Origin of the sequence: Pseudofrankia inefficax (assembly GCF_000166135.1) — a bacterium.
Lineage (GTDB): Bacteria > Actinomycetota > Actinomycetes > Frankiales > Frankiaceae > Pseudofrankia > Pseudofrankia inefficax.
On sequence record NC_014666.1, the window covers coordinates 7628811 to 7859496 of the forward strand.

214 protein-coding genes, 5 tRNA genes and 1 pseudogene (2 of these 220 only partly in view) are annotated in these 230686 nt (G+C 71.6%); 60 read left to right on the plus strand and 160 right to left on the minus strand.

From position 1 onward, the window contains the following. From FRAEUI1C_RS30720 to FRAEUI1C_RS30750, 7 genes are all read right to left on the minus strand, one after another. Positions 1-1242, minus strand: the 5' portion of a protein-coding gene (locus FRAEUI1C_RS30720; protein ID WP_041259762.1) for an NAD(P)H-hydrate dehydratase. Its footprint begins 426 nt before the window's first position; 1242 of the gene's 1668 nt are visible here — the first part of the coding sequence; it begins with the start codon at positions 1240-1242; its stop codon lies beyond the left edge, outside the window. A gap of 98 nt (positions 1243-1340) precedes the next feature. After that, entirely contained in the window at positions 1341-2489 is a 1149-nt protein-coding gene (locus tag FRAEUI1C_RS30725; protein WP_013427285.1) for a threonine ammonia-lyase, read from the minus strand. Positions 2490-2770: 281 nt separating this feature from the next. Further along, positions 2771-3805: a tRNA (adenosine(37)-N6)-threonylcarbamoyltransferase complex transferase subunit TsaD gene (gene tsaD, locus FRAEUI1C_RS30730; RefSeq protein WP_013427286.1), complete on the minus strand. Its 1035-nt coding sequence runs from the start codon at positions 3803-3805 to the stop codon at positions 2771-2773. Next, positions 3802-4470, minus strand: coding sequence for a ribosomal protein S18-alanine N-acetyltransferase (rimI, locus tag FRAEUI1C_RS30735; RefSeq protein ID WP_013427287.1), 669 nt, complete (start codon positions 4468-4470; stop codon positions 3802-3804). Before rimI ends, tsaD begins: the two co-directional genes overlap by 4 nt. Then, positions 4467-5168: a tRNA (adenosine(37)-N6)-threonylcarbamoyltransferase complex dimerization subunit type 1 TsaB gene (tsaB, locus tag FRAEUI1C_RS30740; RefSeq protein WP_013427288.1), complete on the minus strand. Its 702-nt coding sequence runs from the start codon at positions 5166-5168 to the stop codon at positions 4467-4469. Before tsaB ends, rimI begins: the two co-directional genes overlap by 4 nt. 150 nt (positions 5169-5318) lie before the next feature. Next, entirely contained in the window at positions 5319-5792 is a 474-nt protein-coding gene (gene tsaE, locus FRAEUI1C_RS30745) for a tRNA (adenosine(37)-N6)-threonylcarbamoyltransferase complex ATPase subunit type 1 TsaE (RefSeq protein WP_013427289.1), read from the minus strand. A 182-nt stretch (positions 5793-5974) separates the two neighbouring features. Beyond that, on the minus strand, positions 5975-6301 hold the full coding sequence (locus FRAEUI1C_RS30750) for a hypothetical protein (protein ID WP_013427290.1): 327 nt from the start codon (positions 6299-6301) through the stop codon (positions 5975-5977). A gap of 272 nt (positions 6302-6573) precedes the next feature. On the opposite strand from FRAEUI1C_RS30750, the gene FRAEUI1C_RS30755 reads away from it, so the two are divergent. Continuing rightward, entirely contained in the window at positions 6574-8163 is a 1590-nt protein-coding gene (locus FRAEUI1C_RS30755; RefSeq protein WP_013427291.1) for a hypothetical protein, read from the plus strand. A gap of 21 nt (positions 8164-8184) precedes the next feature. Here FRAEUI1C_RS30755 and alr read toward each other — a convergent pair whose 3' ends face one another. Then, the gene (gene alr / locus FRAEUI1C_RS30760) at positions 8185-9351 is read right to left on the minus strand and encodes an alanine racemase (RefSeq protein ID WP_013427292.1); all 1167 of its coding nucleotides are present in this window, start codon (positions 9349-9351) and stop codon (positions 8185-8187) included. Between the two features lie 184 nt (positions 9352-9535). Between alr and FRAEUI1C_RS30765 the strand changes: the two genes are divergently transcribed. Next, positions 9536-10048 carry an SWIM zinc finger family protein gene (locus tag FRAEUI1C_RS30765; protein WP_013427293.1) on the plus strand — a complete coding sequence of 171 codons (513 nt, stop codon included), beginning with the start codon at positions 9536-9538 and terminating at the stop codon, positions 10046-10048. Between the two features lie 13 nt (positions 10049-10061). Here the strand turns inward: FRAEUI1C_RS30765 and glmS are convergent, their stop codons facing one another. The 4 genes from glmS to rplM all read right to left on the minus strand — a co-directional run bounded on the left by glmS (position 10062) and on the right by rplM (position 15302). Further along, the gene (glmS, locus tag FRAEUI1C_RS30770) at positions 10062-11984 is read right to left on the minus strand and encodes a glutamine--fructose-6-phosphate transaminase (isomerizing) (RefSeq protein WP_013427294.1); all 1923 of its coding nucleotides are present in this window, start codon (positions 11982-11984) and stop codon (positions 10062-10064) included. Positions 11985-12249: 265 nt separating this feature from the next. Continuing rightward, positions 12250-13632, minus strand: coding sequence for a phosphoglucosamine mutase (gene glmM / locus FRAEUI1C_RS30775; RefSeq protein ID WP_013427295.1), 1383 nt, complete (start codon positions 13630-13632; stop codon positions 12250-12252). Positions 13633-14056: 424 nt separating this feature from the next. Next, positions 14057-14464 (minus strand): 30S ribosomal protein S9, encoded by a 408-nt coding sequence (rpsI, locus tag FRAEUI1C_RS30780; protein WP_013427296.1) that lies wholly within the window; start codon positions 14462-14464, stop codon positions 14057-14059. Between the two features lie 394 nt (positions 14465-14858). After that, positions 14859-15302 carry a 50S ribosomal protein L13 gene (rplM, locus tag FRAEUI1C_RS30785; protein WP_013427297.1) on the minus strand — a complete coding sequence of 148 codons (444 nt, stop codon included), beginning with the start codon at positions 15300-15302 and terminating at the stop codon, positions 14859-14861. A 381-nt stretch (positions 15303-15683) separates the two neighbouring features. On the opposite strand from rplM, the gene FRAEUI1C_RS39880 reads away from it, so the two are divergent. Beyond that, on the plus strand, positions 15684-17141 hold the full coding sequence (locus FRAEUI1C_RS39880) for a hypothetical protein (protein ID WP_013427298.1): 1458 nt from the start codon (positions 15684-15686) through the stop codon (positions 17139-17141). 81 nt (positions 17142-17222) lie between these two features. On the opposite strand, the gene truA is transcribed toward FRAEUI1C_RS39880, so the two are convergent. The 36 genes from truA to rpsL all read right to left on the minus strand — a co-directional run bounded on the left by truA (position 17223) and on the right by rpsL (position 41481). Then, positions 17223-18059, minus strand: a complete 837-nt coding sequence (truA, locus tag FRAEUI1C_RS30795) for a tRNA pseudouridine(38-40) synthase TruA (RefSeq protein ID WP_438269985.1) — start codon at positions 18057-18059, stop codon at positions 17223-17225. 302 nt (positions 18060-18361) lie between these two features. Next, a complete protein-coding gene (rplQ, locus tag FRAEUI1C_RS30800) occupies positions 18362-18937 on the minus strand; it encodes a 50S ribosomal protein L17 (protein WP_013427300.1) in 576 nt (191 codons plus the stop codon). Positions 18938-19451: 514 nt separating this feature from the next. Beyond that, positions 19452-20504 carry a DNA-directed RNA polymerase subunit alpha gene (locus FRAEUI1C_RS30805; protein WP_013427301.1) on the minus strand — a complete coding sequence of 351 codons (1053 nt, stop codon included), beginning with the start codon at positions 20502-20504 and terminating at the stop codon, positions 19452-19454. Positions 20505-20864: 360 nt separating this feature from the next. Continuing rightward, positions 20865-21491 carry a 30S ribosomal protein S4 gene (rpsD, locus tag FRAEUI1C_RS30810; protein ID WP_013427302.1) on the minus strand — a complete coding sequence of 209 codons (627 nt, stop codon included), beginning with the start codon at positions 21489-21491 and terminating at the stop codon, positions 20865-20867. Positions 21492-21526: 35 nt separating this feature from the next. Further along, on the minus strand, positions 21527-21934 hold the full coding sequence (rpsK, locus tag FRAEUI1C_RS30815; protein ID WP_013427303.1) for a 30S ribosomal protein S11: 408 nt from the start codon (positions 21932-21934) through the stop codon (positions 21527-21529). Positions 21935-22025: 91 nt separating this feature from the next. Further along, positions 22026-22406, minus strand: a complete 381-nt coding sequence (rpsM, locus tag FRAEUI1C_RS30820) for a 30S ribosomal protein S13 (protein WP_013427304.1) — start codon at positions 22404-22406, stop codon at positions 22026-22028. Between the two features lie 386 nt (positions 22407-22792). After that, positions 22793-22957 (minus strand): 50S ribosomal protein L36, encoded by a 165-nt coding sequence (gene rpmJ, locus FRAEUI1C_RS30825; RefSeq protein ID WP_497006513.1) that lies wholly within the window; start codon positions 22955-22957, stop codon positions 22793-22795. Positions 22958-23225: 268 nt separating this feature from the next. Beyond that, entirely contained in the window at positions 23226-23447 is a 222-nt protein-coding gene (infA, locus tag FRAEUI1C_RS30830) for a translation initiation factor IF-1 (protein WP_006541558.1), read from the minus strand. Positions 23448-23839: 392 nt separating this feature from the next. Continuing rightward, a complete protein-coding gene (map, locus tag FRAEUI1C_RS30835) occupies positions 23840-24676 on the minus strand; it encodes a type I methionyl aminopeptidase (protein ID WP_013427305.1) in 837 nt (278 codons plus the stop codon). Positions 24677-24870: 194 nt separating this feature from the next. Next, positions 24871-25524 (minus strand): adenylate kinase, encoded by a 654-nt coding sequence (locus tag FRAEUI1C_RS30840; protein ID WP_013427306.1) that lies wholly within the window; start codon positions 25522-25524, stop codon positions 24871-24873. Further along, entirely contained in the window at positions 25524-26816 is a 1293-nt protein-coding gene (gene secY / locus FRAEUI1C_RS30845) for a preprotein translocase subunit SecY (RefSeq protein WP_013427307.1), read from the minus strand. Before secY ends, FRAEUI1C_RS30840 begins: the two co-directional genes overlap by 1 nt. Positions 26817-27076: 260 nt before the next feature. Next, positions 27077-27568 (minus strand): 50S ribosomal protein L15, encoded by a 492-nt coding sequence (gene rplO / locus FRAEUI1C_RS30850; RefSeq protein WP_013427308.1) that lies wholly within the window; start codon positions 27566-27568, stop codon positions 27077-27079. A gap of 1 nt (position 27569) precedes the next feature. Then, positions 27570-27752, minus strand: a complete 183-nt coding sequence (gene rpmD, locus FRAEUI1C_RS30855; RefSeq protein WP_013427309.1) for a 50S ribosomal protein L30 — start codon at positions 27750-27752, stop codon at positions 27570-27572. Then, entirely contained in the window at positions 27752-28363 is a 612-nt protein-coding gene (gene rpsE / locus FRAEUI1C_RS30860; protein WP_013427310.1) for a 30S ribosomal protein S5, read from the minus strand. The genes rpmD and rpsE overlap by 1 nt, the downstream gene beginning before the upstream one ends. A 26-nt stretch (positions 28364-28389) precedes the next feature. After that, positions 28390-28764, minus strand: coding sequence for a 50S ribosomal protein L18 (gene rplR / locus FRAEUI1C_RS30865; protein WP_013427311.1), 375 nt, complete (start codon positions 28762-28764; stop codon positions 28390-28392). Positions 28765-28774: 10 nt separating this feature from the next. Further along, on the minus strand, positions 28775-29311 hold the full coding sequence (gene rplF, locus FRAEUI1C_RS30870; RefSeq protein ID WP_013427312.1) for a 50S ribosomal protein L6: 537 nt from the start codon (positions 29309-29311) through the stop codon (positions 28775-28777). Between the two features lie 11 nt (positions 29312-29322). Continuing rightward, positions 29323-29727, minus strand: coding sequence for a 30S ribosomal protein S8 (rpsH, locus tag FRAEUI1C_RS30875; RefSeq protein WP_013427313.1), 405 nt, complete (start codon positions 29725-29727; stop codon positions 29323-29325). 190 nt (positions 29728-29917) lie between these two features. Next, entirely contained in the window at positions 29918-30103 is a 186-nt protein-coding gene (locus tag FRAEUI1C_RS30880; RefSeq protein ID WP_013427314.1) for a type Z 30S ribosomal protein S14, read from the minus strand. A 4-nt stretch (positions 30104-30107) separates the two neighbouring features. Beyond that, positions 30108-30677, minus strand: a complete 570-nt coding sequence (gene rplE, locus FRAEUI1C_RS30885) for a 50S ribosomal protein L5 (protein WP_013427315.1) — start codon at positions 30675-30677, stop codon at positions 30108-30110. Between the two features lie 14 nt (positions 30678-30691). After that, positions 30692-31018, minus strand: coding sequence for a 50S ribosomal protein L24 (gene rplX / locus FRAEUI1C_RS30890; RefSeq protein ID WP_013427316.1), 327 nt, complete (start codon positions 31016-31018; stop codon positions 30692-30694). 3 nt (positions 31019-31021) lie between these two features. Next, on the minus strand, positions 31022-31390 hold the full coding sequence (rplN, locus tag FRAEUI1C_RS30895) for a 50S ribosomal protein L14 (RefSeq protein WP_013427317.1): 369 nt from the start codon (positions 31388-31390) through the stop codon (positions 31022-31024). 123 nt (positions 31391-31513) lie between these two features. Then, positions 31514-31801 (minus strand): 30S ribosomal protein S17, encoded by a 288-nt coding sequence (gene rpsQ / locus FRAEUI1C_RS30900; RefSeq protein ID WP_013427318.1) that lies wholly within the window; start codon positions 31799-31801, stop codon positions 31514-31516. A gap of 2 nt (positions 31802-31803) precedes the next feature. Further along, positions 31804-32049, minus strand: coding sequence for a 50S ribosomal protein L29 (gene rpmC, locus FRAEUI1C_RS30905; protein WP_013427319.1), 246 nt, complete (start codon positions 32047-32049; stop codon positions 31804-31806). Further along, positions 32049-32465 (minus strand): 50S ribosomal protein L16, encoded by a 417-nt coding sequence (gene rplP, locus FRAEUI1C_RS30910; RefSeq protein WP_013427320.1) that lies wholly within the window; start codon positions 32463-32465, stop codon positions 32049-32051. Before rplP ends, rpmC begins: the two co-directional genes overlap by 1 nt. Positions 32466-32469: 4 nt before the next feature. Then, complete coding sequence (gene rpsC / locus FRAEUI1C_RS30915; protein WP_013427321.1) at positions 32470-33414, minus strand: 30S ribosomal protein S3; 945 nt, start codon at positions 33412-33414, stop codon at positions 32470-32472. Then, positions 33414-33830 carry a 50S ribosomal protein L22 gene (gene rplV / locus FRAEUI1C_RS30920; RefSeq protein WP_013427322.1) on the minus strand — a complete coding sequence of 139 codons (417 nt, stop codon included), beginning with the start codon at positions 33828-33830 and terminating at the stop codon, positions 33414-33416. Before rplV ends, rpsC begins: the two co-directional genes overlap by 1 nt. Continuing rightward, positions 33823-34104 (minus strand): 30S ribosomal protein S19, encoded by a 282-nt coding sequence (gene rpsS / locus FRAEUI1C_RS30925; protein WP_013427323.1) that lies wholly within the window; start codon positions 34102-34104, stop codon positions 33823-33825. The genes rplV and rpsS overlap by 8 nt, the downstream gene beginning before the upstream one ends. A 60-nt stretch (positions 34105-34164) precedes the next feature. Then, the gene (gene rplB / locus FRAEUI1C_RS30930; RefSeq protein WP_013427324.1) at positions 34165-34998 is read right to left on the minus strand and encodes a 50S ribosomal protein L2; all 834 of its coding nucleotides are present in this window, start codon (positions 34996-34998) and stop codon (positions 34165-34167) included. 18 nt (positions 34999-35016) lie between these two features. Continuing rightward, positions 35017-35313: a 50S ribosomal protein L23 gene (rplW, locus tag FRAEUI1C_RS30935; RefSeq protein WP_013427325.1), complete on the minus strand. Its 297-nt coding sequence runs from the start codon at positions 35311-35313 to the stop codon at positions 35017-35019. Continuing rightward, positions 35310-36014, minus strand: a complete 705-nt coding sequence (rplD, locus tag FRAEUI1C_RS30940) for a 50S ribosomal protein L4 (protein ID WP_013427326.1) — start codon at positions 36012-36014, stop codon at positions 35310-35312. Before rplD ends, rplW begins: the two co-directional genes overlap by 4 nt. After that, complete coding sequence (gene rplC / locus FRAEUI1C_RS30945; RefSeq protein WP_013427327.1) at positions 36011-36709, minus strand: 50S ribosomal protein L3; 699 nt, start codon at positions 36707-36709, stop codon at positions 36011-36013. Before rplC ends, rplD begins: the two co-directional genes overlap by 4 nt. Positions 36710-36725: 16 nt before the next feature. Beyond that, positions 36726-37034 carry a 30S ribosomal protein S10 gene (rpsJ, locus tag FRAEUI1C_RS30950; RefSeq protein ID WP_007514815.1) on the minus strand — a complete coding sequence of 103 codons (309 nt, stop codon included), beginning with the start codon at positions 37032-37034 and terminating at the stop codon, positions 36726-36728. A gap of 237 nt (positions 37035-37271) precedes the next feature. Then, complete coding sequence (gene tuf, locus FRAEUI1C_RS30955) at positions 37272-38465, minus strand: elongation factor Tu (RefSeq protein WP_013427328.1); 1194 nt, start codon at positions 38463-38465, stop codon at positions 37272-37274. A gap of 71 nt (positions 38466-38536) precedes the next feature. Then, entirely contained in the window at positions 38537-40630 is a 2094-nt protein-coding gene (gene fusA / locus FRAEUI1C_RS30960; protein ID WP_013427329.1) for an elongation factor G, read from the minus strand. Between the two features lie 6 nt (positions 40631-40636). After that, positions 40637-41107, minus strand: a complete 471-nt coding sequence (gene rpsG / locus FRAEUI1C_RS30965; protein WP_007514811.1) for a 30S ribosomal protein S7 — start codon at positions 41105-41107, stop codon at positions 40637-40639. Then, positions 41107-41481: a 30S ribosomal protein S12 gene (rpsL, locus tag FRAEUI1C_RS30970; protein ID WP_007514810.1), complete on the minus strand. Its 375-nt coding sequence runs from the start codon at positions 41479-41481 to the stop codon at positions 41107-41109. The genes rpsG and rpsL overlap by 1 nt, the downstream gene beginning before the upstream one ends. A 1209-nt stretch (positions 41482-42690) precedes the next feature. Between rpsL and mug the strand changes: the two genes are divergently transcribed. Next, complete coding sequence (mug, locus tag FRAEUI1C_RS30975) at positions 42691-43362, plus strand: G/U mismatch-specific DNA glycosylase (RefSeq protein ID WP_013427330.1); 672 nt, start codon at positions 42691-42693, stop codon at positions 43360-43362. Positions 43363-43554: 192 nt separating this feature from the next. Here mug and FRAEUI1C_RS30980 read toward each other — a convergent pair whose 3' ends face one another. The 9 genes from FRAEUI1C_RS30980 to FRAEUI1C_RS31020 all read right to left on the minus strand — a co-directional run bounded on the left by FRAEUI1C_RS30980 (position 43555) and on the right by FRAEUI1C_RS31020 (position 57403). Next, positions 43555-47448, minus strand: coding sequence for a DNA-directed RNA polymerase subunit beta' (locus FRAEUI1C_RS30980; RefSeq protein ID WP_013427331.1), 3894 nt, complete (start codon positions 47446-47448; stop codon positions 43555-43557). 96 nt (positions 47449-47544) lie between these two features. Continuing rightward, the gene (gene rpoB, locus FRAEUI1C_RS30985) at positions 47545-50967 is read right to left on the minus strand and encodes a DNA-directed RNA polymerase subunit beta (protein WP_013427332.1); all 3423 of its coding nucleotides are present in this window, start codon (positions 50965-50967) and stop codon (positions 47545-47547) included. 1897 nt (positions 50968-52864) lie between these two features. Then, the gene (gene rplL / locus FRAEUI1C_RS30990; protein WP_013427333.1) at positions 52865-53254 is read right to left on the minus strand and encodes a 50S ribosomal protein L7/L12; all 390 of its coding nucleotides are present in this window, start codon (positions 53252-53254) and stop codon (positions 52865-52867) included. Positions 53255-53366: 112 nt separating this feature from the next. Further along, entirely contained in the window at positions 53367-53933 is a 567-nt protein-coding gene (rplJ, locus tag FRAEUI1C_RS30995; protein WP_013427334.1) for a 50S ribosomal protein L10, read from the minus strand. A 601-nt stretch (positions 53934-54534) separates the two neighbouring features. Then, on the minus strand, positions 54535-55248 hold the full coding sequence (gene rplA, locus FRAEUI1C_RS31000) for a 50S ribosomal protein L1 (protein WP_013427335.1): 714 nt from the start codon (positions 55246-55248) through the stop codon (positions 54535-54537). Between the two features lie 150 nt (positions 55249-55398). Then, the gene (rplK, locus tag FRAEUI1C_RS31005) at positions 55399-55833 is read right to left on the minus strand and encodes a 50S ribosomal protein L11 (protein ID WP_013427336.1); all 435 of its coding nucleotides are present in this window, start codon (positions 55831-55833) and stop codon (positions 55399-55401) included. Between the two features lie 139 nt (positions 55834-55972). Further along, entirely contained in the window at positions 55973-56758 is a 786-nt protein-coding gene (nusG, locus tag FRAEUI1C_RS31010) for a transcription termination/antitermination protein NusG (protein WP_013427337.1), read from the minus strand. Between the two features lie 292 nt (positions 56759-57050). Next, complete coding sequence (gene secE, locus FRAEUI1C_RS31015) at positions 57051-57299, minus strand: preprotein translocase subunit SecE (protein ID WP_013427338.1); 249 nt, start codon at positions 57297-57299, stop codon at positions 57051-57053. 31 nt (positions 57300-57330) lie between these two features. Further along, positions 57331-57403 (minus strand) — tRNA-Trp (locus FRAEUI1C_RS31020). Between the two features lie 264 nt (positions 57404-57667). On the opposite strand from FRAEUI1C_RS31020, the gene FRAEUI1C_RS31025 reads away from it, so the two are divergent. Continuing rightward, complete coding sequence (locus FRAEUI1C_RS31025) at positions 57668-58867, plus strand: pyridoxal phosphate-dependent aminotransferase (RefSeq protein WP_013427339.1); 1200 nt, start codon at positions 57668-57670, stop codon at positions 58865-58867. 150 nt (positions 58868-59017) lie between these two features. Here the strand turns inward: FRAEUI1C_RS31025 and FRAEUI1C_RS41340 are convergent, their stop codons facing one another. The 5 genes and pseudogenes from FRAEUI1C_RS41340 to FRAEUI1C_RS31045 form a co-directional block, all read right to left on the minus strand. Further along, positions 59018-59434 carry a MaoC/PaaZ C-terminal domain-containing protein gene (locus tag FRAEUI1C_RS41340; protein WP_232425562.1) on the minus strand — a complete coding sequence of 139 codons (417 nt, stop codon included), beginning with the start codon at positions 59432-59434 and terminating at the stop codon, positions 59018-59020. Positions 59435-59512: 78 nt separating this feature from the next. Next, positions 59513-59962: pseudogene (locus tag FRAEUI1C_RS41345) on the minus strand (MaoC family dehydratase N-terminal domain-containing protein); the annotation flags it as partial. A gap of 367 nt (positions 59963-60329) precedes the next feature. Further along, entirely contained in the window at positions 60330-60494 is a 165-nt protein-coding gene (rpmG, locus tag FRAEUI1C_RS31035) for a 50S ribosomal protein L33 (protein ID WP_013427341.1), read from the minus strand. 410 nt (positions 60495-60904) lie between these two features. Further along, positions 60905-60978, minus strand: a tRNA-Met gene (locus FRAEUI1C_RS31040). Between the two features lie 119 nt (positions 60979-61097). After that, positions 61098-61170, minus strand: a tRNA-Thr gene (locus FRAEUI1C_RS31045). Between the two features lie 1224 nt (positions 61171-62394). Between FRAEUI1C_RS31045 and FRAEUI1C_RS31050 the strand changes: the two genes are divergently transcribed. The 5 genes from FRAEUI1C_RS31050 (at position 62395) to FRAEUI1C_RS39885 (ending at position 66769) form a co-directional block, all read left to right on the plus strand. Then, positions 62395-63624 (plus strand): GH25 family lysozyme, encoded by a 1230-nt coding sequence (locus FRAEUI1C_RS31050; RefSeq protein ID WP_013427342.1) that lies wholly within the window; start codon positions 62395-62397, stop codon positions 63622-63624. Between the two features lie 126 nt (positions 63625-63750). Further along, positions 63751-64542 (plus strand): TIGR01458 family HAD-type hydrolase, encoded by a 792-nt coding sequence (locus tag FRAEUI1C_RS31055; protein WP_013427343.1) that lies wholly within the window; start codon positions 63751-63753, stop codon positions 64540-64542. After that, a complete protein-coding gene (locus FRAEUI1C_RS31060) occupies positions 64539-65003 on the plus strand; it encodes a gamma-glutamylcyclotransferase family protein (protein ID WP_013427344.1) in 465 nt (154 codons plus the stop codon). Before FRAEUI1C_RS31055 ends, FRAEUI1C_RS31060 begins: the two co-directional genes overlap by 4 nt. Positions 65004-65067: 64 nt before the next feature. Beyond that, positions 65068-65604, plus strand: a complete 537-nt coding sequence (gene pyrE / locus FRAEUI1C_RS31065; RefSeq protein ID WP_013427345.1) for an orotate phosphoribosyltransferase — start codon at positions 65068-65070, stop codon at positions 65602-65604. A gap of 541 nt (positions 65605-66145) precedes the next feature. Further along, positions 66146-66769 (plus strand): hypothetical protein, encoded by a 624-nt coding sequence (locus FRAEUI1C_RS39885; RefSeq protein ID WP_013427346.1) that lies wholly within the window; start codon positions 66146-66148, stop codon positions 66767-66769. Positions 66770-66906: 137 nt separating this feature from the next. On the opposite strand, the gene FRAEUI1C_RS31075 is transcribed toward FRAEUI1C_RS39885, so the two are convergent. The 3 genes from FRAEUI1C_RS31075 to FRAEUI1C_RS31085 all read right to left on the minus strand — a co-directional run bounded on the left by FRAEUI1C_RS31075 (position 66907) and on the right by FRAEUI1C_RS31085 (position 68222). After that, a complete protein-coding gene (locus tag FRAEUI1C_RS31075) occupies positions 66907-67119 on the minus strand; it encodes a hypothetical protein (RefSeq protein WP_013427347.1) in 213 nt (70 codons plus the stop codon). A gap of 124 nt (positions 67120-67243) precedes the next feature. Beyond that, a complete protein-coding gene (locus tag FRAEUI1C_RS31080) occupies positions 67244-67666 on the minus strand; it encodes a hypothetical protein (protein ID WP_157735101.1) in 423 nt (140 codons plus the stop codon). Positions 67667-68137: 471 nt separating this feature from the next. Next, positions 68138-68222: transfer RNA gene (locus tag FRAEUI1C_RS31085), tRNA-Tyr, on the minus strand. 127 nt (positions 68223-68349) lie between these two features. Here FRAEUI1C_RS31085 and FRAEUI1C_RS31090 point away from each other — a divergent pair. Then, positions 68350-68838, plus strand: a complete 489-nt coding sequence (locus FRAEUI1C_RS31090) for a YajQ family cyclic di-GMP-binding protein (protein WP_013427350.1) — start codon at positions 68350-68352, stop codon at positions 68836-68838. 272 nt (positions 68839-69110) lie between these two features. Here the strand turns inward: FRAEUI1C_RS31090 and htpX are convergent, their stop codons facing one another. Further along, entirely contained in the window at positions 69111-69974 is an 864-nt protein-coding gene (htpX, locus tag FRAEUI1C_RS31095; protein ID WP_013427351.1) for a zinc metalloprotease HtpX, read from the minus strand. Between the two features lie 312 nt (positions 69975-70286). Beyond that, positions 70287-71174 carry a Rossmann-like and DUF2520 domain-containing protein gene (locus FRAEUI1C_RS31100; RefSeq protein WP_013427352.1) on the minus strand — a complete coding sequence of 296 codons (888 nt, stop codon included), beginning with the start codon at positions 71172-71174 and terminating at the stop codon, positions 70287-70289. 579 nt (positions 71175-71753) lie between these two features. Between FRAEUI1C_RS31100 and FRAEUI1C_RS31105 the strand changes: the two genes are divergently transcribed. From FRAEUI1C_RS31105 to FRAEUI1C_RS31120, 4 genes are all read left to right on the plus strand, one after another. Beyond that, on the plus strand, positions 71754-73652 hold the full coding sequence (locus tag FRAEUI1C_RS31105; RefSeq protein ID WP_013427353.1) for a 2-oxoacid:acceptor oxidoreductase subunit alpha: 1899 nt from the start codon (positions 71754-71756) through the stop codon (positions 73650-73652). Further along, complete coding sequence (locus FRAEUI1C_RS31110) at positions 73649-74719, plus strand: 2-oxoacid:ferredoxin oxidoreductase subunit beta (protein ID WP_013427354.1); 1071 nt, start codon at positions 73649-73651, stop codon at positions 74717-74719. The genes FRAEUI1C_RS31105 and FRAEUI1C_RS31110 overlap by 4 nt, the downstream gene beginning before the upstream one ends. A gap of 329 nt (positions 74720-75048) precedes the next feature. Then, complete coding sequence (locus FRAEUI1C_RS31115) at positions 75049-76782, plus strand: hypothetical protein (RefSeq protein ID WP_013427355.1); 1734 nt, start codon at positions 75049-75051, stop codon at positions 76780-76782. A gap of 271 nt (positions 76783-77053) precedes the next feature. Next, on the plus strand, positions 77054-78544 hold the full coding sequence (locus tag FRAEUI1C_RS31120) for a hypothetical protein (RefSeq protein ID WP_013427356.1): 1491 nt from the start codon (positions 77054-77056) through the stop codon (positions 78542-78544). A 141-nt stretch (positions 78545-78685) separates the two neighbouring features. Here FRAEUI1C_RS31120 and FRAEUI1C_RS31125 read toward each other — a convergent pair whose 3' ends face one another. From FRAEUI1C_RS31125 to FRAEUI1C_RS31220, 20 genes are all read right to left on the minus strand, one after another. Next, positions 78686-79687 (minus strand): polyprenyl synthetase family protein, encoded by a 1002-nt coding sequence (locus tag FRAEUI1C_RS31125; protein ID WP_013427357.1) that lies wholly within the window; start codon positions 79685-79687, stop codon positions 78686-78688. Positions 79688-79694: 7 nt separating this feature from the next. Then, complete coding sequence (nuoN, locus tag FRAEUI1C_RS31130) at positions 79695-81278, minus strand: NADH-quinone oxidoreductase subunit NuoN (RefSeq protein WP_013427358.1); 1584 nt, start codon at positions 81276-81278, stop codon at positions 79695-79697. Next, positions 81275-82834, minus strand: coding sequence for an NADH-quinone oxidoreductase subunit M (locus FRAEUI1C_RS31135; RefSeq protein WP_013427359.1), 1560 nt, complete (start codon positions 82832-82834; stop codon positions 81275-81277). The genes nuoN and FRAEUI1C_RS31135 overlap by 4 nt, the downstream gene beginning before the upstream one ends. A 1-nt stretch (position 82835) precedes the next feature. Then, entirely contained in the window at positions 82836-84797 is a 1962-nt protein-coding gene (gene nuoL / locus FRAEUI1C_RS31140; RefSeq protein WP_013427360.1) for an NADH-quinone oxidoreductase subunit L, read from the minus strand. Positions 84798-85018: 221 nt separating this feature from the next. Beyond that, complete coding sequence (nuoK, locus tag FRAEUI1C_RS31145) at positions 85019-85318, minus strand: NADH-quinone oxidoreductase subunit NuoK (RefSeq protein WP_013427361.1); 300 nt, start codon at positions 85316-85318, stop codon at positions 85019-85021. Further along, positions 85315-86178, minus strand: a complete 864-nt coding sequence (locus FRAEUI1C_RS31150; protein WP_013427362.1) for an NADH-quinone oxidoreductase subunit J — start codon at positions 86176-86178, stop codon at positions 85315-85317. The genes nuoK and FRAEUI1C_RS31150 overlap by 4 nt, the downstream gene beginning before the upstream one ends. Then, the gene (nuoI, locus tag FRAEUI1C_RS31155; protein WP_013427363.1) at positions 86178-86735 is read right to left on the minus strand and encodes an NADH-quinone oxidoreductase subunit NuoI; all 558 of its coding nucleotides are present in this window, start codon (positions 86733-86735) and stop codon (positions 86178-86180) included. Before nuoI ends, FRAEUI1C_RS31150 begins: the two co-directional genes overlap by 1 nt. A gap of 3 nt (positions 86736-86738) precedes the next feature. Further along, positions 86739-88073, minus strand: coding sequence for an NADH-quinone oxidoreductase subunit NuoH (nuoH, locus tag FRAEUI1C_RS31160; RefSeq protein WP_013427364.1), 1335 nt, complete (start codon positions 88071-88073; stop codon positions 86739-86741). Beyond that, a complete protein-coding gene (locus tag FRAEUI1C_RS31165; protein ID WP_013427365.1) occupies positions 88070-90610 on the minus strand; it encodes an NADH-quinone oxidoreductase subunit G in 2541 nt (846 codons plus the stop codon). The genes nuoH and FRAEUI1C_RS31165 overlap by 4 nt, the downstream gene beginning before the upstream one ends. 49 nt (positions 90611-90659) lie before the next feature. Then, complete coding sequence (gene nuoF, locus FRAEUI1C_RS31170) at positions 90660-91970, minus strand: NADH-quinone oxidoreductase subunit NuoF (RefSeq protein ID WP_013427366.1); 1311 nt, start codon at positions 91968-91970, stop codon at positions 90660-90662. Positions 91971-91972: 2 nt separating this feature from the next. Further along, positions 91973-92797, minus strand: coding sequence for an NADH-quinone oxidoreductase subunit NuoE (gene nuoE / locus FRAEUI1C_RS31175; protein WP_013427367.1), 825 nt, complete (start codon positions 92795-92797; stop codon positions 91973-91975). Then, entirely contained in the window at positions 92797-94140 is a 1344-nt protein-coding gene (locus FRAEUI1C_RS31180; RefSeq protein ID WP_013427368.1) for an NADH-quinone oxidoreductase subunit D, read from the minus strand. Before FRAEUI1C_RS31180 ends, nuoE begins: the two co-directional genes overlap by 1 nt. Further along, positions 94137-94826 (minus strand): NADH-quinone oxidoreductase subunit C, encoded by a 690-nt coding sequence (locus tag FRAEUI1C_RS31185; protein WP_013427369.1) that lies wholly within the window; start codon positions 94824-94826, stop codon positions 94137-94139. Before FRAEUI1C_RS31185 ends, FRAEUI1C_RS31180 begins: the two co-directional genes overlap by 4 nt. Then, positions 94826-95656: a NuoB/complex I 20 kDa subunit family protein gene (locus FRAEUI1C_RS42015; protein WP_013427370.1), complete on the minus strand. Its 831-nt coding sequence runs from the start codon at positions 95654-95656 to the stop codon at positions 94826-94828. The genes FRAEUI1C_RS31185 and FRAEUI1C_RS42015 overlap by 1 nt, the downstream gene beginning before the upstream one ends. After that, a complete protein-coding gene (locus FRAEUI1C_RS31195) occupies positions 95647-96009 on the minus strand; it encodes an NADH-quinone oxidoreductase subunit A (protein ID WP_013427371.1) in 363 nt (120 codons plus the stop codon). Before FRAEUI1C_RS31195 ends, FRAEUI1C_RS42015 begins: the two co-directional genes overlap by 10 nt. Before the next feature lie 318 nt (positions 96010-96327). Beyond that, positions 96328-97629 (minus strand): geranylgeranyl reductase family protein, encoded by a 1302-nt coding sequence (locus FRAEUI1C_RS31200; RefSeq protein ID WP_041259768.1) that lies wholly within the window; start codon positions 97627-97629, stop codon positions 96328-96330. A 925-nt stretch (positions 97630-98554) separates the two neighbouring features. Beyond that, positions 98555-99295, minus strand: a complete 741-nt coding sequence (locus tag FRAEUI1C_RS31205; RefSeq protein WP_157735582.1) for a demethylmenaquinone methyltransferase — start codon at positions 99293-99295, stop codon at positions 98555-98557. Between the two features lie 197 nt (positions 99296-99492). Next, positions 99493-100647 (minus strand): cyclic dehypoxanthinyl futalosine synthase, encoded by a 1155-nt coding sequence (mqnC, locus tag FRAEUI1C_RS31210; RefSeq protein WP_013427374.1) that lies wholly within the window; start codon positions 100645-100647, stop codon positions 99493-99495. Between the two features lie 307 nt (positions 100648-100954). Next, positions 100955-101137 (minus strand): hypothetical protein, encoded by a 183-nt coding sequence (locus FRAEUI1C_RS31215; RefSeq protein ID WP_232425186.1) that lies wholly within the window; start codon positions 101135-101137, stop codon positions 100955-100957. An 84-nt stretch (positions 101138-101221) separates the two neighbouring features. After that, positions 101222-102997 carry a serine/threonine-protein kinase gene (locus tag FRAEUI1C_RS31220; RefSeq protein ID WP_013427376.1) on the minus strand — a complete coding sequence of 592 codons (1776 nt, stop codon included), beginning with the start codon at positions 102995-102997 and terminating at the stop codon, positions 101222-101224. Positions 102998-103455: 458 nt separating this feature from the next. Here FRAEUI1C_RS31220 and FRAEUI1C_RS31225 point away from each other — a divergent pair, with 458 nt between their 5' ends. Both FRAEUI1C_RS31225 and FRAEUI1C_RS31230 read left to right on the plus strand, forming a co-directional pair. Further along, positions 103456-104457 carry an NAD(P)/FAD-dependent oxidoreductase gene (locus FRAEUI1C_RS31225; RefSeq protein WP_013427377.1) on the plus strand — a complete coding sequence of 334 codons (1002 nt, stop codon included), beginning with the start codon at positions 103456-103458 and terminating at the stop codon, positions 104455-104457. A 58-nt stretch (positions 104458-104515) separates the two neighbouring features. Next, positions 104516-104938 carry a sirohydrochlorin chelatase gene (locus tag FRAEUI1C_RS31230; RefSeq protein ID WP_049807037.1) on the plus strand — a complete coding sequence of 141 codons (423 nt, stop codon included), beginning with the start codon at positions 104516-104518 and terminating at the stop codon, positions 104936-104938. A 9-nt stretch (positions 104939-104947) separates the two neighbouring features. On the opposite strand, the gene cobA is transcribed toward FRAEUI1C_RS31230, so the two are convergent. From cobA to FRAEUI1C_RS31255, 5 genes are all read right to left on the minus strand, one after another. After that, positions 104948-106699 carry a uroporphyrinogen-III C-methyltransferase gene (gene cobA / locus FRAEUI1C_RS31235; protein ID WP_013427379.1) on the minus strand — a complete coding sequence of 584 codons (1752 nt, stop codon included), beginning with the start codon at positions 106697-106699 and terminating at the stop codon, positions 104948-104950. Positions 106700-106828: 129 nt separating this feature from the next. Continuing rightward, positions 106829-107500 (minus strand): phosphoadenylyl-sulfate reductase, encoded by a 672-nt coding sequence (locus tag FRAEUI1C_RS31240; protein WP_013427380.1) that lies wholly within the window; start codon positions 107498-107500, stop codon positions 106829-106831. Positions 107501-107732: 232 nt separating this feature from the next. Next, the gene (locus FRAEUI1C_RS31250; protein ID WP_013427382.1) at positions 107733-109439 is read right to left on the minus strand and encodes a nitrite/sulfite reductase; all 1707 of its coding nucleotides are present in this window, start codon (positions 109437-109439) and stop codon (positions 107733-107735) included. A 210-nt stretch (positions 109440-109649) separates the two neighbouring features. Then, positions 109650-109790 (minus strand): putative leader peptide, encoded by a 141-nt coding sequence (locus FRAEUI1C_RS42020; protein ID WP_368411136.1) that lies wholly within the window; start codon positions 109788-109790, stop codon positions 109650-109652. 128 nt (positions 109791-109918) lie between these two features. Further along, the gene (locus tag FRAEUI1C_RS31255; RefSeq protein WP_013427383.1) at positions 109919-110464 is read right to left on the minus strand and encodes a response regulator transcription factor; all 546 of its coding nucleotides are present in this window, start codon (positions 110462-110464) and stop codon (positions 109919-109921) included. A gap of 251 nt (positions 110465-110715) precedes the next feature. Between FRAEUI1C_RS31255 and FRAEUI1C_RS31260 the strand changes: the two genes are divergently transcribed. After that, positions 110716-111897 carry a helix-turn-helix domain-containing protein gene (locus FRAEUI1C_RS31260; RefSeq protein ID WP_013427384.1) on the plus strand — a complete coding sequence of 394 codons (1182 nt, stop codon included), beginning with the start codon at positions 110716-110718 and terminating at the stop codon, positions 111895-111897. A gap of 978 nt (positions 111898-112875) precedes the next feature. On the opposite strand, the gene FRAEUI1C_RS31265 is transcribed toward FRAEUI1C_RS31260, so the two are convergent. The 8 genes from FRAEUI1C_RS31265 to FRAEUI1C_RS31300 all read right to left on the minus strand — a co-directional run bounded on the left by FRAEUI1C_RS31265 (position 112876) and on the right by FRAEUI1C_RS31300 (position 119448). Continuing rightward, the gene (locus tag FRAEUI1C_RS31265) at positions 112876-113763 is read right to left on the minus strand and encodes a menaquinone biosynthetic enzyme MqnA/MqnD family protein (protein ID WP_041261850.1); all 888 of its coding nucleotides are present in this window, start codon (positions 113761-113763) and stop codon (positions 112876-112878) included. A gap of 125 nt (positions 113764-113888) precedes the next feature. Further along, positions 113889-114152 (minus strand): hypothetical protein, encoded by a 264-nt coding sequence (locus FRAEUI1C_RS31270; protein ID WP_013427386.1) that lies wholly within the window; start codon positions 114150-114152, stop codon positions 113889-113891. 19 nt (positions 114153-114171) lie between these two features. Continuing rightward, positions 114172-114579, minus strand: coding sequence for a hypothetical protein (locus FRAEUI1C_RS31275; RefSeq protein WP_013427387.1), 408 nt, complete (start codon positions 114577-114579; stop codon positions 114172-114174). Between the two features lie 11 nt (positions 114580-114590). Next, the gene (gene mqnE / locus FRAEUI1C_RS31280; protein WP_013427388.1) at positions 114591-115739 is read right to left on the minus strand and encodes an aminofutalosine synthase MqnE; all 1149 of its coding nucleotides are present in this window, start codon (positions 115737-115739) and stop codon (positions 114591-114593) included. 92 nt (positions 115740-115831) lie between these two features. Continuing rightward, positions 115832-116194: a hypothetical protein gene (locus tag FRAEUI1C_RS31285; RefSeq protein ID WP_041259769.1), complete on the minus strand. Its 363-nt coding sequence runs from the start codon at positions 116192-116194 to the stop codon at positions 115832-115834. A gap of 34 nt (positions 116195-116228) precedes the next feature. Further along, on the minus strand, positions 116229-117101 hold the full coding sequence (locus tag FRAEUI1C_RS31290; protein ID WP_013427390.1) for a UbiX family flavin prenyltransferase: 873 nt from the start codon (positions 117099-117101) through the stop codon (positions 116229-116231). After that, a complete protein-coding gene (gene mqnP / locus FRAEUI1C_RS31295) occupies positions 117098-118000 on the minus strand; it encodes a menaquinone biosynthesis prenyltransferase MqnP (protein WP_013427391.1) in 903 nt (300 codons plus the stop codon). The genes FRAEUI1C_RS31290 and mqnP overlap by 4 nt, the downstream gene beginning before the upstream one ends. Beyond that, a complete protein-coding gene (locus FRAEUI1C_RS31300; protein WP_013427392.1) occupies positions 117997-119448 on the minus strand; it encodes a menaquinone biosynthesis decarboxylase in 1452 nt (483 codons plus the stop codon). Before FRAEUI1C_RS31300 ends, mqnP begins: the two co-directional genes overlap by 4 nt. A gap of 490 nt (positions 119449-119938) precedes the next feature. Here FRAEUI1C_RS31300 and FRAEUI1C_RS31305 point away from each other — a divergent pair, with 490 nt between their 5' ends. After that, on the plus strand, positions 119939-120328 hold the full coding sequence (locus FRAEUI1C_RS31305) for a PLD nuclease N-terminal domain-containing protein (protein ID WP_041259770.1): 390 nt from the start codon (positions 119939-119941) through the stop codon (positions 120326-120328). Between the two features lie 180 nt (positions 120329-120508). Here the strand turns inward: FRAEUI1C_RS31305 and ccsB are convergent, their stop codons facing one another. The 6 genes from ccsB to hemL all read right to left on the minus strand — a co-directional run bounded on the left by ccsB (position 120509) and on the right by hemL (position 127396). Further along, positions 120509-121645 carry a c-type cytochrome biogenesis protein CcsB gene (gene ccsB / locus FRAEUI1C_RS31310; RefSeq protein ID WP_013427394.1) on the minus strand — a complete coding sequence of 379 codons (1137 nt, stop codon included), beginning with the start codon at positions 121643-121645 and terminating at the stop codon, positions 120509-120511. After that, positions 121645-123546, minus strand: coding sequence for a cytochrome c biogenesis protein ResB (gene resB, locus FRAEUI1C_RS31315; protein ID WP_013427395.1), 1902 nt, complete (start codon positions 123544-123546; stop codon positions 121645-121647). Before resB ends, ccsB begins: the two co-directional genes overlap by 1 nt. Further along, complete coding sequence (locus tag FRAEUI1C_RS31320) at positions 123543-124487, minus strand: cytochrome c biogenesis CcdA family protein (RefSeq protein WP_013427396.1); 945 nt, start codon at positions 124485-124487, stop codon at positions 123543-123545. Before FRAEUI1C_RS31320 ends, resB begins: the two co-directional genes overlap by 4 nt. Before the next feature lie 31 nt (positions 124488-124518). Beyond that, on the minus strand, positions 124519-125166 hold the full coding sequence (locus FRAEUI1C_RS31325; protein ID WP_013427397.1) for a TlpA family protein disulfide reductase: 648 nt from the start codon (positions 125164-125166) through the stop codon (positions 124519-124521). A 158-nt stretch (positions 125167-125324) separates the two neighbouring features. Continuing rightward, entirely contained in the window at positions 125325-125999 is a 675-nt protein-coding gene (locus FRAEUI1C_RS31330; RefSeq protein ID WP_049807300.1) for a histidine phosphatase family protein, read from the minus strand. 11 nt (positions 126000-126010) lie between these two features. After that, entirely contained in the window at positions 126011-127396 is a 1386-nt protein-coding gene (hemL, locus tag FRAEUI1C_RS31335) for a glutamate-1-semialdehyde 2,1-aminomutase (protein ID WP_013427399.1), read from the minus strand. A 238-nt stretch (positions 127397-127634) separates the two neighbouring features. Here hemL and FRAEUI1C_RS31340 point away from each other — a divergent pair, with 238 nt between their 5' ends. Beyond that, positions 127635-128558 (plus strand): TIGR03564 family F420-dependent LLM class oxidoreductase, encoded by a 924-nt coding sequence (locus FRAEUI1C_RS31340; protein ID WP_013427400.1) that lies wholly within the window; start codon positions 127635-127637, stop codon positions 128556-128558. A gap of 64 nt (positions 128559-128622) precedes the next feature. On the opposite strand, the gene FRAEUI1C_RS31345 is transcribed toward FRAEUI1C_RS31340, so the two are convergent. The 11 genes from FRAEUI1C_RS31345 to FRAEUI1C_RS31395 all read right to left on the minus strand — a co-directional run bounded on the left by FRAEUI1C_RS31345 (position 128623) and on the right by FRAEUI1C_RS31395 (position 142544). Continuing rightward, positions 128623-129969, minus strand: coding sequence for a glycosyltransferase (locus FRAEUI1C_RS31345; RefSeq protein ID WP_157735103.1), 1347 nt, complete (start codon positions 129967-129969; stop codon positions 128623-128625). 75 nt (positions 129970-130044) lie between these two features. After that, complete coding sequence (locus FRAEUI1C_RS31350) at positions 130045-130911, minus strand: ABC transporter permease (RefSeq protein ID WP_013427402.1); 867 nt, start codon at positions 130909-130911, stop codon at positions 130045-130047. Beyond that, positions 130911-132413: an ABC transporter ATP-binding protein gene (locus tag FRAEUI1C_RS42025; protein ID WP_013427403.1), complete on the minus strand. Its 1503-nt coding sequence runs from the start codon at positions 132411-132413 to the stop codon at positions 130911-130913. The genes FRAEUI1C_RS31350 and FRAEUI1C_RS42025 overlap by 1 nt, the downstream gene beginning before the upstream one ends. Before the next feature lie 354 nt (positions 132414-132767). Next, positions 132768-135221, minus strand: a complete 2454-nt coding sequence (locus FRAEUI1C_RS31360) for a heavy metal translocating P-type ATPase (RefSeq protein ID WP_013427404.1) — start codon at positions 135219-135221, stop codon at positions 132768-132770. Positions 135222-135255: 34 nt separating this feature from the next. Next, positions 135256-135459 carry a heavy-metal-associated domain-containing protein gene (locus FRAEUI1C_RS31365; RefSeq protein ID WP_013427405.1) on the minus strand — a complete coding sequence of 68 codons (204 nt, stop codon included), beginning with the start codon at positions 135457-135459 and terminating at the stop codon, positions 135256-135258. A 184-nt stretch (positions 135460-135643) separates the two neighbouring features. Continuing rightward, positions 135644-136666 carry a porphobilinogen synthase gene (hemB, locus tag FRAEUI1C_RS31370; protein WP_013427406.1) on the minus strand — a complete coding sequence of 341 codons (1023 nt, stop codon included), beginning with the start codon at positions 136664-136666 and terminating at the stop codon, positions 135644-135646. Next, positions 136663-138516 (minus strand): bifunctional uroporphyrinogen-III C-methyltransferase/uroporphyrinogen-III synthase, encoded by a 1854-nt coding sequence (locus FRAEUI1C_RS31375; RefSeq protein WP_013427407.1) that lies wholly within the window; start codon positions 138514-138516, stop codon positions 136663-136665. Before FRAEUI1C_RS31375 ends, hemB begins: the two co-directional genes overlap by 4 nt. A 4-nt stretch (positions 138517-138520) precedes the next feature. Then, the gene (gene hemC, locus FRAEUI1C_RS31380; protein WP_013427408.1) at positions 138521-139663 is read right to left on the minus strand and encodes a hydroxymethylbilane synthase; all 1143 of its coding nucleotides are present in this window, start codon (positions 139661-139663) and stop codon (positions 138521-138523) included. Then, entirely contained in the window at positions 139660-141051 is a 1392-nt protein-coding gene (locus tag FRAEUI1C_RS31385; protein ID WP_013427409.1) for a glutamyl-tRNA reductase, read from the minus strand. Before FRAEUI1C_RS31385 ends, hemC begins: the two co-directional genes overlap by 4 nt. After that, the gene (locus FRAEUI1C_RS31390) at positions 141048-141953 is read right to left on the minus strand and encodes a redox-sensing transcriptional repressor Rex (protein ID WP_013427410.1); all 906 of its coding nucleotides are present in this window, start codon (positions 141951-141953) and stop codon (positions 141048-141050) included. The genes FRAEUI1C_RS31385 and FRAEUI1C_RS31390 overlap by 4 nt, the downstream gene beginning before the upstream one ends. A 330-nt stretch (positions 141954-142283) precedes the next feature. Further along, the gene (locus tag FRAEUI1C_RS31395; RefSeq protein ID WP_013427411.1) at positions 142284-142544 is read right to left on the minus strand and encodes a glutaredoxin family protein; all 261 of its coding nucleotides are present in this window, start codon (positions 142542-142544) and stop codon (positions 142284-142286) included. A 592-nt stretch (positions 142545-143136) separates the two neighbouring features. Between FRAEUI1C_RS31395 and FRAEUI1C_RS31400 the strand changes: the two genes are divergently transcribed. Beyond that, positions 143137-144027: an HAD family hydrolase gene (locus FRAEUI1C_RS31400; protein ID WP_013427412.1), complete on the plus strand. Its 891-nt coding sequence runs from the start codon at positions 143137-143139 to the stop codon at positions 144025-144027. A 143-nt stretch (positions 144028-144170) separates the two neighbouring features. Here the strand turns inward: FRAEUI1C_RS31400 and FRAEUI1C_RS31405 are convergent, their stop codons facing one another. Then, on the minus strand, positions 144171-145067 hold the full coding sequence (locus FRAEUI1C_RS31405; protein ID WP_013427413.1) for a lysophospholipid acyltransferase family protein: 897 nt from the start codon (positions 145065-145067) through the stop codon (positions 144171-144173). Positions 145068-145737: 670 nt separating this feature from the next. On the opposite strand from FRAEUI1C_RS31405, the gene FRAEUI1C_RS31415 reads away from it, so the two are divergent. Beyond that, on the plus strand, positions 145738-146091 hold the full coding sequence (locus FRAEUI1C_RS31415; protein WP_041259773.1) for a hypothetical protein: 354 nt from the start codon (positions 145738-145740) through the stop codon (positions 146089-146091). Between the two features lie 10 nt (positions 146092-146101). Here the strand turns inward: FRAEUI1C_RS31415 and FRAEUI1C_RS31420 are convergent, their stop codons facing one another. The 9 genes from FRAEUI1C_RS31420 to FRAEUI1C_RS31455 form a co-directional block, all read right to left on the minus strand. Continuing rightward, a complete protein-coding gene (locus FRAEUI1C_RS31420; protein ID WP_013427414.1) occupies positions 146102-147142 on the minus strand; it encodes an NAD-dependent epimerase/dehydratase family protein in 1041 nt (346 codons plus the stop codon). Positions 147143-147292: 150 nt separating this feature from the next. Next, positions 147293-148309, minus strand: coding sequence for an SAM hydrolase/SAM-dependent halogenase family protein (locus FRAEUI1C_RS31425; RefSeq protein ID WP_013427415.1), 1017 nt, complete (start codon positions 148307-148309; stop codon positions 147293-147295). 335 nt (positions 148310-148644) lie between these two features. Continuing rightward, positions 148645-148896 (minus strand): 30S ribosomal protein bS22, encoded by a 252-nt coding sequence (locus FRAEUI1C_RS42325; protein ID WP_497006514.1) that lies wholly within the window; start codon positions 148894-148896, stop codon positions 148645-148647. 24 nt (positions 148897-148920) lie between these two features. Next, positions 148921-149721: a pyrroline-5-carboxylate reductase gene (gene proC, locus FRAEUI1C_RS31430; protein ID WP_013427416.1), complete on the minus strand. Its 801-nt coding sequence runs from the start codon at positions 149719-149721 to the stop codon at positions 148921-148923. A gap of 61 nt (positions 149722-149782) precedes the next feature. Then, positions 149783-150532 carry a class I SAM-dependent methyltransferase gene (locus FRAEUI1C_RS31435; protein WP_041259774.1) on the minus strand — a complete coding sequence of 250 codons (750 nt, stop codon included), beginning with the start codon at positions 150530-150532 and terminating at the stop codon, positions 149783-149785. Positions 150533-150583: 51 nt separating this feature from the next. Further along, a complete protein-coding gene (locus FRAEUI1C_RS31440; protein ID WP_013427418.1) occupies positions 150584-151417 on the minus strand; it encodes a sugar phosphate isomerase/epimerase family protein in 834 nt (277 codons plus the stop codon). A gap of 131 nt (positions 151418-151548) precedes the next feature. Further along, on the minus strand, positions 151549-152778 hold the full coding sequence (locus tag FRAEUI1C_RS31445; protein WP_013427419.1) for a Ppx/GppA phosphatase family protein: 1230 nt from the start codon (positions 152776-152778) through the stop codon (positions 151549-151551). Positions 152779-153029: 251 nt separating this feature from the next. After that, entirely contained in the window at positions 153030-153713 is a 684-nt protein-coding gene (locus FRAEUI1C_RS31450; RefSeq protein ID WP_013427420.1) for a response regulator, read from the minus strand. Between the two features lie 133 nt (positions 153714-153846). Further along, positions 153847-155301, minus strand: a complete 1455-nt coding sequence (locus tag FRAEUI1C_RS31455) for a sensor histidine kinase (RefSeq protein ID WP_013427421.1) — start codon at positions 155299-155301, stop codon at positions 153847-153849. 441 nt (positions 155302-155742) lie between these two features. Here FRAEUI1C_RS31455 and phoU point away from each other — a divergent pair, with 441 nt between their 5' ends. Then, positions 155743-156387: a phosphate signaling complex protein PhoU gene (phoU, locus tag FRAEUI1C_RS31460; protein WP_013427422.1), complete on the plus strand. Its 645-nt coding sequence runs from the start codon at positions 155743-155745 to the stop codon at positions 156385-156387. Positions 156388-156568: 181 nt separating this feature from the next. On the opposite strand, the gene FRAEUI1C_RS31465 is transcribed toward phoU, so the two are convergent. Together FRAEUI1C_RS31465 and FRAEUI1C_RS31470 are read right to left on the minus strand one after the other, a co-directional pair. Continuing rightward, positions 156569-157318 (minus strand): phosphoglyceromutase, encoded by a 750-nt coding sequence (locus tag FRAEUI1C_RS31465; protein ID WP_013427423.1) that lies wholly within the window; start codon positions 157316-157318, stop codon positions 156569-156571. Positions 157319-157753: 435 nt separating this feature from the next. Further along, positions 157754-158686, minus strand: coding sequence for an aminotransferase class IV (locus FRAEUI1C_RS31470; protein WP_013427424.1), 933 nt, complete (start codon positions 158684-158686; stop codon positions 157754-157756). Between the two features lie 176 nt (positions 158687-158862). Between FRAEUI1C_RS31470 and FRAEUI1C_RS31475 the strand changes: the two genes are divergently transcribed. From FRAEUI1C_RS31475 to FRAEUI1C_RS31485, 3 genes are all read left to right on the plus strand, one after another. Continuing rightward, positions 158863-159414: a Fur family transcriptional regulator gene (locus tag FRAEUI1C_RS31475; RefSeq protein WP_013427425.1), complete on the plus strand. Its 552-nt coding sequence runs from the start codon at positions 158863-158865 to the stop codon at positions 159412-159414. Between the two features lie 8 nt (positions 159415-159422). After that, positions 159423-160604 carry a CAF17-like 4Fe-4S cluster assembly/insertion protein YgfZ gene (gene ygfZ / locus FRAEUI1C_RS31480; RefSeq protein ID WP_013427426.1) on the plus strand — a complete coding sequence of 394 codons (1182 nt, stop codon included), beginning with the start codon at positions 159423-159425 and terminating at the stop codon, positions 160602-160604. Positions 160605-161344: 740 nt separating this feature from the next. Continuing rightward, the gene (locus FRAEUI1C_RS31485) at positions 161345-162694 is read left to right on the plus strand and encodes an NsdA family TPR-like regulatory protein (RefSeq protein WP_013427427.1); all 1350 of its coding nucleotides are present in this window, start codon (positions 161345-161347) and stop codon (positions 162692-162694) included. 520 nt (positions 162695-163214) lie between these two features. Here the strand turns inward: FRAEUI1C_RS31485 and FRAEUI1C_RS31490 are convergent. From FRAEUI1C_RS31490 to FRAEUI1C_RS31505, 4 genes are all read right to left on the minus strand, one after another. Then, on the minus strand, positions 163215-164444 hold the full coding sequence (locus tag FRAEUI1C_RS31490; protein WP_013427428.1) for an ABC transporter ATP-binding protein: 1230 nt from the start codon (positions 164442-164444) through the stop codon (positions 163215-163217). Then, complete coding sequence (locus tag FRAEUI1C_RS31495; RefSeq protein ID WP_041261881.1) at positions 164441-165790, minus strand: extracellular solute-binding protein; 1350 nt, start codon at positions 165788-165790, stop codon at positions 164441-164443. The genes FRAEUI1C_RS31490 and FRAEUI1C_RS31495 overlap by 4 nt, the downstream gene beginning before the upstream one ends. A gap of 168 nt (positions 165791-165958) precedes the next feature. Next, complete coding sequence (locus FRAEUI1C_RS31500; protein ID WP_013427430.1) at positions 165959-166828, minus strand: carbohydrate ABC transporter permease; 870 nt, start codon at positions 166826-166828, stop codon at positions 165959-165961. Then, a complete protein-coding gene (locus FRAEUI1C_RS31505; RefSeq protein WP_013427431.1) occupies positions 166825-167862 on the minus strand; it encodes a carbohydrate ABC transporter permease in 1038 nt (345 codons plus the stop codon). The genes FRAEUI1C_RS31500 and FRAEUI1C_RS31505 overlap by 4 nt, the downstream gene beginning before the upstream one ends. A gap of 181 nt (positions 167863-168043) precedes the next feature. Between FRAEUI1C_RS31505 and FRAEUI1C_RS31510 the strand changes: the two genes are divergently transcribed. The 5 genes from FRAEUI1C_RS31510 (at position 168044) to FRAEUI1C_RS31530 (ending at position 172884) form a co-directional block, all read left to right on the plus strand. Next, complete coding sequence (locus FRAEUI1C_RS31510; RefSeq protein ID WP_013427432.1) at positions 168044-169246, plus strand: DUF349 domain-containing protein; 1203 nt, start codon at positions 168044-168046, stop codon at positions 169244-169246. A 235-nt stretch (positions 169247-169481) separates the two neighbouring features. Next, on the plus strand, positions 169482-170312 hold the full coding sequence (locus tag FRAEUI1C_RS41725; RefSeq protein ID WP_049807039.1) for a helix-turn-helix domain-containing protein: 831 nt from the start codon (positions 169482-169484) through the stop codon (positions 170310-170312). A gap of 193 nt (positions 170313-170505) precedes the next feature. Then, positions 170506-171180: a hypothetical protein gene (locus FRAEUI1C_RS41360; RefSeq protein WP_013427434.1), complete on the plus strand. Its 675-nt coding sequence runs from the start codon at positions 170506-170508 to the stop codon at positions 171178-171180. Between the two features lie 81 nt (positions 171181-171261). Further along, the gene (locus FRAEUI1C_RS31525; protein ID WP_157735104.1) at positions 171262-172215 is read left to right on the plus strand and encodes an aldo/keto reductase; all 954 of its coding nucleotides are present in this window, start codon (positions 171262-171264) and stop codon (positions 172213-172215) included. Between the two features lie 132 nt (positions 172216-172347). After that, positions 172348-172884 carry an O-acetyl-ADP-ribose deacetylase gene (locus FRAEUI1C_RS31530; protein WP_013427436.1) on the plus strand — a complete coding sequence of 179 codons (537 nt, stop codon included), beginning with the start codon at positions 172348-172350 and terminating at the stop codon, positions 172882-172884. On the opposite strand, the gene FRAEUI1C_RS31535 is transcribed toward FRAEUI1C_RS31530, so the two are convergent. Further along, positions 172861-173769: a hypothetical protein gene (locus FRAEUI1C_RS31535; RefSeq protein WP_013427437.1), complete on the minus strand. Its 909-nt coding sequence runs from the start codon at positions 173767-173769 to the stop codon at positions 172861-172863. The two genes, FRAEUI1C_RS31530 and FRAEUI1C_RS31535, sit on opposite strands and share 24 nt — an antisense overlap. A 417-nt stretch (positions 173770-174186) precedes the next feature. On the opposite strand from FRAEUI1C_RS31535, the gene mshA reads away from it, so the two are divergent. Beyond that, on the plus strand, positions 174187-175557 hold the full coding sequence (mshA, locus tag FRAEUI1C_RS31540; protein WP_013427438.1) for a D-inositol-3-phosphate glycosyltransferase: 1371 nt from the start codon (positions 174187-174189) through the stop codon (positions 175555-175557). A gap of 123 nt (positions 175558-175680) precedes the next feature. Continuing rightward, the gene (locus FRAEUI1C_RS31545) at positions 175681-176229 is read left to right on the plus strand and encodes a type III secretion system chaperone family protein (RefSeq protein ID WP_013427439.1); all 549 of its coding nucleotides are present in this window, start codon (positions 175681-175683) and stop codon (positions 176227-176229) included. 65 nt (positions 176230-176294) lie between these two features. Here the strand turns inward: FRAEUI1C_RS31545 and FRAEUI1C_RS31550 are convergent, their stop codons facing one another. Both FRAEUI1C_RS31550 and FRAEUI1C_RS31555 read right to left on the minus strand, forming a co-directional pair. Further along, entirely contained in the window at positions 176295-176915 is a 621-nt protein-coding gene (locus FRAEUI1C_RS31550) for a nitrobindin family protein (protein ID WP_013427440.1), read from the minus strand. A 15-nt stretch (positions 176916-176930) separates the two neighbouring features. Beyond that, positions 176931-177146, minus strand: coding sequence for a hypothetical protein (locus FRAEUI1C_RS31555; RefSeq protein WP_157735105.1), 216 nt, complete (start codon positions 177144-177146; stop codon positions 176931-176933). 87 nt (positions 177147-177233) lie between these two features. On the opposite strand from FRAEUI1C_RS31555, the gene FRAEUI1C_RS31560 reads away from it, so the two are divergent. The 5 genes from FRAEUI1C_RS31560 to FRAEUI1C_RS31575 all read left to right on the plus strand — a co-directional run bounded on the left by FRAEUI1C_RS31560 (position 177234) and on the right by FRAEUI1C_RS31575 (position 179618). Further along, positions 177234-177731, plus strand: a complete 498-nt coding sequence (locus FRAEUI1C_RS31560) for a thioredoxin family protein (protein WP_013427442.1) — start codon at positions 177234-177236, stop codon at positions 177729-177731. Positions 177732-177843: 112 nt separating this feature from the next. Continuing rightward, a complete protein-coding gene (locus tag FRAEUI1C_RS42030) occupies positions 177844-177921 on the plus strand; it encodes an Ms5788A family Cys-rich leader peptide (RefSeq protein ID WP_368411246.1) in 78 nt (25 codons plus the stop codon). Positions 177922-178060: 139 nt separating this feature from the next. Continuing rightward, a complete protein-coding gene (locus FRAEUI1C_RS31565; RefSeq protein ID WP_013427443.1) occupies positions 178061-178483 on the plus strand; it encodes a DUF4395 domain-containing protein in 423 nt (140 codons plus the stop codon). Then, the gene (locus FRAEUI1C_RS31570; protein WP_013427444.1) at positions 178480-179313 is read left to right on the plus strand and encodes a sulfurtransferase; all 834 of its coding nucleotides are present in this window, start codon (positions 178480-178482) and stop codon (positions 179311-179313) included. The genes FRAEUI1C_RS31565 and FRAEUI1C_RS31570 overlap by 4 nt, the downstream gene beginning before the upstream one ends. A gap of 5 nt (positions 179314-179318) precedes the next feature. After that, complete coding sequence (locus FRAEUI1C_RS31575; protein ID WP_041259775.1) at positions 179319-179618, plus strand: DUF1416 domain-containing protein; 300 nt, start codon at positions 179319-179321, stop codon at positions 179616-179618. A 505-nt stretch (positions 179619-180123) separates the two neighbouring features. Here FRAEUI1C_RS31575 and FRAEUI1C_RS31580 read toward each other — a convergent pair. The 6 genes from FRAEUI1C_RS31580 to FRAEUI1C_RS31605 form a co-directional block, all read right to left on the minus strand. Next, a complete protein-coding gene (locus tag FRAEUI1C_RS31580; RefSeq protein ID WP_013427446.1) occupies positions 180124-180336 on the minus strand; it encodes a hypothetical protein in 213 nt (70 codons plus the stop codon). A 120-nt stretch (positions 180337-180456) separates the two neighbouring features. Next, on the minus strand, positions 180457-180819 hold the full coding sequence (locus FRAEUI1C_RS31585) for a DsrE family protein (RefSeq protein ID WP_013427447.1): 363 nt from the start codon (positions 180817-180819) through the stop codon (positions 180457-180459). Positions 180820-180911: 92 nt separating this feature from the next. Beyond that, on the minus strand, positions 180912-181679 hold the full coding sequence (locus FRAEUI1C_RS31590) for an LmeA family phospholipid-binding protein (protein ID WP_013427448.1): 768 nt from the start codon (positions 181677-181679) through the stop codon (positions 180912-180914). A gap of 4 nt (positions 181680-181683) precedes the next feature. Next, positions 181684-182667: a hypothetical protein gene (locus tag FRAEUI1C_RS31595; protein WP_013427449.1), complete on the minus strand. Its 984-nt coding sequence runs from the start codon at positions 182665-182667 to the stop codon at positions 181684-181686. 303 nt (positions 182668-182970) lie between these two features. Then, the gene (locus FRAEUI1C_RS31600; protein ID WP_013427450.1) at positions 182971-183234 is read right to left on the minus strand and encodes a MoaD/ThiS family protein; all 264 of its coding nucleotides are present in this window, start codon (positions 183232-183234) and stop codon (positions 182971-182973) included. 44 nt (positions 183235-183278) lie between these two features. Beyond that, the gene (locus tag FRAEUI1C_RS31605; protein ID WP_157735106.1) at positions 183279-184220 is read right to left on the minus strand and encodes an alpha/beta hydrolase; all 942 of its coding nucleotides are present in this window, start codon (positions 184218-184220) and stop codon (positions 183279-183281) included. A 122-nt stretch (positions 184221-184342) separates the two neighbouring features. On the opposite strand from FRAEUI1C_RS31605, the gene FRAEUI1C_RS31610 reads away from it, so the two are divergent. Then, positions 184343-185089, plus strand: coding sequence for a winged helix-turn-helix transcriptional regulator (locus tag FRAEUI1C_RS31610; protein WP_013427452.1), 747 nt, complete (start codon positions 184343-184345; stop codon positions 185087-185089). Between the two features lie 225 nt (positions 185090-185314). Beyond that, entirely contained in the window at positions 185315-186292 is a 978-nt protein-coding gene (gene mshD, locus FRAEUI1C_RS31615; protein ID WP_013427453.1) for a mycothiol synthase, read from the plus strand. Positions 186293-186310: 18 nt separating this feature from the next. Here the strand turns inward: mshD and FRAEUI1C_RS31620 are convergent, their stop codons facing one another. After that, complete coding sequence (locus FRAEUI1C_RS31620) at positions 186311-186688, minus strand: STAS domain-containing protein (protein ID WP_013427454.1); 378 nt, start codon at positions 186686-186688, stop codon at positions 186311-186313. 223 nt (positions 186689-186911) lie between these two features. Here FRAEUI1C_RS31620 and FRAEUI1C_RS38730 point away from each other — a divergent pair, with 223 nt between their 5' ends. Beyond that, a complete protein-coding gene (locus FRAEUI1C_RS38730) occupies positions 186912-187457 on the plus strand; it encodes a hypothetical protein (RefSeq protein WP_049807041.1) in 546 nt (181 codons plus the stop codon). Positions 187458-187512: 55 nt separating this feature from the next. Here FRAEUI1C_RS38730 and FRAEUI1C_RS31630 read toward each other — a convergent pair whose 3' ends face one another. The 3 genes from FRAEUI1C_RS31630 to FRAEUI1C_RS31640 all read right to left on the minus strand — a co-directional run bounded on the left by FRAEUI1C_RS31630 (position 187513) and on the right by FRAEUI1C_RS31640 (position 189595). Next, entirely contained in the window at positions 187513-187884 is a 372-nt protein-coding gene (locus FRAEUI1C_RS31630; RefSeq protein WP_013427456.1) for a hypothetical protein, read from the minus strand. Between the two features lie 255 nt (positions 187885-188139). Then, positions 188140-188799 (minus strand): pentapeptide repeat-containing protein, encoded by a 660-nt coding sequence (locus FRAEUI1C_RS31635; protein WP_013427457.1) that lies wholly within the window; start codon positions 188797-188799, stop codon positions 188140-188142. Positions 188800-188830: 31 nt separating this feature from the next. Next, a complete protein-coding gene (locus FRAEUI1C_RS31640) occupies positions 188831-189595 on the minus strand; it encodes a TMEM165/GDT1 family protein (RefSeq protein ID WP_013427458.1) in 765 nt (254 codons plus the stop codon). A 521-nt stretch (positions 189596-190116) separates the two neighbouring features. On the opposite strand from FRAEUI1C_RS31640, the gene FRAEUI1C_RS31645 reads away from it, so the two are divergent. Continuing rightward, a complete protein-coding gene (locus tag FRAEUI1C_RS31645; protein WP_013427459.1) occupies positions 190117-190968 on the plus strand; it encodes a TylF/MycF/NovP-related O-methyltransferase in 852 nt (283 codons plus the stop codon). Between the two features lie 159 nt (positions 190969-191127). Here FRAEUI1C_RS31645 and efeB read toward each other — a convergent pair whose 3' ends face one another. From efeB to efeU, 3 genes are all read right to left on the minus strand, one after another. Beyond that, the gene (gene efeB / locus FRAEUI1C_RS31650) at positions 191128-192378 is read right to left on the minus strand and encodes an iron uptake transporter deferrochelatase/peroxidase subunit (protein ID WP_013427460.1); all 1251 of its coding nucleotides are present in this window, start codon (positions 192376-192378) and stop codon (positions 191128-191130) included. A gap of 91 nt (positions 192379-192469) precedes the next feature. Next, positions 192470-193618 (minus strand): iron uptake system protein EfeO, encoded by a 1149-nt coding sequence (efeO, locus tag FRAEUI1C_RS31655; protein ID WP_013427461.1) that lies wholly within the window; start codon positions 193616-193618, stop codon positions 192470-192472. A 147-nt stretch (positions 193619-193765) separates the two neighbouring features. Beyond that, a complete protein-coding gene (gene efeU, locus FRAEUI1C_RS31660) occupies positions 193766-194725 on the minus strand; it encodes an iron uptake transporter permease EfeU (protein ID WP_232425189.1) in 960 nt (319 codons plus the stop codon). Positions 194726-195047: 322 nt separating this feature from the next. On the opposite strand from efeU, the gene FRAEUI1C_RS31665 reads away from it, so the two are divergent. Continuing rightward, complete coding sequence (locus FRAEUI1C_RS31665; RefSeq protein WP_157735108.1) at positions 195048-195356, plus strand: hypothetical protein; 309 nt, start codon at positions 195048-195050, stop codon at positions 195354-195356. Positions 195357-195619: 263 nt separating this feature from the next. On the opposite strand, the gene FRAEUI1C_RS31670 is transcribed toward FRAEUI1C_RS31665, so the two are convergent. Continuing rightward, the gene (locus FRAEUI1C_RS31670) at positions 195620-197260 is read right to left on the minus strand and encodes a hydantoinase B/oxoprolinase family protein (RefSeq protein ID WP_013427464.1); all 1641 of its coding nucleotides are present in this window, start codon (positions 197258-197260) and stop codon (positions 195620-195622) included. Between the two features lie 110 nt (positions 197261-197370). On the opposite strand from FRAEUI1C_RS31670, the gene FRAEUI1C_RS31675 reads away from it, so the two are divergent. The 8 genes from FRAEUI1C_RS31675 (at position 197371) to add (ending at position 207209) form a co-directional block, all read left to right on the plus strand. Beyond that, positions 197371-198873: a dipeptidase gene (locus tag FRAEUI1C_RS31675; protein WP_013427465.1), complete on the plus strand. Its 1503-nt coding sequence runs from the start codon at positions 197371-197373 to the stop codon at positions 198871-198873. A 146-nt stretch (positions 198874-199019) separates the two neighbouring features. After that, positions 199020-201956, plus strand: coding sequence for a WD40 repeat domain-containing protein (locus FRAEUI1C_RS31680; RefSeq protein WP_157735109.1), 2937 nt, complete (start codon positions 199020-199022; stop codon positions 201954-201956). A gap of 314 nt (positions 201957-202270) precedes the next feature. Beyond that, positions 202271-202747, plus strand: coding sequence for a MerR family transcriptional regulator (locus tag FRAEUI1C_RS31685; RefSeq protein ID WP_232425190.1), 477 nt, complete (start codon positions 202271-202273; stop codon positions 202745-202747). Positions 202748-202866: 119 nt separating this feature from the next. Next, a complete protein-coding gene (locus tag FRAEUI1C_RS31690) occupies positions 202867-203310 on the plus strand; it encodes a MerR family transcriptional regulator (RefSeq protein WP_013427468.1) in 444 nt (147 codons plus the stop codon). Between the two features lie 616 nt (positions 203311-203926). Further along, on the plus strand, positions 203927-204529 hold the full coding sequence (locus FRAEUI1C_RS31695; RefSeq protein ID WP_013427469.1) for an ATP-dependent Clp protease proteolytic subunit: 603 nt from the start codon (positions 203927-203929) through the stop codon (positions 204527-204529). A gap of 106 nt (positions 204530-204635) precedes the next feature. Further along, positions 204636-204998 (plus strand): cupin domain-containing protein, encoded by a 363-nt coding sequence (locus tag FRAEUI1C_RS31700; protein ID WP_041259777.1) that lies wholly within the window; start codon positions 204636-204638, stop codon positions 204996-204998. Between the two features lie 207 nt (positions 204999-205205). Then, complete coding sequence (locus tag FRAEUI1C_RS41730) at positions 205206-205931, plus strand: helix-turn-helix domain-containing protein (protein ID WP_013427471.1); 726 nt, start codon at positions 205206-205208, stop codon at positions 205929-205931. A 243-nt stretch (positions 205932-206174) separates the two neighbouring features. Next, entirely contained in the window at positions 206175-207209 is a 1035-nt protein-coding gene (add, locus tag FRAEUI1C_RS31710; protein ID WP_013427472.1) for an adenosine deaminase, read from the plus strand. Between the two features lie 10 nt (positions 207210-207219). Here the strand turns inward: add and FRAEUI1C_RS36845 are convergent, their stop codons facing one another. From FRAEUI1C_RS36845 to FRAEUI1C_RS31725, 3 genes are all read right to left on the minus strand, one after another. Continuing rightward, the gene (locus FRAEUI1C_RS36845; protein ID WP_013427473.1) at positions 207220-209649 is read right to left on the minus strand and encodes a [protein-PII] uridylyltransferase; all 2430 of its coding nucleotides are present in this window, start codon (positions 209647-209649) and stop codon (positions 207220-207222) included. A gap of 384 nt (positions 209650-210033) precedes the next feature. Further along, positions 210034-210375 carry a P-II family nitrogen regulator gene (locus FRAEUI1C_RS31720; RefSeq protein WP_013427474.1) on the minus strand — a complete coding sequence of 114 codons (342 nt, stop codon included), beginning with the start codon at positions 210373-210375 and terminating at the stop codon, positions 210034-210036. A 596-nt stretch (positions 210376-210971) separates the two neighbouring features. Further along, a complete protein-coding gene (locus FRAEUI1C_RS31725; protein ID WP_013427475.1) occupies positions 210972-212315 on the minus strand; it encodes an ammonium transporter in 1344 nt (447 codons plus the stop codon). Positions 212316-212648: 333 nt separating this feature from the next. Here FRAEUI1C_RS31725 and FRAEUI1C_RS31730 point away from each other — a divergent pair, with 333 nt between their 5' ends. Then, the gene (locus tag FRAEUI1C_RS31730) at positions 212649-213890 is read left to right on the plus strand and encodes a C40 family peptidase (protein ID WP_013427476.1); all 1242 of its coding nucleotides are present in this window, start codon (positions 212649-212651) and stop codon (positions 213888-213890) included. Positions 213891-214102: 212 nt separating this feature from the next. On the opposite strand, the gene FRAEUI1C_RS31735 is transcribed toward FRAEUI1C_RS31730, so the two are convergent. Then, positions 214103-214327, minus strand: a complete 225-nt coding sequence (locus FRAEUI1C_RS31735) for a DUF3039 domain-containing protein (protein WP_041259778.1) — start codon at positions 214325-214327, stop codon at positions 214103-214105. Positions 214328-214617: 290 nt separating this feature from the next. Here FRAEUI1C_RS31735 and FRAEUI1C_RS31740 point away from each other — a divergent pair, with 290 nt between their 5' ends. Further along, positions 214618-215295 (plus strand): metal-dependent transcriptional regulator, encoded by a 678-nt coding sequence (locus FRAEUI1C_RS31740; RefSeq protein ID WP_013427478.1) that lies wholly within the window; start codon positions 214618-214620, stop codon positions 215293-215295. A gap of 388 nt (positions 215296-215683) precedes the next feature. Next, positions 215684-215756 (plus strand) — tRNA-Arg (locus tag FRAEUI1C_RS31745). Between the two features lie 233 nt (positions 215757-215989). Here the strand turns inward: FRAEUI1C_RS31745 and FRAEUI1C_RS42035 are convergent. Then, positions 215990-216703 (minus strand): DUF4279 domain-containing protein, encoded by a 714-nt coding sequence (locus FRAEUI1C_RS42035; protein ID WP_157735110.1) that lies wholly within the window; start codon positions 216701-216703, stop codon positions 215990-215992. A gap of 140 nt (positions 216704-216843) precedes the next feature. Here FRAEUI1C_RS42035 and FRAEUI1C_RS41735 point away from each other — a divergent pair, with 140 nt between their 5' ends. Continuing rightward, complete coding sequence (locus tag FRAEUI1C_RS41735; RefSeq protein WP_013427480.1) at positions 216844-216972, plus strand: hypothetical protein; 129 nt, start codon at positions 216844-216846, stop codon at positions 216970-216972. Between the two features lie 279 nt (positions 216973-217251). On the opposite strand, the gene fxsT is transcribed toward FRAEUI1C_RS41735, so the two are convergent. Then, positions 217252-220260 carry an FxSxx-COOH system tetratricopeptide repeat protein gene (gene fxsT / locus FRAEUI1C_RS31755; RefSeq protein ID WP_013427481.1) on the minus strand — a complete coding sequence of 1003 codons (3009 nt, stop codon included), beginning with the start codon at positions 220258-220260 and terminating at the stop codon, positions 217252-217254. A 1876-nt stretch (positions 220261-222136) separates the two neighbouring features. Further along, positions 222137-222505 (minus strand): hypothetical protein, encoded by a 369-nt coding sequence (locus FRAEUI1C_RS42040; protein ID WP_368411138.1) that lies wholly within the window; start codon positions 222503-222505, stop codon positions 222137-222139. 329 nt (positions 222506-222834) lie between these two features. On the opposite strand from FRAEUI1C_RS42040, the gene FRAEUI1C_RS36850 reads away from it, so the two are divergent. The 3 genes from FRAEUI1C_RS36850 (at position 222835) to FRAEUI1C_RS31765 (ending at position 225019) form a co-directional block, all read left to right on the plus strand. After that, the gene (locus FRAEUI1C_RS36850) at positions 222835-224238 is read left to right on the plus strand and encodes a serine/threonine-protein kinase (RefSeq protein WP_013427483.1); all 1404 of its coding nucleotides are present in this window, start codon (positions 222835-222837) and stop codon (positions 224236-224238) included. 128 nt (positions 224239-224366) lie between these two features. Beyond that, the gene (locus FRAEUI1C_RS38740; protein ID WP_198318657.1) at positions 224367-224582 is read left to right on the plus strand and encodes a hotdog family protein; all 216 of its coding nucleotides are present in this window, start codon (positions 224367-224369) and stop codon (positions 224580-224582) included. A gap of 11 nt (positions 224583-224593) precedes the next feature. Then, positions 224594-225019 (plus strand): universal stress protein, encoded by a 426-nt coding sequence (locus FRAEUI1C_RS31765; protein ID WP_013427484.1) that lies wholly within the window; start codon positions 224594-224596, stop codon positions 225017-225019. 85 nt (positions 225020-225104) lie between these two features. On the opposite strand, the gene FRAEUI1C_RS31770 is transcribed toward FRAEUI1C_RS31765, so the two are convergent. Both FRAEUI1C_RS31770 and FRAEUI1C_RS31775 read right to left on the minus strand, forming a co-directional pair. Then, entirely contained in the window at positions 225105-225563 is a 459-nt protein-coding gene (locus tag FRAEUI1C_RS31770) for a VOC family protein (protein WP_063748146.1), read from the minus strand. A 312-nt stretch (positions 225564-225875) separates the two neighbouring features. Next, positions 225876-226691 carry a uracil-DNA glycosylase family protein gene (locus tag FRAEUI1C_RS31775; RefSeq protein ID WP_013427486.1) on the minus strand — a complete coding sequence of 272 codons (816 nt, stop codon included), beginning with the start codon at positions 226689-226691 and terminating at the stop codon, positions 225876-225878. A 223-nt stretch (positions 226692-226914) separates the two neighbouring features. Between FRAEUI1C_RS31775 and FRAEUI1C_RS31780 the strand changes: the two genes are divergently transcribed. Continuing rightward, the gene (locus tag FRAEUI1C_RS31780) at positions 226915-228570 is read left to right on the plus strand and encodes an amidohydrolase family protein (protein WP_198318658.1); all 1656 of its coding nucleotides are present in this window, start codon (positions 226915-226917) and stop codon (positions 228568-228570) included. A 161-nt stretch (positions 228571-228731) separates the two neighbouring features. Then, entirely contained in the window at positions 228732-230315 is a 1584-nt protein-coding gene (locus tag FRAEUI1C_RS31785; RefSeq protein ID WP_013427488.1) for a toll/interleukin-1 receptor domain-containing protein, read from the plus strand. Positions 230316-230475: 160 nt separating this feature from the next. On the opposite strand, the gene FRAEUI1C_RS36855 is transcribed toward FRAEUI1C_RS31785, so the two are convergent. After that, positions 230476-230686, minus strand: partial view of an alpha/beta hydrolase gene (locus FRAEUI1C_RS36855; RefSeq protein WP_013427489.1) — the 3' end only. Its footprint extends 929 nt past the window's final position; 211 of the gene's 1140 nt are visible here — the last part of the coding sequence; its start codon lies off the right edge, out of view — the gene reads right to left on this strand; it ends in the stop codon at positions 230476-230478.

A 230686-nucleotide genomic window follows, 5' to 3' on the forward strand; every position in this document is an offset into this window, starting at 1 on the left:
CAGCACCGGGGCCGCACGCCGAGCCAGCGTCTCCCGGCTCGCCGAGGGCTCCACCCGACCGGCCCCCCTGGCCGACCCACCAGGGCCGGGCCCGAAGCCCACGGTGAAGCCGAGGCGACCCTCGGTGCCGCCCGTCCGGAAGCCGGCGGCGAACGCCTCGGCGAACGGGTCGAGCCCGCCGGCGTCGAGCAGCAGTGGCACGTCGGTACCCACCAGCGCCTCGACCAGCTGGCGCGCCGCCGGACCGGGCACGATCCCTGGGCCGAGCGCCCAGGCCTGCACCCGGCCGGCGGCCAGCATCGCGGTGGCGTCTCCCGGTTCGATCACGGTCACCACCGCCTCCGGGTGGGCTCGGCGGACGTGCTCGGCCGCGCGTGACTCGGCGACCACCCGCAGGTAGCCGGCCCCGCCGCGCAGCGCCCCGCCGGTCGCCAGCACCACCGCGCCCGGATAGCGGTCGCTGCCTCCCACCAGGCCCAGCACGCCCCGGGTGTACTTCGAGTCGGTCGGTCCTGGCACCGGGAGCAGGGCGGCGACGTCGTCGTCGTCGAGCGCCGTGAGGTCGGGTTCGGGCAGGTCGAGTCCGATCTCGACGAGCGCGAGCTGACCGACGTGGGTGGCGCCAGCGCCGAGCAGCAGCCCGCGCTTGTAGGTCCCGAACGTCACCGTCCGCGCGGCCCGTACGGCGGGGCCCACCACGGAGCCGGTGTCCGCGTCCACCCCGCTCGGCACGTCGACGGCGATCGTCCGCGCCGCCGGGGCCAGCTCCGCCAGCCGCGCGTGCGCCGCGCGCAGCCCACCGCGCCCGCCGATCCCGAGCAGCCCGTCGAGCACCAGGTCGGCCCCGGCCAGCAGTGCCGAGACACGATCGTCCGGCAGCGGCCGCGCCGCGCTGTCGTCGGTGGCGGTGGAGACCTCGCCGGGGGCGACGACGTGGTGGCGCCGGCCGCCGGCGGCGAGCAGGGCCGCGGTGGCCTCGGGGTGGGTCCTGCCGGGCGCCAGCACGTCCACCCGAGCGCCACGCGCGGCCAGTCTGGCCCCGACCCACAGCGCGTCGCCGCCGTTGTCGCCGCCACCGGCCAGCACGACGACCCGGCGCCCGTACGCGCGCCCGCCCAGGAAGCCGACCGCGTGGCTGAGCAGCCCGGACACCGCCCGCTGCATCAACGCTCCTGGCGGCAACGACGCCAGCAGCGGCGCCTCGGCGCCCCGGACCTCGGCCACGGTGTGGGCAGCACGCATGCCACCATCGTCCCGCGTCGGCGCGGGCCGGGCGCCCTGGCCCGGCCGGCGACGATCCGCCGCCCGGCCGGATCCAGGCTCAGGCCAAAGGTCCAGGCTCAGGCCAACCTGGTGGCGGGAACGGTGGCGGCGGCCGTGAGGGCGGCGACGCGCTCGGCGGTGGCCAGGTCGATGTTGCCTCCGGACAGGACGACGGCCGTCGGCCCCTGGGCGAGTCCCGGATGACGCAGCAGCGCGGCGACCCCGGCGGCGCCGGCCGGCTCGACGAGGTGGCCCCCGGTCGCCCGCAGTAGCACCATCGCCTCCCAGAACGCGTCCTCGTCGACGGTGACCACGTCGTCGAGCAGCGACGCGGCGAGCGCCAGCGTCAGCCGGCCGGGGGTGCGCACCGCCATCCCGTCGGCGATGGTGTCGGCGGGCGCGCACAGGCGCCGGCCGGCGTGGAACGAGTCGGCGAACGCCGAGGCGTTCTCGGCCTGGACGCCGACGACCCGTACCTGGGCACCGTGGGCGTGGCCAGCCAGCGCGGCGGCGATCCCGGCGGCCAGCCCGCCGCCGCCGACCCCGACGACGACGGTGCGCAGGCCGGGCACCTGCTCGATCAGCTCCAGACCGACGGTGCCCTGACCGGCGATCACGGCCGCGTCGTCGAACGGATGGACCATCAGCCGGTCGCCCTGGGCGGCGAACGCCTCGGCGGCGGCGAGCGCGGCGTCGACCCCGCCGTCCACGTGCTCGACCCGCGCCCCCCACCGGCGCGTCCTGGCCACCTTGACCGAGTTCGCGCCGGTCGGTACGAAGATCGTCGAGTCGACGCCGAACTGGGCCGCCGCGTAGGCGACGCCCTGGGCGTGGTTGCCGGCGCTGGCCGCGACCAGCCCGCGAGCCCGGCGGGCCGGGTCGGCCTGGGCGACCCGGTTGTAGGCGCCGCGCAGCTTGAACGACCGGGTGTGCTGCTCGTCCTCACACTTCAGCCAGACAGGCGCGCCGGTACGGCGGCCCAGACCGGGGTGCGCGACGACCCGGGTGCGTCGGGCGACTCCGGAGAGGGTGGCCGCGGCGCGGTCGACATCGACCGCCCGGATCAGGGCGGCGACCTCGGCCGGGGAGAGGTCGTCCGGCCCGGTCGCGGTCCGGGTGGTAGTTCGGTCGGCCGCGTCGTCCGCCTGCTCGTCCGGGGATCCGGAGGCGGCGCCGGATTTACCGGACGTGCGCGGCGACGGCGTCGTCGCTGCTGGCTGGGTCATCCAAGGCTCCCTGGTGGCTGGGCGGCCACTGGAGTGCGCCGTGGCCGCGGCAAACAAAAAAGCCCCCCGCAGAACGCGGAAGGCTTGGCGCGCGGCCGACTGAACGCTCGGTCGCGCGCCTAGGTAATGCCCATGAGTCGAACGCCCAGGGGCCGACGACCCAAGGGCTGCCGACCAAGGGGCTGCACACCCAAAGGTCGTCGAGACACGAGCTGCTGCGGCACAGTTCCAGACTGCTCCGTCGTAGCCGCCCGCGTCAAACCGACACCGGCGGCCTTCGGTCAGGTACCCAGCGGGAGCGTCGAGGAGGCGGGCAGGTCGAGCGGGGACGGAGCGACGCCGGCCGCGACCTGGAGGGCGCCGAGAGCGGCGACCATGGCGCCGTTGTCGGTGCACAGCCCAGGGCGCGGGACCCGCAGGGTGATGCCGGCGGCCGAGCAACGCTCGGCGGCCAGCGCCCGCAGCCTGCTGTTCGCGGCGACACCGCCGCCGATGACGATCGTGTCGACGCCGTGCGCCCTCGCCGCGCCGACCGCCTTGGCGGTGAGCACGTCGACGACGGCCTCCTGGAAGGACGCGGCGACATCGGCCACCGGCACCGGCTCACCGGCCCGCCGACGCGCCTCCACCCAGCGGGCGACGGCCGTCTTCAGGCCGCTGAAGGAGAAGTCGAAGGTCCCGTCTCCCGCCTTGCCGCGCGGGAACGGGATCGTCGGCGAGCCCTCTCCGGCGGCCCGGTCGATCGGCGGCCCGCCGGGGAACGGCATCCCGAGCAGCCGGGCGACCTTGTCGTAGGCCTCGCCGGCGGCGTCGTCGACGGTGGCGCCCAGCGAGACCACCGGGGCCGCGGCCAGGTCCTCCACGAGCAGCAGCGACGAGTGGCCGCCGGAGACCAGCAGGGCGATCGACGGCGACGGCAGCGGGCCGTGTTCCAGCGTGTCGACGGCGACGTGCGCGGCCAGGTGGTGCACGCCGTAGAGCGGCACCCCGAGCGCCAGCGCGTACGCCTTCGCCGCCGCGACCCCGACCAGCAACGCGCCGGCGAGGCCGGGCCCCGCCGTCACGGCGACCGCGTCGAGGTCCGCCGGCCGGGCTCCGGCGGCGGCCAGCGCCCGCTCGACCGTCGGGACCATCGCCTCCAGGTGCGCCCGGGCGGCGATCTCGGGCACCACGCCGCCATAGCGGGCGTGTTCGTCGACCGACGACGCCAGCGCGTCGGCGAGCAGCACCCCGTCACGCACCAGCCCGACGCCGGTCTCGTCGCACGACGTCTCGATCCCGAGGACGAGGGGCCCTCGCCCATGCGGCCGGTTCATCCGGCTCCCTCCCTGCGGGTCGAAGCCGGCACGCCGGGCGCCGCGGCCCCGCCGCCGCCCGCCGGGCCGTCGGAAGCCGCCGCGCCGCCCGGGGGCGTGGCCGGCTGGTCGGGCTCGGCGGCCGCGTCCCGCTCGTCGAGAGCCGACCAGGCGGCGTCGAGCTGGGCGCCGTAGCCGGCGGTGTCGATGGGGCGGGCCCGCATCACGTAGGCGTCGCCGCCGGACGGCTGGTAGTACCCGCGGCGCATGCCGATGTCGACGAAGCCGAGCCGGGCGTAGAGGGCCCGGGCCGCGTGGTTGTCGGTGCGCACCTCGAGGCCGCAGCTACGCGCGCCCCGCCGTCGCGCCTCACGCAGCAGAGCGATCATCAGGCGCGCGCCCAGCCCACGCCCCCGCAGGTTCGGGTGCACGCCGACGGTCTGGATGTACGCCTCGTCGTCGGTGACCGCGAGGCCGGCATAGCCGACGATCCGGCCCGCGACCAGCGCGGCCAGGTAGTACCGGCTCGGCCCGGCCGCGAGTTCCGACCAGAACATCTCGGGCGTCCACGGGTCGACGTCGAAGACGTCCCGCTCCAGCTCGGCGGCCTCGACGAGCTGCCACCAGCGCAGCGGTACCAGGGTGACCTCGGGCGGCCGCTGGTCCGGCCCGCCGCCGGAGCTCATACCCTGACCGGCTTCGCCGGGTGCGGTTCGGCGACGTCCGGCCGGCGCAGGTAGATCGGCGTCAGCGGCTCGGGGGTCCGCCCGGCGCGCAGGTCCGCCGCCGCGAGGGCGGCGAGCAGCGCCGGCTCCGGATAGTCGGGCACGGCCGAGGCGAGACCAGCGCCCGCCGGGGCGAAGGACGTGAACGCGTCGGGAAAGAGCGCCCGGCCCGGCCCGGCCAGGGTGTCCACACCGGCCGCCCCCAGCAGCTCCGCGGCGCGCACCGGGTAGTCGACCGCCGGGCCCTCGACACGGCGCCCGTCGGCGTAGCCAGCCCAGAACACCTCGCGGCGGCGGGCGTCGGTGGCGACCCCGGCCCGGCCCGTCGTCGCGGCGCCGATCCCGTCCAGCGAACAGACACCGTGGCAGGGCAGGCCAAGCGCGGCGGCGAACGTTTCGGCGGTCACGATCCCGACCCGCAGGCTGGTGAACGGCCCGGGGCCGAGGCCGACGACCAGTGCCGACAACGCGGCGGGCCGGACCGCAGCCTCGGCGAGCACCGTCTGGATCAGCGGGGCGAGCAGCTCGCCGTGCCTCCGGGCGTCGACCACCCGCCGGGCGGCAAGCGGGCGGACGGGCCCGGGTCCGGACGACGGCGCGGGACCGAGCTCGACCAGCGCCACCGAGCAGGCCGGCGTCGAGGTGTCAACAGCGAGCACCAACACCCGTCCAGCCTACGGACCGCGACCGGGCCGGCTTCGGACCGATCCGCTCAACGGCGCCGAACGGGCATCGTGCTCACCCGGAGAAACGACCGTCGGCGGGCGAATCGACGCGAAATCGGGCGGGCGCGCCGGCCGCGTTCCCCGTCAGCCGGTGGCGGCCTGGGCACCGCCCAGGGAACGCAGGCGCTCGGCCCAGCCGGGCCCGGCGGGCACGAGCTGGACGCGCCGGGCCTCGCCGGCCTCGTCGCCCTCCGGGCGGTCGATGTCGACCCGCAGATGCTCGTTCGCCAGCTGCTCCACCCGACCGGCGCCCCACTCGACCACGGTCAGGGCGACGTCGGTGTCCGCGTCCAGGTCGAGGTCGTCGACCTCGGCCACGCCCGCGAGCCGGTAGGCGTCGACGTGCACCAGCGGCAGCCGGCCGCCGGTGTGCACCCGGGCGAGCACGAACGTCGGCGACGTCACCGGCCCCGGCACCCCGAGCCCGGCCGCGATCCCCTGCACCAGAACTGTCTTGCCAGCGCCGAGCGGACCGGCGAGCACGATCAGGTCGCCGGGCCGGGCGACCCGCGCGATCCGGGCGCCCAGCCCGCGCATGTCCTCCGGGGTCTCGACCACCAGCTCTCCCTGGGCGCCGCCGGCGCGGTCGCGCGAGGAGAGCTGGGGACCCGCCGCATCCAGGCCCGGCGCCGAGCCGGGGCCGCCTGAGGTCGTCACCCGTCCATCATCCGCCCGGTCACGCGGGTCCTGGCCGACGCCGCGGGCCGGTCTGAGTCAGCGGTTCGGGTCAGCGGTTCGAGTCAGCGGTTCGGATTGGCGCAGCCGCCGCCGCTGGCCAGACCACCGAACGCCCCGCGCCCGGGCCGTACTCGGACCATCTTCGGCGCCGCCTCGGCGGCAGCGGCCTGCTCCACCTGCTCGCGGGTGGTGAGGGTGAGCAGGACGGGCCCGCCGGTCGGGCCCGCCTCGGCGTCCGCGCCGGCCAGGTCGGTCAGGCCGTCGAGGTCGTCGTCCAGGTCGTCGTCCAGGTCGTCGTCAGCCGGGCCGTCCAGCTCGTCGTGCCGCGTGCCGCCGAGCGGGGCGGGTGCCGTGGCCGTGCGCCTACCGCCGCGCCACCTGAGCTTCACGTCGTCTCCCTCGTGTCTCGTGGTTGTCTCGTGCAGCCGTGCCCCGGACGTAGTACCCGTTCGGGCCCGTGACGACCGTGCCGCCCCCGGCCGGCACCCCGGGCGCCGAACGCTTCCCTCGACCGTAGGTGCTCGCCGCCCAGCCGTCTCGGCGCCCGTGGCAACTCCCGGTCCACACAGCAGCCGTCAGTAGGGCCGATGCGGCAAAACCGCCCGTCAGCGGTCCCGGCGCGCGATGATGATCTCCAGCTTGGCGGTGGAGGAGGGGTTCGATGGGCGGCGCGCGCGATCCCTGGCGTCCCGACCGCGGAGCCGGCGAGGGACCGTCCGGGGACGAGATCGGGTCGGCGCGGGACCCGGACGCCCCGGCCGGCCGGCTCGCGCGGGCCGGCGACGCGGTGGCCGCGGCCGGCGGCCGGGTGCTCGCCCGGCTCGGCGCAGGTCGGCTCGCGGCCGGCGTGGGCGGGCTCGTCGTGCTGCTGATGGCGGGCGGTGCGGTCTGGCTCGCCCAGGCCGACGAGAACCCCGGGCAGCCCTGCACGGCGCACCCGGGCGCGGTGTGCGAGGCGGCCTACGGGATCTGGGCCGACGCCGACCCTGACCGCGCGGTGACCAGCCCGTCCGGCTGGTCGGCCAGAACCGCCCGGTACCTGGGCGAGAGCTACGTGACCAGCGCGGCGGCGAGCCGGGTGCCCGCGCCACCGGGTGGCCGGGACGACTGCGCCGCCCGCGCGGCCTGGGCCGCGTCGATCGGCGCGGTCCCGGCCGACGTCGCCCCGCTCCGGGTGACGGTGAGCGCGCGCCGAGGCATCCCGGTGACAGTGCTCGGCTACCGGGTCCACCTCGACGAGGCGCGTCAGGCCCCGACCGAGGGCACCCTGCTCACCTGCTCGGGCGTGCTGGACGCCGACGACCAGGCCGAGTCCAACGCGCCGCCCTGGCAACGCAGGCCGGCCCTCTACCAGGCACGCACACTGCCGTTCTCGGCCGCGGCGCCCGTCGACCTCGACCGGCGGACCTCCGAGCTGATCGCGCCCGGCCCCGCCGCCGGCCAGCCGGCGACGCCCGTGCACGTGCCGGCCAGGACGAGCACGCCGATGCTGGTCGCGGCCACCACCGACGGCTGCGCCTGCCGCTGGCGACTGGAGGTGACGCTCCTCGTCTCGGGCGAGCAGCAGGTGGTCACGGTCGGCGCGGACGGTGTCCGAACCGGCCCGGCGGCCGCCAACCGGGGACAGCCGTCGTTCGCGACGACCTCGTCGGCGTACCTGCGGCCGTACGCCTACGTCGACGGCGGCTGGCAGGCGACCAGCAGCCCGACTCCGCCCGGCTCGTCCCAGCCTGTCTGCCCGCTGCTGCCGGCCGGCGCGGTCGCCGACGCCCTCGGGAACGGCCCGTCCGACCCACCCAGTCAGGTCGACGAGTCCGAGACCGTCGAACGGGGCTACCCGAACGTCGCCTACGCCGGCCTCACCCGGCAGGTGTCGTGCCAGTGGCAGGCCAGCCCGAACGGGTGGGAGCTGGGCAACCTCACCATCGAGACTCTCCGGCTGGACGATGCCGCGTCCGCGCGGGCCGTCTTCGACCAGCGTCGGTCCGCGCCGGTGGGAATGCCGTCCCTCTTCGGGTGCTCCGAGGGCACGCCGACGGTGGCGTCCGCGCCGGTGGAGATCCAGGGCGTCGGCGACGCGGCGGTCCGCTCGGCCGGCCAGTTGCTGGTGCTCGCTGCCGACCGGGTCGTCCGCGTCGAGCTGTGCGTCCCCCCGACGCCGGCGCCGACGCCGGCACCCACGATCGTGACCCCGGTGCCCGGCGACGAGGCCGTACTCATCCGGCTGGCCCGGGCGGTGCTCGCGGGCTGAGCCCTCGGCGTCGACAGGCCGTCAGGGGTTGAGGTAGATCCGGGGGACGCGGGGGCCGATCCGGGTGACGATCTCGTAGTTGATGGTGCCGAGCGCGGCGGCCCAGTCGTCCGCGGTCGGCTCGCCGGCGTCGCCGGGGCCGAACAGCACCGCCTCGTCGCCCTCGGCGACCTGGTCGTCGCCGACGTCGAGGACGAACTGGTCCATGCAGACCGTGCCGGCGATCCGCCGGCGACGCCCGGCGAGCAGCACCTCGCCGAGGTTCGTCGCCGCGCGCGGCACCCCGTCGGCGTAGCCCAGCGGGACGAGCGCGAGCGTCGTCTCGGAGTCGGTGACGTAGCGGTGGGCGTAGGAGACCCCGGTGCCGGGCGGCACGCGCTTGGCGAGCGCGACCCTGGCGGCGAGGCGCATCGCCGGGCGCAGGCCCAGCTCGGCGGACCGGCCGACGTCGGGGCCCGGCGACAGCCCGTAGATCGAGATCCCCGGCCGGACCAGGTCGAAATGGGCCTCCGGGCTGACCAGGGTGGCGGCCGAGTTCGCCAGGTGGCGCACCTCGGGGCGCAGCCCAGCCTTCTCCGCGATCTCGACCGCGTCGGTGAACCGGCCGATCTGGCCCTGCACGGTCGGATGGCCGGGCGCGTCGGCGAACGCGAAATGGCTCCACACCCCGACGACGTCGAGCACACCCTCGGCGCGCAGGGCGGCGGCCGCGTCGCACAGGCCCGGCCAGTCGGCGTCGGTGGCGCCGGCCCGGCCGAGCCCGGTGTCCGCCTTCAGGTGGACCCGGGCCGGGCGGCCGGTGGACCGGGCGGCAGCGGCGATCTCCGCCAGTGCCCAGGGCGCGGAGGCCGACAGGTCGATCTGGGCGCCGATGGCCGCGTCGAGAGGTTCTCCCGGCGACATCAGCCAGGACATCACCGGCACCGTGATGCCGGCCGCACGCAACGCCAGCGCCTCCTCGATCACGGCGACCCCGAGCCAGGTCGCGCCGGCGTCGAGCGCGGCGCGGGCGCACGGCAGCATGCCGTGGCCGTAGCCGTCGGCCTTGACGACCGCCATGGTCGCCGCGGAACCGGCGCGGGCGACCAGCTCCGCGGTCGACGCCCGCACCGCGTCCAGGTCGATGGCGGCGTACACGCGCGGCGGCGTCACCGGGTCCGCACTGGTCGCAGTGGTCGGCTGAGTCATCGGGCCCTCCGGAATCCAGGCGCGGATCCCCGCCCCGCGCGGCCGGCGCGACGGTGTCGAGCCGGCGTCCAGTGGCCGGGACGACGCCTGCCGGAACCCTACTTTGCCCCGCTCGGACCGGCTGACTGCCGGCAACGGGGACAGCCCCGGCACAGCCGGCCCGGGCCCGCCATAGGATTGCGGGGTGATCATCAAGGTTTCCGGGGACGGACCGCACGACGAGGTCATCCTCACGCCGCTCGAGGCCGCCTTCACCGAGACCACCTGCGCCACGCTCGCCGGCACCGAGGCGTTCACCCGCGGTGTCGGGCTGGCGCTGCTCGGCCGCGTGGCCGACCTGCGAATCCGGCCGAGCGATGCCTCGGGGACCGTGGACGACGACGGCCAGTACGCCGTCAAGCTGTCGGTGGACGAGGACGGCCCGCACCAGGAGTGCGGCTGTCCGGAGGCCGCCGCCGCGGCGCTGTGCCCGCACGGGGTCGCCGTCGCGCTGGCGGCGACCGGCTCGGTCAACGGGGACGAGGACGACGAGGACGACGACGACTACGTCCGGGCGGCCGTCGGGGTCTTCCTGACCGGGCTGCCGCGGGCCGAGCTGGTCGACCTGGTCCTCGACCTCGCCGACGAGAACGACGACCTCGCCGACGCCCTCTGGGAGGCCACCGTCCGCTGGCACCGCGACCAGGCCACCGACTGACCCAGCCGCCTGCTTATTCCACCGTGACGGACTTGGCCAGGTTGCGGGGCTGGTCGACGTCGAGGCCGCGGGCCAAGGCCAGCTCGCAGGCGAACACCTGCAGCGGGATCGTCGTCACCAGCGGGGAGAACAGCGACGACGTCGCCGGCACCCGGATCAGGTGGTCGGCGAACGGCTCGACCAGATGGTCGCCCTCCTCGGCGATGACGATGGTCCTGGCGCCGCGGGCCCGGACCTCCTGAATGTTCGACACGACCTTGTCGTGCAGCACGGCCCGCCCGCGCGGCGAGGGCACCACGACGACGACCGGCACGCCCTGCTCGACCAGCGCGATCGGCCCGTGCTTGAGCTCGCCGGCCGGGAAGCCCTCGGCGTGCATGTAGGCGAGCTCCTTGAGCTTGAGCGCGCCCTCCAGGGCCACCGGGTACCCGACGTGCCGGCCGAGGAACAGCACGGTCCTGGCGCCCGACAGGCTGCGGGCCAGCTCCCGCACCGGGCCGACCGTGCCCAGCGTGCGGGCCACCAGGTCGGGCATCTTCTGCAGCTTCTCGACGTAGGCGCCGACCTCGTCGCCGTAGAGCACGCCCCGGGCCTGCGCGAGGAAGAGGCCGACGAGCAGGCAGGCCGCGACCTGGCCGAGGAACGTCTTGGTGGCGGCGACGCCGACCTCCGGGCCGCACCGGGTGTAGAGCACGGCGTCGGACTCGCGCGGGATCGTCGAGCCGTTGGTGTTGCAGATCGCCAGCACCCGGGCCTTCTGCTCACGGGCGTGCTTGACGGCCATCAGCGTGTCCAGCGTCTCGCCGGACTGGCTGATCGCGATGACCAGCGTCGAGCGGTCGAGCACCGGGTCTCGGTAGCGGAACTCGGAGGCCATCTCGACCTCGCAGGGCAGCCGGGTCCAGTGCTCGATCGCGTACTTGGCGATCAGGCCGGCATGGTAGGCGGTGCCGCAGGCGACGATGAAGACCTTGTCGATGTCGCGGAAGTCCTCGCCGGAGAGCCGCTCCTCGTCCAGGACGATCGCCCCGTCGGGCGACAGCCGGCCGCGCAGGGTGTCGGCGAGCACCGCCGGCTGCTCGCTGATCTCCTTGAGCATGAAGTACGGGTAGCCGCCCTTCTCGGCGGCTGAGGCGTCCCAGTCGACGTGGTAGGGCCGGCCCTCGACCTGTTCGCCGTTGAAGTCGATGACCGTCACGCCATCCCGGCGGCCCTCGACGATCTGGTCCTGGCCGATCTCCAGGGCGTCCCGGGTGTGCGCGATGAACGCGGAGACGTCGCTGGCGAGGAACGTCTCCCCCTGGCCGAGCCCGACCACCAGTGGGCTGTTGCGCCGGGCACCGACGACGACCTCCGGGAAGTCCCGGTGCAACACGACGAGGGTGAACGCGCCGGAGAGCCGATGGCAGACCCGGCGGACCGCCTCGGTGAGCGGGTGGCGCCCGCCCTCGGTGCCCTCGCTGGCCGCGACGGCGGTCGCCTCCGCCGAGCCCGGGCGGCCCAGCTCGGCCTCCAGCAGGTGCGCGACGACCTCGGTGTCGGTCTCGCTCTCCAGCTCATGGCCGGCGGCGAACAGCTCCGCCCGCAGCGCGGTGAAGTTCTCGATGATCCCGTTGTGGATGACACCGATCGTGCCGGTGCAGTCCGTGTGCGGGTGGGCGTTGACGTCGGTCGGCCCGCCGTGGGTGGCCCAGCGGGTGTGGCCCATGCCGGTCGTGCCGGCCATGCCCTCCCCGACGACCTGGCCCTCGTCGTTCTCGGCGAGGGCCTTCTCCAGGTTCGCCAGCTTTCCGGCGCGTCGGACGACCTTCAGTGCGCCCGCGCCGACGACGGCGATTCCGGCCGAGTCATACCCTCGGTACTCCAGCCGGCGCAGCCCGCCGAGGGCGACCTCGAGGGCGGACTGCTCTCCCACGTAGCCGATGATCCCGCACATGGGGCTCAGCGTACGCAGCGGCGACGGCTGTGCGCGCACGGACCCGGGAACCGTCGACAGGTTTCGCGAACGCTCCCGCGCGGATGCGGCGAAAGCCCCGAGCCGACCGGCGACCGGCGCTCCAAGCGGGCCATCGGCGCAGGTCAGGACGTTGCCGGTCCCGGTATCGATGTCCGCCAAGTCGTTCTGACGGCTCGAATTCCCGGGTACTTCCGACGGGCGTCTCCTCGTTCCGGAGCGCCTTCGCGGCCTTCCCGAGGAGGGGTCAGCCGGCGATGGCGAGCTCGCGCCTGACGACGTCGGCCAGCTCGGTGGCGACCGCTCGGGCCCGCGCGTCGGTCGGCGCCTCGACCATCACCCGCACCAGCGGCTCGGTCCCCGAGGGGCGCAGCAGCACGCGGCCCTCGGTACCCAGCTCGGCCTCCGCCGCGGCGACGGCGGCCGCGAGCGGGGCGGAGCCCTGGACCCCGCTCCGGTCGACGCCGCGCACGTTGACCAGTACCTGCGGCAGCCGGGTCATCGCCTTCGCCAGCTCACCGAGGGGCTGGCCGGTCTCGCGTACCCGGCCCAGCAGGGTGAGGGCCGTCAGCAGACCGTCTCCGGTCGTCGCGTGCCGCAGGAAGACGATGTGGCCGCTCTGCTCGCCGCCGAGCGTCACGCCGAGGCGACGCATCTCGGCGAGCACGTACCGGTCGCCGACCGGGGTCGCCAGCGCCTCGATCCCGGCCTCCCGCATCGCGTGGTGGAAGCCCAGGTTCGACATGACGGTGACGACGACCCGCCGGTCGGTCAGCTCGCCCCGCTCGGCCAGCGCCAGCGCGCAGACGGCCATGATCTGGTCCCCGTCGACGATCTCGCCGTCGGCGTCGACCGCGAGGCACCGGTCCGCGTCACCGTCGTGCGCGATGCCGACGTCCGCCCCGTGGGCCAGTACGGCCGCCCGCAGGCTGTCCAGATGCGTGGCCCCGCAGCCGTCGTTGATGTGTTCGCCGTCGCCGTCGGCGTGCAGCGCGATCACCTCGGCCCCGGCCTCGCGCAGCACCCTGGGCGCGAGCCGGGAAGCGGCGCCCTGGGCGCAGTCGACGACGACCCGCAGCCCGTCGAGCCGGAGCGGCAGGGTGGCGAGCAGGTGCTTGACGTAGCCGTCGACGACACCGTCGATGTAGCCGGGCTCGTCGCGGACCCGCCCGACCGCCGCGCCGGTGGGGCGCCCGGCCGGCTGGGTCCGCAGCCGGGCCTCGATGGCGTCCTCGACCTCGTCCGGCAGCTTGTGCCCACCGGCGGCGAAGAGCTTGATCCCGTTGTCGGGCATCGGGTTGTGGCTGGCGGAGAGCATCACGCCGAGGTCGGCCCCGGTCGCGGCGACGATGTGCGCCACCGCGGGGGTCGGTACCACCCCGACCCGGACGACGTCGGCACCCCGGGAGGCGAGCCCCGCGAGGACCGCGGCCTCGAGGAACTCACCCGAGGGCCGGGTGTCCCGCCCGACGACCACGATGGGCCGGTCTCCGGCCGCCCGGGGCGTCAGGGCCGCCCGGTTCTCGGTGAGCACCTCGACCGCGGCCTCCGCGAGGCGCAGCGCCAGCTCCGCCGTCAGGTCGACGTTCGCGACGCCGCGCACGCCATCGGTACCGAACAGCCGCCCCATCACGGGCCCCCCAACCATCGGAGTTCGCCGAGCTCCATGTCGTGCCCGCGCCGGCAGCGGGACGGCCTGGCGTCCGGTCCTCGGACGCCGCCGCGAGTCCAGCCGCCGGCACTGGTCAGCCCGGCCGTCCCCCAGAGGACCGCGCTTCCCGGCCCGCGTCGGCGGGCCGGACAGCCATCATCTTCGCCGACCTGGCCGTGAGTTCCGTCGAGGCCCGCCGCCAGGAGGACGGCGCGCCGGCCGCGAGTGTCCCCGCGGCCGGTCCCGGGGCTGCCGACAGGCGCCGAAAACGGCGAAAACCCGCCCGTCCAGGATGGCCGACAGGCGGGTGTCACCGCGATCAGAGAAGTCACCGCACGTCGAAGCCCCGGCCACGCGAACCACGGGGCCGGGGCTCCCAGGGAGATCCCCCTGGGGTGCGTACTTAACGCTTCGAGTACTGAGGCGCCTTACGGGCCTTCTTGAGGCCGTACTTCTTGCGCTCCTTGGCCCGCGAGTCACGCGAGAGGAAGCCGGCCTTCTTCAGCGTCGGGCGGGAGTCCTCCTCGACGATGATCAGGGCGCGAGAGATCGCGAGGCGCAGCGCGCCGGCCTGGCCGGAGATGCCGCCACCGTGCAGCAGCGCCACGATGTCGTAGCTCTCGGCCTTGTCGAGCGCCTTCAGCGGCTCGTTGACCAGCTGCTGGTGCACCTTGTTGGGGAAGTAGTTCTCCAGGGAGCGTCCGTTCAGGGACCAGTTCCCGGAACCGGGGAGCAGGCGGACGCGGACGACCGCCTCCTTGCGGCGGCCGGTGGCCCGCGGGTTGCCCTGGACGTCGGTCACGACAGACACGTCGCGTTCCTTCCTTGCGGTTCGTGGTCGCGCGAGCGCGACATTCGGGGGTCCGAGGACCCGACCCCCGGGTCAGATCTTTCGGCTTGTGCGGCGACCCACCCACCGCCCTGGCCGGAGCCAGCGAAGAGGGAGAACGCGTATCTCTGACGACTCAAGATCTAAAGTGACTCAAACCCTCGCGAAGCGAGCCCCCAGTCAGCGCCCCAAGGTCCCGCGAACGAGCCCCCAGCGAACTACCCAGAGTTTCACCGAGCGAGCCCCCCAGCGACCGGCTCAAGGTCTCGCGAAGCGAGACACCGGGGGGTCCGGGGGGTCGCCCCCCCGGGCAGACATCCAGGAGCGGGGCCGCCGGGAGCTGCCCGAAGGGCAGCGAACAGGCGGCCCGCCCCCGCTACTGCGCGACCTGGACGATGTCGTACGGCTGCGGCTGCTGGGCCTGGTGCGGGTGGATCGGGCCCGCGTAGACCTTGAGCTTGCGAGCCTGGGCCCGGCCGAGCTTGTTCTTGGGAAGCATCCCCTTGATGGCCTTCTCGACGAGCAGCTGAGGCCGCGTGTCGAGCAGCTCGCCGTAGCTGGTGCTGCGAAGACCACCCGGGTAGCCCGAGTGGCGGTAGTACTGCGACTGCTCCCGCTTCGAACCCGAGAGCGACACCTTCCCGGCGTTCACGACGATGACGAAGTCACCGGTGTCGATGTGCGGGGCGAAGTACGCCTTGTGCTTCCCACGAAGTAGCTGGGCAGCCTGGCTCGCCAGCTTGCCGAGGACGACGTCGCTGGCGTCGATGACATGCCACGCACGCTGGATATCCGCGGGCTTGGGCTGGTACGTGCGCACAGGTCTGCCTTCTTCGTCGGGACGACGCTCCGTCCGGTCCACCTCGCCTGAGGAGGTCCAACCGCAGCAAGCGCGTCAAGAGTGTGAAAACGCGCGCGTTCGACAGTCGTGTCACGCGCCGCAGTCTTTGAGGTTACCAGGCTCTGGACGGCTGCCGCCGCCGGCGTCCCACCACCTCGCCCCTGCCCCTCCAGCGGAGGCCACGGCCCGGTTCCGCGGTGCGGCCAGACGAGACCACACCGAGACCGGAAGCGCCGGCCAGCCGAGACCGATCGCCTGGGACCGACCAGCTGAGACCGACCAGCTGAGGCTGACCAGCTGAGGCCGTCCGATTGGGGAGGGATGTCTGGAAGATCATAGCAATCGGCTACCGTCGGTCGAATGAGCGGCACCGATCCTTGGCGGGACGCCGGCTCGGAGCTCGGGGACTCCGATCGGCGCGGCGACGACTGGAGCTCGGCCACCGGCGCCCAGGCGGCAGCCGGATGGCCCCCACACAGCACCTCGCCCCTTAGGGACAGCTGGACCCCCAGCGACGACTGGCCCCTCACGGGCCCACACCCCACCGGACCAGGCACCGGCCCGGTCGACCGTGCGTCACTGGTCGGCCCGCTCGACCCGGCCACCGGCGGCATCCTGCGGCCTCGTTACGTGCCCCGCCCTGTCGCCGACCGGCACAACTCGGCCGAGCCGCCGCTCGACCAGAGCTACCCCGGCTGGCCCGAGGACGACGATCTGGACGACGACGATCTGGGTGACGAGGGCGAAGAGGACGACGAGTACGAGGACGTCGCGGACCTGGACGACGGCCTGGCTGACGACGAGTACGACGACGACTATTCCGAGGACGACCAGGACGACGCCGTCGAGGAGAAGGCCGCCGCGGCGCCACGTGCCAGCCGGTTCGGCGAGGGCAGGCGAGCGGCCGCACGCCGCTGGTCGCAGGACCCGGCTCCCGCGGGCCGAGTCCCGAAGGACCCGGCTCCCGCGGACGGACGGGCCTCGAGGCCGCGCCTCGGCCGCGGTCCACGGGTTCTGATCATCGCCGTGGTGGTCCTCATCGTCGGCGGCGTCACCTACTGGACGATGACCGGCGGCTCGTCCGGCACCAGCGCCGCGCCACCGGCACCACTTCCGACCGCGCAGCCGGTGCCGGCCGACTTCCTGGACTCCGCGTTCACGGACTCCGACCCGGTGACCGCGAACGAGTTCTTCCGGGACGGCTCCGTCGTCGCCGGCGCGCACACGTACACCCGGGTCGCCACCAAGCTCGACCAGGGCTGCCCCGACCTCACCGGCATCGTCGCGCTCGCATTGGCGGGCCAGGCCCCGCTGCCCACGGCGGCGGCGGCCACCCCGGCCCCCGGGCCGTCGGCCAGCGGCGCGGCCGCGCCAGGCGCCTCGGCCGCGACGACGCCGGCCGCCCCGGTGACGCCGGGCCCGCTGTGCCGCCAACTGGTCCGGGCGCTCTACGTCGGCGAGGCGGACAAGTCCGGGCGCCGGTTGCTCGCGGGCATCAGCGTCCTCGTCGTCGACAGCGTCACGACCGCCAAGAACGCGGTACAGGCGCTCGGCGCCGGTGCCGGCGGCGTGACCCCGCTGCCGCTGCCGAACGGAACGCTGCCCGGCGCGAAGATCAGCGGCCCGAACGGCAACAACAACTGGCGGACAGCCTTCAACGACGGCCACTACGCCGTCCTGCTCCAGCTCGCCTACTCGGACGACACCAAGGGCAAGGCGACCGACGCGGTGCTCACGGACGCCGCCACCGACCTCAAGAAGATCACCACGTCGCCGCTCGACGACCGCGCGGTGCTCGGCCGCGGCTACCGGGGCTGAGGCCGAGCCTCCACCCGGACGTAGCCGGGTGGAGCGACCGGATCCGGGCGGAGCGGCGCCAGGCCGTCCAAGAGCGGGGAGTCAGCCGGACAGCGTCGGCGAGACGCGGACGGCCCTGGTGACCTCGGCACGGGCGGCGAGGTCGGCATCGGGCGGGTAGCGCACCTCGACCAGCGTGAGCCCATGTGCCGGCAGCACGGTCACGCCCGGGCTGCGCACCGCTCTGGCCAGCATCTGGGGGATCCAACCCGGTGGCTGGCGGCCCTCGCCGACGCCGACGAGCGCGCCGACGAGCGCCCGGACCATCGAGTGGCAGAACGCGTCCGCCTCGACGTCGGCGACGAGCACGCCGTCGGGGCCGCGACGGACATCGAGGCGCAGCAGCGTGCGGACCGTCGTCGCCCCCTCCCGGCGGCGGCAGAACGCGGCGAAGTCGTGTTCCCCGAGCAGCGCCAGCGCGGCCAGCCGCATGACCGCCGGGTCCAGCGGCCGGGGCCAGGCGAGGGTGTCGTGGCGGCGCAGCGGATCGGCACCGTAGGGCGCGTCGCTGATCCGGTAGTTGTACCGGCGGGAGAGCGCCGAGAAGCGGGCGTCGAACCCGACCGGCGCCGGCCCGATCCCGAGAATCCGCACCGCGCGGTCGAGAACGCCGTTGAGCCGGCGGGCGAGCCCACCGAGTGGAACCTCGTCGGGGATGTCGACGTGCGCGACCTGCCTGGCGGCGTGCACCCCCGCGTCGGTCCGACCGGCCACGGTGAGCCGCACGGCGGGCAGCCTCGCCACCCGCATCAGGGCGTCCTCCACGTCGCCCTGCACGGTTCGCTGGCCAGGCTGGCGGGCCCAGCCGGCGAACGGCGTCCCGTCATAGGCGAGGTCGATCCGGAGCCGTTGGAGGCCGTCGGCGCCGAAGATGGTCAAGGCGCTCGTTATCTCCTTGCTTCCCGAGCTGCTTGCTTTCCGCGCTAGCGCGTCCATCAAACTGATCTGCCGGTCGCGGTGGTTCGGATGGTTCGGTGGTTCGGATGGTTCGGTCGCGCCACAGCCGTGGCAGGCCGGCGCGGAGCGCTGGCGACGCTCTCACGATCGCACCTTCGGCTACCCCGTGTCAGCCCCGGGTCCCACCGGCGATCGGGGCCGTGGAGCGGGCAGACGGCGAGGAGCCCGCCTCCCGGTGCGGGTGGCGGGCTCCTCTCCCCGGAGGCCCTGGGGCCCGGAGGACGTCAGGCTTCGGTGTCGCCGTCGGCCGACTCGGCCGGCTCGGCCGTGGTGGCCTCCGCCGCCTTGGCCTCTTCGGCCTCGAGGGCGACGGCGGCCGCGGTCGGCGACTCCTTCGCCAAGTCCTCGGCGGCCTCGGCGGTCGCACCGGTCGGCGCCTTGCGGTCGGCGAACCGGGTACCGCGGGCGCGCTCGGCCTCGGCCACGGCCGACTGGCCGACCGTCAGCGCCTCGACGAGCTCGATCCGGGCCAGCTGGGCGTTGTCGCCCTTGCGGAACCCGACCTTGGTGATCCGGGTGTAGCCACCGTTGCGGTTCTCGTACCGCGGGCCGATCTCGGTGAACAGCTCGTGGACGACCGACTTGTCGCGGATGACGCGCATCACCTGGCGACGGGCGTGCAGGTCACCCCGCTTGGCGAAGGTGACCAGCTTCTCGGCGTACGGGCGCAGCGCCTTCGCCTTGGTCTCGGTCGTGGTGATCGCGCCGTGTTCGAACAGCGAGGTCGCCAGGTTCGCGAGAATCAGCCGCTGGTGGGCCGGGCTGCCGCCGAGCCGGGCGCCCTTCCTCGGAGTGGGCATTCGAGTTCCTCGTTCCTTTCGCGGTGCGAAGCACCTCAGAGCCGACCGGGACGGACATCTCCACGGCCGCGAGCCAAGCCCGCGACACGGCCCCAACCTCGCCCGTCGAGCGAGATCAGAACCTTGGTCAGGCAGTGCCCCGGCCCCCCGGTCGGAACCGAAACCCCACCCAACGTGGATCCCTGCGAACAGGTCTTACAGACGAACCAACCAAGCCAAACAGATCAAGCCACCCCAGCGCCCCGACCCAGAAGCCGCCAGCGAAGCGAAGCGGCCCCCCGACTCGGTCAGCTCGGTGCCCTGAGCCCAAGTCTTCGCGTAGTCGGGTCGGCCAGCAGGCTGCGAGCGAAGCGAAGCCGCCTGACTGGCCGACCCGACGGAGCGAAGACCCCGTTCGTGGCGGAGGACACGGCGCGGAGGTCCCGACCGCAGCGAAGCAAGGTCGGGGCCGGAGCGCCGCGCCCGGACGCCACGAACCAGAGACTCAGCGCCCGGACGCCACGAACAAAGAAACTCAGTACTGCTCGGTCTCGACGTACTCGCTGCCGTCGTCGTCGTGACCGGCGGAGAACGGCGGGCTGTAGGTGTCGGTCCCGTAGGTGTCGACGGCCTGCCGCGGGTCGAACCCGGGCGGGCTGTCCTTGAGCTGCAGGCCCATGGCCCCCAGCTTGGTCTTCACCTCGTCGATCGACTTCTGACCGAAGTTGCGGATGTCGAGCAGGTCCGCCTCGCTGCGCGAGACGAGCTCGCCGATCGTGTGGATGCCCTCGCGCTTGAGGCAGTTGTAGGAGCGGACGGTCAGGTCCATCTCCTCGATCGGCAGGGCCAGGTCAGCGGCCAGCTGCGCGTCCTGCGCGGACGGGCCGATGTCGACGCCCTCCGCCTCGGCGTTGAGCTCCTGGGCCAGCCCGAACAGGCCGACCAGGGTCTTGCCGGCGCTCGCCATCGCGTCGCGCGGCGAGATCGACGGCTTGGTCTCGACGTCGACGATCAGCTTGTCGAAGTCGGTCCGCTGCTCGACACGAGTCGCCTCGACCTTGTAGGTGACCTTCAGCACCGGCGAGTAGATCGAGTCGATCGGGATACGGCCGATCTCCTGGCCAGGCTGCTTGTTCTGGGCCGCGCTGACGTAGCCACGACCACGCTCGACGGTCAGCTCGATCTCGAGCTTGCCCTTGTCGTTGATGGTGGCCAGGTGCAGCTCGGGGTTGTGCACCTCGACGCCGGCCGGCGGCGCGATGTCCGCCGCGGTGACCTCGCCGGGGCCCTGCTTGCGCAGGTACATCACCGTCGGCTCGTCGTTGTCCGAGCTGACGACGAGCTCCTTGAGGTTCAGGATCACGTCGGTGACGTCTTCCTTGACCCCGGGAACCGTGGAGAACTCGTGCAGCACGCCGTCGATCCGGATGCTCGTCACCGAGGCACCGGGGATGGACGACAGCAGGGTGCGACGCAGCGAGTTGCCCAGGGTGTAGCCGAAACCAGGCTCCAGCGGCTCGATCACGAACCGCGACCGGAACTCGGCGATCGGCTCCTCGGCCAGCGTAGGACGCTGAGCAATAAGCATGAGCTACTTCCTTCCAACCACGACGCCCGCCATATGACGCCGTGCAGTGCCTCCCTCAAGGGGAGGCGACGGCGAGGAGCTTCGGTCCGCACACTCGCCGTAGACCATTCTGCGCCTCGGTAGCAAATGCAGAGGCGCAGGGGTGAGACGACCATCGGCCGCCGGGTCAGACCCGACGGCCGAAGGCCGACAAAACCACACGTTCGGGAGCTTCGGCTGGAACGCGACCGAGATACCTACCCCGGACCGCGGCCCACCCCGGGCATCCACGCCCGCCCCGATACAGGGCTGGCGAGGGCGCCCAGCGCCCGAGCCGGTTTCGCGGTCGCCGGGCGCTCCGCGCCCGGCGACCGCGAAACCCTACTTCGAGTAGAGCTCGACGATCAGCTGCTCCTGGACCTGGGTGTCGATGGCACCACGGGCGGGGAGCGAGTGGACCAGGATCCGCATCTGGCTGGAGATGACCTCGAGCCAGGCCGGAACGGTCCGCTGACCGGCGGTCTCGCGAGCGACGATGAACGGGGTGAGCTCCCGCGACTTCGGCGCGATCTCGACGATGTCGTTGTCGCTGACCCGGTAGCTGGGGATGTCCACCTTGCCGCCGTTGACCTGCACGTGACCGTGCCGGACGGCCTGACGGGCGGCGTCGCGGGACGGCGCGAAGCCGGCCCGGTAGACGACGTTGTCGAGCCGCGACTCGAGGATCTTCAGCAGCTCGTCACCGGTCTTGCCGGAGCGACGGTTCGCCTCGTCGTAGTAGCCGCGGAACTGCTTCTCGAGCACGCCGTAGATCCGGGCGCACTTCTGCTTCTCGCGCTTCTGGAGGAGGTACTCGGAGTCCTTGGTGCGACCCCGGCCGTGCTCACCCGGCGGGTAGGGCCGAATCTCGATCGGGCACTTCGGCGATTCGCACTTGCTGCCCTTGAGGAACAGCTTGGTCTTCTCGCGACGGCAACGCTTGCAGTCCGGGCCGACGTAACGGGCCATGTCTTCCTTCTTCTCTCTCGTCCGATATAGCCCGGTCAGACCCGGCGCCGCTTGGGGGGCCGGCAACCGTTGTGCGGGGTGGGCGTGACGTCCTGAATGGTGCCGACCTCGAGGCCAGCCGCCTGCAGCGACCGGATCGCGGTCTCCCGGCCGGAGCCGGGGCCCTTCACGAACACGTCCACCTTGCGCATGCCGTGCTCCTGCGCCTTGCGCGCGGCGTTCTCAGCGGCCATCTGCGCGGCGTACGGCGTCGACTTACGCGAGCCCTTGAAGCCCACGTGGCCGGCGGACGCCCACGAGATCACGTTCCCGGTCGGGTCCGTGATCGACACGATGGTGTTGTTGAAGGTGCTCTTGATGTGCGCGTGCCCGTGGGCGACGTTCTTCTTCTCCTTGCGCCGAACCTTCTTGACGCCAGGACCTGTGCGAGTCTTGGGAGGCATGTGCTTTCGTGATCTCCGTCTACGAGGTCGTCGGTCAACGGCCGGTGGTGCCACCCCGAGACCTGGTCATCAGGGGCGGCGAGACCGGTGACTACTTCTTGCCGGCCTTCTTCTTGCCGGCGATGGCGCGACGCGGGCCCTTGCGGGTGCGGGCGTTGGTGTGCGTCCGCTGACCGTGCACAGGAAGGTTGCGCCGGTGACGGAGGCCCTGGTAGCAGCCGATCTCCATCTTGCGGCGGATGTCCTGCTTGATCTCCCGCTGCAGGTCGCCCTCGACGCGGTAGTGCCCGTCGATCCATTCACGAAGCCTGATGACCTCGTCCTCGCTGAGGTCACGGACCCGGGTGTCCGGGTTGACCCCGGTCGCGACCAGGGTCTCCTTCGCGCGGGTGCGGCCGATCCCGAAGATGTAGGTCAGGCCGATCTCGACCCGCTTCTCACGGGGAAGGTCAACGCCCGAAAGGCGTGCCATGAAGGTGGTTCCTTCCTGCTTCGGAGGTATCGGGCGTCGCCGTCCCTATCGGTCAACCAGACCGACAAGGCCCCGGCCTCCGACCGGGGGTTGTGACACGGGCTGCCGCATCCATACGCTTGCGGCCCCACCGCGCCCTGACGACGCTTGATGTGTAGCTGCGCCTGACGAGTTCGCCCAGCCGGAACTCCGGCGGCGGACGTCAGGTCACACCATGCGGGGATCAGACTACTCCCCTGCCCGTCGGCTCCAGCTCACCGGCTGAGGCCCCCGCACGAGCCAAGCTCGCTACCCGGGCCGGAGGTCGCCCTCCGGGACTGACGTTCCGAGCGGAATCCGGCGGGAGGCTGCCCGCGATTCGGCGGGCAGCCTCCGACGCCCGGGTTTCAGCCCTGGCGCTGCTTGTGACGCAGGTTGTCGCAGATCACCATGACACGCCCGTGACGACGGATCACCTTGCACTTGTCGCAGATCTTCTTGACGCTCGGCTTGACCTTCACGGCTGCCGTTACCTCCTGCGCGCAGCCGCGGGCCGCGCTTGAGTCAGTCAACAAGGGAACCAAGACCACCCCGGCCGAACTAGGCCCGACCATGGTGTTCCTGGCTATCGGGCGCCCCCAGATCCATTTCAGCAGACCTGGTTCAGTGACACCCTGAGCAGCTAGCCCCCCGTCGAGCGAAGCTCGACAGCGGGGGTTCCAGGGCGCCGGGGTCCCCACTGATCCGCGCCAGCGGATCTGTGGGGGAACGGCCCCCCTGGGCAGACATCAAGTGAAGTCGGAACGGGGAGCGCGGTCCGCGACCACACTCCACCCCGACTCACTTGTAGCGGTAGACGATGCGTCCGCGGGACAGGTCGTAGGGCGACAGCTCGACCACCACCCGGTCCTCCGGAAGAATCCGGATGTAGTGCTGGCGCATCTTGCCGCTGATGTGGGCGAGAACGCGGTGCCCGTTCTGCAGCTCAACCCGAAACATGGCGTTCGGGAGCGGCTCGACGACCCGGCCCTCGATCTCGATTGCCCCGTCCTTCTTCGGCATGTCCTCCACTGTCCTGACGTGTGCGACCCTCGGGGCGGGCGCCCCAGAAGCAAACAGCCCAAGCCATCGGGAAACCGGCGGAAGCCGGGCCACCACGATGGCCGACCCGGTGGCCCAGACAGCCGCGCCCGTCAGGAACGCCCAGCACAGACAGTCGCCGATGACTGGGCGATCGTGAATCAGTCCGTTACCAGCCAAGCCGGGCAACCCCGCCTAGACAGCCCCGCCCAGGCAAGGCAGACCAGAGAGATGGCAGGCGCGAGAGACCACCGCCTTGAGAGTCTACGCGCCCACTTCGTCAAGGGCGAATCAGCGCCGCGGCCCTCCGGCGTCGGAGCGACAGCGTGGTCCACCTCCGGCGGACGCTGAGCCCACCTCGGCGGACGCCCGGATCAGGACTTTGCCTCCGCGGGCGCGCCGCAGGCGATCCCCAGCTCGGCGAACCTGGCGGCGCCGCCGTCATGCGCGGTCAGCACCCACGGGCCGCGCGGGGTGACGGCGACGGTGTGCTCGGTGTGGGCCGCCCAGGAACCGTCGACGGTCGACACGGTCCAGTCATCGTCGAGCACCCGGGTGTCCGGCGAGCCCATGGTGATCATCGGCTCGATCGCGAGCGCGAGGCCGGCGACCAGCTTGATGCCGCGGCCGGCCCGGCCGTGGTTGAGGATGTGGGGCGGCTGGTGCATCTCGGTACCGATGCCGTGACCGCCGTAGTTGTCGACGATGCCGAAGCCACGCGGCTGGACGTGCTGCTCGACGGCATGCGAGATGTCGGTCAGCCGGCCACCGAGCTGGGCCGCGGCGAGGCCGGCCCACAGCGAGTCCTCACAGACCTTGATCATCTCTAGGATCGCGGGGTCGACCGTGCCGACCGGCACCGTGATGGCCGCGTCGCCGTGCCAGCCGTCGACGATGGCGCCGCAGTCGATCGAGATGATGTCGCCGTCGTGCAGCACCCGCTTGCGGTTCGGGATCGCATGGACGACCTCGTCGTTCACCGAGCTGCAGATCGACGCCGGATACGGCGGATGCGCATAGCCCTTGAACGACGGGATGCCGCCGCCGGCGCGGATGGTCTTCTCAGCCACCGCGTCCAGGTCGGCGGTGGTGGCACCGGGGAGCGCGGCCTCCCGCAGCCGGTCGAGCGCCTGCGCGACCAGCAGCCCGGCGACCCGCATCTTGGCGATCTCCGCCGCCGTCTTGATCTGGACGTGCTCTCGTCGCGCCATAACCCTTGTCCCGGTCTTCGCTCTCGTTCACGGTGCCCCGCGGCCGATCCGGGCAGGCCAACCCGGGTGGGCCGACCGGCCCACGTGGTCACCGACGGGGCTTCTGGAACGACGATAGTCCTCAGCCACAACAAGCTCGCTGGTGGATCTTGTCCACCGCGCCGCAGGACCCGAGCGCGCTAGGCGTGAGACGCTCAGGAACCGTGGTGACGCAGGGCGTCGATCGCGCGCTCGGTGACGTTGTCCACCGGGCCGGTCGCGTCGATACCGATCAGTACCCCACGCTCGGCGTACCAGGACACCAACGGCGCGGTCTGCTCGGCGTAGACCTCCAGGCGGTGCCGGATGGTCTCGGCCCGGTCATCGTCACGCTGGAACAGCGCGCCGTTGCACCGGTCGCAGACGTCCTCCACGGTGGGTGGATCGAAGTCCACGTGCCAGATGTGCCCGCACGAGCGGCAGGTCCGCCGACCGGACAGCCGCCGCACCACCTCGTCGTCGTCCACGACGAGCTCAAGCACCACGTCGAGCTGGGTGCCCATCGCCTCGAGCATCCCGGCGAGCACCTCGGCCTGCGGGACGTTGCGAGGGAATCCGTCCAGCAGGAAGCCCTTGACCGCGTCGTCCTCGGCAAGGCGGTTGCGCACCATACCGATCGTGATCTCGTCGGGAACGAGGTCACCCGCGTCCATGTAGTGCTTGGCCTGGATACCGAGCTCCGTGCCTTCTCGGACGTTCGCACGGAAGATGTCACCGGTGGAGATCTTGGGAATCGACCGCGCCGAGGCGATGAACGCGGCCTGCGTACCCTTGCCTGCTCCCGGTGGTCCGACCAGTACGAGGCGCACTACCGGAGGAAGCCTTCGTAGTTGCGGAGCATGAGCTGGCTCTCGATCTGCTTCACGGTTTCCAGTCCCACCCCCACCATGATCAGCACCGACGTCCCCGCGAAGGGGAAGGGCTGGTCCTTCGTCAGGTTCAGCAACGCGAGCGGAAGAACTGTGATCACCCCCAGGAACAGCGAACCCGGCAGGGTGATCCGGGAGAGGACGTGATCAAGATACTCGGCGGTGGGGCGCCCGGGCCTGATGCCCGGGATGAACCCTCCGTACTTCTTCATGTTGTCGGCGACCTCGGTCGGATTGAACGTGATCGCGACGTAGAAGTACGTGAAGAAGATGATGAGCAGCCCGTAGGTCGCTAGATAGAGCGGATGGTCACCCTTCGACAGGTAACGAGTCTCAAAGTCCTGGAAGCCCTTGTTGTTCCACACCTGGCCGACCAGCTGCGGCAGCTGCAGCAGCGACGAGGCGAAGATGACGGGGATGACGCCCGCCTGGTTCACCTTGATCGGCAGGTAGGTCGACGTCCCGCCGTACATGCGCCGGCCGATCAGGCGTTTGGCGTACTGCACCGGGATGCGGCGCTGCGACTGTTCGACGAGGATGACGAAGACGACGATCGCCAGGCCCAGCAGGCAGACCAGGGTGAAGACGACGCCGCCGGCGACCTGGAGGATCGCGGTGCCCTGGGACGGCAGCCGGGAGGCGATCGAGGTGAAGATCAGCAGCGACATACCGTTACCGATGCCCCGGGCGGTGATCAGCTCACCGAGCCACATGATCACGCCCACGCCCGCGGTCATCGTGATGACGATCGTCGCGATGCGGAAGAGGCTGGTGTCCGGGATGATCTGAGCCGAGCAGTCCGGGAACAGCCGGCCGCTGCGGGCCAGCGCCACGATGCCGGTCGCCTGGAGGATGCCGAGCGCGATGGTCAGGTAGCGGGTGTACTGGGTGATCTTCTGTTCACCCGCGCTGCCTTCCTTCTTGAGCTGCTCAAGCCGCGGAATGACCACGACGAGCAGCTGAAGGATGATGCTGGAGGTGATGTAGGGCATGATGCCCAGCGCGAAGATCGACAACTGCAGCAGCGCGCCGCCGCTGAACAGGTTGATCAACGAGTAGACGTTGCTCGCGCCCGTGCTCGCGGTACTCAGACAGGTGTGCACCGCGCCGTAGGAGACACCAGGCGCGGGCAGGACGCTGCCGATCCGGAACAGGACCACGATCCCGAACGTGAAAAGCAGCTTCTTGCGCAGGTCGGGCGTGCGGAAAGCCCGCGTGAAGGCGGTGAGCACGGCTCCTCCTGCAGGGGGGAAGTACACGAACGAGAGACGGCGACGGTCCGCCGGACGAGCTGTCCGATGGATGTTCCGGACGCCGTGAGGCGACTGTAACAGCACCTGAGGCTCACGAGTCCCGACATCACCTCCGCGGAGGTCAGTCAGAAACCCGCGGCCCCCACGGGATCACCGGGCCACCGGCAGCCGAGCGGACCCGGTGCCTCGACCCAGTGTTCACCGAAAGGGGACGGACGCGCCCGCGCCCGTCCCCGATCTCACACTTCGGTGACACTGCCGCCAGCGGCGGCGATCTTGTCGCGAGCGGAACCCGAGAACGCGTGCGCGCTCACCTGCAGCGCGACGCCGAGGTCCCCGTCGCCGAGCACCTTGACGAGCGCATTCTTACGAACAGCGCCCGCCTTCACGAGCTCGTCGACGCCCACCTGGCCGCCCTGCGGGAACAGCTCGGCGAGGGTGGCGACGTTGACCACCTGGTACTCGGTGCGCCAGCGGTTCTTGAAGCCCTTGAGCTTCGGGATCCGCATGTGCAGCGGCATCTGGCCACCCTCGAAGGTGGCCGGAACCTGCTTGCGCGCCTTGGAGCCCTTGGTGCCACGACCGGCGGTCTTGCCCTTGGAGCCCTCGCCGCGACCGACCCGCATCTTGGGCCGGTTCGCACCCGGCGCGGGACGCAGGTGGTGCAGCTTCAGCGCCCGGCCACGCTCGGCCGTGCTCGCCTCGGGGGCGTCCTTGGTCAGTTCGGCCATCTCAGTTCACTTCCTCGACCGTCACCAGGTGCGCCACGGTCCGGATCATGCCCCGGATCTGCTGGGTGTCCTCGCGCACGGTGGACGCGTTGATCTTCCGCAGGCCCAGGGTCTTCAACGTCGCCCGCTGGTTGTGGGTGCCGCCGATCGGGGACCGGACCTGAGTGATCCGCAGAGAGGCCATCACACACCTGCTCCGGCGGCCGCCCGCGCCCGCAGCATCGCCGGCGGGGCAACGTCCTCCAGCGGCAGGCCGCGGCGCGCCGCGATCTCCTCGGGACGAGTCAGCCCGCGCAGCGCGGCGACGGTCGCGTGCACGATGTTGATCGGGTTGGACGAGCCGAGCGACTTCGACAGCACGTCGTGCACGCCCGCGCACTCCAGCACCGCGCGCACCGGGCCACCGGCGATGACACCGGTACCCGGGGAAGCCGGCTTGAGCAGCACGACGCCGGCCGCAGCCTCGCCCTGGATCGGGTGCGGGATCGTCGAGCCGATCCGCGGCACCTTGAAGAAGTGCTTCTTGGCCTCCTCGACGCCCTTGGCGATCGCCGCGGGCACCTCCTTGGCCTTGCCGTAGCCGACGCCGACGGTGCCGTCCGCGTCCCCGACCACGACGAGCGCGGTGAAGCTGAACCGGCGGCCACCCTTGACGACCTTGGCCACGCGGTTGATCGCGACGACGCGCTCGACGTAGGCGGTCTTCTCCTGCGCCGGGCCGCCGCCTGAGCGGTCCCGGCGCTCACGGCGGTCGGAGCCGCCGGCGCCGCCGCCACGGCGCTGCTGGCCTGGCATCTAGAACATCTCCTTTGTCGTGGTCATCAGAAGTCCAGCCCCGCCTCGCGGGCCGCGTCTGCCAGCGCCGCGATCCGGCCGTGGTAGGTACGCCCACCCCGGTCGAAGACGACGGCGGACAGCCCAGCGGCCTTCGCGCGCTCGGCGACCAGCTTGCCGACCTCACGGGCCAGCGCGGTCTTGTCGCCGTCGGCCGTACGCAGCGAGGCGTCCAGCGTCGAGGCGGCAGCGAGGGTGTGGCCGGCGACGTCGTCGATGACCTGCGCGTAGATGTGCCGCGAGGAGCGCGTGACGACGAGCCGCGGACGGATCGGGGTGCCGGTGACCCGCTTGCGGACCCGGGCGTGGCGGCGGAGCCGGGAGATCCGGCGCCGGGAACTGGCGGTGAGGCTCACAGCCATGATCTATCTCCTACTTCCCGGTCTTCCCGACCTTGCGGCGGACGACCTCGCCCTGGTACCGCACGCCCTTGCCCTTGTACGGGTCGGGCTTGCGCAGGCCACGGATCTTGGCGGAGACCTCGCCGACGAGCTGCTTGTCGATGCCGTGCACGACGAAGCGGGTCGGGGTCTGTACCTCGAACCGAATGCCCTCCGGCGCCTTGACCGGCACCGGGTGACTGAAACCGAGCGCGAACTCCAGGTCGGAGCCCTTGGCCTGCACGCGGTACCCGACGCCGACGATCTCCAGCGTCTTCGAGTAGCCCGTGGTGACGCCGATGACCATGTTGGAGACCAGCGTCCGGGTCAGGCCGTGCAGCGCGCGTGAGTTGCGCTCGTCGTCCGGGCGGGCGACCACGACCTGGCCCTCTTCCTGGGCGACCGTGATCGGCTCGACGACGGTGTGCGAGAGGGTGCCCTTCGGGCCCTTCACGGTGACGTGCTGGCCATCGAGGGACACCTCGACGCCGCTCGGCACCGAAATCGGCAGACGGCCGATGCGAGACATCTCGGGACCCCCTACCAGACGTAGGCGAGGACTTCCCCGCCCACCTTCCGCTTACCGGCCTGCCGATCGGTGAGCAGCCCTGACGACGTGGAGATGATCGCCACGCCCAGGCCGCCGAGCACCTTCGGCAGGTTGGTGGACTTCGCGTACACCCGCAGACCGGGCTTGCTGATGCGCTTCACGCCGGCGATCGAGCGCTCCCGGTTGGGGCCGTACTTGAGGTCCACGATCAGGTTCTTGCCGGGCCCGGCCTCGGGCTCCTCCACGTGCCAGCCGAGGATGTAGCCCTCCTGCTGGAGGATCTCGGCGACGTGCACCTTGATCTTGCTGTGCGGCATCACCACCCGGTCGTGGTACGCCCGGTTGGCATTGCGGATGCGCGTGAGCATGTCCGCAATCGGATCGGTCATCGTCATTGGGTGACGCCTTCCTCACGGCGGTTCCCGGTGCCCCTCGTGGGCTCGGGCCTACCGCGACTGGGTGGTGTTACAGATCACCCGCGTCACGCGGGCAAAGTACCAGTCTGCTCCACGCGATGAAGCCGCCTGTCAGCAGGCGGCTCCACCGGGCCAAACAGCGGTACCAGCTGTACCGAACTGCCCCCGACTACCAGGAGCTCTTGGTGATCCCGGGCAGCTCGCCGCGGTGCGCCATCTGCCGCAGGCAGATCCGGCACAGCCCGAACACCCGGTACACCGAGCGCGGACGGCCACACCGCTGGCAGCGGGTGTAGCCGCGGACCGCGTACTTCGGCTTGCTGGCGGCCTTCTCGATCAGAGCCTTCTTCGCCATGCTTCTAGTTCTCCCGGAACGGGAAGCCCAGCGCGCGCAGCAGCGCCCGGCCCTCGTCGTCAGTCGTCGCGGTGGTGACGACAGTGATGTCCATGCCGCGCACCCGGTCGATCCTGTCGATGTCGATCTCGTGGAAGATCGACTGCTCGGTCACGCCGAACGTGTAGTTGCCGCGACCGTCGAACTGCTTCGGCGACAGGCCACGGAAGTCCCGGATGCGGGGCAGCGCGATCGAGACGAGCCGGTCAAGGAACTCCCACATCCGGTCGCCGCGCAGGGTCACCTTCGCGCCGATCGGCATGCCCTCGCGCAGCTTGAACTGCGCGATGGACTTCGTCGCCCGCCGTACGGCCGGCTTCTGGCCGGTGATGGCGGCCAGGTCCTTCAGCGCGCCGTCGATGAGCTTGGCGTCGCGGGCCGCGTCGCCGACACCCATGTTGACGACGACCTTCACGACGCCCGGGATCTGCATGACGTTCGCGTAGCTGAACTGCTCACGCAGGCCTGGCGCGATCTCCTCGCGGTAGCGCTGCTTGAGCCGCGGCATCGCCGACGCCTCAGTAGTCACAGTCATTTGGATTCCGATCCCTACAACTCGGCACCGGTACGGCGCGAGATCCGCACCTTGGTACCGTCCTCGTTGATCTTGTATCCGACGCGGGTCGGCTTCCCGTCGCTCGGGTCCACAACCGCGACGTTGCTGACGTGGATCGGAGCCTCCTGGGTGACGATGCCACCCGACTGCGAACCACGAGTCGTGGTCTGGACGCGGGTGTGCCGGGTGACCCGGTTCGCGCCCTCGACGACGACCTTCCGCTCGTCGGGGATGGCCCGGATGACCTTCCCCTTGAGCCCGCGGTCCTTGCCGGAAATGACCTGGACCGTGTCGCCCTTCTTGATCTTCATACCGGCCACGGTCTAAAGCACCTCCGGCGCCAGCGAAATAATCTTCATGAACTTCTTGTCGCGCAGCTCGCGGCCGACCGGCCCGAAGATGCGGGTGCCCCGGGGGTCGCCGCCGTCACGGATGAGCACGGCTGCGTTCTCGTCGAACCGGATGTAGGAGCCGTCCGGCCGCCGGCGCTCCTTGGTGGTGCGCACCACGACCGCCTTCACCACGTCGCCGCGCTTCACGCCGGCGCCGGGCAGGGCGTCCTTCACCGTGCCGACGATGATGTCGCCGATCCCCGCGTACCGACGACCCGAGCCGCCGAGAACGCGGATGCACAGGATCTCCCGCGCGCCCGTGTTGTCGGCGACCCTAAGGCGCGTCTCCTGCTGAATCACTTCAAGCTCCTGACCCGCTTGCGGCGAATTTCTCAATCTCACCGTTGAAGCCGCCGCAACGGGAGGCTTCGCCTATCACCGGGACCGCCCCGCCGCGTGACGCGGCGGGGCTCCGGTACCTAACTACTTGGCCTTCTCCAGGACGCGGACGACGCGCCAGCGCTTGGTGGCCGACAGCGGGCGGGTCTCCATCAGGAGCACCCGGTCACCGACGCCACAAGCGCTTTCCTCGTCGTGCGCCTTGATCTTCTTGGTCCGGCGGATCGTCTTGCCGTAGAGCGGGTGCTGGACCCGGTCCTCCACCGCGACGACGACCGTCTTCTGCATCTTGTCGCTGACGACCAGGCCCTCGCGGACCTTGCGGAAGCCGCGCTCGGCGGCACCCGCCTCGGTCGTGGTCTCGTCTGCCATCGTCACTCCGCTTCGTCAGCCGGGCCGGCCGCCGGGTCGACGGTGAGGCCGAGCTCGCGCTCCCGCATCACCGTGTAGATCCGGGCGATCTCATGCTTGACGGCCCGCAGCCGCCGATTGTTGGAGAGCTGGCCGGTCGCGTTCTGGAACCGGAGGTTGAACAGCTCCTCCTTGGCCTCGCGGAGCTTGTCCACCAGGTCAGCGCCGGACAGCGCGCGCAGGTCGTCCGCGGAGGTCGCGATAGCCATCACGCACCACCTTCACGGGTCACGAACCGGCACTTCATCGGGAGCTTGTGGATCGCGCGGCGCATCGCCTCGCGGGCCACCGGCTCGGCCACGCCCGACAGCTCGAACATGATCCGGCCTGGCTTGACGTTCGCCACCCACCACTCGGGCGAGCCCTTACCGGAACCCATGCGGGTCTCGGCCGGCTTCTTGGTCAGCGGACGGTCCGGGTAGATGTTGATCCAGACCTTTCCACCGCGTCGGATGTGCCGGGTCATCGCGATACGAGCCGACTCGATCTGCCGGTTCGTCACGTACGCCGGCTCGAGCGCCTGAATCGCGAACTCGCCGAAGGCGATCCTCGTCCCGCCCTTGGCAGCACCCGTCCGCTTGGGGTGGTGCTGCTTGCGGTGCGCGACCTTACGAGGGATAAGCATTGTCCTACTCCTCCGCCTTCTCCGGCGCGGCCGTCTCGACGGCGGCCGGCGTCGGCGACACGTCCGGGGTCGCGACCGCCGCGGCGGTCGTCTCCGGCGCGGCGGTGGCCTCGGCCTCGACAGGCGCCTCGGCCGGAGCCTCGGCAGCCGCCGTCTGCGGCTTCCCGCCCCGGCGCTCGCCACGCTCGCGCGCGGCCGCGGCGCGGCCAGCCTCGGTGCCACCGGTGGTCGTCCCGGACGAGCCGGAGCGCGGCCCACGACGGGCGGGACGCTCCCGGCGGTGCTGACGGGTCAGCGCCTCCTGGGCCTCGCGCTCGGCGCGGCTCTGCACCACGTCGCCCTTGTAGATCCAGACCTTCACGCCGATCCGGCCGAAGGTCGTGCGGGCCTCGTAGAAGCCGTAGTCGATGTCCGCCCGCAGGGTGTGCAGCGGCACCCGGCCCTCGCGGTAGAACTCCGACCGGCTCATCTCGGCGCCGCCCAGACGTCCGGAGCACTGCACCCGGATGCCCTTCGCGCCGCCCTTCATCGCGGTCTGCATCGCCTTGCGCATCGCGCGGCGGAAGCTGACCCGGCTGGAGAGCTGCTCGGCCACGCCCTGCGCGACGAGCTGCGCGTCCACCTCGGGGTTCTTGACCTCGAGGATGTTCAGCTGGACCTGCTTGCCGGTCAGCTTCTCGAGGTCACCACGGATACGGTCGGCCTCCGCGCCGCGGCGGCCGATGACGATGCCCGGCCGCGCGGTGTGGATGTCGACCCGCAGCCGGCCCTGGGTCCGCTCGATGTCGACCCGGCTGATGCCGGCCCGCTCCATGCCCTTGGACATCATCTTACGAATCTTGACGTCCTCGCCGACGTACGCCTTGTACTGCTTGTCGGCGTACCAGCGCGACGTGAACTCCGACGTGATGCCCAGTCGGAACCCGTGCGGGTTTACCTTCTGCCCCACTACCGGGCCCTCCTGTTGCTCTTGGCGCCGTCCGCGGCCGGGGCCACGCTCTCCACCACGATCGTGATGTGGCTGGTCCGCTTGCGGATGCGGTAGGCCCGGCCCTGAGCGCGCGGACGAATCCGCTTCAGCGTCGGGCCCTCGTCCACGTACGCCTCGCCGACGAACAGCGTGTCGGGGTCGAGGCCGTGGTTGTTCTCGGCGTTCGCGATGGCGCTGTGCAGCACCTTGTAGACGTCGGTGCTGGCGGACTGCGCGGCGAACGTCAGGATGTCGAGCGCCTCCTTGGCGTTACGGCCGCGGACGAGGTCCACGACACGACGCGCCTTGGTCGGCGAGATCCGGACGTAGCGGGCCGTGGCCTTCGCGCCAGGCAGACCGGCCCTGGTCAGACCGTCGACGAGATCGTCAGCCACGGCGTGACCTCCGGTCTTCCTTCACGTGACCGCGGAAGGTCCGAGTCGGGGCGAACTCCCCGAGCTTGTGACCGACCATGCCCTCCGTGATGAACACCGGAACGTGCTTGCGGCCGTCGTGCACCGCGATGGTGTGGCCCAGCATGTCCGGAATGATCGTCGAGCGCCGCGACCACGTCTTGATGACGTGCTTGGTGCCCTTCTCGTTCTGGACGTCCACCTTCTTGAGCAGGTGGTCGTCGACGAACGGGCCCTTCTTCAGGCTGCGTGGCATTGTGTCTCCTCCTCCCTGCTCAGTGGTGGTTCTCGGCGCTGGTTGCGCGGGTTAGCGCGCTCACCGGCGCTTCGCCTTCTTGCGGTTGCTCACGATGAGCTTGTCGCTGGCCTTGCGGGTGGCCCTGGTCCGGCCCTCGGGGCGGCCCTTCGGGTTCACCGGGTGGCGACCACCGGAGGTCTTGCCCTCACCACCACCGTGCGGGTGGTCGACCGGGTTCATGGCGACACCACGCACGGTCGGGCGACGGCCCTTCCAGCGCATCCGGCCGGCCTTGCCCCAGTTGATGTTGCTCTGCTCCGCGTTGCCGACCTCGCCGACCGTCGCGCGGCAGCGGACGTCGACCTTGCGCATCTCACCGGAGGGCATCCGCAGCTGGGCGTACGGGCCGTCCTTCGCGACGAGCTGGACGCTCACGCCGGCGCTACGGGCGATCTTGGCACCGCCGCCGGGCCGCAGCTCGACGTTGTGGATCACGGTACCGGTCGGGATGTTGCGCAGCGGCAGGGCGTTGCCCGGCTTGATGTCCGCGCCGACGCCCGAGCTGACCGTGTCACCCTGCTTGAGCTTCACCGGGGCGACGATGTACCGCTTCTCGCCGTCCGCGTAGTGCAGCAGCGCGATCCGGGCAGTGCGGTTCGGGTCGTACTCGATGTGCGCGACCTTGGCCGGCACGCCGTCCTTGTCCCGACGGAAGTCGATGACGCGGTAGGCGCGCTTGTGGCCGCCACCCTGGTGACGGGTGGTGATCCGGCCGTGCGCGTTGCGGCCGCCCTTGGAGTGCAGCGGACGGACAAGCGACTTCTCCGGGTGGTCACGCGTGATCTCGGCGAAGTCGGCCACGCTCGAGCCGCGGCGCCCCGGAGTGGTGGGCTTGTAACGACGAATTCCCATGACTAATCCAGCTCTCCGTTACGCGCCCGGGCCACCGAAGATCTCGATGGAGTCGCCGGGGGCGAGGCTGACCATGGCGCGCTTGGTGGCCTTGCGCTGGCCCCAGCCGTACTTGGTCCGCTTACGCTTGCCGGCCCGGTTGATGGTGTTGACGCTCAGCACCCGGACGTTGAAGATCTGCTGGATCGCGATCTTGATCTGGGTCTTGTTCGCGTCCGGGCGGACGATGAACGTGTAGACGTTCTCGTCGAGCAGGCCGTAGCTCTTCTCCGAGACAACCGGCTTCAGGATGATGTCCCGCGGGTCGGGGATCACTGGTCTGCCTCCTGCGCCTTGCCCCGGCCGATGAACGAGGCGAGCGCGCCCTGGGTGAAGACGACGTCGTCGCTGATCATCACGTCGTAGGTGTTCAGCTGGCCCGGGTCGAGCAGGTGCACCGTCGAGACGTTGCGCAGGCTCTTCCAGGTGAGCTCGTCGGTCCGCTCCACGACGACCAGCACCCGCCGGCTGCTCGCGATCTCCAGCAGCGCGCTGAGCGCGGCCTTCGTCGACGGCGTCTCGCCGTCCACGAACGAGGAGACGACGTGCACCCGGTTGTTGCGGGCCCGGTCCGAGAGGGCACCGCGCAGCGCGGCCGCCTTCATCTTCTTCGGGGTCCGCTGGTCGTAGTTGCGCGGCGTCGGGCCGTGCACGGTGCCACCGCCGGCGAACTGCGGGGCGCGCAGCGAGCCCTGCCGCGCGCGGCCGGTGCCCTTCTGCCGGTACGGCTTCTTGCCACCGCCCCTGACCTCACCGCGGGTCTTGGTGTCGTGGGTGCCCTGGCGGGCCGCGGCCTGCTGGGCCACGACGACCTGGTGGATCAGCGGGACGTTCACCTGAACGTCGAAGATCTCGCCAGGAAGCTCCGCGGTACCGCCTTCGCCACCAGCCGGGGCGTGGACCGTGACGGTCCGCGCCTCGCCGACGGGGGCCTTACGAAACGTCCGGGCCCGCTCTTGGCCTGTTGTCTCAGTCACGCCGACACCTCAACCTTCTGGGCGTCCGACGGTGCGAAGTCGGCCGGCGCGGGCCGCTTGGCGGCGCTGCGCACGAAGACCAGCCCGCCGTCCACACCGGGAACCGCGCCCTTGATCAGCAGCAGGCCCCGCTCGGCGTCGACCGCGTGCACGGTCAGGCCGGCGACGGTGACCCGCACGTTGCCCATGCGGCCGGCCATCCGCAGGCCCTTGAAGACCCGGCCCGGAGTGGCGCAACCGCCGACCGAGCCCGGCGAGCGGTGCTTGCGCTCGACGCCGTGACCGGCGCCCAGGCCCTTGAAGCCGTGCCGCTTCATGACACCCGCGAAGCCCTTGCCCTTCGAGGTGCCCGTGACGTCCACGACCGTGCCAGCGTCGAAGACCGAGCCGTCGAGCTGGAGGCCCGCGCTGTAGTTGCCCGCGTCGGCGGTCCGCAGCTCGGCCAGGTGGCGGCGCGGAGTCACACCGGCGGCGGCGAAATGGCCCCGGGTCGGCTTGTTGGTCTTCCGGGGGTCGATCTCGCCGTAGCCCAGCTGCACGGCCGCATATCCGTCGTTGTCCGGGGTTTTCACCTGGGTCACGACGTTAGGACCGGCCTGGATCACGGTGATCGGTACGACGCGGTTCTGCGCGTCCCAGACCTGGGTCATCCCGAGCTTGGTGCCCAGGAGCCCCCTGTAGTTTCGGTTGAGCATGGCTGCGCCCGGCCCCTTACAGCTTGATCTCGATGTCGACGCCGGCGGGGAGGTCGAGGCGCATGAGCGAGTCGACCGTCTTCGGCGTCGGGTCAAGGATGTCAATGAGCCGCTTGTGCGTGCGCATCTCGAAGTGCTCGCGGCTGTCCTTGTACTTGTGCGGCGACCGGATGACGCAGTAGATGTTCTTCTCCGTCGGCAGCGGCACCGGACCCGCGACCTGCGCCCCGGTCCGCGTCACGGTCTCGACGATCTTACGCGCCGAGCTGTCGATGACCTCGTGGTCATAGGCCTTGAGCCGGATGCGGATCTTCTGTGCCGCCATGGTGGGCTTCGCCTGTCCTGTCTGTCTCGTCACCCGGGGTACCGCGACCGGGCTCCGGGATTGCACCGGTCGCCGGGCGTACCACTTCCTTCTTGCCCCGCTCCCGGACGCTCCGGGTTCAGGGACCCATACCGCCGAACGGAGCCGAGGCCCCGCCGGCGGCGGTCATGCTTCGCGCAAACGGAGGGAGGTGCTGCGCGCGGACCTTTCGGCACCGCGCGCGGCACCTCCCACCCACTACTTGATGACCTTCAGGACCTGACCGGCGCCGACGGTACGGCCACCCTCACGGATGGCGAACCGCAGGCCCTCCTCCATGGCGATGGGCTGGATCAGCTCAACGACCATCTCGGTGTTGTCGCCCGGCATGACCATCTCGGTGCCCTCGGGGAGGGTCACGACGCCGGTCACGTCGGTCGTCCGGAAGTAGAACTGCGGACGGTAGTTGTTGAAGAACGGCGTGTGACGGCCGCCTTCGTCCTTGTTCAGGATGTAGACGCGGGCCTCGAAGTTGGTGTGCGGCGTGATGCTCTTCGGCTTCACGACGACCTGGCCGCGCTCGACGTCCTCACGCTTGATGCCGCGCAGGAGCAGACCGACGTTGTCACCGGCCTGGCCCTGGTCGAGCAGCTTGCGGAACATCTCGACACCCGTGACCGTGGTGGTCTGGGTCTCGTTCTTGATGCCGACGATCTCGACGGTCTCCGACACCTTGACGATGCCGCGCTCGACTCGGCCGGTGACGACCGTGCCACGACCGGTGATCGTGAAGACGTCCTCGATCGGCATGAGGAACGGCTTCTCGATGTCGCGCACCGGCTCGGGGATCGACTCGTCGACCGCGGCCATGAGCTCGAGGAGCTTCGCGCCCCACTCCTTGTCGCCCTCGAGGGCCTTCAGAGCGGAGACACGGATGACCGGAACGTCGTCACCCGGGAACTCGTACTGGCTGAGCAGCTCGCGAACCTCGAGCTCGACGAGCTCCAGGATCTCCTCGTCGTCGACCATGTCGGCCTTGTTCAGGGCGACGACGATGTACGGCACGCCGACCTGACGAGCGAGGAGCACGTGCTCCTTCGTCTGCGGCATCGGGCCGTCGGTCGCCGACACGACCAGGATCGCGCCGTCCATCTGCGCGGCACCGGTGATCATGTTCTTGATGTAGTCGGCGTGACCCGGGCAGTCGACGTGCGCGTAGTGCCGGGCGTCCGTCTGGTATTCGACGTGCGCGATGGAGATGGTGATACCGCGGGCCTTCTCCTCGGGCGCCTTGTCGATCTGGTCGAACGGGGTGAACGGGTTCAGGTCCGGGTGGGCGTCGTGCAGGACCTTCGTGATCGCCGCCGTCAGCGTGGTCTTGCCATGGTCAATGTGACCGATGGTGCCAATGTTGACGTGCGGTTTGGTCCGCTCGAACTTCTGCTTCGCCACGGGTGTCCCTCCAAGGACGGGTGGTGTCGTGCTGTGCTTCGCTTGTGGGATTGCTGGCGGGACGGACCCGTCTATTCGCCCCGAGCCTTCGCGATGATTTCCTTCGCGACGTTGCCGGGAACTTCGGCGTAGGAGTCGAACTGCATGGAGTAGTTCGCCCGGCCCGACGTCTTCGACCGCAGGTCGCCGACGTAGCCGAACATCTCCGACAGCGGCACCAGCGCCCGGATGATCCGGGAGCCACCGCGCTCGTCCATCGCCTGGATCTGGCCGCGCCGCGAGTTCAGGTCACCGATGACGTCACCCATGTAGTCCTCGGGAGTCGTCACCTCGACCGACATCATCGGCTCGAGCAGGACCGGGTCGGCCCTGCGTGCCGCCTCCTTGAACGCCATCGATCCGGCGATCTTGAAGGCCAGCTCGGACGAGTCGACGTCGTGGTACTGGCCGTCCTGCAGGGTGACCTTGACGTCGACCAGCGGGTAGCCGGCGAGCACACCGAACTCCATGGCCTCCTGGCAGCCCGCGTCCACCGAGGGGATGTACTCCTTGGGGATGCGGCCACCGGTGACCTTGTTCGAGAACTCGTAGCCACCGCCATCGCCGCCGGAAGGCTCCAGGTCGATGATCACCCGAGCGTACTGGCCAGAACCACCAGTCTGCTTCTTGTGGGTGTAGTCGACCTTCTCCACCTTGCGGCGGATGGTCTCGCGGTAGGCGACCTGCGGGCGGCCGACGTTGGCGTCGACGCTGTACTCGCGCTTCATCCGGTCGACCAGCACCTCAAGGTGCAGCTCGCCCATGCCGGAGATGACCGTCTGGCCGGTCTCCTCGTCGGTCCTGACCTGGAAGGTCGGGTCCTCCTCGGCCAGCCGCTGGATCGCCGTACCCAGCTTCTGCTGGTCGACCTTCGTCTTCGGCTCGATCGCGACGTGGATGACGGGGGCAGGGAAGGTCATCGACTCGAGCACGACCGGCGCGTTCGGGTCGCAGAGCGTGTCACCGGTGGTGGTGTTCTTCAGCCCGACGACCGCGACGATCTGGCCGGCGCCGACGCCATCCCGGTCTTCCCGGTGGTTGGCGTGCATCTGCAGGATGCGGCCGATCCGCTCCTTGCGGTCCTTGGTCGAGTTGAGCACCGCGGAACCGGAAGCGAGCTTGCCGGAGTACACCCGGATGTAGGTCAGCTTGCCCACGAACGGGTCCGACATGATCTTGAAGGCCAGCGCCGAGAACGGCTCGTCCTCGCTGGCGGCCCGCTTGACCTCGACGTCCTCGCGACCCGGCTGGTGGCCGGTGGTCTCGCCGACGTCGGTCGGGCTGGGCAGGAAGTCGACAATGGCGTCGAGCATGGGCTGCACGCCCTTGTTCTTGAACGCCGTGCCGCACATCACCGGGTTGATCGAGCTGGCGAGGGTGGCGCGCCGGATACCGGCGAGCAACTCCTCCTCGGTCGGCTCCTCGCCCTCGAGGTACTTCTCCATGAGCGCGTCGTCGTTCTCGGCGACGGTCTCGAGGAGCTTCTCGCGCCATTCCTGCGCGGCCTCTTGGTGGTCACGCGGGATGTCGACGACGTCGTAGGAGGCGCCCTTGTCCTCGGACTGCCAGATCAGACCCTTCATGCGGATCAGATCGATGACGCCCTTGAAGTCGGACTCGACTCCCCACGGCAGCTGGATGACGGCCGGCGTCGCGTCGAGACGCTCGATCATCATCTCGACGCAGCGGTGGAACTCCGCGCCGACCCGGTCCATCTTGTTGACGAAGGCGATCCGCGGCACGTGGTAGCGGTCGGCCTGGCGCCACACGGTCTCGCTCTGCGGCTCGACGCCGGCGACGGCGTCGAAGACCGCCACGGCGCCGTCGAGGACGCGCAGCGACCGCTCCACCTCGACGGTGAAGTCGACGTGGCCCGGAGTGTCGATGATGTTGATGGTGTGGTCGCGCCAGACACAGGTGGTGGCCGCGGAGGTGATGGTGATCCCCCGCTCCTGCTCCTGCGGCATCCAGTCCATCGTGGCGCCGCCGTCGTGAACTTCACCGATCTTGTAGTTCACACCGGTGTAGAACAGGATGCGCTCGGTCGTCGTGGTCTTGCCCGCGTCGATGTGGGCCATGATCCCGATGTTTCGGGTCGTGGCCAGGGCGGCACGTACGTCAGCCATGACAGATCACCAGCGGTAGTGGGCGAAGGCCTTGTTGGACTCGGCCATCTTGTGGGTGTCCTCCCGGCGCTTCACGCTCGCGCCGAGGCCGTTGCTCGCGTCGATCAGCTCGTTCATGAGCCGCTCGGTCATCGTCTTCTCACGCCGGCCACGCGAGTACGCGACCAGCCAGCGCAGCGCCAGCGTGGTGCTGCGGCCGGCGCGGACCTCGATCGGCACCTGGTAGGTGGCGCCACCGACCCGGCGGCTACGCACCTCCAGCGTCGGCTTGACGTTGTCCAGCGCCCGCTTGAGGGTGACCACGGGGTCGTTGCCGGTCTTCTCCCGGGCACCCTCGAGCGCGCCGTAGACGATCCGCTCGGCAATCGACTTCTTGCCGCTCATCAGCACCTTGTTGACCAGAGAGGTCACCAGCGGCGACCCGTACACCGGGTCGACGACGACAGCGTGCTTGGGAGCGGGCCCCTTGCGTGGCATTAGCCCTTCTCCTTCTTCGCTCCGTAGCGGCTACGAGCCTGCTTGCGGTTACGGACACCCTGCGTGTCCAACGCCCCGCGAACGATCTTGTAGCGAACGCCCGGAAGGTCCTTCACTCGCCCGCCGCGCACCAGGACCATCGAGTGCTCCTGGAGGTTGTGGCCCACACCCGGGATGTACGCCGTGACCTCGATCCCGCTGGAAAGCCGGACACGCGCGACCTTGCGCAGCGCCGAGTTCGGCTTCTTGGGCGTGGTCGTGTAGACGCGAGTGCACACGCCACGGCGCTGCGGGCTCCCCTTGAGAGCCGGGGTCTTGGTCTTCTCGACCTTGTCCTGCCGGCCCTTCCGGACCAGCTGCTGGATCGTGGGCAACGCCGCTCCCGTTCTCGTCCTTCTCGTGGTGCCGTTGTCCCCCGTGGTCCGGGGGTCCGAGGGTCGCCCCTCGGGGAAAATCACGGGCTCCGGAGCTGACCGAAGTCGGCGCCCAGGTGGCCCATCGTGTGTTCCGCCGACCCACGCGGTCGGGCGTGTCGCGCCCGCCAGCACCTACCGGCCGAGGCCGATCTGTCCCAGAGGGAGCGCACTTACCGGCTTATCGAGCGCCCGCCCACCGACGAGGCCCACCTGGAGGCAGGTCTCGGGATGAGACGGGCACCGACAGTCGCTGACGGCGGTCAGACTGACGCACGCGCACCGCTGGTACACCCGGGGATACCCAGAGGGTCACCCGCGTTCCGGCGGCTTGCTTCATCCGACCCGGACAGACTCGCCCGGACCTAGATCATCGCCACAAGTCTACCTGACACCGTTCTGTAACAGCGACAGGCTAACCCGCGATGCGCGCTGAGGGCCGCAACCCACTCCCGAGCCGCTAGGGCCCTTCGGGTCCAGGGGTCGCCCCCCGGGTCAGCATCACGAGCTTGCCGACGCTGCCCTGAGGACAGGCGCCAGACTTGCCCGACTCGCATCACGGGCTAGCCGGAAGCCGTCTGAAGGACAGCAACCAGGCTTACCCAACTCGCCACAGCGCCAGCCGACCGCATCGTGTCGAGGCGCAGGACACACGCCGGAGCCACGCGGACTCCGGCCACAGGACGCAACATTACTCCACGCCCACGTCAAGTGTCGAACCGGGTCTCCTTTGCGCCCACGGCCAGTCGGCCGCCCGCCGGGCGCTACCGGAGCTCAGGCGTCCCGCCTCCCGCGAGGACGCGTCCCAGTCGTTCGTCGCCGTTGACGTGTCGTGCGCTGGCTATGGGGCCAGCTGTCCCGTTGCGTTGGAACCGTTGTACCGGCCCCACGTCTCGCCCATGTTGCGTTGTGTTACCGCGTGACTGACATACCCGGCCTGCGGGGCCCATTGTGCCGCTCTGGCAGGCTGAGTGCAGGCAAAACGCCAAGTTGGCGCGAACCGACCGCCAGCCAGCACTGCCCTGATCGCTACCTACGCCCTCCCATGGCCGTGAATCGTCCATGAGTACAACCACCGGAGGGCCAAAGCGGCGATCAAGCTGGCCGGCAGGGGCAAGTCCGGGGCTGACGGTGGGTCGCCGATTCCGGTTGATGATGAGGGGAGCGCTCATGCCGACCAGGAGCGCCGCGACGGCGGCCGAGCCCGGCGAAAGCCCAGGTAGTGAGCCAGCAGCGGGCGAGCACACCTCTGCTCCTCGCAGCCTGACGGCCTCGGCGGCAGCCGCCGACCCAAGGCGGAAGCCGGCACGCGCGGAGCTACTGGCGGCCTACGGTCGCGCGGTCCCAGACCTGATCAGGCCCGGCCTGAAGGTACTGATCTGCGGGATCAACCCGTCGCTCGCCGCCGGCGCGACCGGTTTTCACTTCGGGGGCACCGCGAACCGGCTGTGGGCAACCCTGCACCAGGCCGGGTTCACCGACCGCCAACTGCACCCCTCCGAGACCGACGAGCTGCTCGCCCGCGGCATCGGCATCACCAACATCGTGAACCGGGCCACCGCCCGCGCGGACGAGATCAGCGACGACGAGATCCGCGCCGGCGTGGGCCGGCTCACCGCCACCGTCGACCGGTACCAGCCCGGGTGGCTGGCCTTCCTCGGCCTCGGCGCCTACCGGACCGCCTTCGGCGTAAAGAAGGCAACGGTCGGCCGTCAGCCCGACCACCTCGGGCCGGTCGGCGTCTGGCTGCTGCCGAACCCCAGTGGCCTCAACGCCCACTACTCCCTCCCAGCCCTGGTCGGGGCCTACCGCGAGCTGTACGAGGCCGCCAACGCCTCGTAGGGACCCGGAGCCGATCGACTCGTGCCTGGTGGTCCGGTCAGCCCGCGCGTGATGATCGCCGTTTCAGCCCTCTGGTGGTCGTGAATCCGGCCCGCCCACAACCACCGGAGGGCGCAACTCGCGATCAAGCCCCTCAACGAAACGGCGGGCGCCCCCGAGGGGACGCCCGCCGTCGTGCGGTGCGGGTACTGACTAACGGTAGTCGCGGCTGCCGAAGTCGAACTCATCGAGCGGGACGGCCTGGCCGCTGCCGGTGCCGAAGGCGCCGTACTCGACCGTGCCGCCGTCCTCGAAGCCGCCGACCGTGTACATCTGGGCCCGCGCCTCCTCGGTCGGCTCGACCCGGATGTTGCGGTACCGGGTGATGCCGGTACCAGCCGGGATGAGCTTGCCGATGATGACGTTCTCCTTCAGGCCGACCAGCGAGTCCGACCGGGCGTTGATCGCCGCGTCGGTGAGCACTCGGGTGGTCTCCTGGAAGGAGGCAGCCGACAGCCACGACTCGGTGGCCAGCGACGCCTTGGTGATACCCATCAGCACCGGCCGGGCCGACGCCGGCTGGCCGTTGGCCTCGACGACGCGACGGTTCTCGGCCTCGAACCTGCCCCGCTCGACCAGCTCGCCGGGCAGCAGCGTCGTCTCACCCGACTCCAGCACGTTCACCCGCTTGAGCATCTGGCGGATGATGATCTCGATGTGCTTGTCGTGGATCGACACACCCTGCGACCGGTACACCTCCTGGACCTGGTCGACGAGGTGCAGCTGCACCTGGCGTGGCCCGAGGATGCGCAGCACCTCGTGCGGGTCGACCGCACCGTCGATGAGCTGAGTGCCCACCTCGATGTGCTCGCCCTCGGCGACCCGCAGGCGCGAGCGCCGCGGCACCGGGTAGGGCATCTCCTCCGAGCCGTCGTCGGGGACGATGACGACCTTGAGGGTCTTGTCCGTCTCCTCGATCTTGACTCGGCCGACGACCTCGCTGATCGGCGCCTTGCCCTTGGGGCTACGGGCCTCGAAGAGCTCGACGACACGCGGCAGACCCTGGGTGATGTCGTCACCGGCGACGCCACCCGCGTGGAAGGTACGCATGGTCAGCTGGGTACCCGGCTCACCGATCGACTGGGCGGCGACGATGCCGACCGCCTCGCCGACGTCGACCAGCTTGCCGGTCGCGAGCGACCGGCCGTAGCACTGGGCGCACACGCCGCGGCGGGACTCGCAGGTCAGCGCCGAGCGAACCCGGACCGTCTCGATCCCGGCCTCGATCAGCTGGCCGATGACCACGTCGCCGAGGTCGGCGCCGGCCGGGACGATGACCTCGCCCGTCCCGTCGACCGCGTCCTGGGCCAGCGTCCGCGCGTACGCGGAGGTCTCCGCGTACCGGTCGCGGACGAGCACGCCGGTGCGGGCGTCCTTGGTCGCGATCCGGGTGGAGACGCCGCGCTCGGTGCCGCAGTCGTCGTCCCGGACGATGACGTCCTGGCTGACGTCGACGAGCCGGCGGGTCAGGTAGCCGGAGTCGGCGGTCCGCAGCGCGGTGTCGGCCAGACCCTTACGGGCACCGTGCGTGGAGATGAAGTACTCCAGCACGGACAGGCCCTCGCGGAAGTTCGCCTTGATCGGCCGCGGGATGATCTCGCCCTTCGGGTTCGAGACCAGGCCACGCATGCCGGCGAGCTGCCGGATCTGCATCATGTTTCCGGCCGCGCCCGAGTTGACGAGCGTGGCGACGGGGTTGGTCGGCGGGAAGTTCTCCTCCATCGCCTTCGCGACCTCGCTCGTCGCGTTGGTCCAGATCTGGACCAACTCGCTGCGACGCTCGTCGTCGGACAGGAAGCCACGCTCGAACTGCTTCTGGACCTTCTCGGCCAGGTCCTCGAACTTGGCGAGGATCTCGCCCTTGTTCGGCGGCGCGATGACGTCCTCGATCGCGACGGTGACACCGGACCGGGTGGCCCAGTAGAAGCCGGCGCTCTTGAGGGCGTCCAGGGTCGCGGCGACCTGGGCCTTCGGGTACCGCTCGGCCAGGTCGTTGACGATCGCGGCCTGGTCGCGCTTGTGCAGCAGCTCGTTGATGAACGGGTAGCCCTCGGGCAGCGCCTCGTTCAGCAGGCAGCGGCCGAACGTCGTCTCCAGGGTGAACGGGTCACCCGGGATCCAGTCCGCCGGCGCCTCCCAGTCGGTCGGCGGCGTGTGGTCGCGCAGCCGGACCTTGATCAGCGACTGCAGCCCGACCTCTCGCGCGTCGTAGGCCATCTGCACCTCGGCGACGCTGGAGAACGACCGGCCCTCACCGAGCCCGCCGCCCTCGGCCAGCCGGGACAGGTGGTACACCCCGGTGACCATGTCGAGGCTCGGCATGGCCAGCGGACGGCCGGACGCGGGCGAGAGGATGTTGTTGCTGGACAGCATCAGGATCCGGGCCTCGGCCTGCGCCTCGGCGGACAGCGGCAGGTGCACCGCCATCTGGTCGCCGTCGAAGTCCGCGTTGAACGCGGTGCAGACCAGCGGGTGGATCTGGATGGCCTTGCCCTCGACCAGCTGCGGCTCGAACGCCTGGATGCCGAGACGGTGCAGGGTCGGCGCCCGGTTCAGCAGCACGGGGTGCTCGGTGATGACCTCTTCGAGCACGTCCCAGACGACCGGCCGCGCGCGCTCCACCATCCGCTTGGCGGACTTGATGTTCTGCGCGTGGTTGAGGTCGACCAGCCGCTTCATGACGAACGGCTTGAACAGCTCCAGCGCCATCTGCTTGGGCAGGCCGCACTGGTGCAGCTTGAGCTGCGGGCCGACGACGATGACCGAACGGCCCGAGTAGTCGACGCGCTTGCCGAGCAGGTTCTGGCGGAACCGGCCCTGCTTGCCCTTGAGCATGTCCGACAGCGACTTCAGCGGGCGGTTACCGGGACCGGTGACCGGACGGCCGCGGCGGCCGTTGTCGAACAGCGCGTCGACGGCCTCCTGCAGCATCCGCTTCTCGTTGTTGACGATGATCTCGGGCGCGCCGAGGTCCAGCAGCCTCTTCAGCCGGTTGTTCCGGTTGATGACGCGCCGGTACAGGTCGTTCAGGTCGGACGTGGCGAAGCGGCCACCGTCGAGCTGCACCATCGGGCGCAGGTCCGGCGGGATGACCGGGACGCAGTCCAGCACCATCCCCATCGGGGAGTTGCGGGTGCTCAGGAAGGCCGAGACGACCTTGAGCCGCTTGAGCGCGCGGGCCTTCTTCTGACCCTTGCCGGTGCGGATGGTCTCCCGCAGCGACTCGGCCTCGGCGTCCAGGTCGAAGTCGGCGAGCCGGCGCTGGAGCGCCTCGGCGCCCATGCCGCCCTCGAAGTACTGGCCGAACCGGTCGCGCAGCTCGCGGTAGAGCAGCTCGTCCGGCTCCAGGTCCTGGACCTTCATGCTCTTGAACCGGTCGAAGACGCGGTCCAGATCGTCGATCTTGCGCTGGGCGCGGTCGCGGATCTGGCGCATCTCGCGCTCGGCCGACTCACGCACCTTGCGGCGCGCGTCGCCCTTGGCGCCCTCGGCCTCGAGCTGGGCCAGGTCGGACTCCAGCTTGCGCTGGCGGGCCTCGACGTCCGCGTTCTTGCGGTCCTCCATGCCCTGCTTCTCGACGCCGATGCGGGCTTCGAGGGTCGGCAGGTCACGGTGACGCCCGTCGACGTCGACCTTGGTGATCATGTAGGCGGCGAAGTAGATGACCTTCTCAAGGTCCTTCGGCGCCAGGTCGAGCAGGTAGCCGAGCCGGCTCGGCACACCCTTGAAGTACCAGATGTGCGTGACGGGCGCGGCCAGCTCGATGTGGCCCATCCGCTCACGGCGCACCTTCGCGCGAGTCACCTCGACGCCGCAGCGCTCACAGATGATGCCCTTGAACCGGACCCGCTTGTACTTACCGCAGTAGCACTCCCAGTCCCGGGTCGGACCGAAGATCTTCTCGCAGAAGAGCCCGTCCTTCTCCGGCTTCAGGGTGCGGTAGTTGATGGTCTCCGGCTTCTTGACCTCGCCGTGCGACCACTGGCGGATGTCGTCCGCGGTGGCCAGGCCGATGCGCAGCTCGTCGAAGAAGTTGACGTCCAGCAAGACTGTCGCCTGCTCTCTCTTTCTCGTGTCGGACGCTCAGTCGGTGTGTGGGCCGGACCGGCCCGCCCGCGGGTTACGGGCGGGCCGGTCGGCCACTCACACCTCTTCGACGCTGCTCGGCTCCCGCCGGGACAGGTCGATCCCAAGCTCCTCCGCCGCCCGGAACACATCCTCGTCGGTGTCGCGCATCTCGATCTGGACGCCGTCGCTGGAGAGCACCTCGACGTTCAGGCACAGCGACTGCATTTCCTTGATGAGCACCTTGAAGGACTCGGGGATACCGGGCTCCGGGATGTTCTCGCCCTTGACGATCGCCTCGTAGACCTTGACGCGACCGTGCACGTCGTCGGACTTGATCGTCAGTAGCTCCTGCAGGGCGTAGGCGGCGCCATACGCCTCCAGCGCCCACACCTCCATCTCGCCGAACCGCTGGCCACCGAACTGCGCCTTACCACCCAGCGGCTGCTGAGTGATCATCGAGTAGGGGCCGGTCGAGCGAGCGTGGATCTTGTCGTCGACGAGGTGCAGCAGCTTGAGGATGTAGATGTAGCCGACCGCGACCGGGTACGGGTACTGCTCGCCGGTGCGGCCGTCGAACAGCTTGGCCTTGCCCGACGACCCGATCAGCTGGACGCCGTCCCGGTTGGGCAGGGTGGCGTCGAGCAGGCCGGTGATCTCCTCCTCGCGAGCACCGTCGAACACCGGGGTGGCGACGTTGGTGCCCGGCGCGGCCGAGTCGACCCCGATCGAACGGAGCCGCTCCTTCCACTCCTCGTCACCCGAGTCCACCTGCCAGCCGGTCTTGGCGACCCACCCGAGGTGGGTCTCCAGGATCTGGCCGATGTTCATACGCCGCGGCACACCGTGCGGGTTCAGCACGACGTCGACCGGGGTGCCGTCCTCGAGGAACGGCATGTCCTCCTGCGGCATGATCTTCGCGATGACGCCCTTGTTGCCGTGACGGCCGGCGAGCTTGTCACCATCGGTGATCTTGCGCTTCTGGGCGACGTAGACCCGGACCAGCTCGTTCACGCCGGGCGGGAGCTCGTCGCCGTCCTCGCGGGAGAACACCCGGACGCCGATGACCTTGCCGGACTCGCCGTGCGGCACCTTCAGCGAGGTGTCCCGGACCTCCCGGGCCTTCTCACCGAAGATCGCGCGCAGCAGCCGCTCCTCCGGGGTCAGCTCGGTCTCGCCCTTGGGCGTGACCTTGCCGACCAGGACGTCGCCGGGGTTCACCTCGGCGCCGATCCGGATGATGCCGCGCTCGTCGAGGTCCGCGAGGACCTCCTCGGCGACGTTCGGGATGTCGCGGGTGATCTCCTCCGGGCCCAGCTTGGTGTCCCGGGCGTCGACCTCGTGCTCCTCGATGTGGATCGAGGAGAGGACGTCGTCCTGGACCAGCCGCTGGGAGAGGATGATCGCGTCCTCGTAGTTGTGCCCCTCCCACGGCATGAAGGCGACCAGCAGGTTCTTGCCGAGCGCCATCTCGCCGTTGTCGGTGCACGGGCCGTCCGCGATCACCTGGCCGGCCTCGACGCGGGCACCCTCGTCGACGATCGGCTTCTGGTTGATGCAGGTGCCCTGGTTGGAGCGGCGGAACTTGGCCAGCCGGTAGGTGCGCCGGGTGCCGTCGTCATGCATGACGGTGATGTAGTCGGCGGACAGGTCCTCGACCACACCGGCCTGCTGGCAGACGACGACGTCGCCGGCGTCCTTGGCCGCGCGGGCCTCCATGCCGGTGCCGACCAGCGGCGACTCCGAACGCAGCAGCGGCACGGACTGGCGCTGCATGTTGGAGCCCATGAGCGCGCGGTTCGCGTCGTCGTGCTCCAGGAACGGGATCATGGCGGTCGCGACCGACACCATCTGGCGCGGCGAGACGTCCATGTAGTCGACCTCGTCCGGCGGGATGAACTCGACCTCGCCGCCCTTGCGTCGGACGAGCACCCGGTCCTCGGCGAAGGAGCCGTCCGCGGTCAGCGGGGCGTTCGCCTGGGCGACGACGTGCCGGTCCTCCTCGTCCGCGGTCAGGTAGTCGATCTGGTCGGTGACCCGGCCGGCGACGACCTTGCGGTACGGGGTCTCGACGAACCCGAACGGGTTGACCCGCGCGAACGTCGACAGCGAGCCGATGAGGCCGATGTTCGGGCCTTCCGGCGTCTCGATCGGGCACATCCGGCCGTAGTGGCTCGGGTGGACGTCCCGGACCTCCATGCCGGCCCGCTCACGGGACAGACCACCGGGGCCGAGCGCCGACAGGCGGCGCTTGTGGGTCAGGCCGGCCAGCGGGTTGGTCTGGTCCATGAACTGGGACAGCTGGCTGGTGCCGAAGAACTCCTTGATGGAGGCGACGACCGGCCGGATGTTGATCAGGGTCTGCGGCGTGATCGCCTCGACGTCCTGGGTGGTCATCCGCTCGCGGACGACCCGCTCCATCCGGGCGAGGCCGAGCCGCACCTGGTTCTGGATCAGCTCGCCGACCGTGCGCAGCCGCCGGTTGCCGAAGTGGTCGATGTCGTCCACTTCGTAGGCCGGGTCGGTGCCCTCGTGCAGCTTCACGACGTACTCGATCGTGCGGACGATGTCGTCCTCGGTGAGCACGCCGGTGGCGCCCTCGACGTGCAGCTCCAGCTTCTTGTTCACCTTGTAGCGGCCGACCTTGGCCAGGTCGTAGCGCTTCGGGTTGAAGAAGAGGTTCTCCAGCAGCGTCTGGGCGGACTCACGCGTCGGCGGCTCACCCGGCCGCAGCTTGCGGTAGATGTCCAGCAGCGCGTCGTCCTGGCCGGAGGTGTGGTCCTTCTCCAGGGTGACCCGCATCGACGGGTAGTCGCCGAAGCGCTCCAGGATGCGGGCCTCGTCCCAGCCGAGCGCCTTGAGCAGCACGGTGACGGACTGGCGGCGCTTGCGGTCGATGCGGACGCCAACGGTGTCACGCTTGTCGATCTCAAACTCCAGCCAGGCACCCCGGGACGGGATCACCTTGCAGGAGAACAGGTCCTTGTCGGACGTCTTGTCGAGCGACTTCTCGAAGTACACGCCGGGCGAACGGACGAGCTGGCTGACGACCACCCGCTCGGTGCCGTTGATGACGAAGGTGCCCTTCGTGGTCATGAGCGGGAAGTCGCCCATGAACACGGTCTGGCTCTTGATCTCACCGGTGGTGTTGTTGGTGAACTCGGCGGTGACGAACATCGGCGCCGAGAACGTCATGTCCTTGTCCTTGCACTCCTCGACGGAGTACTTGGGCGGCTCGAACCGGTGATCCCGGAACGAAAGGGACATGGAGCCCGAGAAGTCCTCGATCGGAGAGATCTCCTCGAAGACCTCCTCGAGACCGGAAGTCAGCGGTACATCGTCGCGGCCGGCGTCGACGGAGTCCTGGACCCTCTCCTGCCAGGCATCGCTGCCGATCAGCCAGTCGAAGGACTGGGTCTGCAGGGCAAGTAGATCCGGGACCTCAAGGGGCTCGACAATCTTGGCGAACGAGATGCGGGAGGCGGAGCGCGAGGCGGCCAAGGTGGTCCTTCCGGTGGCCTGGCATCGGGCGGGAGATGCCGACGAGCCGTCGGGGTGGTCAGGTGATCAGTGTCTCGCCGCGTTTACACGCGGCGACTGCGGGGTAGTCGGCCGGTTGTCTCTGGTGAGTACCGCCACCCCCGCTCACACCAGACATCCGGAGCCCGAGAGCGGCGGATCCCCGGACGCGCGACACGCGCGAGCGGGCGATCCGGGACGTTCCCCGGCATCGGGTCTTGGCGAAGCTGGCCGAAGGCCAGCGAGCAGGCGTGGAGTCCTCTTTGGGGCGGGCAGGCGGTCGTGCGGTCCGGGTCGGACCCGGCTCGGCCGGACGTAAGACCTCAGAAGCTCTCCCTGACCCGTTCGGCCGCGCGTAGCGCGACACCGGGTCCGAGAAACCGCCCCCTGGCAGACGTCGTGGCCTCCGGCGAAGCTGTCCCTACGGGAAGCAAGCCGGCGAACCGGGCGCGCTGTTCCCGGTCATCGCACGGGACGCATCAGACGCCGGTCCCGGCGGAGATGGCGGGGCGCCGACGGCCCAGCGGGAGGGATGCCGGCGAGACCACCACGGGTGGCGGGAACGGATCTGACAGGCCCAGTGCAACGAAAAGGACAGCGCAAACTAGCAGTGTAGCCTCAGGCCGCACTGCTGACAAGCCCCGTCGTCATGTTCGTGGTGCACACTCTCGCGCTGTATTTCGGCGATCTTGCTGCCTGCGTCCGACCTGCCGTGTTCCCGCCTGTCCCGCCTTCCTTTCACCTGTGGGTCGGGCACCCTGAGGGCGCCTCTCGACCGTTTCTCGGCCACCGCTTCGCCTCGCCGCCGCCGGTCCTACCCGGCCCCTCGTCGAGTCCCGGCACGTCCGGCGGTGTGCCGCCTGGCCGCCGCCGGGTGGGCCGTCCCCACGCGGCGCGCCCCCAACGGGGCGCTCCTCACAGGGCGTTAGCCTGCCCGACTTCGCCAGATCGCGGCGGTGGTCCGCCAAATGATGGAACTCCGTTGTGGGCGATGCAGTCAACCCCTCAGACGGACCCCATGAGCGGTTAGTTACCGATCTGCCGCTCGTGCCGCCCCTGGCACACTCGCCCGGAAGGCCAGCCGAGGCCGCGCGGGCCCCGCCGTCCCACCGGTCCTGGCCGTACGTCGGACGGGTCCAACCAGCATCGGACAACTCCGCCGGGCCGGCCACCGCACGGCCACCCACCGCGACGTCGATCCACGTCGGCGGCCGCCGAGGCCTCTCGCCTGGCGGGGCCTCGGCCCCGGTCCGCCGCCCCGCCGCCGGCGGCCGGCACGCGCCCGCCGCGGCCACCCCCACCGGCTCCCGCCCGCAGCTCCGGGAGCGCCGGTGATGGACCGTAACCCATCTCACCTGGACCGAGCCAGGACCGACCTCGGCGCGTACCGGTCCCCTGGGTGTGAGGCCGGGGTGTGGGGCCGGGGTGTGGGGCCGGGGTGTGGGGCCGGGGTGTGGGGCCGGGGTGTGGGGCCGGGGTGTGGGGCCGGGGTGTGGGCCCCAGCCGCGCCGGCGACGACACCGCTCACCGATCCGCGGGCGACGAGGCCCTCAGGGCGTCGACGGCGTCGGGGGGTAGCCGTTACCCCTGTCGGGCCTCGTACGGCCGCCAGCGGCCCACTCCGTCGCACAGGGCCGACTACCAGCCGCGACCGCGGCACGGGGCGGCCCTCAGCGGCGCCCCCCGCAACGACGTGAGCCGTGCCGGGCCCGGTGGGTCCCCAAGAGCTCGGAGGCTCCGGGGCCACTGTGGGGGCCGGCACGGCTCACGGGAGACCGTGCGGGGCCGGCGACGCCAATCGCGCCGTCGGCCCGACGGGTACGCGGCGAGGTTCTCCCGGCTCCGGCTTCGCCGAGCCGGGAGGAACCTCGCCGCGGAACTACTTGACGGTGACGGTGGCGCCGGCGCCTTCGAGGGCGGCCTTGGCCTTGTCCGCCGCCTCCTTGGCGACCTTCTCCAGGACCGGCTTCGGCGCGCCGTCCACGAGGTCCTTGGCCTCCTTGAGGCCGAGGCTCGTCAGGGCGCGCACCTCCTTGATGACCTGGATCTTCTTGTCGCCAGCGGCCTCGAGAATGACGTCGAACTCGTCCTGCTCCTCCTCGACGGCAGCAGCGGGGGCGCCGGGACCACCGGCGACCGCCGCGACCGCGACCGGCGCGGCGGCGGTGACGCCGAAGGTGTCCTCGAACTGCTTCACGAACTCGGACAGCTCGAGCAGCGTCATTTCCTTGAACGCGTCGAGCAGCTCGACGGTCGAGAGCTTCGCCATGATGGCGGTTCCTTCCTCTACTGATCTTCGATCGTCTGACGCGGACGGGCCCTCGTGGGGAGAGCCTGAACCGCGGTTGGTGCGTGGCGGTCGACTGTGTCGATGCCCTCGACTACTCGGCGGCGACAGCCGGCTCAGGCTGGGCGGACGCCTCGGCGGTGCCCTCCGCCTCGCGCTTGGCGCGCAGCGCCTCGGCGAGCCGGGCCGCCTGCGACAGCGGGGCGGCGAACAGCCCGACGGCCTTGGCCAGCGAACCGTTCATGGCCCCGGCCAGCTTGGCCAGCAGGACCTCGCGAGACTCCAGGTCGGCGAGCTTGCGAATGTCGTCAGCCGACATCGCCTTGCCCTCGACGAAGCCGCCCTTGACGATCAGGGCCTGGTTCGCGCGGGCGAACTCGCGCAGAACCTTCGCCGCCTCGACCGGGTCACCGCCGACGAACGCGACGCCGGTCGGGCCGACGAGCAGGTCGTCCAGGCCAGTCACGCCGGCACGCTCTGCAGCGATCTTGGTGAGGGTGTTCTTGACGACCGTGTACTTGGTCTTCTCGCCCAGCGACCGACGCAGCTCGGTGATCTGGGCGACAGTCAGGCCGCGGTACTCGGTCAGGACAGCCGCGGTGGAGTCACGGAACTCCGCGGTGATCTCCGCCACGGCGGCGCTCTTCTCAGGGTTCGCCATGGGGCTCCTTTGGGGAAAGGATGCCGGCCGTCTCCCAAAGGACCCATGAAACGACGAACGCCCCGGCGCAGGGCTCGGGGCGTGAAACCTGACCAGGCGGCTCGAACACCCACGTGGGGCGCCGCACCTCGGCGGTTCGCGTCCGTCACCTGCGCGGGCCGCCCGGAATGTCCCGGGGCCTTCGGCCGTCTCCTGACAGACAGGTGAACGGCGACCAGCGGTCTTCGGTGTGGAACTACGTTCAGATTATCAGCTAGCCGGTAACCCGGTACCCGGTAACCCGCCGCCCCGGGCGGGGCGGCCTTCCCAGAGCGGCGCGGCGGCCTCCCGAGTGCGGCGCGGTGGCCGAAACGCGTCCGGCGTAACAGTACTGGCCCGTCGACCGCGCGCCCGGACGCGCTCTGCGCCCAGTCCTCCCTCGGCTCCCGCCACGCGCTCGCCGCGATCTCGGTCCCCGACACCACCTTTGGGCGATCAAACCGCTGCCGATCAAGGTCTGCCAACGCCGGCGACGGCGGTGCCGGCTCAGGCGGCGCTGCACCAAAAACGCGAGCCGTGCCGGTCTGGGACCGGCACGGCTCGCGGAGGAGAGGGACGAACGTCAGTTCGTGGCGTCCTCGAGGAGGTTGCGCACGCGGTTCGGGTCGACCTGGATGCCGGGGCCCATCGTGGTCGTGATGGTGATCTTCTTCAGGTAGCGGCCCTTGGCCGCGGACGGCTTGACCCGGACGATCTCGTCCAGCGCGGTGCTGTAGTTCTCGACCAGCTGCTGCGCGGAGAAGTTCGTCTTCCCGATGACGATGTGCAGGTTGTTCTGCTTGTCAATCTTGAAGTTGATCTTACCGCCCTTGATCTCCTTGACGACCTTGGTGACGTCGAGGGTCACGGTGCCCGTCTTGGGGTTGGGCATCAGGCCGCGCGGGCCGAGGATACGGGCGATGCGACCGACCTTGGCCATCTGGTCCGGGGTCGCGACGGCGGCGTCGAAGTCCAGGAAGCCCTCCTGGATGCGCGCGACCAGGTCGTCACTGCCGACGATGTCGGCGCCGGCGGCCTGCGCCTCGGCGGCCTTCTCACCGGCGGCGAAGACGGCGACCCGCGGCGACTTGCCGGTGCCGTGCGGCAGGTTCACGGTGCCACGGACCATCTGGTCGGCCTTGCGGGCGTCGACGCCGAGCCGGAAGGCGACCTCGACGGTGGCGTCGAACTTGGTGGCCGACGTCTCCCGCGCGAGGCCCACGGCCTCCAGCGGGGAGTACAGCTTGTCCGCGTCGACCTTCTCGGCCGCGGCGCGGTAAGCCTTGCTGCGCTTCATGTGTGCTCCTTGTGGTTCAGGCGGACTCCCCGGACGCTGTCCGAGGGCCCTCCCACCTGTGTGGCGTCCCGCCGTCGGCCGAAGCGTGAGGCGGGGTGTCCGGGGCCGGAGCCCCTCGCGATCCGCGGCAGCGGACCGGCGGACGAGGACCTACTTCTCGACGGTGATGCCCATCGACCGGGCGGTGCCGGCGATGATGTTCTCGGCGGCCTCGATCGAGACGGCGTTGAGGTCGGGCATCTTCATCGTGGCGATCTCGCGCAACTGCGCGGCCGACAGCTTCGCGACCTTGTCGCGGTGCGGCGCGGCGCTGCCCTTGTCGACACCGGCGGCCTTGAGGATCAGGCGCGCGGCCGGCGGGGTCTTCGTGATGAAGGTGAAGGACCGGTCGTCGTAGACCGTGATCTCCACTGGCACCACGTTGCCGACCTGCGACTCGGTGGCGGCGTTGTACTGCTTGACGAACTCCATGATGTTGACGCCGTGCTGGCCGAGCGCCGGGCCCACCGGGGGCGCCGGGGTCGCCTTGCCGGCGTTGATCTGGAGCTTGATCACCGCAGTGATCTTCTTCTTCTTGGGAGGCATCTCGTTCTTCCTTCGGGTGGGCCGGCCCCTGGGTGGACATCTGAGGCGGGCCCTCGGGGTAGCTACTTATGAAGGATAGCTACCGGCCAGGCCAGGCCCGCCTCACCCGGACGGTTCAGATCTTGAAAGGACCTGCCGGTCAGATCTTCGCGACCTGGTTGAACTGCAGCTCGACCGGAGTCTCGCGGCCGAAGATGGAGACCAGCACCTTGAGCCGCTGGGCATCGACGTTGATCTCGCTGATCGTGGCCGGCAGGGTGGCGAACGGACCGTCCATCACGGTGACGGACTCGCCGACGTCGAACTCCTGCACCTTGACGGTCTCGACCTTCTTCTCCTTCTTCGCCGGCGGGACGAGGATGGAGAAGACCTCCTCACGGCGCAGCGGGGAGGGCTTGTTGGTCAGGCCGACGAAGCCGGTCACGCCGGGGGTGTTGCGGACCGCGGACCAGGACTGGTCGGTCAGGTCCATCCGCACGTAGATGTAGCCCGGGTACTTCTTCTGGGTCACCATCTGGCGCTTGCCGTTCTTGACGACCGGCACCTCCTCGAGCGGCACCTCGATCTGGAAGATGTAGTCCTCCATGTTGAGGCTGGAGATCCGGGTCTCGAGGTTCGTCTTGACCTTGTTCTCGTAGCCGGCGTAGGAGTGGATCACATACCAGTCGCCGGGCGCCGCCTCGAGCGCGCGGCGCAGCTCGTCCTCGTCGTCCTCGTCGTCGGCCACGGCTGGGCTGGGGGCGGGGGCGGGGGCGGGGGAGCCGGCGGTCAGGTCGTCGGCCGGCGCGGCGGACGAGCCATCCCCATCCAGCTCGGCACCGGCGTCCGTGCTCGCCACCTCGTCGTTCTCGAACGCCGCGAGCGGGTCAAGGCGTTCGACAGCCTCCCCCTGCTCGGAGGCGGGCTGCTCGGGAGACTGGGACACGGGGACGATCCTTACTCCTATGGTCGCCGCGTGGCGCACGGACTTTCGTGTGCGTCCCTCGGCGGCTGCGCTGTTTCGTGGTGGACTCGGACTCGCTGCTCGTGGGCTTCCTCTGGTTGACCTTGCTGGCTGGCGCCGTGGGCCGGACACCCGTTGGCTCGCGTACCGGTGTACCCGGCTCGCGCCTGGCATCGACCCGACCGAACACCACCGCGCGCCACGACCAGCTCGTTCGGTGCCGGTCGGCGAGCCAGCCCGCCGGCTCCACCGCTCCCGGTGGGCGCGGGCGCGGTCAGCCGAAGATCTGGAGCACCAACTTCGTGAGGCCGAAGTCGAGGGAGGCCACGATCGCGGTCATCACCGACACGAAGACGAGCACGACCACCACATAGGTGACCAGCTCCGTCCGGCCCGGGTAGATGACCTTCCGCAGCTCCGCCACGACCTCGCGGTAGAACCGCAGCGGTGTCATACGACGCCGGCCGCCAGCGCGCGCGGGCTGCTTGGCCCGCGGTGCCGCGTCACGGGTGTCGGTCGCCACAGCTCCACCACTCTCGATCGTCTGACCTACGCAGGGGCGACAGGACTCGAACCTGCAACCGCCGGTTTTGGAGACCGGTGCTCTACCAATTGAGCCACGCCCCTAGGAGCCACCCGGCCCTGTTCCGGCGGCGGCCCGCGGCCCTCGGGCTGCCGTCCTCTAGAAACTCCTGGAGGACGGGGACCGCCGACTGCGTCGCCGAGTCGACTGGCCGCCTAGTTGCCTAGCACTACCGGAACTAGACCCGTGGTGGGCGCGCGGGTATCCCGTCGATGACGGCCCGAGCGGATCGAGCATACCCCCTCGACGCGGGCGCACCGCGTCTGGCTCACACGGGGGACCCAACATCTCTGGCAGCATGGTCCTCCATGAGCCGGATCTCGCGCCGCATCGGCGGCATCGCCCCCTCTGCCACCCTGGCCGTCGACGCCACCGCCAAGGCCCTGAAGGCCGCCGGTCGCGACGTCATCGGGTTCGGCGCGGGCGAGCCGGACTTCCCGACTCCCGATCACATCGTGGCGGCGGCCGAGAAGGCCTGCCGAGACCCCAGAATGCACCGCTACACCCCGGCCGGCGGCCTGCCCGAGCTCAAGGAGGCCGTCGCCGAGAAGACCCGGCGCGACTCCGGCCTGGTCGTCGACCCGAGCCAGGTGCTGATCACCAACGGCGGCAAGCAGGCCGTGTACGAGTCGTTCGCCACGCTGCTCGACCCCGGCGACGAGGTGCTGCTGCCCGCGCCCTACTGGACGACCTACCCGGAGGCGATCCGGCTGGCCGGCGGTGTGCCGGTCGACGTCGTCACCGGTCCCGAGCAGGGCTACCGGGTGACCGTCGAGCAGCTGGAGGCGGCCCGCACCCCGCGGACGAAGGTCCTGCTGTTCTGCTCGCCGTCGAACCCGACCGGCGCGGTGCACAGCCCCGAGGAGGTCCGCGCGATCGGCCGGTGGGCCGCCGGCGCCGGCCTGTGGGTCATCACCGACGAGATCTACGAGCACCTGGTCTACGGCGACGCGCGCTTCAGCTCGATGCCCGTCGAGGTGCCCGAGCTCGCGGACCGCTGCGTCGTGCTCAACGGCGTCGCCAAGACGTACGCGATGACCGGCTGGCGAGTCGGCTGGCTGATCGGCCCGGCGGACGTGGTGAAGGCCGCGTCGAACCTGCAGTCACACCTGTCGTCGAACGTCGCGAACGTCTCCCAGGCGGCCGCGCTGGCGGCGGTCTCCGGCCCGCTGGACGCGGTCGCGCAGATGCGTGAGGCGTTCGACCGGCGCCGGCGCACCATGCACCAGTTGCTCAGCGACATCCCCGGCGTGGAGTGCCCACTGCCTGAGGGCGCCTTCTACGCGTACCCGTCGCTGCGCGACGTGGTGGGCCGGACGATTCGCGGCAAGACTCCGGCGAACTCGGGTGAGCTGTGCCAGGTGATCCTGGAGGAGGTCGGAGTCGCGATCGTGCCTGGTGAGGCATTCGGGACACCCGGGTATGCCCGCCTGTCCTACGCGCTCGGCGACGGCGACCTGGCCGAGGGCGTGCGCCGCATCGGCGCGCTGCTCGGGGAAGCGTCCTGACCTGGCGCTGAGAGCGCCGTCGGCCGCCGTCTCACCGGACGGCGGCCGACGCGCGGCCACGCTGGCTCCCGGGCTCCTTGGTCTGTCTGGTCCCTCTGGTCTGTCTGGGCGCCGCCGCACGTTGCCGGTCGGCCTGGGCGGCCCGCGCCGTCAGGCGAGGCGGGCGGTGGCTCGGGCGGCCATGAGGACCTTGTTGCCGTCGCAGCGGACGACCAGGTTCACGACGACGCGGTTGCCGTCGAGCTTCTTCTCGACGGTGCCGCGCACCTCGACGAGCGCGCCGGTGTCGTCGTTCGGCACGACGACCGGCGACGAGAACTTGACGCCGTACTCGCAGATCGCGCCGGGGTCGCCAGCCCAGTCGGTGACGACCCGGCCAGCGGTGGCCATCGTCAGCATTCCGTGCGCGATGACGCCGGGCAGGCCGACCTCGGCAGCGACCTTCTCGTTCCAGTGGATCGGGTTGAAGTCACCGGAGGTGCCGGCGTAGCGGACGAGGTCCGCACGACGGAGCCGGAAGGAGCCCGCCGGGAGCTCGGCGCCGATCTCGACCTCGTCATAACGCACCGTCGAGGCCCGCGGCGCACTCTCGGGCTCGCCGGGGGCGGCCGGCGCCGGGACCTCGACGCGAACGGGGCCCGCGGTCGGGTCGGCGGTGCCGCGGGAGATCAGGCCGCAAAGGCCCGTGGCGACGGGCTCACCGGTGGTCGCACGGAAGTCGTAGCCGGCGGTGAGCACCTCGTTCGTCGCGACCGTACGCAGGCCGGTCAGGGTCGTCACCGCGGTCAGCTCGTCGCCAGCCACCACCGGTCGCGACAGGCTGAAGCGCTGCTCGCCGTGCACGATCAGTGAGAAGTCCATGCCGAAGGCCGGGTCGCCGATCGGCAGGCCCAGCTCACCGGGAATCGCGGCGACGAGGAACGTCGGGGGCGCGACCAGGTCCGGGTAGCCGGCGGTCCTGGCGGCCTCGAGATCGTGGTAGAGCGGATTCGGGTCCCCGATGGCACGGGCGAACTGTCGGATGTGCTCACGGCCGACCAGGAACGGCGTGCTGGCGGCGAACTCCCGCCCGATGAAGGCCTGGTTCAGCGGCATGAACGACTCCGATCTGTCCGATGACCCGGCCGGGTCCGTCCATCCACTACCACTACCACGCACCGCCCGCACCCAGCCGAAGCCGCGCACCCGCCTTAACTTCAGGGTCGTGGCGAGTACCGCGGCCGGATCCGGGCCTGTCGCGTGCCGTTCAGGGTCCTCGCCCCGAACGGCGCCAGGTGGCCCAACGCGACAAGGCCGGCGACCTCAGGTCGCCGGCCTCTCGACTAGCGGGGTGACAGGCTCCGGCCGGGCTGTCCGCCGGACCTCGACCGACCCGGCCGGGCCGACGAGCGTTCCGGCCGTGAAGCCGGTGGACGCCCGAAGGGTGCCCGGCCGTCTGGCGCGAGCCTGCCCGCGCCGGGACTTACCGGGTCTCGCGGTGGTCCGTGTGCTGCCGGCAGTTCGGGCAGAACTTCTTCAGCTCGAGACGGTCCGGGTCATTGCGACGGTTCTTGCGCGTGATGTAGTTACGGTGCTTGCACACCTGACACGCCAGAGTGATCTTCGGACGAACGTCGGTGGCGGCCACGGCGTGAGCCTCTTCCTGTAGCGGTTTACCAAACGGTCTGACGCCGCGAAGCGGACGCCTCCCGCCGGAGGCCCGCCACTCTGCGGCCAGCCGCGCTCACAGCGCGGCCTAGGTTCAGGTTCAGATCCAGGGTCGCCCCAGACCAGAGTCCACAGAGAGTCTAGCCGACCCGAAAGGCTCGACCGAGCAGCCCCTCATCACATCCCAGCCAGCCAGCCCATAGCTCAGCCGGCAGGCCCCGAAGCCAGCAGGACCCCCGAGCGCCAAGCGCCCAGGCCCCAACCGCCCAACCCAAGCCAAGGGGGTGTCGGGGGGCGAAGCCCCCTGACCCGGGGGTTCCAGGGGTCGCCCCCCTGGGTAGACATCAACCAACCGGAAAGGAGCCCGAAGGGCTACGAACAGGTTGATCGTAGCGGTGGCCGGATTTGAACCGGCGACACAGCGATTATGAGCCGCTTGCTCTGCCAGGCTGAGCTACACCGCCTCGGACGCCACATACGGCGGGCATCCCGACCGGCAGCGTACTGGCTAAAGGCCACACACGACAACGAATTAGCGGTGGCCGTTGATCTTGACCACGACCTGATGTCGGCCGGACCGTCGAGCCCCTTTACGGAATCGAACCGTAGACCTTCTCCTTACCATGGAGACGCTCTGCCGACTGAGCTAAAGGGGCGCTGCTCTCGCGGGTCACACGTTACACGATGGCGAGCCGGGTGTGGGAAGCAGGTTGACGGCCTCCACCGGCCTCCACCGTGTGGCGCTCCCCACCACCTCCCACGGCTCCCGCGCCCCTTGCCAGCCCCGAATGCCACCCCTTGTCCGCCCCGGCGCGGTTCTCGCAGCCGGGTTGCCGGCGGCCGGGCGCAGGGGGCCGGCCGGGGGGTCGTGCCGGCGGCCGGCGGGACAAGTCCTGAGCATCGGGCGTCCGGGCAGATTCGAGTCGAGCGGTGGCTTCGGTTCGGTTCCCGGTACGTAGCAGCGCTTTCCCCGACGTGGGCTGAACCGGGTGCGGGGGTGCGCCACGCCGGGGGCAGGGTCGGACTGGAGGTGGCGGCACCTCGGGGCCCGCACGTGCACCCGCTGGGTCGGGAAACGTCGCGACATTCTGACTGAGCGTGATTGGGGGCATCCACAAACTCCTTGGGAACCCCAGACTGGTTGCACTGAGTAGCCGTGTTCGCGCTTAGCGTGGCTCTCGGCCGTTGACGCCCGCTGAGCGGGACGCCCGGCCGCGCTCTGACGAGCGGACCCGAGCAGAACCCGCGACCAGCGAGGGTTGCCCATGCGCCTCATGCCCCACCCCGCCCGGCACCACCAGGACAGCCAGCCGGCGGCCCTCGCCGCCGACGGCGCGGCCGGCCACCGGCCGCCCGGTAACAGCCCGGCGAGGCCTCGGGGCACCGGAACGCACGGCGACCCGATGGCCGCGCATCCGGGAATCCAGGTGCCAGCCGGCACGCCACTACCCCCGGGCACGCAGCTGCCGACCGGCACGCCGCTAGCCTCCGGAGCCGCGCCGCGCTCCGGCACCGCCCTGCCTCCCGGCCCGGGGTTGCCCACTGGCGGACCGATCGCCACCCGAGCAGCGCTGCCCCCCCAAGCCCCGCTGCCCGCCGGAACGGCGTCGTCCCCCCACGACCAGGCCCCCGACGGCCACCACGTTGCCGTACCGTCGCCCCGCCCGCCAGCCGACCAGCTGTCGGCGGCCCAGCTGGCGGCTGGCCGGTCGCAAGCTGGCCTGGGGCCGGCCGCCGAACTGCCAACCGGCAGGACATCGTCGGCCCAGCGGCCAACCAGCCCGGCATCAACCTCTCGACCACCAGCCGTCTGGGCGTCGACCGGCCGGCTGGCCAGTCCGCGACGGCGGCCCCGCCAGAGGTTGCCGCGGGTGGCTCTGATGGCCATCACGGCGCTCGCCCTCTCGACGACCGCGACCGCGGCCGCCTCGCCGAACCCCGCCTGGCCCAAGGGCGTTGACGTCTCGTCGTGGCAGCACCAGAACGGGGCGACGATCGACTGGAACGCCGTCAAGGCCGCCGGCAACCAGTTCGCGGTGATCAAGGCGACCGAGGGGACGACCTACACCAACCCGCAGTTCGCCTCGGACAAGGCCGGCGCCCAGGCCGCCGGGCTGACCATCGGTGCCTACCACTACGCCCGGCCCGCCCTGCCGATCTCGACCGCCGTCGACCAGGCGAACTACTTCCTGGCCGCGGCCGGCAACACGAACACGATCGGGCAGCTGGCTCCGGTCCTGGATCTGGAGACGACCGGCGGACTCAGCCCCTCCGACCTGACGAAGTGGACCCAGACGTTCCTGCGCACGGTCGAAGGCCAGACCGGGCGGACGCCGATCCTCTATACCTTCCGGTCCTTCTGGACCGACAAGATCGCCAATACGCAGGCATTCGCGAAGTACCCCCTCTGGTTCGCGATCTACAACAACAACGCCGATCCGGGCCCGTTGCCCGGTGGCTGGCCGAACTGGCTGATCTGGCAGTACGACTCGGGCGGCGCGGTAAACGGCATCAACGGTCGGGTCGACGTCAACGCGTTCTGCTGCAGTGCGGCCGACCTGAGCGCCAGCGCGAACGGAACCGTCGACCAGATCGCCGCCCGGTACGCGGCCGAGCCACTGCTGCACATCTCGCTGGGCGCCCCGACCCGGGGTGAGGGCCCCGCGGGCGGCGGTCGCTGGCAGCCGTACGCCAACGGGCTGATGTTCTGGTCGACCGAGACCGGGACCCGGGCGCTGTACGGGCCGATCGCGCAGAAGTACGTGGCGTCGGGCGGCAGCAATGGCTCGCTGGGCCGGCCGCTCGAGGACATCTCGTGGACCACCGCGCCCGACGGGCTGTCGGCCGTGTTCGAGGGCGGCCGGATCTACTGGCATCCCGCGCTCGGCGCTTTCATCGTTCACGGCGAGATCCTGAAGAAGTATCTGGCCGACGGCGGCTCCGGTTCCTGGCTCGGCCTGCCGGTCAGCGACGAGTACGACGTCCCCGGTGGCCGCGAGAGCGCGTTCCAGCACGGCAAGCTCACCTGGAGCTCCACCACCAACCAGGTCGCCGAGTCGCACGACACCGCTCCCGCGGTCGGCGCGGTGGCGGCCGCCGTGGCTCCCTGACCCACGGCGGCCGACCGGCCTCCCACGGGAGCTGGTCCCGCGGGAGGTCGGTCCGGGGGTGTTAAAGGTGGGTTCCGGGTTGGGCGAGCGGGTTGCCCGCGGCGCCGTGGCGGCTACCGTGCCGGCATGGGTTGTCGGGCGGTGTTCCTCGACATCGACGGGGTGCTGACCATCTCCTGGCGTGCGCTGCCGGGAGCGGCGCAGGCCGTGCGCCAGCTTCGGGACGCCGGCCTGGCCGTGGCGTTCCTGACGAACACGACGTCGCGAACCAAGGCGGCGATCGGCGCCGCCCTCCGGTCCGCGGGCATCGAGGCGCGGGACGACGAGATCATCACAGCGGCCACGATCGGCGCCGCCTACCTGCGTAGGCACCATCCGGGCGCCCGCGTGCGGCTGCTCAACAGCGGCGACATCACGGCTGACCTTCCCGACGTCCGGTGGGCCGCTCCGGACGAGCAGCCGGACGTGGTCGTCCTGGGTGGGGCTGGGCCGGAGTACAGCCACGCGGCGCTCACCCAGGTGCTGCGCGACGTGCTCGCCGGGGCCACGCTCGTCGCCCTGGCCCGCAACTTCTACTGGGCGACCAGCGAGGGGATGGCACTGGATACCGGTGCCTACCTGGCCGGTCTCGAGCAGGCGGCCGGCACGCGGGCCGAGGTGGTCGGCAAGCCGGCACCCGCGTTCTTCTCGGCCGCGCTCGACCTCGTCGGCGTCACTGCCGGCGAGGCGTTGATGGTCGGCGATGACCTGACCAGCGACGTGCTCGGCGCGCAGGCCATCGGCCTGACCGGAGTCCTGGTCCGCACCGGCAAGTTCCGCGCGGATGCTCTGACCGCCGCCGGCGGAACCCCGGACCACGTCGTCGACTCGATTGCCGATCTTCCGGCCCTGCTCGCCGCTGTCGGGTCCGAGCGGTGAGCGTGCCAGCCGACCCCGAGACGCACGAGGCTCAGGCCGACCAGCGGGGCGGGCTGGCGCTGTTCGCCTACGGGACGTTGACTTTCGCGCCGGTGCTCGACGCCCTCCTCGGTCGCAGGCCACCCGTCACCGCGGCCATCGTGCCTGGCTGGCGGGCCGCACGGCTTCCCGGCCGGCCCTACCCCGGCCTCGTGCCAGCACCCGACGGCCGAGCCTCGGGTCTGCTGCTGTCCGGGCTGACTCCGGCCGAATGGGCCCTGCTCGACTCCTGGGAGGGTGACCCGTACCGGGTCCGCCGGGTACGAACCGCCGTCGCGGACTCCGCCGGTCCCGCGACCGGCCCGTTCGCCTTCACCTATACCTGGCGCTCCGTCGACGAGACCGCGCCTGAGGACTGGGACCGCGACCGATTCGCCGACGAATGGCTGGAGCGCTACGTCACCCGCCTCCGGGGCTCCTGAACCACTCGGCCTGGGCCTCTCCGTCTGTCCAGCCTTGTCGGGAGCGGCACTAGAGTCGGCAGGCGTGGGCGACGAAACCGAGATCTCCTTGCTGGCCACCCGGGTTCGGGCGGCGGCACTGTTGACCGGCAGCTTCGTGCTGCGTTCCGGGAAGACGAGCACCGAGTACTTCGACAAGTACCGGTTCGAGGCCGAGCCGGCGCTGCTCGCCGACATCGTCGCCGCCATGGTCCCGCTGGTGCCCGCGCAGGCCGAGCTGCTGGCCGGTCTGGAGCTCGGCGGAGTCCCGCTGGCGACCCTGCTCTCGGCCCGGACCGGCCTGCCGGCCCGTTTCGTCCGCAAGAAGGCCAAGGAGTACGGCACCCGCCAGATCGCCGAGGGTGGCGACTTCGCCGGCAAGCACGTGGTCCTCGTCGAGGACGTGGTCACCAGCGGCGGCGCCGTCCTCGACGCGACGAAGGTGCTGCGCGACCAGGGCGCGACCGTCGAACACGTCGTGTGCGTCATCGACCGCCAGGAGGGTGGCGCGCAGCGGCTCGCCGACGTCGGCCTGACGCTGCACCCCGCCCTCACCAGAGCCCAGCTCGACGCCGTCGCCTGACCGAGCACTCCCCCGGACCCGCCGGTTCCGCCTCGACGCCAAAGTCGCCCCCCAGGAAGCCTGGCCGGCCGCGCACCCAGGCACTCGCGCCCTTGATTGCCGTTTCGGCCCTCGGGCGGTCACGCGCGGAGCCGGATAACGACGACCCGAGGGCCGAGACGGCGATCGATCAAGGACATCTGTCCGGCGGCTAACCGACGATCTGGTCGGCTGGGACTGGGCCTCCTGGTCCTGGAGCGCATCGCCGTGATCGGCAGTAGCCGACCCCGACCGCCCGGGCCTCGACCCGCGGAGCCGGGCGCGCTGACTCACCGCGAGGCGGTGGCATGACACGCGCGACACCTCGATCCTCCCAGATCTCCTGAACGACCCAACGCGACCAGGATGTTACGATCCGCGGCACTTGCAGATTTGTCAGAATCAGAAGCACGGGGGTGCAGTCTGCAGGCCAGCGATTTTCTATGTTCTATGCGTTTTCGCGGGACTCGCCACCGCCAGTTTTGGCGGCTACCTTCTCCACCAGCATCAGGCTGGTCGCGGCATGTCCGATGCCTCGGGCGAATACAATAATGTCGGCGTCAGACTTCCAGCGGGCCTGGTGGTGCTCATACTGGGATTGGCTCTCGCCTTCGGGGTGCCCGGGGCGGTCTTCGCTGCGACCCGCGACCCGTCCAAGACGGCCACCCCCACGGGAGAGCCGACACCTGTGGGTACAACCGGCACGGCGACCTCATCTCCACCCGTTTCCGCCGCCCCGACCACGTCCGGGGCCTCGACCATCGTCGTAAAGGCCCCCCTTAACGGGGCGGAGGTTTCGGGTATCGAAGGCGTGGTCATCAGCGGGACTGCACAAAATCTGGGCGACAACACGATCTGGATCCTGGACTACGGCTTCGACGGGACCGGAAGCCGAGTATTTTACCGCGACAACACCGACCCACTGTCAGTCGTGGGCGGAAATTGGACATTCACCGATCGGCCCATCGGGAATGGATCGCGCGATATCGGCCAGATCTTCAAGATCTCCATCGTCGAGGCGTCGCCGGCCTGCGCCAGAGTGCTGAAAAATGCCACGCCGGGCCAAGACGGTGCCGTGATAATTCCGGTCCTTCCCGATGGCTGCAAGCAGGTCGATCAACGTGAGGTCAAGAAGACCCGGATGTAGGCGACGGCATCCAGCCACCCTCACCAGCCGTGGGATCTTGCCAGGCCGGCGAGCTGTCGGTCCCCAGCGGCGGTTGCGCGGATCTTGCGCGGTCGAGGTTCGGTGGCAGCCCTCGGGCGCCCAGATCTGCGGAGTGATCACGCGGACGTGGCCTCGTTCTTCGCTTCCCTCTGACTCTGGCCGGCGGGTTCGGGGGGCCTGAGCATGATGTCGAACACGTCAAGCAGGGCATCGGCGATCAGTGGCGCCATCGCCTCGACCGGCCGACGCACACCCACCTGAGCCTCGATCTCCCCCGCAATGACTCGACACAGTTGACCGAAAACGTCCCCGCGGGCCTCCTCGCTCATGCGGCCGAGTATGCCCGCGGGCTAAGACCCGACCGCGACGGCTTGAGGGCCTCGCCCTCACGGCTGCAACGGCCGTGAGGCGTGCCGCGCCTGATGCCCCCGGCGGTGTGCGGCGACTGGTGGGTCAAGGCGCGGGCTCGTCCCACCGGTCAGTGCCCACCGGCGAGTCGGTGTCCAGCAGGTATCGACCCTCGTTGGCGACGAGGAAGGCAACGAACTCGGTGACGCTGATCGCGGGCAGCGTGGGGTCGGCGGTGGCAGTGAAGGCAGTCGTCAGGCGCTCGATCAACTCGTCCGTAATCTGCGGCGTGGTGTACTCCGGCAGCGTCCCCACGAGGAACAGCAGATCGCCGACTCCCCCGGCAGAGCCGGGGAATGGATATTCGGCCATCGCGTCCGTGCGACCGATCCAGAGACGATCCGCCTCGGGCACGAAGTCGAGGACGCCGTTTTCCTTCCAGTTCCAGAAAGCGCTGATGGCCGCAGGGGCCGGCACGGCATCGAGCACGGCCAGCCAGACGTCGCACACCAACTTGCCATCGCTCATGACCCAAGTCTGCCGGCGCGGCGCGCTGCGACGCATGGTCCGGCTCCCTTCGGAGAGCAGGCGGACCTGTCCCTACCGCCGGGTTCTCGGCCGTGCAAGATCCGCCAACGAGCCGCCGCTCGTCGCGATCCCGCGGACGCAAGTCGCCGACTTCGGACACCTGCCGGACGGCCGGCCTGCCTGTCCGGGTGGCTGAACGCCGGGGTGTCGCCCCAGCAGGTCGCCGATTGGGCAGGGCACAGCGTGGCCGTGCTGCTGCACACCTACGCGAAGTGCGTGGACGGTGACCACCTCGCCGCCCGCAAGCGGATCGAGACCATGTTGGCGCTGGAGCCGGGGTCATGATCGCGTGCACGTATGTTGCACGGCCAACCGGCAACGGCCGTGATCCGTCGGGACTGGTCGCGCACGAAAAAGGCCCCGGAGGGTGATCCGGGGCCTGCGACCTGCTGCGGTGCAGAAGATCGGGGGTGGTGGCAGGTGTTGGGTTCGAACCAACGTAGGCTGAGCCGACGGTTTTACAGACCGTTCCCTTTGGCCACTCGGGCAACCTGCCGTGTCCTCGGAGAGCATACCGGTCCCGGCGGGGGTACGGCTGGGGCGCGGTGCGCCGTCGGCGGCTCTGGCCTTGCGGGCGGCGGTCCAGACCCTCTCGACTCGACCCTGACAGGAGGCTCCTCGCCGTGGCGGACCCCTCGTTCGACATCGTGAGCAAGGTGGACACCCAAGAGATCGACAACGCGGTCAACCAGACCGCAAAGGAGATCAAGAATCGCTTCGACTTCCGGGACACCGGAGCCTCGGCCGAGCACTCGGGCGACTCGATTTCGCTGACCGCGAACAGCGAGGAGCGGGTCAAGGCCGTGCTGGACGTGCTCCAGGAGAAGTTCGTCAAGCGAGGCATCTCACTCAAGACGCTGCAGTACGACGAGCCGAAGCAGACGGGCAAGGAGTTCCGGCTGGCGGTCACGGTGACCCAGGGCATCGCCGACGAGAAGGCCAAGGAGATCGCGAAGAAGATCCGCGCCGAGGGCCCGAAGGGTGTCCAGGCGCAGATCCAGGGCGATCAGCTGCGTGTCTCCGGCAAGAAGCGGGACGACCTGCAGGCCGTGATCCAGCTGCTCAAGTCCGAGGACTTCGACGTCGCGCTGCAGTTCGTCAACTACCGCTGATCCCGCCCGGCGCCCACCCGGCCACCCGACACCGTCCCGCGGCCGTGGGAAAGCCGCTGAGCTGGGGCCACGGGCGTCAGCCCGTCATCGCGGGCAACGCTCATACATACCGTGATTGTTGGCCCGAAATTGGGGTAAGTGCTTTCCGAGGCCGAGCCGTCGAGGCCACCGACCCGGCGGAGCACCCCCCGAGCTCCGTCGAAAGCACCCCGCCCGCATCCCCCCACGGGCGGGGTGCCCTCGTTTCAGGCCCCGCGCGGACCGTCTCTCGGTCAGCGGTACGGGTTCAGCCGGGCCAGTTCCTCCAGCCGGGCGATCCGCTGGTCCATCGGCGGGTGGGTCGAGAAGAGCTGGGTCACGCCGCCGGACCGGAACGGGTTGGCGATCATCAGTGCCGAGACGGGCGCGAGCCGCGAGCTCTGCGCGAGCGGCCGGGCAGCGGTGCCCGACTCCAGCTTGCGCAGCGCGTTCGCGAGGCCGATCGGGTCGCCGGTCAGGGTCGCGCCGGACTCGTCGGCCTGGTACTCACGGGCTCGGCTGATGGCGAGCTGGATGATCGTCGCGGCGATCGGGCCGAGGATGATCAGCAGGAGCAGCTCGAACATGCCGGGGCCGTCCTCGTTCCGGCCGCCGAAGAAGGCCGCGAACTGGGCGAGGTTGGCCAGGTAGACGATGACGCTCGCGAGCGCCCCGGCCACCGACGCGATGAGGATGTCGTGGTTGTGCACGTGGCTTAGCTCGTGGCCGAGCACTCCGCGCAGCTCACGGTCATCCATCAGCTCGAGGATTCCCTCGGTGCAGCACACCGCGGCGTTTTTCGGGTTACGGCCGGTCGCGAACGCGTTCGGCGCGCTGGTGGGACTCACGTAAAGCCGTGGCATCGGCATACGGGCGCGCGTCGCGAGATCGCGGACGATCGCGTAGAGACGCGGCTGCTCAACCTGGCTCACCGGGTAGGCCCGCATTGCCCGCAACGCGAGCTTGTCGGAGAAAAAGTAGGAGAAGCCGTTCATCAGGACGGCGATGCAGAGGGCGATGATCAGCCCGTTTCGGCCGAAGATAGCCCCCACCGCGAGGATCGCGGCCGACAGCACGCCGAGCAGCAAGGCGGTCTTGAGACCGTTGAGGTGAGACATGGCGTCCCGTTGTCCTGTCGTGTCAGTAGGTTGCAACCACTTCAACGCCGACGATGCCGGCCGGCGTTCCCGTCCGTGCACAAGCGTCCGTGATGCCCCAGTTGCCCCGAGATAAGCCAGTCTGCGACACCCGGCCAGCGCGTCCCGACAAGAGCGGACCTCCGGAGCACCCGACGCACCGCCCGGTACGACGTCGGTTCGGCCGCCCGCCCGTCCGGCTCCCGCCGCGCATCCTGCGCACGTCCGTGCCCGCCCCGCACCTCGCCAGGCGCGGTCGGCGTCAGGCACGGTGGACGTCAGGCGCGGTGGGCGTCAGGCGCGGTCGGCGCCGTCCAGGGCCGCGCGGAGGGTGGCCGCGGCCGGGGCGGCCAGGAGTCCGGACGTCTCCAACCGCTGAGCCGCGAGCCGGGCGAGGCTGACGTAGGCCGGGACGACGGTCGGCTCGGCGGCGAGCAGCGCGGCCAGGTGGGCGGCGACCGTCCCGGCGTCGCCGCGGCGGACCGGGCCGGTGGTCGCGGCGTCCCCGTCCCGCAGCGCGTTGTCGAGCGAGACCCGCAACAGCGGCGCCAGTGCGGCCCGGGCGTCGTCGATGCCGACGCCGGTCAGCAGGTCGGCGGCGGCGCCGGCGAGCGCGGCCAGGTAGTTCGCGCCGAGCACGATCGCCGCGTGGTAGATCGTGCGGGCCTCGTCCGGGACCTCGACCGTCCGCCCGCCGAGGTCCGCGACCAGCCGGCGGGCGACCGGCGTGGCCGCCGGGTCGGCCGTCACACCGAACGTCGTGCCGCGCAGCCGGCCGGCGTCGGCCGCTGGATCCAGCCCGGCCAGGCTCATGATCGGGTGGATGGCGGCCCGGTACGCGCCGCGCGCGACGACCGGTGTCAGCGGGCCGAGCCCATGGCGGCCGCTGAGGTGGGCCACGACCGTGCCGGGACGCGGCCCGCCAGGCCCGCCGGGGTGCGCGACGGTGACGGCGACCGGGCCGAGGGCGTCGTCGGAGACGGCGAGGACCAGGACGTCGACCCTGGTGGCCAGCTCGGCGACCGGCAGGTGCTGCGCCGCGGGCAGCCAGCGCTCGGCCCGCTCGGCGGCCGCCGCGGAGCGCACCGACACCCCGACAAGCCGATGGCCCGCGTCCGCGAGCGCCACCGCGACGGCGGCTCCGGCCCGCCCGAACCCGACCACCCCGATGTCCAGCTGCACCCACCGATTGTCCCGCCTTGGCAGTCTCGGCAGTGATGCCCCGGCACCCCGGCCGTTCGGCGTTGCCGACCCCGCTGCCAACCCAGCGCCCGGCCAGGACGCCTCGGGTCGTCGAGGTAACCGCACGCACCCGGCACGCTCCGGTTGAACGGGGAGGATCGGCACCGGACCGGCATGGTGTCCAATCCCACATAGTGTGGGCGAGGTCATCGGGATGAAGTCGCATCCGGCGGACGCGCGAATGACGTCCTCGGCGACACTGGGGAAGTGGCCGGTCGAACCTGCCGGTGACAAATACCTGACATCGCAGGCAATCCGCCGGTCGGAGCGCGAAATGTCGATCGTTGAGATGGCAGGTTGACCGGCACGCGAAGCGCACCGGGCCCCATCGGAACGAAGGATGTCCCGGCCACACGACCGCTAGAGATGGCCCGGACACGTAGCGTGATATGACTACCGACAAGTAGGTGCCACCTGGCGTGCCGGACGGCTCACCCCTCGGCGGCGCAGGCGCCGCTATCCGCGCGCCCAAATGGGCCGACAGGTAGGCTGGTCCGGTACCTGAGGAGGTTACTGAAGGTGTCTGAGCAGGTCCGCGAGCAGGTCCGGGCGCAGGGAGCCGGCAGGGAGACTCGCCAGCTCGACCGGGTCGTCGTGCGGTTCGCCGGCGACTCCGGCGACGGTATGCAGCTCACCGGCGAGCAGTTCACGAGCGAGACGGCGGTGTTCGGCAACGACCTGTCGACGCTCCCGGACTTTCCCGCCGAAATCCGAGCGCCAGCTGGTTCTCCGGCCGGTGTGTCCGGTTTCCAGCTGCATTTTTCCGACCACGACATTTTGACGCCGGGTGACGCGCCCGACGTCCTCGTGGCGATGAACCCGGCCGCCTTGAAGGCGTACCTGAAAGACCTGCCGCCGGGCGGTGACCTGATCGTCAATACCGACGCCTTCACCGGTGGAAACCTGAAGAAGGCCGGCTATGCGACCGACCCGCTGAGCGACGGCACGCTGGACAAATACCGCGTGCACCGGGTCCCGCTGACCTCCATGACCATCAATGCGGTCAACGCCACCGAAGGCGTCGCCGGGTCGGTCAACAAGAAGGAGGCCGAGCGGGCGAAGAACATGTTCGCCCTGGGCCTCATGAGCTGGCTGTACAACCGGTCGACCGCGGGCACGGAGGAGTTCCTCCAGACCAAGTTCGGCAAGCGGCCCGAGATCGCCGCGGCGAACATCGCCGCGCTGCGCGCCGGCTTCAACTACGGCGAGACGACCGAGTCGTTCTCGGTGACCTACGAGGTCGCGCCGGCCCGGATGAAGGCCGGCCTCTACCGGCGGGTGTCCGGCAACCTGGCGCTGTCCTACGGCCTCATCGCCGCCGGCGAGCTGACCGGGCTGGACCTGTTCCTGGGCAGCTACCCGATCACCCCGGCGTCGGACATCCTGCACGAGCTGAGCAAGCACAAGCAGTTCGGCGTCCGCACGTTCCAGGCCGAGGACGAGATCGCCGGCATCGGCGCCGCGCTCGGCGCGTCATTCGGCGGCTCGCTCGGCATCACCACGACCTCCGGCCCCGGCGTGGCGCTCAAGTCGGAGACGATCGGCCTCGCGGTCAGCCTCGAGCTGCCGCTGGTGATCGTCGACATCCAGCGTGGCGGCCCGTCGACCGGTCTGCCGACCAAGACCGAGCAGGCCGACCTGCTGCAGGCCATGTTCGGCCGTAACGGCGAGGCGCCGGTACCGATCATCGCGCCGCGGTCGCCGTCGGACTGCTTCCACGCCGCGATCGAGGCGGCCCGGATCGCGACCAAGTACCGCACCCCCGTGTTCCTGCTCTCGGACGGCTACCTGGCCAACGGCTCCGAGCCCTGGCTGCTGCCGACCCGCGAGGAACTGCCCGACCTGACGGTCGAGTTCACCACCGAGCCGAACCACGACGGCGAGTTCTGGCCGTACCTGCGTGACCCGCAGACGCTGGCCCGCCCGTGGGCCGTCCCGGGCACGGCGGGTCTGGAGCACCGGATCGGCGGCCTGGAGAAGGCCGACGGCTCGGGCACGATCTCCTACGACTCGGCCAACCACGACAAGATGATCCGGCTGCGCCAGGCGAAGGTCGACGGCATCGCCGCCGACATCGAGCCGCTGGAGGTCGACGACCCGACCGGCTCGGCCCGTGTGCTGGTGCTCGGCTGGGGCTCGACGTACGGCCCGATCGCGGCGGCGGTCCGCCGGGTGCGCGCGAAGGGTCTGCAGGTCGCCCAGGCGCACCTGCGTCACCTCAACCCGTTCCCGGCCAACACCGGCGAGGTGCTGCGGTCCTACGACCGCGTGCTGGTGCCGGAGATGAACCTCGGCCAGCTGCGGATGCTGGTGCGGGCGGAATTCCTGGTCGACGCGATCGGCTACAACCAGGTCCGGGGCATGCCGTTCAAGGCGGCTGAGCTGGCCGGCGTTCTCGAGGATGTGATCAACCAGTGACCGTCACCACCAACGGCAAGGTTGGCGACGGCCGGGTGACCAACCGGCTGCTCGACCTGGTCCCGGCGACGACGATTCCGCTGAGCCGCAAGGACTTCGCCTCGGACCAGGAGGTCCGCTGGTGCCCCGGCTGCGGCGACTACGCCATCCTCTCGACCGTGCAGGGCTTCCTGCCCGAACTCGGGATCGCCCGCGAGAACGTCGTCTTCATCTCCGGCATCGGCTGTTCGTCGCGCTTCCCGTACTACCTGAACACCTACGGGATGCACTCGATCCACGGTCGCGCTCCGGCCATCGCGACGGGCCTGGCGACCTCGCGTCCCGACCTGTCGGTGTGGGTCATCACCGGTGACGGCGACTCGCTGTCGATCGGTGGCAACCACCTGCTGCACGCGCTGCGCCGCAACGTCAACATCAAGATCCTGATGTTCAACAACAGGATCTACGGCCTGACCAAGGGCCAGTACTCGCCGACCTCCGAGATCGGCAAGATCACCAAGTCGACGCCGCACGGTTCGCTCGACCGGCCGTACAACCCGACGTCGCTGACGATCGGCGCGGAGGCCACCTTCGTCGCCCGGTCGGTCGACTCGGACCGCCAGCACCTCACCTCGGTGCTGCGGGCCGCGGCCGAGCACCCCGGCGCCGCGTTCGTCGAGATCTTCCAGAACTGCAACATCTTCAACGACGGCGCCTTCGACGCGATGAAGGACCGGGACACCAAGGACGACGCGACGCTGCGGCTGCGCCAGGGCGAGCCGCTCACGTTCGGCGCCGACGGTGGCAAGGCGGTTCGACGGGCCGCCGACGGCTCGCTGGAGGTCTGCGCCGCCGGTGACCCGGGCGTCCTGCTGCACGACGCGCACGCCACCGACCCGAGCCAGCAGTTCGCCCTGTCCCGGCTGACCGGCGACAGCCACGGTGTCACCCCGATCGGGGTCTTCCGTGACGTCGACGTGCCCAGCTATGACGAGGAGCTCAACGCCCAGATCAGCCGGGCCAAGGAGCGCCAGGGCGCGGGCGACCTCATGAAGATGATCGCCGGCAAGGAGACCTGGACCATCTAGCCGGCCCAGTACCAGTCAGCCCACAGGGCTCACGCCCCCGGAAAGGGGGTGTGAGCCCTGTGGTCTTTCCGGGCCGGCCCGATGCCCAGCTCAGAGCCAGGCCCGACCCGGCGCAGGTCCCGCTCCCACTCGGCACAACTCTTCCGCCCCGTCCGGTTCCGGACCGATGGCGGGCAGTAAGGTCAGAGGCACGCCCGTTCCAGACGCAACGGGTGAGGTGGGAAAAACGTCTGGGCTCCACCGGAGTACCCGAACCGAGTCTCCCGCCCCAAATCCCCGGGCGTTGACGATCCGTTCGACGCTCCCGGCACGCGGAGGCTCTTCCGGCGATGGATGGCAACCGGGCCGAGCCCGCTGGCCCGGGCGACGCCGGCCACGAGCCCGACCCGCGCTGGCCGGCCCAGGCCCAGCAGGCCGGCGGCTACGGGTTCCCCTACCCGCCGCTGCCGCCCGCGGAGGCCGACGGCGGGTTCTCGCCCAGCGACACCAGTCCGTTCCCGCTCGGCCCGCTGTACCTGCAGACGCCGTACCGCGATCCGGCGGACGACCCGTCGATGTCCGCGGGCCCCGGCGGCCAGCAGGATCCGTACCAGTCCGCCGGGCCGCGCGGTTACCTGCCGGCCGGCGCACAGCCGACCTATTCGCCGGGAGGCGAACCGCCGCCCGGCGGGGCGACCGGGCTGCCGACGGGCGAGAACTGGGCGAACTGGTTCGCGCAGCCGGAACCCGGCTACGGGCCGCCGTCGGCGGGACCGCCGCCGGCCGCCCCGGTGGCGTCCCCCTGGCGGCAGCCAACCCAGCCGTCGCCCTGGGACCAGCCTCTCGCGAACCCGGCCTACCCCGGCGGGTACCCGCAGCCGCCGGCCTACCCGCCGCCGACCGACGCCGGCGGTGGGTTCGTGCCGACCGACGCCACCAGCGCCATCCCGATCACGGCGTTCCGCGAGTCACTGCCACCGGCGCCGAGCCAGCCCCCGCCAGCCCAGTACCCGGCCGCTCAGTACCCGACGGCGGGCTACCCGGCCCAGTACCCGACGGCGGGCTTCCCGGTGGATCAGTCGCCGGAAGCCCTGTACCCGGCGACCGAGCAGTACGCGCAGCCCCAGTACCCGACGGCCCAGTACCCGGTCGACCAGCCCGCCGCGCCGGGCCAGCCCCCCACGGCCCAGTACCCGACGGCCCAGTACCCGACTGGCCAATATCCGGCGGGCCAGTACCCGACCGGCCAGTACCCGACGCCGCTCTACCAGGCCGGGACGTTTCCCGCGGCGCCCTACCAGGACCCGCTGACGCTCGGTGCCTACGGCCAGGACGCCCTCTATCCCGGCGACCTGGGCCAGTACCAGCCTCCGGCCGACCCGCCGCGGCCCGCGAACGACGTCCAGCAGGCCCGTTACCCGCAGCCGCCGGCGGAGGCCGGGCCGTTCCCCGGCCTGGTCCAGCCGGCCGCGCCGGACGTTTTCGCGCCTTACTACCAGCCGCCGCCGACCGACGTCGCCAGCGGTGGCTTCGCGCCCTCCGACACGAGCGCCATCCCGATCACGGCCTTCCGCGAGTCGCTCGCGGCTGGCCCGGCCGGCGCGCCTCCTGCCCCGACGGCACAACGCCGGGTCACGAAGCCCGTGGCGGCGTCCTCGACCGCCGTGCTGCCGGCCGCCGACGGCGAGAAGGCCGCGGCGAGCGCTCCGCCCGCGAAGCACGGCGTCCGCCGGGCCCGGTTGCGGCGTCGGCGCCAGCTCGCCGTGGTCGCCGCCCTCGGGGTCGTGATCGTCGCGGTCGCCACCGCCCTGGTGCTGCGCCTCGTCGACGGCGGAGAGGCGAGCAGCGCGGGCGCGACCCCCACCTTCGCGGTCGGCGGCGCGCAGGGGTCGGCGAAGTCCTACCCGTTCCCGGTGTTCGCGCTGACCCGCAGCGCGCCTCCCGGCACGTCCTCCATGTCGCCGGGCGGTGCGCTCGGCGCCGCCGTGGGCACGGCGGGCAGCGGCGCCGGCGGGACGGGCCAGCTGGTCCTCACGCCGGTAGCCCCGACACCGGCCACTCCACCCGTCGCCGCTCACACCTGAGCCGGCGGTCGGCCCCGGTCGAGGGTCGGCCGCATTGGGCCGCCGTTATGCGGATGGTCGGCGGCCCATGACGGGGGGGCAGAAGTGGATTCGTGATCGATGTCCGGTATGGTCATAGTGCGCGTGGGGGTACGTGCGGTGTTGCCCGGGGGGGGTCACACACCGAACCAAGCCGGAGGCTCCGTGCACGGTCACAACTTCCGACACCACGAGGCTGCTGCCGGGCGTAACAACCCGTCCGCCCGTGGCCTGGCATCCGCCGGGAGTCGACGTGGGTAGCCCTTACTTCACCGACCGGCGGCCTCATGACGATTACGAGGCCTACCCGGCAGAGGACGGCTGGCCGCCCGTCCGCGGCCACGTCGCCGCGGTCGCGCAGGTCCATCGGCCGGCCGGACCGTCGGCGCGGATTCCAGCGCCGCCCGTCCCGCCGCCTGGCGAGTTCGACCCGCGATCTGGCCCGCCGTCGACGCCGGGCACGCTCCGGCGCATCGAGGCGGTCGCGGCCCAGGAGCAGCAGTACCGCGCTCCGGCGGGCCAGGGGTACGCCGAGCCCGGCTACGGCTTCGACGACTACCAGGAGCGCTACCGGACAACCGGCGGCTATCCCGGATCCGGCGGTGGCTACTCGGACTACGACGCCCGCCCGGACTACGAGGACCGGATCGCGTCGCGGTCGTGGGCCGCGACGCTCTCGGCGCGCGATGCCGGCCGGGCGGCTTCGGCTGACCACGCCGGCGGGACCGTGATCGAGTCCCGCGCGGGCGCCACGCGCGCTGGGGGAAGCCGCACGGCTCCCGGCAACCGTGCGACGCCTGGCGGCGCGCGGCCTCGGGTCGAGCGCGCGGAGCGGCCTGACGGCGGTCAGCGGGCTCCGGGAGCGCACCGGGCACCGGCCGGTCGTCCGGGCAGCGCCCGGGCTCGGCTGGCGATCGCCAGCACCGCGTCGCTCGCCGGGCTGTCGGCTCTCGTCGGGACGGCCGTCATGGCGACCGACACCGGATCGCTGACGATCAAGCCCGGTGCGGGCGGAACGGCCACGGGCCAGTGGCCGACGAGTGAGTCCACCGACGTCGCCTCCGCGGGTGGCGGGACGATGGACGACGGGCCGCACCTGACCCCGACCGCGCCCGGCGGGGGGACGAGCAGCCGCCAGACAACCGCGCCGACGCCCTCGCAGGCCGAGTCCCCGTCCACCTTCGGGGACCTCACCGGCGGCGTGGTCTACGGCGACGGTGGCTACGTCAACGCCGCCGGGCCGCTCAACCCGGCGGTGACCTCGGCGGATCCGAACGCGGACCCGATGGCGGCCAGCACGCCGGACGCCGCGGCCAGCACCGACTCGTCGTCGCCTGCCGGCCCGGCCAACGGCATCGGCACAGGGACCCTGACCTGGCTTGGGATCGGCGACCTCGACCTGGGCAACATCGTGGGCACCGCGTCGTCGGGCCCGACGACGTCGCCTGACCCGTTGAACTCGCCGGACCCGTCCACGTCGCCCGACTCGTCCGGCACGCCGAGCCCGACGGGCTCGACGAGCCCCAGCGGTTCCGCCACGACGCCGTCGGGGCCGGACTCGTCGAACAGCTCGTCGACCAGTTCCGGGTCCACCCCGCACGCGTCCGCGGCGCCTAGCCCGAGCTCGGCGGTCACGGCGACCAGCACCACATACCGGTCGACCAGCTCCTCGGCCGACCCGTTCGTGGTGACCAGCGCCGACCACCCGTCGAACGAGCACGCGGTCATCGGCCGGTTCGTCTAGGAGAGTCCGACCGCCCAGCGCGGCCCCACTCCGTGGGTCGTCGCGCCGGGCGGTGAGCAGGACCGGCAACACGGAAGGGCCCGGCTCCGAGTGATCGGAGCCGGGCCCTTCCGTCTGTCAGGGGTGGGTGCCCGACGGGCCTCAGCCGGTCCGGGCGATGACGAAGTCGGTGAGGCTCTCCAGGGCGGTCCGCGCCGAGCTCTCAGGGAGCGGAGCGAGGCAGCCACGGGCGCTGGCGGCCCAGGAGCGCAGCTCGGCCCGCGCCTCGTCCATCCCCGCGTGGCCGCGCAGGATCTCAAGCGCCTCCTCGACGGCCGGGTCCGCGGTGAAGCCACCCGCCACCAGCTCACGCAGCCGGTCGGCGCCCTTGTCCCTGCCCCGCAGCGTGTAGAGCACCGGCAACGTCAGGACGCCGGCCCGCAGGTCCGTCCCCGGGGTCTTGCCGGAGTCAGCGGTGGCCGACGAGACGTCGATGATGTCGTCGGAGAGCTGGAAGCAGACCCCGATGCGCTCCCCGAAGGTGGCCAGGATGTCGGCCGTCACGGGGTCCGCGCCGGACATCATGGCTCCGAGCCGGCCGGAGGCGGCGATCAGGGACGCGGTCTTGCCCGTGACGACCCGCAGGTAGTGCTCGACCGGGTCGTCGTCGGGCATCGGCCCCACGGTCTCCCGGATCTGGCCCTCGCACAGGGTGGCGATCGTCTGGGCGAGGATCCTCGTCGCCTCCGGGCCCAGATCGGCGGTGATCTCCGAGGCCCTGGCGAACAGGTAGTCGCCGACGAGGATGGCCACCGTGTTCGTCCATCGGGCGTTCGCGGAGGCGGCCCCGCGGCGAAGCGGGGCCTCGTCCATCACGTCGTCGTGGTACAGGGTCGACAGGTGGGTCAGCTCGATGGCGGCCGCGGCCTGGATCACCTCCGGCGCGGCCGGGTCGGCGAAGTGCGCCGCGAGCAGCACCACCATGGGGCGGAATCGTTTTCCGCCCGCATCGGTGAGATGTCGTGACGCCTCCGTGACGAACGCGAACTCGCTACGGATCGCGTCGCGCAGCACGCGCTCCACGCCCGTGAGACCCGCTCGCACGGCGATTTCGAGATCAGGGTCGGCCCTGATCCCCATGGTGTCCAGCCCGGTTGCGCTCATACCGCCATCAGCGTACGAAGCCTGAGGCCGCCGCGTGACTAGCGAGGTCCAACAAAGGCTGCGGCGCGACGCCGAGGAGCAGTGTCAGCAGGGTGCCGACCCCGACCGTGGCGTAGGTGAGAGTGGGCCGGGTCACCACGACCGGGCCATCGGCCGGCGGGTTCGAGAAGAACATCAGCACGATCACCCGGACGTAGAAGAACGCCGCGATGGCGCTGCAGACCAGGGCGATGACGACCAGCCCGGTCGCGTTGCCGGCGATCGCCGCCTGGAAGACCGCGAACTTACCGGTGAAGCCGCTCGTCAGCGGGATGCCCGCGAGGGCCAGCAGCAGGAAGGCGAAAACGCCCGCCAGCAGCGGTGACGTGCGGCCCAGGCCCTGCCACTGGGACAGGTCGCTGGCCTCGCCGTCGCTCGTCCTGACCAGGGAGACGACGCCGAACGCGGCGATCGTGGTGAAGCCGTAGGTGACCAGGTAGAACATCGAACCGGACAGGCCGTCGGTGTTCGTGCCGGCCAGGCCGACGAGCAGGAAGCCGGCGTGCGCGATCGCCGAGTAGGCGAGCATCCGCTTGATGTCGCGCTGGGTCAGCGCGAGGACGGCACCGACGACCATTGTGAGAATTGCCACGGACCAGACGACGGGCCGCCAGTCCCAGCGAAGACCGCCGAAGGCGACGTAGAACACCCGCAGCAGACCGCCGAAGGCCGCGACCTTGGTGCCGGCCGCCATGAACGCGGTGATCGGCGTGGGCGAGCCCTGGTAGACGTCCGGGGTCCACGAGTGGAACGGCGCGGCGCCGATCTTGAAGAAGAACCCGACGGCCAGCAGGCCGATCCCGAAGTACAGGTAGGTGTCGTTCTTACCGACGGTGCTCGCCGCCGTCGCGATGCCGCCGAGGTTCACGGTGCTGGCGTAGCCGTAGATCATCGCCAGGCCGTAGAGGAAGAACGCCGACGAGAACGCGCCGAGCAGGAAGTACTTCAGCGCCGCCTCCTGCGAGAGCAGCCGGCGCCGGCGGGCCAGGCCCGCGAGCAGGTACAGCGGCAGCGACAGGATCTCCAGCGCGACGAACATCACCAGCAGGTTGTTCGACTGGACGAACATCAGCATGCCGGACACCGAGAACGCCATCAGCGGATAGGCCTCGGTCTGCATGTTCTGGGAGGTCTGCAGCGCGTTGGAGCCGGCCGCGCCGGGCGTGACCGCGGCCTGGGCGACGATGGCGCCGCCGGTCGAGTCCAGCCGCCGCTCGGCGACCAGCAGCACGGCCAGCAGGCCGAACACGAGGATCGTGCCCTGCAGGAACAGCGTCGGCCCATCGATGGCCAGCGCGCCGTCCACCAGCGTCGCCCGGCGGGTGTGCAGCAGGCAGACGGCGATGAACGCCACCAGGAAGCCGAGGAAGGCCAGCACCGGCTGGAGGTTGCGCCGGGTGGACGCCGACGTGAACGCCTCGACCAGGATGCCCACGAACGCGAGCCCGAGCACGATCAGCACGGGGCTCATCGAGACGTACTCGATGGACGGAACCTTGATCGGCGGGATCGTCACCGGCGCGGCGGCCGTGATGGCTGTGCTGGCGCTCACGAGTGGCCTCCGGTGGTGCTCGCGCCGGCGACCGGGGTGGTCGGCGCCGGGTCGTGATGGCCGACGTCGGTGAACGTGGCGGTCACCGACGGCCGGATGATGTCGATCAACGGCTTGGGGTAGACCCCGAGGGCGATGATCAGCGCGATGATCGGCGCGACGACGAGCTTCTCGCGCACGGACAGGTCGGTGAGCAGCGAGTTCTCCTGCGTCACCGGGCCGGTCATCGTCCGCTTGTAGAGGTTCAGCACGTAGATCGCGGCCAGCACGATGCCGCAGGTCGCGACGATCGCCAGCGCCCGGTAGCGGGTGAAGGTGCCGACCAGGACGAGGAACTCGGAGACGAAGCTGTTCAGGCCCGGCAGCGCCAGCGACGACAGACCGCCGATGAGGAACACCCCGGCCAGCACCGGCGTCACCTTGGCCATGCCGCCGTAGGCGTCCACGTCGCGGCTGCCGCGGCGGGCCACCAGGAAGCCGACCACCAGGAACAGCAGGCCGGTGGAGAGGCCGTGGTTGACCATGTACAGCACCGCGCCGACGCCGGCCTGCGAGGTGAAGGCGAAGCAGCCCAGCGCGATGAAGCCGAAGTGGGCCAGCGACGTGTAGGAGACCAGCCGCTTCATGTCCCGCTGCCCGATCGCGAGCAGCGCGCCGTAGAAGATGCCGATCACCGCCAGCGCCAGCACGAGCGGGGCGAAGTAGTCGGCCGCGTCCGGGAACAGCGGGATGCAGTAGCGGATCAGGCCGAAGGTGCCGACCTTGTCGAGCACGCCGACCAGCAGCACCGCGCCGCCGGTCGGCGACTGGGCACCGGCGTCCGGCAGCCAGGTGTGGAACGGGAACAGCGGCGCCTTGATCGCGAACGCGAGGAAGAAGCCGAGGAACAGCCACTTCTGCGTGGTCGGGTCGATCTTCATCTGCCGCAGCGTGGCGAAGTCGAACGTCCCGTGGCCGAGCTGGTGCACGGAGACGACGTACAGGCCGATCACCGCGGCGAGCATCAGCAGGCCGCCGAACAGGCTGTACAGCAGGAACTTGACCGCCGCGTACGCGCGCTGCGTCTGCTCCTTCGGCGCCCCGTAGCTCCCGATGAGGAAGTACATCGGGATGAGCATCGCTTCGAAGAAGACGTAGAACAGGAAGACGTCGGTGGCGGCGAAGACGCCGACCATGCCGGCCTGGAGCGCGAGCAGCAGGGCGAAGAAGGCCGGGACGGAGCGCTTGCCCTCCTCGCACTCGTGCCAGCTCGCCAGCACGACGACGGGGACCAGCACCGCGGCCAGCAGGATCAGCACGATCGAGATGCCGTCGGCGCCGACCGAGTACGACACCCCGAACTGCTTGATCCAGTCGTACCGCTGGGTGAACTGGAAGCCGGGGACGTTCGGCCGGTAGGCGGCGGTCGCGATCACCGCGATGACCAGCTCGACGATCGTCAGCCCCAGCGTGAGCTGCTTGGCGAACGTGCTGGCGGTCTTCGGGATCAGCGCGACGACGACCGCGCCGACGAGCGGGATGGCAAGCAGAATTGTCAGCCAGGGGGCGGTGTGCATGTCAGCCCGCCCTCACCAGCAGCAGGGCCCCGATCACGAGGATCGCGCCTCCCAACATCGAAAGTGCGTAGGTCCGGACGTAGCCGGTCTGGGTGCGCCTCAGCCGGCCGGACAGCCCACCGATGCCGGCGGCGGTACCGCCCACCGCGCCATCGATGATGATCTTGTCGAACCAGACCAGGAACCGGACCAGGAAGTTGCCCGGGATCATGAAGGCGGCCTCGTTGAAGGTGTTCGCGTAGAGGTCGTGGCGGGCCGCGACGGTCAGCGGGCTGACCTGAGCGTCGGGCTTGGCGACCGCGTCCACCGGGCGCAGCTGGTAGCGCAGCAGCCCGCCCGCGACGCCGCCGAGCATCACGACGAGCGTGAGCAGGGTCAGCACGACCGGGTTCAGCGTGTGGTCCGCCTCGCCGTGCTCGCCGACGACCGGGGCGAGCCAGTTCTGCATCGAGCTGCCCAGGACGAACAGGCCACCGGCGAAGACCGACCCGACGGCCAGCAGCATCATCGGCCCGGTCATCGTGAACGGCGACTCGTGCGGGTGCTTCGCGTTCTCACCCTCGTGCTCCCAGCGCGCCTTCCCATGGAAGGTCATCAGGAACAGCCGGGTCATGTAGAAGGCGGTGATGCCGGCACCGAGCAGGGCGACGATCCCGAGCACGTAGCCGGACGTTCCGCCCTTGTCGAACGCCGTCTCGATGATCTTGTCCTTGGTGAAGAACCCGGAGAACGGCGGGAAGCCGATGATGGCCAGGTAGCCGAGGCCGAACGTCACCCAGGTGACCTTCATGTACTTCCACAGGCCGCCGTACTTCCGCATGTCCTGCTCGTCGTCCATCGCGTGGATGACGGAGCCGGAGCCGAGGAACAGGCCGGCCTTGAAGAAGCCGTGCGCGAGCAGGTGCATGATGCCCAGCGCGTAGCCGGCCGGCCCGAGGCCGACCGCCAGGAACATGTAGCCGATCTGGCTGACCGTCGAGTACGCGAGCACCTTCTTGATGTCGTCGTACGCGCAGCCGATGATGCAGCCGATCATGATCGTGACCGCGCCGATGATGAGGACGACGGTCCGCGCGGCCTGGGTGTCGTTGAAGATCGGGGCCGACCGGGCGATCAGGTAGACGCCGGCGGTGACCATCGTCGCCGCGTGGATGAGCGCGGAGATCGGGGTCGGGCCCTCCATGGCGTCCGGGAGCCAGGCCTGCAGCGGGAACTGGCCGGACTTGCCACAGGCGCCGAGCAGGAGCAGCAGCGCGATCGCGGTGATCGTGCCGTAGCTGAGCACGTGCCCGGCGGCGGCGGTGAAGACCGTGTCGTAGTTCGTCGAGCCGAGCGTGGCGAACAGGAACATGATCGCCAGCGCCAGGCCGACGTCGCCGACCCGGTTCATGTAGAAGGCCTTGTTCGCCGCGGTGGCGGCGGCCGGCTTGTACTCCCAGAACTTGATGAGCAGGAAGGACGAGAGGCCGACCAGCTCCCAGCCGCCGTAGAGCGCCAGGAAGTTGTTCCCCAGCACCAGCAGCAGCATGGAGGCGAGGAACAGGTTCATGTAGGCGAAGAACTTCCGCCGCGCCGGGTCGTGCGCCATGTAGCCGATCGAGTAGATGTGGATCAGCGAGCCCACACCGGTGATCAGCAGCACGAAGACGACGGAGAGCTGGTCGACGAGCAGGCCGACGTCGACCTGGAAGCCGTTGACCGGAATCCAGGAGAACAGGTGCTGGGAGACGGCGCGCTGGTCGCCGGCCTTGCTGTGCAGCGAGAAGAACAGCACCAGACCGACGACGAAGCTCGCCACCGCCGCGAGCGTGCCCAGCAGATGGCCCCACTTGTCGGTGCGCTTGCCGCCGAGCAGCAGGATCGCGGCGCCGGCCAGCGGCAGGGCGATGAGCAGCCAGGTCAGCGAGAACGCACCGCTCGCGGCGGCGTAATGCACAGCGTGGGCCGGGGCAGCCGGGCTCATCGCGCGTCGGCCAGGGGACGCGCCGACGCGGCGTCGGCGGACGGCGGGTTTTCGGCTAGCAGCGTCACTGAAGTGGGTCCGTTCTTCGCTAGCGGCTCAGGACGGCGTTGTTCCGTACTGCGTCGGTTCTGCAGGGCAAGTGGGGCCGACACCGGGGCCAGGCGCGCCGAGCCGCCGGCCGCCCGGTGTCGCCGAGCCCGGGGGCTCGGTCGTTCAAAGGCTCAGTACTTCAGCAGGTTCACGTCGTCGATGGACGCGGACTTGCGGGTTCGGAAGATCGTCAAGATGATCGCCAGGCCGATCACGACCTCGGCCGCGGCGACCACCATCACGAAGAAGGCGATGACCTGGCCCTCGAGGTTGCCGTTGATCCGGGAGAAGGTCACCAGCGTCAGGTTCACCGCGTTGAGCATCAGCTCGACGCACATGAACACGACGATGGCGTTGCGCCGGACCAGCACGCCGACCGCGCCGATCGCGAACAGCAGCCCGGCCAGGATCAGGTAGTTCCCCGGGTTCACAGCCCGCTCCCCTTTCCGGCGCCGACCGGCGCCGACCCGTTCGCGGCACCGGGACCGGTCGAGGCGTCGGGCGAGTCGCCACCGACGCCACCACCCGGCCCGGTCCCGCCGGGCGGTTCCTCACCCGGCGGCAGGCTGGTCGGCACGCCGCCGACCAGGCCGCGATCCGCGCCCGGCAGCGTCGGAACCTGGTCCGCCGAGTCGGCGCGGGCGTACACGCCCGGGCCCGGAACCGGGGTCAGCACCCGGCCCTCGGCGATCCGCCGGCGCAGCGTCTCCTTCTGCGACGGCCGCGGCCCGGTCCGCTCGCGGTGGCTGAGGATCATCGCGCCGACCGCCGCGATGACCAGCAGCGCCGAGACGGCCTCGAAGGCGAACACGTACTGGGTGAACAGCAGCCGGGCGATCGCGTGGATGTTCCCGCCGCCGGCCTGGTTCACGTCGGCCACACCCGCGGCCGGCTGGTTCTTGATCGCCTTCCCCAGGGGGAAGACCAGCAGGCCGGCGAAGCCGAGGCCGAGCACGACGGCCGCGACCCGCTGGCCGCGCAGCGTCTCGACCAGCGACTCGCTGGACTCGACGCCGATCAGCATCAGCACGAACAGGAACAGCACCATGATCGCGCCGGTGTAGACCACGATCTGCACGAAGCCGAGGAACGGCGCGTCCTGCAGCAGGTAGCAGACCGCCACGCAGAACAGGTTGGCGACCAGCATGAGCGCGCCGTGCACGGCCTTCTTGGCGAAGACCATCCCCAGCGCCCCGATCACCGCGATCGGGGCGATGATCCAGAAGGTCAGCGTCTCCCCGACACCCACATGGGTGATCGGTGCCGCGGCGGCAAGCAACTGCGCGTCCATCAGTGCTCCGAACCAGACCCGCCGTCGCGCGCCAGTTCCTGGAAGGCGGGCAACGGTGTGTTCGGGTCCCAGCGGTAGTAGTCGGTCTCGGTCTCGCCGAGGTACATCGGGTGGGGCGGTGCCGCCATCCCCTCCCGGAGCGGGGCGAGCAGCTGCTCCTTGGTGAAGATCAGGTCATTGCGGCTGTCGTCGGCGAGCTCGTACTCGTTGCCCATCGTCAGGGCCCTGGTCGGGCAGGCCTCGATGCACAGTCCGCACAGAATGCAGCGCAGATAGTTGATCTGGTAGACCTTGCCGTACCGCTCACCGGGCGAGAAACGCTCCTCGTCGGTGTTGTCCGCGCCCTCGACGTAGATGGCGTCGGCGGGGCAGGCCCACGCGCACAGCTCGCAGCCGACGCACTTCTCCAGCCCGTCCGGGTGCCGGTTGAGCTGGTGGCGGCCGTGGAACCGCGGCGCGGTCGGCTTCTTCTGCTCTGGGTAGGACTCCGTCACCGGCTTGCGGAACATGTTGCCGAAGGTGAGACCGAAGCCCTTGAAGAAATCGAAGTAGCCCATGGTCTAGAACTCCTCACGCTGGCGCGGGCCAGCCGGGATGACGGCCGGATTCCTGGCCGCCCCCCTGTCGATGTCCCCGTTCTCGCGGTCCTGGCCAGGCGGCGGGGGCCACGGGATGTTCTCCAGACTGGGTGGTCCCTGGCCGTCCGCGTCGTCGTCGTCCTCGTCCGCGGAGCGCCGTCCGCCGAACAGGAACTCGGCGACCACGAACAGGCCGAGGATCACGGCGAGGCCGATCAGCCAGGGCCGGGCGTCGGAGGTGTCGCTCTGCCGGATGGTGCGCAGCGCGGCGATGAACAGCACCCAGACCAGCCCGAACGGGATCAGGATCTTCCAGCCGAAGCTCATGAACTGGTCGTAGCGCAGCCGAGGCAGCGTGCCCCGCAGCCACACGAAGAAGAACATCACGAGCAGCAGCTTGATCATGAACCAGATCAGCGGGACCCAGCCGTGGTTCAGGGACGACAGCCCCGGGATCGGCGGCGGCTGCCAGCCACCCAGGAACAGCGTCGTCATGACCGCGGAGACCGTGACCAGGTTGACGTACTCGGCCAGGTAGAAGAACGCGAACTTGATCGAGCTGTACTCGGTGAGGAAGCCGCCGACCAGCTCGCCCTCGGCCTCGGGAAGGTCGAACGGCGTCCGGTTCGTCTCGCCGACCATCGAGATCATGTAGATCACGAACGACGGGAACAGGGCGATGTACCACATGTGCCGCTGGTGCTCGACGATCCCTGAGGTCGACAGCGTCCCGGAGTACATGAACACCGCGACGAAGGCCAGGCCCATCGCGATCTCGTAGGAGATGATCTGAGCGGCCGAGCGCAGCGAGCCGAGCAGCGGGTAGGTCGAGCCGCTCGACCAGCCGGACAGGATCAGCCCGTACACCCCGATGGACGCCGCGGAGAGCAGGTAGAGCACCCCGACGGGAAGGTCGGCCAGCTGCAGCACCGTGTGGTGGCCGAAGATCGAGACCTCGGGCCCGAACGGGATGACCGCGAACGCGATCAGCGCCGGGATGACGGACACCAGCGGGGCCAGCAGGAACACCGGCTTGTCGGCCAGCGCCGGGATGATGTCCTCCTTCAGCATCAGCTTGATGCCGTCGAGGAGGCTCTGTCCCCAGCCCTTCGGCCCGTGCCGGTTCGGCCCGAGCCGGACCTGCATCCGGGCGACGACCTTGCGCTCGAACACGATGCCGAACAGCGTCATGATCATGAGGAACGCGAAGACCGCGACGCCCTTGATCAGGACCAGCCAGAACGGGTCCGAGCCGAACCGGGACAGGTCCGGGTCGGCCCCGGTCGAGCCGGCGGCGACCAGGAGGGCGGTGTTCATGCCGCACCCCCCGCCGCGACCGTCTCGCGGGTGGTCGACGACGTGGCCGGCGCGGTCTCGGCGGCCGCGATGGCCACCACGGCGCCCGCCGAGACCGCGAGCGACCGGTTCAGATGCGAGCCGGGCGAGTAGGTCGGGACCCAGACCACCCGGTCGGGCATGTCGGTGACCTCCAGCGGGAGCGTGATCGCGCCGCGGTCGGTGCTGACCGTGACGAGCCCGCCGTCGGCCGCGCCGATCTCGGCGGCCGTCGCCGCGGACAGCAGCGCCCGCGCCGGCCGGGCGGTCCCGGCCAGGTACGGCTCCCCGTCCTGCAGGGCACCGTCGTCGATCAGCTGGTGCCAGCTGGCCAGCAGCGCCGAGCCGGCCGCCGGAACGGCGGGCGTGGCCGCCGACACGGCCGGCGCCGGCACCCGCCCGGCCCGCTTCTGGCCACCATCGATCGGAGCACTGGCGCGGCCGAGCGCGGCAAGCTCGCGGGCCGCGGCGCCGACGTCCGGGACGCCGAGATCGACGCCCATGTGCTGGGCGAGCAGGTGCAGCACGCGCAGGTCGGGCAGCGCGTCGGTCTCCAGCGCCCGCTGGAACGGCCGCAGCCGGCCCTCCCAGTCCACGAACGAGCCGGCCTTCTCCGCGACCGGCGCGACCGGGAACACCACGTCGGCCACCTCGGAGATCGCCGAGCGGCGGATCTCGAGGGAGACCAGGAACGGCACGGTCGCGAGCGCCTCGAGCGCGGCGGCCGGGTCGGGCAGGTCATCGACGTCCACCCCTGCGACGATCACGCCGTCGAGACCGGCGTTCTCCAGGGCGGCGTCGGCCAGGATCTCGGCGGTGCCACGGCCGGGCCCGCCGGGCAGCTTCGCGCCCCAGACGGCCTCGACCTCGGCGCGCGCGGCCGGGTCGGCGACCGGCCGGCCGCCAGGCAGCAGCGACGGGAACGCACCGGCCGCGAGGGCCCCGCGCTCCCCGGCCCGGCGCGGCACCCAGGCGAGCCCGGCGCCGGTGGCCTCGGCCAGCCGCAGCGCGGCGGTCAGCGTGCCGGGCGATTCGGCCGCCCGCTCGCCGACCAGAATCACCGCGCCCGGCTTGCGCAGCGCGTCGGCGACCGAGCCGGCCAGCTCGCCGGCCGGGCCGGGACGCCCGCCGCCGAGGCTGGTCAGCAGGTCGGCCTCGCCGCCCGGCACGGCCGGCAGCAGGGTGCCGGCGAGCTTGCCGAGCGCCCGGGTCGCGACCGGCCCGACGGCGTAGACGGCGGTGGCGTGCTTGCGGACCGCCTTGCGCAGCCGCAGGAAGACGATCGGCGACTCCTCCTCCGGCTCGAAGGCGACGAGCAGGACCGTCGGCGCGGCGTCCAGGTCGGTGTAGGTGACGCCGATGCCGGTGCCGGCGACCGCGTTGCCGAGGAACGCCTCCTCCTCGGCCGAGTGCGGCCGGGCGCGGAAGTCGATGTCGTTGGTGCGCAGGGCGAGCCGGGCGAACTTCGCGTAGGCGTAGGCGTCCTCGCGGGACAGCCGGCCACCGGCGAGCACCCCGACGCCGTGGCGGTCCCGGGTCTCGGCGAGACCCCGGGCCGCGTAGGCGAGGGCCTCGCTCCAGCTCGTCTCGACGAGCTGGCCGGTCGCGTCATCCCGGATGAGCGGGCTGGTGAGCCGGTCGGCCTGCCGCGCGTAGGTGAACGCGAACCGGCCCTTGTCGCAGCTCCACTCCTCGTTCACCGCGCCGTCGTCGCCGGCGAGCCGGCGCATCACGGTGCCGCGCCGGTGGTCGGTGCGCAGCGAGCAGCCCGAGGCGCAGTGCTCGCAGGAAGTCGGCGTCGAGACCAGGTCGAACGGGCGGGACCGGAACCGGTAGGCGCTGGAGGTGAGCGCGCCGACCGGGCAGATCTGCACGGTGTTGCCGGAGAAGTAGGACGAGAACGGCTCGTCGCTCGCGACGCCGACCTGCTCGGCCGCGCCCCGCTCGAACAGCTCGATGAACGGGTCGCCGGCGATCTGCTCGGAGAACCGGGTGCAACGCGCGCACAGCACGCAGCGCTCCCGGTCGAGCAGGATCTCGGAGGAGATGGCCAGCGGCTTCGGGTAGGTCCGCTTCTCCTCCTGGAACCGGGACTCGGAGCCGCCGTTGGCCATCGCCTGGTTCTGCAGGGGGCACTCGCCGCCCTTGTCGCAGACCGGGCAGTCCAGCGGGTGGTTGAGGAGCAGGAACTCCATCGTCCCGGCCTGCGCCTTGCTGGCGACCGGCGAGGTGAGCTGCGTCCTGACGACCATGTCCGCGGCCACCGTCGTCGTGCAGGAGGCGACCGGCTTGCGCTGGCCCTCCACCTCGACGATGCACTGCCGGCAGGCGCCGACCGGGTCGAGCAGCGGGTGGTCGCAGAACCGCGGCACCTCGATGCCCAGCAGCTCGGCCGCCCGGATGATCAGCGTGCCCTTGGGGACGCTGACGGGCAGGCCGTCGATAGTCAGCGTGACGTGGTCGGGCGGAGGCGGGGGCGCTGCCCCCGCGCCCGCCGGCGCGTCAGTAGCGACAGTCATGTTCAGGCCGCTCCCATGAGTGTTGACGCTCCCAGATCGATGGTCGCCATCAGTGCGCTCCCGCCAGCGCGCTAGGCGAGCCCGGCGCGACGCCGTTGCTCGACGGCGCCTGCTCCCGCGGCTTCGCCGCCGCGGCGAACTCCTCCGGGAAGTGCTTGATGCCCGACACGATCGGCGACACAGCGCCGTCGGCGAGCGCGCAGAACGCACGGCCGAAGATGTTGTCGCAGGCGTCGGTGAGCGTGTCGATGTCCCTCGGGTCGCCCTGGCCGCGCTCCATCCGGGACAGGATCTGCACCAGCCACGGGGTGCCCTCCCGGCACGGGGTGCACTTCCCGCAGGACTCGTGCGCGTAGAACTGGGTGAGCCGCCGGACGACCGGGACCATGTCCACGGTGTCATCCATGATCATGAGCGCCGCCGTGCCGAGCAGCGAGCCGGCCGCGGCCACCCCGTCGAAGTCCAGCGGGACGTCGAGGTGCTCGGCGGTCAGCATCGGCGTCGACGAGCCTCCGGGGGTCCAGGCCTTCAGCGCCCGGCCGCCGCGCACGCCGCCGGCCAGCTCCAGCAGCTCGCGCAGCGTGGTGCCCATCGGGGCCTCGTACTGGCCCGGCCGGGTGACGTGGCCGGACAGGCTGTAGATCTTCGGCCCCGGCGACTTCTCGGTGCCCATCGAGCGGAACCACTCGACGCCGTTGTTGACGATGAACGGCACCGAGGCGATCGTCTCGACGTTGTTGATGACCGTCGGCGAGTTGTAGAGGCCGTGCGTCGCCGGGAAGGGCGGGCGCAGCCTCGGCTGGCCACGCCGGCCCTCCAGCGAGTCGAGCAGGGCCGTCTCCTCGCCGCAGATGTACGCGCCGGCGCCGGAGTGGATCACCAGGTCGAGGTCGAAGCCGCTGCCCAGGATGTTCGTCCCGAGGTAGCCGGCCCGGTAGGCCTCGGCCACCGCGTTGCGCAGCCGGCGGGCGGCGTGGATGAGCTCGCCGCGGACGTACACGTACGCGCGGTTCGCGCGGACCGCGAACGAGGCGACGATGATGCCCTCGATCAGCGAGTGCGGGTCCGTCATCATCAGCGGGGCGTCCTTGCAGGTGCCCGGCTCGCCCTCGTCGGCGTTGACGACCAGGTAGTGCGGCTTGCCGTCGCCCTGCGGGATGAAGCTCCACTTCATCCCGGTCGGGAAGCCGGCGCCGCCCCGGCCGCGCAGGCCGGAGTCCTTGACCATCTTGATGACCGCGTCGGGCCCGAGGTTGAACGCCGCCTGGACCGAGCTGTAACCGCCGTGCTCCGCATAGGTCTCCAGGGTCCAGATCCCGGGGACCTTCCAGTGCGCGGTGAGAACCGGGGTGACGGGCATCGTCACGCCCCCTTTGTCTTCGGGTCGGCAGGAGCGGCTGGCGTCGTTGTGTCGCCCGGCTGCGTCCCGGCGATCTCGCCCTGCCAGCCGGCCTGCTCGGCGACCGTCAGCCCGACGACCGACGGCTCCAGGAACCCGGTTCCGGCGACGCCCTCGGGCCGCGGGTCCTCGAACCCGGCGAGCTGGTAGGAGACCTCTTTGAAGGTGCACAGCGGGCCGCCCCGGGTGGGCAGGGGCCGCTCGCCGCGCGCCAGCGCCTCGACGATGCCCTCGGCCGCCTCCGTGTCGACGCCGTCATAGAACTCGTAGTTGACGGTCATGACCGGGGCGTAGTCGCAGGCCGCCAGGCACTCGGCGTGCTCCAGCGTGATCGTGCCGTCAGCGGTGGTCTGGTCGTGGCCGACGCCGAGCTTCTTCGACAGCCGGTCATAGACGTCCTGGCCGCCCACCAGGGAGCAGGACAGGTTCGTGCAGACGGAGACCAGCCAGTCGCCGACCGGGTGGCGCTTGTACATCGTGTAGAAGCTCGCGACCGCCTGGACCTCGGCCGCCGTGATGCCGAGCTGCCCCGCGCAGAAGTCGATGCCCTCGGCGGTGACGCAGCCTTCCTCGGCCTGCACCAGGTGCAGCAGCGGCAACAGGGCCGAACGCTGCCGCCCGACCGGGTACCGGGCGATGACCTCCGCCGCGGCGGCCACCGTCGCGGCGCTGAACGGCCCGGCTCCGGTCCCACGACCGGCCGCGGTGGGACTGGTCACGGCGTCGGGGACTGTCGGGACCTCGGACGGGGACAGCCCGTTCGTGGCTGCTCCAGAAAACGCTGCCATCAACGATCAACTCCCCCGAGCACCGGGTCGACCGAGGCGACCGCGACGATCACGTCGCCGACCTGCCCGCCCTCGGTCATCGCGGGCACCGCCTGCAGGTTGACGAAGCTTGGGTCGCGCACGTGGACGCGGTAGGGCCTGGTCCCGCCGTCGCTGACGACGTGGACGCCCAGCTCGCCGCGCGGGCCCTCGATCGCCGTGTAGACCTGGCCGGGCGGTACCCGGAAGCCCTCGGTGACCAGCTTGAAGTGGTGGATCAGGGCCTCCATCGAGGTACCCATGATCTTCCGGATGTGGTCGAGCGAGTTGCCCATGCCGTCGGAGCCGATGGACAGCTGCGCCGGCCAGGCGATCTTCTTGTCCGCGACCATGACCGGGCCGGGGCCGAGCTTCGACAGCTTGTCCAGGCACTGCTCGATGATCTTCAGGGACTCGGTCATCTCCTCCAGCCGCACCAGGTAGCGGGCGAAGGAGTCGGCCTCGGTGGCCGTCGGCACGTCGAACTCGTAGTTCTCGTAGCCGCAGTAGGGCATCGTCTTGCGCAGGTCCCACGGCAGGCCGGCGGCCCGCAGCAGCGGCCCGGTGACGCCCAGCGCGAGGCAGGCCGACGCGTCCAGGTAGTTGACGTCGATCATCCGGTTGCGCCAGATCGGCTGACCGGTCAGCAGCCGGTGGTACTCCTTGATCCGGCCGGGCATGTCCTTGAGGAACACCCGGATCGCCTTCTCGGCGCCGTCCGGCAGGTCCTGGGCGAGGCCACCGGGGCGGACGTACGCGTGGTTCATCCGCAGACCGGTGATCATCTCGAGCAGGTCGAGGATCTTCTCGCGCTCACGGAAGCCGACGATCATCGCGGTGGTGGCGCCGAGTTCCATGCCGGAGGTGGCGAGGCCGACCAGGTGCGAGGAGATCCGCTGCAGCTCCATCACCAGGACCCGGATGACGGTCGCCCGCTCGGGAACCTGGTCGGTGATGCCGAGCAGCTTCTCCACCGACAGGCAGTAGGCCGTCTCGGTGAACAGCGGCGAGAGGTAGTCCGCCCGGGTCAGGAAGGTGACCGCCTGGGTCCAGGTGCGGTACTCGCAGCTCTTCTCGATGCCGGTGTGCAGGTAGCCGATGACCAGCCGGGTCTGCCGGACCGTCTCACCCTCGATGTCGAGGACGAGGCGCAGCACGCCGTGCGTCGACGGGTGCTGCGGGCCCATGTTGACGACGATCGTCTCGGCGGCCTCTTCGCCGGCGCCGAGAACCTGCTCCCAGTCCCCACCTGTGACGGTGTAGACCCGGTTCGCGCCCGACTCCGTGAAGCCGGCCTCGTAAGGGGCGTGCGTTTCAGTACTCACGAGTAGCTCCGGCGCTTCTCGGGGGGCGGCACCTGGGCGCCCTTGTAGTCGACCGGGATGCCGCCGAGCGGGTAGTCCTTGCGCTGCGGGTGGCCGATCCAGTCGTCCGGCATCATGATCCGCGTCAGCGCGTGGTGGCCCTCGTAGACGATCCCGAAGAAGTCGTAGGTCTCCCGCTCGTGCCAGTCGGCGGTCGGCCAGACCGGCGTCAGGCTCGGCATCGTCGGGTCCTCGACCGACACCGACACCTCGACGCGGATCCGGCGCCGGTGGGTCAGCGACAGCAGGTGGGCGACGGAGTGCAGCCGCCGGCCGCTCGGGTCGTCCGGGTAGTCGGCACCGGAGAGCGACGAGAGCAGCTCGAAACGCAGCGCCGGGTCGTCGCGCAGGGTGCGGGCGACGTCGAGCAGCCGTTCCCGACGGACGTGGAGCGTCAGCTCGCCGCGGTCGACGACCACCAGCTCGATGGCCTCGTCCAGCCCGGCGAAGGCCCGCTCCAGCGCGTCGTAGATCGCGTCGGCGTGCTCGTCGCCGAACGGGCGCTCACTCGACGAGAGCACCCGGGCCGGGGCGACCAGCCCGCCGAAGCCGGAGGTGTCCCCGCTCCCCTTCGCGCCGAAGGCGTCGTGCCGGGCGCCCGCGCGGCCGTTGAGGCCGGCGCCACCGCCCTGTTCCAGGTCACTCATCAGCCCAGGTCCTCGGTCGTCGGTCCGGTGCCGCGGCCGTGGATGTCGTCCGTCGGCTCGGCGTCGAACAGCTCCGGGTCGAACGCCTCCGCGTTGGGCTGGCCGACCACCGGGAGCAGCTTGCGCCGGCCGAACACCGACGGCGGGGCGACGGCGGCGGGCCTGCGGTCGTTCAGCTCCGGTACGACGGCGCCGCGGCCGGCCGGCAGCGGGGCGCCCGCGGGCATCCGGAAGCGCTTGCGGTCGTTCACCGACAGCGTCCGGGTGTCGAGGCTGCCCTCGGGCAGCGCGGACTGGGCGGTGGCGACCTCGATCGGCTTCGGGTACGGCGAGCTGCCGATCTCGGTGCGGTCCAGCTTGCCGTCGACCGGCCCGGTCTGGATCTTCCGGTGGATCTTCATGATCGCGTCCATCAGCATCTCGGGCCGCGGCGGGCAGCCTGGGAGATACATGTCGACCGGGACGATGTGGTCGACGCCCTGGACGATCGCGTAGTTGTTGAACATGCCGCCGGAGCTGGCGCAGACGCCCATCGAGAGCACCCACTTGGGCTCGGGCATCTGGTCGTAGATCTGGCGCAGCACCGGGGCCATCTTCTGGCTGACCCGGCCGGCCACGATCATCAGGTCGGCCTGGCGGGGGCTCGCGCGGAAGACCTCCATGCCGAACCGCGCCAGGTCATAACGCGCGGCGCCGGTGCCCATCATCTCGATGGCGCAGCATGCCAGGCCGAAGGTCACCGGCCACAGCGACGACTTGCGGCCCATTCCGGCCAGCTTCTCGACACTGGCGAGAAGCACGCCGCTGGGCAGCTTCTCTTCTAGTCCCATTCCAGGCCTCCCCGCCGCCAGACGTAGGCGTAGGCGACGAACACCGTAGCCACGAACAGCACCATCTCGACGAGGCCGAACACGCCAAGCCCGCCGAAGGCGACCGCCCACGGGTACAGGAAGATGATCTCGATGTCGAAGACGATGAAGAGCATCGCGATGAGGTAGAACTTCACCGGGAAACGGCGGGGCCCGGCAGCCTGGGGCTCCGGCTCGATGCCGCACTCATACGCATCGAGCTTTGCCCGGTTGAACCGCTTCGGCCCGACCAGCATGCTGATCACGATCGACCCGCCCGCGAACGCTGTGGCGATCGCGATCAGGACGAGGATCGGCACGTAGTTGGAGAGCATGCCGAGCTCCTCTCTCCGGAGAAAATTTTGGCCGGCGGTGCGCCGGTTCGGTTCTGTTCCCTTATACGCCGCCCTGGCCGGACGGTCCTACTCGGTCCAGGTATCCACTCGCAAGGACGCGCATGGTCACACAATTGCGCACCGGCGCGGTCGTTTGCCTTCGGCACGCAATAAGCCCAGTACGGACGGACCTTTTGACCCACGTTGTTCGGATCACCACCGCGGTTTCCCTGCACGACATCCCCCAGACCGCCGGACGTGGCTTGCGCGTATCGCTGGCTCGGGCGAGGCCGGCCGCGGCACAGGCGACGTCTGGAACTAGGCGCTCGGGGCGAGCCGGCACAGCGCGTTGATCACCCGGTCGTGCGCATCACCTCCCCGCGGGTCAGTAAGGTTCGCCATGATCTTCAACATGAACCTCATGAGTACCGGGTGCGGGAGGCCGTACTTCGTGGCCAGCCGCATCACGGTCGGGTTGCCGATGAGGTTCACGAAGACGCGTCCGAGCGTGTAGTAGCCGCCGTAACGGGCCCGTACCGCCTCCGGGTACTGGAGCAGCGCCTTCTCCCGCCCCGCGTCCGCCGGCCGGGCCAGCGCCTGCGCGACCACCTCGGCCGCGAGCTCGCCGGACTCCATCGCGTACGCGATGCCCTCGCCGTTGAACGGGTTGACCATGCCGGCGGCGTCGCCGACGAGCAGCACACCGTCGGAGTAGTGCGGCGTGCGGTTGAAGCCCATCGGCAGCGCGCTGCCGCGCACCGGCCCGGTGGCGTTGTCCTCGGTGTAGCCCCACTCGGCGGGCAGCGCGGACAGCCAGCGGCGCAGCAGGTCCCGGTAGTCGGTGTTCCCGAAGGCCGGAGTGGTGTTCAGGATGCCGAGGCCGACGTTGCTGGTGCCGTCGCCCATGCCGAAGATCCAGCCGTAGCCGGGCAGCAGCCGGCTGGCGTTCGGCTTGCCCTCCCAGAGCTCCAGGTGCGACTCGAGGTAGTCGTCATGGGTGCGCGGGCTGCGGTAGTAGCGGCGGACCGCGACCCCGAGCGGCCGGTCGTCGCGCCGCCGGATGTCCATCGAGAGGGCGAGGCGGGCGCTGTTCCCGTCGGCGGCCACGACGACCGGGGCGCGGTAGGTCACCGGCTCCCTGTCGTCCCCGGACCGCGCCGTCACGCCGACGACGCGCCCGGTCCGGTCGTCCCGCACCGGGCCGGACACCGTGGTGTCCTCGCGCAGCCGGGCACCGGCCTTCTCGGCCGCCCTGGCGAGCAGCTCGTCGAAGTCCGCCCGCGGGCGGACGAGGCCGTAGTCCGGGAAGCTCGCCAGCTCGGGCCAGGGCAGCTCCAGGCGCAGGCCGCCACCGACGATCCGCAGGCCCTTGTTGCGGGCCCAGCCGGCCTCCTCGCCGGTCTCGATCCCCATCTTGACCAGGGCCGCGACCGCTCGCGGGGTCAGGCCGTCGCCGCAGACCTTGTCCCGCGGGAAGGTCGCCTTCTCCAGCAGCAACACGTCCAGGCCCGCGTTCGCCAGGTGGTACGCGGCGGCGGAGCCAGCCGGGCCGGCACCAACGACGATCACGTCGGCATCGGCGCCTGTCGCGCCGCCCGACGTCACCGTGGTCCCAGTCACCCGATGCTCCCCACCGACAACCGACTCCCCACCAGGTCCCACACCGATCCGCCTCCCTGAGCCTCCGCACGTCCTTCGCGGATCCTCCGGGGCGGACCGGCGGGAACCCCGGCCGTTCGCCGGTCGTTGCCCGCGTGTTCCTCACCACGCTCGTGAATTTCTTCACGAGCGTCCTGCCACGGCCGAGTGTAGGCGCTCACACCGCCATTGGCATCAACCAGGATGGTTCCGCTCCCAGACTGGCCGACCTCGCTCTTCGGACGACCACGAAGGGTCGCGGCGCTGCCACCTACGTCGCACGATGAGGCCCGATCGACGGCCGAGACGCCAAATCCGGCAGCTACACGACCACAGAGCCGTCGCGGGGTGGCCGGGGAGGCCCAGGCAGGCGAGCCCGGCGCTGGCGCCGACCGGCCGCCAAGGGACCCACCATCGAGTGACCCAGCTCATCTGCTACGGCCCGGCCACACTCCCGATCGGCACCCCCGTTGAGCCTCGTACGACGACGATCTCGATGCCGCGCCGCATCTACTCGATCATGAGCGCCGGGGCGGCCGTCCGGGGTGGGCTCAGTGGAGAGCGCCAGGCGGGACGCCGGCCACCCGGCCTCGGCCGGGCTCGGATCAGTCCGCGGCACGGCCGCGCCCAGCCCGCGGCGGTTATGACAAACGGACAAGAACTCCAGCCGTGGCGACCGAGCGGCGATCACGCCAACGGCGCCGCCCGACCGGCCGCGGGGCCGGTGCGCAGCTCCTGGATCACCCCCAGCGTCGATCTCCCGCTGGCAGGCCACCACCTACGTGCCTTGATCACCGTTCTGGCCCTCTGGTGGTTGCCATACCGGTCGGATCACGACCGGACGAGGGCTGAAACGGCGATCACTGTGGTGCACCGACGGATCCACCAAGATCGGTGAGATGCGGCTCTAGCAGTCGCCGTGGTGGAGCGCGACGATGCCGCCGGTCAGGTTCCGCCAGCCGACGTTGGTCCATCCGGCGGCGCTCAGAAGATCCGCGAGGTCGGGCTGCGCGGGCCAGGCCCTGATCGACTCGGCCAGGTAGACGTAGGAGTCGGCGCTGCTGGAGACCGCTCTGGCGACCGCCGGCAGGGCGCGCATCAGGTACTCCAGGTACACCCGGCGCATCGGGCCCCAGGTCGGCTGGCTGAACTCGCAGACGACCAGCCGCCCGCCCGGCCGGGTCACCCGCCGCAGCTCGGCCAGGCAGGCCGGCACGTCCGCGACGTTGCGCAGCCCGAAGGAGATCGTCACCCGGTCGAAGGCCGCGTCCGGGAACGGCAGTCGCAGCCCGTCCCCGGCGACCAGGCGCACGGAGCCGGCGACCGGTGGCCGCCGGGCCAGCCGCGCCTGGCCCGCCCGCAGCATGCCGACGGAGAAGTCGCAGGCGAGCACCTCGGTGCCGGCGGCGGCGAAGGCCCGGGACGACGTGGCGGTGCCGGCGGCCAGGTCGAGGACTCGCTGGCCCTCGGCGAGCCGCAGCTCACGCGCGGTCGCCTTGCGCCAGCCGCGGTCCATGCCGGCCGACAGGACCGCGTTCGTGATGTCGTAGCGGCGCGCCACCTGGTCGAACATCGCGGCGACCTGGTCCGGGCGTTTGTCCAGCCCGGCCCGCGCTCCCCGGCCGGCCTCGACGGCTCGGCCGGCCACGGCGACCGGGCCGGCCGCGGCGACCGGGTCGGGCTCGACGTCCGGACTTGGCGCGACGGCCTGGTCGGGCGCGACGACGGGGTCGGGCTCGATGTCCGGGCCGGGAGCCTCGTCAGGCTCGGGGGTACGCGCCAGGCCGGGCTTGCCCACGGCCGTCACCGCCGTGACTCTCGGGCCACGGCGCGGTCCAGGCGCATTCAGCTCGCCTGGACGAGCGGGAGCGCGGTGGACGAGTAGTGCGAGGCGACCCGCTCGTCCACCGGGTCGTCGGCCGGGTCACGGTGGACGACGAGGTGGTTGTAGAGGGTGTCGCGCTGGGCCGGGATCCGGTCGGCCGAGCGGATCAGGTGGATCAGCTCGGTCCGGTTGGTCCGGTGCCGGGCGCCGGCCGAGGAGACGACGTTCTCCTCCAGCATCACCGAGCCGAGGTCGTCGGCACCCAGGTGCAGGGTGAGCTGGCCGACCTCCTTGCCGGTCGTCAGCCACGAGCCCTGCAGGTGGGCGACGTTGTCGAAGAACAGCCGGGCGACGGCGACCAGGCGCAGGTACTCGAAGAGCGTCGCCTGGGTGCGGCCCTTCAGGTGGTTGTTCTCCGGCTGGTACGTCCACGGGATGAAGGAGCGGAAGCCGCCAGTACGGTCCTGCACGTCGCGGATCATCCGCATGTGCTCGATCCGCTCGGCGTTCGTCTCCCCGGTGCCCATCATGAAGGTCGCTGTCGACTCGAGGCCCAGGCCGTGCGCGGTCTCCATCACCGAGAGCCAGACGTGGCCCGGCTCCTTGAGCGGCGCGATCGCTGCCCGCGGCCGCTCGGTGAGGATCTCGGCGCCGGCGCCGGCGAAGCTGTCCAGCCCGGCGTCCCGCAGACGCACGATGACCTGCTCGTGGCTCAGCCCCGAGGTGCGCCCGATGTGCACGACCTCGCTCGCTCCCAGCGAGTGCAGCGCCAGCTGCGGGTAGGCCGCCTTGATCGAGGAGAAGGCGTTCTCGTACCACTCGATGCCGAACTCCGGGTGGTGCCCGCCCTGCAGCATGATCTGGGTGGCACCGAGCTCGACCGCCTCGCCGCACTTGCCGACGATGTCGGCGACGTCGCGGACCCAGCCCTCTTCGTGCTTCGGCGCTCGGTAGAACGCGCAGAACTTGCACGCGGTCACGCAGACGTTGGTGTAGTTGATGTTTCGATCGATGATGTAGGTCGCGATGCCGTCCGGGAAACGACGTCGACGCACGGCGTCCGCGGCCTGCCCGAGCTCGTGCAGCGGCGCCTGCGTGTAGAGCAGCAACGCCTCGTCGGGGGTGATCCGGCCACCGTCGGCGGCCCGGGCCAGCAAGGATCGAATCTCGCGCACGGCTCAGACGTTACGCGGCGTTCGGCCAGAGACGGCGCTCCGCGCCTCTGCAGACCTCCCAAATCGGCTTCGCCGATCAGGCAGGGACCCCGGCCCTGCCTGTTCGGGCGCTGAGCGCCCTCCCCAACGTGATTCGCGGACGAGGCGAGGTACGGAGGTGGACGCCTGTCCAGGGTCAGGACCTTGGGCAAGTCACGTTCCGAGCTTCCCACGTCACGTCACATGCAGTGCTTCGCGCCGTTCAGATTCTGCTGTGCGCGCCGCCCCCGGGCGCCGGAGCGCGCGGGGACGACGTGGTGCTGGTGGGTCAGTAGCTGGGGCCGCTGTTGCTCGGCGGGGAGCCGCCGCCCTTGTTCCGGAACTTGTCGGCGAAGTTTGTGATCTTCGCCTTGTTCTCGGGCTTGGTCGCCTGCGACTTGACCTTGTTGATCATCTCCTGGGTCTTCGGGCTGTGCAGCATCTCCGAGACCCGCTGCGTGAAGTTGGCCATGACGGGGTTGTACCTGCCATAGGCCTTCATCATGCGCGCCGAACACGTTCTGTCTGTCGCCCGGTCACCCGTCGTGGGTGACCGTCACTGACCTGGCGGCACGGGCGGAGCCGTGATGCCGGTCTTGTCCTGCAGTCGCTTGCTGATCTGATCGCCGAGCTGGCCACCGACGTTGCTCGTCTGATGGCGCCACTGCTGTTCGATCCGGTGCACCAGGCGCTGTTGCAGCGTCTGGCGCTGCTTGTCGACAGCGCTCGCGATCCGGTCGGCCGACCCGAGCAGCACCAGAACCAAGATGACGAAGATGATCGTCTTCTTGAACGGGATACGCAGCCGCATCCGCCTGCGGCGCCGCGGCATCCGCTCGCGGCGGGAGACCGGCTCCGGGGCGGGCGGCGCCGGGCGAGCCTGCGCCGGCGGCTGGTAGGGCGGCCGGTGCGGAGCCTGCGGCGCGGCGGGTGGTGGCGCCGGGCGAGCCTGCGGCTGCGCCGGGGCGGCCGGCTTCTCGTAGCGGATGTAGCCGTCCCGGGATCGGCGGCTCGCGGCCCGGTTGGCGCCGCCGGCCTGGTAGCCGCCGCCGTTCGGATAGCCGCCAGCACCGGGTGCGGCGCGCCCGGCTCCACCCGGGTAGCCCGAGCCCTGGCCACCGTCGCCGGCCTGGCGAGCCCGCGGGTCGGCGCGCTGGCGATAGCGGTCGCCACCGTCGGCGGGCTGGCGCGGCGCCAGCTCCTGGCCGCCTCGGTACGCGGAGCCGCCGGCGCCGCGGCCGTCCGGACGGGCCAGCCCCGACCCCGCGGCGTAGCCGGCGGCCGCGCCCGCGACGGCCCCGTAGCCGGCGGCCTTCGCGGCCGAGGAGCGCGCCGGGGCCTCGGTCGGCCCGCCGATCCGGGTCGGGTCGACGCCTCCGACGCCGGGCCAGGTGCCGTCGAGGACCCGGGTCGCGGCCGCGCGCACGTTGCCGCGGCCGGGCTCGCCAAGGAGGGTCAGCAGGATCTGCTCGCCGGACGGGCGCAGCCTCGGGTCGCGCCCGAGCGTCCGCGCCACGATCGGGCGCAGGTCGTCCGGGATGCCGGACAGGTCCGGGGTGCCGGTGAGGACGCGCTCCGAGATCTCGTAGAAGGTGCCCTGGCCGTACGGATGCACGCCGGTCGCGGCGTAGCCGATCAACAGGCCCCAGGCGAAGATGTCGGTCGCCGGCCCGACCGGGCTGCCCTCCATCTGCTCCGGGGCCATCCAGCCGAGCGAGCCGAGCACGATGCCGGACCGGGTACGGCCGGCGACGGCGTCCAGCGCCCGGGCGATCCCGAAGTCGATCACGCGCGGGCCCGAGTAGGACAGCATGACGTTGCTGGGTTTGAGGTCGCGGTGCACGATCCCGGCGCCATGGATCGCGGTCAACGCGCTGGCCACGCCGACCGCGACGCCCTGCAGCGTCGACATGCCGAGCGGGCCGGACTCCTCGACGACCTCGTCGAGGCGCTTCCCGTCGATGAACTCGGTCACCAGGTACGGGTTGCGGGCATGCGGGTCGGCGTCGAGGACCTCCGCCGTACAGAACGGCGCGACCCGCCGGGCCGCCGTGACCTCGTCGCCGAACCGGGCCCTGAACTCGTCGTCGTTCGCCAGCTCGCCGCGGATGACCTTGACCGCCACCCGCCGGCCACGCGCGTCACGGCCCAGGTAGACGGCACCCATGCCACCGGCGCCGAGTCGGCTGAGGATCTCGTAGCGACCGATCTGGCGCGGGTCGGAGGAGCGCAGCGGTTCGCCCGGGAGCGGCGGCCCAGCCGAGGACCGCTCCGGTCGCACCGATCGTTCCGTCACTGCCACCCCGCTCGTCGACCTCGCTTCATTGTCCATCGTCGCCTGGCGTGACCCAGGACACGTCGGCCGCGACGCCAGCCGTTGGAATTCCCAACAGCCGCAGGGCGTCAACACCGAGGCTTCTAGCTGTGTTCTTGCCGACGGTAACCCGCTGACCGGCGCTACTCGAAGACTTGTCGAAGTTCTGACCTTTCAGAGCCGGCCCCCGCCGGACCAGCACCTGCGACGTCACACGGGGTTCCGCCACGGGTGTGACATTGGACGGCCGACTCTCCGACAACCTGGATCAGGGCGCGCGAGCCGGGCCTCGGGCAGTATGAAGGGCCTGGAGTACTCCAGAGGCGCCGAACTGGCCGTCAGGACTCGTTGTCCGGCAAACGAAATGTCGGCCGGGTTCGGGCGGGTAAGAACGCGCTGTCGGCAGTCCAGGGCCCGGTCGGGCCAGAGCGAGCTCCGGGCCCGGGTCCGCGGGCGCCAGCGGATGGAGAGACGCCATGGGTGACACGTCCGTCGACCAGTCCATCGACATGCTCATCGTCGGCGCCGGCCCGGCAGGGCTGTTCGCCGCCTACTACGCGGGCTTCCGCGGCATGTCGGTCGCGCTGATGGACTCCCTGCCCGAGGCCGGCGGCCAGGTGACCGCGATGTACCCCGAGAAGGTCATCTACGACGTCGCCGGGTTCCCCGCGGTACGCGGCCGCGAGCTCGTCAACGACCTCGTCGCGCAGGCCGCGCCGTTCAACCCGATCTACCTGCTGGGCCAGCAGGCCGCCGAGATCACGCACGAGCCGGACGCCATCGTCGTCACCAGCGCTGAGGGCCTGCGGGTCCGGGCCAAGGTGGTCCTGATCACGGGCGGCCTCGGCACGTTCACCCCCCGCCCGCTGCCCACGGGGACCGAGCACCTCGGCCGCGGCCTCGTCTACTTCGTCCCCCGCCTCGACGACCTCCGTGACCTTGACGTCGTGGTCGTCGGCGGCGGCGACAGCGCGTTCGACTGGGCACTGGCGCTCGAGCCGCTGGCCCGCTCCGTCACCGTGGTGCATCGCCGGGACAAGTTCCGCGCCCACCAGCACACCATCGACCGGGTGCTCGCCTCGTCCTGCGAGGTCCTCACGTTCACCGAGGTCGCCGCGATCAGCGGCGAGGAGCGGATCGAGAAGGTCGAGCTGGTGCACAGCAAGTCCGGCGACCGGCACGTCCGGCCGGCGCAGGCGGTCGTCGCTGCGCTCGGCTTCACGGCCGACCTCGGCCCGCTGACCCGCTGGGGCCTGAACATCGACAAGCGGCACATCGTGGTCGACTCGACCATGTACACCGGCGTCGAGCGGATCTTCGCGGCCGGCGACATCACCGAGTACCCCGGCAAGGTCCGCCTGATCGCCACCGGCTTCGGCGAGGCGGCCACGGCCGTCAACAACGCCGCCCCGGTCATCGACCCGTCCGCGAAGGTCTTCCCCGGCCACAGCTCCGACGACGGCACCCCGGCCGCCTGACCGGGGACACCGCCTGACCGGGGACGGCGCCGGGCCCGCCACGGCGCAGACTGGGCAGGTGCGAGGCCTGCTGGTGATCGGGCACGGGTCCCGCCGCGACGAGGCCAACGCGACCGTCTTCGCGTTGGCCGCGGCGCTCGCGGCCGAACCCGCCACGGCCGGTGGCCGCCCCGCCTGGGACGTCGTGGAGGCCGCGTTCCTGGACGTGCTGCGTCCCGACATCGTCGACGGCTACACGGCTCTCGCCGAAGCGGGCTGCACGCGGATCGTCGCGCACCCGTTCTTCCTGTTCGCCGGGCGGCACACGGCCCGCGACATCCCGGCGGCGCTCGCGCGGGCGCAGGCGAGCCACCCGCACACCAGCTGGAGCGTCACCGAGCCTCTCGGCCTGCACCCGGGCGTCATCGCCACGGTGCGCGCCCGCATCGCCGACCGTCTGGTGACCGAGCCCGGCGCCGATGAGGACCCGCCGAACGGGTGAGCCGGGTCGTCAGGCCGGGCCGCCGGTCCCGGGCGGTGCCACCAGGCCGCAGACCGCGGTGACGAGGCCGGCGATGCCGGGTTCGTTGGCGACGGCGTCGACCCGGATGCCCGTCTCCTCGCAGGCGAGGACCGTGCGCCTGCCCATGGCGACGACGAGCAGTCCGGGCGGGAGCGGTCCGTACAGCTCGGCGGTGCGACGGGCGGCGGTCGACGAGGCGAAGGCCACGGCGTGCAGGGCGCCCCGGCGCAGGTCGGCGGCGACGGACGGGTCGGGCTCGGCCGGGATATCCGTCTGCAGGGTGATCCGCCGCACGGTGCGGACCCCCATCGGCGGCGCGGCCGACGCGCAGACGGCGACCTTGAGGCCGGTCACCGGGATCTCGGTGACGACCACGTGCGCGACCCGGACCTCGGCCGACGAGCGGACCGTCGCGAGCCCGAGGGACTCCAGGGCCACCGCCGCCGAGTCGGACGCGGACACCAGGGTCAGGCCGGCGAGCGCCCGGACGTCCTGCCCGGCCCCGCGCAGCAGGGTGACCACCGTCGTGACCTCGTCGGCGTCGGCGAGCACCAGCGCGTCGGCACCGGGCAGCGCGGCGAGCAGCCCGGACGCGTCCGGTACCGGCGCGAGCGTCGACACCACGGTCTCGACGGCGTCGGCCCCCTGCCTGCGCAGGTCACGGGCCAGCAGACCGGGGCGCTGCCGGGTGCGGGGCACCAGCACGCGAACCCCGGCCAGCGGCCCGTTCTCGGCGCCGGCCGGTGCCGGCAGGGCCACCCGGTCCACCTGTCCACTCCCGTCGTGGCTGATGTCGAGATCCGCCGTGTCGGCGTTCTCGTCCTGGCTGGCTCGCCGCTCGGTCCCCTCGCCGCGCCCCGCCGGCCGGGACGACGCCGGCCTCGCGAACCCGGGCCGAGCGGACGGCGAGCGGTGTGGGGAGGCGGCGCCGCGGGCGTCGATGCGCGCGGCGACGTCCCCGACGACGATCACGGCCGGCGAACGGACCCCGGTCTCGACCGCGTCCGCGCCGAGCGATTCCAGGGTGGTTCGCAGGACCCGCTGGGTCGGGGTGGTGGCCCGCTCGACCACGGCCACCGGGGTTCCCGGTTCCCGCCCAGCGGCCAGTAACGCGTCGGCGATCCCGACGAGGTGAGCGATCCCCATCATGATCACAATGGTGAGCGTGGGCGAGGCCAGGGCGGCCCAGTCGACGGTCGAGTCCGGGTGGCCGGGTGGCAGATGTCCGGAGATGATCGCGACATCCTGGGCGAGGCCGCGATGCGTCACCGGAATGCCCGCGAAGGCCGGGCCGGCGAGCGCGGACGACACGCCCGGGACCACCGTCACCCAGACGCCAGCAGCGGCGCAGGCCTCGGACTCCTCGCCGCCGCGGCCGAGCAGGTAGGGATCGCCACCCTTGAGCCGGACCACCCGGGCGCCGGCCAGTGCCCGGTCGACGAGCAGCGCGTTCACCTCGTCCTGGCCCCGCAGGTCGCCGTCCGGGCCGACCCGGACGAGCTCGGCGCCCGACCGGGCATACGCGTGCAGGGCCGCGTCCACGGCCAGATCGGTGACCACCACGTCCGCGCCCGCCAGCAGTTCGGCGCCACGCACCGTGATCAGGCCCGGGTCGCCGGGCCCGGCACCGACCAGCCAGACGTGACCACGGCGCGGTGACGCTCCGTTGCCACCGCGCCGGCCGTCCGCGCCGCGCGGGCGCGAAGGCGGCCCGGCGCCGTCCCCCCAGCCGCTCGCCACGCACGGAACGTTACCGGCTTTGCCCGGTCACGCCCCGACTTGCACGACCAACCCAGCACCATCGGTCGAATCCGCCCCAAAACGGGCGACCACGACCTCGCGCCAGGGTCACGCGACCGCACGCCAGGGTCAGTGGATGCCGCACTCGGTCTTCGTCGTGCCGGACCAGCGGCCGGCGCGACCGGAACCGCGCCGGGTGCACGGCCAGCAGCCGACCGACTCGTACCCGTCGGACAGCAGCGGGTTGACGAGGACGTTGTTCTCCGCGACGTAGCGATCGACGTCCTCGTCGGTCCAGGCCGCCAGCGGGTGGATCTTCACCTTCCCGCGCCGCTCGTCCCACCCGACGACGGGCAGCGCCTTGCGGCCGGACGACTCGGCCCGGCGGGAACCGGCGGCCCAGGCCTGGTAGGGCGCGAGCGCCCGGTCCAGCGGGACGACCTTGCGCATCCGGCAGCACAGGTCCGGGTCGCTGGCGTACAGGTCCTTGCCGTGGACGGCGTCCTGGCCGGCGACGGTCAGCTGCGGCCGGACGCTGATCAGCGGCAGGTTGTAGGTCGCCGCGACGGCGTCCCTCGTGCCGATCGTCTCGGCGAAGTGGTAGCCGGTGTCGATGAAGACGACCGGGACGTCCGACCGGATCTTCGCGAGCATGTCGACGAGCACGGCCTCGGCCATGGACGCGGCGACGACGAGCTTCGTCCCGAACTCCTCGACGGCCCAGCGCAGGATCTCCTCGGCTGGCGCGTCGGCCAGCTCCCTGCCCACGCGCTCGGCGCGGGCCTTCAACGCGGCGTCCATCAGCCGTTCTCCTCTGGTGCGGTAATCGCTTGAGGCCGGTTAGTCGAGGTCGGGCGCGAAGTCGAGGTCACGGTGGTGGCGCTGGCCAGCGCGGTCAGGTTCAGCCGGAAGGAGCGCTGACACGAGCGGCAGGCCCAGTGGCCGTGCCCCTCGCCGGTCGCCCCTTCGGGGATGTCCGGGACGAGGGACTCCTCGCCGCAGTAGGGACAGAAGAACGGGACCGCGCGGCCGCTCATGCGTGGGCCACCACCGCGTCATGCGTGATCTTGGCCTCGTCGACCGTCTCCACCCAGTCGGCGAAGGTCTGACCGTCGGTCCTGTCGCCCTGGTAGGTCTTCAGCAGCCCGACGACGTAGTCGACCAGCTCGTCGGCCGTGATCTTCAGGCCGCGGGACTTGCGGCCGAGCCGGGACCGGCTGCCCAGATGGCCGCCGAGGTGCAGCTGGAAGCCCTCGACCATCTCGCCGCCCGGCCCCGGGACCAGCGAGCCCTTCAGGCCGATGTCGGCGACCTGGAAGCGGGCGCAGGCGTTCGGGCAGCCGTTGACGTTGATGCCGATCGGCTCGTCGAACTCCGGCAGCCGCGCCTCCAGCTCCTCGATCAGGCGCCCGGCGTTGGCCTTCGTCTCGACGATCGCGAGCTTGCAGAACTCGATGCCGGTGCAGGCCATCGTGCCGCGGCGGAACACGCTCGGCCGCACGACCAGGTCGAGTTCGGCCAGCGCCGCCTCGAGCGCGGGCACCTCGGCCTCGGCGACGTCGAGGATGACCAGCTTCTGCATGGTGGTCGCGCGGATGCGGCCCTGGGCGTGCCGGTCCGCGAGGTTCGCGACGGCGGTCAGCGTCGACCCGGTCAGCCGGCCGGCGCGCGGCGCGAAGCCGACCGCGAACGTCCCGTCCTTCTGCCGGTGCACGCCGACGTGGTCGCGCCCCTCGGTGCGCGGCGCGGCCGGAGCCGGGCCGTCCGGCAGCGGCGCCTGGAGGTACTCCTTCTCCAGGGTCGCGCGCACCCACTCCACGCCCATGTCGGCGACCAGGAACTTCAGCCGGGCGCGGGTGCGCAGCCGCCGGTAGCCGTAGTCGCGGAACAGGCAGGCGACGGCGTGCCAGACCTCGGCCACCCGCTCGGGCTGGACGAACGTGCCCAGGCGGACGCCCAGGTGCGGGTTCGTCGACAGGCCACCGCCGACCCACAGGTCGTAGCCCGCGCCGAGCTCGGGATGCACGACGCCGACGAACGCGACGTCGTTGATCTCGTGCAGCGTGCAGTGGTCGGCGCAGCCGGACATGGCCGTCTTGAACTTGCGCGGCAGGTTCGACAGCGACGGGTCGCCGACGAACTTCGCCACGACCTCGTCGATGACGGAGGTGGCGTCGATGACCTCGTCACCGTCGACGCCGGCGAGCGGGCAGCCGAGCATGACCCGCGGGGTGTCGCCGCAGGACTCCTCGGTGGTCATGCCGTTCGCCTCGAGGGCACCCCAGATCGCCGGGACGTCCTCGATCCGGATCCAGTGCAGCTGGATGTTCTGCCGGTCGGTGACGTCGGCGACGTCCCGGCCGTAGCGGGTCGAGATGTCGCCGATCACCCGTAGCTGGTCGGACGTCATCCGGCCGCCGTCGAGGCGGATCCGCTGCATGAAGTAGGCGTCCTCGATCTCCTCCGGCTCAAGGATCGCGGTGCGCCCGCCGTCGATACCCGGCTTGCGCTGGGTGTAGAGCCCCCACCAGCGGAACCGGCCGCGCAGGTCCTGCGGGTCGATGCTGTCGAAGCCGGTGTACGGGTACTGGTTGAGGATCCGGTCCCGGACCGCGAGGCCGTCCTGATCCTTCTTCATCCGCTCGTTGGCGTTGAGCGGTTCGCTGTAGCCGAGCGCCCACTGGCCCTGTCCCTTGGGACGGGTCGGGCGGGCTGGACGGGGCCGAGCAGGAGAAGTCATCTGATCTCTCGCGACGTTGGGAGGAGCGGAGCACCGTCAGGTGGACGGCACGCGGTCCGGGTCAGCCTGGGTCCCTCTGACCAGCCGCCGCCGGTCACCTCTGGCCATCCAGGGCCTGGTCACAGCGGGGGTCATCTCGCCAGGCTCGACGGCCGCGCGGCGGCCAGCCGGATGTCCTGACGGGGAGCGAGGAAGGTCGAGCTCAGCCGGTCAGCGGGCGCGACAACAGCCCGCGCTGGCGACCCGGAGCAGGTCCACGTGCCGGCGCGAGACCAGCAGGAGCTCCGGAAGGCGCGGCGCCACGGCGGCGAACGGCCGCGAACGGTGGCGAGGCGCAGTCATAGGCGCCATCGTTTCACAGATATGACGGGGGCGCCGAGATTGTGGCGTAGACAATGCTCCGCGAACAGGTTCACTATTTTACCCACCAGATTGGTGGAGATTCAAGCTCCGTGGCGCGGCCCGGCACGAGCAGGCGATCAGCCGGCGGGCGCGGAGCGCGCACAGACGGCGCGCAGGCGATCAATGAGCGGGCCGGCCCCGAGGCCCTTCTCCATGACGTCGTCGGCGCCCAGCGCCACAGCCTCGTCACGCACGGTGTACGCCGAGAACCCGGTGAAGACGACCACCCGGGCGCCCGGCACCAGCCGGCGGATGCGCGGCAGCGCGGCGATCCCGTCCAGCACCGGCATCGCCACGTCGAGCAGGACGAGATCCGGCCCGGTCTGGGCGACGACGTCGACAGCCTCCGCTCCGTTGGCGGCCCGGCCGACGATGGTGAAGTCCGGCTCCATGTCCAGGAGCAGGCAGATCAGCTCGCGCACCCCGTCGGCGTCGTCCGCGACGACGACCCGCACCGGCGCCGGCCCGTAAGGGGTGGTGAAGGCACTCCCGGGCGCCCCCGCCAGCCCGCCGGAACGGACCGAGCCGGCGGTACCGCCGTCCGCCCCCGCGTCCGGCCCTCCGGCTGTCCCTCCGTCCGCCGCCTCGTCCGCACCCAGGTCCGCGGCGATGTTCCGGTCCACTCCTACCGTTCTACCGGCTGGCGCACGGTGCGCCCATCGTCATTCGGGGTGGTATTCGCGGATGGCCCGGGGCACTCCGGCTGAATGGCGTGACCAGGAAAGCGCTAATCCGGCTAACGGTGCCCGTATGGGACCTTTTGCCTCTAGCGGCGCACGGTCATGGACGCAATAGACTGATCACAAACAGTGACTCGCGGCACGATCATGATTTAGGTCGAGATCGAGACCGCGGTGCGACCATTGGGGTGCACATGCTGAATGCGGGCAGGCGGCAGGGCAGCCGTGGCCCGGAAGGCACGGCAGCCGTCGAGGGAAGCTTCCACCAGGAGGTTCGACGTCGCCGTTGCGCCCGCGGTCTGTCCCGCGACGAGCTGGCCGAGAGAACCGGCTACAGCCGTCATTACGTCAGCCAGCTTGAGCAGCCAAGCAAGGGGATTCCGCCCCGCCCGGTGGTGGTCGCCGTCGACGCGGTGCTGTGTGCCGACGGAGCCCTGGTCGCGCTGCGCGACGAGGCCGCCTCGACACGGGTCGAGCTGGCCGGCCGGCCACGCGACCCTGAGCACGAGTCCCGATCCCGGGTCCATGACCTGCTCGGCAACCGTCGCTGCGACGCCGAGCTGGACTACCTCGACCGGACGGTCGGAGAGCTGATCGCGATCGCCGGCAGCCTCGGCCCGCGCGACATCCGCGACCGGGTGCTCGACCAGCAGGAGATCGTCGACAGCCTGCTGCGCGCCCCGATGCTGCCGCACCAGCAGCTGCGGCTCTTCCTGATCGCCGGCCATCTGGCCGGCCTGCTCGCGATCGCGCTGCTCGACCTGGGCGAGCTGTCCGGCGCCTGCACCTGCTGCCTGGAGGCGGCGGTGTTCACCGAGCTCACCGGCCACGCGGGGCTGCGCGCCTGGACGCTCGCGGTCAACCGGCTGGTGGCCGAGGCCGCGCGCCACGCCGAGGCGCTCGCCGCAGAGCCGAACGACGCGCAAAACGATGAGCTGACAATCACGACAGAAGTCGACGAATTGGCCGTTCGCGACCTCGACGATCCGTACCCGGTATACAACCGCCCCGGCGCGGTCGTCCGCGCCGACGAAGCGACCGTCAGCCATGCCGACTTCGGTTATGTCGACGGTTCCACAGCGGAGACCGATCCCGTGGGATACGGGGCCCCGGCGCCGCTGCGTGACCCGATCGCCTGGCGGGTCGACGAGCTCGCCGCCGGTCGATTCGGCTACGACCCGCCAGAGTTCGGCGCGGAACCGGCCGGCCCGCCATGGCGCGGCGTCGGCGACGTGCTGACCGCCCCAGGCGGACGGGCCAGCACCCCACTGCTGGTAGCACTCGCGAAAGGCCGGATCGCCCGGTTCGCCACCACCAACGCCCGCCGAGAACGCCCACTGGCCGGCCTCTCCCGCGCCTTCCACCCACCGGTCTGATCCCCCCGCTCCGCGAGCACCCCGTTCCACGGAACACGAAGATCCACCGTTCCACGGAACGCGAAGATCCACCGTTCCACGGAACGCGAAGATCCACCGTTCCACGGAACGCGAAGATCCACCGTTCCACGGAACGCGAAGATCCACCGTTCCACGGAACGCGAAGATCCACCGTTCCACGGAACGCGAAGATCCACCGTTCCACGGAACGCCTCGGGCGCCGGGGCGCCCTGGCGGTCGCTCCGAGGGGCGGCGGGCAGCGCAATCGCGCAACCGAAGGTCCGAGCCGCCGATTCGCGTACGCATCTGGCGATCTTCAGGCCGGCCAACGGTTTGCGATGGCCATGATCGCTAGTTGCGTATGGATAAATGCGGCAAATCGGGCAGTGAGTAACGGTTTCCCCTACCCAACCGGCGATCACGATGAACCTCGGCGCGGGGAGGGCGTGATGATCGCCAGTTGGGTAGGGAATTGGCGGGCGCAATGCCGTGGAGTACCGGCCCTCGCCGGACTGAGATGCCGACCGGGGCGACCGCCGCCCAGCCACGCGATCGCCAGCTGGCGCCGGCTCCCGCGAGGTCAACCGCTGGCTTGATCGCCGTTTTGGCCCTCAAGTGGTCACGAAGCCGCGGCAGTTACAGCCACGCGAGGGCGAAAACAGCGATCTTGCTGGGCTTCCGGCGAGGCCAGCCCCGTCAGGTGCCGCATTAGACGCCGGCTCCCGCACTAGCTAGTCCCGACTTCCGCGCGGCGCCAAGCCCGACTCCCCCGCGGCCTGGTCCTGACTTCCGCTAGGCCGACTTCCGACAAGCCCGGCTTCAGGTAGGCCCGGCTTCCGCGTTGCCTAGTCCCGGCTTCAGGTAGGCCCGGCTTCCGCATTACCTAGTCCCGGCTTCCGCTAGTCCCGGCCCCGCGCACGCCCGGCCATCGAGGGCCAAAAGCGCCCGATCAGGAGGGCGGCGCGGTGGGTGGGCCGGTCAGACGTCGGCGAAGACGATGTCGCGGGGTGGCGGAACCGCGCCGCGTACCGCGGCGCGGCGGGCGAACTCCGCGACACCGGCGAGTTGGCGCTCGCCGAGGCGGAAGTCGAGCGTCGTGAAGTAACGGACCAGCGATGCCTGGTCGAAGACCTCCCAGCGCGACGCACGGGCGGCGACCGTCTGCACCTCCGCGAGGGCGAGCTCGATGCCGCCACGCAGCGCGCTGTGCACTTCCTTGACCAGACCGGGGTGAGCCCCCGCGAACGAGCGGCGGGCCGCCCAGATCGCGAAGACCATCGGCAGCCCGGTCCAGTCCCGCCAGGCCGCGCCGAGATCGATGACCTCGGGCCGGTGGCCGGGGCCGCCCTGCTCGAACTCGTAGTAGGCCCGCAGCGCCACGTCACCGATCGTGACCGCGGCGTCGGCCTCCCGCAGCATCATCGGCACGTCCGGCGGCATCGTGATGTACCGCGGCCGGACCCCGAATCTGTCCTCGAGCATCATCCGGGCCAGCAGCACGCTGGTCCGCGAGGTCGAGCCGAGCGCCACCGAGCGGATCTCGTCGACGGGTACCTGGGTGCTCAGCACCACCGACAGCACGGGCCCGTCGGAGCCGACGGCGAGATCCGGCAGTACCACCAGCTCGTCGGCGTGCCGCAGGTACTCGACGAGGCTGATCGGCCCGAGATCGAGCTCGCCGGCGACGAGGGCCTCGCTCAACCGGTCCGGGGTGTCCTTATACAGGTCCAGGTCCAGCAGGGCGCCCGAATTGACCAGGCCCCAGTAGAACGGCATGCAGTTCAGGAACTGAATGTGCCCGACGCGCGGCCGGGTCTCGGCGACGTCAGTGGCCGGGCCGCCCGGGGTCGGGCGAGGCCTGGGCACCCCGGCGACCGTCGGCCCTGGGACCGGGCCTGCCGGGGTCACATCGCTCGCGCGACCGGACGGCACGGTGCTCCCGTGGTCGGGCGCGCGGCCGTGGCCGCCGTCCTCGTCGGCGCCGGCCGTGGTCAACTCCCGCCTCGGCGCAGCTCGGCGGCCTGCTGGGTCGCCCTGCGCTGGCGCAGCGCGAGCGGCAGGCTGAGCACCCCGCTGATCACGAAGGACAGGAAGATCCCGGGCACCGTACTGACGCCCAGCAGCAGCACGACCGCGGTCACCACGCCGAACAGCAGCACCCGCAGGCCGTAGTAGCGCACGTGGAGCGAGAGCATCCCCGGCGGCGCCTTGGCCGGCCCGGACGAGGCGATCTCGGCCTTTGACGGCTTGGTCATGGGATCCTCCGACCCTGCGTCATCGTTGTCTCCCGGCCGGCTTGGCGCGCTTCTTCACCCAGCCCAGCCGGACCAGCACGCTCGGGTAGAGGGCCAGGCAGACGATCACCAGCAGCAGCCCGAGCAGGGTGGAGGGCGCCAGGCCCAGGCCCAGCGCGTGGGTGACCAGGTACAGCACGACCCCGGGCAGCAGGATCACCAGGAACGCCAGCACGAAGATCGACCCGATGCCCGCCCCGCCCGCAGGCCGGAAGTGGGCGGGCCGGGCCGCGCCGGTCCGCGCCGGTCCGCCGCCCACCGGCCCGGCCGCCGCCACCGGGCCGGCTGCCGCCGGCGACTCGGAGGCCGTCGGCGGCTCGGCCAGGGCGGGCTCGTCCAAAGCGGGCCCGGTTCCGGACGGGCTCGCGGGGCGCTCCTCGTCGGTCACCTCGGCCTCGCCTACGCGTCGATCGGCTGGGGGACGTCGCGGCGGGCCGGGTCAGGGCCCTCGTAGTCGCGGATCACCCGGTAGCGGGTGTCCCGCTCGACCGGCTGGAAGCCGGCGTCCCGGATCAGTGTGAGCAGGTCCTCGCGGGTCATCGTGTTCGGGGTGCCGAACCGGTCCGCGTCGTGAGTGATCTTGTACTCGACGACCGACCCGTCCAGGTCGTCGGCGCCGAAGTTCAGCGCCAGCTGGGCCGTGGTCAGGCCGTGCATGACCCAGAAGCACTTGATGTGGTCGACGTTGTCGAACAGCAGCCGGGAGACGGCGAAGGTCTTGAGCGCCTCGGCGCCGGTCGCCATCGGCTGGTTCATCAGCCGGTTGCGCGGGTCGCCGGCGGCGTCGTGCTGGAACCGAAGCGGGATGAAGACGGCGAAACCGCCGGTCTCGTCCTGCAGTTCGCGCAGCCGCAGCACGTGGTCGACGCGGTGGCGGGGCGACTCGACGTGGCCGTAGAGCATCGTGCTCGGCGTGCGCAGGCCCTTGGAGTGCGCCAACCGGTGGATGCGCGACCAGTCCTCCCAGTGGGTTTCATGGCCGACGATCTGCTGGCGAATCTCCCAGTCGAAGATCTCGGCACCGCCGCCGGTCAGCGACTCCAGGCCGGCGTCGATCAGCTCGTCGAGGATCTCGTCGGCGCCGAGGCCGCTGATCTTCTCGAACCAGTGGATCTCGGTGGCGGTGAAGGCCTTCAGCGCCACGTTGGGTAGCGCCACCTTCAGCTCGCGTAGCGACCGTGGGTAGTACCGCCACGGCAGGGTCGGGTGCAGGCCGTTGACGATGTGCAGCTCGGTGATGCCGGACGGCTCCATCTCCTTGGCGAGCCGGACGGCCTCCTCGATCCGCATCGTGTAGGCATCGGCCTCCCCCGGCTTGCGCTGGAAGGAGCAGTAGGCACAGCTCGCCGAGCAGACGTTCGTCAGGTTGAGATGCCGATTGACGTTGAAGAAGGTCTGGTTCCCGTTCTTGCGGGTCCTGACCTCGTGCGCGAGGGCACCCAGCCAGGCGAGGTCGTCGCTGGCGTACAGCGCCTCGCCGTCCGATCGGTCCAGCCGGTCCCCGGCCCGGACCTTGTCCTCGATCTCCCGCTTGCGCCCGGCATCCATAACCGGCAAGCCTATCCGCCTTCCGCCAGACCCAGATGATCCACAAGGGCCTGGCGCGGGTTCGGCGACGCGGCTCACTCGCCGGCTGTCGACTACTTGCGGGCCTTCGGCGGCTTCACGGGCTTCACCGGCGGCGCGGGCGTCGAACCCTCGACGCGGGCGGCCTGCTTCTGCATCCGGGCCAGCGGGTAGCCGGCCAGCGCGCCGCCGATCAGGCCGAGCAGCACGGCGAGCACTAGGGGCAGGCCCGCCGCGAGCCAGAGCACCACGGCGATCACCAGGAAGATCCCGATCCTGGCGAGGAAGAACGGCAGCGCGGCCCGCAGGTCGAACTCCTCGAGCTCCCGCTTCGGCCGCTTCCCGAAAAGCCCGCCCGACCCGGCCTTCCCCGGCGGCGGCGCGACCTTGGTCTGCTTCACCTTGACCTTCGCGGGCGTCACCTTGGTCGGCGTCACCTTGGTCGGCGTCGCTTTCGTGGCGGGTGTGCCCTTAGCCCCCGTCGGCGTCGCCGCCTTGTCTGCCCGGTCCCCGCGCCCGCGCGCCATCCCGATCTCCCTCACGCCCTGGTCCCGCTGTCAGCCCGTTGTCCAGCGCTGTCCCCGTGTCCACTGTGCCAGGTCGCGGCCGGTCGGTCCGCGCCGCGCCCAGTTCGCCCGCCCAGCGGCGGAAAAGAACGTTGGGTACGCCGGCGGCGTCCAGCACCCGGCCGGCGACGAAGTCGACCAGGGCCTGCGCGTCGGCGGCCCCGGCATAGAAGCCAGGGCTCGCGGCCGCGACGACGGCCCCGGTGTCGTGCAGCGTGACCAGGTGGCGCAGGGTCGCCCCGGTGAAGGGCATCTCGCGCGGGACGACGACCAGCAGGCGGCCCTCCTTGAGGGTGACGTCGGCCGCGCGCTGCAGCAGGTCCTTGGACAGGCCGAGCGCGATCCCGGCCACGGTCGCGGTACTCGCCGGAACGACGATCATGCCCCTCGTCGGGTAGGAGCCGCTGCTCGGCCCGGCGGCCAGGTTGTCGGCGCCGTGCACCCGGACCAGCGCGTCGACCCCGGCGACGACCTCGTCCCGGTCGGCGCGGGGCCGGCCGGCGAGGCTGGTGCCGAGCCAGCCGGCGAGCGCCTCCGGCCAGGCGCCGGGGCCGTCCCGCCAGGCGATGCCGGTCTCGTCGAGCAGGGTCAGCCGGGCGGCCCGGGACACCACCAGGTCGACCGGCAGGCCGGCCGCGAGCAGCCCACGCAGCACCGACGCCGCGTACGGCGTCCCGCTCGCGCCACTGACCCCGACCACCCACGGCCGCCGGGCCGCCGGGGCCCCGGCCGCCGCCGCGACACCGTTCGCCGCAGGATCACCGGCCGGGCCCGTCACCCGTGCAGGCCGCGGACGATCAGGTCGGCGAGGGCGAAGACGAACAGCGCGATGCCGACGAAACCGTTGGCGGTGAAGAACGCCCGATTGACCTTCGACAGGTCGGTCGGCCTGACGATCGCGTGCTCGTACCCGAAGGCAACCGCCGTGGCGGCGATACCCACCCACCACAGCGCGCCGAAGTGCTCCATCAGCCCGAAGACCACGAACAGCCCGAACGTCACGACGTGGGTGACGAGCGACGCGATGAGGGCCGCCCGAACCCCGAACCGGGCCGGCACGGAGCGCACCCCGATCCGCCGGTCGACCTCGACGTCCTGGCAGGCGTAGATCAGGTCGAAGCCACCGATCCAGGTGCCGACCGCGAGCCCGAGCACGACCGCGGCCCACGACCAGTGCCCGGTGATCGCGATCCAGGCTCCGATCGGCGCCACCGCCTGGGCGATCCCGAGGATGACCTGCGGGAAGTCGGTGAACCGCTTGGCGTACGGGTAGACGACCAGCGGCACGACGGCGGCCGGGGCGAGCGCCAGGCACAGCCAGCCCAGCGCGGCCGCGGCGGCCAGGAACACCACCAGCGCCACCACGCTGCCGATCACCGCGGTGCGCACCGCGACGACACCGGTGACCAGCTCGCGGGTCGCCGTCCGCGGGTTCTGCGCGTCGATCCGCCGGTCGATGATCCGGTTCGCCGCCATCGCGAACGTCCGGGCCGCGACCATCGCGACCGTGACGAGGACCAGATCCACCCAGTGCACCGAGCCGGAGGCCCGGAACCCGGCGGCGAGTGCCGCGACATAGGCGAACGGCAGCGCGAAGACCGAGTGCTCGATCTTCACCAGCCGCAGGAAGGCCTTCGGCTTCTCGATCGCCCCCGGCAGGACGGCGGCCTCAGTCACAGCCCGTACTCCTTCCAGCGCGAGGTCACCAGGGTCCGGGTGGCCTCGTCCATGACGCACTCGTCCGGCCACCCGCCGGCCCTGCGGTAGCCCTCGGTGGCCAGCTTGCGGGTGGCGTCGATGCCCGCCTTGCCGCCGTAGAACTGCTCGTACGACGAGTGGTCCAGGTGATCGACCGGGCCGACCGTGGTGACCAGGTCGTGGGCGTAGTCGACGTTGCCGAACGCCCGCCAGGCGACCTCGGAGTAGTCGTGCACGTCGCAGTCCGCGTCGACGACGATCACCAACTTCGACAGGGAGAGCAGCCCCGCGCCCCAGACCGCGTGCATCACCTTCTGCGCCTGCTTCGGGTAGCGCTTGTCGATCGACACGATCGCGCAGTTGTGGAAGACGCCGGCCTCCGGCAGGTCGTAGTCCACGATCTCGGGGATCAGCATCTTGATCAACGGCAGGAAGATGCGCTCGGTGGCCTTGCCCATCGGCCCGTCCTCCTGGGGCGGCCGGCCGACCACGATCGTCTGGTAGATCGGGTCGCGCTGCATCGTCATGACGTCGACGTGCAGTGCCGGGAAGGGCTCGACCGGTGTGTAGAAGCCGGTGTGATCGCCGAACGGGCCCTCCGGGAGGCGCTCCCCCGGCTCCAGCCAGCCTTCCAGCACGATCTGGGCGTTCGCCGGTACCTGCAGCGGGACGGTCAGGCAGTCCACCAGCTCGACGCGCTCACTGCGCAGGAAGCCCGCGAACAGGTACTCGTCGATGTCCGCCGGCAGCGGTGCGCTCGCCGCGTAGGTGACGACCGGGTCGCAACCGAAGGCGATCGCGACCGGAAGCCGCTCTCCCCGCCGCTCGGCGACGGCGTGGTGCGCGTTCGAGTCCTTGTGGATCTGCCAGTGCATCCCGACGGTCCGGGCGTCGTGCCGCTGTAGCCGGTACATGCCGAGGTTGCGGGCACCGGTCTCCGGATGGCGGGTGTGAGTCAGGCCCAGGTTCAGGAACGCGCCACCGTCGTCCGGCCAGGACAGGATGCCCGGCAGCCGGAACAGGTCGACCTCGTCGCCCTTGTAGACGACGTCCTGGCACGGCGCGGTGCGGACCTTCTTCGGCGGCATGTTCGTCAGCCGCGCGGCCTTGCCGAGGGCGTCCCGCATCCCCGAGAACCCGTGCGGCAGCTCCGGGCGCAGCATGTCCGCGATCCGGGTGCCCAGGTCGTCCAGCCGCTCGACGCCGAGCGCGCGGGCCATCCGCTTCTCGGTGCCGAAGACGTTGATCGCCAGCGGCAGGTCCGAGCCCACCGGGTTCTCGAACAGCAGCGCCGGGCCGCCCGCCCGCACCACGCGTTGCACGATCTCCGTCACCTCGAGGCGCGGGTCGACCGGAGCCTTGATGCGGCGCAGTTCGCCGTGCTTCTCGAGGTCGCCCAGAAACGCGCGCAGATCCGCCCAAGCCATGTCACCCATCCTCGCAGCGTCCGGGCCTCTGGCGTCGCCGCCTCCCCGGCCCGATCCGGTGTACGCCTCGCGATCTGGGCCGCCGGCCTGGCGCCTGAGCTGGGGCCCGCGCGGTTCCGCGGGCCCGCGGCGCTCCCGTCGGGACCGCTGTTCCGGCGATTGACAGGAAAAGGCTCGGTGTGCCTCTCTTATCACCGGGCGGACACGGCGCCCGCGCATGACGCACACTGTCGGTGCGCGCGTGGCCGGGCGGGGCCGCCACCACCGCCAGCAGGCCAACGCGCGAGCGGCCAGATGACGGCCGTGTCACGACTTTGGGGCACGGCCCGCGGACGATTCGCCGCGCCGTAGGCTGAGATGGCTGCCGGGACCGCCCCCGTGCGAGCGGAGCGGCCCGCGACCGGACTCGGCGACGGGCCGGCCACCCGACAGCGCGGTGAGCGGCGAGCGGGAAGGGGACGGACAGCCGGTGACTCTCCTGCTCTACATAATGTTGTACGCACTACTCGGCTATGTGATCGTCGACGTCGCGCGAACTCCGCGCGAGGACGTCCGGACCCTCACGAAGACCATCTGGATCCTGTTGGCGCTGTTGCTGTTCCCCGTCGGCGGCGTGCTCTGGTTCTTCTTCGGCCGGCCCCGTTCGGCGGCGGTCCGGCGCCGCCGCGGGATGGCGGCGCGCCGTGACCATCCCGCGTACGGCGGCCGATTCGACATCGTCGAGTCGCAGCGTGTCGCCGGGCCCAGCCTGTTCCGCGGCCGGCCCCGCAGCAGCCCACCCGCCGGCCCCGTCGGCCCGGATGACGACCCGGAGTTCCTCCGCGAGCTCACCGAGCGCCTCCGCCGCGAGAACCCCGACGGCCCGGCGTCCCACCACTAGCACCGCACCGCTCTCCAGGCTGGCCAGCCGAACCGCCCCAGGCCGCCGCCCTCCAGGCCGTGATCACTGTTTGGGCCCTGGAATGGCTGCGACCAGGGCCGATTCACGACCGCCAGGGGGCGAAAACGGCGATCACCCCGGTGCCTAGGCAGCGCTAGCGGTGCCAGCCGCGGACAAGGGTCAGGCCGAGACGCCCGCGTACGAGTGCAGGCCGGTCAGGAACAGGTTGACGACGTAGTAGTCGACGAAAAGAGCGCTGAAGGCGACCAGGGAGACCGCTGCGGCCTTCTTGCCCCGCCAGCCGGCGGTGGCGCGGGCATGCAGGTAGGCGGCGTAGCAGACCCAGGTGATGAACGACCAGGTCTCCTTGGGGTCCCAGCCCCAGTACCGGCCCCAGGCGGCCTCGGCCCAGATCGCGCCGGCGATGACGGCGAACGTCCACACCGGGAAACCGAGCGCGATCAGGCGGTAGGTCAGCGTGTCCAGCGAGGCTGCCGCCGGCAGCTTCATCACGATGCCGCCGCGGCTGCGCATCGCGGCGGTGACCTCGGCCCGGCCGGCGGCGACCTCCGCGAGCTGGTGCTCCCAGCGGTTCTTGACCAGGAACAACACCGTGGTCACCGCGGACACCAGGTAGATGCCGCTGGCCAGGATGGCCGCGACCACATGGATCTTGAGCCAGTACGAGTTCAGCGCGGGCACCAGCGGGCCGGCCGCGACGTACAGAACCGTGCCGGCGAGCCCCATGTAGACCAGCACCGGGAACGTGACGAACACTCCGAGCCAGCGGACGTCGAACCGGACCAGCAGCACGAGGAACGCCGAGATCGCGATCAGGCAGATCATCGACGAGAACTCGTACATGTTGCCCCACGGCACCCGGCCGGCGGCGAAACCACGGGTGACCACGGAGCTCAGGTGCAGCGCCCAGCCGAGCACGGTCAGCACGACCGCTATCCGGCCGACGAGCAGGGCCCGGGCCGGCTGCTCGTCGTCGGCCCCGTCGAAGTCCGAGCCGCCGGAGGCCGGGCCCGCCACGCCGGCAGCGGGGGCGGCCGCCTTGGCGGGGGCTGGGACGTCGCCGGCGGCACCGGCCGCCGTGGCACCGACGAGTGCCGGCTCACGGGCCGGCTTGGCCGTCGCGGTGGCGGGCGTCGCCGTGGCGGACGTGGTGGCCGCCTCGGCCTCCGCTCCCGCGCGACCGAATCGGCTGAAGGCGAACTCGGCCGCGTAGCCGAGCATCCCGGCCGCGTACAAGGCCATCGCGCCGCCGTAGAGGTGGTCGGATAGCGAGGCGAGGCCCTCGTTGACGGCCATCACGGCTCCCGTCTGTTGCTGGAGGGGGCGTTCTCATCGGTGGTCGAGGGGGCGCCGTCGGGTCTCGCGGCGTCCGGACTGGCGGGGTTGGGTCTGGCGGAGTCCTGGGCGGCTGTGTCCTGGGTGACGGTGGTCGCGGCGCGTAGCTGGGTGGTCAGCGAGGCGAGCTCCGCGGCGAAGCCCTCGGCGTCCGAGCGGGACAGGCCACCGATCTCGACCGTGCTACCGGCGCCGGCGGCACGAGCCCGGACCCAGACCCGCCGGCGACGGACCCGCAGGCTGATGATCAGGCCCAGGATGATCGCGATCGCGGCGACGAGCACGAGGTCCTTCGTCGGGTCCGACTTGACCTGGAACTGGGCGTACTCGCGCACGCCGTCGACGGACAGCGACATCCCGCCGGGCAGGTTGGTCATCGTCCGCTCGTCGGCGTGGCCGATCCACAGTGCCTGCGAGATCACGCCGTTGCCGGTCGGCCCGTCGGAGGTGAACTGCTTCATGTCCCGCGTGTCGAGGGAGTAGATGTTCTGCGGGATTCCCTCGTTGACGTGCAGGTTGCCGACGTAGCCCGTCAGCGTGATGGCCGGGTTGGCGGCCGCCGGGTAGATCGAGACGAGGCCCTGGGCCGGGTCGTCGATCGTCGTCGGGGTGAAGAAGCCCATGAAGGCCAGCTGCTGAGGTGTCTGGAGCTTGCCCACCGGCGCGAGCCCGGCATCGGGAATCTTGACGACGCACAGCGAGCGGAAGTTCGGGTCCTCCTGGGCGCAGGTGACGTACGACTCCCAGACGACCTTCCCGGCCTTGTCCCGCAGCACGAAGTGCGGCGCGTAGCCGTGACCGAGCAGGTAGACCTTGTCCTTGCCGATCACCAGCGGGTGGTTCGGCTTGATCACCGTCTTCTTGACCGGGGAGTCCAGACCGGTGCGGTACGACACCGCGGCGGCGAACTCCTTGGGCTCGCCGCTGAGCTGGTAGCTCGCGCTGAACTTGTCCAGCGTGACCGAGTACGGCCGCAGGTTGGCGGTGTCGACCATCGCGCCGGCGGTGAACTGGTCGTAGGACAGCAGCGTGTTCGAGAACCCGTCACCCTGCACGACCAGCATCGAGCCCTGGTAGCCGTACCAGGAGCCGAGCCCGACGCCCAGCAGCAGGACCATCAGCGCGATGTGGAAGACCAGGTTGCCGGTCTCCCGCAGGTAGCCCTTCTCGGCGGCGACCGAGTGGTCGGGGCTGCCGTCCGGTCGGGTGGCCCCGTCGGCCGCGATCGCGACCCGGAACCGGCGCGAGCGCAGCATCGCGGCCGCGGCGGCGGTCGCCTCGCCCGGCGCGAGCGGGCTCGCGAAGGCGGAGCCGCCCGCGAGGCGCCCCGGCCGGGCCGGCGCCGCCGGCGGGCGGCCAAGCAGCGCCTGCGCGTGCCAGCGCACCCGCGACCACAGGCAGCCGATCAGCGAGATGAAGAGCAGCACGTAGATCGCGGCGAACCACGGCGCGCTGAAGACGTGGAACAGCGAGAGGCGCTCGAAGATCGGCCCAAGCGTCGGATGGTTGGCCCGGTAACGCTGCACCAGGATCGGGTTGATGTTGTTCTGCGGGAGCAGGGAGCCCGGGATCGCGGCCACCGCCAGCAGGAACAGCAGGATCAGCGCGGTGCGCATGCTGGTCAGCACCCGCCAGCCGCGCCGGACCGGGTCGACCAGCCTGGCCAGGCTGGTCCGCCCACCGTCCGCCGCACCCTCGGGGGACGTCGCCGCGACGGCGGGCAGGCCCGTCTGCCGGGCCGCCGGGACGCCGAACGCGTCCGGCTGGGCGACGATCTCGTCGGCGTCGACCTCTGTCGGCGAAGCGGCTGCCGCGCCGGTCTTGCCGGCCGTGGCGGTGGAGCTCGTCGAGGGTGGCGTCACAGCGGTGTCTCCGCGAATCCGGGGGCGAACGAGCGCAGCGTCGAGACCAGGTCGGCCCACTGACCGGTCACCTGCAGGACGCCGACGACGACCAGGAGCGTGCCGCCGGCGAGGGTGAGCAGCCGGGCGTGCGACCGGACCACCGCCAGCGCGCCGGCGGCCCGGCGGAATCCGAGGCCGACGACGACGAACGGTACGCCCAGGCCCAGGCAGTACACGGCGGACAGGAACGCGCCGCGCCCCGCGGTCGCGCTCTGCACCGCCAGGCCCAGGACGGCCGTGAGCGTGGGGCCGAGGCACGGCGTCCAGCCGAGACCGAACAGCACGCCGAGCAGCGGGGCGCCGAGCAGCCCCGGCGACGGCAGCCGGTGCAGGCGCAGCTCCCGGTTGGCCCACATGAACCGGGAGAAGGCCCCCGCGAACAGCAGGCCCATCAGGATCGTGACGACGCCGAGCACCCGGGTCACCCCGACCTGGTGAATCCGGATCCAGCTCCCGACCCCGCCGAACGCCACGCCGTAGGAGACGAACACGGCCGAGAACCCGAGCACGAACAGCCCGGTCCCCACCGTCACCCGCCCGACCCGGCGCGCCCGGCCAAGCCCGGCGCCCAGCAGCCGGGCCGGCGTTCTGGGCATGGTGGCCTCAGCCGCCGATCCGGTGCCCACCGGCGCCGACGCGTCGGACGGCCGGGCGGCGGCCACACCTGGCGCCGCCGCCACCAGCACGGCCTCGGCGGGAGCGGTCTCCCGCGTCACCGCCTCCTCGGCCTCGCGGGGCTGACCCTCCAGGTCGGCGCCGGACAGGCCCGTGACGTACGAGAGGTAGCCCGGGACCAGCGGCAGCACGCAGGGCGAGAAGAAGGACAGCAGTCCGGCGACGGCGGCGACCGGCGTCGCCAGCAGCAGCGGCCCGTCCGTGACCAGCCCGGCGACGCTCACCGCGAGTCCCCGCCGCCCGTCGTCACCGAGGTCACGTCTCGGCCGCGAGCTTGTCGAGGACCGGGCCGAGGCTCTGCGCGGTCACGCCGCCGGCGAAGCGAGCCGCGATGTCACCGTTGCGGTCGAGCACGAACGTAGTCGGGAGGGCTACCGCGACCGGCCAGTGCGCGGCGAGCGTGCCGAGCTTGTCGACGATGCTCGGGTAGGTGACCTTGTAGGACCGGACGAAGGCCTGCGCGGGTGACACGTCCTCGCGCTCGTCCACGCCGAGGAACGCGACGTCCGGCTTCTGCGCGGACACCTGGAGCAGGTTCGGCGTCTCGGCCCGGCAGGGCGAGCACCACGAGGCCCAGAAGTTGACGACGACGATCTTGCCGCGGAACGACGCCAGGTCCAGCTTGGTGCCGGTCAGCGTCGTGCCGGCGAGGTTGGGCGCCGCCTTGCGGTGACCCAGCTCCGCGAAGTCCTGGCCCGGCGCCTGCGGCACGAACTTGAACGTGCCGGTGGAGGCGTCGACCTTGTTCGCCGAGCTGGAGCAGCCGGACAGGCCGAGACTGCCGATCCCGACAGCCAGGGCCAACGACGGCAGGACGGCCCGGCGCCAGCCGCGCGGGCCCCGCCCCGCGGGGATGCGTACGCCCCGCCCCGACTTCAGCACGTCACTCAGTATGTGCGCCACGTTCCGCGCTCCCAGTGCGCCTCGGGTCTACTCCGTCGCCGCACTCGCTCCACGTCTACGACCGTCCGTAGAACTTCACTCACCACAGTAAGCCGCGCCCGTCCCAGGCGACGGCCGGGGCCCGGCGAACCGTTGTGACAAGCCTCGCGGCGGCGGCCTCAGGCGCCGACCGAGCCCGAGCCCGCGGCGGTGGGGCCGTTGGGTTCGGCGTAGTCGACGCGCAGCAGGGTCCCGTCGCGGTACACGGCGGAGGTGACGCTCGCCAGCGCGCACTGGCGCCGGTCGGGCCGGTGGAACAGGCGACGGCCCTCCAGCGCGCGCCGGGCCGTCCAGACCGGGAGCTGGTGGCTGACCAGCACGACCTGGCGGCCGGGGTGGCTGTCGCGCCAGTCCTCGGCGGCGCGCAGCATGCGCTCGGCGATCTCGGTGTACGGCTCGCCCCACGACGGCTTGAGCGGGTTGCGCAGGACCGACCACATCTTCGGGTCGCGCAGCAGCCGGGGGCTGGCCTCGAACTTGCGGCCCTCGAAGAAGTTGCGGCTCTCGATCAGCCGGTGGTCGGTGAGCACCGGCAGGCCGTGGGCGGCGGCGATCGGGGCCGCGGTCTGCTGGGCGCGCAGCAGCGGGCTCGCGACCACGGCGGCCACGTCCAGGTCGGCCAGGTACTCGCCCACCACCTTGGCCTGGCGTTCACCGGTCTCGGACAGCCGGTAGTTCGGCAGCCGGCCGTAGAGGATCTTCTCCGGGTTGAACACCTCGCCGTGGCGGACCAGGTGCACGGTGGTGGTCCCCGCCTCGTCCGGCGGCCGTGGCGCGGGCGGCGGCTGCGTCACCGGCGGCTGGGTCACGAGGAGACCGCCTCGGCCCGGCCGGCGGCGACGGGCGGGTCGGCGACCGCGGCGGCGGCGCGGGCCGCGGCCGGTGCCGCGGCGGCGATCCGCTCGACGGCCTCGTCGTCGTGCGCGGCGGAGACGAACCAGGCCTCGAACGCCGACGGAGGCAGGTAGACGCCGGCGTCGAGCATGCTGTGGAAGAACGCCGCGTACCGGACCGACTCCTGGGCCACGGCACCCGCGTAGTCGACGACGGCGGCGGCGTCGGTGAAGAAGAAGCTGAACAGGCTGCCGGCGCTCGCCGGCAGGTGGGCGACGCCGGCCTCGGTGAGCGCGGTGGAGACGATCCCGGCGACGTCGCCGGCCCGGGCGTCGACGGCCGCGTACACCTCGTCCGTGCAGGCGTTCAGGGTCGCGAGGCCGGCGGCGACGGCCAGCGGGTTCCCCGACAGGGTGCCGGCCTGGTAGACCGGCCCGGCCGGGGCGAGCCGCGCCATGACGTCGGCCCGGCCGCCGAAGGCCGCCGCGGGCAGACCGCCGCCCATCACCTTGCCGAACGTGAACAGGTCGGGCGCCCAGCCCTCGGCGACGCCCTCGATCCCCCACCAACCGGCCCGGGAGACCCGGAACCCAGTCATCACCTCGTCGAGGATGAACAGCGCGCCATGCTGGTCGCACAACCGCCGCAGACCGGCGTTGAAGCCCGGCAGCGGCGGGACGACGCCCATGTTCGCCGCGGCTGCCTCGGTGATGACGGCGGCGATCTCGCCGCCCTGCTCGGCGAAGACCGACTCGACGAGGGCCAGGTCGTTGTACGGCAGCACGATCGTGTCGGCGGTGGCCGCGCCGGTGACGCCGGGGGTGTCCGGCAGGCCGAGCGTCACGATGCCCGAGCCGGCCGCGGCGAGCAGCGCGTCGACGTGGCCGTGATAGCACCCGGCGAACTTGACGACCTTCGTGCGGCCGGTGAAGCCGCGGGCCAGCCGCACGGCGCTCATCGTCGCCTCGGTGCCCGAGTTCACCAGCCGGACCTGCTCCAGCGGGGCCACCCGGTTGACCAGCGCCTCGGCCAGCTCCACCTCACCGGGCGTCGGCGTGCCGAAGCTGGTGCCGCTGGCGGCCGCCCGCTGGAGCGCGGCCACGACGTCCGGGTGCGCGTGGCCGAGGATCATCGGGCCCCACGAGCCGACCAGGTCGACGTAGGTACGCCCGTCGGCGTCGGTGAGGTAGGCGCCCTTCCCGGACACCATGAACCGGGGCACACCCCCGACCGCCCGGAAGGCCCGGACCGGCGAGTTGACCCCGCCGGGGGTGACCCGCTCGGCGCGGGCGAACAGGTGCTCGGAGGCCGGGGCAGCAGACGGGACGACGCCGCCTGGGGCTGCGGGAACAGGCATGCCCCGATCCTCGCAGGTCCACCGGAGGTCGCTACCCGCCCACCGGCCTCGCCCGGCCGGTGAGGCGTGACCCACCTCATAGCGAGCAAGGCCGGGTGGGCCGAACGCGACACAGCGCCCCATCTCGGAGCCGAGCGGGGCGCAGTGGCCCGGGCCTCGTGGCCAGTGGCGTGTGCGGGCTCGCGGTGACGAAGATTACGGCAGTCCTCGCACCAAGAGCCGAACGATCGGAGTCGTCATGCGCATCGGGACCCTCCTGCCAGACCCCGGCGGAACGGACGCGCTCGCCCGGCTGCGGGACACGCTGGCGCAGGCCGCCGAGGACGGGCTCACATCCGCGTGGATGACGCACATCTTCGGCCTGGACGCGCTGACGGCGCTCGCGGTCGCCGGCAGCCAGGTCCCGGGGATCGAGGTCGGCACCGCGGTCGTGGCGACGTACCCGCGCCACCCGGTCGCGCTCGCCCAGCAGGCGCTGACGACGGCGCTGGCCACCGGCGGCCGGCTGACCCTGGGCATCGGCCTGTCGCACCGGCTGGTGGTCGAGGACATGTTCGGCTACAGCTTCGACCGGCCGGCGCGGCACATGTCCGAGTACCTGTCCGCGCTGGTGCCGCTGCTCGACGGGCAGCCGGTGGACGTCAAGGGCGAGACCCTGCGGGCCGCGGCGGGCCTCTCGACGCCGCGGCTCGGGCGGGTGCCGGTCCTGGTCGCGGCGCTGGGGCCGGCGATGCTGCGGCTGGCCGGCGCGCGCACCGACGGGACGGTGCTGTGGATGACCGGGCCGGCGACGATCCGCGACCACACGGTCCCGACGATCCGGGCCGCCGCCGCCGAGGCGGGGCGCCCGGAGCCCCGGGTGGTGGCCTCGCTGCCGGTCCGCGTCACCGACGATGTCGAGGGCGCGCGCGTCGCGGCCAACAAGACGTTCGCGATCTACGGCAAGCTGCCGTCCTACCGGGCCATGCTCGACCGGGAGGGCGCCGCCGGGCCGGCCGACGTCGCGATCATCGGTGACGAGGAGTCCGTCGCGGCTCGGGTCGCCGACGTGGCCGCGGCGGGCGCGACCGATTTCGTCGCCGTGCCGTTCGCCCCCGAGGGCAGCGCCGACGAGCAGCGCACCCGCGCGCTCCTGCGCACGCTCGCCCGGTCCCCCAGCTAGCCGACGACCGCGCGCGGGTCCGCGTGAACGGACCCGCGCGCCGGCCGGATCGGCTCCCCGGGAGTCAGCGGGGGTCGCCGAAGATGCCGTCCGGGACGGCCGGGCGGGCCGGGCCCGCGTCCGCCGCCGGAGCGGGCGCCTGGTCCGGGACCAGGCCGGGCACGAGCTGGCCCGGGTCGACGACCGGCTCCCGGCCTCGGGCCGCCGAGTCGCCGTAGATCCGGCCCTTCCAGGTGACGCCGCGCCCGGCCCGGCGCCGACGGGCCGAGTCGAACGTCATCCCGAGGTAGAGCAGCGCCGTCACCGGGAGCAGCAGGGCCACCGGCAGTGGCTGGCGGTAGTAGCGGACCATCGGCAGGTACGTGCCGGCGAGCAGCAGCCAGCCGGCGCCGCCGACCGCGGCGAGCGGCCACGCGCCGACGGCGAGTCCCGTCACCGCCGCCGCGACGGGCACCACGAACAGCAGCAGCATGCCGAGGGCCGTCCCGGCAAGCAGCGCCCCCGAGTGCCGCAGTTGGGTGAAGGCGCTGCGGGTGACCATGTTCCACAGGTCGGCGAGCGCCGGGTATGGCCGGACGCTGTCGGCCCGGTCGGCGAGGCCGAGCCAGGTCCGCCCGCCCGCGTTCTTGACCAGCCGGGCGATCGCCACGTCGTCGACGACCGCGCCGCGGACCGCCGCGAGCCCGCCAGCGTCGCGCAGCACCTCGCGGCGCACGAGCGAGCAGCCGCCGCCCGCCGCCACCCCGGACCGGGGCCGGTTCGACCAGCGGAACGGGTAGAGCATCGCGAAGAAATAGCCGAACGCCGGGACGACCAACCGCTCCCACCACGAGGTGATGTTCAGCCGCGGCAGCTGGGAGACCATGTCGAGCCGGTGCGTCGTCGCCGCCTCGACCAGCGCGCGCAGCGAGCCGGGCCGGTGGGCGATGTCGGCATCCGTGAGCAGCACGAACTCGGCCTCGCCGGCGAACTCGACCCCGTGCTGCAGCGCCCAGAGCTGGCCGGTCCAGCCGGCCGGCGGCGGCGTGGACGACAGCACGGTGAGCCCGACGCCGCCGAGCGCGGCGGTGTCGCCGGCGTCCCGGGCGGCGGCCCGCCGGGCGAGTTCCTGGGCCGCCAGGTCACGGGCGACCTCCGCCGTGCCGTCGGTGCTCGCGTCGTCGACGAGCACCAGCGTGACCGGGCCGGGATAGTCCTGGGCCAGCAGGCTGGGCAGGGTCACCGGCAGCACGGCGGCCTCGTCCCGGGCCGGGACGACGATCGCGACCGGCGGCCACTTCGCCGGTGCCCGCCGCGCCGGCAGCCGCTGGTCGGTCCGCCAGTAACCACCCCAGCAGACCGCCAGCCACAACCAGGCGGCCAGCGCGACCGTCGCCGCCGCTGTCAGCACCAGAACCATCTGATCCGTCACTCTCCGTAGCCTGCCACGGCGCCGGCCAGACGGCAGCCGGACGCCAGGCCGGCTCCGCGGCCGCACGCCAGGCGGCTACAGCGAGCGCTGGTAGCCCCGGAAGGCCCGGACCGCCACCGCCCAGGCGAGCGCGGCGAGCGCCACGAGGCCCAGGAGGTTCCACAGAACGGACAGCCAGTCGGGGTTCGCGGCGATGGCCCCCCGCGACGCCGTCACCGCCCAGTTGGCCGGGTTGTAGTGGGCGACGGCCCGAATCCAGCCGGGCAGCAGCCCAGCCGGCATCATCGCCGTCGACAGGAAGGTCAACGGCAGCACCAGGAAGTTCGCCGCCGCGATCAGTGCCTCCCGGCGGCGCACCACCAGCGCGAGGGCGTCGGACAGCGCCGCGACCGCGGCGCTCAGCGTCACCGCTACGACGATCAGCACCAGCACCCCGGGCACCCCGGAGCGCAGGTGCGCGCCGAGCGACCAGCCGAGCAGGACGATGAGCGCCACCTGCACGGCGACCAGCAGGGCCTGGTTGGCGAGGGTGCCGCCGACGATGGCCCAGCGGCGCGTCGGCGAGGCGAGCAGCCGCTCCATCACGCCGGTCTCCATGTCGTCGATGAACCGGATCCCGGTCCAGCCGGCGGAGAACAGCACGCTCATCGTGGCGACGCCAGGGGTCAGGTAGTCGATGTAGTCGTTGTCGGCGAACCCCGGCACCGTCGAGATGCTGTGGAACAGCGAACCGAACAGCGGCAGCCACACCACCGCCTGGACGAGTGTGATCGCGAGATACGCCGGCCGGCGCATCAGCGAGCGCAGCAGCCGCGCCGTCAGCGCCCCGAACTGGCGGTACCCCGCCGGCCGCGCGTTGGTCCGGCTGGTGGTCGGCGCGACGGTCGGGACAGCCGCGGGGAGGGATCCCGTGACGGGCGCCGGCTCGGTGATCGTCGTCATCAGGCCACCTCCTCCTGCCGGCCGAACCGATGTCCGACGTGGCGCAGGTAGACGTCGTCGAGGGACGGCCGGGCGACGGTGGCCGCGGCGGTCGCGAGGCCGGCGCCGTCCACCGCGGCGAACAGCGCCGGCAGGATGGCGGCGCCGCCGTCGACCCTGGCCCGCACCGCGCGGCCGGTGAAGGTCACCTCGCCGACGCCGGGCAGCGCCGCGAGCCGGATCCGCAGCGCCTCGACCTGGCGGGCGTCGGGCGTCGCGGTCAGCTCCAGCTCGACCGCGTCACCGTGCAGTTCGCTCTTGAGCTCGTCGGGCGTCCCCTCGACGACCACCTGGCCGTTCTCGATGATCGCGACGCGGGAGGCCAGCCGGTCGGCCTCCTCCAGGTAGTGGGTCGTGAGCAGGATCGACAGGCCGTCGGCGGTCAGGGCCTCGATCTCGGCCCACATCACCGCCCGGGCCTCCGGGTCCAGGCCGGTCGTCGGCTCGTCGAGGAACAGCACGGCCGGGCGGGAGACCAGGCCGATCGCCACGTCCAGGCGGCGCAGCATGCCACCCGAGTAGGTGCGGGCCAGCCGGCCGGCCGCGTCGGCCAGGCCGAACCGGTCGAGCAGCTCGTCGGCCCGGCGGGCGAGCTCGGCCCCGCCGAGGCCGTAGAGCCGTCCCTGCAGCAACAGGTTCTCGCGGCCGGTGGCGTCCGGGTCGGCCCCGGAACGCTGCGGGACGATCCCGATCGAGCGGCGGACCTCCCAGGGATGGCGCAGCAGGTCGTGCCCGGCGACTGTCGCCGAACCGGCGTCCGGGCGGGTCAACGTCGCCAGCATCCGCACCGTCGTCGACTTCCCGGCACCGTTCGGGCCGAGCAGTCCGAAGATCGTTCCAGCCCGTACTCGCAGGGTGATCCCGCGGACCGCCTGCACCGGCGGGTCCGCGCGCCGCCGGCCGCGATACGTCTTCACCAGGTCGACGGCATCGATCGCCCACACCGGTTCGACCGCCGCGAAGACCACCGGGGCCTCGCCAGTCGGGTCCGGGTCCGCCGCGGTCTCGGCCACCGGCTCGGCGCCGTCGACAGGGCCATCCTCGACCAGTTCTGGCACGGCCTCCGCTACCGCCTCGACGCCCTCGACGGGGTCCGGCACGGCTTCCGCCACGGGCTCGGCACGATCCACCAGTTCCGGCTCGGCCTCCGCTACCGGATCGACGCCGTCGACGGGGTCCGCTACGGCTTCCGCTGCCGGCTTGGCCTCGTCGGGTGGGTCCGCCTCGGCCGACGGCTCGGCGTCGTCGGTCGGGTCCGGCTCGGGGTCGGCCGCCGGGTTGAGGGCTTCAGGCTGGTCCGGCTCGGCCTCGGCCGCCGGCTGGCTACCGCCGGCCGGAGTCACGTCCTCGGCCGCCGGTGCTGGACTGTCGCCCTCGTCCGGGGCCGTGGGCCCCGGCTCGATGGTTGGAGTGGCGGAGACCGCCGTTGGCGCGGGCTTCCGCGCCGGTCGGGTGGTCGTCATGACCGTTTCTTGGTGACCCTTCGCTCGGGCAGGCCGGTCCAAGGACCGGCTCGGCTGGTTCCTGCGTCGCCGCGCTCATCGCTCCCCCAAGGCGATTGCTTCGCGAGCGGCCTGGAACGTGGTCGCCTGTTTCGACGCGGCGCCGTCGTCGTACGCCGTGTTGTGCCGATATTGGCTGACCAGTCCTGCCGTGTCCGAGAGACCACATAGCGCGCCAGATAGGTCACACCGTGGCACACGCAGAACTTCCAGGTCGGCGAACTGGCCCACCAGTCATGAACGGTTACCGAAACTTTTCCAGACGCACATCAAGCCGGGCTCACCGCCGCGTCGAGCGCCGCTCGACGCCTGCGATCAGCGACGGGCGAAGCGGCGTAGGCGCAGGCTGTTGGAGACGACGAACAGGGAACTGGCGGCCATCGCGGCGCCGGCGATCATCGGATTGAGCAGCCCGGCGGCGGCGATCGGCAACGCGGCGACGTTGTAGGCGAACGCCCAGAACAGGTTGCCGCGGATGGTCCGCAGCGTGGCCCGCGAGAGCCGGATCGCGTCGACGGCCCCCCGTGGGTCGCCGCCGACCAGCACCAGGTCACCGGCCTCGATGGCGACGTCGCTGCCGGTCCCCATCGCCAGCCCCAGGTCGGCCTGGGCGAGCGCCGGCGCGTCGTTCACCCCGTCGCCAACCATCGCCACGACGAGCCCCTCGGCCTGGAGCGCCCGGACCGCGTCGACCTTGCCCGCCGGCAGCACCCCGGCGACGACATCGGCTGGGGCGATCCCCACCTGGGCCGCGATCGCCCGCGCGACCGGCTCCGCGTCCCCGGTGACCAGCATCGGCCGCAGGCCGAGGCCACGCAGGCCGGCGACGGCCTCCCGCGCGGTCGGCCGGACCGTGTCGGCGACGGCGATCGCTCCCCGCACCCGCGCCGCGGGGTCCCCATCGGCCGGGCCGACGGCGTCGGCCCAGGCGACCAGCACGACCGTGGCGCCGGCGGACTCGGTCGCCTCCTGCCAGCCGGCGACGTCGTCGTCGACCGGCACGCCCCGCTCGGCCAGCAGCCGCGCGCGGCCGACGAGCACCGAGCGCCCCTCGACGGTGCCGCCCGCCCCGAGACCGGGCAACGCGACGAAACCCGCGACCGGCGGCAGCTCAGCCGATCCGACAGCCCCGGACGGGACAGCGGAGCCAGGCGGGACCGGAGGCCGGGAGGCCAGAGCGGCGCCGGCGATCGCCCGCGCGATCGGGTGCTCACTCGCGGCCTCGACGGCCCCGGCCAGCCGCAGCACGTCGGCCGGGTCGGTGCCCGCCGCCGGGTGCACCTCGGTGACGGCCATCCGGCCGACGGTCATCGTGCCGGTCTTGTCGAGGACGACGACCTGGGCCCGGCGGGTCGACTCCAGCACCTCGGGCCCGCGGATCAGGATGCCCAGCTGGGCGCCGCGCCCGGTGCCGACCAGCAGCGCCATCGGGGTCGCGAGCCCGAGCGCGCAGGGGCACGCGACGATCAGCACGGCGACGGCGGCGGTGAAGGCGGGCGTCGCCCCGGCCCCGGCCAGCAGCCACCCGGCCAGCGTGCCGGCGGCGAGCACGAGGACGACCGGGACGAACACGGCGGACACGCGGTCGGCCAGCCGGGCGATCTCGGCCTTGCCGGACTGCGCGGCCGCGAGCAGCCGGGCCATCTGGGCCAGCTGGGTGTCCGCGCCGACCCGGGTGGCCCGGACCACCAGCCGGCCGCCGGCGGCCACGGTCCCGCCGGTGACCGACGCGCCCGGCGCCACGTCGACCGGCACCGACTCGCCGGTGACCAGGCTGGTGTCGACAGCGGCGGCCCCCTCGACGACCACCCCGTCGGTGGCGACCCGCTCGCCGGGCCGCACGACGAACAGGTCCCCGACGGCGAGCGACTCGGCCGGCGCCCGTCGCTCGACGCCGTCCGGGCCGAGCACGGCGACGTCCTTCGCGCCGTGCTCCAGGAGGGCCCGCAGCGCGGCCCCGGCCCGGCGCCGCGAGCGCAGCTCCAGGTAGCGCCCGATCAGCAGGAAGACGGTGACGCCCGCCGCGACCTCGAAGTACACCGTGTCCGCCCCGCCCGACCGGGAGGCCAGCAGGTCGAAGCCGTGCCGCATCCCGATCCGGCCGGCGTCACCGAACACCAGGGCGTAGAGCGACCAGATGAACGCGGCCAGCGTGCCCAGCGTGATCAGGGTGTCCATCGTGGCCGCGCCGTGCCGCAGGTTGCGCCAGGTCGCCCGGTGGAACGGTAGCCCGCCCCAGCCGACGACCGGAGCGGCCAGCGCCAGCGACACCCACTGCCAGCCGGGGAACTGGGCGGGCGGCACCATCGCGAGCACGATCACCGGCACCGCGAGTGCCGCGCTCACCCAGACCCGGGTCCAGGACCGCCGGGTCTCGGCGGCCTCCGCCGCCTCGGCCTGCTCGATCGCGTCGACGGTCGGCGCGTCCGGGTCGTCGACAAGGGTCCGGCCCCCCTGCCCGGCGCGCGGCGCGACCAGCGGCGCGGCGCTGTAGCCGGCGGCCTCGACCTCCCGGACCAGAGCGGCGAGGTCGAGGGCACCTGGCGCCAGGGGCGCCGCGTCGACGAGGCTGACCGTGGCGCGTTCCGTCGCGTAGTTCACCGACGCGTCGACGCCGGGCAGCTTGTTGAGCCGGCGTTGCACCCTGGCCGCGCAGGAGGCACAGGTCATCCCGCCGACGAGCAGTTCCACGGTGTCGCCGGGGCCCAGGGGCTCGCCGGCGTCGCCCGGTCGAAGCCCGGCCGTCCGAGCGTTGCGAACTGCGGCCATCGTCGTCGCCTCCGTCCCCGGATCTGAGCCGATTTCAGGCGAGCTGGTAGCCGGCCTCTTCGACGGCGGCGCGGACAGCGGCACTGTCGAGCGGCGCCTCGCTGCCCACCTCGGCCTGCCCGGAGGCGAGGTCGACCTTCACCGCCGTGACGCCGGGCAGCTGGGAGAGCTCCTCGGTCACGGCCTGGACACAGTGCCCGCAGGTCATACCGGTCACGGTGTAGGTGCTGACAGTCATCAGAATCCCTCCCGGCCCGCGGCGCCACCCCGACGCCGCCGTACTACGGTCTCACGATACCCCCCGGGGGTACCAGAAATCGCCGAGCGGCCGAATCCCGGAAACGCCGAGCGGCCAGCGGCGACTTTCGCCACTGGCCGCGGAACTCGGTGAAGGGGTCGTCAGTACCTGGGGGGAAGGCGCCTCAGGCGCGGCGCAGCTTCTGCGCGACCTCGGTGGCCCAGTAGGTGAGGATCAGGTCGGCGCCGGCCCGGTGAATCGCGGTCAGCGTCTCGTTGATGATCCGGTCCCGGTCGACCCAGCCGTTGGCCGCGGCGGCCTCGACCATCGCGTACTCACCGGAGACCTGGTAGGCCGCGACCGGCACGTCCACGGCGTCGGCGACGGCCCGCAGGACGTCCAGGTACGCGAGCGCCGGCTTGACCATCACGGCGTCCGCGCCCTCGGCCAGGTCGAGGGCGACCTCGCGCAATGCCTCGGCGGCCGAGCGGGCCGGGTCCTGCTGGTAGCCGGCCCGGTCGCCGAACTGCGGCGCGCACTCGGCGGCCTCCCGGAACGGGCCGTAGAAGGCGGACGCGTACTTGGCCGAGTAGGCCAGGATCGGCAGGTCCGGGTACCCGGCGCCGTCCAGCGCCGCCCGGATCGCGCCGACCTGGCCGTCCATCATCCCGCTCGGCGCGACCACCTCGACGCCGGCACGCGCCTGCGCCACCGCGATCGAGGCGTACCGCTCCAGCGTCGCGTCGTTGTCGACGTCGCCGGTCTCGGTGAGCAGGCCGCAGTGGCCGTGGTCGGTGTACTCGTCCAGGCAGAGGTCGGCCATCACGACCATCGACCCGCCGACCTCGGACACGAGGTCCGCGATCGCCAGCTGCACGATCCCGTCCGGGTCGTCGGCTGCCGAGCCACGAGCGTCCTTCTCCGCCGGCACGCCGAACAGGATGATCCCGCCGACGCCCGCCTCGGCGGCCTCGGCGGCCGCCTTGCGCAGCGAGTCCCTGGTGTGCTGGACGACGCCGGGCATCGAACTGACGGGGACCGGCTCGCTGACGCCCTCCTTGACGAAGGCCGGGAGGATCAGGTCCGCCGGATGCAGCCGCACGTCGGAGACCAGCCGGCGCAGCGCCGGCGTGCGGCGCAGCCGGCGCGGCCGGGCCAGCGGGAAGCCCGCGGCCGGACCGCCCGCCGGCCGGCCCCCGGTGGTCACCGTCGGCCCCGGCGCGGCTTGGGCAGCCGGGCGGCGAGCGGACCGACCTTGCCGAGCTCCTCGCGGTGCTCGGCGGCGAAGTCGGCGAGCGCGGTGACCAGCGAGGCGATCGTCGCCTCGGGCGCCTCGACGTCGACCCGCAGGCCCAGCTCCTGGGCGGTCTCGGCGGTCTTCGGGCCGATGCACGCGATGACGGTCGTCTCGTGCGGCTTGCCGGCGATCCCGACCAGGTTGCGCACGGTGGAGGACGAGGTGAACACGACCGCGTCCACCCTGCCCCCCTTGAGGGCCTCCCGGATCGGGGCGGGCGGCGGCGCGGCCCGCACGGTCCGGTAGGCGGTGACGTCGTCGACCTGCCAGCCGCGCTCCTTCAGGCCCGCCTCGAGGATCTCGGTGGCGATGTCGGCCCGGGGCAGCAGCACCCGGTCGAGCAGGTCGAGCGAGCTGTCGTACTCGGGCCAGTCGGCGAGCAGGCCCTCCGACGACTGCTGGCCCGCGGGCACGAGGTCGGGCCGGATGCCGAAGGACCGCAGCGCCTCCGCCGTCGCCTCGCCGATCGCGGCGACCTTCACGCCGGCGAACGAGCGGGCGTCCAGGCTGCGCTCCTCGACCTTCTCCTGCACGGCCTTGACCGCGTTGACCGACGTGAAGGCAACCCACTGGTAGCGACCGGAGACCAGGCCGGTGATGGCCCGCTCCATCGGGGCGGCGGTCCGCGGCGGCTCGACGGCGATCGTCGGGACCTCCAGCGGGCTCGCGCCGTGCGAGCGCAGCAGGTCGGACAGGATCGCGGCCTGCTCCTTGGTCCGCGGCACCAGCACGGTCCAGCCGAACAGCGCCCGGGTCTCCCACCAGGAGAGCTTCGACCGGGTGGCGACCACCGGGCCGATCGAGAGCACGATCTGGGTCGGCGGCTGGCTGGAGTTCGCCAGCAGCGGCGCGGCGTCGTTCTCGATCCGGTCGAGGGTGGAGCTGACGGTGCGCTGGTCGGTGGTGGTGCCGTCGACGGTGACCGCGGTCGGGGTGTCGCCCGGCCGGCCGTGCTCGACGAGGGCCGTCGCGACCTTGCCGATCTCGTTCGGCGCCGCGGTGATCACCAGGGTGCCCGGGGTCTGCGCGAGGCCGGCCCAGTCGACGTCCGAGACGCCCGCGACGGTGCCTCCCAGGCCGCCGAACCCGGCACCGAGGCCGAGCCCGCCGCCGAGGCCACCGCCCAGCCCGCCACCGCCGAGACCGCCACCGAGACCACTGGAGCCCAGCCCGCCGCCAAGGCCACCGCCCAGCGAACCGCCGAGCGGCCGGCCGATCAGGCCGCGCGACGTGCCGAACGGCGAGGAGCCCAGGCCGACGGCGTCGGGGCCGAACGGCGACGCCGCCGGCAGCTCGCCGCTGGACGAGAAGACGCCGGTCGTGCTCGCGTAGGTCACCGGAAGGCCGGGGGCGACGCCCGCGTAGGTCGAGACGGCGGCGCCGGTGGCGACACCGGGGATGACCTTGTAGGGGATCTTGGCCTTGGCCAGCGACTGCGCGTCGTTCGCGCCGATCCGGGTGAGCCAGGGGTCGGACGAGTAGAGCCGGACGACCTTGTCACCGGCGCGGGCCCGGCTGACGACGGCGGCCGTCGCGGCCTCCGCGTCCCGGATCGGCTTCGGGGCGTCCAGGTCGCCGATCTTGAGGATCTCGGCGGCCAGCGGTTCGAGCACCGCGGGCGCGACATCCGGGTCCGCGACGACGACGTCGGCGGCTTGCAGGGTCTCGACGGCCAGCACGGTCAGCAGGCCGGGGTCACGGGGCCCGGCGCCCACCAGGGCGACCGGGGATACTGGCTTCTTCGTTCGTCGAGTGGCCATGACGTCAGCGGATTCCCATCAGCGTGTGTGCTCCTGCGGACAGCAGGTCGTCCGCGAGGCGCCTGCCCAGCGCTTCGGGGTCGGCGGTCGAGCCTCCCAGCTCACGCCGAAGGACGGTCGTTCCGTCCAGCGACGCGACCACCGCGCGCAGGCGAACCTCACCCTCGCTGGCAGGCGCCTGCCCACGAGCCGGAAGAACCTGCGCCAGCGCGCCGACCGGAGCGGTGCAACCCGCCTCGATCGCCGCCAGGAAGGCGCGTTCCGCTCTGACCGCCACGGACGACGGTGCATCGTCGAGCACAAACCGTAGCAGCCGCTCAAGCGGAATCTCAACTCCGCTTCCGGGCGCGACCGGGCAGCTCATCCCCGTGACCGCCCCCTGGTCCTCCGGGGTGCCGACCGTCAGCAGGGTCAGCGGAGCGAGCGTCGTGGCCACGCACTCGATCGCGAGCGCGCCCTGGCCCGGCGCCGGAAGCATCACTTCCGGCTCCAGCAGCTCCGTGATCGCGTCCAGCCGGTCCAGGCGGGCGAGCCCGGCCCGGGCCAGCACGACGGCGTCGACCTCGCCGTCGATCGCCTTCTTGATCCGGGTGTCCACGTTGCCGCGGATCGGCACCACGTCCAGGCCGAGTCCGAGCGCCCGCAGCTGGGCCGCCCGGCGAGGCGCGCCGGTACCGATCCGCGCGCCGGGACCGAGCTGCGCGAGCGTGCGGCCGGTCGGCGAGACGAGCACGTCGCGGACGTCCTCACGCGGCGGGATCGCGGCGAGCGTGATGCCCTCGGGGGGCGCCGTCGGCAGGTCCTTGAGCGAATGCACGGCCAGGTCGACCTCGCCGGACAGCAGCGCCTCACGCAGGGCGCTGACCCACACGCCGGTGCTACCGAGCTGGCTGATCTCGGCCCGGTTGCGGTCGCCCTCGGTGACGACGTGCACCAGGTCGACCTCGATGCCGAGCCGGGTACGCAGCTCGTCGGCCACCATTCCGGACTGCGCGAGCGCGAGCGCGGAGCGCCTGGTGCCCAGCCGCAGCCGGCTCGGGAGCCCGCCGGCCTCACCCGCCGAGGCCGGCGCCTGCCGGGCCGCGGCGGCGGGCCGGCGGCCGGCCGGGCCGAGCGGGTACAGCGAGGTCGAGGACGAGGAGGTCACGGCTGCTCCAGCAGGTCGGGGGCCGACACGACGGCCGGCACCTCCCTGGGTAGGTCGAAGAGTTCACGCAGCGCCTCGGCGTAGGAGTCGCCACCAGGCCCGCCGGCGAGTTGCTGGACCCGCACCGTCGGCGCGTGCAGCAGCTTGTCGACGACGCGCCGGACGGTCCCGGTGACCATCTCCCACTCCCGGGCGTCCAGGTCGGGCAGCCGGCCACGCAGCCGGTCCAGCTCGTCCTGCACGATCGCCGCGGCCTGGGCCCGCAGCGCGACAACCGTCGGCGCGACTCGGACGGCCCCGCGCTTGTTGAGGAATCCGGCGACCTCGGAGGCCACCAGCGCGCGCACCGCCTCCAGGTCGTGCGAGACCTGCGCGCCGTCGAGCGCGACCCGCAGCGACTCCAGGTCCACGAGGGTCACTCCGGGCAGCGCGCGCACCGCCGGGTCGATGTCGTGCGGCAGGGCGAGGTCGAGGAAGACCAGTGGCCGGCCGGACCGGCCCACCGAGGCCGCCTCGACCATCTCGTAGGTCACCACCAGGCCGGTGGCCCCGGTCGAGGAGACCACCAGGTCGGCCTGGCCGACCTCGTGCGGCAGGTCGGCCAGGCCCACGACGCGGGCACCATGGTTCTCGGCGATCGCCGCGGCCCGGGCCGGAGTGCGGTTCGCGACCACCAGGTCGACGGCACCCGCCCGCCGGACGGTCGCCGCCGTCAGGCCACCGACCGAGCCGGCGCCGATGATGAGTACCCGGCAGCCCACGAGGGGTTGGCTGGCCGAGTCGGTGAGCTCGGCTTCCGACGTGGCGCCGTCGAGCCCGGTCACGTCCGTGGACAGCCGCTCCGGGCGTTGGACGTCGAGGCTGCCGGCGGCGATCTGCAGGCCGACCGAGACGATCGACGCTCCGGCGGCGTCGATGGAGGTCTCGCTGTGAGCGCGCTTCCCGACCCGCATCGCCGTCTGGAACAGGGCGGCGAGAGCACCGCCGGCCGTGCCGGCCTCCTGGGCGCCGCGGAAGGCGCCGCGGACCTGGCCGAGGATCTGGCTCTCGCCGACGAGCATCGAGTCCAGGCCGCAGACCACCGAGAACAGGTGCCCTACCGCGCGCGCCTCGTGATGGACGTACAGGTGCGGCGACAGCTCGGACAGCTCGACCCCGCAGACGCGGGACAGCGTGTCGGAGATGTCGGCGAGGCCACCGTGGAACGTGTCGACCTCGGCGTAGATCTCGGTGCGGTTGCAGGTGGACAGCACTACGGCCTCGACCACGTGGTCGGCCTGGACCAGTTCGCCGAGGACCTTCGGGGCGTCGTCGCCCGAGACCGCGGCGAGCTCCAGTAAGGCGTTGGGCGCGGTCCGGTGGTTCAGCCCGACGGCGAGGAGGCTCACGAGCCCTCACTTCCTGTGGCCAGCCGCATCACGGCCTCCGTTCCGGCCGCCGTTGTAGGCGCCGGCTCCGCGTCCCCGCGCTCCGCCGGGGCGATTCCCAGGGTGCGCCCTTCCGTCGCCAGGGTGCGCAACTCGGGCCGCGAGCCTGTCGCCCCGTCCGGGGAGAGCGCGCCGACTGCCCCCTCAAGAGGGAGCGTGCCCGGGGCAGCCGGCCGGATGCGCGGCTCGGCGGACCGGTCCGGGCGCTTGCGGGCCTCATGGAACGACAGGATCTGCAGCTCGACCGCCAGATCGACCTTACGCACATCGACCCCGTCAGGCACGGACAGCACAACCGGGGCGAAATTGAGGATGCTGGTGACCCCCGCGGCGACCAGTCGGTCGCAGACCTGCTGCGCCGCCGCGGCCGGGGTACAGATCACACCGATCGTCACCTGATAGTCCTCGATCAGTCTTTCCAGCTCGACGACCGGCCGGATCTCCACCCCGCCGACGAGCTCACCGGCACGAGCGGGATCGGCGTCGACGAGCGCGACAATCCGGAACCCACGCGCCGGGAAACCGCCATAGCGCGCGAGCGCGTGCCCGAGATTACCTACTCCGACGAGCATCACGCCCCGGTCCTCGGTCAGCCCGAGACGCGCCGAGATCCGGTCCAGCAACACGTCGACGTCGTAGCCAACGCCTCGGGTGCCGTAGGAACCAAGGTGCGAGAGGTCCTTTCGAACCTTCGCCGAAGTGACCCCGGCGGCGGCGGCCAGCGTGTCCGACGACACGGTCTCGACGCCGTCATCGGCCAGACCCGTGAGCACCCGCAGATAGAGCGGCAGCCGGGCGACTGTCGCCTCGGGGACCGCTGGGCGGGGTCGTTTCTCCCTCGACGGGCGCCGGGACGGGCTCATGACGCGCGGCTCCTCCAGCGGTCTGGCCGCGGCCGGGCGTGGTCCGCGGCAGCAGTGAGCCCTTGCCGTCTCACCGAGGCCTCAGGTCGTCGAGCCCTGGTCGGAGGCCACGAAGGAAAGGCTCAGTCTGTCGAGGCGGGGAGCTGTGTCCCGGTCGCCGGCTGTCCAGCTGGGGCGACCGGCAGACGCACCCGGCCGGCACGCCCGGCCAGCGACCACGCCGACCGCGCGCGGCACCTGCCCGAGCATGGGGGTGAGTCTACGACTTCGTGAAAGAGTTCACAAAGTTTCGGATGGTGGTATCGCCGTCGACCAGACGGTCGGGACGGGTCAGCGCAGCGACCAGCGGCGACCGGCGAGGGCGTCGCGCAGGCGTGCCTCCTCGACCCGCCAGTAGCCGTGTTCGCGACCGTCGACCAGGACGACGGGCACGCGGTCGCCGTACTCGTCCGCCCGCGCCGGGTCGGCATCCACATCCAGCTCTCGCCAGCCGACGCCGGTCTCGTCCGCGACCCGGGCGACCGCCGCGCGGGCGTCCTCACACAGATGACAGCCGACCCTGCTGATCAGAGTGATCCGAGCCTCGCTCACGGCTGCTCCCGTCGACATCGTCAACCGTCACCACGTCCTGTCGAGTCTGCCCCCGGCTGAACGGGTACCGGCGTGGGCCCGGTCCGGCCCGGCTCTGCGTGGGGCCCGGCTCGGCCGGCTGCCGTGGGCGCGCGACCGGCCACCGGTCCGATCGGTCACCCATCATGTCCGATCGATCACCATCGGCCAGCAAACCTGTTCGTCACCTGGACGTCCGGCCGCTGTCACCACGTGTCCGCCGCCCGTACCCATGAGCGGGGAACGAGCCGCGTGTGGTGCGCAGTTCCTGCGACGCGCACCGGCTGGTGGGCCGTAGGCTCGGGTGCGCACGCCTAAGGAGTACGGGATATGGTCCTTCTTCTCGCCTCCGGAGGCACCAGTGGCAGAGCCACGGGACACGCCAGGGCTTCCCGGCGCGCCGGTCGCGCGCGCGGCGGGCGGGCCGGCTCCCGGACCGCCGTCCGGATGGCAGGATGGCGGCCGGACCTGGTCACGCACAGTGGTGACGCAGGCCCGCCGCGCGCCACTCAGCGACGCCCGCGACGCGCCGCGGAAGCCGAGCGCCACAAGCCGTGGACAGCCGGGAGATGAGATGTGGTTGCGACCGCACAAGGATGACACGACCGCCGCGGACGCCGCGGCCGCCGACGCCGCGGCGACCGCCGCGCTGAAGGTGGCGGCCGAGGCCACGCCGAAGCCACCGCCGGACCCCACGGCGGCCGCGTTCTTCGACGTGGACAACACGATGATGGCCGGCGCGTCGATCTTCTATTTCGCCCGGGGGCTCGCGGCCCGCGACTTCTTCGACTCGCGCGACCTGCTGAAGTTCGGCTGGCAGCACGTCAGCTACCGGCTGCGCGGCATGGAGGACCCGAACGGCATGCACAACGCCAAGGAGGCGGCGCTCGCCTTCGTGGCCGGCCGGGAGGTCAGCGAGATCGTCCGCTACGGCGAGGAGATCTACGACGAGCGGATGGCCGAACAGATCTACTCGGGCACCCTCGCGCTCGCGCAGCAGCACCTCGACGCCGGCCACCGGGTCTGGCTGGTCACTGCCACACCGGTCGAGCTGGCCTCGATCATCGCCCGCAGGCTTGGCCTGACCGGCGCTCTCGGCACCGTCTCCGAGGTCGTCGACGGCCGGTACACCGGCCACCTGGTCGGAGACCCCCTGCACGGGCCCGGCAAGGCCGCGGCCGTCCGCGCGCTCGCCGACAGGGAGCACCTCGATCTGACCCGCTGCTGGGCATACTCGGACTCGATCAACGACCTGCCGATGCTGTCCATGGTCGGCAATCCCGTCGCGGTCAACCCCGACCCGGATCTGAAGTCCGCCGCCAAGGACCGCGACTGGACCATCAAGGACTTCCGCACCGCCCGCAAGGCGGCCAAGGTCGGCATCCCCACCGCGGCCGGGCTCGGCGCCCTCGCCGGCGGCGTCGCCGCCGGCATGGCCCTCAAGCGCCGCTACGGCGAGGCCTAGGCGGTCGGCCCGGCGTAGTGATCGCCGTTTTCGCCCTCGGGTGGTCGTGAATCGAGCCTGGTCACAGCCGCTTGAGGGCCAAACTCGCGATCATGATCAAGGCGCGGAGCGGGCGGACGTTGTCGGAGGCGGCCCTAGCGGCCCTAGAAGAAGACTGAGCGGCGTTGCATGAGGAGGCCGTACAGGGTGTGCTGGATGGACTCCCGGATGCGGTCGGTGAGTTCGAAGACGAGCATCGGGTCCTCGGCGGCGGCCGGGGTGAGGGACGAGGTGTCCACCGGCTCGCCGAACTCGATGAGCCACTTGGACGGCAGCGGAACCATGCCGAGCAGGCCGAGCCAGGGGAACGTCGGCGTCAGCGGGAAGTACGGCAGGCCGAGCAGCCGGGCGACCGTCTTGGCGTTGCCCAGCATCGGGTAGATCTCCTCGGCGCCGACGATCGTGCACGGGATGATCGGCACCCCGGTGCGCAGCGCCGCCGAGACGAAGCCACCGCGGCCGAACCGTTGCAGCTTGTACCGCTCCGAGAACGGCTTGCCGACCCCCTTGAAGCCCTCCGGCCAGACCCCGACCAGCTCGCCCTTGCCCAGCAACCGCTCCGCGTCGGCCTGGCAGGCCAGGGTGTTGCCGGTCTTGCGGGCCATCGGCGCCAGGAACGGCAGCGAGAACACCAGGTCGGCGGCGAGCATCCGCAGGTAGCGATGGGCCGGGTGGTGGTCCAGCAGCGCCATGGCGGTCATCAGCGCGTCGATCGGCAGCGTGCCGGAGTGGTTGGCGACGACCAGGGCGCCGCCCGTGTCGGGAACGTTCTCCAGACCCCGGGTCTCCACCCGGAAGTAGTTCCGGTAGACCGGACGCAGCAGCGGGGCGACGACGTGCTCGGTCAGGTCGGCGTCGAAGCCGAGCTCGTCGACCTCGTAGTCGCCGGTGATCCGCCGCCGAAGGAAGGCGAGCATGCCGGCGAGCGCGCGTTCGAGGCCTGCGGGATCGGCGATGGGCTCCTCCCCGGCGCTCGGCGGGGTGATGAGCGGGGTGGCCATCGGGTCTGCCGTCGAGGCGGCGGCCGTACGCGTTCGGGTGGCCCGGCCCGCGGGTCGTTCCGACACGCGCTCGTCGTCGCGCCGTGTCGGGCGCGGCGCCCGGAGGTCGGTCGGTGGTTCGGGTGCGCCGTCGGCCTGTTCGGCGACGACCCGGGCGGCCTTGGACCGCCCGGATCCTCCCGCGCCAGACCGAGCGGAACCGCTGGTGGCGCCGGCCGTCGGCGGGCCGGCTTTCGCCCGCGGCGCGCGGCGACGCGCGGCGGCAGCGCCAGTCGCGGTGTCGTCCTTGGCCGCCGGGTCACCAATGCTCGCCGCCGCCTCGGCCGGACCTGGCGTGCCGGCGGAGCCGCCTCGGGCGGAGCCGGTGGCGCGGCTGGAGGACCCGGCTCGGGTGGACGCGGCGGACCGCTTCGAAGCGGTAGCCCGGCTGGCCCCGCCAGCCCGATCGGCCCCGGCAGCCCGATCGTCCCCGGCAGTTCGGTTGGACGCGGCAGTACGGCCGGAGGCGGCCGCCGGCGCGGCCGTTCCGTCATCGAACGCCGGGGTAGGCGCGTCGGCCTCCGGCGCCGCCGGACGGTCGGCGCCGATGCGGGAGGTGGCCGTCCTCGCTGGGCGCGTGGACGCCGGTCGGCGCGACGAGCCGGGCCGGCTCGACGAGGCCTGATGATCCGTGGCGGCCGCTCGATCCGCTGCCGCGGCGTCGTCCGACGGCCCGGGATTCGCCGCCGGCCCGGATCCGGGTCGCAGCCGCGAGCTCGGCCGCGCCCCCGCGCCCACCGCTCCGGCGCTCGGCGACGGCGTACCGGCCGTCGCGGCACCGGCATCAGGGGTGGGACGGGAACTCGGCACCGGCGGCATCCGGCTGGTCGAGGACGACCGGCCCATCGGCGAGATCGTCGCACCCGGCGACTCGGAGTCGCCGCCGCGCGGTTCGGCGATCGGAGGCTTGTTGGCCGCCTTCGCGCCAGCCCGGCGGGCCGGGCGCGCCAGCGGGATGATCTGGGCCTCGCCGGGCGGCGGCTGACCGGCCGCGGTCACGGCGCACCCACCAGCCGGCGGCGGGCCATCAGGCCGAGCAGGGCCTGCTCGGCCTGGACGACCTGCTCAGGGTCGATCGTCGGGCGCAGCCCGCGTTCCCGCACGAAGCTGTCGAACGCCGCCGCCGTCGTGTAACGCGGCGTGTAGCCGAAGACCTCGCGCAGCCGGGTCGTGTCGACCGCGCGGCCGTGGGCGAGGAAGCCGACCTGCTCGGGCGGGAAGTCCACCACTCGCAGCCGGCTGGCGAGCCTCGACAGCGAGCTGACCGCCGGGAACGGTATCGGGATCGGTGGCCGGCCGGATCGGCGAACCGCCTGCGAGAGCAGCAGGATGCCGTCACCGGCGACGTTGAACGTGCCGGCGTGCCCACCGCCGGCGGCCCGTAGCAGCACCGCGAGCGCGTCAGACGAGTGGAGCAGCTGGATGCGCGGGTCGAAACCCAGCACGGTTGGTACGACCGGGAACTCGAAGTAACGCGCCAGCGGGCTGTCGACGCCGGGGCCGAGGATGTTCGCGAACCGCAACACGGTCACGGCGATATCCGGCCTGCGGCGGCTGAAACCCCTTACGTAGCCTTCGACCTCGACGGCGTCCTTGCCGTAGCCACCGCGCGGCAGCTGGCGCGGCTCCATGTCCTCGGTGAACAGCGCCGGGTCGCGCGACGACGAGCCGTAGATCGTCGTCGTGGACCGGACGACGAGCCGGCTGACCGTCTCCGACTTCTGGCAGGCGGCGAGCAGCTGCATCGTGCCGATGACGTTGATTTCCTTCATCGCCGTCCGGCCACCGGCGACGACCGGGTTGGCGATGAGGTTCAGGTGCAGGACCGTGTCGATGCCGGCCGTGCCGATCACCTTGGCGATCAGCGGGTTGCGGATGTCGGCGCGCACGAATCTCGTCCGGCCGAGGTCGTCACCCGGTGCGACCGTGTCGACCCCGATCACGGTCTCGATCTGTGGACTGGCCGCGAGGGCTCGGGCGACGTCCGCGCCGAGTGGACGGGACACACCGGTGACAAGCACGCGGCGTGGTCTCATGTGGGCTCCCAGGGCGCCGTCAGATCCGGTCCGTGCCTTGGCGTCCCGGTCATCGTACGCCTGCCCTGGCGCGAAACCACTGCGTAGCGTTACCGGTCCGACGGCCGTCGCCCGCTCGCAACCCGGAGGTCACCCGCGGCCGGCGGCGGCTCAGGTGAGCGCGGGCAGGCTGACGACGGACGCCGGCCGCCCCGCGGCCCCGGCCCCCACCGCCGACCCGGAGGCGGTGGCGGAGCCCGGCTCACGCGGCGGCTGGCCGATGACGACGGCGTCGCCGCGTCGCAGCCGCAGCAGGTCGCCGGCGCGGCCGCAGTTGACGGCGAGCATCACTCGGCGCAGCGCGTCCTCGCACAGCGCCGCCTGCCCGACCGGCACGTCACCGTAGGTGTGGGTGAACGGGAGCAGGTGCTGACGCCCCGCGGCGCGGATCTCGACGTCGTCACCGAGCAGTACGCCGGCGGCCTCAAGATCCTGTCTGGTCACGTTGAGTGAGAGGTTGCCGAAATGGTCGACGGCCAGCACCTGGGCGTGCAGATGGTCCTCGTCGACCACGCAGCCCGGCCGGGTGAGCCGGACCAGCGACTCGGCGTCGATGCGCGGCCCGACCTCGGCGAGCGCCAGCCCGGCGGCGAGCCGCGCGGCGACCGGGGCGTAGACGTCCCGGCCGCGGAAGACCACGCTCGGCAGCGGTAGCCACAGCGCCGGGTTGGAGATCTCGTGGGCCGCCGTCACCCCGCCGAGGATGTCCCAGGCGAGCGAGGTGAGGCCGTTGTCCGGGGCGACGAAGGTCGATCCGTCGGCCGCGCGAATCGCGACGCCACGCGTGGCCGTGGCCGCGGGGCGCCCCTCGGGCCGCCCCTCGGGCCGCGCCTGGGCGCCGCCCACGGCGACGTCGAGCCGTTCGACGACGGCCAGGTGCACGCCGACCGGCAGGTAGCAGACGCTGTCGGCCAGGAGGCCGGCGCCATGTTCGATGTCCTGGGGGGCGACCGCGTGGCAGACGTCGACGACCCTGGCCCCCGGCGCGTGCCGGGCGATGACCCCGTGGACCACGCCGACGCAGGTGTCGTCGAGCCCGTAGTCAGAAAGAAAGTTGATCCACCCCGCCGGGCGGGCGCCGTCGCCCGCCCCGGCCGCGATGCCCGTGCTCGCCTCGCTCGACGTCATCAGTCGCACCCCGCAGACGCACGGGTGGCCCCGTTGCCACCCGGCGAGCAGCGTCCCACAGGACCAAGGTCCCAGCCGGACGGAACCGCGCCGAGGAAACCTCCGGGATACATGCCTCGCAGCCGGGCCGAGACGCTCGCGGTCTGCGGCCGGGGCGCGAAGGTGCTGCCCGAACGAGTAGCCGCACGGCGTTCATGGGTCCTGCCGCGTGCCGGATCGGCCTACGCCTGGCCGGATGCGCGTCGCCACCAGCGATCGCGCACCCGAGGCCGCACACCAGTCGACCCCCGGCCGCGCGGCGCGCGACGTCGGGGGTCTCGGGGCGTTCTTACCGACTACTTCTTGTTGCGGCGCTGGACGCGGGTTCGCTTGAGAAGTTTGCGGTGCTTCTTCTTCGCCATCCGCTTGCGACGCTTCTTGATAACAGAACCCACGAATACAACCGATCTGTGTGGAGGAGAGCTACCGGGTGAGCCTACCGCCCAGCACCGGCCTGGATGGGTGGCCGCCCTGACACGGCCAGTCAGCGCGCAGCCCCGCCCGGCGCGCCGGCCGCGGCCAGGGCAGCGGTTGCCGGACAGTACCACCTGGCTCGGCGCGGACCACCGAACTCAGCTGGGGCGACCGAGCTCGACGGAACGGTCACGGGCCGCCACCAGCGCGTCGAGGATCGCTCCCCGCACCGCCTGGCGGTCGAACTCGCGCAGCGCGGCCGCGGTCGTCCCGGCCGGTGACGTGACGGCCTCCCGCAGCAGCGCCGGGTGCTCGCTGGTCTCGCGCAGCATCTGGGCCGAGCCGAGCGCCGTCTGCACCATCAGCTCGGTGGCCAGCGGGCGGGGCAGGCCGAGCAGCACCCCCGCCTCGATCATCGCGTCGACCAGGTAGAAGAAGTACGCCGGGCCACTGCCCGACAACGCCGTGACGGCGTCGAGCTGCGACTCCGGGACCCGGACGACCCGGCCGACGGCCGCGAGCAGCTCCTCGGTGCGGGCCAGCTCGTCGTCCCCCGCGTGCCGGCCGGCACAGATCGCCGACATCGCCGCGCCGACCAGCAGCGGCGTGTTGGTCATCACCCGTACCACCGGCGTGCCGGCGGGCAGCGCGTCCTGGAGGAACGTCAGCGTGATCCCCGCCGCGAGCGACACCACGAAGGCGCCCGGGGCCAGCGCCGCGCCGATGTCGGCCAGCAGCCCGGCCATGTCGTGCGGCTTGACGGCCACGATCACCACGTCGGCGCCGGCCACCGCCTCGTCCGGGGTGGCCGCCGTGACCCCGTGCTGGGCGCAGATCCGCGCCACCCGCGCCGGGTCCTTCTCCGCGACCACGATCTCCTTGGGCTCGACGCCGGAGCGCAGCAGCCCGGCCAGCAACGCCTCGCCCAGCCGGCCGACGCCCACGATCGTCACACTCATGCCCGCTCCTCAGCCCACCCGCGCCTGTACCGCTCGCAAGGCTACGGCCCCGCTCCTGGTCTCAGGGCCTGCGGGCGACTACGAGGAGGGTGCGGAACGGCTCCTCGATGACTCCGTCGGGGAAGGCCCGCAGCATCGAGCGACGCTCCGCGTCGAGGAAGTCCTGCTCCTGGTCGCCGATCGCGGCCACATAGGACTTCGACCGAAGCCAGGTCAGGTAGGTGTCGACATCGAGGCGCCGGACCCAGCGGCCGGCGAGGGTGACGACCTCGGCGAACTGCCCGGTCCAGCGCAGCTCGTCGGCATAGGGCCTGGTCCGGTAGCCGCGGGTGTACCCCGGGCTCATCGCCTCCAGCCGGTCCTGCTGGCGCTGCCACCAGCGTTCGTCCTCGGCGTCCACGTCGTTCCACCAGACGGCGAGCGCGCCGCCGGGACGCAGCACCCGGGTCGCCTCGGCCGCTGCGACCGGCACCCGCATCCAGTGCCACGCCTGCGCGTAGCAGATCAGGTCGGCGACCCCGGCCCGCAGCGGCAACGCCTCGCCGTCACCGAGCGCCGCCGGAATTCCCGGGGTACGGGCCCGCAGCCGGCCGAGCATTCCCGCGCCGATGTCGAACGGGACGACCCGAGCGCCACGGCCGAGCAGCTCACGGGTCGCGATGCCGGTGCCCGCGCCCACCTCGACGACGTCGGCGCCGGCGATCGGCCGACCGGTGAGCCGTTCCAGATCGTCGAACAGCGCGTCGGGGTAGCTGGGCCGTGCCGCGTCATAGGCGTCGACCAGCGGGTCGAACAGCGAACGTGAACCCATGCCCGCAATCGTGGCACCGATCCGCGCCGGCGCCGACGGCATCCGCCCAGATCAGGGCAGCACGAGGCCGCCGGGACTGGCCGCCGCGGCGGGCGCGGCGAGGTTGAGCCGCGTGAAGGCGAGCGCCTCGGCGAGGTCGGCCTCCCGCTGCGCGCGGGTCTCGGCGCGACGGGTGTTGATCTCGACGACGACGGTGCCGTCGAAGCCCCGGGCGGCCAGCCGCTCGAGCAGCTGGGCGCAGGGCTGGGTGCCGCGGCCGGGGACCAGGTGCTCGTCCTTGGCCGAGCCCACGCCGTCGGCCAGGTGCACGTGGGCCAGCCGGTCACCCAGCACGTCGGCCATCGCCAGCGCGTCCGAGCGGGAGACGCTGGTGTGCGACAGGTCGAGGGTGACGTGCCGGTAGCCGTCCTCGATCGGCGACCAGTCCGGCGCGTAGGCCGACACCTCCCGGCCACGGGCTCGCAGCGGGAACATGTTCTCGACGGCGAAGCGGATGTCGGTCTCCTGCGCCATCCGCTCGATGCCCGCGATGAAGTCCCGCCCGTAGTCACGCTGCCAGCGGAACGGCGGGTGCACGACGACGGTCTTCGCGTCGAGCGTCTCGGCCGCCGAGCGGGCCCGCACCAGCTTGCCCCAGGGGTCGGTGCCCCAGACACGCTGGGTGAGCAGCAGGCAGGGTGAGTGGATCGCGACCACCGGGATGCCGTGGTAGTCCACCAGCCGCTTCAGCGCCCGCGGGTCCTGACTGACCGGGTCCGTCCAGACCATGATCTCGACGCCGTCGTAGCCCAGCCGGGCCGCCATCTCGAAGGCGGCCGGCGTCGACTCGGGGTAGGTCGACGCCGTCGACAGTGCGACCTTGGCCGCCGGGACACCCACCCGCACGCGAACACCTTCTTCCGCGATCCAGGGCCAGCCCCCGCACGGCCCGCTCCCAGGCTAGGCCATCACGGCGGGGGTGCCCCGTCCGGCGGCGACCCAGGCGATCTCACTCTCCGTGGCGGCCCGGCGAGGGCTCAGCCAAGCTTCAGGGTGTCCAGCCGGCGCAGGATGATGCCCTCACGCAGCGCCCACGGGCAGATCTCGACCTCGTCGACGGACAGCAGGTCCATCGTCTCGACGGCGACCACCGCCCCCGCGGCGAGCTGCGCGGCCCGGGACGCGGACACCCCGGGCAGCGAGGTCCGTTCGGTGGAGGACATCCGGCAGACCACCTTCGCCGCCGCCTCCAGGTCGGTCCTGCGCAGCACCCGCCGGACGTAGGGGCCTCGGCTGTACGGCTCGGCGCCCGCGATCCGGGCCAGCGAGCGGAAGGTCTTCGACGTCGCGACCGCCCGGGTGGGCTCGCCGACGTGGTAGAGGTTGCCGACCACCGGCGCGACCTGCGCCCGGACGTAGCGGCGCAGCGCGGACAGCTCACGCTGGCTCGGCGGGTCCGTCGTCAGCCAGTCCCGGGTGAGGCGGCTCGCGCCCAGCGGCAGCGAGGCGACGACGTCGGGCTCCTCGTCCAGGCCGGCGCCGATCTCCAGCGAGCCGCCGCCGATGTCCAGCGCGAGCAGCCGGCCGGCGCTCCAGCCGAGCCAGCGGCGCACCGCGAGGAACGTCAGCCGGGCCTCGTCGTCACCCGGCAGCACCTCGACGCCGACGCCCGTCACCGACCGCAGCCGGGCGAGGACGTCGTCACTGTTGGTGGCGTCCCGCAACGCGGATGTGGCGAACGCCACGAGGTCGAAGACGGCCAGCTCGTCGGCCTGCCGGCGCAGGTCGAGGATGCAGTCGACCAGGGCGTGCTCGCCGCTGACCGACAGCGCGCCCGAGTCGTCCAGCAGCTCCACCAGCCGCAGTGGCACCCGCACGCTCGCGGCCGGCCTCGGCGCCGCGCCGTGGTGGGCGTCGACGACCAGCAGATGCACGGTGTTCGAGCCGATGTCGATGACGCCGAGCCGCATCGGCTGGGCGGGCGGCGCTGGCAGGGCGACGGCCGTCGCCCGCGGCTGGCTCACCACCGCCGAGGCCGCGGTGCCGTCGGGGCCTGCGAGCGGGCCGGCGGCCCCCGGGCTGGCTGCCCCAGCGGTCGCGGATGCCCCTGGCGAGGCAGCCGCCCCCGCGGGAACGAGCGTCGTCGACGCGACCGCGGAGCGCCGTGGCACCACCACACCGGGCAGCACCCGGCCACCACCGGCGTCCGCGACCGGTTCGGGCCCGTCCTTCTCCGCCCGCGCCGTCGGTGAGAACCTCAGCCGCATTGCCCGTCCCCCTGTGTCGTGCACCGTCCGCACCGCCCCGGCCACAACGCAGCCGAGCCGGGCCGACCTCCCTCGACACCCGCTGACGCGTGGTCGAGCGACGTACGACGGTACGCGCCCATGCTGGTCTCCTGCCCCACGGCTGCTCGCCGGCCACCCGTCGGGGCCCGCGGGATCGCGCAGAGACACGAACGCAGGCCGCCGTCGGCCGGCCGGGCGGAGCGCCCGGCCGGCCGCACTGGCCGGGCGTCCTACGGCTCGAACTTGTAGCCAAGACCTCGGACGGTTACGAGGTGCCGCGGGTTGCCCGGTTCGGACTCGATCTTTGCCCGGAGCCGCTTGACGTGGACGTCGAGCGTCTTCGTGTCGCCCACGTAGTCCGACCCCCAGACCCGGTCGATCAGCTGCCCTCGGGTCAGTACCCGGCCGGTATTGCGCAGGAACATCTCCAGCAGCTCGAACTCCTTGAGCGGCAGCGCGACCGCGGCGCCGTGCACGGTCACGACGTGGCGCTCGACGTCCATCCGGACGCCGCCGGCCTCCAGCGTCACCGGCGCGGCCTCGTCCGGCTCGCTGCCCCGGCGGCGCAGCACGGCCCGGATCCGGGCGACGAGCTCACGCGCCGAGAACGGCTTGGTGACGTAGTCGTCGGCGCCGAGCTCCAGGCCCAGCACCTTGTCGATCTCGCTGTCCCGAGCGGTGAGCATGATCACCGGCACGGACGACTTCTGCCGCAGGGCCCGGCACACCTCGGTGCCAGACAGGCCGGGCAGCATGACGTCGAGCAGCACCAGATCCGCCCCGTGCCGTTCGAAATCCGACAGCGCGGCGTGCCCGTCAGCGGCCACCGCGACGTCGAATCCCTCGCGCTCCAACATGAAGGACAGCGCCTCCGAGAACGACTCCTCGTCCTCCACCACGAGCAGGCGGGTCACCCGGTCACTCTTCCTTTCGCGGGCCGGCCGGTCCCGCGGATCTCGCGGTCGCCGGTGGCGGCTCGTTGTTCTCGTCGGCTTCCTGATCGTGCCTGAGCGGTCGTTCATCGACCGGTCAGTCGTTCACCTGTGGTCAGGTGCCGGCGGTCCTGTTCCCGGCCGTCCGTCCCTTGCTCGACCTGGTGGTCCTGGTCTTCGGTCCCGGCTGCTGTGTCCGGGCCGACGTAGTGTCCGGCGCCTCCGCCCCGTCAGGGAGGCCCCGCTCGTCCGGGACGCCCGCCTCGTGAGGGGCGTCCAGGTCGTCGTCTCGATCGTCCGCGCCCGCGGGACCGCCGTCAGCCCGTTCGCCGACCTCGCCGCCCTTCCGGGCCGTTGATCCGCTCTCCGGTGCCTCGGCGGCGCCGTCGGCGGTCACCGGAATGATCAGCTGCGGCGCGGTCTCCGGCGCGTCGTCGCCGTCCGCGAGGTCGTCGTGGTACGACGGCAGCCGCAGCGTGAACGTGGACCCCGCGCCCTCGGAGCTCCAGACGCCGACCGTGCCGCCGTGGTTGGTCACGATGTGCTTGACGATCGCCAGGCCCAGCCCGGTGCCGCCGGTCTCCCGGGACCGGGCCGGATCCGCCCGGTAGAAGCGCTCGAAGACGCGTTCCAGGTCCTTCTCGGCAATCCCTATGCCCTCGTCCGCGACCGAGATCTCCACCATGTCGCCGGCCGAGCGCACCCCGAGGCCCACCCGCGTGCCACGCGGCGAGTAGTTCACCGCGTTCTCCAGCAGGTTCGCCACCGCTGTCACCAACTGCGCCTCGTCGCCGAGCACGCCGGCATCGGTCTGTCCGATCACAGCCACCGAGATGCCGCGGGTCTGCGCGGCCAGCCGGTTGCGGTCCACCGCCTCGGCGGTGACGTTGTCGACCGCGACCGGCCGCAGCTCCGGCAGTGGGTCCGCGCCCTGCAGCCGGGACAGGTGGATGATCTCCTGGACGAGCCGGGCGAGCCGGGCGGACTCGTGCGTCATCCGGTCGGCGAACCGGCGGACCGCGACCGGGTCGTCGCTCGCGGCGTACACCGCCTCGGCGAGCACGTGCAGCGCGCCGACCGGGGTCTTGAGCTCATGGCTGATGTTCGCGACGAAGTCACGCCGGACGGCGTCCACCCGGCGGGACTCGGTGACGTCGTCGAGGATCACCGCGATGTGGCCGACGCCGCCGAGCGGCCTGGTCCGGACCCGGACGGCGAGCGGCTCCTGGTCCGGGCGCGGCCGGGTGAGCGGCGGTGGCGGCACCGGCGGCAGGTCCAGCTGGCCGTCCAGGCCGGCGCCGGCCCGGCGGGTGCGCCGGACGATGTCAGCGACGGACGGGACGCCGATCCGGTTGTCGATCACCACACCCATCGCGCGGGCGGCCGGGTTCGCCATCACCACCTCGTCATGGGTGGTCAGCACGACCACCCCGGACGGCAACGCCGAGACCAGCCGGCGCAGCTGGTCGGCGGGCAGGGAGTCGGCGGACTCGTCGCCGGCGACCGCCGGCGGGCCCGGCCGGTCGTTCTCACGCAGGGATCCGGAGGGCGCGGGGCTCGGCGTGCTCATCGGCGGTCTCCCGGGGAACACGACGGGGCCAGAACGGACACCGGACGCACGGACACCAGGCGCACAGCGGTCGATCTCGACACGGCGACGCAGGCCGGTACGGACGGGATCGCGTACCGTAGCATGCTTGTCACGTCATTCACCGACCTGTCGCCCACGCGCCGAATGCTAGGTGTCGTGCGGCCCTCCGGGATCCGCCGAACGGTTCTCCACGGCGGTTCGTCGTCAGGTGTTCATCCCCGCTAACGTCTCCGTTCACCGGTCCGCGACTGGGTCGCCGCATCGTCAACCCATCCGAAGACCAGCGATCTCGGGTCGACGAGTCCCGGGGCTATGACCAGGTGTGGCCGTACACGCGAAGCCGCGGTCGGTTGTGACTCGCCGGGCGGATGCCAGGACCCGAACGGCCTTGACCGGTTTGATCAGAACAGGAGTCCGCCCGTGCGGGACGTCTTCCACGAGGAGCTCGAGGGCATCACGGTGTCCCTCGTCGAGATGAGCAGCATGGTCGCCTCGGCCATGGCCCGCGCGACCACCGCGCTGCTGGACGCCGATCTGCAGCTCGCCGAGCAGGTCATCACGGCCGACGAGACCGTCGACCTGCTCCGCAACGAGATCGAGGAGCGCGCGTTCGACATCCTCGCTCGCCAGGCGCCGGTCGCGACCGACGCCCGGGTGATCGTCACCACCCTGCGCATCGTCGCCGACCTGGAGCGCATGGGCGACCTGGCGCTGCACGTCGCCAAGGTCGCACGCCGCCGTTACCCAGGCAAGGCCGTGCCGCCGGAGCTGACCGGCACCATCACCGAGATGGGCCAGGTCGCGCAGCGGATCGTCGCCAAGGCCGGCTCGGTCATCGCCAGCCGGGACACCGAGCTGGCCGCCGAGCTCGAGGCCGACGACGACGCGATGGACCACCTGCACCGGCAGCTGTTCCACATCCTGCTGGAGCGGGAGTGGACGCACGGCATGGAGGCGGCGATCGACATCACGCTGTGCGGCCGCTTCTACGAGCGTTACGCCGACCACGCGGTCTCCGTCGCCCGCCGCGTCGTCTACCTCGTCACCGGCGAGAAGTCCGCCTGACCACGAGTCAAGATCGGGGGTCCGGTTCCACCGGACCCCCGACTGGTTTTTCAGGCACCGTCCGGCGTGACCCAGCCACGGCCTGAACCCTGGATGTGATCGGCCGAGTCGCGTACCTACTCGTCGATACAGCGCTGGCCGGGCGCGGAGCGTTCGGCCGGAAGGGCCGCGAGCGGCGCGCTCAGCGCGCCTTCGAGCGGCTCTTCCCTTGGGCGGCTACGGCGGCGGCGGCCAGCTCGGCGGCGTCCGGGTCGAGGTAGGCGGACGAGATGACCTTCAGGTCGTCGTCCAGCTCGTAGCGCAGCGGGATCCCGGTGGGGATGTTCAGCGCGGCGATGTCGGCGTCACCGATGCTGTCCAGGTGCTTGACCAGCGCGCGTAGCGAGTTGCCGTGGGCCGTGACGAGCACCGTGCTCCCGGCCCGCAGGTCAGGCACGATCGCGTCGTACCAGTACGGAAGCATCCGGACGACGACGTCCTTGAGGCACTCGGTCGCCGGGATGAGATCGGGCGCGAGCTCGGCGTACCGGTCGTCGACGCCACTTTCCTGGCCCGGTGTGATGTCCGGCGGCGGGGTGTCGTACGAGCGGCGCCAGAGCATGAACTGCTCCTCGCCGAACTTCTCCAGCGTCTCGGCCTTGTCCCGGCCCTGCAGGTCACCGTAGTGGCGTTCGTTGAGCCGCCAGCTGCGCCGCACCGGGATCCACAGCCGGCCGGCGGCGTCGAGGGCCAGCCAGGCCGTGCGCATCGCGCGGGTCAGCACGGACGTGTGCACGACGTCAGGCAGCACGCCGGCCTCGCGCAGCAGCTCACCGCCGCGGGTGGCCTCCTTGACGCCCTTCTCGGACAGGTCGACGTCCACCCAGCCGGTGAACAGATTCTTCTGGTTCCAGGTGCTTTCGCCATGGCGGAGCAGGACGAGGGTCGGCATAGGGCGATCCTGCCCGCTCGGGCCGGCGTAGGGCCAGATCTCGTTTCGCCGTTTCCCGCACAGTCCCGCGGTCCGACGGCCTGACGGACCTCATCGGGGCAGGTCCCGGGGCGTGGCCGGCCCGGAACGTGAAAACCCCCGGGTTGCTCCGCGCCCGCAGAAGCGGTGCGCGGGCCGTCGGGACTGAACGACGGCACCCGGGGGCCCGGTGACTGCCTGGTACTCGCCGGCCGGTGCCCTCAGGGACACCAAGGAGGTGAGCACAAGGAGACCGGCCTAGCTGACAGTCACCTCACGAGTCCAACTACTACACAAGTCTGGACCACCTCCTCTCCCGTGTACCGACGACGCTACGCGCGACCCGGGTGGGTGGGCAACGCATTTTTCGCGGGTCACCTGGCCGGGGCTCGCGGACGCCTGGCCACCGGGCCTTCGTCAGTCCAGCGCGCCACGCCGGACGGCCAGCTCCAGGGCGTCACGCAACGTGACACCGACCGGGCCGACGGCACCGGTGCCGACCGGCCGACCGTCCAGCCGGACCAGCGGGGCGACGCCACGGATGCTGGAGACGAGCATCGCCTCCTCTGCCGCCCGCAGCTCGTCGAGGGCCAGTCGCCGCTCGGTGACCCCGCCGGTGAGGCCGGCCCGCTCGGCCAGCCTGGCCACCGCCGCCACCGTCGTGCCGGCGAGCAGGCCGAGCTCGGCCGGCGGCGGGGTGTAGGCCCGGCCGCCGACGACGGCGATGACCGAGGAGGTCGTGCCCTCCAGGACCTCACCGTCCACCGAGACCCAGACCGCCTCGGTGGCGCCGGCGGCCTCGGCGAACCGCTGCGCGGCCATCGGGACCGCGTAGGACAGGTGCTTGGCGCCGGGCAGCAGCCAGGGCGTGTCCCGCCGGCCGGTCGCCGTGACGCCGAGCGAGAGCGTCACCGCGTCGACACCGGTCACCCTGGCCGCCGCGACCGCGGGCGGGACGGGCTCAAGCAGCGCGTAGACGACCGGGGCGCCACCGGCCGGCCCACGGGTCGCCGCCAGCCGCAGCCGTCCGTCCTGGCCGGCGTTCCCCGCCAGGGCGGTCGCGCCTGGATCACCCGGCCCGCCGCCCGCGTGGAAGAGCTCCGTCGCCGCCAGCGCCAGCGTGCGCCACGCGGCGGCCGGCGGGACGGCGAGCCGGAGCGAGGCGGCCGAGGACGCCAGCCGGGTCAGATGCTCGTCGAGAAGGAAGATCCGCCCGTCGTGGGTCCGCAGGGTCTCGAACAGCCCGTCGCCGCGCAGCACCGCGCCGTCGTCGGCCCGCAGCAACGGGGTCGCCAGGTCATGCGGTACCGCCCGCTCGCCATCCCAGACGACCGCCACCGAGTCCGCCACGGGCCACCCTCCTCGTTCGTTTCTCGCTCGCCACGACCTCGCCACGACCCGCCGCCAGCGCGGTCCGCCCGCATGGGCCACCTGGCGGTGGCCGCCCGGCGCCGGTCTGGTCGGCCCCAGGCGACCGTCAGTCCGGCGCGCGCTGTGACCAACCGCGCCCGCCTAGACTTGACGCTATGCCGCCCGACGTCTATGGGCCGCACAGCCATGGATCATCCGGCCACGGTCTGCGCGGCGTGTCGACCGATACCGCCGTGCCGGCCGACTCCGCGTCGCCCGGCCCCGCGGCGCCGGGCGACGAGTCGCGCGAGGACTGGCAGGTCCGGCTGCGCGGCCGGGGCTACCGGCTCACGCCGCAGCGCCAGCTGGTGCTGGAGGCCGTCGCGAAGCTGGGCCACGCGACGCCCGAGGCGATCGTCACCGAGGTCCGCCGGACCGCGACCGCCGTGAACATCTCGACCGTCTACCGCACACTCGACCTGCTCGAGGATCTCGGGCTGGTGTCGCACGCGCACCTCACCCACGGAGCCCCGACCTATCACGTCACCGGCCATGACCGGCATATCCACCTGGTCTGCGGCGCGTGCGGCGCGATCAGCGAGCTGTCCCCCGACCGGCTGGCCGGGCTGGTCGACGACCTGCGCCGGGAGCTCGGCTTCACCGTGAACGTCGACCACGTCGCGCTGGCGGGCCGGTGCGCGGACTGTTCTGCCCATGGCGAGGGTTGACTAGAGGTATGAGCGACGCCGCCACTGCCTCCGACCTGACCGCCACCGCCGGCTACCGGTCGCCGTTGCTCGGCCTGCCCGGCGCGGTCGCCGCGGACGGCGTCGACGCGGGGGTGGCCGCCCACTACGGCGACCCCCTGCGGGAGCAGCGCCTGGCCTCGACCGGCGCGGTGCTGGTGGACCGCTCGCACCGCGGCGTGGTCCGCGTCACCGGGCCGGACCGGCTGACCTGGTTGCACAGCCTGACCTCGCAGCATCTGAGCGCGCTGCGTCCGCTGCGCGGCACCGAGGCGCTGCTGCTGTCCCCGCATGGCCACGTCGAGCATCACCTGGTGCTCGCCGACGACGGCCAGGCGACCTTGATCGACGTCGAGCCGGCCGGCGACGCCTCCAGCGGCGCGGTCGCGCTGACCCGCTTCCTGGAGTCGATGCGCTTCCTGCTGCGGGTCGAGCCGGCGGACGTGACGGCGGCGACGGCCGTGCTGTCGCTGGTGGGCCCGCAGGCCGCCGCGACGGTCGCCCAGGCACTGGGCGCAGACGCGGCGGACGTGCCGGCCGACTGGGCGGCGCCCACGGGTGACGGGGCCGCGGGACTGCCGGCGGAGGCCGGTCGCTACCCGGTCGCGCGGTTCGGGCCGGACGTGCTGGCCCGCCGGATGCCGTACGGCGTCGATCTGCTGATCGAGCGGTCCGGGCTGGCGTCGGTCGCGGAGCGGCTGCGCGCCGCCGGCGCGACGGTGGCCGGGCTCGACGCGTTCGAGGCGATCCGGATAGCGGCCCAGCGCCCCCGGCTCGGGGCCGACACCGACCACCGCACGATCCCGCACGAGGTCGGCTGGCTCACCGGTGCCGTGCACCTGGACAAGGGCTGCTACCGAGGCCAGGAGACGGTCGCCCGGGTGCACAACCTCGGCCGGCCGCCGCGCCGGCTGGTCCTGCTGCACCTCGACGGCGCGGTCGCCGCGCCGGGCTCGCCGGTGACGACCGCCGGCCGGCAGGTCGGCTTCGTCGGCTCGTCCCGCATGCACGCGGAGCTGGGCCCGGTGGCACTGGCCATGGTGAAGAGGTCCATTCCGGACGACGCGCCACTGGTCGTCAACGACCCGGACGGCCACGAGGTCGCGGCCCAGATCGATCCCGACTCCGGCCCCGTCCGGCCGGATCGCCCCGCCGGCCACCTGTTGCGCTAACGGCCTCCCGACGGTCGGCCCGACCCGCCCGGACCCATCGGGCGACCGGGCCGCGCCAGCCTGATTCGGCTACCACAACCAGTTACAATCCGTGGCCGATCTCGGTTACACAGAGGCACGGCGGCCGGCACGCCGACCGTGCCAACCGAGGCGCCGATCTCCGCCCAGACACGCGAATCCGGCCTCGGCGGGGGCCGCGCGCGGCCCTTGTGGCTCACGAGTGCTACTTGGGTCGGCGCCACGGTCAAGCTGGTCTTTGGGCCCGGCGCAGTCGTCACGGCCGACTGCACGACCATCTCGACGAGATCCGGATCCGCCCGCGACGTCACCCCTGCCGCCATCTTGGCTGATCAGGGCGTAGATGGCCGGCCCAGCCGGGCCTGGCCCGACGGCGGCGATTGTCCGGGGGTGTGCACTCGGGGCCCACGAGTGGGCCACTTGTGGCCTCAATGCACGCAACGCACTGCGGTCAACACTATCGATGGCAGATGTCGCGACATAGCGTTGCCGTGCGCCTACGAAACGTTCGTCGGGCGACACGCAGTGACCGCCACCGGATGTGGAGCGCTCGCGGACCCGAGAAAGGCAGGGCCGCGGGGGGCGGTCTCGCAGGGAGCGGTGGGCCAAGGATGTCCCGCCGATACCCCGGCCGATCCCACCAACGGGACCGGCAGGGACCCCTGCCCCTGACCCAGCTGTCGCCACGGATATTTGTGCACGCAATCCGGAGGAGATCGTCGATGCTGACGGAGAACGCCCAGGCCTGCGCACACCCATTGGCCTTCGTCCGCGCCCAACGGGGTTGGTCGTATCAGAAGCTCGCCCGAGTCGTCGCCAAGCGGGCGCGGGACCTGGGCGTAGCCAACATGGCCGCGGAGCGGCAGAAGGTGTGGCGCTGGGAGCACCGCGGCGTCATCCCGGACCGGGTGTCGCAGCTCGCCCTGGCCACCGAGCTGGGGGTGCCGACCGAGCGGCTGGAGTCCCACCCCTGGCCGTCCTGGCTACCGACGGGCGACAACGTCCGCACCGACTACCCCTGGACACAGGCCGGCGGCCTCAGCGCCCTCACCGACGTCGTACAGGACGCTCTCACCGACCGCCGGGGCTTCCTGACGATCACCGGGTCGGGCGTCGCCGTGCTCGCCAACGAGTGGCTCGGGCTGGAGCCCGCGCACCTGGCCGGCGCGCTCGACGGCGGCCTCGTCGACGAGCAGATCGTGCACCGGATCGCGCACAACATCCCTGGCCTGCGGGTGATGGACGACCGGCTCGGGGGCGAGAGCGTCCGCCGCCTGGTCGACGCGGAGCTGGGCGTCGTCACCCAGCTGCTCTCCCGCGGCCGCTACTCGGAGCGGATCGGCCGCCAGCTGCACGTCGTCGCCGCGGAGCTGGCCCGGTTCGCCGGCTGGGTCTCGTTCGACGCCGGCTACCAGACGGCGGCCCAGCGGTACTGGGTGACCGCGCTGCACGCAGCGCACGTGGGCGGCGACCGGCTGCTCGGCGCCAACGTGCTGAAGAACATGTCGTTGCAGTGCGTCGACTTCTCCCGCCCGGCCGAGGCGATCGAGCTGGCCGACGCCGCCGTGCGCACGGCGGCCGGGGTCAGCGGCCGCGTCGGCGCGATGCTGCACATGCGGATGGCCCGCGCGCACGCGGCGCTCGGCGACCAGGTCTCCTGCATGCGTGAGCTGGGCATCGCGGAGGCCGCGTTCAGCCACGCGAAGGCGCAGGACCCGCCGTGGGCCGTCTACTTCGACGAGGCCGAGTTCCAGGCGCAGGTCGGCTGCTGCTACATCGACCTCGGGCATCTGCCGTCCGCCGACCGCTGGCTCGGTCAGGCGCTGCTCGCCCACCCGGCCCAGAAGGTCCGTGACCACGCCACCTACCTGCTGCGCCGCGCCGGCGTGCAGATAGACCTTGGCAACCTGGACAACGGCTGCGCCCTGGCCACCGAGTCGATCCCGCTGCTGACCGCGACCCGGTCCCGGCGCAACGCCCGGCGCGCCGACGAGGTCCGCCGCAGGCTGCGCCGCCACACCGCGGTCCCCGCCGCCCGTGACCTCGACCAGCAGCTCGCCGAGCTGGTCTGACCCGCGCCGTTTCTCCCGCAGGCCTTCCCGCCTGCCCGCACGTCCCCACCGGCTCGCGGACCGACACCTCCGATGCCCACCACCCGGTGCGAGCGCGACCGGTGGGGACCTCTTCCCCGGGCCGAGCCCGGCCTCCTCGACTTCCGGGGCCGAGCCCTGCTTCCTCGGCGGTCTCGGCCCTCCCTGGGCAAGCCCGGAGGCCGGGCCAGCACCTTCCCCTGATCGCCAACCAGCCCGCGCGCCGACACTGGCCCATTGGTGCTGGTGATCGCGGTTTTGGCCCTTGGGTGGTTACAGAAAAGGCCTGGTCACGACCAGGGCAGGGCCCAACCCGCGATCAAGGACCGGCCGCAGCGCCCGGGGGCTGCGCAGCTAGTGATCAAGGTGTCCCGATGGGCCGCGAGGACTTCTTGATCACCAGCTGCGCAGGGGACTTGGTCGGCCGAGCCGGACGAGCTCAGATCACGACCGAGTAGATCTTCACCTGGCCACCCTGTTGGGACCGGCCGTAGCGGTGATCTCAGTGTTGAGCCGGGAGCAGGACCCCATCCGGGCCGAAGAACGCGCAGGTGGCGGCTGAGGCCGTCAGGATGACCGACCTGCCCGGCTGGGCCGGGCTATCCGTGGGGACGCGGACGGCCACCGGGCCCGAAGGCGTCTGGACATAGATGACGCGTTCGGCGCCCAGACGTTCGGAGACCACAACCGTGCCGTCCAGCCGAAGGATGCCATCGGCCGGTGCAGTGCCGTCGCCACCCAGTGCCGCGCCGCCACCGAGGCCCGAGCCAGACCCGAGGCCCGGGCCAGACCCGAGGTCAGTGTCACCGGCGGGCACCGCGGACGCCGACGCCCTTGAGGAGACGATGAGCCCCTCCGGACGGACGCCGACGGAGGTCGCCCCGGCCGGCGCCGCTACGGCGAAGCCGGGGCCGGACAGGACGCCGCCGGACAGGGTCCCGTCCAGGACGTTCATGGGCGGGCTGCCGACGAAGGTGGCCACGAACCGGGTCGCCGGACGGTCGTAGACCTCGTCGGGGGTGCCGAGCTGTTCGAGGCGCCCGGCGTTGAGGACCGCGACCCGGTCGCCGACGGCCATCGCCTCGGCCTGGTCGTGGGTGACGAACAGGGCGGTGGAGCCGAGCCGGCGCAGCAGGGCGACGATCTCGACCCGCAGCTCGACCCGCAGCTTGGCGTCCAGGCCCGACATCGGCTCGTCCAGCAGCACGACCCGGGACTGCCGGGCCAGCGCCCGCCCGATCGCGACCCGCTGGCGCTGGCCGCCGGACATCTGGGCCGGGCGCCGGTCGGCCAGCGCGCCGATGCCGAGCATGTCCAGCGTCTCCCTGGCCCGCGCCACGGCCGCCTTCTTGGGCTGCCTGCGGCCGTAGCGCAGCGCCAGCGTCAGGTTGTCCAGCGCCGACAGGTGCGGGTAGAGCGCGTAGTGCTGGAAGACCAGCGAGACGTCCCGCTGGTGCGGAGCGATGCCGGCCTGGTCGACACCGGCGAACAGCAGCCGGCCGGAGGAGGCCGACTCCAGGCCGGCACAGATCCGCAGCAGGGTCGACTTTCCCGAGCCGGACGGGCCGAGCAGCGCGACGATCTCACCGGGCCGCACCGACATGTTCACGTCGGCGAGGGCCTGGACCGAGCCGAAGTCCCGGCCCAGCCCCACCATCTCGATCGGCACCCCGGCGGTGCCGCCGGGCGTGGCCAGATCGTCGGGCCGCGCGGCCACGTCCGTGCCCGTCATGACGCGGTGAGCTGCGTGGCCGTCGCCTGGGCGTCCCGCATGGCCGTCGCCGGGTCGGTGCCCTTCATCACGTGGATCACCTGGTCGGTGAGCGCCTGCGGCACCTCGCCACCGCGCGCACCCGGCCAGGCCGGCGCCGCCACCAGGGAGCCGCCCAGGTCCTTGAACTGCACCAGCTCGGGGAACTGCTGGTAGAAGCCGGCCAGCTGGGTGGCTGCGGCGGTGTCGACGGGAAGGTAGCTGACCGCCTCGACGCTGGCCGCGACGACGTCCGGGGACAGCATGGCGACGACCATCTCGGTGGCCATCTCCTTCTGGCACTTGTCGGTCGCGAGCACGGTCAGCGCGTTGCCGCCGGCGATCGGGGCCTGCTTGCCGCCGGGCAGCGTCGGGAAGGGCATGACGCCGAACTTGAAGCCCTTGGCGCCCTGGCTCTGGATGTACTTGATGCCGGCGCCGATCGAGGCGATGGTCGCCCCGACCATCGCGGTCTGCTTCTGGATGCCGAACCGCAGCAGGCCGTTCTGGGTCGGGTCGTCGGACTGCGGGCCGTAGGAGCCGACCTTCGCGAGGAACTGGGCGGCCGCGATCACGTTCGGGTTGTTCAGGTTCGGGGTGCCGTTCGCGTTCTGGACCAACGTGCCCTTGGAGCTGGCGAGCGTGCTGAGGTACCACTGGCCGAACTGCTGGCCGGTCGGCAGGTCGATCGGCTGGATGCTCGGGTCGGCTGCCTTGATCTTGGCGGCCGCGGCGAGCACCCCGTCGGTCGTCGCCAGCGTCTTCGGGTCGACGCCGGCCTTCGCGAGGACGTCGGCGTTGTAGGCGAGCACCGGCATCGAGACCTGGTCCGGAATGCCGATCTGCTTGCCGTCCACCTGGCCCAGCTTGAGGAACCGCTGGTCGTAGGTGGAGCGCAGCAGGCTCGGGGACAGCTCCTGGGCGCCGAGCTGCTTGGCGAACACCGGCAGCAGGTCGAAGCCCGCGACCGCGACGTCGGTCTGCTTGCCGGCGGCCTTGTCGGCCGAGATCTGCTGGACGAGCTGGACGTAGTTGCCGGCCGTGGAGTTGAGCTGGACGGTCAGGCCCGGGTGGGCCTTCTCCATGTACGCCTTCGCGGACTTGGCGACGTCGGACAGCTGCGCGACGCCGTAGAAGCTGAGCGTCTTGACCTTGCTGGCGCATTCGGGTGACGCCGTCGCGCCGTTGACGCCGTTCACACCGGCACTCGCGGCGCGGGCCGTCGGCCGCAGGTCGGGAACGCCGGAGCTGCCGCCACCGCCGCAGGCCGCGGCCGTGAGGGACAGGGCGACCGCGGCGCACAGTGCCGGCAGCGTCACGGCCGGCAGCGTCACGCGCGCGCCCACCACCCGGCCGCGCAGGCGCGGGCCGCGCCCACCAGAGGAGTCGATGCGGATCACGGCTGTTCCTTCCATGGCCCAGGGGGCGCGACGGGTCGTGGCTGGTCGGGTGCGGCGGGCCGGCTGGCGCTGCGGGGTCATCGGGCGCGCTGTGCCTCAGCCGCCCACGCCGGTGCCGGTGAGGCCCGACGTGAGGCGGCGCTGGGCGATGAAGAAGACGACGAGGGTGGGCAGGCTGATCACCAGTGCGCCGGCGGCGAGCTCGGCGAAGTCCGGGAGGCCGTACTTGGGCGAGGCGAACATGGTGGCCAGGGCCAGCGGCGGCGTGGCGATGTCGGGCGAGCGGGCCTCCAGTAGCGGCCACAGGTACTCGTTGAACGACAGCAGGAAGCTGAACACCGAGACGGTGGCGATCGCCGGCATGGAAAGCGGCACCACGATGGTCCACAGCGTCCGCAGCACGCCGAGGCCGTCCATCCGAGCGGCTTCCAGGACCGAGACCGGAATTGTCGACATGTACTGGCGCAACAGGAAGATTGCCGCCGCGCTGGTCATAAACGGCAGAACCAGCCCGACCCTCGTGTTCGACAGGCCCAGGGCCGAGATCGTCACGTAGTTCGGGATAGCCGTCACCTGGCTCGGTACCAGCAGCGTGGCGAGCACGACGGCGAACACCACGGACCGGCCCCGGAACGGCAGCCAGGCGAACACATAGGCCGCGGGAATGGCCGTCACCAGCTGCAGCACCAGGATCCCCAGGCTGACCCCGATCCCGGTCAGCAGCGCCCGGCCGAGGTGGCCGTCGGCCCAGGCGCGCTGGAACGCGTCGAAGCTGACCGACTGGGGAATCGGGTTCGACGTCAGCTGGAAGGCCGACTGGGAGGGACCGAAGGCGGTGCGCACCATCCAGACGAACGGCAGCAGTGCGAAGAAGACCCCCAACGCGAGAATCACCGACCGGCCGGCGATCCCCGCGACTCGGCCACCGCCGCCGGTCGCCGCCGGCCGGGCTGCTGGGTGACTCATCCGAACTCCCCCGTGCCGCCGAACTCCCCAGTGCCGCCAGACAAAGCGGCCCTACCGGGACCGGCGCCGAGGCTCACCAACGCGGCCCCGGCCGCCCCGTCGACGGCCAGGTCCGCGCCCTCGCTCTCCGCCCGGGCGGCGCGCGCTCTGGCCCGCCGGCCGAGGACCGACCCCAGCACGCCGATCAGCACGATGGCCAGAATCAGCAGCAGCGCGATCGCGGAGGCGTAGCCGATCCGGAACGAGCCGGTGAAGCCGACCTCGAAGATGTAGTAGACGATCGTCGAGCTTGACCGGAACGGCCCGCCCTTCGTCAGGACCGCCACCGTCTCGAAGGTCTGCAGCGTCAGGATCGTCGTGAAGACGCCGAGGAAGATCGTGGTGGGTGCCAGCAGCGGCAGAGTGATGTGCCGCAGCCGGGCGAACCCCCGGATGCCGTCGACGTCGGCCGCCTCGTACACCGAGGCGGGGATGGCCGTCAGCCCGGCCAGGTACACGACGAACACGAAGCTGGTCAGGCGCCAGCCGCCGACGAGCGCCACCACCGGCAGCGCGGTCGACGTGTCGCCCAGCCAGTTCTGCGGGTGGACGCCGAACCAGCCGACGGCCGTGTTCGCCAGACCCTGCGGGCTCGGGTCGAACATGTAGGCGAAGATCAGTGCGATCGCGATCAGATTCGCGCTGACCGGCAGGAACAGGGCGAGCCGCAGCGCACCACGGCCCCGGGCGACCTTCTGGGTGGCCAGGGCCAGCGCCAGGCCGACGATGACCGCCGGGATCACCGTCAACCCGCAGTATTCGAGCGTGTTGACGACCGTCTTGCCGAGGTCAGGATCGTGGAACGCCTCGCGCAGGTTCGCGGTGCCCACCCAGTGGAAGCTCGGGCCGGTCAGTCTCTTGTCGGTCCCGGCCGCGAACGCGGAGACCACCGCCGGGCTGAGCACGAACACTCCCAGCCCGAGCAGCGCGGGGAACAGCAACGCTCCGGCCCGCCAGCCGGCGATACCGTTGCCCGTCCCCGCCCCTCTTGCCATGGTTACGCATCTTGGCCCTGCGACGCGCCACCTGCCTAGAAGCATGGCTGACGAGGAAGTGAACTCAACCAAACTGTCCGGTGACGGCAACCCGGTTGTCACCGGATCTGCGTCAGGGATCCCACTGGGGCCCGATGCCTGCAAGAATGGCAGGCAACCTGATGTCGATCTTGGGATTGCGATGAGTGACGGGACCGGCTCCGAGTGGGGACGAGTCGCCGACGACGGCACCGTCTATGTACGGACGTCCGAGGGCGAGCGCGCTGTCGGCTCGTGGCGGGCCGGCAGCCCAGATGAGGGCCTTGCGCACTTCGTGCGCCGCTACGACGACCTTTCCGCCGAGGTGGAGCTGCTCGAGAAGCGCGTGACGATCGCCGGGGTCGACCCGGTCGGCATCGCCACGAGCGCGCAGCGGCTGCTGGACGGGCTGCCGGGCGCGGCCGTCGTCGGCGACCTGGACGCGCTGCGCGGCCGGCTGAACGCGCTGCTGGGCGTGACCGAGAGCCGCAAGACGCAGGTGCAGGCCGAACGCGCGGCCAAGGCCGCGCAGGCGGTCGCCGCCAAGGAGGAGCTGGTCGCCGAGGCCGAACGGCTGGCGAAGAGCTCCGACTGGAAGGCGGTCAGCGAGCGGTTCCGGGTGATCGGCGAGGAGTTCCGCGCCATCACCGGCGTCGACAAGCGGACCGACTCCGGCCTGTGGCGCCGGATCGCCGCCGCGCGGGAGGAGTTCGCCCGCCGGCGTACCGCGCACTTCGCGGCGCTCGACACCCAGCGGGCCAAGTCGAAGGAGCGCAAGGAGGCGCTGATCGCCGAGGCCGAGTCGCTCGCCGACTCGACCGACTGGGGCGCCACCAGCACCCGCTTCCGCGCACTGATGGCCGACTGGAAGACCGCCGGCCGGGCGGCCAAGGACGTCGACGACGAGCTGTGGGCCCGGTTCCGCGCCGCGCAGGACACGTTCTTCAGCCGGCGCAACGCGGTGAACGCCGAGCGCGACGCGGAGGCGCGGGCCAACCAGACCGCCAAGGAGGCGCTGCTGGCCGAGGCGGCCGAGCTCGACCCGGCCGAGGCCGAGCGGTCGCTGCGCAAGCTGCGCGACATCCAGGAGCGCTGGGACGCGATCGGGCGGGTGCCCCGCGAGGCGGTCGGCCAGCTGGAGCGTCAGCTGAGCACGATCAGCGACCGGATCCGCGAGGCCAACGACGCCCGCTTCTCCCGCAACGACACGGAGACCTCGCCGTTCGTCGCCAAGCTCCGTCAGTCGGTCAGCCGGCTGGAGGAGAAGCTGGAGAAGGCCAAGGCATCCGGCCGGACCAAGGACATCGCCAAGGTCGAGGCGGACCTCGCGACCCAACGCGCCTGGCTCGCCCAGGCCGAGCGGTAGCCGCCGGCGGTGTGCCCGCGGTCCCTGAGCAGGGACGCGGGCCCATCGCGGGCAGGTACCGACACGGGCCCCTTGTGCTAACTGCGCGCTTGCCAGAGTTAGCACCTTGACGTAGCGTCGCCCTAGTCCAGCCGGTGTGACATCGTCACCTCACGTCACCAGCTGACTCTGGCGCGAGCGACGTCAGAGTCGCCGAAGGTGCAGGTGGCGAGGCGGAGCGTGGACGAAGGGAGGTATGAGCCCCGTGGCGGCCCTGCATGTCCGAGAGCTCGGCGACTACATCCGGGACCAGCGCCGTGCCGCGCACATCTCGCTGCGCCAGCTCGCCCAGCAGGCCGGCGTGAGCAACCCGTACCTGAGCCAGATCGAGCGCGGCCTGCGCAAGCCGTCGGCCGAGATCCTGCAGCAGATCGCGAAGGCGCTGCGTATCTCGGCCGAGGTCCTCTACGTGCAGGCCGGGATCCTTGAGGAGCGGGAGGGCGGCGAGGACGTCCACGCGGCCGTGCTCGCCGACGAGGTACTCACCGCTCGTCAGAAGCAGGTCATCCTCGATATCTATGACGCGTTCCGCCGGGAGAACGCGGCGGCGGCGGATCTGGCCGCGAGCGCGATGACCGCGGCCGACGAGACAAGTGCCGAGGCACCGCGGCCGGCTGCCGAGCCGTCGCCGGCGAAGGCGGAGCCGGCCGAGGCGGTCCCACCGGTGCCCCGTCGCCGTGCCTCCACGGCCCCGGCCGAGACCGGCACGACCAGGAGCGGCACCCCCAGGAGCGGCACCACCAAGGCTCGCGCCGGCGACGGCTCCGCCAGCGCCGAGCCAGCAGGGACGCCGCGGCCCGCGGCCCGCCGGTCACGCGCGGCGGCCTCCGCCGAGCCGGGCGAGACCGCGGGCAAAGCGCCGCGGCGGGCCGCCACGACCCGGCGGGCGACGCCACGCCGGGCCACGGCCACGACCGCCAAGCCGGCTTCGGCGAAGCCCGACGCAGGGGCGTCCCCGGACGCGCCCGCCGGGGTCCCGGCCGAAGCGGCGGCGCAACCGAACCAGGCGTCGACGTCCGAACCCTAGACGTCCGAGCCCTGGCACCAGCGGGCCGCGGTTGACGTCCGCGCACTACCGACGCGGACGGCGAACTCTGACCGCGACCCAACACATCACGGTGTGTCCCAACTGACCCTGAAGGCGGTGCACCGCGCCCAGGACGACCACCGACAGACACGCACGCGGCGGGGCCGCCGGCCCCAGCCGCGGAGGAGGCCAGATGGCTACCGACCGACCCGCCACGCCGAGGACCCGGCGCGCCAGCACCACGGCGACCGACAAGACGACCACGACGCGCGCTCCCCGCACTCCGCGCGCCACCTCGAACGGCTCCGCGGCCCGAACCACCGCGACCCGGTCCACCGCGACCCGGGCCGGCGCCACGCGCACCGCGACGGCGTCGTCCGCCGCGCAGCCCGCGGGCACGTCCGCGCGGACCACGCCGTCCCAGCGGCGGGCGCCGATGACCGAGATGACCAAGCCGCTGTTCGCCTACGTCGGCGCGGCCGACCTCGCGGTGGAGAAGCTGCGGACGCTGCCCGCCACCGCCGGCACCGAGGTGCGGCGGCTGTCGGACCGGGTCGGCGAGCTGACCGTCGAGGCCGTGAAGGTGCCGACCCAGGTCAGCACCACGGTCCGCGGCCTGCCGGAGACCGTCGGCGCGCAGCTGTCCGGCCTGCAGGGCCGGGCCACCGAGCTCTACAACTCCTGGGCGCACCGGGGCGCGAAGCGGGTCACCGAGATCCGCCGCAACCCCGCGACCGAGGAGGCCTTCACCCGGACGAAGACCGCGGTCAGCCGGACCAAGGCGGCCAGCACCTCGGCGCGCCGGGCCGCCGACGCCGTCGGCAAGGCGGCCGTCAGCCAGGCGCCGATAGGCCGCCGCGGCCGATAGTCCGCCCGTCGGGAGCGGACAAACGACCCGGACCACGGACCCGCGTTCCCGGGTCCGTGGTCCGGGTGTTGTATGGCGGATATGCGCTACCGTCCCCTCGGCAACTCGGGCCTGCTCGTCTCCGTCGTCGGCCTCGGCTGCAACAACTTCGGGTCGAGGGTCGACCTCAACGGCACCCGGGCCGTGGTCGACGCCGCGATCGAGTCCGGGATCAACTTCTTCGACACCGCCGACACGTACGGCAACAAGGGCGGCTCGGAGACGCTGCTCGGGCACGTGCTGCGGTCCCGCCGGGACGAGATCGTGCTCGCCACCAAGTTCGGCAACGACATGGGCGGCGTCTACGGCGCCGACTACGGCGCCCGCGCCTCGCGCCGCTACATCCGCAAGGCGGTCGAAGGATCGCTGTCCCGGCTGCAGACCGACTACATCGACCTCTACCAGCTCCACAAGCTCGACGGCGTCACCCCGATCGAGGAGACGCTCGAAGCGCTCGACGAGCTGGTGAAGGAAGGCAAGGTCCGCTACGTCGGCTCCTGCAACCTCGACGGCTGGCAGGTCGCGGACGCCGAGTGGACGGCCCGAGCGGCGAACCGCACCCGGTTCATCTCGGCGCAGAACCACTACAACCTGCTGGAGCGCTCGATCGAGGCCGAACTGGTCCCGGCGGCGCTCCGGTACGGGATCGGCATTCTGCCGTACTTCCCGCTGGCGAACGGCATCCTGACCGGCAAGTACACCCGGGACGAGCCGCCGGCGCCCGGTACCCGGCTGGCCGGCCGCCAGGACGAGCTGACCGACGACGTCTTCGACGCGGTCGAGGCGCTGGAGACGTTCGCCCGGGAGCGGGACCGGTCACTGCTGGACGTCGCGATCGGTGGCCTGGCCGCGCAGCCCGGTGTCACCTCGGTGATCGCCGGTGCGACCAGCGCGGCCCAGGTCCGCGCGAACGTCGGCGCGGGCGCCTGGCTGCCCCGCGCGGACGACCTCACCGTCCTCGACAAGATCGCCCCTGCCTACCACCCCAGGGGCTGACCCGGCCGAAAATCACTGCGCGCGCCCGCGGCTTGTTCGGCGGAAAGGGCAATGCCGTGGGCGCGGCGCGGTACTAGCGTGCCCACCTGACGGGAATGGATGCCACCCGACCAGGGTGAGGGGACGCCACGGATGCCGACCACGATCACGCTGGTCCGCGCGGATATCACCACGCAGCAGGTCGACGCCGTCGTCAACGCGGCCAACTCGTCGCTGCTGGGCGGCGGCGGGGTGGACGGGGCCATCCACCGGGCCGGTGGCCCGGCGATCCTCGAAGCCTGCCGGCGGCTGCGGGACACCGCGTATCCGGGGGGCCTGCCCACGGGGGGCGCCGTCGCGACGGCCGCCGGGCTGCTACCGGCGAGACACGTGATCCACGTGGTCGGGCCGGTCTACCGGCGCGACGAGGACAGGTCGGCCCTGCTGCGCTCCTGCTACGTCGAGGCACTGCGCGTCGCGGACGAGCTGGAGGCCAGGACGGTGGCGTTCCCGGCCGTCAGCGCGGGCGCGTACGGCTGGCCGCTCGCCGACGCGGCCCGCATCGCGGTCACCACCGTCCACGAGACGGCGTCCTCGCTGACCGAGGCGCGTTTCGTGCTCTTCGACGACCGCGCCCTGCGCGCGTTCGAATCCGCTCACGCGCGCCTACGGCCCGCCAATCCCACCTGACGCTGTCACGGCCCGCTCCAGCGGCCAGGCGAGCGTGACCTCCCCGAGCCGCCAGCGGCGGGGCGTGCGCTGGACGGGCCAGCCGTCGGCCCTGAGGTTCGCGACGGCGATGGACCAGCGCATCCGGGGCCCGAACGGGGCGTAGCTGGCGGCGTGGTCCCAGGCCTCGTCACAGGCCGCCAGGAACGCGTGGATCGGCTCGCCTGGGACGTTGCGGGCTATCAGCGCCTTGGGAAGCCGTTCGGCCAGGTCCGACGGGCAGCCTAGGCTCGGCAGGTGGGTGGACAGGGTCAGCGTCATTCCGCCTGCCCACCCCTCGGCCGGGCCGCCCGCGTCACCATCGGCCGCTGGGCGGCGGGCGTCGAGGGCCGGCAGGGTGAACCAGCAGGCGCGGCGGCCGATCTCGTCACACGTGCCCTCGATCAGCAGGCCGCCGGGGGCGAGCCGCTGCCGCATCGTCCGCCAGGCGGCGGCCACCTCGGGCTCGGGGTACTGCCGCAGGACGTTCAGGGCGCGGATCACCGTCGGGCGGCGGCCGGCCAGCTCGAAGCCACCGCGGGCGAAGACGAGGCCGGGCGGCCGGGCGGCCGGCTGCGCCGCGGCGACCCGCTCCGGGTCGAGCTCCAGGCCCAGCACCCGCACGTCCGGCCGGACGGTCCGCAGCCGCTCGTAGAGCTCGACGGTGGTCACCGGCGACGAGCCGTAGCCCAGGTCCACGACGAGTGGGTCGGGGGTCGCCCGCAGCCGGGCGGCCTGGGTGCCGACCAGCCAGCGATCGATGCGTCGCAGCCGGTTGGGCGCGGTCGTGCCACGGGTCGGCAGGCCGAGCGCGCGGGCCCGGCCCGCCGCCAGCCGCGGCGCGCGCCGCCCCGAGACCGCAGTCACCCTCTCACCATGCCAGCCCGGTTCGCGAACCCGGCCAGGCCGCCCGGCCTTCGCGTGGGGTTCCGGCCCCGGATGACCACGGCCGGGGGCGGGGATACCCGCGCGGGAGCGGGACGTGAGGAGGATCGCCCCGGCCCAATACGCCAGCAAACGGACAGGACGACTCTAAGGTGAACAGTCGGCCTATCCCCGTTGCGCGGCCCCGGTCGACACAGTGGCGGGCATAGCCCGGCCGAGCAGCGATGTTGCAACGTTCGAGTAACAAATCCGGCCGGCGGTCGGGCCAGGTTTGCCAGCGGCGACCCGGGCCGGGTTCGCCCAGCAGCGACCCGGGCCGGGTTTGCCCAACAGGGACACGGGCCAGGTTGCCAGCGGTGGACACGGACCGGTCTGCCCACAGGAACACGGAGGTGGTCGGTGCGGCTGGTAGCGGGCGGGGGCGCGACGTCCCCGGCTTCCTCGATCAGGGCGGAAAGCGGCACCGTGAGCCGGGCCGACCCGAGCAGGACCGGCGTCGGCCCACCGGGCCGGCGTCCCGTCCCCCGTCGGGTGGCGATGCTGTCGATGCACACCTCGCCGCTGGAACAGCCGGGCACCGGGGACGCCGGCGGCCTCAACGTGTACGTCGTGGAGCTGTCCCGTCAGCTCGCCGAGCAGGGCACCGAGGTGGAGGTGTTCACCCGGGCGACGAGCAGCAGCCTGCCGCCGACCGCCGAGCTGTACCCCGGGGTGACCGTCCGGCACGTGCCGGCCGGCCCGTTCGAGGAGATGCAGCGCGCGGAGCTGCCAGCGTGGATCTGTGCCTTCACCGCGGACGTGCTGCGGGCCGAGGCCGAGCGCGAGCCGGGCTGGTTCGACCTGGTGCATTCGCACTACTGGCTGTCCGGCCAGGTGGGTCTGGCCGCCGCGCGCCGCTGGGGCGCGCCGCTGGTCCACACCGCGCACACGCTGGCCAAGGTGAAGAACCGGTCGCTGGCGATCGGGGACCGTCCCGAGCCGGCCGAACGGGTCCGTGGCGAGCAGGAGGTGGTGGCCGGCTCGACCCGGCTGGTCGCCTCGACCGTCGAGGAGGCCCGTCACCTCGTCGACCTGTACGGCGCCGACCCACACACGGTCGACGTCGTGGCTCCAGGCGTCGACCTGGAGATGTTCCGCCCGGGTGAGCAGGCGGCGGCGCGGCGGCGGATCGGCGTCCCCGCCGACGGGCACCTGCTGCTGTTCGTCGGGCGCATCCAGCCGCTGAAGGCGCCCGACCTGCTGCTGTACGCGGCCGCCGAGCTGCTGCGACGCGACCCCTCCCTGCGCGAGTCGCTGACCGTCGCCGTGGTCGGCGGGCCGAGCGGCAACGGCCTGGACCGCCCGGACGCCATGGTCAAGCTGGCCGCCGACCTGGGCATCTCGGACGTCGTGCTGTTCCGGCCGCCGGTGCCACGGGCCGAGCTGGCCGACTGGTTCCGGGCGGCGACCGCCGTCATCGTGCCGAGCCACAGCGAGAGCTTCGGCCTGGTCGCGATCGAGGCGCAGGCCTGTGGGACCCCCGTGGTCGCCGCGGCCGTCGGCGGGCTGTGCACCGCCGTCGCGGATGGGAAGTCGGGCCTGCTGGTCGCCGACCGCGACCCCGCGGCCTACGCCGCGGTGCTGGCGAGGCTGCTCGCGGAACCGGGCTGGCGGCGCCGGCTGGCGACCGGTGCGCGGGCGCACGCGTCCGGCTTCGGGTGGACGGCGACCGCGCACGGCGTGCTGCGGGCCTACGGGGCGGCGCTCTCCCCCGCCGCGGTCGCGGTCTAAGGCAGCGCGGTCTAAGGCAGCGCGGTCTAAGCCGGCGGGCACCGGGGTAGGGGCTCGTTGCCGATCGCGGCGCACAGGCCTACGGTCACAGACAGCCGGGGCGAGGTAGGAGGCTTGTCGTTCATGACCACGACGACGACCGAAGCAGGCGCTGCCGTGCCCGACGCCCGGGCTGGCGTGACGGGGCGGATCAGCGAGGCCGAGCGTGACCGCCTCGACGCGGTCATCCACCGGGCGCTCGACGAGCTCGAGCTCTCCTACGAGCACCCGGCGCTCGGGACCTTCCTCGTCACCCTGGAGGGCGAGCACAAGCTGCGGACGATGACCTGGCTCGTCGTCCAGGACCACACCCTGCTGGTCGAGGCGTTCTTCATGCGCAAGCCGGCGGAGAACGCGGCCGGGACGTACGCCTTCCTGCTCAGCCGCAACGCCAAGACGTACGGGGTGCACTTCTCGATCGACCGGATCGGCGACATCTTCCTCACCGGCCAGGTCCCGCTGACCGCCGTCAACGCCGACGAGATCGACCGGCTGCTCGGCTGCGCGGGCACGTACGCCGACGAGAACTTCGACCCCGCGATCGCGCTCGGCTTCGCTCAGGCTGTCGCTCGGGAGAAGGCCTGGCGGGCGAAGGTCGCCGCCGAGGCCCGCGCCGCCCGCGCCCAGGAGTAGACCCCGCGGTGGCCTCGACTTCGGCTTGCGACCTCGCGGTGAAGGAGTGCGCGGGGCCGCGCCGGTCAGCCGACCTTGCGAAGGCGGGCCGAGAGGTGCGGCTGCAGGGGCTTGCCGCCGGCCTCCATGTCGATCGCGTAGGCGAGGTCGCCGCCTTCGACGATCCCGTAGAGCCGGACGGAGCGGGTCACGTCGCGGGCGGTGGCCGTCCGGATGACGACGTTGTGCTCCAGCTCGATCTTCGTGCCGTCCAGCGAACCGACGTAGATCTCGGAGATGCCGAACGGGTGGGCGAGCATGACCTCGACGAGCCGGCGCCCGGGGCTGTCCGGGTCGTCCTGCAGCCGCCAGAAGCCGGTCTCGGTGGCCAGCGGGCTACCGGGCACGCGGCCGTCCCGCGGCTCGTCGGCCCACCAGGTGGTCGACGCGTAGCCGAGCGCCGGCCGGCCGGTGGTGACGAAGGTGATCTCCTGCTCGTAGCGGAAGTCAGCGAGCCCCTCGTACCCGCCGACGCCCTCACCGCGCCAGGTGCCGACCAGGAAGGCCAGCGGGGCAAGGCTCGGGTGCAGGTCGGGGAGGCCAGGGTTCTCGACGTCAGGGTTCTCGACGTCAGGGTTCTCGACGTCAGCGTGCTGTGCGCTCAGGTCGGGGCTCGACCCCGCCGCCGGGCCGGTCGTGCTCGCCACCTGGTCCTCCTCGTGTCACGGCGCCGCCGGGGAGCTGGTGCCCGAGCCCGGGCGACGCGCGGGCGGCCGGTCTGGTCCGGCCGCGTCGGGCACCGATGATCGCACCTCGGCCGCCAGGGACCCGTGTCGGCCCTGGTAGAGCGCGTAGGCCACGCTGGCGCAGCCCCAGGCGATCAGCAGCGCGGCCAGGGCCAGCAACCCGGTGAAGACGTACTGCATGCTCCCCGCCACAGGACGGCGTTGTGTGCGGACTCCCCGACCTTACGACGGCGAGGCCACTGGGAATATCCCGCGGCGCCAGCGACGCTTGTGCGTGCTGTGACCGGGCTATGGGTTCTGCTGGCCGCGATCGTGGCCGCCACCGCACTGGGGCTGACGCTGCGCCGCCGCGACGGCCGGTTCCGGCCCGGCCGTCGCGGCGGCGCAGCGCCCGCGCCCGTCGCGCCGCCCGCGCCCGCCGCATCAGAGGCACCTGCCGCGGGATCCCTCGCCGCGGAGCTGTCCGCGCTGGGGCAGCCGGGCGGCGAGCAGGCGACGCTCCTGCAGTTCTCGACCGCCTTCTGCGCGCCGTGCCGGACCACGCGGGTCGTCCTCGCGGACGTGGCGCGGATCGTGCCCGGCGTGGCGCACATCGAGGTCGACGCGGAGGAGCACCTGGACCTCGTCCGCAGGCTGGGTATCCGCCGGACGCCGACCGTGCTGGTGCTGGACGCCGACGCCCGCGAGATCAGCAGGGCGAGCGGTGCTCCGCCCAGCCGGGCGGCCGTGATCGCCGCGCTCGGCCCGGCCGTGCCGCTGGACGAAGACCTCCGCTGACCGGCCGACGAGACCCCCGGCGAACGCCGCCGGACGCCGTCTGGAAAAATCATCCGGTTCAGCAGCGAACCGTTAACACCTACGTGACGCCGGCTGCTAACGTGGCACCGTTATGTTCACGACACATTTGATCAAGCGCCGCGCGGTGGATCTATGCCGCGTGGGCAGCTGCTTGTGTCGACTTTCCTGATCGGGCGCTAAGCCCAGGCATGCTCACGGCCGGATGGCCGGGCACTCGCCACCGCGAAGGTAGATCTGGCGGATTCCGCCGGCCCGCCAAGGACCCACGGCCTCGCCGCCTCCGCCTCGCAGTCAGGAAGAAGATCCACATGGTTGACCCCCGAGGTCTGCGGTTCGCCGCGGCCATCACCACGGTCGTGCTAGCCGTCGCCCTCCTCACCGGCAGCCCCTGGGTGCTGCTGGCGCAGCTGGTCATCTTTCTCGTCGGAGCCGTGGGTGGGGTGCGCCGCGCTCCCTATGGGCTGCTCTTCCGGTACCTGATCCGGCCGCGGCTCGGCCCTCCGGCCACCACCGAGGACCCTGTCCCGCCTCAGTTCGCACAGGCCGTCGGCGCCGTGTTCGCCGCCGTCGGTGTCATCGCCTTCCTCGCCGGTATCCCCGTGCTGGGATACGTGGCGGCGGCGTTCGCGTTCGTCGCGGCATTCCTGAACGCCGCGTTCGAGTTTTGTCTCGGTTGTCAGCTTTACCTTTTCATTCGAACCATCACCACCGCGAGAGGAGCCCGCGCATGAGCCGCGAGCAGGCGCTGGTCGACGCGAGTTGGGCCGAGGCGCACCTGACCGATCCGTCGGTCGTGATCGTCGAGGTCGACGAGGACGTGTCCGCCTACGACAAGGGCCACATTCCGGGGGCCGTCCGGCTGGACTGGAAGTCCGAGCTGCAGGACCCGATCATCCGTGACTTCGTGAGCAAGGAGGCCTTCGAGGCCCTCCTGTCCGGCAAGGGCATCTCGAACGATGACACGGTCGTTCTTTACGGCGGCAACAACAACTGGTTCGCCGCCTACGCCTACTGGTACTTCAGCCTGTACGGCCACGCGGACGTCCGGCTGCTCAACGGTGGCCGCAAGAAGTGGGAGCTCGACAGCCGCGAGCTGACCCGGGAGGTCACCCCTCGCCCGGCCACCACGTACAAGGCCAAGGAGGCGCGCACGGACATCCGCGCCTTCCGCGACGAGGTCATCGCCGCGATCGGCGAGAAGGCCCTCGTCGACGTCCGGTCGCCAGACGAGTTCTCCGGCAAGCTGCTCGCCCCGGCCCACCTGCCGCAGGAGCAGTCGCAGAAGGCCGGGCACATCCCGACCGCGAAGAACATCCCGTGGGCGAAGACCGCCAACGAGGACGGCACCTTCAAGAGCAACGACGAGCTGACCGCGCTGTACGGCGAGGCCGAGGTCGACCTCTCGAAGGAGATCATCGCGTACTGCCGGATCGGCGAGCGCTCGGCGCACACCTGGTTCGCGCTGCACGAGCTGCTCGGCCTGCCGAACGTCAAGAACTACGACGGTTCGTGGACCGAGTACGGCGCGCTGGTCGGCGTCCCGGTCGAGAAGGGCGCCTGAGCAGCATGTGCGGTGCAGTCGCTGGCGGGCCGTCCACTGAAGGGATTGACGTGGCCAAGGAAACCGTAATTCAGGGAATCGTCGTCAAGGGCGGCGAGCCGGTCTCGTCCGGCTACGCTCGGCTGCTCGACGAGGGTGGTGACTTCACCGCCGAGGTGCCCCTGTCGGCGACGGGCCAGTTCCGTTTCTTCGCCCGTCCGGGCACCTGGACCGTCCGTGCGCTCGTGCCCGGCGCGTCCGGCGAGCAGAAGGTGTTCGCCCGCCAGGGCGAGCCGGTCGAGGCCCGCGTCGAGGTCTCGGCTTAGGCGGGCGTCTCGATACTCAGGATCCCGGGCGGTCGCGACCGCCCGGTGTCCCGGCCGCGGACCGACGGTCCGTGGCGGAATGGACGCCTGAGTTGACGTCGAAGGCGGTGGAGGATCTCTCCTCCACCGCCTTCGTCGCGTCCAGGACGCCTTTTCGTGGAGACGCTCCGGTGTCGGCACAAGCCGAGCCGAGCGGATACCGCCATCGCGGGGCCAAGTGCCGTCGAGTCTTACCGCGCGATCGTTCACCCGCGCCTCTGACGGCCACCAGGTATGACGGACAGCATCGCCGCGATCACCGTCGAGACTGATCCACAGCTAGCAGCTGAAGATCCACCAGACGCGGCGCAGCGGTGTCAGGTCCCGCAAGATCTGCCCGTTCTGATCGGCGATATGGCCCTCTGGTGGTTACGAAACAGGCTCGCGTACGACCATCAGAGGGCCGAAACGGCGATCATGCCGTCCGCCGCCTCGGTTCAGCCGGTCCGCCTTCCGTCAGTTCGGCTCAGGTCGGGCGTCGCGGGGCTGGGATGACCGGCGGGGCCGGTGGAGCGGCCAGCACCATGGGCCGGACGGTGAAGTGCCGCATCTCGTTGTCGACGGCGAAGGTCGCGGCGGCGCCACGGTCGGGAAACGGGGCGACGACCTGACGGACGTCCTGGCGTCCGGCCCCGTCGTACTGGACGACGGCGTACAGAGCTTGCGCCTCGAACATCATATGATCATCTAACCGCATCCACGCAAAGTCACGGAATCACTCCATGGTGTGCCTACAGTGGTCCGTACCCGCGACCGCGCCGGACTGGGGATGCTCTGACCGTTTTTCCCGGGTAGTGCCTCAGTAGACGAGAGCCCGGGCACCGTCGGTCATGACCTCGGCCACGAAGGTGGCGGCGCCGGCGATCCGGACGCCGTCGATGACGTCCCCGGGGCCGATCGAGCGGCGGGCGGCGCACTGGGTGCACAGGGTCACCGTTCCGCCGGCCAGGACCGCGTCAAGGAGGTCGGGCAGGGGTGCCGCCTCCGGCAGGGAGAACTCCGCGGCCCGGCCCGGCAGCGCGAACCAGGCCGACTCCCCGGTCAGCCACAGCGAGACGGCCACTCCGCTGCTGACGGCGACCGAGGCGACCGTGAAGGCCTGCGAGCAACGCTCCGGCGCGTCCGTACCCGCGGTCACCTTGATGACTAGCGATCGACTCATCCCGCCAGTCTCGTCCCCACCGAACGGCCGGGGCCACCGGCCTCGCGGCCGCGGGCCGGTGCCGGGAGCCGCCCGCGCCGGACGGCCCGGAGTCAGCCGGTCGGGGCCGGGGTCGGAGTGATCGCCGTCGTGTCGATGATGACGTTCGTACCGGCGGCGCTGAACCGCATCCGGTCGGGCAGGACCGTCGCGGCCGTCAGTTTCAGGTTGAACGGCAGGCCCTCCACCGGGACCGTCACGGTCAGCAGCTTCACCACCTCGTCATGCAGCTGGGGCGGCAGCAGGCCCGCGATGCCCTGGCTGAGCTCCCGCGGGGTGTAGGTGAAGGCTGCCGGCTTCACCCCGATGTCGGCGGTGCCGTCGAACGGGTAGCTCTGCCCGCCCCAGTTGATGGTCGAGGTGATCTTGACCGCCGACCCGGCCGCGCCGATCTGGATGTTCGTGACGAGCGCGCCGGGCTGGTTCTGGGTAGCCAGGTAGGCGTTGATGTCGGTGTAGGTGAGCTCGACGTCCGCGTCGAGGCTGTCGACCGGGATCCTGGTGACGTCACCGCCGATGATGCTGGAGAGCGGGACGTGGACGCCGTCGAGGTGCGAGCGCACCCGGTCGACGCGCAGGCCGTTCTCGGTGAGGCCGCGGACGTCGACGTTGACGTCCCGGTAGTCGCCCTTCACGACCTGCGGCAGGAACAGCGCGCCGCCGATCGAGACGGACGGCTTCGTCGGCAGGTTCTGGCTGCGTTGCGTCTGCGTGGCGATCTGGTCCGAGACCACGTGAACCGCGAGGCGGTCCGCCACGAATCCCAGAACCAGCAGCACCACGACAACAACCAGCGTTATGCGAATCGCTCTACTGCCCACCGGATCATCCTGGCAAATGCCGCCCAACCAGGTAGACGAGAGGTGCCGCGACCGTCAGGGGCGCTACAGCGGCCAACAGGACAGCGGCGACGGATCTCGCCGGGAACGGTGGAACCCGCGCCCCGCCCGCCGCGACCAGCACCGCGGGCGATCCCAGGCCCGCCTCCCCGCGCTCGCGGACGCGTCGCGCCGGCCGGGCCGGCGTTCCGTCGGGGGACGGCTTCGGCTGCGGTCCGGACGCGGCCGGCACCGTCCCGCCGGCCGCCGAGGCGGCGAGCGCGGGTCCCGCGCGCGCGATCAGCACCCCCATCACCGCGGCGGCGAGGGCGCCGGCGGCGGCCAGCAGCGCACCTGAGCCGGCCGACAGCTCGTCGACGAGCCCGCCGTAGCCGGCGCCCAGGCCAGTGCCGGCGGCGAGCCCCAGCCCGCCCGCCAGCAGCGAGCCGGCGCCGAGGAGCCCGGCGAGCCAGGCCACCAGGACCGCGCCGCCGATCCCGGCCAGCCCGACGGCGACGAGCAGGTCTCCCGGTGCCGGCGCGCCGGGCTGCGCCCGCAGCGCGAGCAGCCCGGCGAGGAAGGCGACCAGGGTGCCGCCGCCGAGCGCGGCCGCGAGCTCCGCCGTCACCCGCGCGCTGGCGGGCGCGGCCGCCGCGGACCCGTCGCCCGCGCTGGCCGGCGCGGGCGGGACGCCGACGCGGCGCCGGCGGAAGAGCTGGTAGACGATCACCACGGCGAGTCCGGCGCCGATGACACCGGCGATGCTGCCGAGGTCGTGCCTGGTCGCGCCGAGCACGGCGCCGTCGGCGGTCAGCGCGGCGGCGGCAAGCAGCAGCACCGTCGGCCGGGACGCCCGCAGCACGGCGACCCAGGCCCAGCCGAAGGCCAGCTGCTCGACGAGCAGCACGGCCGCCAGCTCCGGAGTGCCGGCCATGGCGGCGGCGGCCGGCAGGGCGGCGGCCAGGGCAGCGCAGAGCAGCGCGACGGTCATCCACCGCCCGGCGGCAGGCGTGGCCCGCCGCGGCGACGGCCCGGCTGGCGCGGATGGGTTCGAGGAGGAAGGGTCCGAGGAGGGGGGGTCACGGAACGCCGCGGGACCCGCCGATCCGGCGGGGGCGCAGGTCCGTGGCTCGCGGGCGCGCACACCCTCATGCTTGCACGACACCCCGCCGCTGCCCGGCCGACCAGGCATGTTCATCCGATCGGCCGTGATATGGCCCTGGCGGCACTGGCGCGGGTTTCAGCCACAGGTGAAGGGGCGCGGGTTTCAGCCACAGGTGAAGGGGCGCGGGCTTCAGCCACCGGCGAAGGGCGGCAGCGCCTCGACGACGCTGCCGGGGCGCAGCGGGATCGTGGCCGGGTCACGCCTGCCGGCGGGCTGCTCGTCGACGAGGAACGAGCAGCGGGCGAGCACCTCGGCGAGCCGGTGGCCATGCCGCTCGGTCGCCACGGCGATCACCGCGGCCAGCGTGTCCGCCTGGAGCCGCTCCTCCGCGGCGCCGGCCGCGTCCCGCGCGGCCGCCCAGTACCGGACGGTCACCTCCGCCACTTCCGTCACCCCGGCTCCCTTCGTCGACTCAGATCATCCCGCTCCCCGGAAGGTCACGCCGTCCCGGGGCGATTGCCGGTATGTTTCACTCGCGTTTCCCAACTGTTATCCACGTCGAGCTCGGAGCCGTCCCGGTGCCCATCCAGGAGATCTGGGAGATACCTCCCGATCCTGTCGACGAGCCCCGGGATCGCTCCGGCCTCCGCGTGCCCGAAGCCGGGCACGAGCCACAGCCGGGCCGACGGGCCGGCCGCGGCGGCGAGTGCCCGCGGGTGCTCCAGCGAGAAATACCCATCCAGCTCACCATGGACGATCAGCGTCGGAGCGGGCGCGATCTGCCCGATCAGGTCGACCGGCGCGGCCGGCTGTTCGGCGGGCACGAGCGACCACGGCGGTGCCGGAATCCGCACACCGAATCCGAGTCGGGCGACCAGTCGTCCGGTCGACGTCTCGGCCATCCAGTGAATGCGGCGCATCGGCGCGGTATCACGTACGAACCATCGACTGGTGGCGCTGACAGCGACGACGGCGTCCGGAGTGTGACGCAGCAGACGGCCGTGAACGGCTGTTCCGGAACGCGCCAGCGCGGCATGTCTCACTACGGCCGCACCGCCCATCGACCACCCGACAGTGACCACGCGGTCATATCCGAGTCGCCGCGCCTCGCCCACGGCAGCATCAACGTCGAACACCTCGCGGTCACCGAACGTGCAACGACCGGTGGAGCTACCGTGACCCCGCGTCTCGATCAGCAGCACGCTCGCGTGCCAGCGCAAGCCCTCGGCGACGGAGCGCACCGGTCGCCGGGCGATGGTTCCCGAGAATCCCGGGACGACCACAGCCGCTGGTGGCCGTGGTCCGGCCCCCACCAAAGGGCCGTAATCGAGCAACGCAGTGGCCAGAATCTCAGCGTCGGCGGTCGGGAGAACCCGGTAGACGGTGGGAGCGCAGTCGAGCACTCCGCTATCCTCCTCACGTACCGATGTGCGTTTCATGCCCATGACGGTCGTGAGACGCCGCAGTCCGACTTGTGTCAACCAAGGCCAAGAACGGACCGCTCGGCACCACTTGGGTCGACGCTGCCCCACCACCATCCGCCGCACCTGGAGGAGCCGTCTTGAGCGTCGTCCTTTTGCTCACCAACGCCCCCGGTCCGTCCGCCGAGTCCTTCCCATCACTCGGCCTGCTCACCCACACCGTGCGCGTCGCACCGCTGGAGGCCAGCGCGCTGCTCGACGCCCCGCCGGTCGACGTCATCGCCGTGGACGGACGGCGTGAGCTCGTCATCGCCCGAGGCCTGTGCCGCCTGCTGCGCACGACGGGCCTCACCACCCCGCTGCTCGCCCTGGTCACCGAGGGCGGCCTCGCCGCGGTCTCCGCCGACTGGGGTGTCGACGACGTGGTGCTCGACACGGCGGGCCCGGCGGAGGTGGAAGCCCGGCTGCGCCTCGCGATCGGCCGGGTAGCCGCCGCTGGCGGGACCGCCGAGGCCGGCGTCATCCGTTCGGGCGACCTCTCCGTGGACGAGACCACCTACTCCGCCAAGCTGCGTGGCCGTCCGCTCGAGCTCACCTTCAAGGAGTTCGAGCTGCTCAAGTACCTCGCCCAGCACCCGGGCCGGGTGTTCACCCGTGCCCAGCTGCTGCAGGAGGTCTGGGGCTACGACTACTACGGCGGCACCCGCACCGTGGACGTCCACGTCCGGCGGCTGCGCGCCAAGCTCGGCGCCGAGCACGAGTCGATGATCGGTACGGTTCGGCACGTCGGTTACAAGTTCGTTGCCCCGCCGATCACCCCGCTGCCGGACACGAACGCCGCCGGCCGGCTCGAGCGCGACGAGATCCGCACTCCCGAGCGCGTCTGACCTCCGGGCGGCGGACCCACCTCCCGAGGCCAGCTCGCGGCTCTCCCCGGGCCGGCGGTCCCCTTCCCCTGGGCCGACGGGTTCGCGCTCCCTGACATGCGGCAAGTTCGACGCGGCGCCGGCCAGCAGGCCGGCGCCGCTTCGGCGTCCGCCGGCGAATCCGGCCGCCGGTCCGCTTCGTCCCCGGTTCGTGCGGCACGAGCGGACCTGGCTTACCGTCGGCTGGTGAGCTTGCTGAGCTGGTCGGACACTCTGTCCGCGGGACAAGCCGCCGGCATCGGCACGCTGGTCGCCGCGGCGCGGGCCGCCGACGGTGTCGGGCCAGTCTCGGACGACGTGGCGCTGACGCTGCGCCCGGGTGCCGGCGCCTCGCCCGGCCGGTCTCATCTGGTCGCCGCCGACGAAGCGGGTGCCGTCACCGGGTACGCCCAGCTGGCCCGGGCCGGCGACGGCGCCTGGGAGGCTGAGCTGGTCGTCCACCCGGCCCACCGGCGCCACGGCGTCGGAACGCGGCTGGTCGCGACACTGCTCGACGCCGTGCGCCAGGCCGCGCCGGCGGTACCAGCCCGGCCGGCCACGCTGGACATCTGGGCGCACGGCGACTCGGCCGCGGCCGCGGCGCTGGCGGACCGGGCCGGGTTCTCCCGTGGCCGCGTGCTGCTGCAGCTGCGCCGCCCACTGGCCGGCCTCGACGGGGCCGACCTGGCCGAGCCGGTCTGGCCGGCCGGCGTGACGGTGCGGACGTTCGAACCGGGGAAGGACGAGGGCCGCTGGCTCGCGCTGAACGCCCTGGCCTTCGCGAGCCACCCGGAGCAGGGCCGCTGGACCGAGCAGGACCTGCTGCCCCGCGAGGCGGAACCCTGGTTCGACGCGGCCGGCTTCTTCCTGGCCGAACGGGGCGACGACCTGGTCGGCTTCCACTGGACGAAGGTGCACCCGGTGGATCCCGCGCCACCGGCCGGGGCCGCGGCGGGGCCGATCGGGGAGGTCTATGTCATAGGCGTCGATCCGGCGCGGGCCGGCGGCGGCCTGGGCCGGGCTCTCACCCTGGCGGGGCTGCGCCACCTGCGGGACGACCGGGGCCTGGCCGCGATCATGCTCTACACCGACGAGGACAACGTCCGGGCGGTACGGATGTACGAGGGGCTTGGATTCAGCCGCTACGCGGTCGACACGCAGTACCGCGCCACCGTCAGGCTTTAGCCCGTGCCGGGCCACCGGTCAGTTGCGGCGGCTCGCGGGACGCGGGCCGGTGACCGCGGCCACGGCCGGCGGTTCACGCACGCCGCCCTCGACCTCCAGAACCGCCGTGAGGTTCGTGACGTGCAGCAGGCGGCAGGCCATGTCGTTGAGGTTGCGGAGGATCAGCCGCCCGCCGGTGGAACGCTGCCGACGGTGCGCGTAGAGGATGACGGCCAACCCCTGCGAGTCGAGGAACCCCACCTCGGCGAGGTCGACCACGATCTCGCTGACGCCCGCCATCCGGGCGTCCATCAGAGCCTCGCGCAACGGGTCGAGGGACGAGTAGTCGATGTCGCCCTCTGGCCGGATCACGATGGCATGCGGGCCTGTCACTTCGACGCTCACTCTAAGGATCATCGCTCCCCGCCACCGCCGGTCCAGGCCAATCGATCGATGCCCTACCCCTCTCCGTGCACGCTCACACCCCGTCCACCAAGTTCACCCACCGCATCCCCACCGGTCCGGACGGCGACCCGAACGCGCGACCGGCGAGCCCGAGCCCGGCGGTCTCGGGCCGGTCGCCAAAAGGTCCCCGCCTCGCGGGGTGGGATCGGGCCGACTCCGGTGCGATCTTTCGATCATGCGTGATGAACAGGCCCGTACCCCCAGCCAGCGCACCGCGGCGCCGGGACCCGCGTCGGCCGTGGCTTCCAGCCACCCGACGCTGGCCTTCCCCGGCGAACGAGACCGGAGCGGAGTCACGTTCCTGCACCGGACCGACGGAAGCTCGGTCACCGTCAGCACCCAGCCCGGGGGTGCCACGGGGGATCGGGTGGTTCTGCTGCGGCTGCAGTCACCGCTGCTCGACGCCGTCAACGCGGTCTACCTGCGGCCGGCCGAGGCCGACCGGCTCGCCGACGGGCTGACGCACGCCGCCGAGGTCACCCGCCGCGACCTCGCCGCGGGCGGGGCCGCTGACCGGGTCCGGACCGACGGCGAAGAGGCACGTCGGGCGCCGGCCGGACGGCGCGTCGTCGTCGTGGGCGAGGGAACCAGCGCGCAGGGCCTGTGCGCCGTGCTGGCCGAGCTGCCACCAGGGGCAAGCCTGCGGGATTTCAGCTCGGACGCCGACCTGAGCCTCGTGTTCGCGCTGCCGGCGCCGGACGCCGGGCCGGAGCCCGGCTAGGCCCGACACCTGGGCTGTTGCCCCGGCAAGGCGAAGGCCCGCCGACCAGCGCGGCTCAGCCGCGGGTCAGCCGAGCCTCAAGCTCCGCGCGGTCAGTGACCCAGTAGGGGCCGTCATCCTCGACGACATCGGCCAGGAGCACGTGATGACGACCGGCGTGGCCATTCGGGAGCAGGCAGGTCAGGCCGTCGGCGCGGCAACTGGGCGCGACGACGGTCTTCGGCACGGTCCAGAGCAGCCAGACCTCGTCGTCGCCCCAGCCCTGCAGGACGGCGGTGTGGTCGCCCTGATGGCCGTGCTCGAGCGCGCAGGTCACCTCGTCGGGCACCTCGTACGCGGCCCCGGGCACGTCACCGAGCCGCTGCGCGATCTCCTCCGGCACCCGCTGCCATTCGCCACAGGCGCCATCGTCCACGGTCTCGCCCACGCCCCACTCACCTCCGCCGAAGCGGCCACCCGGATCGCCGACTGTGGTCGACCTCGCGGTGCCCGCGCTGTCCACGACGACAGGACGTCTCCGAGCCCGCGAGCTTCGCCCGACGGAACGGCTCACACCCTGTCGACGCACCGATATAAGCACGCTGGGTCGCGGGTCCCGACACCGGGTCGAAACGATCCGTACAGAACTAGTTACTCGTAGAACCCATCACCGGGCCGCCTGGACCTTTCAGTGACAGGAATGTCACTGAAAGACGATGCCGAGCGCGGTCGCGAGCGACGGGGCGAGACCCACCAGGTCCCCGGCGCCGACCTGGGCGCCGGCCAGGCCGTCGGCGCCGGTCACCCGGTCGAACCGGCAGTCGGCGAACCGCGCGGCGACGACGGTCATGCCGGAGAAGTCGGCGCCGGTCAGGTCGCAACGGATGAACTCGACGTGGTCGAGCCGGCTCCTGGTCAGATCCAGCCCGGTCAGGTCACAGTCCTCGAAGCGGCAGCGGTGCAGCCGGCAGAACCGCAGGGTCAGGCCGTCGGCGCGCACACCGGTCAGGCGGGCGTCATGGATCTCGCCGCTCACCCAGACGGCGCCGGACAGCCGGCCACCGTCGACGGCCACCCTGGTCGCCGCGCCACCGTCGGCCACGGTCCCCGCGAGCGCCACCTCCCGGGCCGCGACGTCCCGCAGGGTGACGCCGGCCAGGTCGCCACCGACCACGCGCAGCCTCGCCAGCCGGGCCCCGACCAGCGTGACGTCGCGTCCGTTCCCGTCGCCGGTGGTGGCGAGCAGGTCGGCGAGCTCGACGGGCTCCGCCGGGCCGGGCGCCGGCGCGCCCGGCGGCTCGGACGGGAGATCCGGAACCACTGGAGCCCAGGGATCGCCCCGCCGCCGCGCCGTCGTCGCCATGGGAACAGCATGCCGGGTCGCGCCGGCCGGCTCAGCCGCGGATGACGTCGACCAGGCTGATGACCGCGAGGACGACGAACGCCGCCGCCGCGACCCGGGTGATGACCTTCACCGGGATGACCCGCAGCAGGCTGCGGCCGCCGGCGATCGCGAGCCCGGCGACGGCCCAGAGCGCGAGGACCGCGCCGAGCCAGACCGACACCGGCGAACCGAACCGGGCGGCGAGGTTGGCCGTCGAGATCTGGGTCAGGTCACCCATCTCGGCCACGAAGATGACGGTGAACGACGTCGCCGCCACCCGCCAGAACCCACGCGGCGTCTCCCGGGCCTTCTTGCCGCCCGCGGTCACCACACCCGCCGCCGCCACGCCGGCCGCCGAGGCGTCTGTCGCCGACGAGGGCTCGTCGGACCGGGCCACGCTGGCGGCGCCCACCGGACCCGGCCCGGCCTCAGCCGTCGCGCCCGGCCCGTCCGGGCCGACAGCCTGCGCGACCTCCCGCTCGGCCTCGGCCTCCTCCTCGGCCTCGTCGTCGTTGCCCTCCCGGTAGACGAGGACCGCCCCGATGACGAACAGCGCGAGGGCCACGGCGTCGACGACGCGGTGTGGCAGGAGCGTGAAGACGCTGCCGACGGCGACCGCCAGCGTGACGTGCACGAGGAACGCGGCGGCGACCCCGATCCACACGTGCAGCGGCCGGAACCGGCTGCCGAGCACCAGGCTCGCGACGAGGGTCTTGTCGGGCAGCTCAGCAAGAAAGATGACGCCGAACGTTACGAGCGCGGCGGTAAGGCTCACGGCCTGGCCCTTCTTCTCGGGCCGGGCCGTGGCGCGGGGACGCCTTCGACCCGGCGTCGCGAACCGGATCGAAGGTCTCGCCCACCCGACCGGTTCCGAGACCGACCAGGCCCAGCCGCCGGGCCTGCGCCGCGTACCGGCCGGCCGTTGCCGACCCGCCTCACGACGCCGCCAGTATGTCGACGACAGGGCCGCCCGACACGGGCCTACCGAAACAGCAGGCATGCCGGACAGCAGGGCTACTCCCCTTCTGGGCTCACCTTACCCAGGCCTCGTGGGACGCAGGACCCCGTTGCGGCGTCCATCACCCCGCCGCAAGCGGACGTGACCTGGCCAGTCCGCCCCGGCCAGTCCGCCGGACGCTTCGCCCCAAAAGGGCCCAGCCCGGCCCACAGATGCGACAGACCGCTATGAAATCATCGCCCGGGCACCGCCCACGGCAGACGTACCTGGTCTGTCGACGGCGGCGCGCGGCCCGCGGTCGAGGACCCGTAGTCGAATCCGTAGTCGAGGAGAGGCGCATGGCTTCCAAGAAGCAGGTCGCGACGTACGCGAACCAGGCCAAGTCGACCCTGCGCAGCGCGGTCCGGCAGGCGGGCTTCGACGTCGTCCGGCGCCGCGCCGGGTTCGACCTGCCGGGCATGGACGCGCTGGCCGTCTCGACCATCCGGGAGACGTCGCCGTACACCATGACCGACCCGTCGAAGGTCTTCGCGCTCATCCAGGCCGTCCGCTACCTGGTGAACAACCGGATTTCCGGCGACATCGTCGAATGCGGCGTCTGGGCCGGCGGTTCGGCGATGGCGGCCGCGCGCACGCTGCTCCAGCTCGGCGACACCTCACGCCATCTCTACCTGTTCGACACCTTCGAGGGGATGCCGGCGCCGACCGGGGCCGATATCGCCCCGGATGGGCAGACCGCCGAGAACCTGCTGGCTCACGCCGACCCGACCGACCCCGCGTCCGCCTGGTCGATCGTGCCGCTGGAACAGGTCCGGACCAACGTCGCCCAGATCGGCTACCCCGAGGACAAGATCCACTTCGTCAAGGGCCTGGTCGAGCGGACGGTGCCCGCGCAGGCACCGGAGCGGATCGCGCTGCTGCGGCTGGACACCGACTGGTACGAGTCGACCCGGCACGAGATGGAGCACCTGTACCCGCGGATCACGCCCGGTGGGGTGCTGATCGTGGACGACTACGGCTGGTGGAAGGGCTCCCAGCAGGCCGTCGACGCCTACCTCGCGACCCACCGCATCCCGATTCTGCTCAACCGGATGGGGCCCGAGTGCGGCGCGATCGGCGTCGTCCCGGCGGCCGGCGCGGCCCCTGCGCGGCCGGTGTCCCCGTCAGCGGCTGGCGCCAAGACCTTCTGACGCCACGCCCTCCGGCCCTACCCGGCCCCCAGCCGCCAACTTCGGTTCAAGATCGCCGTCTTGGCCCTGGAGTGGTCGCGGACGGTCCCAGAACACGACCAGTCAAGGGCCAAAACGGCGATCATCTCGACCACCGGGTCGGGCTGGCCAGCGCCGGGCTCAGGCGAACAGGCCTCGGGCCCAGTAGTCGCCGCCGGTGGCGGAGACGCCCGGGGGGACGGCGAACAGCGCGCTGCTGGTGTGCCGGATGTACTCGTTCAGCGCGTCCGACTGGGCCAGCCTGCGCTGGACCGGGACGAACCCGGTGCGCGGATCGCGTTGGAAGGCGATGAAGAACAGGCCCGCGTCGAGCTGACCGGTCTGCTGGTCGACGCCGTCGGTGTACGAGTAGCCCCGCCGCAGCAGCGTGATGCCGCCATTGGTGGCCGGAGCGGCGAGCCGGATGTGGGCGTCGGCCGGGATCACCTGGGCGCCGTCCTCGCCCTTGGCCGCGAGCGGCACCGGGTCGAACTCCGTCTCCGCTCCCAGGGGGGCGCCGGTGTCCTTCCGCCGGCCGAAGACGTCCTCCTGGTCGGCGAGGAAGTCGCGGTCCCACGCCTCCAGCAGCATCCGGATCCGGCGGGTGACCACGTAGGTGCCGCCCCGCATCCACGCCTGGTCGGTGTCCGGGCCGACCCAGACATGGGTGGCGAGGGACTTGGTGTCCTCTCGCTTGATGTTGTTCGTGCCGTCCTTGAAGCCCATCAGGTTGCGCGGGGTCTGCTGGGCGGAGCTGGTGGTGCTCGTCCGGCCGAATCCCAGCTGGAACCAGCGCAGGACGGCGGTGCCCTGGGCCAGCCGGCGCAGGTTGCGCACGGCGTGGAAGGCGACCTGCGGGTCGTCGGCGCAGGCCTGGATGCACAGGTCGCCGCCGCCGCGGTCGGGCTCGAGCTCGTCGCGGGGCATCGCGGGGATGTCGGCGAGCGCCGCCGGCCGCCGGGCGCTCAGGCCGAAACGGTCGTCGAACAGCGACGGGCCGACGCCGAAGGTGATGGTCAGGTTGGCCGCGGACAGGCCCAGCGCCTCGCCGGTGTCCCTGGGCGGCGACTGCGGCGCCGACTCGACGTCGCTGACCGGCTCGCCGGCCGCCATCCGGCTGGCGGCGTCGGTCCAGATCCGCAGCAGGTCACGCAGCTCGTCGCGGGTCACACCGGCCGAGACGTCGAAGGCCGCGAAGGCCAGCCGGTCCTGCGCCGCGGTGCTCACCCCGGCCTGCTGCGGGCCGTGGAACGCGACGACGTCTCGCGGCGCGCCGGCCGGCGGCTTCGAACCGTCGTCCGAGCAACTGGCCAGTGTCGCCGCCCCTGCCCCCGCCAACCCGGCCGCGCCGAGCAGCGCCCGGCGTCGAGAGAGCCCACGCTGCTCGGCCATCACTGCTGAATCCCCTCGTGATCTTCCTGGGAGGTACCCACCGCCTGGCGGCCGTCCGGCTTCTCGCTCGAACGGCCGCCCGTGCGGTGCCTTACTGCACGATCGTCCCGGCCACCTGCGACAGCGGCTCCGCCAGCGCGTCGACGGCCTGCGAGAGGGTCTTGCGCTGGGCCTCGGTCACCTTGTCGTAGGAGACGTAGCCCGTCCCCTCCTTGTACGGCGCCATCGCGGCGTACATGTCGGTGAAGCGGCCCTGGACCGTCGAGGCCAGCGTCGGGTTGATCTTCGACAGACCCGGCTGGAGCAGGGTGAACGCCTTGTCCGCGCCATCGATGTTGCCCTGCATGTCCAGCAGGTCGAGCTTGCTGTAGCGCTCTTCCTCACCGGTGATCTTCGACTGGCCCACCTCGTCGAGCAGCTCGGTCGCGCCGTTGGCGACCTGGGCCGGCTGGTAGGTCGTCGTGGCGACGAGCGTGTTCAGCTTGCCGACGTCGGCCTGCAGCTGGTCGGCGATCGGGCCCATCCCGTCCAGCGACTTGTCGGCGAAGATGGCCTTCTCCAGGCGGTGGAAACCGGTCCACTTCGCCGGGTCGTCGACGTCGTCGATCCGGGCGTCAATGGCGGGGTCGAGATCCCCGAACGCCTCGGCGACCGGCTCGATCCGCTCGTAGTTCAGGCGCGGCGCGCCGTAGAGGGCGGCGGCCTGGGTGAGGTCGCCGGCCTTGACCGCGGCGACGAACGGCGTCGTGTTGGTCACCAGCTCCGCGACCTGGGCCTTCACGTAGTCGGCGTACTGGGTGGCGGCCGTGTTGAGCGCGGTGACCACCTCCGGCGAGAGCGTGGTCACCGCGGCACCGGAGGCCGCCTGGGTGACGACGAAGTCGACCTTCTCCGGGCCGCCCTTCGCGCCCGGGCAGTAAAGCTGGTACTTGCCCGGCTTGACGTTCAGCGAGAACGTGCCGGAAAGGCCCGGCGTGAGGTTCTCCTTCTCACCGAGAATCGTGTCGCCGTTGAGCAGCTCGGCCTCGGTGATGGCGTCGGCGTCCTTGTTTGTGATCTTGAACGTCGTCGCCCCCGCCGGAATGGTGGCCGGGTCGGCAGTACAGCCCTTGGACGAGATCGTCACGTTGACGGTCTGCTTGCCGGCGCTCGTCCCGGATCCCGACGAGCTGCCTCCGCAGGCGGCGCACGCGGCGGTGATGACGGCGATGGCGCTGAACGCGAGTGGTGCGCGGCGCACGGAGTACCCCCAGTATTTGTGAGTGTTTGTTTGTGTGGGCGGACAGCCCCGGGCGGGACCGTGGGCTGTCCAGCCACCAGCTGCCCTGGCCGCGGCGGGCCCGGCCAAGGCGCCGGCGTATTGCGGCCGCTGGTGTTCGACGCGGTGCTATTTCCGGGGAGCCGGCTCCGGTTGGAGCTCACCCGTCGACGTCTGTGCCGCCGTCCCGGCGGGCGCCGACCCGACAGTCGCCGGCACGGTGGTGTCGGGGGCGGAGCCCTGCGGTGTCGCGGTTTCCGCCGCCACGGGTGCCGTCGTGGCCGCCGCGGCGGGAGACCCGCGCCGCCTGGTCGGCCAGGCGATGAACAGCACCAGCGGGACGAGATAGACGATCCAGGCCACGAACTCGGCGACGACCGGGCGCGGCTGCAGCCCCAGCACGCCGGTCAACACGCTGGCCAACGGCGTACCCGGCCGCACAAGCCACGACATGTCGAACATCTGCTTCTGGCCGGCATTCAGCCAGCCAGCCTCGTGGCCGGTGTGCGCGGCCGTCGCAAGCAGTCCGGCGGCGACCAGGACGAGAACGAGCCCGGTAACCCGGAAGAAACGGGAGAGGTTGATGCGCACGCCGCCGCGGTAGATACCAATACCAATGACAACCGCGACGAGCACACCGAGGAGCGCTCCTATGCCCGCGCTGGCGGGCGAAGTGCTCGCGTTGAAGGCCGCGATCAGGAATACGGCCGTCTCGAAGCCCTCCCGCAGCACGGCGAGAAAGGCCATCGCGACCAGGGCGCCGGTGGACCCCGTCTCGAGCGCCGACGCGGTCGCGTTCTCCAGCGAGCGCTTGAGGTCGCGGGAGTTGCGTCGCATCCACAGGATCATGTAGGTGACCATCGCCACCGCTATGAGCCCGATGACGGTCTCCAGCCCCTCTTGCTGGCGCTGCGGCAGCTCCCGGTCGACCGCCTGCAGGGCGATGCCGACGGCCAGGCAGAGCACCAGAGCCAGGCCGACACCGAACCAGACCTGGCGCAACGCGTCGCGCCGGCCGCGCTGCCGGAGGAAGGCGGCGACGATGCCGACGATCAGGGATGCTTCCAGCCCCTCCCGCAGCCCGATCACAAAAGTGGGAAGCACCGGCCACCCCTTCCCTTCGCCACTCCGGACCGACTCAAGCTGACCTAACCTAAGGCAAGCTTGCCTAACTTAGGACAGCCTTACCCTTAGACGCAAGAGCCTCCAGAACGACGATGCCCGGACTCCTGGCCCACCGAGGTGGGCAGGCCAGGCCATCGAAAACGACACGAAAGCAATAGAACGCGGGCCGTGACGGGCGAGCGGGCTAGCCACTCCGGTCGGCACCAGACCGTGCACATGGCGACACGTGAGCAGGAGCGGAGCCCACGACGTTGCCTTACTCGAACACACGTGCGAACGTTGACCTGTGACTGGGACCGGTCGGCCAGAGGCCGGGGTGCGGATCGTGATCGACGGCCAGGCGTTCGAGCTGCCGGCCGACACCGACCCGGAGGAACTGCGCCGACGCGTCGCCCAGGCCGTCTTCCGCTGCGAGGTCGAGCAGCTCCACCTGGCGAACGGCCGAACCATGCTCGTCAACTGGCGCTCCGTCCGCACCATCCAGATCGAGCTGGGCAGCCCCGCCCGCCGCCGCGCCCAAGGCCTCCCCACGGCCGCCTACCCACCGGCCCTCGCCGAGCACCCGCCGCCCGGCGACCGCCCGCCCACCCCCTAGACGGATCGCGGTCGTGCCGTGGCCGGGCGGGAACCACGGCCACGTTCCCCGCACGGCCGCGATCCCCCAACCACCGAGTCACTGAGGCCGCTGGCGTGGAGCCAAGTAGCCGTTCATGATCGCCGTTTGGGCCCTGGGGTGGTCGTAGAAACGCTCCCGTCGCGACCATTCCAGGGCCCAAACGGCGATCAAGTCCATGCAAAACCACGCTCTGCCGGTCAGACCGCGGCCGGCCCGCTCATGATCTAAAAGGGGACTGGTGGTCAGCCGGGGGTGCCCCAGCCGCCGCCGCCTGGGGTCCGGATCGTGACGACGGAGCCGGCGGTGAGGGGGCGGCTGGTCTTGGGCGGGAGGAGGTCGCCGTCTACGTCGTTGTGGCCGACGGCGCCCGGCGCGCCTCCCTCGGCGCCCTGGGGAGCGTGGCGGCGGCGGTCGGTGAGGACCGAGAGGGTCGCGGGGGCGAGCACCCGGATGGAGCGGACCAGGCCGGCCCCACCGGGGTGGCGGCCCGCGCCGGCGGTCGTCTCGTCGAGCTCGTAGCGCTCGACCCGCATCGGGTATTCGAGCTCCAACGCCTCGATCGGGGTGTTCAGCGTGTTCGTCATCCCGACGTGGACCCCGGACGGGCCTGGGCCGCGTGCCGAACCGCCCGCGCCGCCGGCGAGGGTCTCGTAGTAGGTCCAGCCGTCCCCGCCGATCACGAGGTTGTTCATCGTCCCCTGGCCCTGTGCGGGCAGCACGGGCAACGGGTCCGCGCCGGCGGCCGGCCCGCCGGGCCGGGCCGCGCGGGCGGCGTCGACGGCCGCGCCGAGCGCGGCGAGCACCGTGTCGGCGATCCGTTGGGAGGTCTCGACGTTGCCGGCGACGACGGCCGACGGGCGGCGGGCGTCCACCAGCGACCCGGGCTCGGTCACGACGGTCAGCGGCGCGTACGTGCCGTCGTTGGCCGGCACGTCGTCGGGCAGCAGCACCCGCAGCGCGAAGCAGCAGGCCGAGCGGGTCACCGCGCGCGGGCAGTTGACGTTGCCGCGCACGGCCGGGGAGGTGCCGGCGAAGTCGACCGTCAGGCCGTCACCGGCGATGGTCACGCGGACTCGCAACGGGATGTCGACGTCGTCAGCGCCGTCGCCCTCCAGCTCGCTGGCCGCCTCGTAGCTGCCGTCGGGCAGCAGCGCGACCAGCGCCCGGCTGCGCCGCTCGCCGTACCGCAGCACCTCGTCGAAGGCGGCCAGGACGGTGCGGACGCCATGGCGCTCGGCGAGCTCGGCGAGCCGGACGCCGGCCAGCCGGTTCGCGGCGGCCTGCGCGCGCAGGTCACCGCGGCGCAGGTCGGGGGTACGGGAGTTCGCGCAGATCAGGTCGAGGATGTCCTCCTGCCAGACGCCGGCGCACACCAGCCGGACCGGCGGAATGATCAGCCCCTCCGCGAAGATCTCGCGGGAGTCGGCCGGCATCGAGCCTGGCCGCATGCCGCCCATGTCGGAGTGATGTGCCCGAGTGGCCGCGTAGCCGACGATCTCGCCCTCGAAGTCGAGCGGACTGACCAGGGTGACGTCCGGGAGGTGGTTGCCACCGGCGAACGGGTCGTTGAGGACCCAGACGTCACCGGGCCCGTCCGCGGCCTCGGGTGACCGCGCGGCGGCGCGCTCGGCGACCACCCGGACGGACTCGTACAGCGCGCCCAGGTGCACCGGGACGTGCGCCGCCTGCGCGACCATCCGGCCGGTAGCGTCGAACAGCGCGGCCGAGCAGTCCCGCCGCTCCTTGATGTTCGACGAGTAGGCGCTGCGGACCAGCAGCGTCCCCATCTCCTCTGCGATGCCGGCCAGCGCGCTGGACAGCACCGAGAGCGTCACCGGATCCAGCCCGGCCGCCTGCCTGTTCTCGCCGGCCCGGTCGTCCATGCGTCCAGAATCCCAGCCCACGGCCGGACGGCGCGCCCGAGGTGGGCGGGGCCTCGTGATCCGCCATCCGGCGCCGGCACACCTGTGGGGGGCGTGGTCAGATAGTGGCCATGCCCGTCGCCCCCGGCCCGTCCCGGACCTCCCCGACCGCCGGCCTGTCCGGCCGAGACGCCACCGCCGCTCCGGCCGGAACCCCGGGGTTGTCCGACGCCGTCACGCGGGAGCTGGCGGCCGAGGTCGCCGGGCGGGTGCGGGCGTTGATGCCGCGAGCGATCGAGGATCTCGCCGAGCTGGTGGCGCTGCCGAGCGTCTTCGACCCGAAGACCGGGCCGTCGGCCGACTGTGTGCGCGCCGCCGACCTCGTGGCGGCCGCGCTGCGGGACGCCGGGCTGCCGGACGTCCGGCTGGTGGAGACGCCGGACGGCTCGACGTCCGTCATCGGTCACCGCCCGGCCAGCCCGGCGGCCAAGAGCGGGCCGGAAGGCCCGGCGGATGGGCCGACGGTCCTGCTCTACGCCCACTACGACGTCCAGCCGCCCGGCGACGACACGCGCTGGGACAGCCCGCCCTTCGCGCTGACCGAGCGGGCGGGCCGCTGGTACGGCCGGGGAGCCGCCGACTGCAAGGGCAACCTGATGGCGCACCTGACGGCGCTGCGCGCGGTCGGGGACGCGCCGGCCGTCGGGATCAAGGTGATCGTCGAAGGCTCCGAGGAACAGGGCACCGGCGGCCTGGAGCGGTTCGTCGAGCAGCACCCGGAGGTGCTCGCCGCCGACACGATCGTGATCTGCGACTCGGGCAACGTCGCCGTCGGAGTGCCGACCATGACGACCGCGCTGCGCGGCATGGTGAGCGCCGTCGTCCGGGTGACGACCGGGACCAGCGGCATGCACAGCGGCACCTTCGGCGGAGCGACGCCGGACGCGCTGCTCGCGCTCGTCGCGATGCTCGCGACGCTGCACAACGAGGCCGGCGACGTCACGATCACCGGTCTGGCCAACGGCGGTGTCTGGGACGGCGAGGCCTACCCCGAACAGCAGCTGCGCGCGGACGCGCACGTCCTGCCCGGGGTTGACCTGCTCGGCAGCGGGACGGTCGCCGACCAGCTGTGGGCCCGCCCGGCACTGACAGTCATCGGTGTCGAGGCGCCGCCGCTGACCGGCGCTCCGTCGGCGGTGCAGCCGTACGCCGCGGCGCGGCTGAACCTGCGGGTTCCGCCCGGGGTCGACCCGGAGGCCGCCTTCGAGCTGCTCGCCGCCCACCTGCGGTCCGCCGCGCCCTGGCACGTCCAGGTCGAGGTAGAGCTGGAGGGGTTCGGCGCGCCGTTCCGCGCGTCGACGGAGGGAACCGGCTACCGGGCGATGGCCGCGGCGATGTCGCTGGCCTACGGCCGGCCGGTCACCACCGCGGGGCAGGGCGGCGCGATCCCGCTGTGCAACACGTTCGCCCGGACCTATCCGGACGCGGAGATCATGCTGATCGGCGTCGCGGAGCCGGCCTGCCTGATGCACGCGCCGAACGAGAGCGTCGCGCCGAGCGAGATCGAACAGATCGCGCTGGCCGAGGCCCTGTTCCTGCTGGGCTACCCAGCCGGCCAGGCGGCGCGGCCGTAGCGGAGCCGGCGCGGCCTCGCCGGCGTCGACCGACTGAAACAAGGCCCAGCACGCGGTAGGGTCCGAACCCGGCAACCCAGCGCCAAACCCGGCGTCGCCTGGTGCCATTCTTGGGGGTCATGGGACCGCGGGGGGACGAGACTGCTGTGCCCGCTCCCGCACCGCCGCCCTCGTCGGCGCCCGAGCCCGTCCAGGACGCATCTTCCGAGACCGCCGTGACCGAGATCCCGCCGACGCAACCACCGTCGGCTCCGCCGGCCAAGCCGGCCCGGGCCAGGGCGACCCGCACGCGGGCCAACACGCGGGCCAAGTCGACGACGAGCACCACCGAAGCCGCGGCCACGCAAGACGCCGCGACGCAGGCCGCGCCGGCACCGCCGGCGCCGCCGGCGCCGCCGGCCGCCCAGGACACCATGCCGGAACCGGTCGAGACCAGAAGCTCGTCGGTCGGCTCCACCGGCAGCGGGGATCTCGGTGAGTTCCTCCGTTTCCTGATCCCGGACGACCCCACGACGGGGCCGGTCCCGATCCCGCCGCCCGCGCCCGACACGGGGCCGATGCTGCTGCCGCCGATCGACGGGCCGTTCGCCACCGCCGCGGTGACCGCGCCGACCGCCATACCCGGCGACGCGCCGACCCGCACGCGGGCCGCTGGCGCCGACACCACGACCAGGCGCTCTCCGGCCACGAGCGGCACGGCGACGGGCGAGACGGCCACGGAGATGTCGGAAGCGCCCACCTCGGTAAGCGAGGGCGCCGCCGGGGACGACGACCCCGGCAGGGCCAGCCCGGGCGCCGAGAGCCCCGAAGAGGACGCGTCCCAGGAGGAACCGGACGCCTTCGCGGTCGTCGGGGTGCTGCCCGGTCCGGGTCGCCGCCGGTGGGCCTGGGCCCGATGGCTGCGGGTGCGGTGGGCGTGGCTGCTCCTCTGGCCGGTCGCCCTGATCTGGTCGCTGGTGCCGGGCCGGCGCCCGGCGCTGCGCTGGTCGCTGGCCCCGCACACCGAGCCGAAGCCGGAGGGGCCCCGACGGCTGCGCTGGTTCTTCGAGCGCGGCTGGCGACGGTCGCCCCGCTGGTCGCGCCCGCCGCGCGTGTCGGTCCTGCCGGGCTGGGCCAGGAACCGCGTCGACGTGACCTCGCCCGTGTACGCCGTCGCGTTCTCGCCGGACGCGCGACGGCTGGCGACGGCGAGCGGGAACGGTGCCATCCGCCTGTGGAACATCACCGACCCGACCACGCCCCGGCAGCGCTGGACGATCAGAACCCGGTTCGCCGCCGGGCCGGCGGTGGCGTTCTCCCCCGACGGGGCCTGGCTCGCCACCGGCTACGACACCGCGCACGCCGCGCTCTGGCGGATCGACCGGGCGGGCGCGCCGGTGCCCCGGGCGCTGCTCGACCACCCCGGCGGGCTGACCGGCCTGCACTTCTCGGCCGACGGGCGCCGGCTGGTCGGCACGTTCGCCGGCGAGTCCGCCCGGGTCTGGGACGTCACCGTCCCGAGCCGGCCCCGCGTCCTCGGGCGCGCCGGTGACCGGCGGGCGGCGCGCGGCGCGGCGACGTTCCCGGACGGCCGCTGGCTCGCGACGGTCGGCGAGCGGGTCGAGTTCTGGGATGTCTCCTCGGCGCCGGTCCGCCGTACGCACCTGACCGCCGGCGAGGGTCCGCTGTTCGGTGTCGCGGTCGCGCCGGACGGCCAGACGCTCGCGGTGGGGCGCAACGACGGCGCCGTCGACCTCTGGCACACGGTCGACCCGTCGGCGCCGGCGCCACGGGCCTCGATCGACGCGCACTCCGGCTGGGTGACCATGGTCGAGTTCGGCTCGGACGGGCGGTGGCTGGCGACTGTCAGCGCCGATCAGGTCGCGCTGTGGGACCTGACCGACCCGACGGTCCCGGTCGGCCGGCTGCGGGCGCGGCTGCCGGTCACCGCGGTGGCCTTCTCCCCGGCCCGCGGGCTGCTCGCCGTCGCGAGCCTGGACGGATCCGTCAATCTGCTGCGCCCGACGGCGGCGATCGAGCTCTCGCCGGCGGAGCCGGATCTCGTGCCGATCAGGCTCGCCGACCCGGACGGTCTCGAGGACCTCCGCGACCCGGCGAACGCACCGGCGATCCCGCTCCCGGGCGAGCGGCCCAGTTCGAAGACCACGGCGCAGGGCGCGGCCTTCGGGGTGCTGTCCATCTGGCTCGGGCTCGCGCTCGCGCTCAGCCCGCATATGACGCTTGTCCAGGCCCTCACGATCGTGATCCCGGCGGCGCTCGGCCTGCTCATGGTCGTCTTCTGGTGGCCGGCCGTCCTCGGGCCAGACCGTGGGGACACCTCCGAAGACGACAGCCAACCCCCGACCACCGACCTGCCCGGGACGACGAGCCCCGGCCCGGTTTCCACGACCGGGCCGATTGCCGGTCCGCTTCCGATCAAGGGGCCAGCCACAGGCCCAATCCGGACGACCAGACCGCTTCCGCCCACCGGACCTCGTACCGGGCCACTCCCCCGGACCGGCCCGCGAACGGGCCCGCTCCCGAAGACCGGCCCCCGGACCGGCCCGATCCCCACCACGGGGCCGAGAACAGGCCCGATCCCCACGACCGGGCCCAAGACCGGACCGATCCCGACCACAGGACCGAAGACCGGACCGATCCCCACGACCGGACCGAAGACCGGACCGATCCCCACCGCGGGGCCGAGAACAGGGCCGATCCCCACCGCAGGACCGAAGACCGGACCGATCCCCACCGCGGGGCCGAGAACAGGGCCGATCCCCACCGCAGGACCGAAGACCGGGCCGATCCCCACCGCGGGGCCCAAGACCGGACCGATCCCGACGACCGGACCTAGGGCTGGGTCAGCTCCGTACGCGGGGCCTCGCACCGTCCCGCTGCCTCAGACCGGGCCGCTCTCGACCGGACCGGGGACGAGGCCGCTCCCGACGGCCGCGCCGAGAACAGGCACGCGACCCGGCGGGCCCGGGCCGGGCGCGGATCGCGCCGACCGGGTCGCCGGCTCGGCCACCGAACCCGCCACGGGATCGACCGACGGGACGTCCGACGGGGCCACCGCGAGTGATGGCCCGGCGAGCCCCTGAGGCGAACGCCTCGCGCCCCGGCCCCGCGCGTCCGATCAACATCCCCCAAACTGGCTGGCCAGCACCCGACCTGCCACTACGCTCGAAGCGTTCGCCCGGATCCGGGTGGGTGCACGAGTTCGACGCGCGGCTTACCGGGCACGCCAAGCGGCAGCCGGCCCCGGCCCCGTGAACGCACTGCGTTAAGTTAAAGGGATGAAGCGCCGCAAAGTCCCAGGAGCGGGCCGCCGGCCTTCGACCTACGGATACTCGGCGTGATGGGGGGGCAGCCTTTGTTCACCGTCCGACGGGATTCGAGCACGGCCACGCGAGGCGTGGCCGCTGAGGCACCACCGGTCCTCCAGATCGGGGACGTCGCCCGCCAGGTTGGGCTGTCGCTGCGCACCGTCCGGTTCTACGAGGAGGCCGGGCTGCTGACCCCGGTCGGGCGGACCCAGGGCGGCTTCCGGCTCTACGACGAGGATGCCCTCGACCGGCTGCTACTGATCAAGCGGATGAAGCCGCTCGGGTTCACTCTCGAGGAGATGCGGTCGCTGCTGGCCGTCCGCGATGAGCTGCGGCTGCCGGGCCTGACCGCCGAACGCCGCCACGAGCTGCGGGAGCGCCTGCGGACCTGGGCTGCGCTGGCCGAGCAGAAGCTCGCCGACCTGCGAGCCCGCGCCGGCATCGCGGCCGACTTCGTCGCCGGCCTGCATGACGACGCGACCCGTGATCCCAGCTCCCCCGCGATCGCGCCGATCCGGGATGACGACCCCGGCGACGGCCAGGAGGCGGTCACCGAACGGACCTGACCCGGTCCCCCGCGCCACCGACGCGGGCGCGCGAGCAGCCAGGCCGGCCGGCCTGGTCGCGGCCGGCCGCGACGTAACAGCACTCATCCGTCCGAGTCCCGCATCGAGTAAGGGTTCAGTTGTCCAACACCCAAAGCATCCCGTCCGCCCCCGGTGCTGGGGGCGAGGTCTACCAGATCGGTGACGTGGCGGACAAGGTCACCCTGTCGCTGCGCACCACCCGCTTCTATGCCGAGGCCGGGATCCTCGCCGCCGTCGGCGAGGACGGGACGGGCACACCGCTGTACGACGACGAGGCGGTCGACCGGCTGCTGCTCATCAAGAAGATGAAGCCGCTCGGCTTCGCCCTCGAGGAAATGCGAGCACTCATCGACCTTCGCGACGAGGCGACCAGCGCTGATGCCGCCCCGGAACGGCGCGCCGAGCTCCTCGAGCGGCTGGAGACCTGGATCGCCCTCGGCGAGGAGAAGCTGCGTTCCCTCGAGGAGCAGGTCCGCATCGCCGAGTCGTTCCTGGGCGTCCTGCACGACGACGCCCACCGCGCCCGCCGCGCCGCCGACTAGGGTTGAGGGCCGGAAACGGCCCTTCGCGCCTCCGGCCCCCAACCTCGGGCGCTGAGCGCCCTCCCAACGCCTGACTAGCTGGACGTGGATGACGTGGGGCTGGCCTCTTCGGTGGTTGGCACCCGTGGGCGCGTCCCAGCGAGCCTGTGGTTGCGTTTCGGCGAGGCCGTGGTCACGTCGTGGGGACCAGCTCCACCCTTGATGATCGCGCGAGAACGCCCAGCCGTCCCGGCCGCTCCCACGCCCGGCGACCGTGGTCGGCTCGACGCCGGTTTCGATACCAAGCTGGCGATCATCGACGGTCGGCGACGTACTCAGGTGCGATGATCGCCGGTCTGGTATCGAAACCGGCGCCTCCCGCCCGATATGCGTCTTTTATCCATACCAGGTTCACGATCTTGCCTATGGCGCCGGCCGCACGAGGCCGAAGATCCGCGATTGGGTATGGAAATCGGCGCCACCGCTGCCTGCGCCGGCGGGGTTCTGCCTGCGGCAGATCTGCTGGGGGCAGAGGATCGGCCGGGGGGTGGGGTCGGCGGGGGAGGCTGGGTTTACCGGACCGGGCCTTTCTCGCGTCACTCGCGAGGCCCGCCGGGCGCAGCCGCCGGAGGGACAGATGGCCGAGGGGTCGGACGAGTTCGGATTGGGCCAGCAGGTGTTCCAGCGCCTGCTGCGAGAGCGGATCATCTTCCTCGGTTCCGCCGTCGACGACGAGGTCGCGAACAGGGTCTGCGCGCAGTTGCTGCTGCTGGGCGCCGAGGACCCGCGCCGCGACATCTTCCTGTACATCAACTCGCCGGGCGGCGTCGTGACCGCCGGGATGGCGATCTACGACACCATGCAGTACCTGGACAACGACGTCGCGACCGTCGCGCTGGGGCTGTCCGCCTCGATGGGGCAGTTCCTGCTCTGCGCCGGCACCCCGGGCAAGCGGTACGCGCTGCCGCACGCCCGGATCATGATGCACCAGCCGTCCGGCGGCATCGGCGGAACCGCCTCCGACATCGCGATCCAGGTCGAGCAGACGCTGCACACCAAGCGGGTCATCCAGGAGCGCACGGCGTTCCACACCGGCCAGACCGTCGAGCAGATCGACCGCGACTCGGACCGCGACCGCTGGTTCACCGCCGACGAGGCCAGGGACTACGGCCTCATCGACGAGGTCGTCGCCTCCGCCCGTGCCGTCCCGGCGGAGTCTCCCTTCGGCTACCGCACCTGACCGGGCCAGGCGAACAGTCCTACCTGGTGGTCACGAGGAGCCAGGATCCGCGACCACCAGGCAGGACTCGACAGGTCACTCCCGGGGGTCGGCGAAGATGAGACTTATGCCCACCTTCATCGAGAAGCCGACCATCATCGAAGCAGCCGGCAACCTCCCGAAGATCATCCGCGAGTACGTCGGGCAGGTGAACAGCGGGACGCCCGGCGTGAGCATCGCGCACATGACCGCTCCGGGCGGCTGGGAGGAGCCGGGGCAGCGCCCCGAGTTCGACGAGTACACCGTGGTGCTGCGCGGCGTCGTCACCGTCGAGCACGAGGGCGGGCGGGTGGAGGTCGGTGCCGGCCAGGCCATCCACACCGCGGCGGGCGAGTGGGTCCGCTACAGCACGCTGGGCGCGGACGGCGCCGACTACATCTCGGTCTGCCTACCCGCGTTCGCGCCCGACACCGCCCACCGGGACGACTGAGCCCGCCCGAACGACCAAACCCGCCAGGGACAACCAAGCCCGCCCGTGACAGCCGACCCAGCCGGGACGGCGGGGTCCGCGGAGACGACAGGCCCGCGGGGACGACCGGGCCGGCTCCTTCCCAAGGTTCCCGGACCGGGCTCGCCCAGCCGGCCTACGATCAGTGTCAAAACGGAGGCCCGCGGGCCCGAGCTGGGGAGGCGGCGGATGGCCGAGTCGGGCGAGGCGCCTCCGCTGCTGCGCCGGTTGGTCGGGGACGCGCTGCGCGGCTACCGGACGGACCAGGGCCGGACGCTGCGCGACGTCGCCGGCGCCGCCCGGGTGTCCGTGCCCTACCTGTCCGAGGTGGAGCGGGGCCGCAAGGAGGCGTCCTCCGAGGTGCTCGCGGCGGTGTGCAAGGGCCTCGACGTCCGGCTGAGCGACCTGCTCGAACAGGTCCGCCGCGAACTGCTCGCGATCGAGCCCCGGCCTGTCACTGCGCCGGAGCCGCGCCGGCCGGTCCAGGGCCCGAAGGCACCAGCCCACGCCGGCGCCGCGAGTGCCGCGACCGCCCAGGGGGCTTCGGCTGCCAGGCCGGCCGCCGCGACGGCGCCGCTGCGCCGGCTGGTCGTGATCGCGCCCGCCCGGTTGACGCCGGCCCAGCTGTCGCGACCGTCCGAGCCGGGGCCGACCTGCCAGCTCGGCGCGTCACCGCCGATGGCCGGGCCGCGTCACTCGCCACGGCCGGGTCGGCACCGTCGCCGGCCAGGCAGCGCCGCCAGCGGCCGGGGAGCGTACGCGCCGATCGTCCCCACGACCTCGACGCGGCGCCCGCCCCGCGCCGGCGGACGGTCCACCGGGCCCGGAACGGGTCTGCGACGCCGCGCCAGTCAGGCCTGCCCCGCTGATGGTCTGCCTGTCCACGGCGTGACCGTGCCGCTCTGGCGGAGCTAGTCCGCCCCCGAGAGAGTCTGCCCTCACCGCGCTCAGAGCATGAGCGCGAGCTCGGCCCTCAAACGGTTGCACCCAGGCCCGATTCACGACCACGCGAGGGCGAAAACGGCGATCATTCCGCCCGGCCCGTGCCGTGACCTGGACTTTCCCGTACCGAAACGTCAACGACGCTCCCGACGTCCTAGCGTGGGGCCGCCCGGCCGTCCAGGCGTGCGGCCCGTGGCTGGAGCGTGGAGGCGAGCGATGGACTATCCCGAGTACCTGCGCAAGGTGCCGAAGGTCGAGCTGCACTGCCACTTCGAGGGCACGGTCCGGGCGGCGACCTTCGCCGACCTGGCCCGCAAGCACGAGGTGGCGCTGCCGACGGACGAGGTGGCCCGGCTCTACGACTACGACACCATCTACGAGTTCCTGAAGATCTTCGGCATGGTGTCGTCGACGCTGATCGACCGGGCGGACTTCGCCCGATGCGCCTACGAGTCCCTCGAGGACGGGGTGCGGCTGGGCAACCTGCGGTACCGGGAGATGTTCTTCAACCCCACGCTGCACACCCGCCGTGGCATCCCGATGGCGACCGTCATCGACGGCCTGGTGGACGGCATCCGGGCGGCCGAGACCGACTTCGGCGTGCGCTGCAAGCTGATCGCCGACGTCTACCGGCAGGACGCGCCGGAGCTGGCCAGGCAGATGGTCGAGGAGGTGCTGGCGAACCGGGTCGACGAGCTGATCGGCCTGGGGATGGACGGCGCCGAGGCGCCCGACCCCCCGGAGAAGTTCGTCGAGGCCTACCGGGCGGCCAAGGCCGGCGGCCTGCGGCTGACCAGCCACGCCTCCGAGGACGCCCCGCCGGTGAACATCACCACCTGCCTGGACGTGCTCGGCTGCGAGCGGATCGACCACGGCTACCACATCCTGGCCGACACCGCCGTGCTGAACCGCTGCAAGGACGAGGGCATCTACTTCACCTGCTGCCCGACGTCGACCGCCGTCGTCTACGGCTGGCCGGACCTGACCGCGCATCCGATCAAGGACATGGTCGCCGCCGGCCTGAACGTCATGCTCAACTCGGACGACCCGACGATGTTCCACACCGACCTCGGCCGTGAGTATGTCGAGCTGTGCACAGCCCTCGGCTACGACCAGTCGACCGTCCGCACCCTTGTCCTCAACGGCGTGGACGCCACCTGGCTCGACGACACCGACAAGGCGTCGCTGCGCACCGAGTTCACAGGCGAGCTGGACGCACTCGACGCCGCCCTCACCGGCACGGACCGGTAGCCGCGGCTGGCTAGGCCTCCGGCGCCGGGGTGTCGGAGGTCATGAGGGCCGCGGCGACGGCCTCGCTGACCTCGCGGCGGCGGGCCTCGCCGACCACCTCGGCGCCGTCGGCCTCCTGGATGTAGAACGCGTCGACGACGTCCAGGCCGATCGTCGCGACGATCGCGGTGTGCACGTCGATGCCGACGCCGGCGAGCGCCCGCACGATCCGGAACAGCACCCCGGCCCGGTCGGGCGCGCGCACCTCCAGCACGGTCCGCGAGCCGGAGTCGTCGAACGTCGCCCGCGGCGGACCGGGGGTGCGCCAGGGCCGGCGGGTCGCGTAGGCCTCCTCGCGGGCCGCGAGCTGGCCGGCGACGTCGAGCCGGCCCTCCAGCCCGCGGCGGACGTCGGCGAGCAGCCGGCGCGGGTCGGGCTCCTGCCCGTGGGTCGCCGCGACGGCCGCCTGCAGCAGCGCCCGGCCGTCCGCGCCGCGGGCCGAGGCCCGCCGGATGTCGAGCCGGTTGAGCGCGAGCACGCCGGCCGTGACCGCGAGCAGGCCGACGTGGTCGGGGGCGAGCACCACGACCTCGTACATGCCCTCGTCCGGCAGCTTGTTGACCTGCACCAGGTGCTCGTCGGGCAGCGCGAGCAGGGCGAGCTGCCGCTCGCTGAGCTCACCGGCATAGGGCACCGGGCCGCCGCCGAGGACGGCCGTCGCCCGCGCGACCAGGTCGCCGATGAGACGCGCCTTCCAGGCGCTCCAGGCGGTCGGGCCGGTCGCCTTCGAGTCCGCCTCGGTGAGCCGGTGCAGCAGGCCGAGCACGCGGATGCTGCCGGCCGCCTGCGCGACGGCCTCGATCGTGGCCGGGTCGTCGATGTCGCGGTGGGTCGCCGAGTCGGGCAGCAGCAGGTGGTGGCGGACCATCGCGACCAGCACGTCGACATCGTCCGGCGGCAGGCCGAGCCGGGGCCCGAGCTTCTCCACGATCAGGATGCCGGCGTCGGTGTGGTCGCCGGGGTAGCCCTTGCCGATGTCGTGCAGCAGCGCGCCGAGCAGCAGCAGGTCGGGCCGGTCGACCTCGCGGGTGTGCTGGGCCGCCTTCGCCGCCGCCTCGATCAGGTGCCGGTCGACGGTGTAGCGGTGGTACGGGTTGCGCTGCGGACGGCTGCGGACGGCGGCCCATTCCGGCAGGACGCGGACGAGCAGGCCGACCTGGTCGAGCGACTCCAGCACCGGGACGGCGTTGTCGCCGGCGGCGAGCAGGGCGACCAGCGCGTCGAGCGCGGCCGGCGGCCACGGGTCGGGTAGCGGGTGCGCGTCCCGGGCGAGCCGGTCGATCGCGTACCGGCCCAGCGGGATACCGGCGCGGGCCGCGGCGGCGGCTGCGCGCAGCACGAGTGCCGGGTCGCCGGCCGGGTCGGCGTCGCGGGCGAGCTGGACCTCGCCGTCCTGTTCGACGACGCCGGCGTCCAGCGGGCGGCGGATCGGGCGGGCCGAGCGCCAGCGCGAGCGGGCCTTCAGCGCGCCGCTGACCTGGTTCCAGGTGGTGTCCCAGGTCCACGAGATGGCCCGGCCGGCGTCGGCCACGGCGTGCGCGAGCGCGAACGAGTCGGGCTGCTCGGCACCAGGGGCCGCACCCGCGGCGACGTAGCCGAGGGCGGCGGCGACCGCGTCGCCGTCCTGGAGCAGCAGCCGGTCCTGGTCCCGGCCCGCGGCGACGCGGCGGATCTCGCCCCGGACGTCGAGCAGCAGCTGCTGGGCCGCGCGCACCCGCTCACCCGGAGGCTCCGCGACCCAGGCGGCCGCCAGGGCGTGCAGTGCCTGCACGTCGCGCAGGCCGCCGCGGCCCTCCTTGAGGTCCGGCTCCAGCAGGAACGCGACCTCGCCGACCCGGCGGGCCCGTTCGGCCTGGAACTCGGCGAGCTCGGGCAGCCGCCGGTGGGCCCTGGCCCGCCAGCGCGTGCGCAGGGCCTCGACGAGCCGGGCCGCGAGTGCCTCGTCGCCGACGACCAGGCGGGCCTCGAGCAGCCCCAGCGCCGCCTTCAGGTCGCCGTCGGCCACGGACACGGCCTGCTCGACGGTGCGGACGCTGTGGTCCAGGCCGACCCCCGCGTCCCAGACCGGGTACCAGATCCCGTCGGCGATGGTGGCGAGCGCGTCGGAGCCGCGTTTGCCGTCGTGCACCAGCACCAGGTCGAGATCCGTGCCGAAGGCCGGCTCGCGGCGGCCATAGCCACCGACGGCGATGAGCGCGAGGCCGGGCCCCGGGTTCCCGAACAACGCGCGCAGCGCCGCGTCGGCCCGATCGGTCAGCGCGGCCCGCAGCGGGGCGCCGACCAGGTCCGGAAAGGCGTCGTCGCGACCGCGCAGTGCCACGAGTCCGGCGACCGCGTCGGGGCCGCCCGCGTCCGGTGCGGGGGTGGCACCGGGGCCGGGCTCACCAGTCGGCCGATCCACCGCGACCACCTCCAGATCCGTCGGTTCAGTCAGATCCTTGCCCGAAGCACACTCATCTACCGAATCGATCGGGCGGGACGGCGCCCCCGTCGCCTGGTCCACGATCACCGGGCCGGCAGGAACGGGCGTACACGGCGGTGACGTCGCGGGCAGGGACGTCAGCGGCAGCGAAAAGCGGGGGGTTCACCGGCGGCGAACCCCCCGCTTGTCAGGCCATCACCCAGCGGGGCCCGGCGGGAGCGGTCGGGAGTGCTCGGGGGTCCCGAGCCTCGGTGCGCGCTCCGGGCACGGCCGCGTCCGGAGCTTCTGGCGGCGCCGGTCGCCCGGGCGCCTGGCGGGCTGGCGCGACGTACGCGTGAGCGTCGTCGCTGGCCCAGCGTCGCGCTAGAGGGCGTCGGAGCCGCGCTCGCCGGTGCGGACCCGCACGACGGTCTCGACGGGGACCACCCATACCTTGCCGTCGCCGATCTTGCCGGTCTGCGCGGCCTTGGTGATCACGGCCACGAGGTCGTCGACGGCCTCGTCGTCGACGACGACCTCAACCTTGATCTTCGGTACGAAGTCGACCTTGTATTCGGCCCCGCGGTAGACCTCCGTGTGCCCCTTCTGGCGGCCGTATCCCTGAACCTCGGAGATCGTGAGCCCGTGCACGCCCTGGGCCTCCAACGCCGTCTTGACGTCGTCGACCTTGAACGGCTTGATCACCGCGGTGACAAGCTTGGTCATTGCTGTTCCTCTCCCTTGGCAGACCCGAGCCCCCTTGGTCAGGCCTGTGTCTGCTCGGGCGCGTTGGAACCGAGCGGACCCGGCGACGCTACCGCCGCCACCGACCAAAGTGAACCGAAAAGTGGTCTCTCACCACAACTATCGAAGGCCTCCGCCCGCTGGGACCCCTCCACTCCCACCTCCGGGCCGGACGGCAGGCCGTCACCGTGACCGCCGCGACGCCGGCCGACCCTCGCGTCACCCGGAAGTGTGACGCGGTGTAGTCGAGGTCGGTGCCGCCACTGCCGTGAGGTCGCGGCCGGCCGACACTCACAGTGACGCGATCGGGTCCAGGACGGCACCGGCCAGGACCAGACAGCAAGCACGTGCCGTCCACGGACCATTCCGCGGTGGAGAACACCGCCCGCGGGCGGGGGAGGCGAAAGTACTCGCGTATTCCGCCGAGAAGCCGAAAGAATCCTGTTGGGGCGTCCTGGGTGCAAAAAAGCGAGGGTGTGCCGATTTCGACACACCCTCGCCCATCAAGCTGTGGGGCCGCCGGGGCGGCGCAGGAAGGACCTCCGCCGCCCCGGGTCAGACCGCCGTGACGCGGCCGGTCAGGCCGTCGCGTCTTCAGGCACGAGCGACGGGGCCGGCGAGGAAATGGTGCCCGCACCGCTGATCGAGCTGTACTGGTACGCGGCCTCACCGTGCAGGGCCTCGTCCATACCGATCTCTTCGTGCTCTTCGCTGAGACGGCCCTTGACGACGTACCGGATGAACAGACCGAGGATCAGCGTGCCGACGGCCGAGTAGCCGAGAGTCGCGCCGACGCCCACGGCCTGCCAGCCGAGAACGCTCCATGGCCCGCCGTAGAGGACACCGTCCTTGCCCAGCGGGTTGACGTCCGTGGTGGCCAGGAAGCCGTTCAGCAGAGCGCCGAGAACACCACCGACGAGGTGGACGGCGCCGACGTCGAGGGCGTCGTCGATGCCGACCTTGCCCTTGATCGCGGTAGCGAGAGCGCAGAGCGCGCCGGCGAGAACACCGACGATGATCGCGCCCATCGGCGAGACGAAACCACAGGCCGGGGTGATGGCGACCAGGCCGGCGACGGCACCAGAAGCGGCACCGAGGGTGGTCGGCTTGCCGTCACGCAGCCACTCGACGACGACCCAGGCGAGCGAGGCGACACCGGTGGCGATCTGGGTGTTCAGGAACGCCCAGCCCGCCAGCGAGCCGGAGCCAGCACCCGAACCGGCGTTGAACCCGAACCAGCCGAACCACAGGATGCTGGCGCCGAGGACGACGTACGGAACGTTGTGCGGACGGAAGTCGCCGCCCGGCCAGCCCTTGCGCTTGCCGAGCACGAGCGCCAGGACGACACCCGCGATACCGGCGTTCGCGTGGACGACCGTTCCACCAGCGAAGTCCATGACGGCGTGCTTGAACAGCCAGCCGTTCGCGTTCCAGACCCAGTAGGCGATCGGCGAGTAGATCAGGACCGACCACAGGGTGACGAAGAGGCAGAACGCGCCGAACTTGAGGCGGTCCGCCGTCGCGCCGGTGATCAGCGCCGGGGTGATGATGGCGAACATCATCTGGAAGGCGACGAACACCGTCTGGTGGGTGGCGCTGCCCTGCGGGTTGATCGACCCGATCGCGGTCGGGTCACCCAGGTGCTGCATCGCGGCGTAGTGGAAACCACCGAAGAAGCCGTTGGTGTCCGGCCCGAACGCGATGCTGTAGCCAATGAGGGCCCAGACCAGCGTGACAATGCCGATGGCAAAGAAGTTCTGCATCAGCATGCCCAGGACGTGCTTGCTGCGGACCATGCCGCCATAGAAGAAGGCAAGTCCCGGCGTCATGAAGAGCACCAGCGCGGAGCTGGCGAGCATCCAGGCGTCGTTCGCGGACAGGCCTGCGTTGGTGACTGCGTCCTGTAGTTCTTGTGGGGACATATCTCTCCCGTCGTACTCCCCCCGCGCGAGCCGCCGCGCGGACTACGGTCCCCGGTTCGCCTGCTCGCGGCACTCGTCCCGGATCCTCCGGTGTCGAAGGTTCTTTAGGCGCTGTTCCAGACCAGTGACCGCCCTGTTTCTGGTGTGTGAATTCGCTAAATTGGGCGGCACGTGGTCGAGAAGGGTGTGCCTGCAGTGGGCGCCCGGAGACTCTCCGTGTCGATCAGCGCAGATGCGTGACTGTACAACTTCGGACAGTTACTGTGACGCGCCGTGTGCAACACACGATCGGAGGGCCCCCATAGTGGCCGTGGTCTGTCCCAGGACCCGCGGATGCCACGGCGTTGGCCCGTCAGGCTCACGCCGGCACCCGCCCAGCGCGGCCGGCCTCCGGGCACCCGCGCTCTGCTGGGATTTCTGATCTCCGGGTGGCTGACTCTCGCGCCTGGAGTGTCACCCGCGTGGGCGCAGCCAGTCCCGTCCACGTCCGGCGCACCGGACACGATCGCCGGGCTGACGGCCCAGATCGCCGCCGTCCGCGACGAGCTGTCCGGCCTCGACGACCAGATGACGGCGGCCACCGAGGCGTTCGACGCCGGCCGGCTGCGGCTGGGGCGAGCCCAGACGGCCGCGGACGATGCCGCGCAGCGCGTCACCCGCGCCGACCGAACGGTCCAGGACGTCGTACAGAAGCGGCGCGACCTCGCGGCGTCGGCCTACCGGGCGGGGGGCCTGAACACGCTCTCGGCGATCCTGGGCGGCGACCCCGGGGACGCACTCGACCGCGTCGGCGCGCTGGACGCCCTCGCCCGCCGGGCCGGCGCCGCGGAGACACAGGAGCGGCTGGCCCGGGTCGACCTCACCCAGGCCCGCATGGACGCGCAGGCATCGCTCGCCGCGGCCCGAGCCGCGTTCGACGACGTCGCGACGCAGAAACAGATCATCGAGACCTCCGCGGCACGCCAGAAGGGCCTGCTCGACGGCCTCATCAGCAAGCAGGCCGACCTGGAGCGGAAGGCCCGCGAGGAGGCGGCCGCGGCCGAACGCGCCCGCCAGCAGGCGGCGGCGGCCGCGGCGGCGCGGATCGCGCAGCAGGCGGCCGACCAGCAGGTCCAGCTGCGCCAGCAGTCGGCCCTCGTGGGGCAGGCGGCCAACGCGTTCACCGGGACCCCCGTCACGCCGCCGGCTCCCGCGACCGCGCCCGCAGTCGCGGTCGCGGGGGGCGGTGGAGCCGCGACCGCCGTGGCCGAGGCGTACAAGCAGCTTGGCAAGCCCTACGTCTGGGGAGCGGCCGGCCCCGACACGTTCGACTGCTCAGGTCTGACGCAGTGGGTCTGGGCGAAGGCCGGCGTCCAGCTGCCGCACTACACCGGCGACCAGTGGAACGCGGGCCGTCACGTCACCCGCGACCAGCTGATCCCGGGCGACCTGGTCTTCTTCGACCCGAGCCTCGACCACGTCGGCATCTACATCGGCAACGGCCAGATGATCCACGCTCCGCACACCGGCGCCGTCGTCCGGGTCGAGAACGTCTGGTGGAACGCCTTCCAGGGCGCCATCCGCCCCGCCGGCTAGCGACTGCCGGCCGAGCGTGGCCTGTATGCCGTGGCGGCCTTCAGCGGGACGCTGACGTCCTCACGGGCGCCACCCGGCGCCCTGGCATGCCCGGACGGCCATGCGGCTCGTGCCGGGCGTACGAGGGCTGGGCATCGCCAGGAAGCGCGGCAGTGGAAACCGTCGAAGACCGGACCGCGACCGGGCCAGCTGGCCCGGGCCGGGGCGAGTCTCTAACCGAACTGCTCGGCCATCTCGACGAGTTCCTTGCACTTCGGGCAGACCGGGAAGCGGCTCGGGTCCCGGACCGGCTCGAACTTGAAGCCGCACAGCGCGGTCACACGACCGCCCTCGATCGACGCCCGCACGATGTCCTCACGGCGGGCGAAGTGGGAGTAGTCATCGCCCTCGCCCGTGCGCGTGTCGGACGTCTCTGGCCGGATCTGCGTGGTGCTCACCGGCCAAGTGTAGTTCTCGCCTGTGGTCACTGCCCGGCATGGGATCCGGCGCGCGCCCCGGCCCGGAGTGCTCATCGAGGCGTGGACCGTCGGCTTTGCGCCCATGGAATCGGCGGTCCGCGCTGGTTGTTGCCCCTCACGCGCCGGGTGGCAAGCCGAGCCATGGCAGGAGACTCTTGTCAAGGGCCGTTCCGACGGCGCGCCCGGTCGACCCGGAGCGTCGGCGCGCCCCACGGGGCTCTTATCGCGGCGGGTGCCGGCGTACCCTGGGCAGTGAACGAAGGAGGCCGGTGACTGCACTGATCGACAGTACCGAGATGTACCTCCGTACCCTGTACGAGCTACGGGAAGAGGGCATCCCGCCGCTACGCGCGCGCTTGGTGGAGCGGCTGCACGTCAGCGCTCCCGCCGCCAGTGAGTCGACGGCTCGACTGGCGCACGAAGGCCTGGTCTCTCTCGCCGAGGACCGGACCGTCCAGTTCACCGACAAGGGCCTGCTCCGGGCCACGGCAGTGATGCGTAAGCACCGCCTCGCCGAGCTGCTGCTCACCAAGGTCATCGGCCTCGACTGGGCTCTCGTCCACAACGAGGCCTGCCGGTGGGAGCACGTGATCTCCGACGAGGTCGAGGCCCGCCTGACGGTGCTACTGGGCGATCCGAAATTCTGTCCGTTCGGCAACGAGATCCCGCCCGCGGTGGAACAGATCGCGAACGGCAGCGGCATCCCGAAGAGCCTGCTCTCGACCGCGGACGGCGCGGCCGGGCAGGCGAAGCCGGTCACGGTCGGCTGGATCTCCGAGCGACTACAGAGCTACGAGGACGTCATGCGCCGCCTCCAGGAGGCCGGCATCGTCCCTGGCGCCCCGATAGTCATCGAGTCCGCCGGCGACATCGTGAGAATCCACCAGAAAATCGACAAACCCGCCCAGATCGACCGCCGAACCGCTTCTCTCGTCTACGTCCAGTAGTCGCGCTCACGACCGGCGCCGCTGAGCCTCGCCCAGCGGCGCCTCCGCGCTGCCCCGCGTCGGTCGGCGCACGGCCCTCCGGCCCCTCGCACCCCCGGCCCCTCGCGCGGCTCTCATGATCGCCGTTTTGGCCCTCCAGCGGTCACGGAAACGCCCCGATCACGACCACTTGAGGGCCGAAACGCCGATCATGGCCGGTGGGGTGGCGGGCGCGCTGGGCCAGGGGCTTCGGGGAGGCGTCCCGGCGGGACTCCGGCCTGGGTCACCAGACAGGGCCCGGCCCGGCGGACCTCGGTCGCGAGCCGGCAGGCGATCCGGCGTACTCTTGCTTGGTCGACGCGCGGCATGATCCGGTCTCAGCCGGCTCCGGCGCGCAGCCGACACGCCCGCCCTCGTAGCTCAGTGGATAGAGCGACCGCCTCCTAAGCGGTAGGCCGCAGGTCCGATTCCTGCCGGGGGCACTCACTTTGACCGTCTGACCAGCATGTTTACGGCTCTCGCCGATCGACGCGGGCAAGCGCTCCGGTCGTAGGCCTACTAACTTTCGCGGTGCAGCGTTCCGACGCACACGGTCGGGTGGCGGCTCGCCGAGCACGGCGCGCCAGCGCCCCGCGCAGGCGGGTCGTCGGGTCCTTGCCGTGCGTGGCGTGAGGGGCGCGGCGCGCCCCGTGGATCTGATCAGCGGTGGCGGGCGCTACTCGTCGTCTGGATCGCCGCAGGAGTCGATCCAAAGGTCTCCGGGCAGCGCAAGGAGCCGTGATAGCAGGCGCCGGTCGAGCTCGACAGCATGCTCGGTGGCCTCGGAGGCCACGAAGCAAAACCAGTTGGCCCAATAGCCGGCGTCGACCAGGTCCCACAGCGGCTGGGCGAGCGGCTCCAAAAGAACCAGCAAGCGATGCAGGTGGGTTTCCAACTCCACGCCGGACTCGACCTGTGGACTGGACTGCAGTAGCCACCCAGACGTGCCGCGAATCGATCGTGAGCGACTGCTAACCGGCGTGCAGACCTCGAACGCCTTAGTGGGTTGGAGACCCAGGCGCTGGGTCACGGCCGCTGCAGTCAGCCCATCAGGCCCAACCAGTCGGTACGTCGCGGTAGTGCGCACAGGATCAGTGTGGTTGAGGGCCTGGCCGTCATGCCCCAGGTAGAGCGTGATCCCTTCGGTGTGCCGGCGGCTCTGCCCTACCTCCGGGTTCTCGGCCGCGCAAGATCCGCCAACGGGACCTGCGGACGGACACCGTCCGGCAAGATCCGCCAACGCTGCCCGCCGACCTCGCGAACCATGCGGATCTTGCAGGGCGGTAGGCCGGCGGTCCCCAACGCCTGCCGTGCCAATCTTGCGCGGCACACCGTCGTCACCAAGCCAGGACTTGACCGTGAACGCCTCCTTCAGCACCGCCACCGCCACGGGAAGCCGGTCCAGGCGGGATGAGTCCTACGGGTCTCCTGTCCGACGACCCCGCATCGGTCCGCCAAACCGCCTTGGTCCTGGTCAGAGCGCCATCCAGGGTCCTGGAGTAGGTCGCGGACCAGGACGCGGACTTTTGGGTGGTCTCGGATCTGCTCGGGCGCGATGCGCTCGGCCTCCAGAAGCGCGGCGATAGCGTCGCCGCGGTCGCGGCGCTGAGCGTGGGCGCGCGCCACATCCACCAGGAAGCGGCCACGCCGTTCCGCTGATAGTCCGGTCGTGTCGATGCGGCCGGCTCGGTCGAGGGCCTCGCCAGCGTCGCCCAGACGGCGAAGAGCGCCAAGAGATCAAGGGCCGGGAGCCAGGTTGGCAGCTATGCCAGCGGACGATGACGGACGGTCGTAGACGTCTGTGGACTCCAGACCGCCGTGACGTTCACCAGGTGGTCGTCCATGGACGACCGGTCGATGATCTCGAATTCTCCGGTCACCGATTCAAAATCAACCTTCCCGAAGCCTTCCGGGCCGAATGCTCGTAGAAAGTGGGGTCTATCGGCCGGAGTTGTTTCCATCATCCGCTAAGGCTTGTCGGGCCGCCAGTGTGTCTGGGTGGTCGTCGCCGAGAATCCGGCGAGATCGGGTGACGACGTCGTCGAACAACGCTCGCGCCCTCTCGTAGTCGCCCTGATCTCGGACTACTAACGCGAGCGCGTGCGCTGCGGCAATCGTGTCGGGATGGTTCTTGCCAAGGATCCTGTCGCGTCGGGTGACGACGTCATCGAACATTGTCTGAGCCGTCACGTAGTCGCCCTGATCTTGAGCTACGAACGCGAGTTCGTGTGCTGCAGCGATCGTGGACGGATGGTCCTCGCCGAGGATCCGACGCGAGCGGGCCAAGACGTCGTCGAGCATTGCCCGAGCCATAATGTGGTCGCCCTGACCTCGCACGACACGAGCAAGTTCGTGTGTTGCGGCGATCGTGGACGGATGGTCCTCGCCAAGGATCCGACGCGAGCGGGCCGAGACGTCGTCGAATAGCGTGCGCGCCGTCACATAGTCGCTTTGATCCCTAGCTACGAATGCGAGGGCGTGTGCTGCGGCGATCGTGGACGGATGGTCCTCGCCAAGGATCCGGCTACGTCGGGCCAGAACATCGGCGAACATTGTCTGCGCGGCCGCATAGTCACCCTGATCCCTTACGACGCGGGCGAGTTGATGTGTGGCTTCAATTGTGGACGGATGGTCGTCACCGAGAATCCGACGCGAGCGGGCCAGGACGTCGTCGAGTATTGACCGGGCAGTGGCGTAGTCACCCTGATCTCGAACCGTGAATCCGAGGGCATTTCCGGCCGCGATTGTGTCAGGGTGATCCTCGCCGAGGATCCGTGCGCGTCGTTTGACGACGTCTTCAAGCATGGTTCGCGACGCCGCATAGTCACCTTGATCCCGCGCGATGGCTGCAAGGTTGTGCGCGGCGCTAAGCGTGTCCGGATGATCCTCTCCGAGGATCCGGCGATATAAGGTCAGGACGTCGGCGAACATTGTTCGCGCGGTCGTGTAGTCACCCTGGTCTCGCATTACGCCTGCAAGTTGATGTGCGGCTCCTATTGTCGACAGGTGGTCCTCGCCGAGGATCCTCCGGGACCGGTCCAGGACGTCGGCAAACATTGCCCGTGCCGTCACATAGTCGCCTTGGTCCTGGACAATGAACGCAAGCGCATGCGCGGCTGCGATCGTGGACGGGTGATCCTCGCCGAGGATTCGACGGCGTCGAGTCAGGACATCGTCGAACATTGTTCGCGCGGTCGCGTAGTCACCCTGATCTCGCACGACGCGAGCGAGTTGATGCGCGGCGTCAATTGTGGACAGATGGTCCTCGCCGAGGATCCTCCGGGATCGGGCCAGGACATCGTCAAACATTGCGCGCGCCATCACATAGTCACCCTGGTCTCGGACTACGAACGCGAGTGCATGCGCGGCGCTCAGCGTGTGCGGATCGTCTTCGCCGAGAATTTCCTTGCTATGATCTAGTGCGCTCTCACCCAGGCTGCGACTGCTCGGGTAATCGCCGCGGTCCCGTAGATATCGGATCAGCCAGGCGACCATGTTGCGGCTATCCGGGTCGTTATCGTCAACTAACCCGATGGCCAGCGCGTGCGCGTGCAGGAGGGCATACCGAGGCCACGCCTCCGGCCGGTCGCGCACCTGAGGATGTCCATGGGCAATGAGTCGACGCGCCACCCTGCGCAAGAACGATCGCAATTCGCCGGGCGTATCATCCCGCAGAACGCGCGCGACTAGCCGGTGCATAACCACCGCGTCTGTGCCCTCGGTGCGGCGCACGAGCGCCAACGCGAGCACCCGACCAACCAACTCGGCCCATGCAATCCGGTCCGCGGCCACCTCATTCAACGGGGCTGGAAGGATCTCAGCAGCGTGCGGACCCACCAGGTCCAGCGGGATCGGCTCCGGAGCAAACTGCGCAAACAGCCGAGCTACCATCACCACAGCCGGGTCGTCGAAGGCGTGAAGAATCACCGTCCATGTCGCTGCGACCGGCCGGACGCCGCTCGGTGCACCCCGGCCCATCAGCCGTTGTAGCTCCGTCGCCAGCAGATCAGCGTACTCGGAAGGCGCCATCGATGTCGCCCCTAAGAACGCCCCGGCCTGCTCGACCGCCAGCGGCAGATTTCCCAAGGCTGTGACGATCCGGCCCGCGTCTTCTTCACCTACATGCTCGACGTGCGCCCGCAGCAGCATCACCGCGTCTGCCGACGGCAGCACGTCTACGGCAATAGTGCGCGCCAGCCCCGACCAGCGATGATCACGCGAAGTCACCAGCACGTGTCCACCCGACACCGCCGCCGCCCTCAGCACCCCGAACAGGTCCTCCGGCTCGCCCACGTTGTCCAGCACCAGCAGCCAGCGGGAGAACCTATTACTCGACGCCAACATTGTTACGAGCGCATCGACCGACTCCTCGGCAGACCCGACTGTCGCAATCCCCACCCGCTCCACCAGCCGGGTAAATGCAGCTAAGGCCGACGACGACTCCTCCGCCGGTATCCACCACACAAGGTCGTACTGTCCGCCAAATCGGTAGCAGTACTCCACCGCCAATTGTGTCTTCCCTACGCCGCCCAGCCCATGGAGTGCGACTGGCAGGACCGCAGCTGACCCTGACCCCACCAGCCGCTCCCGCAACGCTGCCAGTTCATCCTCCCGCCCAACGAACAGCGGATTTCGCGGCCAAGCCACCTCCCACACCACGCCGCCTGCCGGGCCGCCCGGCGACGACCCGCCAGGTCCGGTGTCGAGACCCGGATGACCCGGAAACCGGTGACGAGCGATTGTCATCAGCCGTTCCGCGCCTCCAACGGCGACACCATGGGCGAGCAGCGTCGAAACCGCCGTCCAGAACACTCGCGGACTTTCAGAACTCCACGGCACATCGGCCGTCGCGATCCCCGCCTCCTGCACCAGTTGACGCGCCGACACCGGGTCCGCGAAAACCTCGGCAAGCGCAGCGATCTGCCAGTCGGTCAGACCCGACCTCATGCCACCCCCCGGCAGCCCGAACCACCCGAGCGACACAGTCTGTGACGCTGTCGATCAGCATCCCATGTTCCGCCACCAACCAGCACATCAGCAGAGGACCCGGCGAGCTACTACGGGACACTGGTCAGTCAGCGGCCGTCTAGGACAGGCGGGTCCGGAGATCGAGAGGGGTTGGTTGACGGTCAGGCCAGCGGAGAGCGACGCCCGCCGAGGTTCCAACATCGAAATTCGGGTGTGATGCTTGATACGACGGCTGTGACGGTTGGGAGTTGGCATGCCTGCACGACTGCAACGTGTAGTCCGACTACGCGGCCCGCAGTGCGAAGTCGATCATGCGCCGGCAGCCAGCGTTGCAGCCAAGCCGGCAGACGGCGGACGAGAGTGGATGCCCGCAGAATTCATTCGACGCGTGACCTGCACTTACAGATGTTCACGGACAATGACCAATATCTCTTGATTCGCGGGTCGAGGACCGCCCGCACGACGGTGCCGTCCCGCGCTGCCTGCCGCTTCCGCTCCTCGACGCCCGCGCGCTTGCGGTGCCCGCGGGCAGGAACGCGTGGTCTCAGTCTTGGTCTCGTTCACGGCCGTTCAGCGGCGGTCGAGACCACATAGTGGCATTGCCCCGCCAGCGTCGCGGACCGCCGTGAAGGCTGGCGTACGAGCCACCGTGGCACTCCTAAGCGGTAGGCCGCGGGTCCGATTCCTGCCGGGGCGCTCTCCATGTCTGACCAGCGCGTTTGCAACGCCACGCCAGGCCATCACCGATGGCTATGCGCTTCGGTCGTGGGCCTACTAACCTCCGAGATGCGACGCTCCGACGCGCGCGGGCGGGTGGCGGCCGACGCGCCCGCCGAGCCAGCACCGCGCGCAGGCGGCTGCGTGGCGGTCGCCGGGTCCTGGCCGTGCGCGGCGCGTGCGGCGAGACGTGGTGGAGGGGCTGGTGGCTCTCAACAAGCGGGGTAGCAGACTGATCGTGGTCGACGGCGACCACTACCGCTGGATCGTTCGCCGGAAGCCGACGTATTGCCAGGGCAACGCCTGGACACCACTCAGCTTCGCGGTTGAACGCGCGAACCCGCCCGGCCGCACCGCCCTCGTCGTCCGCCTGGCCACCCCTCGTCTGGACAACTGGCTAATGGCCCCGGCCGCCCCCTTACTTCCCTCCGCGGTCGCCAGCGCCATTCGACAAGCGCTGGAGCACGGATGGCGGCCAAGTGCTCCGGGCTCGCCTTTCGTACTCGACCTCGGGCGATAGCAGCCCGCGTCGTCGCGGGCCGGGCCCGTCAAATCCGAGGGCCTTGCCCTCATGGCTGGGGCGAGCGTGATTCCTCCCGAGAGCTGGCGGGCTTGTCCCCACCGCCGGGTTCTCGGCCGGGCAAGGTCCGCCAACGCCCCCTGACCCGAGCCCCAGCCATACGGATCTTGCGCGGTCGGGGTTCCGATCGACGGCGACCAGCTCCACATCTTCGACCCGCAAACCGGCGGGCTCCTCCGCACCCAGTCGAACCCGCTCACCCCCGACCAGGCCCGCCGGGTCCAGGGCGCCCGTCCCGCCGGCCCACAACCCGGCCCTCGATCGAGCCTGCCACCGTCCAGCGCCGCGTCTCGGACTCCGGCCCTGTCATGATCGCCGGCCAGTACGTCCTCGTCGGCCGACGCGCCGCCGGCCGCACGATCACCGCCCACGCCGCCGACCCCCACGATCACCACCGAAGTCGGAGACGGCGAACCACCCCGCGCCCTCGGCCGGACCACCAGCCGGCCCGTCACGAGGATCAAGGCCTACCGGCCCCCCAAGGCCGGTTCAGTTTCCTAGCCCTGCCGTCAGGCATCAGGTGGGACAGAAACGTCATGCATCAACTGGGACTAGACACTAGCTCGGCAGGCGCTTCAGCGCGTCAACGATCTCGTACAGGACTTCACCGAGTCGATCTGTATCGGTGCCACCGAGAACCTTTCGCTCCACCTTGGCCACGGCATCGCGAACCCGATCGAGAGTCCCATTCAGTGCGAGCACCACTCCCGCCCGCTGGCCCAGAGGTGATCGAAATGGACCTTGTACTGGTCGAACGCGCCGTCGTACTGTTTGCAGCAAAGGTGGAAGGTAAGACTCCAGTGCCCAAGTCGATCCGCGATCGTCCCGCGGCGGCCACACCGAGGGAGCTGGGTCGGTGCGGCTCTCCCACATGGAGACCTGGCCTTTGGTGACGCCGATGGCGAGGGCGACTTCGGCCTGGGTCATCCGAACTGCTGCGAGTTCGTCTGAGGCCGGTAGCCGGCCTAACGGGGCGATCTGCTTGGTGGCGCTGGGTCTGGCGGGTCACGGATGGACACCGACAGAACGTCGGGATTCCTGCAGCTTCGGTGTTATCTATGACCAGCGGTCGCTCAACGTGAGCTGGGTCGCCGCAGGGGAATCAGACAGCTGCTTGTCTCGGAAGCGACTGCCGTTGATACCGACGTCCCCCAGAGTGGACACTTCGGTCAAGCGTTGGCGGTAGGCCCGCCGCGCGGGACGGTGAGCGCTGCTTGATCGGGCGGCCTCGCGAGCCGGAGCACACGGGGGGCGCCGTGGAGAACGAGACGATCCGCTACCTAAATGGCGAGCGGTACCGGCTGCTGGAGCCGCTCGGTTCTGGCGGGTTCGGGACGGTGTGGAAGGCCCTCGACCAGCGGTTGCGGGTCGATGTCGCCATCAAGGAACTGGCAGTTCCGGGCGGCGTCGACGACCCGACGTTCGCGGAACGAGTGGCCCGCGCGGAGCGGGAGGCTCGCAACGTCGTGAAGCTGCGCGACCATCCCCATGTCGTGTCTGTGCACGACGTACTGACGGAGCGAGGCCGGCCGTGGATCGTGATGCAGCTGGTCTCTGGCCGTTCGCTGGCGCAGATCCTCAGGGAGGATGGGCCGTTGCCGGAGGCCGACGTGGCCCGGATCGCGGTGGAGGTCATCGACGCGCTGGCCGCAGCGCACGCCCTGGGCATCACCCACCGGGACGTCAAGCCCGCGAACATCATGCTCACCCCTGAGGGTCGTGCAGTGCTCGTCGACTTCGGAATCGCAGTCCAGGAATCCGACACGAACATCACCCACGGCGTCATCGGCACCCTTGCGTACACCGCGCCGGAACGTTTCGACGGCGAGCGGGGCACGCCGGCCAGCGACGCGTTCTCCCTCGGCGCCACGCTTTACCATGTCGTCGAAGGGAGTTCTCCCTTCGCGCGCGCGGAGCAGCAGGCGACCCTGCACGCGGTGCTGTCCGAAAATCCGCCACTGGCCCAGCGGGCGCCGGGCCTCGCGCCGGTTCTGGCCGGGCTGCTCGCCAAGGACCCGGCCGACCGGCTGACCTTGATGGCTGCCCGGGAACGCATTCTGCGCCTATCGCCGGGCTCGGCCACCACTCCGCGGCCGGCCGAGGGCACGCCTGCCCCCTTACCGCCTACCAGGCCCGAGCAGCCCACGGCAGCCCGGCCAGCAGCCCGGCCCACAAGGCCGACACCCGCGCCAGCCCCCCGGCCAGACAAGATCCAGTTCAGGTTCCACTTCCCGGTGGCCTTCTTCTTGTTCAGCCTGACCCTCCTCGGCATCGGGATCTATTTCTGTACCCGGGCGCCGGCCACTCCCAGGTCCTCCGGCGACATATTTAGTATTCTCGTAGCCTCAATCGGGACTCCGCTCGGGGCGATATTTTTCCTTGCGACCGTGCTACCCTCTGGCCGCCTCACATTAGACAGCAAAGGAATAACGACGGAAATGCGGGGAATAAGGCCCACGGTAAACGTTCGCTGGGCTGATGTCCTAACTATTCGCATTGATCAGGGGGTGTTGGGACTCACCGCCCGGGGGAACGGCAAGCGCTCGCCGACGACCGTCACGGTCTGTCAGCTGGACCGGCTTGTCGACACCACACCCGCGCAGATCGAGGAGGCGCTACGCCTGTTCGCCGGCGCGGCCTGGACACGCGGCCGGAGATAGGCCGCACCGCTTCGACGGCCGACGCGGTGTCCGTCGCAGTACACGTCTGCTCCACCTCGCGCCCAGTCCCCTGGCCGGCGGGGCGCTGCAGGCGCCCAGATCGCCTAGGATGTCGGTGTCCAGCGGAGGTGCTGGCAGATCCACTCGCTCACGACCACATCCACGGGCAGTACCGCTCTCACGTCTACCCATCGGACGTCGTCCGGCTGACTGGACGAGTAACCGGCCAACGACTCGACGACAGCGGCGACGCCGTGGTCGAGATCGAGACCTGGGCGACCAACCAGCGCGGCCAGAACGTCATGGCGGGCACCGCTCCCGACGCGCTCCCGCGCAGACCATGAGGACGCACCACATGGACACGATCATTGTCGGCGTCGATGGAAGTGACACCGCGAGCAAGGCGGCCACAACAGCCGCCACACTCGCTTCCGCCCTCGGATACGAGCTGATCGTCGTCAGCGCCTTCAGCTCCACCGACCGGCCGCAGACAGCTCGCCCCTTCGACGAACTCGACCTGACCGCGAGCGACACCGCACTGAAGATCGCCGAGCAGGCGATCGGGGATCTCCCGACCGACTTCGCCAGCCTGCCAACCACTCCCCGCTCGGAGCTCGGCAAGCCGGCTGACGTGCTCGTCAGCGTCGCCGAGGAACTCGGAGCGAGCATCATCGTGGTGGGCAACAAGCGCGTCCAGGGCGTCACCCGGGTCCTGGGCAGTATCGCCGCGGACGTCGCCCATCGCGCGCCCTGCGACGTCTACATCGCGCACACCCACTGAGGAGACAGCCGCGGGCCTGGCGCTGGTCATGTGATCGGGTCCGCGGCTGGGGTCACGCGGGGAGGGGACCGCGTCTGATCGCGGGCTACGACGTCGGGTCGGCGAACAGCTCAAGCTGGATGTTGTCGGGATCACGCAGGACCAGGACGGCAGCGCCGGGAATGGAGTTCGCCGGCGCGACCGCCGAGTGGATGACACCGCTGTCCGCCAGCCGCCGGGCCCACCTATCCAGCTCATCCCGGTTGGCCACGGCGAACGCCAGGTGATCGAGGCCCACCCGCGTCTCGTCGAACGAACCGCCGTCACCGTCGCGGTGCTGGGTGAGCCCCAGGCGCACGTTCAGGCCCCGGTGCCGCAGGAACACCTTGCGGCGCGACCCGTCCGGGGCCTCGTACGCTCCCACCCGCGTGAAACCAAGGACGTTCTCGTACCAGGCCGCGCTGGTCTCGACGTCCCGCACAGTCAGTCCGAAATGGTGGATGCCGACAATGCCGCCGACCGCCGCATCCACCGGCGTCTCGGATACAGGCCCCACCTCGGACATGACCGACAGCATAGGCAGAGCAACGCCGCTGTCACCTCCGCGCGACCCGCCGATTCCCGACACGACCCCTGTCAGACGATCGGGTGATGTCGCCACCCCGCCGCCCGCCTGGGCCACCGACAATCGCGGCGACGACGCTCCGCAACCATAGGACCCGCGTCAGATCCGATCTTGAAGCAGTCCCCTCGCGGGGGCCCATTCTTATTTGCCTTGTTAGGGAGCGGAGCAGGTAGATGTTTTCCGGACGGACATTGCTCACGGCGGCCGCGGTCGCCGCCGTGACGGTCGCGGCCGCGGATCGCTGCGGTGGTGTTAGAAGGGGCGTAGGTCGGTCGGGATGGTGACGACTATGGTCGCTCGCCGCTCGACGGGGGAGGTGCCCTGCCGGCTTGCCCAGGCCTCGTCGGCGCGCATCCAGGCAGGCAGTCCCGCGGGCAGGTCCCGCTCGGGGATTGTCGCGAGGTCGCCGGGCGTGAGGTCGTCGCCGTAGTGCACCAGCGGCGTCACAAGGTCGGGGTGGGTGATCGCCGGGTGCAGGACATCGAGAGCGGCGTTCCAGTTGGCGAGCATCGCCGCCATCGCCGCAGTTGGGTCACCGTCGGCCGCGGTGGAACTGTCGGGGTACGTGGGATGCAGGATGTGCTGGTAGGCACCGCTGTACTGGCTGCCCGTCGGCGTCGCCCTCCAGTGGTGAAAAGCCTTGTCAGCCAGGGTTCCGAGCGCGACGACGGCGTCGATGGGGTTGGTCGCGGTCAGTGCGTCGAGCCAGCGGTGGCGGTAGGCACCGATCGCCGGGTCGTGGGCGTGCCGGTTCCCGCCGGTCTGGCCGTAGACGCTGTACACAAACGTGTTGATCATCGTGTAGCTGTGGGTGATCCCAAGCTTCGCGAGAAAGCCCTGGATACGGCGCCCGGCGGTGCCGATGAGGATCCGCCGCGCGATCGCCTCATGCGCGGCCGGGTCCTGCCCTAGCACCAGGAGACGGGCGGTTCCGTCGAGTCTGCCGCGGTGGAAGATCGGCCCCCACTCGACGCGGAAATCCGCCGCCGGATTGACCTCCGGGCCCGGGCAGCCCGCCACGAGGCTGGCGTACGGTTCCTGGCCGTAGCCGGGATCGAACTCGGTCATCGCCGCCCACCGTTCGCCGTTGGCCCACCCGTCCGCGCCGCCCCGACCAGTCCCCGTCCAAGGACGGCTAGCCGCTGGGCTGCAGCCTGACACGCCCGTTCCACCCAGTGGACAGGAATCGCCGACCGGGCGGTGACGGCAAGCCGACGAGTCGCTTCCCCACAGCCGCCACCATCGATGCTGTACTACCGAATGGAGTCTTCCGAACACAGATAGTAACGAAGTGGCAGTGGCGCAGCCGACCAACTCTGACGGCGGACCGCGGTTCGCGTTGCGCGGCCGGATCGTGACCATGGATGCCGCCGACACCGTCCTGCCCGACGGCGCCATCTACGTTTCCGGCGGGGTCATCGACGCGGTCACCCCCGCCGACGCACCGCCGCCTGCCGGCCATGAGGCGATCGTCCCGGTGGCGACGGGTGGCACGGTCTATCCGGGGCTGATCGAGCTGCACAACCACCTGCCCTACGACGTGCTGCGCCTATGGGACGTGCCCCGCCGCTACACGAACCGCGACCAGTGGGCCGGCACCGCCGACTACCACCGCCTGGTCACCGGGCCGATGACCGTCCTGGGCTCCGACCCGACGCTCATGCCCGCCGTCGTGCGCTACGTCGAAACGAAAGCCCTCGTCAACGGCACCACCACCAGCCAGGGCATCGCCCTGTTCAGCAACACCGGAGCCCGCCACATGTACCGCGGCGTCGTCCGCAACGTCGAACAAACCGACGACCCGACACTCCCCGCCGCGCTGTCCCGCATCGCCGACGTCGAAGCCACGGACGCGGCCAAATTCCTCGCCCGCCTCCGCGGCAACCACCGGCTCCTGCTCCACCTCGCCGAAGGCATCGACACCGCCGCCCGCAACCACTTCCTCGCCCTGCAACTGGAAGACGGCCAGTGGGCCATCACCGACAACCTCGTCGGCATCCACTGCACCGGCCTACACCCCGAGGACTTCCAGGTTCTGGCCGCCCACGGCGGGTCGATGGTCTGGTCGCCGCTGTCGAACCTGCTGCTGTACGGCCAGACCTCCGACATCGCCGCCGCCAAGGCCGCGGGTGTCCGCATTGGCCTGGGTGCCGACTGGTCCGTCTCCGGGAGCAAAGGCCTCCTCGGCGAGCTCAAGGCCGCCCGCCTCGCCTCCACCGCCGCCGGCGGCGTGTTCACCGACCGCGACCTCGTCGCCATGGCCACCCGCGATGCCGCCACCATCCTGCAATGGAACGGAAAACTCGGCACCCTCGAAACCGGCCGCTACGCCGACCTCCTCGTCATCGACACCACCACCGCGGACCCCTACACCGCGCTGATCGACGCCCGCGACCACGACATCATCCTCGTCACCATCGCCGGCATCCCCCGCTACGGCACCACCACCCTCATGCACACCCTCACCGCCGACGACGACCAGCCCGCACCCGAGGACCCCCACCTCGACGGACCGGGAAAGCGGCTCCTCTACCTCCGGCAGGACACAGCCGACCCCACCGTCGAAGCACTCTCCCTCACCGAAGCCACCGGCCGACTCACCACCGCGCTCGCCGACCTCCCGAACCACGTTGCGCAACCATCCGCCGCAGCGACCTTCGCAGCCGCCGGAGGCCGGCCCCGCTGGCGACTCGCCCTCGACGAGATCGAACCCACCGGGCTCGCCCTACGTCCTCACCTGCCCCTCCGCACCGGCGCCGCCCGCCCCCGCGAGACCACGCCGAACGAGTCGCCGCCCGGACCGTTCACCCACGCCGCGCCGGCCCAGCATCCCGTCGCCCTCGACCAGCTCACCTCGCAGGACGACGAAGAATTCCGCCAGATCCTCGGCGCCGAGCACAACCTGCCCGACGGCTTCGGTAAAAGTCTCACCGATCTGTTGACCTGACGGTTCCGGCAGGGCTGTCTCGGCAACGGCTCAGGCTCCGCCAGCTCGCGGTGCAGAAACCCAGTCCGGCTTCGGGCCGTCCCGCGACCGGGTGAGAGCTTCACCCCGTCGCGGGGTGACCGCTGACTGGACACGGCGGCACCAGTGGGAGGATCGGCCATGTGACGAACGACGCCGGAAAGGTCGTGCGGGCGTGGGACTTTTTCATCTCCTACACCGCCGCCGATCGGCAATGGGCGGAGTGGATCGCGTGGCAGCTGGAGGATGCCGGATATTCCGTGCTGGTCCAGGCGTGGGATTTCGTCCCCGGCTCGAACTGGATGCTGGGCATGCAACGAGGCGTCTCCTGCGCGCGCAGGATGATCGCCCTGCTGTCCGTTAGCTACATAGGGTCGGTGTACGGCGGCGAGGAATGGCACGCCGCGCTCGCCGCGGACCCGGAAGGCTTCGCGCGCAAACTGCTTCCCGTCCGCATCGAGGACTGTGAGCGGCCTGGCCTGCTGCGCAACGTCGTCGGGTTCGACCTGTTCGACTGTGAACCGGACGCCACGTGTGCCCATCTGCTTGAACAGGTGGCGCACAGCCTCAAAGGGCGGGCCAAGCCCGCCGTCCCGCCAGCGTTTCCCGTGAACCGGCGTCCGCGGGCGGTCGAACCGGCCTTCCCATCACCGGCCGACCCTGCTACGCCACGCCATCTTTTCGGCACACCGTTGGCGGTCCTGACGGGCCACACCCATGAGGTGAACACCGGGTCTTTCTCTCCGGACGGCTTACTTCTTGTCACGACCTCCAGAGACAACACGGCGCGGCTGTGGGACGTGGCCACCGGCCAGCAGCGAGCGGTTCTGTCCGGTCACACCGGTGTCGTGTGGTCAGTGGATTTCTCTCCCGACGGCGCCCTGCTCGTCACGTCCTCCTGGGATGGGACAGCGCGCCTGTGGGACGTCGCCACCGGCCGCCAGCGCGCCGTGCTGACCGGCCACACCGGACCCGTCTGGTGGGCGGCGTTCTCCCCGAGCGGCGACCAGATCGTCACCAGTTCCGTCGACGGGACAGCGCGGTGCTGGGATCCCTCAACGGCGCGACAACAACGCGTGCTCACTGGTCACATCAACACCGTCTACTGGGCTGGCTACTCCCCAGACGGCACCCTGCTCGCCACCACCTCCAAGGACGGGAACGCCCGTCTGTGGGAGGTGGCCACCGGCCGCCAGCGCGCCGTCCTCACCAGCCACACCGACCCAATCTGGGCGGGCGCATTCTCCCCGGACAGCACGCTGCTCCTGACCACCTCCAGAGACAAGACAGCGCGGCTGTGGGACGTCGCCACCGGCGAACAACGATTCTCGCTCTCCGGCCATACCGATCCCGTGCCGTGGGGAGGGTTCTCCCCGGACGGCACTCTGATCGCCACTACCTCCAGAGACAAGACGGCACGGCTGTGGGACGCCGCCACAGGCAAACAGAAGGCTGTTCTCACTGGCCACACGGATCCGGTGTGGTTCGCATCGTTCTCCCCCGATGGCACCCTGCTTGTCACCACGTCCAGGGACAAAACGGCACGGCTTTGGGACGTCGCCACCGGTGAACAGCGCGCCATCCTGACGGGACACACCGAACCGGTGGCCTGGGGCGCGGCATTCACCCCGGATGGCGACATCCTGGCGACCCTGTCCGCGGACAGGACGGTGCGCCTATGGGCGGTCGGTTCATCGGACGCGCCGCGGCCGCGACCCGAACGGTAGAACCCATATACATCTGCCGCTCGACCAGCTCGCCGCCGTGGCGAACGTCGACGTCGGCCGCCCGCATCGTCCTCGTTCCCCAGCCGTGAGCTGGAAAGACCAGTTGATCGGCGTCGCTTCATCGCGATCGGAGCCGTGACCGCGTTCAGCTGAGGTCAGCTCAGCTGAGGTCTGTGGGTGGCGCGACGAGCGGGCCGGGCAGGTACTGAGCGATCCAGTCGATCGCCGGGCCGAAGGCCGCGGAGAACACGCCCCAGTTGTGCCCACCGGACGCGGTGAGCATGGTCGTCGTCGGGAGAGACGGGGCATAGTGCCGCAGCGTCGCCGTCATCGCGCGTGCCTCGGCCATCGCGCCCGGATCGCCGCCTGAG

Coding starts and splice junctions, on each gene's coding strand:
- FRAEUI1C_RS41725 (WP_049807039.1), top strand. CDS start 169,482: ATGAGCCCCGTGGCGGCCCTGCATGTCCGAGAGCTCGGCGACTACATC.
- FRAEUI1C_RS42025 (WP_013427403.1), bottom strand. CDS start 132,413: ATGACGACCACCCGACCGGCGCGGAAGCCCGCGCCAACGGCGGTCTCC.
- nuoL (WP_013427360.1), bottom strand. CDS start 84,797: ATGAGCCCGGCTGCCCCGGCCCACGCTGTGCATTACGCCGCCGCGAGC.
- FRAEUI1C_RS31055 (WP_013427343.1), top strand. CDS start 63,751: ATGGGTTGTCGGGCGGTGTTCCTCGACATCGACGGGGTGCTGACCATC.
- FRAEUI1C_RS31425 (WP_013427415.1), bottom strand. CDS start 148,309: ATGACGTCGAGCGAGGCGAGCACGGGCATCGCGGCCGGGGCGGGCGAC.
- FRAEUI1C_RS31220 (WP_013427376.1), bottom strand. CDS start 102,997: ATGGACAATGAAGCGAGGTCGACGAGCGGGGTGGCAGTGACGGAACGA.
- FRAEUI1C_RS31720 (WP_013427474.1), bottom strand. CDS start 210,375: ATGACCAAGCTTGTCACCGCGGTGATCAAGCCGTTCAAGGTCGACGAC.
- FRAEUI1C_RS31545 (WP_013427439.1), top strand. CDS start 175,681: ATGACCACGACGACGACCGAAGCAGGCGCTGCCGTGCCCGACGCCCGG.
- rpsD (WP_013427302.1), bottom strand. CDS start 21,491: ATGGCCCGTTACGTCGGCCCGGACTGCAAGCGTTGCCGTCGCGAGAAG.
- FRAEUI1C_RS31435 (WP_041259774.1), bottom strand. CDS start 150,532: ATGGGTTCACGTTCGCTGTTCGACCCGCTGGTCGACGCCTATGACGCG.
- rimI (WP_013427287.1), bottom strand. CDS start 4,470: ATGAGCTCCGGCGGCGGGCCGGACCAGCGGCCGCCCGAGGTCACCCTG.
- alr (WP_013427292.1), bottom strand. CDS start 9,351: ATGACTCAGCCGACCACTGCGACCAGTGCGGACCCGGTGACGCCGCCG.
- FRAEUI1C_RS31115 (WP_013427355.1), top strand. CDS start 75,049: ATGGATGGCAACCGGGCCGAGCCCGCTGGCCCGGGCGACGCCGGCCAC.
- FRAEUI1C_RS31525 (WP_157735104.1), top strand. CDS start 171,262: ATGCGCTACCGTCCCCTCGGCAACTCGGGCCTGCTCGTCTCCGTCGTC.
- FRAEUI1C_RS31675 (WP_013427465.1), top strand. CDS start 197,371: ATGCCCGTCGCCCCCGGCCCGTCCCGGACCTCCCCGACCGCCGGCCTG.
- rplP (WP_013427320.1), bottom strand. CDS start 32,465: ATGCTTATCCCTCGTAAGGTCGCGCACCGCAAGCAGCACCACCCCAAG.
- FRAEUI1C_RS42015 (WP_013427370.1), bottom strand. CDS start 95,656: ATGGGACTAGAAGAGAAGCTGCCCAGCGGCGTGCTTCTCGCCAGTGTC.
- rpsM (WP_013427304.1), bottom strand. CDS start 22,406: ATGGCACGCCTTTCGGGCGTTGACCTTCCCCGTGAGAAGCGGGTCGAG.
- FRAEUI1C_RS31645 (WP_013427459.1), top strand. CDS start 190,117: ATGGCTTCCAAGAAGCAGGTCGCGACGTACGCGAACCAGGCCAAGTCG.
- ccsB (WP_013427394.1), bottom strand. CDS start 121,645: ATGGCCGTCAACGAGGGCCTCGCCTCGCTATCCGACCACCTCTACGGC.
- glmM (WP_013427295.1), bottom strand. CDS start 13,632: ATGGGGCGGCTGTTCGGTACCGATGGCGTGCGCGGCGTCGCGAACGTC.
- map (WP_013427305.1), bottom strand. CDS start 24,676: ATGGCGCGACGAGAGCACGTCCAGATCAAGACGGCGGCGGAGATCGCC.
- proC (WP_013427416.1), bottom strand. CDS start 149,721: ATGAGTGTGACGATCGTGGGCGTCGGCCGGCTGGGCGAGGCGTTGCTG.
- tsaD (WP_013427286.1), bottom strand. CDS start 3,805: ATGAACCGGCCGCATGGGCGAGGGCCCCTCGTCCTCGGGATCGAGACG.
- rplC (WP_013427327.1), bottom strand. CDS start 36,709: ATGCTCAACCGAAACTACAGGGGGCTCCTGGGCACCAAGCTCGGGATG.
- FRAEUI1C_RS31025 (WP_013427339.1), top strand. CDS start 57,668: ATGAGCCGGATCTCGCGCCGCATCGGCGGCATCGCCCCCTCTGCCACC.
- rplB (WP_013427324.1), bottom strand. CDS start 34,998: ATGGGAATTCGTCGTTACAAGCCCACCACTCCGGGGCGCCGCGGCTCG.
- rplJ (WP_013427334.1), bottom strand. CDS start 53,933: ATGGCGAACCCTGAGAAGAGCGCCGCCGTGGCGGAGATCACCGCGGAG.
- nuoE (WP_013427367.1), bottom strand. CDS start 92,797: ATGGCAGCGTTTTCTGGAGCAGCCACGAACGGGCTGTCCCCGTCCGAG.
- efeB (WP_013427460.1), bottom strand. CDS start 192,378: ATGGCCGAGCAGCGTGGGCTCTCTCGACGCCGGGCGCTGCTCGGCGCG.
- FRAEUI1C_RS31300 (WP_013427392.1), bottom strand. CDS start 119,448: ATGGCTTGGGCGGATCTGCGCGCGTTTCTGGGCGACCTCGAGAAGCAC.
- FRAEUI1C_RS31400 (WP_013427412.1), top strand. CDS start 143,137: ATGTGGTTGCGACCGCACAAGGATGACACGACCGCCGCGGACGCCGCG.
- FRAEUI1C_RS31510 (WP_013427432.1), top strand. CDS start 168,044: ATGAGTGACGGGACCGGCTCCGAGTGGGGACGAGTCGCCGACGACGGC.
- rpsQ (WP_013427318.1), bottom strand. CDS start 31,801: ATGGCAGACGAGACCACGACCGAGGCGGGTGCCGCCGAGCGCGGCTTC.
- FRAEUI1C_RS31700 (WP_041259777.1), top strand. CDS start 204,636: ATGCCCACCTTCATCGAGAAGCCGACCATCATCGAAGCAGCCGGCAAC.
- rplK (WP_013427336.1), bottom strand. CDS start 55,833: ATGCCTCCCAAGAAGAAGAAGATCACTGCGGTGATCAAGCTCCAGATC.
- glmS (WP_013427294.1), bottom strand. CDS start 11,984: ATGTGCGGGATCATCGGCTACGTGGGAGAGCAGTCCGCCCTCGAGGTC.
- FRAEUI1C_RS31585 (WP_013427447.1), bottom strand. CDS start 180,819: ATGAGTCGATCGCTAGTCATCAAGGTGACCGCGGGTACGGACGCGCCG.
- FRAEUI1C_RS31530 (WP_013427436.1), top strand. CDS start 172,348: ATGCCGACCACGATCACGCTGGTCCGCGCGGATATCACCACGCAGCAG.
- FRAEUI1C_RS31135 (WP_013427359.1), bottom strand. CDS start 82,834: ATGCACACCGCCCCCTGGCTGACAATTCTGCTTGCCATCCCGCTCGTC.
- FRAEUI1C_RS31580 (WP_013427446.1), bottom strand. CDS start 180,336: ATGATGTTCGAGGCGCAAGCTCTGTACGCCGTCGTCCAGTACGACGGG.
- FRAEUI1C_RS31350 (WP_013427402.1), bottom strand. CDS start 130,911: ATGACGACGATCACCGAGCCGGCGCCCGTCACGGGATCCCTCCCCGCG.
- FRAEUI1C_RS31570 (WP_013427444.1), top strand. CDS start 178,480: ATGAGCCGCGAGCAGGCGCTGGTCGACGCGAGTTGGGCCGAGGCGCAC.
- FRAEUI1C_RS31250 (WP_013427382.1), bottom strand. CDS start 109,439: ATGACTTCTCCTGCTCGGCCCCGTCCAGCCCGCCCGACCCGTCCCAAG.
- FRAEUI1C_RS31505 (WP_013427431.1), bottom strand. CDS start 167,862: ATGGCAAGAGGGGCGGGGACGGGCAACGGTATCGCCGGCTGGCGGGCC.
- FRAEUI1C_RS38730 (WP_049807041.1), top strand. CDS start 186,912: ATGCGTGATGAACAGGCCCGTACCCCCAGCCAGCGCACCGCGGCGCCG.
- rplE (WP_013427315.1), bottom strand. CDS start 30,677: ATGACTGTGACTACTGAGGCGTCGGCGATGCCGCGGCTCAAGCAGCGC.
- FRAEUI1C_RS31575 (WP_041259775.1), top strand. CDS start 179,319: ATGTGCGGTGCAGTCGCTGGCGGGCCGTCCACTGAAGGGATTGACGTG.
- rpsH (WP_013427313.1), bottom strand. CDS start 29,727: ATGACGATGACCGATCCGATTGCGGACATGCTCACGCGCATCCGCAAT.
- FRAEUI1C_RS31125 (WP_013427357.1), bottom strand. CDS start 79,687: ATGAGCGCAACCGGGCTGGACACCATGGGGATCAGGGCCGACCCTGAT.
- rpsE (WP_013427310.1), bottom strand. CDS start 28,363: ATGCCAGGCCAGCAGCGCCGTGGCGGCGGCGCCGGCGGCTCCGACCGC.
- FRAEUI1C_RS31260 (WP_013427384.1), top strand. CDS start 110,716: ATGCTGAATGCGGGCAGGCGGCAGGGCAGCCGTGGCCCGGAAGGCACG.
- rplO (WP_013427308.1), bottom strand. CDS start 27,568: ATGGCCGAACTGACCAAGGACGCCCCCGAGGCGAGCACGGCCGAGCGT.
- FRAEUI1C_RS31595 (WP_013427449.1), bottom strand. CDS start 182,667: ATGACCGTCGCGCTGCTCTGCGCTGCCCTGGCCGCCGCCCTGCCGGCC.
- FRAEUI1C_RS31390 (WP_013427410.1), bottom strand. CDS start 141,953: ATGAGCCCGTCCCGGCGCCCGTCGAGGGAGAAACGACCCCGCCCAGCG.
- rpsG (WP_007514811.1), bottom strand. CDS start 41,107: ATGCCACGCAAGGGGCCCGCTCCCAAGCACGCTGTCGTCGTCGACCCG.
- rpmD (WP_013427309.1), bottom strand. CDS start 27,752: ATGGCCTCTCTGCGGATCACTCAGGTCCGGTCCCCGATCGGCGGCACC.
- FRAEUI1C_RS31565 (WP_013427443.1), top strand. CDS start 178,061: ATGGTTGACCCCCGAGGTCTGCGGTTCGCCGCGGCCATCACCACGGTC.
- FRAEUI1C_RS31075 (WP_013427347.1), bottom strand. CDS start 67,119: ATGAGCGAGGAGGCCCGCGGGGACGTTTTCGGTCAACTGTGTCGAGTC.
- FRAEUI1C_RS31465 (WP_013427423.1), bottom strand. CDS start 157,318: ATGCCGACCCTCGTCCTGCTCCGCCATGGCGAAAGCACCTGGAACCAG.
- FRAEUI1C_RS30805 (WP_013427301.1), bottom strand. CDS start 20,504: ATGCTTATTGCTCAGCGTCCTACGCTGGCCGAGGAGCCGATCGCCGAG.
- FRAEUI1C_RS31695 (WP_013427469.1), top strand. CDS start 203,927: ATGGCCGAGGGGTCGGACGAGTTCGGATTGGGCCAGCAGGTGTTCCAG.
- FRAEUI1C_RS31225 (WP_013427377.1), top strand. CDS start 103,456: ATGGGTGACACGTCCGTCGACCAGTCCATCGACATGCTCATCGTCGGC.
- FRAEUI1C_RS30880 (WP_013427314.1), bottom strand. CDS start 30,103: ATGGCGAAGAAGGCTCTGATCGAGAAGGCCGCCAGCAAGCCGAAGTAC.
- FRAEUI1C_RS31360 (WP_013427404.1), bottom strand. CDS start 135,221: ATGGCCGCAGTTCGCAACGCTCGGACGGCCGGGCTTCGACCGGGCGAC.
- infA (WP_006541558.1), bottom strand. CDS start 23,447: ATGCCGAAGAAGGACGGGGCAATCGAGATCGAGGGCCGGGTCGTCGAG.
- rplL (WP_013427333.1), bottom strand. CDS start 53,254: ATGGCGAAGCTCTCGACCGTCGAGCTGCTCGACGCGTTCAAGGAAATG.
- FRAEUI1C_RS42030 (WP_368411246.1), top strand. CDS start 177,844: ATGTTCACGACACATTTGATCAAGCGCCGCGCGGTGGATCTATGCCGC.
- FRAEUI1C_RS31080 (WP_157735101.1), bottom strand. CDS start 67,666: ATGAGCGATGGCAAGTTGGTGTGCGACGTCTGGCTGGCCGTGCTCGAT.
- FRAEUI1C_RS39885 (WP_013427346.1), top strand. CDS start 66,146: ATGTCCGATGCCTCGGGCGAATACAATAATGTCGGCGTCAGACTTCCA.
- FRAEUI1C_RS31375 (WP_013427407.1), bottom strand. CDS start 138,516: ATGGCCACTCGACGAACGAAGAAGCCAGTATCCCCGGTCGCCCTGGTG.
- FRAEUI1C_RS31195 (WP_013427371.1), bottom strand. CDS start 96,009: ATGCTCTCCAACTACGTGCCGATCCTCGTCCTGATCGCGATCGCCACA.
- hemL (WP_013427399.1), bottom strand. CDS start 127,396: ATGCCTGTTCCCGCAGCCCCAGGCGGCGTCGTCCCGTCTGCTGCCCCG.
- FRAEUI1C_RS30725 (WP_013427285.1), bottom strand. CDS start 2,489: ATGACCCAGCCAGCAGCGACGACGCCGTCGCCGCGCACGTCCGGTAAA.
- FRAEUI1C_RS31305 (WP_041259770.1), top strand. CDS start 119,939: ATGTTGTACGCACTACTCGGCTATGTGATCGTCGACGTCGCGCGAACT.
- FRAEUI1C_RS31500 (WP_013427430.1), bottom strand. CDS start 166,828: ATGAGTCACCCAGCAGCCCGGCCGGCGGCGACCGGCGGCGGTGGCCGA.
- FRAEUI1C_RS31150 (WP_013427362.1), bottom strand. CDS start 86,178: ATGGACGCGCAGTTGCTTGCCGCCGCGGCACCGATCACCCATGTGGGT.
- rpsS (WP_013427323.1), bottom strand. CDS start 34,104: ATGCCACGCAGCCTGAAGAAGGGCCCGTTCGTCGACGACCACCTGCTC.
- FRAEUI1C_RS31270 (WP_013427386.1), bottom strand. CDS start 114,152: ATGACCAAGCCGTCAAAGGCCGAGATCGCCTCGTCCGGGCCGGCCAAG.
- rpmC (WP_013427319.1), bottom strand. CDS start 32,049: ATGGCTATCGCGACCTCCGCGGACGACCTGCGCGCGCTGTCCGGCGCT.
- FRAEUI1C_RS31365 (WP_013427405.1), bottom strand. CDS start 135,459: ATGACTGTCAGCACCTACACCGTGACCGGTATGACCTGCGGGCACTGT.
- FRAEUI1C_RS31765 (WP_013427484.1), top strand. CDS start 224,594: ATGGACACGATCATTGTCGGCGTCGATGGAAGTGACACCGCGAGCAAG.
- FRAEUI1C_RS42020 (WP_368411136.1), bottom strand. CDS start 109,790: ATGGCGCCTATGACTGCGCCTCGCCACCGTTCGCGGCCGTTCGCCGCC.
- mqnE (WP_013427388.1), bottom strand. CDS start 115,739: ATGGATGCCGGGCGCAAGCGGGAGATCGAGGACAAGGTCCGGGCCGGG.
- rplR (WP_013427311.1), bottom strand. CDS start 28,764: ATGGCTGTGAGCCTCACCGCCAGTTCCCGGCGCCGGATCTCCCGGCTC.
- add (WP_013427472.1), top strand. CDS start 206,175: ATGGACTATCCCGAGTACCTGCGCAAGGTGCCGAAGGTCGAGCTGCAC.
- FRAEUI1C_RS31770 (WP_063748146.1), bottom strand. CDS start 225,563: ATGTCCGAGGTGGGGCCTGTATCCGAGACGCCGGTGGATGCGGCGGTC.
- FRAEUI1C_RS31340 (WP_013427400.1), top strand. CDS start 127,635: ATGCGCATCGGGACCCTCCTGCCAGACCCCGGCGGAACGGACGCGCTC.
- FRAEUI1C_RS31165 (WP_013427365.1), bottom strand. CDS start 90,610: ATGACTGTCGCTACTGACGCGCCGGCGGGCGCGGGGGCAGCGCCCCCG.
- nuoI (WP_013427363.1), bottom strand. CDS start 86,735: ATGGGCTACTTCGATTTCTTCAAGGGCTTCGGTCTCACCTTCGGCAAC.
- FRAEUI1C_RS31730 (WP_013427476.1), top strand. CDS start 212,649: ATGCCACGGCGTTGGCCCGTCAGGCTCACGCCGGCACCCGCCCAGCGC.
- FRAEUI1C_RS39880 (WP_013427298.1), top strand. CDS start 15,684: ATGAGCGGCACCGATCCTTGGCGGGACGCCGGCTCGGAGCTCGGGGAC.
- FRAEUI1C_RS31605 (WP_157735106.1), bottom strand. CDS start 184,220: ATGAAACGCACATCGGTACGTGAGGAGGATAGCGGAGTGCTCGACTGC.
- FRAEUI1C_RS31485 (WP_013427427.1), top strand. CDS start 161,345: ATGCTGACGGAGAACGCCCAGGCCTGCGCACACCCATTGGCCTTCGTC.
- FRAEUI1C_RS31670 (WP_013427464.1), bottom strand. CDS start 197,260: ATGGACGACCGGGCCGGCGAGAACAGGCAGGCGGCCGGGCTGGATCCG.
- rplQ (WP_013427300.1), bottom strand. CDS start 18,937: ATGCCCACTCCGAGGAAGGGCGCCCGGCTCGGCGGCAGCCCGGCCCAC.
- FRAEUI1C_RS31475 (WP_013427425.1), top strand. CDS start 158,863: ATGCCGCCCGACGTCTATGGGCCGCACAGCCATGGATCATCCGGCCAC.
- rpsK (WP_013427303.1), bottom strand. CDS start 21,934: ATGCCTCCCAAGACTCGCACAGGTCCTGGCGTCAAGAAGGTTCGGCGC.
- FRAEUI1C_RS31050 (WP_013427342.1), top strand. CDS start 62,395: ATGGCCATCACGGCGCTCGCCCTCTCGACGACCGCGACCGCGGCCGCC.
- fusA (WP_013427329.1), bottom strand. CDS start 40,630: ATGGCTGACGTACGTGCCGCCCTGGCCACGACCCGAAACATCGGGATC.
- FRAEUI1C_RS31725 (WP_013427475.1), bottom strand. CDS start 212,315: ATGTCCCCACAAGAACTACAGGACGCAGTCACCAACGCAGGCCTGTCC.
- rplA (WP_013427335.1), bottom strand. CDS start 55,248: ATGAAGCGCAGCAAGGCTTACCGCGCCGCGGCCGAGAAGGTCGACGCG.
- htpX (WP_013427351.1), bottom strand. CDS start 69,974: ATGTCTCACCTCAACGGTCTCAAGACCGCCTTGCTGCTCGGCGTGCTG.
- FRAEUI1C_RS31405 (WP_013427413.1), bottom strand. CDS start 145,067: ATGGCCACCCCGCTCATCACCCCGCCGAGCGCCGGGGAGGAGCCCATC.
- FRAEUI1C_RS30755 (WP_013427291.1), top strand. CDS start 6,574: ATGGGCGGCGCGCGCGATCCCTGGCGTCCCGACCGCGGAGCCGGCGAG.
- FRAEUI1C_RS31775 (WP_013427486.1), bottom strand. CDS start 226,691: ATGACCGAGTTCGATCCCGGCTACGGCCAGGAACCGTACGCCAGCCTC.
- FRAEUI1C_RS41730 (WP_013427471.1), top strand. CDS start 205,206: ATGGCCGAGTCGGGCGAGGCGCCTCCGCTGCTGCGCCGGTTGGTCGGG.
- FRAEUI1C_RS42040 (WP_368411138.1), bottom strand. CDS start 222,505: ATGACCCAGGCCGAAGTCGCCCTCGCCATCGGCGTCACCAAAGGCCAG.
- nuoF (WP_013427366.1), bottom strand. CDS start 91,970: ATGCCCGTCACCCCGGTTCTCACCGCGCACTGGAAGGTCCCCGGGATC.
- FRAEUI1C_RS31215 (WP_232425186.1), bottom strand. CDS start 101,137: ATGGCCAACTTCACGCAGCGGGTCTCGGAGATGCTGCACAGCCCGAAG.
- FRAEUI1C_RS31445 (WP_013427419.1), bottom strand. CDS start 152,778: ATGCGGCTGAGGTTCTCACCGACGGCGCGGGCGGAGAAGGACGGGCCC.
- mug (WP_013427330.1), top strand. CDS start 42,691: ATGCCGACCAGGAGCGCCGCGACGGCGGCCGAGCCCGGCGAAAGCCCA.
- rplF (WP_013427312.1), bottom strand. CDS start 29,311: ATGTCTCGCATCGGCCGTCTGCCGATTTCGGTGCCGAGCGGCGTCGAG.
- ygfZ (WP_013427426.1), top strand. CDS start 159,423: ATGAGCGACGCCGCCACTGCCTCCGACCTGACCGCCACCGCCGGCTAC.
- FRAEUI1C_RS31455 (WP_013427421.1), bottom strand. CDS start 155,301: ATGAGCACGCCGAGCCCCGCGCCCTCCGGATCCCTGCGTGAGAACGAC.
- nuoH (WP_013427364.1), bottom strand. CDS start 88,073: ATGAACACCGCCCTCCTGGTCGCCGCCGGCTCGACCGGGGCCGACCCG.
- FRAEUI1C_RS31185 (WP_013427369.1), bottom strand. CDS start 94,826: ATGAGTGACCTGGAACAGGGCGGTGGCGCCGGCCTCAACGGCCGCGCG.
- FRAEUI1C_RS41360 (WP_013427434.1), top strand. CDS start 170,506: ATGGCTACCGACCGACCCGCCACGCCGAGGACCCGGCGCGCCAGCACC.
- FRAEUI1C_RS31240 (WP_013427380.1), bottom strand. CDS start 107,500: ATGGACGCCGCGTTGAAGGCCCGCGCCGAGCGCGTGGGCAGGGAGCTG.
- FRAEUI1C_RS31490 (WP_013427428.1), bottom strand. CDS start 164,444: ATGACGGGCACGGACGTGGCCGCGCGGCCCGACGATCTGGCCACGCCC.
- rpsJ (WP_007514815.1), bottom strand. CDS start 37,034: ATGGCGGCACAGAAGATCCGCATCCGGCTCAAGGCCTATGACCACGAG.
- FRAEUI1C_RS31420 (WP_013427414.1), bottom strand. CDS start 147,142: ATGAGACCACGCCGCGTGCTTGTCACCGGTGTGTCCCGTCCACTCGGC.
- FRAEUI1C_RS31620 (WP_013427454.1), bottom strand. CDS start 186,688: ATGATCCTTAGAGTGAGCGTCGAAGTGACAGGCCCGCATGCCATCGTG.
- fxsT (WP_013427481.1), bottom strand. CDS start 220,260: ATGAGGTCGGGTCTGACCGACTGGCAGATCGCTGCGCTTGCCGAGGTT.
- FRAEUI1C_RS31635 (WP_013427457.1), bottom strand. CDS start 188,799: ATGGCGACGACGGCGCGGCGGCGGGGCGATCCCTGGGCTCCAGTGGTT.